This is a genomic window from Streptomyces sp. H27-C3, from assembly GCF_030063415.1.
In the GTDB taxonomy this organism is placed as follows: Bacteria; Actinomycetota; Actinomycetes; order Streptomycetales; family Streptomycetaceae; genus Streptomyces.
In genome coordinates, this window is the sequence record NZ_JASITA010000002.1 from 1 (window position 1) to 230,686 (window position 230,686).

Genomic DNA, 230,686 nt, shown 5'->3' on the forward strand with positions numbered 1-230,686 from the left:
ACTCACCCGTTCGCCACTAATCCACCCCGAAAGGCTTCATCGTTCGACTTGCATGTGTTAAGCACGCCGCCAGCGTTCGTCCTGAGCCAGGATCAAACTCTCCGTGAATGTTTTCCCGTAATCGGGAGACACACACGACGAGCGGGACAACACAGCCGGAATAAGGCGTGTCGTCCACAGCGTCCTCGCTAGTGTTGCCCGGCCGCACCCCCAAAAAGGAGGCCGTCCGGGTCTTTTTCAAAGGAACCACCAACCCACCGGTAAAGGTGGGCCGGGGTATCAACATTTGGCGTTGACTTTTGGCACGCTGTTGAGTTCTCAAGGAACGGACGCTTCCTTTGGTCCCTTTTCACGGGGCCCTCCGGGCGCTTCCCTTCGGTATTTCGTGTTTCCGACTCTACCAGACGCTTTCGTGTCCGATTCCCCGTCGGCGGGGTGCGTTCCAGGTTCCCGCTTTCGCGTTTCCCTTTCCGGCGATTCCGACTTTATCAGAAGCATTTCGGCCGAGCTAATCGGCTGCGTGTTTCGAATGAATCGGGAAGCTCTCTGGAAATCAATTCCACGAGAACGAGATAGACACTAGCTGTTGCGGTTGAGTATGTCCAACAGCAGGCAACCGTTTAAATCTACCTCCCCACACGAACCGTGTCAACGGCTTTTGTGGGGTGACAGGACAGTAGCAGGTCAGAGGGGGCCTACGCACATCACGCCGCAATGGGGAGCTCCGCGCTTCGGTCGGCCAGTTCGACGTCTCCCTGCTCGCCCCCCCGGGCTGCTCGGCCACCGATGACGTAGACGTAAAGAAGAAATGCCAGCTCGGCGACGATGCCGATGGTGACGCGCCCCCAGGTGGGCAGGCCCGACGGCGTAACAAAGCCCTCGATGACGCCGGACACGAAGAGGACCAGGGCAAGGCCGATGGCCATGCCGAGGGCTGCTCGGCCTTCCTGGGCGAGGGCCGCGCGGCGGGGGCGGGGGCCCGGGTCGATCAGGGTCCAGCCGAGGCGAAGGCCGGTGCCGGCGGCGACGAAGACCGCGGTGAGTTCCAGCAGGCCGTGTGGGAGGACCAGGCCGAGGAAGGTGTCGAGGCGGCCTGCCGAGGACATCAGGCCCATACCGACACCGAGGTTCAGCATGTTGAGGAAGAGGATCCAGATCACCGGGAAGCAGAGGAAGGCGCCCAGGACCAGGCACATGGCGGCGGCCTGGGCGTTGTTCGTCCATACCTGTGCGGCGAAGGAGGCCGCGGGGTGGCTGGAGTAGTAGGCCTCGTACTGGCCTCCGGGGCGGGTCATCTCCCGGAGTTCCGACGGGGCTGCGATGGCGGACTGGACCTCCGGGTGGGTGGCGATCCACCAGCCGATCAGAGCGGCCACGGCAGTGGAGAGCAGCGCCGTCGGTACCCACCAGTGGCGGGTGCGGTACATCGCTGCGGGGAATCCGGCGGTGAGGAAGCGGGCCGCGTCGCGCCAGGATGCGCGGCGGGCGCCCGTCACGGTGGAGCGGGCGCGGGCGACCAGCTGGGTCAGGCGCGCGGTGAGCATGGGGTCGGGGGCGCTGGATTGGATCAGGGAGAGGTGCGTGGCCGTGCGCTGGTAGAGGGCGACGAGTTCGTCGGCCTCGGCACCGGTCAGGCGGCGGCCGCGGCGCAGAAGGTGGTCCAGGCGGTCCCACTCGGTGTGGTGGGTGGTCACAAAGACGTCGAGGTCCATGGTCGGCTGCTGCTCCAGGCACTGGGTCCGTACGGTCCGTACTACGCGGCGCGCGCTGCGGGTCAGCTTGGCAGACTGAGGGATCCAGGGGCAGGGAAGGACGTCGAAGGGTGGGCAATCGGTGAATGAGCTTGTGACGGGCGATGCGGTCGTACTGGGGCTGCGTCCGGCGAAGCTGCCCAGCCGGGCACTGGCTCTGGCGATCGACATGGCCGTGGTGTGGACGGTGTATCTGATCGTGTCGATCGGGCTGGCGCTCGCCACAGGCTCGTTGGACGAGGCGGCGGGCATGGCACTCGCTGTGGCCTCGTTCCTGCTGGTGCTTGTGGGAGCGCCGATCGCGGTGGAGACGCTGACCCAAGGGCGGTCGCTCGGGAAGCTGGCCTGTGGACTGCGGGTGGTGCGCGATGACGGGGGGCCGATCCGGTTCCGGCACGCGCTCGTGCGTGGGGCGGTGGGGGTGGTGGAAATCCTGATGACGTTCGGGGTCGTCGCCTGCATCGCTTCGCTGGTGTCCGAGCGCGGGCGGCGGATCGGCGATGTGTTTGCCGGGACCCTTGTGGTCCGGGAACGCGTTGCGACCGGGCGGATGGCCGCTGTGCCGCCTCCGCCGCCGTGGCTCCTGGGGCGGTTCGCGGGACTGGATCTTTCAGGTGTGCCTGATTCGCTTTGGCTCGCGGTGCGGCAGTACCTGACGCGGATGAGGCAGCTCGATCCGCAGGTGAGCTGGTCGATGGCGGAGCGGCTGGCCGGTGATCTGGCGGCGCGTACAGGTGCGCCCGTGCCGGAGGGTGTGCCGCCTGCCGCCTATCTGGCTGCCGTGGTGAATGAGCGGCAGTACCGGGACGCGCGGAAGGCGTTCGTGGCGGCGGGGGCGGCGCGGGCGGCCGATGTGGGCCCGGGTGGCGGCCCGGGTACGCGGGGTGGAGCCGGGGTGATCGGGGCGGCTGCCACCCCCGATCGTTCGGCGATACCCGTGGCCCCGGGCCGGCCAGTACGTTCGGGTGCTTTTGCGCCTCCGGACGCCGCGGCGGTTTCGGGGCCTGCGGAGGAGTACGGGGTGGGCTCCTCCCCCGACGCGGGGATGAAATCGGACGCGGGAGCGGGGGCGGAGTTGGGACCGGGAGCGGGGGCGGAGTTGGGACCGGTGGGAGTCGGGCCTGGGCGGGCGGGCGAGGTGCCGGGGGGCGGGGCGCCGCACGCCGGGGCGCGGCACGCCGAGTCGCAGGCACCTCCTGCCACGGGGTTCGCGCCGCCTGCGTAGACCGGCTCGCGAGTTCGTGGCGGTCGCGGGACGTGCGTAGACCGGCTCGTCGGTACCTGGCGGTCACGGTGCGTGAGGGTCACGGTGCGTGGGCAGACCGGCTCATCGGTACGTGACGGTCACCGTGCGTGTGGGGGGGCAGTGCGTGCGTCCGGCCCGCCGATACGTGGGGTTCGCGGTTCGTGGGGTTTTCGGTACGTGAGGGTCCGCGGTACCTGGTGTCCGCGACGTGCGGGGACAGTGTTAGCGGCTTACGGCGCGGGTGTTTGCGGCGTAAGTGTCTGAGCCGTAGGTGTCGGCAGCGTGCGGCGCGGTGTCCGGGTCGGTGACCGTTGGTGGCCGACTCACCGGGCAGGGCCGACGGTGCGTGGGGCCGACGGTGCATGGGGCGTGGCCCGGCGGTCAGTCGCACGCGCCTTGCATACCGAGGCTCACATGCTCGGCTCGGGGAAGGCCGACGGCGGTGTCTCCAGGTGTTCCAGTTCAATGCCCGGTGCCGAGAGAACCACGTCCCCGGCGATGTGAATGGTGTGCTGCTCGCCCGTGTCCAGGGCGCTGACCTGGTATTCGTCCACGGTCAGGGGGCCATTGTCAGTGGCATGCGCTTCACTCTTCATCAGGGCCCAGGACTGGTCGAGGGTGCGGGGGGCGAGGACCGGGTCAGTGAAGGCGACCAGGCGGACGCGAGTGGCGGGGGAACCGGGGGTGAGGCGCAGCAGGCGGGTGGTGGCGATGAGGAAAGCGGGGGATGCGCCGGTGAAGGCATGCGCGGGGACGTTGCCTTCGGTGGCGTGAGTGCCGGTCGGGTCGGTTCGGACCCAGGTGACGCCTTCGAGGGCGGCACCGCGGACCTGCCAGTTCGCGGCGTTCAGTTCGACCCGGATGGGGCGGCCGAGTTCGTCGAGGGTGAGGTCGACGGAGCCGGCGTGGTCGCCGGCGGGGGTGGTGATCTGCGAGACGTAACGCCAGCCGGAGGGGCCGGGGGCGCAGTGGAAGTGTTCTTCACCGAGGGGGGTGTGGTCGTGGGAATCGTGGAGCGAATAACGGCCGCGAGGCATGGGGTCCTTCAGAGTCCTACAGAGGTCTGACACGGGGCAGGCCCCCGGCACGGGGGTGCGGGGGCCTGCCTGAAAACCTACTGCTGAGCGTCTGCCGCTGGGGTGGGGATCAGTAGCGGTAGTGGTCGGACTTGAACGGGCCCTCGACCGGGACGCCGATGTAGGAGGCCTGCTCCGGGCGCAGGGTGGTGAGCCTGACGCCGAGGGCGTCGAGGTGGAGGCGGGCGACCTTCTCGTCGAGGTGCTTGGGCAGCACGTAGACGTCAGTCGGGTACTCCTCGGGCTTGGTGAACAGCTCGATCTGGGCCAGGGTCTGGTCCGCGAAGGAGTTGGACATCACGAACGACGGGTGGCCGGTCGCGTTGCCCAGGTTCAGCAGACGGCCCTCGGAGAGAACGATGAGGACCTTGCCGTCGGGGAACTTCCAGGTGTGGACCTGCGGCTTGACCTCGTCCTTGACGACGCCGGGGATCGCGGCGAGACCGGCCATGTCGATCTCGTTGTCGAAGTGACCGATGTTCCCGACGATCGCCTGGTGCTTCATCTTGGCCATGTCGGCGGCCATGATGATGTCCTTGTTGCCGGTCGTGGTGACGAAGATGTCGGCGATGGCGACGACGTCGTCCAGCGTCGCGACCTGGTAGCCGTCCATCGCCGCCTGGAGCGCGCAGATCGGGTCGATCTCGGTGATGATCACGCGGGCGCCCTGGCCGCGCAACGACTCCGCGCACCCCTTGCCCACATCGCCATAGCCGCACACGACCGCGACCTTGCCGCCGATCAGGACATCGGTGGCCCGGTTGATGCCGTCGATCAGCGAGTGGCGGCAGCCGTACTTGTTGTCGAACTTCGACTTCGTCACGGCGTCGTTCACGTTGATCGCCGGGAACAGCAGCGTGCCGTCGCGGTGCATCTCGTACAGGCGGTGGACGCCGGTGGTGGTCTCCTCGGTGACGCCGCGGATCTCGGAGGCGAGCTGGGTCCACTTCTGCGGGTTCTCGCCGAGGGTGCGGTTCAGCAGACGGAGGATGTAGCTGTACTCCTCGCTGTCCGCGGTGGCCGGGTCCGGGGCCGCACCGAGCTTCTCGAACTCGACGCCCTTGTGGACGAGGAGGGTGGCGTCGCCACCGTCGTCGAGGATCATGTTCGGTCCGCCGGTGGGGGTGTTCGGCCAGGTCAGGGCCTGCTCCGTGCACCACCAGTACTCTTCGAGGCTTTCGCCCTTCCAGGCGAAGACCGGGATGCCGGCGGGGCTGTCCGGAGTGCCTTCGGGGCCGACCGCGATGGCGGCGGCGGCGTGGTCCTGGGTGGAGAAGATATTGCAGGAGGCCCAGCGGACCTGGGCGCCCAGGGCGACCAGGGTCTCGATGAGAACGGCGGTCTGCACGGTCATGTGCAGCGAGCCGGTGACGCGGGCGCCGGCGAGCGGCTGGGTCGCGGCGTACTCCTCGCGGATCGACATCAGGCCGGGCATCTCGTGCTCGGCGAGAGTGATCTCCTTGCGCCCGAAGGCGGCGAGGGAGAGGTCGGCGACCTTGAAGTCCTGGCCGGTGGCGACAGTCGTCATGCGAGCTGCTCCTCGTGAGGTTGGGTCGAGGTGTGAATACGGCTGACTCTGCGGCGGGCGGGCACACGAATGCCCGAGCGCTAGCAGCGCAGTCCGTCGGAGGCCCTCTCTCCCTCGGCCGGTCCGTGGACCGCCCGACCGCCATCAGCAGCGACGTCTGGCTAGGTCACGAATCTACACCGATCGGAGCAGTGGTCCACAGCCCACCTGTTCAGGGCGGTGGCGGGAACCAGTGGGGCCATAGATGTACATTCAAACCTTTTTGGACTTTCGCTCTCGTGCCGATGTGTTGCACGATGCGCCTACATCAGGAACATACGCGCGACCTTGCGGAACGAAGTCGTCAGTCGTTAGGAGATCCGCGTGACGAGTCCGGCCGGCCCCAACCGGGACGGAGACCTGAGCGGGCAGAAGAAGCTGAAGCTTCTCGCGGTCACCGCCTGCCCCACCGGTATCGCCCACACATACATGGCCGCGGAGAAGCTGGCGCAGGTCGCCGAGCAGCTCGGCATCGATATGAAGGTGGAGACCCAAGGTTCGATCGGGGCTGAAAACATTTTGACTGACAACGATGTCAGAGACGCTGACGGGATCATCATCGCGGCCGACAAGGACGTCGACCGCAGCAGGTTCGTCGGGAAGCGGGTGCTGGCCGTCGGTGTGGCGGAGGGCATCCGTCATCCCGAGCAGTTGATCGAGCAGGTGAAGACCGCCCCCGTGCACGGTGCGGGTGGCGGAGGCGGATCGGCCGAGCCGCTGAGCAACAGCGGTGGCGGCGGCAAGGAGCGCAGCGTCCCGTACAAGGCGCTGATGAACGGTGTCTCATACATGATCCCGTTCGTCGTGGTCGGCGGGCTGCTGATCGCGATCTCGCTGGCGATCGGCGGACATGCGACGCCGGAGGGCCTCGTCATCCCGAAGGATTCCTTCTGGATGGACGTCTTCAACATCGGGGACATCGGCTTCAAGCTGATGGTGCCGATCCTGTCCGGTTACATCGCCTACGCGATCGGGGACCGGCCGGCGCTCGTACCGGGCATGATCGGCGGCTGGATCGCGAATACCGGGGCGCTGTACGACTCGGAGGCGGGCGCGGGCTTCATAGGTGCGATCGTCACCGGCTTCCTGGCCGGTTACGTGGTGCTGTGGATCAAGAAGGTGCGGGTCCCCAAGTTCGTCCGGCCGATCATGCCGATCATCGTGATCCCGATTGTCGCGACGACGGCGCTGGGGCTCTTCTTCATCTACGTCATCGGGAAGCCGATCTCGTGGGTCTTCACGCATCTCACCGACTGGCTCAGCGGGATGACCGGGACCAGTGCGATTCTGCTGGGCGCGATTCTCGGGCTGATGATCGCGTTCGACATGGGCGGGCCGGTCAACAAGACGGCGTTCCTGTTCGGCGCGGGGCTCATCGCCACCGGCAACCAGACCGTCATGGGCATGTGCGCCGCCGCGATTCCGGTGATGCCGCTCGGCCAGGGGCTGGCCACGGTGATCCGGCGTCGGCTCTACTCGGAGCAGGAGCGCGAGACCGGTATGGCCGCGCTCTTCATGGGCATGTTCGGCATCTCCGAGGGTGCGATCCCGTTCGCGGCGGCCCGGCCGGCGCAGGTCATTCCGGCGAACAGGCTCGGTGGCGCGGTCGCCGGTGCGCTCGCCGGTCTGGCCGGTGTGGAGGACGCGGTGCCGCACGGCGGGCCGATCGTCGCCGTGCTGGGCGCGGTCGGTGGCGTGCCGATGTTCTTCGTGGCCGTGGCCGCGGGAACTGTCGTCACCGCTATCACTACCAACGCGCTGATCAGCATCAAGGAGCGGGGCAAGCGCGGCGCGGGCATCGGTGCCGGTGTCGGAGGCGGAGGCGGAGTCGGAGTCGGCGCGATGAGGCCTGAGGCCGCGCTCGTCGGGGCTGCAGTAGGTGCGGGAGCAGGGGTAGGCGCAGGGGCGGGAGCAGGGCTAGGCGCAGGGGCGGGAGCAGGAGTAGGCGCAGGGGCCGGTGCGTCGGTGGCCGGTGGTGGGGCGTCGGTGGGTTCCGGTGCTGTGGCTGGTGGTGGTGCAGGTTCGAGTGGCGGTGCGGGCGTACGTACCGAGAAGGACGTGTCGGGTCCTGCCGGGGCTCCTGTCTCCCCGGCTGCTCCCGACGCCCCCACTCCCCCGGCCGTCCCCGCGTCCTCCGCCGACAGCGAGGGCGAGGTGCTTTCCGGGTATCTCACCGAGCAGACCGTGAAGGTGCAGCTGGCCTCGCAGGACAAGGAGGCGGCGATCCGGGAGATGGCCGAGATGCTGGCCGCCACCGGGAACGTCACGGACGTGGACGAGTTGGTGCGGGTCGCGCTCGCGCGCGAGGCGCAGGGCACGACCGGGCTCGGCGAGGAGATCGCCATTCCGCACGCCAAGACCGATGCGGTGTCCGCCCCGACGGTGGGCTTCGCGCGGTCCGCGGAGGGCATCGAGTGGGGGGCGATGGACGGGACGAAGGCCAAGCTGATCTTCATGATCTCCGTGCCGGAGGCGGCTGCGGGTGACGAGCACCTGCGGATCCTCGCGCTGCTCTCGCGCACGTTGATGGACACCGGCTTCCGCGCCCGGCTGTCGGCGGCGCCGGACACGGCGGCGATCCTCGGCGTACTGGGCGAGATCCAGTAGCAAAGGGAAGCGTGTGGCAGAGGACCCCCGCCGTTCGACGGCGGGGGTCCTCTGTGTGGTCGTTGGACGACGTGTCAGTGCGCGATGGGTGGGGTGGCCTCGCCGCCCGGGGACTTGCCCGGGTTCTCGCCCGCCGCTGCCGCCGACTCGCTGTAGATGTCCGGCTCCAGGTAGATCACGCGCGCGATCGGGACCGCCACGCGGATGCGCTCCTCCGCCGCGTTGATCGCGTGGGCCACGTCCGCCGCCGTGTCACCGGCCTCGACCGCGATCTTGGCGGCGACCAGCAATTCCTCGGGGCCAAGGTGGAGCGTACGCATGTGGATGACGCGGGTGACGGTGTCGCCGTCGACGATCGACGCCTTGATCTTGTCGACCTCGTCCGTGCCCGCGGCCTCACCGAGGAGGAGGGACTTCGTCTCGGCGGCCAGGATGATCGCGATGACGATCAGCAGGATGCCGATGCACAGGGTGCCGATGCCGTCCCAGACGCCGTTGCCGGTCGCCAGTGCGGTGCTCACGCCGGCGAGCGCAAGGACCAGACCGACCAGCGCGCCGAGGTCCTCCAGCAGGACGACGGGCAGCTCGGGGGCCTTCGCGCGGCGGACGAACTCCCTCCAGGAGAGGTTGCCGCGCGTCTGGTTGGACTCCTTGATGGCCGTCCGGAAGGAGAAGGACTCCGCGATGATCGCGAAGACGAGGACGCCGACCGGCCAGTACCACATCTCGATCTCGTGCGGGTGCTTGATCTTCTCGTAGCCCTCGTAGATGGCGAACATGCCACCCACCGAGAAGAGCACGATGGAGACGAGGAAGGCGTAGATGTAACGCTCGCGCCCGTAGCCGAAGGGGTGCTGGGGGGTCGCCTCGCGCTTGGCCTTCTTGCCGCCGAGCAGCAGCAGGCCCTGGTTGCCCGAGTCGGCGAGCGAGTGCACGCTCTCCGCGAGCATCGAGGACGCGCCGCTGAAGAGGAACGCCACGAACTTGGCTACTGCGATCGCGAGGTTGGCGACGAGTGCCGCCACGATCGCCTTGGTTCCGCCTGACGCACTCATGGATGCAGAGTGTCCCTTCCTTGATGGCGCGACCCTGGCGCCGCCGTACGACTACGGCGGCACATTGTTGCAGCTTGCCGGGGGAAGCCGTGCGGATGAGGTGTCAGGCCACCACTGTGGCGCGGAAGAGGGCGCCTGTACCGGACAATTCCACTGACTCGCGCGCGGGTACGAAGGCCGACTCCCCCGGTGCGAGAACGAGTGCGCCGGCGCGGATCCTGCCGGCCGTGCAGAGCAGGATCTGCGGGGTGGCGGACGGCAGTGTGCGGGGCGCGGCGCCCTCGGCCAGGACGTGGCGCGAGAGCCGGAATTCGTCGATCGGGGTGTCGTAGAGCTCTTCGCCGTCGGGGGACGCCTCTGGGCGCAGGACGCCGGTGTCGGTGGCCTCGAAACGGACGACGCGCAACAGCTCGGGTACGTCGACGTGCTTGGGGGTCAGGCCGCAGCGCAGGACGTTGTCGGAGTTCGCCATGATCTCGACGCCCAGGCCGTTGAGGTACGCGTGCGGGACGCCGGCCCCGAGGAAGAGGGCCTCGCCGGGCTGCAGTTGTACGTAGTTGAGCAGCATGGCGGCGATGACGCCCGGGTCGCCGGGGTAGTGGTGGGCGATCGAGGCGTACGGGGAGTACGCGCCGCCCAGGCGCTCGGCGGCTGCTGCTGCCTCGGTGATGGTCTCGGCCATCTCGGCGCGGTCCGCGGTCAGCACGGCGGTGAGTACCTCGCGCAGCGCTGCCTCTTCCGGGTGCGCGCGCAGCAGGTCGACGTACGGCTTGAGCGAGTCGACATCGAGGGCGGCCAAGACGTCGGCGGCCTCGGCGGGCGGGCGGAAACCGCACAGGCCGTCGAAGGGGGTGAGCGCGCAGATCAGCTCGGGCTTGTGGTTGGCGTCCTTGTAGTTGCGGTTCGGGGCGTCGATGGGGACACCCCGGCGCTCCTCGTCCTCGTACCCCTCTTTGGCCTGGGCCCGGTTCGGGTGAACCTGGAGGGAGAGGGGGGCGCCGGCCGCAAGCAGCTTGAGCAGGAAGGGGAGGCGCGGGCCGAACTTCGCGGCGGCCTCGGCGCCCAGTTCCTGCTCCGGGTTCGCAGCGATGACGTCGGAGAGCGCTTCCTTGCCCCCGGCACCGCGGTCGATGCGCGAGGGGGCTCCGGGGTGGGCGCCCATCCACATCTCGGCCTGGGGCTCACCGGTCGGGGCGACGGCGAGCAGTTCCGGGATGGCGGTCGTGGAACCCCAGGCGTAGGGGCGCACAGTGTTCGACAGGCGGTCCATGGTGCTTTCCCTCTGGGTGGGATGAATAAGTGGCTAGGTGGTCCGAGTGGTTCTGGTGATCCACGAGATCCGCGTGATCCACGAGATCCGCGTGGGCCGCGTGGTCCGCGTGGTCCTGGTAAGCCGCGTCGTTCCGGTAAGCCGCGTCGTTCCGGTAAGCCGCGTGGTTCTGGTGATCTTGGCGGGCGTCCAGGGCCGGGCTCGGGTTCGGGTCCCGGCTCGGGTCCAGGAAAGCCGGTTCGGCCGGATGTCGGCGTGAGTGCTGGTGCTGGTGCTGGTGCTGGTGCTGGTGCTGGTGCTGGTGCTGGTGCTGGTGCTGGTGGTCATGATCGCCCGGCGGAGGCGAGCGCCAGGTAAACGGCGGCGAAATCCGTGATGGCGAGGAGCTCGGCAAGATTCTCCAGCTCGCCGCCTTCCTCGGGTTCGAGTTCGCTGATGGCCGTGTCGTGGCTGAGGGCGAGCTCGCGGGCGGTGGGGGCCGCAGAGAGACCGCCGGTGGGGCGGTCACGCAGGAGCACCACGCGCGCGTGCATGGGCTGCGGCTCGTCGACCCGGTCGCGGAAGAAGTCGTCGGGGTCGGCGCCCGCCGCGAAGGCCCCCGCGAGCAGCACACCGTGGGCGGGCAGCGCCTCGGGCAGCTCGGCGCAGAGAGCGGGTCGGCCGGCCAGCTCGGCGAGCACGGCGGCGAAGCGGCGTCCCGCCGGGCCCGCGTACTGCCCCTCCGTCCAGACGAGGGGGAGCGAATCGGCCAGCTCGGAGGCGAGTGTCTTCGCCGGATTGCTGTACGTCGCGATGGCCGGGCCACAGCGCTCGGCGGTCCGGTCCAGGCGGTCGGCGACGAGCCGCAGGGCGTCGGGGGACGCGGTGAGCAGGCCGACGCGGTCGAGGAGGACGAGGAGCGGAGTGAGGAGGGCCCAGAGCGCGCCCGGTCCTGCGGCGGAGCTCTCGTCGTACTCCTCATACGGGGCGGTCGCCATCGGTACGGCCAGGCCGTGCACGCCGCCGATGGACTCGCTCAGCGGGGAGTTCTGCGGGGCGACGGCGACGACGGTGCAGCCGCGGCGGTACGCCTGCTCGGCGAGGAGCGCGAGGCCGGGCTCGGAGCCGTCCGTCGTGACCAGGAGCAGCAGATCCACGGAGCCCGCCCAGCCGGGGAGGGTCCAGCGCAGGGCGCCCGGTGCGGGGGCGACGCCGGAGGAGCGCAGCCGGGTCACCGGGCAGGCGGCGCCCGCGAGTGCGGTGAGCAGGTCGGCCACGCCTGCGGCGGCGGTGCCGGGGCCCGCGATCAGTACGGCGCGGGGGCGGCCGTCCGCCTTGATCTCGGCGAGGCCGGCCTCGGTGGCGTGCCGGGCGGCGGTACGTACCCGCGCACCCGCTTCGGCCGCGCCGCGCAGCAGGCCACGGCGGTCCACCCGGGCCAGGGCCTCCGGGTCGTCCAGCAACGACTCGTCGAGCATGGGGCGGGCCTCCGATCACCGGGCGCGGTGGGCTGCGCGCAGAGGGACGTCATTCGGGCCGGCGGTCGGGCTGAGCGACCGGGTGGTGCGCTCAGCCTTGTCGCGCCGGGGTCCGGCCCTGGGCCTTGCTGGGCTCAGGGCCTGGCCGGCTCGGTCGCTTCAGGGCTGCTCGGAGCCTGTGGCTCAGAACCTGCAGCTCAGGGCGTCCGGACCGGAGCTTCCTGATCAGGCGGGGCGGCGGGCCTCGTCGACGAGGAGGACGGGGATGCCGTCCCGTACCGGGTAGGCGAGACCGCAGTCCTTGCCGGTGCAGATCAGCTCGGGTGCGTCCGCGCTGGACGCGTCGCTGAGGGGCGCGTGACAGGCGGGGCAGGCGAGGATCTCCAGAAGGCCGGCTTCGAGCGGCATGGGGTGGGTCCCTTCGAGCATGCGGATTGGGCCACGTCAGCCTACCGCCGGGTGAGGCGTGGCGCGGTCTGACGAGCGGCGGGAATCGGCGGGGTGCGGTGCGGGGGTGGGCAAAGCGCTGTTTTGGGCGGCGTGGGGGTGCCTTGCGGCGGTGGAATGGCGAGACGTCGCGCGGGTGCGGTGGGGTGCGACCCGGTGGGGTGCGGGGGCCCGGCGGGGTACGGGGCCTGGTGGGATGCGGGGCTCGCCTGACCGCCGTCCACACCCGCCGTCCGCACCCGGCGGCGGGCGGGACCCGGTCGGGTTTCGGGCGCCGCCTGACCGCCGTCCACACCCGGCAGCCGGGCCCCGGCGGGGTGCGGGAGGGGGGTGCTGGGCCACGGCGGGGTGTAGGGGGCCGGGCTCCGGCGGGGTGCGGGGAGCGCCGGGATGCGGCCGGGGTGCAGGGGTGCGCCGGGGTGTGGGGGTGCGGCCGAGCTCCGCCGGACCGCCGTCCACGCCGCGGCCAGGCCCGGCGACCGGGCCCCCCGGGGGGGGCACGGGTCGATCGAAAAGGGCCGCCGATGCGAAGTCCGGCGATACCAGGTCAGGCGCGCGCCCCGCGAACCAGGCCACCGGTACCGGGATGCCACAGGGACCGCCGGGCCGCGCCCGGCGCACGAGCCGCCCGAGCCGGGTCCGTCCGATCAAGCCCGGCGCACACGGGCCCGTCCGCGCGGCACGACCCTGACCCAGGGCGCGGCCCGGGGGCGCCCGAGCCAGGGCCGCCGGTACCGCGCCTCTCCGCCGGGCCGATCCCGTCGCACGAACCGTCCGCGCCGGGTCCGCCTGATCCGCTCCCCGCGCAGCGGGCCGCACAGGATGCCTGGGACCGGCCGTCGGCTCGGCGGATGCGGCACAGGTCGTCCGCGCCACGCGTGCCGGACCGGATCCAGCACCGCAGCCCGGCTCGGAGGGTGGGGCACAGGCCGCCCGAGCCGGTCGTCCACCGGACGGGGGCCCGCTCGGGGGGCCCGCTCGGGGGGCCCGCCCCCTGCCGGGCGCTTGCGGCGCCCGGCGGTGTGGGTGCGCGTCGAGAAGGAGTGTCAGGCGCGGACCAGGGCGAGGGCCTCGTCGCGGACCCGGGTCATGGTGGGCTCGTCGCGGGCCTCCACGTTCAGGCGCAGCAGCGGCTCCGTGTTGGACGGGCGGAGGTTGAACCACCAGTCCGCGGAGGCGACCGTCAGGCCGTCGAGCTCGTCGATGGTGACGCCCTCGCGGCCCTCGTACGCCGTCTTCACCGCGGCCAGCCGGCCCGCCTGGTCGTTCACCGTGGAGTTGATCTCGCCGGAGCCCGCGTAGCGGTCGTACTGTGCGACGAGCTCCGAGAGGGTGCCCTCCTGGCCGCCCAGCGCGGCCAGCACGTGCAGGGCGGCGAGCATGCCCGTGTCGGCGTTCCAGAAGTCGCGGAAGTAGTAGTGCGCGGAGTGCTCACCACCGAAGATCGCGCCCGTTTCGGCCATCTCGGCCTTGATGAAGGAGTGGCCGACGCGAGTGCGGACCGGGGTGCCGCCGTTCTCCTTGACGACCTCCGGGACGGACCAGGACGTGATCAGGTTGTGGATGACCGTGCCCTTGCCGCCGTTGCGAGCGAGCTCGCGGGCGGCGACGAGCGCGGCGATCGCGGACGGCGAGATGCCCTTGCCCCGCTCGTCGACGACGAAGCAGCGGTCCGCGTCACCGTCGAAGGCCAGGCCGAGGTCGGCGCCGGTCTCGCGGACCTTCGCCTGAAGGTCGACGATGTTCTTCGGGTCGAGCGGATTGGCCTCGTGGTTCGGGAAGGTGCCGTCCAGCTCGAAGTACATCGGGATCAGGTCGACGCGCAGGCCGGCGAAGACCGTGGGCACGGTGTGGCCGCCCATGCCGTTCCCCGCGTCCACCACGACCTTGAGGGGGCGCATCGAGGCCAGGTCGACGAGGGAGAGAAGATACGCCGCGTAATCAGTCAACGTGTCACGCTGCGTGATGGTTCCGGTGGTGGCGGCCGGAGTCGGCGCACCCGCGTCGGACCACTGCTCGACCAGTGCGCGGATCTCCCCGAGGCCGGTGTCCTGGCCCACCGGGGCCGCGCCCGACCGGCACATCTTGATGCCGTTGTACTGCGCGGGGTTGTGCGAGGCCGTGAACATCGCGCCCGGCAGCCCGAATTGGCCGGATGCGAAGTACAGCTGGTCGGTCGAACAGAGGCCGATCTCCGTCACATCGGCCCCACTCGCCGCAGCCCCGCGCGCGAACGCCCGCGAGAGTCCCGGCGACGAAGGCCGCATGTCGTGTCCCGTGACGATCGCGGCGGCATTCGTCACCTGTACGAAGGCAGCTCCGAACAGTTCGGCCAGCGGCTCGTCCCACTGGTCGGGGACCACTCCGCGCACGTCGTACGCCTTGACGATCTGCGACAGATCTGCAGCCACGGCCAATCCTCCTGAGGTCCTGCGCGGGTGTCCTGTTCGGTCACCCCAAAACTACCCGCACGATGTTGCGGAGCGGTCCTACGGCAGCATCCAGCCGAGTACTGGCGTGCTTTGGCCCATGACAATCAGACACAACACCAGCAACAGACCCAGACTCCACGGCAGCACCTTGCGCAGCAGGTCCCCCTCGGTGACGAGCGGAAGGGCCGCGACGAGCGCGGACAGGGCGAGCGAGTCGGCGACGGGTTCCAGCTGCTGCACGAACACACGGGCCTCCCGGATTCCGCGATACGGAAATGGATGTCTCGCGGGTGGAGGCATGGTCATGTCCGCGACGAAGGCGGGGCAATGGTGCGTCGGGGGGAGATCCGGTGAAGGGGCCGGCGCGAGTGCCGCCTGCTCGGCGCGCTCAGGACTCCGGGACGCCGTCGGGCTCGCCCGGGGTCCACCCGGGCTCCCTCCGCGTGCGGACGCGAGGGTCGGGGCTGTCAGGGCTCCGGGGAGCGCAGCACTCGGAGATGGCTGCGGCGCGCGACCTCCATCGGGTCCGCCGTGCGCGCTCCGATGCCGGTCTCGGCGGCGCGGTCGCGGGGCCTGACAGCCTCACGGACGGCGTTGGCGAGCGCTTCGAGGTCGTCGCCACTGGGGCGGGACGGCGCGGAGCTGCCGGCGAGGCGCAGGACCTCCCAGCCGCGCGGGGCGGTCAGTCGATCCGCGTGCTCGGCGCACAGGTCGTAGCAATGGGGCTCGGCATAGGTGGCGAGGGGGCCGAGGACTGCGGTCGAGTCCGCGTAGACGTACGTCAGTGTCGCGACAGCAGGGCGGCCGCACGCGGTGCGCGAACAGCGACGTACAGGGCTCACGACGCTGGACGCTACCGCACTCTTGAGCGGGCTGCGACGACTCTCCGGGACGTCACTCCACCGTGTCGCGGCGCGAACTCCGTCCCAGCCGTCTCCCGAGTAACTGCCCTGACCTGCATGGGGAGCGCGTGACACAGACAGTGACCGCACGGCGGCAGCCGCGACTTGGGGCAAATAGCGTCAATCGGCGCGAGATACATGGTCGCGTCCGGGCGTGAAATCGAGTCCGAACTTGGCCGGAATGCTCAATAAGCGACATGGCGCACGGCGTCCCCTTGCCGCAATCGAAGCGCCCCGATGAGGGCTACTCTGCGTCAGTGATGGACAGTGCCGTACCTCCCCTCCCCACCGGGCCGGGACCGCGCCGACGCGACCGCCACGGCCGTGGCATGCGTGGGCCGGTCGCCCCGCCCCAGGTGCCCCTCTCGGCCAGCCGCGCGGCGGCCTTCGGCGACCTCGTACAGGACTCCGTGGAGCGCCTGGAGCGACGCTGGCCCCAGCTGTCCGAGGTCGATTTCGTGGTGCTCGACGTACCGCGCACGGGCGCCGGGGACGATCCCGAGGCGTGGGCCACCGAGGCGGTGCCGCTCGGCGGAATGATGGCCGCGACGAGCGGCAACCCCGCGCGGATCGTCGTCTACCGGCGCCCCGTCGAGATCCGCTCGAAGAGCCGCGACGAGCGTGCCCTGCTCGTCCACGAGATCGTCGTGGAGCAGGTCGCGGAATTGCTCGGCCTGTCACCGGAGTCGGTCGACCCGCGCTACGGACAGCAGGAATAGTCCCCCGAGACCTCGAGTCCCGTACGACGCACAACGACGCACAACGACGCACAACGGCGCACAACGGCGCGATGGCCTGACGGACGACGGCACAACGCGACGGCTGGGCGGCTGGGCGGCTGGGCGGACAATCGCGCGACGGGACGGCGTACGGGCCCTGGAGTCTGGAGCCGCGCAGGTCTTCCTGGCCGCCACGCGTGCGTAGCGGCCAGGAAACGCGCCCCTCTGGGTGACGGCGTCTCAGTCGTCCAGGACCGACAGGTCCTGCTCCGCCTCCGGTACCGAGACCGTGCCCCGGTCGTCAGGCAGCGTCTGCACGGTGAACATCGGGATGCCGTCCTCAGGCAGTTCGAGCGCGCGCGAGGCATGGACGGGCCCGCCCGACTGGGGCTCGACCGTCAGCGCGTACGAGCCCTTGAGCCGGGCCGGAATAGGCGGCTTCTTCACCGCGAGCGTGGTGCCCGCCTTGACGGTGTACGTCTCGACGACGGGCTCGCCGCCCTCGCTCCCCGCCGACGCGGTGACCTTGACCTTGGCGGCGGCGCCCGGCGCGGTCAGCGACAGGATCGACCCCTCGGCCCTGTTGTCGGCCGCCGTCGCCCGCTCGCCCACCGGGGCGGTCGCCGGGATGTACGCCACTTCCTGACTGGCGTCCTTGCCGCGTACGACGCGCAGCGCCGCGACCACCGGCGCCGTTCCCTGTGTCGGGGTCAGCAGCAGGGATCCGGGCTCGCCCTTGGTGACGTCCTGAAGGTCGACCGAGGAGGTCATCCCCGACTTCACGTGCAGGGTCTCGCTGCCCGCGGGGGCGAGCGAGCCGCTCGGGCCCGCCAGCCGCACCTTGAGGTCCGCGTCGTCGTCGCCGGGCGCGAAGACCACCAAGCGCACCGATGTGGCGTCCGCCGGGATGCCGGGGAGTACCGCGGTGCTCGACGGGTCGGCGGAGGAGGCGAGCCAGTCGCTGCCGAGCTTGCCGTCCATGGCCTGGACGACGGCGCCGACGCGGCCGGAACGGGTGGTGACGTGGACCGTCACGTTCTCGGCGCGGTCCGCGGTCAGCGTGGAGAGCAGCACGGGGACGGTGGACCTGGCCGGGACCGTGATCCCCTCCCCCGCCTCGGACTTGAGTGCGCCGTCCTTGCCGTACAGCTCAATGTCGGCGACCGCGGCGGTGTCGTCGGGGTTGGTGAGGTGAACGTAGTCCTGCCGCGATGCGCCGGTGCTCGCGCCAGGGAACCAGAAGTCGGTGTCGGGCGCGGTGCAGCTGACGCCGAGCAGGCCGCGCGCGCTGCCGGCGGTGACCTTGGTGGTCTGCTGGGCGGTCCAGCCGGGAGCCAGCGGCCCGTCGGCGGCGCCCACCAGGGCCGGGGATTCGGCGCCGGACGCCTCGGCGGTGGCAGGTTTGCCGGGCTCCTTCAGCGAGACGACGGGCTTGCTCTCGCGCGCCTTCCCGGCGTCCTCCCCGTCCTTCTTCTGCTCGCCCTTCTTGTCGTCCTTCTTGCCCTTGCCGTCGTCCGGGTCCAGCAGGGTGGCATCGGTGGGGACGAGCTCGGCGGAGCCCGTCTTCGCCGCGCCGCTCCTGCCGGGCGGGGTGAACGAGGTGTACGTCGTCTCGGCGAGGTCGGACGTGCTCGGCGCGGGGCAGAGCAGGCTGGAGCGCTCGACGGGAAGCCGCGCCGGCTTCGCCGTCGCGGCCTTTTCCGTGCCACCGTCCGGCGCGGAAACCACGGCGAAGCCGGTGACAGCGGCGAGGGCTGTGGTGACGGCGAGCAGGGAGAGAGTGCTGCGGTTCATCGGTTGGTGCTCCCGTCGGGGCGCTGCTCGTTCTCGTTCTCGGTGTCGTGGCCTTCGGCATGGGGCTCGTAGGGCTGCTGCTGTCGCCCGTAGCCGTACGGGTCGTACTGACCCTCCTGGTACGGCTCCGTCCGATACGGCTCCGCCTGGTACTGCTCACCGCCGTAGTTCTGGCCGTCGCCGTACTGGTCCTGCGGGTACTGCCCTTGCGGGTACGGGACGCCCTGCTGCTGTGCGCCCGGGTACTGCTCGTCGCCGTACTGCCGCACCGGCTCCTGGGCGTACTGCTGTTGCTGTTGCTGTTGCTGTTGTGCGTACTCGGCGTCCGTGTAGGTCTGCGCGTCCCACTCCCCGTACTGCTGCTGCGGCACCGCCCCGTAGGGGACCTCGCCGGGCTGCGGAGGGAAGGCGTCCTGGTCCTGCGGGACCTGTCCAGGTACGTGGCCGTACGGGTCCTCGGCGGGCGGCGCAGGGGCCTGCTCCGCGTCGTCGTCCAGGGGGGCGTGCGCGGTCTCCGCCTGCGCTGCCGCGCGCAGCCTGCGCGCCCTGCGCCCCTCGCCCGCCATCGGCTCCGCGGCGACCGCCTCGGGCTCCTCATCGGGCAGGTCGTCGTCGACCTCACGGCGGCGGCCCGGCAGCGCGAGGACCAGCAGGAGCAGGGCGAGCCCCGCCTGGGTCCAGGTCCACGCCGTGTGGGCGACGGACGACTCGTAGGTCAGGTCGAGCCGGCCGCCCTCGGTGGGCAGTTCGAAGCCCTGCGCCCAGCCGTCGACGGTCTTCTTCGTCAGGACGCGCCCGTCGAGCGTGGCCTGCCAGCCCTCGTCAGCGGCGTCCGCGATCCGCAGGACGCGGCCCGCTTCGCCCGCCGGGATCTTCGTATGTGCCTCGACCCGGCTCGATGCGACGGACAGCGGCTCGCCGCCCTTATTGCCCGAGACGATGGTGGCCCGCGCGACCTGCCGGTCGACGCGCCACAGCGCGCTGCCGTCGAGCTGGCTCAGCCGGCTCAGGCCCGGCGTGGAGTCGAGCACCCGGCTCATCGCGCGCGGCGCCCCGTCCCGCACGAGGACGTAACGCACCGCGTACCCGCCGAGCTGGCCCGCCTGGTCGGCGCCGGAACCCGCCACCAGGTTGGAAACGATCTTGTTGAGTTCCGAGTTGGTGCCCGCCGCCTCGGCGAGCTCCCCGTCGCCGAGGCGGGCACCGGAACCGCGGACGAGCGTGTACGAGACCCTCGCGGCCGAAGTGCCGCCGAGGACCAGGGTGCGCGCCTGGTCGCGGGTGCCGCTCTCTTCGGCGACGAACGCCGGTACCTGTACCGGGTCGCGCCGTTCCAGCGGCCCGGCGGCGCCGCTGAGCATCCAGCCGGCGGCCGCGAGCAGCGGCCCCGCAGCCGCGGCGAAGGCGATCAGTACCGCGACGGGCTGGCGCCAGCCGAAGCTCTGGGTGGCGACGCGCTCGCGCGCACCGTCGGCGCCCAGCACGGTCGCACCGATCAGCGCGATGCCGTAGACGAGGGTCGCGGGTCCGGCCCAGCCCTCGTTGTTCGACAGGATCGCGAACACGAGGGCGACGAGCGCCACGGCCCAGGCCGCGCGGACGGCGAACTGCCGCTCACCGCGCAGCAGGGCGGCCAGCGCCGCGAGGACGACGCCGATGAGCAGCAGGCCGCCCACGGCCTTCGGCCCGCCGGGGCTCGCGCCCAGCAGGTCGAGGGCGGTGGCTGTGCCCGTACCGAATTCCAGGCCCGCCTCGCGGAAGAAGCCGGCCGGGCCGGTCAGCAGGGAGAGCGACCAGGGGGCCAGCATCAGCACCGGGGTGCCGAGCGCGGCCAGGAAGCGCAGGCCGTAAGCCGTGAGGTCGTCGCGGCGCAGCACCAGCACGCCGATGCCGAGCACCAGCGCGATCGGCCACACGATGGGGGTGAAGGCCATCGCGAAGGTCAGCAGGAGCGCGTACGCCCAGACGGCGCGCCAGCTGGAGCGCGCGCCCCCGGTGCGCAGACCGCTCGCGGCGACACCGCACCGTGCGATCAGCGGCAGCAGGATCGCCAGCATGGCCGTCCCGAGCCGGCCGCTCGCGAGGGCGCCGGTGGCGGCGGGCAGGAAGGCGTACGCGACGCTCGCCCAGGCCCGCAGCAGCCGTGACTCGACGAGCGGGCGCGAGGCGAAGTAGGCGGAGAGTCCGGCCAGCGGCACCGAGCAGACCAGGAGCACGGTGAGTGCGAAGCCGGTGGAGCCGAGGAAGAGGGCCGACAGCGCCGCGAGCACTCCGAGGTACGGGGGCGCCGTCTGGGTGCCGCCCGTCCCGATGGGGTGCCAGACGTCGGCGTAGCGGGACCACAGGTCGCCGACGTCGGCCGGCGCGGGCAGCAGGGCGCCGCCCGCCAGTGCGCCGCCGCCGAGGAGTCCACGGCAGGCGATGAGCGAAACGAGCAGCAGCAGGGCGAAGAGCACAGGGCCCGGCTTGCGCACGACGCGCTTCACCCGGACGAACTGCTCGACCTCCATGAAGTCCGCGTCGTCCCCGCCGGGTCCCGATTCGACGACGCCGTGCCGTGAACCCGCGTCAGCCTCCGTGGTGCCGCCGAAGCTGCCCGCGACCTGTTCGAAGGTGGCCCTGATGGTGGCGCCGGTCGGCGGGAACAGCGGGCGCAGTTCGCTCGCCTCGACCATGCCCTTTCCGCGCCGCTTTCTGGCCGCGAGGATCTTCCCCGGGCGCAGCAGGGTGCCGAAGAGTCCGGTGACCTCGTCGACCGCCTGGCCGGGCACCTTGCCCACCAGGTAGGCGAGTGTGCGCAGCAGCGTCCCGAGGACGAGGCGCAGCATGACGTACGGCAGGAGGGCGCCGCGTGCGTTGACGAGCATCGTGTAGACGGCGCCCGCCTTGTCGACGCGGTGCGGTCCCGCGACCGACCTTCCGGCGCAGTCGATGGGCCGGCGCTCGCGTGCGGACGCCTCCGCGTGCCGCAGCACCGCGTCGGGCGCGACGAGCACCCGGTGGCCGGCGGCGTGCGCGCGCCAGCACAGGTCGACGTCGTCGCGCATGAGCGGCAGCCTGCGGTCGAAGCCGCCGAGCTCCTCCCACACATCGCGCCGGACCAGCATGCCCGCCGTGGACACCGAAAGGACGGAGCGGACCTGGTCGTGCTGCCCCTGGTCCTGTTCGCGCCGGTCCAGGCCAGTCCAGCGGCGACCGCTGTTGGCGATGGAGACGCCGACTTCGAGGAGCTGCTTGCGGTCGTACCAGCCACGCAGTTTGGGGCCGATGATCGCGGCCTGTTGGTCGGAGTCGGCGACGCGCAGCAGTTCCGCGAGGGCGCCGGGGTCGGGCGCGCAGTCGTCGTGCAGCAGCCACAGCCACTGGACCGGCTCGCCGTGCGGGAGGTCGGGCAGGTCGTACGCGTCGTCGTGCCACGTCCTGCTCACCGGGTCCCAGCCGCTCGGCCGTTTCAGGTAGGGCAGTTCCTCGGGGGTGAGGACGCCTGCCGTACGGACCGCCTCGTCGACGGCCGTTCCGAAACCGGAGCGGCGTGCGAGGTGCAGCACACGCTCGGCGCCGAAGGCGTCCGCGAGCAGTTGGGCGGAGTCGTCGGCGCTGCCTGTGTCGGCGGCGACGGCGTTCTGTACGGGGCGCTCCTGCCCCAGCAGTCCGGCGAGGGCGTCGGGCAACCAGCGGGCACCGTCGTGGGAGACGAGCACGGCGGTGACGACGTGCCGGGGGAACTCGGGCGCGGCCGCCGCGTACGGCGCCGACGTTTGGCTGTGCACGGACATCGGGGTACGGGCCCTCCGGCCGGGGTCCGGGGGTCGCCCCCCGGAAGGCTGCTGTCTGCTGTGTGGACGCCCGCGCCCCCTGGGGGCTTTGGTGCGTCTCGGACAGCGGCCCACACTAACGGCTGAGCAACACAGCGGTCCGCCGCCCGCAGACAGGACGCGGACGACGGACCGTTCATTACGTACAGGCTTGTGCGGATCGGCACCGGTCGGTACCGGGACGCAGCGCTCGGAGAGCGGCCTTCTGTTCAGACAGCGGCCTTTTTCAGCCGCCGGCGTTCACGCTCGGACAGGCCGCCCCAGATTCCGAACCGCTCGTCGTTGGACAGCGCGTACTCAAGGCATTCGGAGCGGACCTCACAGGCGAGGCAGACCTTCTTGGCCTCACGGGTGGAACCGCCCTTTTCGGGAAAGAAGGACTCGGGGTCGGTCTGGGCGCACAACGCGCGCTCCTGCCAGCCGAGTTCCTCTTCCGCGTCCTCGACCAGCAGTTGCTGGAACAGCTCGGTCATGTGCGCCCCTCGTCTGTCTTTTGCTTCCCCGTGATCTGGCCGTTACCGATTTCGGCCGAAACGACACGAGTGAAATTACAAGTGCGCCGATCCGGGCCAGTCAAGCCGAGATCTGCTATTGGGCCCGTTATTCACTCTGCGGAACCAAGGCTATGCGGAAAGTGTTCAAATCGCCAAAAACCGTGACACATGCCAAAGGCCCATTCACGACTTCCCCCTCACCGGGGAAGGATGCGGTGGCGTTGGATCTTGTTGCGATTCGCCCGCAGAAGCGACCCGGATCACAGTCCGATCGTGAGACCGCAACGGCGTTTGCTGGTGCGGTTTGATGCGCCACATCTCCGCGCCGCAGCCTGGACAAACCTTTCTCCGCATCCTGTAACCGGATGAGGTGAAACATTACCGCCAAAACGGTCACGGGGTTGACAGGGAGTGAGCAAACATGTCTTCTTGATTTCATGCCCGAGACCGCAGCGCGCCCCCGGACCCACACACGTGGGTTCCGTTGCGCTGCCCAGGCCCGCTGTTGCTGTTCCAGCTGTTGAAGCCTTCGCGCTCCAGCTCACTCTCCGTAACATCGTATTCGTGACACAGTGTCACCTCTGACACCTCTTCTTGCGACACCCCAGCACTCATGCCGAGGAACCCCCGCATCATGAACAGCACCAGCAGCCCCACCGGCGCCCGCGTCGAGAGCGACCTCCAGATCGCCGGCGATATCCTCGCCGTCCAGCACCTCCTCCAGCCCGCCCGCGAGCACCCGGCCACCGTGGCCGAATTCGTCGGCCTGGCACGCTCCGTCGCCGCCGACCGCGCGCAGTGGCGGGACCTCGTCGAGTACGACGCGACGACCCGCTGGTACCACCGGCTGCGCACCGGCCCCGGTTACGAGGTCTGGCTGCTCAGTTGGGTGCCGGGACAGAGCAGCGGCCCGCACGACCACGGCCTGTCCTCCGGCGTACTGACCGTCCTGGACGGACAGCTGACCGAGCGCACGGAGCGGGCGCAGCGCACGCTCGGGGCGGGCGCGCAGCGCGTGTTCGCCCCCGGGTACGCCCACGAGGTCGTCAACGACTCGCTGGAGCCCGCGGTCAGCCTGCACGTGTACTTCCCGGGCCTCACCGAAATGCCGATGCACGCGGCCCAGTGCTCCCCGGCCGCCGAGGATGTCGTAGCGGTCTGACGGGCCCTTCCGCCGCCCGGCCACCACCCCGCAACGCATCGGTGCGCGGCTGACAGACTGTCCGCATGCGCATTGTGGTTCTGGCAGGCGGTATCGGTGGCGCTCGCTTCCTCCGCGGCCTCAAATCGGCCGCGCCCGACGCGGACATCACTGTCATCGGCAATACCGGTGACGACATCCATCTGTTCGGCCTGAAGGTCTGCCCCGACCTCGACACGGTGATGTACACCCTCGGCGGTGGCATCAACGAGGAGCAGGGCTGGGGGCGTACGGACGAGAGCTTCCAGGTGAAGTCGGAGCTCGCGGCGTACGGCGTCGGGCCCGAGTGGTTCGGACTCGGCGACCGCGACTTCGCGACGCACATCGTGCGTACGCAGATGCTCGGCGCGGGCTATCCGCTGAGCGCCGTCACCGAGGCGCTGTGCGCCCGCTGGAAGCCGGGTGTGCGGCTGCTGCCGATGTCCGACGACCGGATCGAGACGCATGTCGCCGTCGATGTGGACGGCGAGCGCAAGGCCATCCACTTCCAGGAGTACTGGGTGAAGCTGCGGGCGTCCGTGGACGCCCAGGCGGTGGTGCCGGTCGGCGCGGAACAGTCGAAGCCGGCCCCGGGTGTGCTGGACGCCATCGCCGAGGCCGACGTCATCGTCTTCCCGCCGTCCAACCCGGTGGTCAGCATCGGCACGATCCTGGCCGTGCCGGGTATCCGTGAGGCCATCGCCGATGCGGGGGTGCCGGTCGTCGGCCTCTCCCCGATCGTCGGTGACGCCCCGGTGCGCGGCATGGCGGACAAGGTACTGGCCGCGGTGGGCGTGGAGTCGACGGCCGCGGCGGTCGCCCAGCACTACGGGTCGGGGCTGCTCGACGGCTGGCTCGTCGACACGGTGGACGCGGGTGTGGTGGACGAGGTGGAGAGCGCGGGCATCAAGTGCCGGGCCGTGCCGCTGATGATGACCGACATCGAAGCCACCGCGCAGATGGCCCGCGAGGCGCTGGCGCTGGCCGAGGAGGTACGGGCGTGAGTGACCCGTCCGCGCCGCCGGGGCCGTCGTCCTCACCGCCGTCCTTCCGGGTGTGGGCGGTGCCCGGACTGCCCGAGGTGCAGGCGGGCGACGACCTCGCCAAGCTGATCGTGGGCGCCGGGCCCGGACTCGTCGACGGTGACGTCGTGCTGGTCACCTCGAAGATCGTGAGCAAGGCCGAGGGCCGCGTCATGGAGGCTGCCGACCGCGAAGCGGCGATCGACGCGGAGACGGTACGCGTGGTCGCGCGGCGCGGGACGCTTCGTATCGTCGAGAACCGGCAGGGCCTCGTCATGGCGGCGGCCGGCGTCGACGCCTCCAATACGCCCGCCGGGACCGTGCTGCTGCTGCCCGTCGATCCGGACGCATCGGCACGGCTGATCCGGGACGGACTGCGGGACGCGCTGGGTGTCAATGTCGGGGTCCTGGTGACGGACACCTTCGGGCGGCCCTGGCGCAACGGTCTGACGGATGTCGCGATCGGGGCGGCGGGGGTGCGTGTCCTCGACGATCTGCGGGGCGGGACCGACGCACACGGCAATCCGCTCGGCGCGACGGTCGTCGCCACGGCGGACGAGCTGGCCGCGGCGGGCGACCTGGTGAAGGGCAAGGCGGAGGGGCTGCCGGTCGCGGTGGTCCGGGGCATGTCCCATGTGGTGGCCGAATCCGGGTCCGGTGGCGCGGATGCCGGCGTCGGTGCTTCCGGCTCTGCTGCCGGTTCCGGCGGGGAGGGTGCGCGGGCGATGGTGCGCAGCGCCGCCGACGACATGTTCCGGCTCGGGACATCGGAGGCGGTACGCGAGGCCGTGACGCTGCGGCGCACGGTGCGGGACTTCACGGACGAGCCGGTGGATCCGGCGGCGGTACGGCGTGCGGTCGCCGCGGCTGTCACTGCGCCCGCGCCGCACCACACGACGCCGTGGCGCTTCGTACTCCTGGAGTCGCAGGCCTCGCGGCTCGGGCTGCTCGACGCGATGCGGGACGCGTGGATCGCGGATCTGCGGGACGACGAGAAGTCGGCGGAGTCCATCGCGAAGCGGGTGCGGCGCGGTGACTTCCTGCGCCGGGCGCCGTACTTGGTGGTTCCGTGCCTGGTGATGGACGGCTCTCATGTGTACGGCGATGTGCGCCGGGACACCGCGGAGCGCGAGATGTTCGTGGTCGCGGCGGGTGCCGGGGTGCAGAACTTGCTGGTCGCGCTGGCGGGTGAGCGGCTGGGCTCCGCGTGGGTCTCCTCGACGATGTTCTGCCGCGATGTGGTGCGGGACGTTCTGGGGCTGCCGGCCGGCTGGGATCCGATGGGGGCGGTCGCGGTGGGCCACGCGGCGGCTCCGCCGGTCGCTCGGGCCGCGCGGGACGCGGGGGCGTTCATCGAGGTGCGGTGAGGGTGGGGCGCGGGGGTTGATTCCCCTGACCCGCCCCTTTCCGGAACCGGGGCAGGCCTCGACCCCTCGCACGACCGTGCGGCAGGGGTGGGCGCGCCTGCGGCCGCGATGTCCTCAATCGCCGGACGGGCTGGATGCGAACGTCCGAGGCTCGCATCTGCGCCCGTGTCACACCGTCCGCGCCCGTGTCACACCGTCCGAGGCTCGCATCTGCGCCCGTGTCACAACCGGGCGATGTCGTTCCGGTACATCCGGGGTGCGCGGCGGGGTGGGGTGTGGCCCGACAGGAGGATCAGGCGGGTGGCCCGGTGGCGCTGACCCTCGTACGGGGCCAGGAGTTTCAGCATCGCCTCGTCGTTCGTGGTCCGGTCGCCCGCCAGCGCGTGGCCGACCGTGCCGGACAGGTGGAGGTCGCCGACCGTGACCGCGTCGGGGGCGCCATTGCTGCGTTGCAGCGTCTCCGCCGCTGTCCAGGGGCCGATGCCCGGGATCAGCTGAAGACGGGCCGACGCCGACGCGAGAGGCATCGTTGCGGCCTCCTCCAGCAGCGCGGCCACCCGTACCGCCCGCAGGATCGTCGACGAGCGCTTGTTGTCGACGCCCGCGCGGTGCCAGTCCCAGGAGGGAATCAGCGCCCAGGTGCGCGGGTCGGGCATGACGTGCAGCGGGACGGGGGCCGGGCCGGGTGCCGGTTCGCCGTGGGTCTGCACCAGCCGGCGCCAGGCGCGGTACGCCTCGTCGGTGGTGACCTTCTGTTCCAGGATCGACGGGATCAGGGATTCGAGGACCAGGCCGGTGCGCCCCAGCCGCAGACCGGGTCGGCGCCGCAGGCTCTCCGCGACCACCCTGTGGTGCGCGGTGAAGAGGGACGGGTCGTCCAAGGAACCCAGGAGCGGCGGCAGTTGGGCAAGGAGCCAGTCCGCTCCCGGACCCCAGGCCGCCGCGTCCAGCACTCCGCCGGGGGACGCCACCCGCAGGGTGCCTGGGCCCGCCGGGGTGCGGCTGGCCCGCCAGTGGGCACCGTCCGGGGTCCGGCGGAACGTCGGGTCCCAGGGGCCCCGGCGCAGCGGGCCGAGGACCAGGGCGAGGTCGACGTCGGGCAGGGGCGCGCCGGAGCCGCCGACCCGTGTCGCGGTTTCCGCACGGGGCGGCGGCACAGAAGTGCGTCGAGGTGGGAAACGGCCGGCCACGGTCCCGAGCGTAACCGGCGTCCCCGTGGCCCCGCAGGACTCCTCCGGGGGCCCCTGCGGGGGTCTCCTACTGGTCCGAGGAGAAGCGGATCGCCGCGTCCGGGATCGACGCGCCGCACCACACCCGTACGCCGTCCTGGAGTTCGTTGTCGGCGCCCACCGTCGCACCGTCGCCGACGACCGCGCCGGACACCACCGTACGGTCCCCGATACGCGCACCCGCGCCGATCAGTGAGTCGGAAATCACCGCGCCCGCGCCGATGACCGCGCCGGTCAGCACCGCGCTGCCGTCGATGCGCGCCCCTTCGCCGACGACCGCCCCGTCGCCGACCACCGTGCCGCCGGTCAGCTTGGCGTCGGTGGCGACGGAGGCGGTGGGCAGGACCAGCCGGTCGCCGCAGCGGCCGGGGACCGCCGGGGACGGCGCCCTGCCCATGACGAGGTCGGCGGAGCCGCGGACGAAGGCCTGCGGTGTGCCGAGGTCCAGCCAGTACGTGGAGTCGACCATGCCCTGGAGATGGGCTCCGGAGGACAGCAGGCCGGGGAAGGTCTCCCGTTCGACCGAGACGGGCCGGCCGGCCGGGATGGTGTCGATGACCGAGCGGCGGAAGACGTAGGCGCCCGCGTTGATCTGGTCGGTGACGATTTCCTCGGGAGTCTGCGGCTTTTCGAGGAAGGCCGTCACCCGGCCCGTGGAGTCCGTCGGCACGAGGCCGAACGCCCGGGGGTCCTCGACCCGGGTGAGGTGCAGCGAGACGTCCGCGCCCGACGACCGGTGGGTCGAGACGAGGGCCTCGATGTCGAGGCCGGTGAGGATGTCCCCGTTGAAGATGAGGACCGGCTCGTCGGGCCCCGACCGGAGCCTGGAGGCGACATTGCGGATGGCCCCGCCGGTGCCGAGCGGCTCGTCCTCCGTGACGTACTCCAGGTGCAGCCCCAGCTCGGAGCCGTCTCCGAAGTACGGCTCGAAGACCTCCGCGAGGTACGACGTCGCCAGCACGATGTGTTCGACTCCGGCCGCCCGCGCGCGGGCCAGCTGGTGGGTGAGGAACGGGACGCCTGCCGCCGGAACCATCGGCTTGGGGGTGTGCACCGTGAGCGGACGCAGCCGGGTGCCCTTGCCCCCGACCAGGAGGATCGCTTCAGTCACCTTGTCGTCTCTGCTTCCTGCTGGGGCCGGCCGGGTACGGGCAGGCCAGTGTATGCAGACTGTTCGAACGCCCCCGGTCAGCGGCCCTGAAGGCGGGCCGAGGAGCTCCGGGCCGTGCCGAGCCTGTTGTAGAGGCGGATCCCCGGGCACTCGGTGGCGAATCCGTCCCGGTGTCCTGAGATGACGTTGAGCCTGACGTTCCTGCCCTTCTTGTACAGATTGCCGCCGCCGGACTTCAGGGTCGTCTTGGCGCGGGGGTTGGCTCCGTGCAGGCCGAGCTTCCAGGCGGTGATGCGGGCGACCGCGTCGACCGCGGCGGCGGGCGGGTTCGACGAGGTGTAGGACCCGAGGACGGCGATGCCCGTGCTGTTGGTGTTGAAACCGAGAGTGTGCGCCCCAAGAACCGGCTTGGCCACACCGCCTGCCCGGCCTTCGTAGATGTTTCCGCACTTGTCGACGGCGAAGTTGTAGCCGAGGTCGCGCCAGCCACTGCTCTTGACGTGGTAGCGGTAAATACTGCGAAGGACTGAGCTCGCCTGCTTGCAGGTGTAGTTGTTGCCGGTCGCGCTGTGGTGCACGAAGGCGGCCTTCACCGTCTTGGTGTAGCCGAGCTTGCGCTCACGCATCGTCTCGTCGGCGCCCCATCCCTTGCGTGTGATGATGCGCGGGCGCGGGCCGATGTACGGCCTGGCGGCCACGAGTCCGGCGTCGGCCTCCGTCTCGGCCCTGGTCAGGGCCGGGAGTTCGGTGGCCATCGAGGAGCGCTCCGCGTCGGTGGGAGAGCCGGCGGGCGGCGGGACGCCGGGGTCGACCAGTTCCAGCCGCAGGCCGGCCGGCAGGGGGGCGCGGGCGGCGCGCTCGGAGTGCGCGGCGCTCTCGTGCCGCGCCGGGCTCTCGGACGGTTCCGCGCTCGCGGACTGGACACGTACTTCGACGCCGTCGGAGGCGCCGACCCACAGGGGCGCGGTCGAACCGCGGACCTTCCCCGAGTCGCGCTCCGCCGTGCCGGGGTCGGCGGCGTGCTCGCTGTTGTGTGTCTCTACGTGCTGCCAGGTGGACCAGGTGCCCTTTCCGGCGGCCCGGGTACGGACCTGGACCGTGCCGTCCAGTTCGGTGGCGGCGTCGTCCCAGACGACACCGACCAGTGAGAAGGGCTGTACGTCGCGTTCCGCCACGCCCTGTGGGGTGGCGGCGGGGCTCGCGGACCGCTCACCGCGGGGGGCGAGCGGCGCGAGGGGCAGGGACTGGGTGGAGCCCGGCAGCGCCTCGTTGGCAGGCGCGGGGGCGGAGACTGTCGCGGCCGGTGTTGCGGGAGAGGCCACGGCGAGGGACGGGAGGACCAGAGCGGCGGTGCACGCGACGCCGATCGCGGAAGCAAGGTAGGCACGCATACAACAGATCTTGGACATAGTCACACAAGTCTGTCCATTGGGGATCTGATGGTGCGTCGGCCGAATCGGCTAACCCCAAGTGCATGGACTCCCGGGGACAACGGCACTCCCGCAAGGGCGCCACGTACTCTTGCGCGGGTGAACGCCATCGATCGCACCCCCGCCGACCTGCTGCGATCCGCGCTCGCCGCGGACCCGGCCCGCCCCCTCGTCACCTTCTACGACGACGCCACCGGCGAGCGCGTGGAATTGTCCGTCGCCACCTTCGCCAATTGGGTGGCCAAGACCGCCAATCTGCTCCAGGGCGACCTCGCCGCGGCGCCCGGCGACCGGCTCGCGCTGCTGTTGCCCGCGCACTGGCAGACCGCGGTCTGGCTGCTCGCCTGCTCCTCGGTGGGCGTGGTCGTGGAGGTCGGCGGCGACCCGGCCGACGCCGACCTGGTCGTCACGGGACCCGACACGGTCGAGGAGGCGCGCGCCTGCGGCGGGGAGCGCGTCGCGCTCGCCCTGCGCCCCCTGGGCGGCCGCTTCCCGCAGCCCCCCGCCGGGTTCGCGGACTATGCCGTCGAGGTGCCGGGACAGGGCGACCGCTTCGCCCCGTTCGAACCGGTCGACCCGGACGGCCCCGCGCTCGTCGTCGTGGACGCGGGTGGGCGTACGGAACTGACGGGTGCCCAGCTGGTCGCACGGGCCCGCGAGGACGCCGGGACCCTGGGGCTCGGCGGCGGGGCCGGGTCACGACTGTTGTCGGGGCTGGCGTACGACTCCTGGCAGGGACTGTCCAGCGGTCTGTACGCGCCACTCGCCGCCGGGGGCTCCGTGGTGCTGTGCCGAAACCTCGACCGGGTCTCCGACGGGGACATGGCCAAGCGCGTCGACAGCGAGCGGGTCACCAACACGGCAGTACAACAAGCCCCCTGAGTGCCACCCGTCCGGCTCACCCGCTGCCGAGTCCCAGGGCCTCGGCGTCAACTCCGGTAGATGATCAACGGTACGCATCGCACAACCAAGCGCGAGGTTCGGCCGTCTACCCCTGCGACCGGCGGCCGAGCGCGCCGCCGACTCCGTGAAGGATGGACGCAGACGTGACCGACAGCGCTGGCACGCCCTCCGGACCGGACACCCCGGCCGAGGACGAGGCGAAGAACGAAGCCTCCGAGGGCAGGAACGAAGAGACCGGCACGGGCACAAGCACGGACTCGGGTGCGGACACCAGCATGGCTCCTGACACCACCGAAGCCCCTGACGCCGGGGCGACAGCGGACAACACCGCGGCCACCGGCGCCGCCGACAACACGACCGACGACAAGACCGGCGGCGCCGGGGACGACTCCGACAGGGCAGCGGCGAGCACCGACGCCGCCCCGGCCGCCAACCGCAAGCGCCACTGGCTGCGTTGGACCGGCGTCGGCGCCTCCTTCGTCCTGCTCGTCGCGGCCGGTGTGGGCTGGTGGCTCTACAAGAAGCTCGACGGCAACATCACCACCGACACGACCGCCGCCGCGGAACTGGAGACGTACGAGAAGGAGCGCCCCACGCCCGTCGCGCTGGACGCCCAGAACATCCTTCTCATCGGCTCCGACACCCGCTCGGGCAAGGGCAACAGCAAGTACGGCCAGGACGAGGGTAGCGAGCGCTCCGACACCACGATCCTGCTGCATCTCGCGGCGGACCGGCAGAGCGCCACGGCCGTCTCGCTCCCCCGCGACCTGATGGTGGAGATCCCCAGCTGCCGGCGGACCGACGGCACCCGCTCGGAGGAGCAATTCGCCCAGTTCAACTGGGCCTTCGAGTTCGGCGGGACGGCCTGCACGATCCGTACGGTCGAGCGGCTCACCGGCGTCCGGCTCGACCACCACATGGTGGTCGACTTCGACGGCTTCAAGGGGATGGTCGACGCGGTGGACGGCGTCGAGATCTGCCTCAGCAAGCCGATCGACGACAAGGACGCCCATCTCAAGCTCGGCAAGGGCCTCCAGACGCTCAACGGCGAGGAGGCGCTGGGTTACGTACGGGCGCGCAAGTCCATCGGCGACGGCAGTGACACCGAACGCATGGACCGCCAGCAGCAGTTCCTGGGCGCGCTGGTCAACAAGGTGCAGAGCAACGGCGTACTGCTCAATCCGACCATGCTCTACCCGGTACTGGACGCGGCGACGAAGTCCCTGACCACGGACCCGGGACTCGACTCGCTCAAGGACCTGTACAACCTGGTGCGCGGAATGCGGAACATCCCGACCGAAAAGGTGCAGTTCATGACAGTGCCCCGGCAGCCGTACAGCTACGACCAGAACCGCGACGAGCTCGTGGAGCCGGATGCCGGGCGCCTGTTCAAGCAGTTGCGCGAGGACGCGCCCGTCTCGGTCGTGCCCGCGGGCACCGAAAAGGAGGAACCGGCAGCGGATACGTCCTCCGAAACCGAAGAGGAGTCCGATTCCTCGACCGACGAGGAGTCCGATTCCTCGACCGACGAGAAGCCCGACGACGCGGGTGCACAGAGCCCCACCCCCACGCCGACTTTCACCGGAACCAATGCGGCCACCGAGAAGTGCGAGTAAAGCCATGCCCAAGGCAGACCCGGCAGGCGATACCTATCGGACGTATTGCCCAGTTGTAAGGGGAGTGGAATATGTCACGGACGTCGCCCGGCGCTGAACTGGGCAGATAGTGTGACGCGATCCGGTGCTTCATGCCCTCAGGTCGTGGTCGCACTGCTGGATCGAAAGACCGAGCGCCTGAGGGGAGGCGCCTCGCGTGGCTCCGACGGAGGACTCAAGCAACCGTGGATGCGCAAAGCCGTGGGCGGGCCGAAGAAATCGACCCCGCAGACCAGTGGGTACTCAACGCGACCACAGGTCATTACGAATTGCGACTGGACCAATCCGCTGGGCAATCGCCCAGGTCCCCCGACAGTGGTAAGGGCAGTCGTTCTGCCCGTGATGCCTCCAGTGGGACCGCACCCGGGAAGACGCCCCGGGGCGGAACTCCCGCCCCGCGACGCGAGGTTCCCGGCCAGCGCAGCCGCCGGGCCGACGGTAAGGCGGGCGGCTCGCGCGACGACAAGTCCGGCCCGCAGGCCGGGCGCCGCAAGCGCAAGCCGCAGAAGACACGCAAGAAGAAGGCGCTGCTGTGGACCGGCGGCGTCACAGCGTTCGTTCTCATCGGCGGCTCGTTCGGCGCGTACCTCGTCTACCAGCACTTCAACGGGAACCTCAACACGATAGACGTCCCCGGTGCGGGCAGCGGCGGCTTCAAGAAGGACGAGGCCGTCAACGTCCTGGTAATCGGCACGGACAAGCGCACGGGCGCGGGCAACGAGGGTTACGGCGACAAGGAGAGCCTCGGCCACGCCGACACCACGATCCTCTTCCATGTCTCCAAGGACCGAACGAACGCGACCGCGCTGTCCATCCCGCGCGACCTGAAGACCGACATCCCGGACTGCCCCACGAAGGTCGACGGCGCCGAGAAAGTCGTCCCCGGCGAGCGCGACGTCCGCTTCAACACCAGCCTCGGGCAGGCGGACCGCGACCCGGGCTGCACCATGCGCACCGTCAAGGGGCTCACGGGCCTGACCGTCGACCACTTCATGATGGTCGACTTCAACGCGGTCAAGACGCTCACCAGCGCCGTCGGCGGCGTCGAGGTGTGTGTCGCCAAGGATGTCGACGACCCGGACTCGCACCTCAAGCTGTCGGCCGGCAAGCACACGATCGAGGGCGAGCAGGCCCTCGCGTTCGTCCGCACGCGGCACAGTTTCGGCAACGAGAGCGACCTCGACCGGATCCAGACGCAGCAGCAGTTCCTGGGCTCGATGATCCGCAAGATGAAGTCCAGCGAGACGCTCACCAGCCCCACCAAGGTGTTCGACCTGGCGAATGCGGCCACCAAGGCGCTGACCGTCGACAGCGGAATTGGTGACATCGACAAGCTCCGCGCCCTCGGCATGGAGCTCGGCAAGGTCAACCCGAAGAACATCACCTTCGCCACTCTTCCGGTGAAGGACAACCCGGCGGAGACGGTCAAGGCGACGGTTGTCGTCGACGAGCCGAAGGCCGACCCGCTGTTCGCGATGATGGCGTCGGACACTTCGCTGACCGAGGTGAAGGCCAAGGAGAAGGCGGCCAAGAGCAAGCAGGAGGCGCTGCTCAAGGGCCCCCGGTCGGCAGCCGATGACGTACGCGTCAGTGTCTACAACGGCGGCGGCCCCCCTGGCTCCGCCTCATCGACGCTGCTCTGGCTCCAGAACGAGATGCTCGTGACGAAGTCCAGCAACGAGAGCAATGCCCCCAACCAGCCGAAGTCGACCCTGGCGTACGCCCCGAACCAGGCCGATCAGGCCCGCAAGCTCGCGGACATGATGGGGCTGCCCGCCGCGGCGATGAAGCCCGGCACGAAGGACGCCAAGGGACTGGAGCCGATGACCCTGGTCCTCGGTGCCGACTTCAAGGAAGCGGGCACCCGGATCGCTCCGCCGGCAAAGGCGCCGGAGGGAATCCAGAAGGTCGGGGCCGACAAGTCGGTGTGCGCCAAGTGACCTCGGGTCACCTGGCCGTACGAAACATCTGAACGAGCGGGGGATCTGGTGGGGCAGAGCAGCGTGCGGGGTGATAGACCGCGACAACGCGATCGACGGGCCCGCGCACTGGGCTGGGACGACAGCCTGTACGAGGGCGGGAGCGGCCCGGGGGCCGCACCGGGCGGCAGTGGCGACGACTCCGGCGACGACCGGGGCGGTGAGGGCCGGAGAAACGGCCCGCCGCCTCGCAAGGGCGGCGGGACCAGCGGTGGGAGAACGCGCGGGAAGGGCCGAATACTGCGCCTGACCACGATGGTCCTCTCGGTGCTCATACTCGCCGTAGCCGGCGCCGGCTACCTCTACTACAACCACCTCAACAGCATTCTGAAGAAGAACGAACTCACCCTCGGCGACAAGGCCATGGCCGACCACAAGGCCAACGCCGCCGGGCAGACCCCGATGAACATCCTGCTCATCGGCTCGGACGCCCGTAACTCCGACGTGAACAAGCGGCTCGGTGGCGCCCGGGACACCTTCGACAGCCCGCCGCTCGCGGACGTACAGATGCTGGTGCACGTCTCCGCCGACCGCAGCAACATCTCGGCCGTCAGCATGCCGCGCGACACCCTGCTCAAGATGCCCAAGTGCACCGACCCGGACACCGACAAGGTCTACCCGGCGAGCACCGGGCTGATGCTGACCAACGAGAGCCTCGGCCGCGGCGGCCCCGGCTGCACGGTCGCCGCCTGGTACAACCTGACCGGCATCACCATCGACCACTTCATGATGATCGACTTCGGTGGTGTGGTGTCCATGGCGGACGCCATCGGCGGCGTCCCGGTCTGTGTCACCGACAACGTCCGCTCCCGCGACAGCCAGGGCCACGGCTCGGGCCTGAAGCTGAAGAAGGGCACCACCAAGGTGCAGGGCGAGCAGGCCCTCCAGTGGCTGCGTACCCGCTACGGCTTCGAGGACGGCACCGACCTCGCCCGTACCCACGCCCAGCACATGTACATGAACTCGATGGTCCGCGAGCTGAAGCAGAACACCAAGCTCAGCGATCCGATCAAGCTGCGCAAGCTCGCCGAGTCCGCCACCCGCGCGCTCACCGTCGACGAGGACCTGGGCACGGTCAAGAAGCTGTACGACCTGGGCGAGGACCTCAAGCAGGTCCCGACGTCCCGCATCACCATGACCACCATGCCGTGGCAGTACTCCACGGTGCGGGCCGGCAAGGTCGAGCCGAAGAAGGACGAGGCCGAGCAGCTGTTCCGGATGGTCCGTGAGGACACCCCGCTGGACGGCAAGGCCTCAAAGAAGGAGAAGCCGAAGGCCAAGGCGGTGTCGTCCAAGGACGAGGCCGCGCCCGCAGCGGAGATCGCCGTGATGGTGCGGAACGGCACCGGCAGTGCGAACGAGGCCCCGGTCCGTGGGCGCGCCGCCGCCGTCACCCAGGCCCTCGCGGCCAAGGGCTTCACACTGGCCAGGGCGGACACCCGGCTCAGCCCCCAGGAGCGGACCACCGTCCTCTTCCCCAGTGTCGATCTGGAGGGCGACGCCCAGGCCGCCGCCAAGGCCATCGGGGTGCCGCTGACGTCGGTGCGGAAGTCCACCGACGTCTCCGGTGTCACCCTGGTGGTGGGCGCGGACTGGCGCACCGGCAGCGTGTTCCCGAAGGCGGCGGTGAAAGCCGACGACAAGACGCCGGAGTCGGCGCGGGCACTCAACGGCGAGGACAAGAACGCCTGCATGAAGGTCGACAAGAACTTCACCTGGTAGCAGGCGCTACGCGAAGAAGGGCCCTGGTCACGTCGCTCACGACGCGGCCAGGGCCCTTCTCGTACGCTCCGGGCTACGGCTGGGGCTCGGCCTCGCGCACCGCCGGGCGGCGGCTCGCGATGACCTTCTTCGCCAGCGCGCGCGGGCTGGTCAGGAAGCCGTACCCCCACGACATGTGCATGGTCGCCAGGGCCACCGGGATCAGCGCCCGCGCCTTCAGCGACAGGCCCTTGCCCGCCGGGAGCGAGCCCCCCACGATCGCGGCCAGGTAGCCGGCCGGGACGACGAAGCCCCACGGGGTGAGGGCGACGCCCACCACGATGCCCGCGGCGATCGCGCAGACGGCGGTCGGCGGCGCGAGGTAACGCAGGTTGATCGAGCCCGAGTGGAAACGGGCGACGACATGGCGCCAGCGGCCGTAGTCCTTGTACTGCTTGGCGAGAGCCTTCACCGAGGGCCTCGGCCGGTACTGGACCTTCAGCTCGGGCGAGAACCAGATCAGCCCACCGGCCTCGCGGATCCGGAAGTTCAGCTCCCAGTCCTGGGCGCGGACGAACTCCACGTTGTAGCCGCCCTGCTGTTCGAGGGCCTCGCGCCGGAAGACACCCAGATACACGGTCTCGGCCGGGGCGGCCTCGCCGCCCGTGTGGAAGGCCGCGTTGCCCACACCGATCCTGGAGGTCATGGCCGCGGCGACGGCTTCCTCCCAGGCGTTCTCGCCCTCGGCGTGCATGATGCCGCCGACGTTCTGGGCGCCCGTCTCCGCCAGGAGGCGGACGGCCGTCGCGATGTAGTTCGGCGAGAGCATGCCGTGGCCGTCGACCCGCACCACGATGGGGTGCCGGGAGGCCTTGATGGCGGCGTTCAGCGCGGCGGGCGTGCGGCCCGTCGGGTTCGGGACGGTGTGGACGCGGGGGTCCTCGCGCACCAGCTCGGCGGCGATCTCGTCGGTGCGGTCCGATGACGGGCCGATCGCGATCACCACCTCCATCTCGCCGTCGTAATCCTGTTCCAGGATGTGACGGACCGAGTTGCGCAGATGCCGCTCCTCATTGAGGACCGGCATGATCACGGAGACTGCGGGGGTGGCGTTCATCGGGGGTCACGTTACCGCGAATGGGGGACACGGACGCGCCGCGGCCGGGTCGCTGCGCCAGGTCGCGGATCGTACGGGCTTACGGTGCTCAAGATCCCCCCTTGCCTTCGCGGAGGTGTCTCAGTTGCCCACGTCGCCCCGCCCTCAGCAGAGCCGCACAAGCCGCAGCGGAAGGCAGGACGAACGCCCACGGTGGGCCATGCGCATGGCCACGACTCTCTCGGTCGTCGTGCTCGGCGCGGGTGGCATCGGTCACGCGGTGCTGACCGGCATGGAGAGCGGCATCGACCGGGTCGACCCGTTCCGGGACATGAAGAACCGCCCCGAGGGCAGTCACGGCACGAACATCCTGCTCGTCGGCACCGACGGCCGCGACAAGATCACGAAGGCCGAGAAGGAGAAGTACCGACTGGGCGGCGCCCCCTGCCACTGCACCGACACGATCATGATCGTGCACATTTCCGAGGACAACGGGCGCGCGAGCATCGTGAGCCTGCCGCGGGACAGTTACGCGGAGGCGCCCGAGCACAAGGACCAGTCCAGCGGTGAGCATCACAGGATGCACCCGGTGAAGATCAACGCGGCGTACGCGGAGGGTGGCCCCCAGCTCACGGTGCGGACCGTGGAGCACATGACCAAGGTGAAGATCGACCACTATCTGGAGGTCGACTTCACCAGCTTCATGAAGACCGTGGACGTGGTCGGCGGGGTGGAGATCTGCACGGTCCGCCCGCTGAAGGACTCGTACACCGGTCTCGACCTACCGGTCGGCACCCACCGGCTGAACGGTGGCGCGGCCCTGCAGTACGTACGCTCCCGGCACATCGACGGGGCATCGGACCTGGGCCGCATGCAGCGCCAGCAGCGATTCCTCGCGGCCTTCATCGCCAGGGCGAGCAGCAGTGGCATCCTGCTGAACCCGGTGAAGTTCCAGCAGGTCACCGGCACGCTGCTCGGCTCCGTGCGCGCGGACAAGGCGTTCGGCAGCCATGAGATGCTCGCTCTGGGCCGGGCGATGAAGGGCTTCTCGCCGGCGTCCTCGGAGTTCACGTCCGTACCGATCGGGAAGATGGGCTACTCCGACGAGGCCATCGGGTCGACCATCAAGTGGGACCCGGTGAAGTCCGAGAAGCTCTTCAGGGCGCTGCGCGAGGACAAGCCGCTCGCCCCGCACCGGGTGAGGAAGCCGAAGGCGACGATCGTCGATGTGGCGCCTCAGCAGATCCGCGTCCAGGTCTACAACGGGACACCGACTGTGGGTCTCGGCAAGAGCCTCGACAAGTCGCTGCGGCGCACCGGTTTCCGGACCACCAATATGCCGGTCAACGCACCCCGGCTGAACCTGGCGCGCACCCTCGTCACGTACGACCCGCGCTGGGACCGCTCGGCGGAGTCGCTGCAGGCGGCGCTGCCCGGGTGCGAGATGCGCGCGGTGCGGGGCCAGGGCGGGCTGCTGACGGTGACCGCGGGCGCCGACTTCAAGGCGAATCCCGGGCTGGTCAAGAAGGTGATGGCGGAGGATCCCTATCAGGGCGAGTTCGGGGCGGTCACCGGCGACCAGGTGGTGTGCCCGTGAGGGTGCCTCTCCGGAGGGGGCTGCGCGGGGGCCTGCGCGACTGCCGGTCCCCGACTTCCGGGGATCGTGCCTTTCCCCGCGCCTGTGACGGCCGGGGGGCGCCCGTCCGATGATCAGTCGTCGATGCCGTCGGCGATGCGCTTCTCCCGCAGTTCCTTGATCGCGCGGCGCCGGGCGAGCCGGTGCGTACGCCGGATCTGGGCCTCCTGGTAGCGCCGCTTGTCGCGCTCCGTCTCGGGCTGTACGGGCGGCACGGTGCGGGGCTTGCCGTCTGCGTCGACGGCCGCGAAGACCAGGTAGGCGCTGCCGACCTGCTGGGCGGGGGTCGACTCGTTCCAGCGCTCGGCAAGGACCCGTACACCGACCTCCATCGAGGACCGGCCGGTCCAGTTGACCTGCGCCTTCACATGGACGAGGTCTCCCACCCGCACCGGCTCCAGGAAGACCATCTCGTCCATGGAGGCGGTGACGGCGGGCCCGCCGGAGTGCCGTCCGGCGACGGCTCCGGCCGCGTCGTCCACCAGCTTCATGATCACACCGCCGTGCACGGTGCCGAGCAGGTTGGTGTCGCTGCCGGTCATGATGTGGCTGAGCGTGGTGCGGGACGCCGAGGTGGACTTGCCCGGAATGTCCGCTTCTGAGCGCGGGGCCTGATCTGTCATGCCCTCCACCTTATGCGGGGTCACCAGTGCATCAGCTCTGCAACAGCACTGCCCCGATTTCACGCCTGCTCTGTGAGCCACCGGTATTTTGCCTGCACACTGGTCCGCATGAACGACTGGCCCAACGGGTGGACCAACGACCGCGGCGACCGTAACGGACGCGGCGGCGGCGACGCGCGGCCTGAAGGCGCGCGGGTGATGCGGCATGTGCAGCGCGGGCAGATTCCGCAGCCGGCCGCCCCGCCGCGCGGTCCTGTCCCGCCGCAGCAGTCGCAGGGGTACGACGACGAATACGGCCGCGGCGGCGGCAACGGCTACAACACAGGCCAGGTCTACGGCGGCGGCGACTCCCCGCCCCGCGGCGGGCGCGCGCCGCGCAGCGGACCGGCGCCGGACTGGAGGCGCCGTATCAAGCTCGGATCCATCACCCTGATCGTCGTACTGCTCGCCGTCTCCATCGGCACGTACTTCTGGGCGGACGGCAAGCTCAAGCGTGAGGTCGACCTCTCGAAGGTCATCGAGCGCCCGGGGGCCGGCGACGGCACCAATTACCTGATCGTGGGCTCCGACAGCCGCGAGGGCATGACCGCGGACGACAAGAAGAAGCTGCACACCGGTTCCGCCGAGGGCAAGCGGACCGACTCGATGATGATCCTGCACGACGGTTCCAACGGGCCGACCCTGATCTCCCTGCCGCGCGACTCCGACGTGGAGATCCCGTCCTTCGTCGGCTCGCAGTCCGGCAAGACGTTCCCGGCCCAGGGCCGGCGGGTGAAGCTGAACGCGGCGTACGCGGAGGACGGCCCCGAGCTGCTGGTGCGGACCGTCGAGCACAACACCCACCTGCGCATCGACCACTACGTGGAGATCGGCTTCGCGGGCTTCGCCGGCATCGTGGACGCGATCGGCGGCGTGGAGATCGACATCCCGAAGGCGTTCAAGGACAAGAAGTCGGGCGCCGACTTCCAGGCGGGCAAGCAGACGCTGAACGGCGAGGAGTCCCTGGCGTTCGTCCGGACCCGGTACGCCTTCGCGGGCAGTGACCTGGACCGTACGAAGAACCAGCAGAAGTTCCTGGCGGCGCTGGCGAGCCAGACGGCGACGCCGAGCACGATCCTCAACCCGTTCAAGCTGTACCCGACGATGGGTGCGGGCCTGGACACTCTGATCGTCGACAAGGACATGTCCCTGTGGGACCTGGGCCAGATGTTCTTCGCGATGAAGGGGGTCACCGGCGGCGAGGGCAAGTCGATGAACATCCCGATCTCGGGCAGCAACGGCGGCAACCTGGTCTGGGACAAGGCGAAGGTCGCGCAGCTGGTGGATCAGCTGAAGAAGGACGAGAGGGTCACGGTCACCGGGAACTAGTGCCGCGGCAGGTGACGTTTGCCCGTCAAGGAGCGGCGTCCGGTGCGTGCTCTCGGCGTGCCGGCCGGAAGTCCTCGTACTGGACGTACTTGGGCTTTCGGCCGGTGCGGCGAGAGTATGTGCCGGCCGCCGCGACGGGGTAAACGTTGCCTGGCGCGGCACTAGGGCGTGTCCGGAGCCGTGTTGTGCGGGAGGGGCACGGACGGTCTGCCGTCCGGGCCCCTCCCGTTCGTGGTTACGGCTCGACGGTGACCGTCGCGGGTGGCTCAGTGCGCGTTCTCCGTGGGCCGCAGGTCCTTCGGAATCCACGCCCAGGTCATCGCCGCCGCGCCCAGCGCCAGCACCGAGCCGACCAGGAAGGCCGGTGTGATGGCCGTGGTGTACGCCGCCGAGACCGCGTCCAGCAGGGTCCGGCCCGCGTCGCCACCGATGCCCTGGGCCACGTGCGCGGCCTCGCCCACCGAGTCGCGCACCGCGCCGAGCGCCGGCCCGTCCACGCTCAGCGCGGGCAGGTTCGCCCGGTACAGGGCGGTCGCCAGGCTGCCCAGGATGGCGACGCCCAGGGCGGCGCCCAGCTCGTAGCAGGTCTCCTCGATCGCCGCGGCGCCGCCGACGTCCTGGGCCGGGGTCGCGGCCATCAGGGTCACGGAGGCCACGGTGGTGGCCAGGCCGACGCCGAGCCCGAGGACCGCGAGCGCGGCGGCGACCGCCGGGTACCCGATCTCCGCGGACCGCTGGACCACCCACGGCAGGGCGAGCCCGGCGGCCATCACGACCAGTCCGGTGCCGAGGATGTGCCGGATGGGGAAGCGCTGCATCAGGGACGGGGTGACCATCGAGGTGACGATCAGTCCGAGCGGCGCAGGCAGCAGCCGGATGCCCGCTTCGAACGGGGTGTAGCCCTGCCCGTACTGGAACCACTGCGTGACCAGGAACAGCACCGCGCCCATGCCGACCATGCCGAGGAAGATGGCGGCGGCGGCGATGCTGAAGGCACGGCCGGCGAAGAGCCGGACCTGGAGCAGCGGGTTGTCCAGCCGGAGCTGGCGGCGTACGAACACCGTCAGCGAGACGGCGGCCAGGGCCAGCAGGAGCCACGGCAGCGGGGCGGTGAAGCCGCTCTTGCCGAGCTGCTTGATGCCGCCCGCGAGGGCGAGCATGCCGACGATCGACTGCCCGACGCCCCACCAGTCCCACCGGCCGGCGCGCGGCGAGCGGGACTCGGGCAGACACCGGGCGCCCAGCGCGATCACCAGGGCGGCGACGGGCAGGTTCAGCAGGAACGCGGAGTGCCAGCCGAAGTCCTGCACGAGCAGCCCGCCGACGACCGGCCCGAGCGCCATGCCGCCACCGAGGACGGCCGCCCACACGGCGTACGCGAAGGCCCGCTCGCGGGCGTCGGTGAAGACGTTGCGCAGGATCGACAGGGTCGACGGCATGATCGCCGCGCCGCCGACGCCGAGCAGTGCGCGGGCCACGATGACGTGCCAGGCCTCGGTGGAGAACACCGCGAGGAGCGAGGCGAACGCGAAGATCCCGAAGCCGAGCAGCAGCATCCGCTTGCGGCCCGTCCGGTCGCCCAGCGCGCCGGCCGTGACCAGCAGGCCGGACAGGACCAGGGCGTAGATGTCGATGATCCACAGCTGCTCGACCGAACCAGGTCCCAGGTCGGAGACCAGCGAAGGGAACGCGACGTTGAGGATCGTGGTGTCCATCGCGATCAGCAGGAGGCTGCCCGACAGGATCGCCAGGACGATCCAGCGCCGGGGGTCCAGGCGCTGGGCCTGCCCGGTGCTGTGTCGGGTGGCGGCGAGGGGGGACATGAGACTTCCGTTCCGAGACTGGTGGGATCCGAGACCGACAGGACCCATCTGAGACACCAGTGTCTCATTGAACCGGAGAATGTCCCACTCCTTTTCCGCCCGGCCCATGCGAACGGCCCCCGGCGTGACGCCGGGGGCCGTTCCAAGTGCTCAGCCCGGAGGCTGTGCGCTCACCGCACTACGGCAGGTTGCGCGCCATGACGATCCGCTGGACCTGGTTCGTGCCTTCATAAATCTGGGTGATCTTCGCGTCGCGCATCATGCGCTCCACCGGGTAGTCACGGGTGTAGCCGTACCCGCCCAGCAGCTGGATCGCGTCGATCGTGATCTCCATCGCTGCGTCGGACGCGAAGCACTTCGCCGCCGCGCCGAAGAACGTCAGGTCCTCCTTGGCGCCGCCGGCCGAGACGCGCTCGGACTTGGCAGCCGCAGCGTAGGTGAGCTGGCGGGCCGCCTCCAGCTTCATCGCCATGTCCGCGAGCATGAACTGCACGCCCTGGAAGTCGCCGATCGGCTTGCCGAACTGCTTGCGCTCCTGGACGTAGCCCTTGGCGTAGTCCAGCGCGCCCTGCGCGATGCCGAGCGCCTGGGCCGCGATCGTGATGCGGGTGTGGTCCAGGGTCTTCATCGCGGTGGCGAAGCCGGTGCCCACGTCGCCGATCATGCGGTCCGCGGGGATACGGACGTTGTCGAGGTAGACCTCGCAGGTCGGGGAGCCCTTGATGCCGAGCTTCTTCTCCGGGGCGCCGAAGGAGACACCCTCGTCGGACTTCTCCACGACGAAGGCGCTGATGCCCTTGGAACGCTTCTCCGGGTCCGTGACGGCCATCACCGTGTAGTAGTCGCTGACGCCCGCATTGGTGATCCAGCGCTTCACGCCATTGAGGACCCAGAAGTCCCCGTCGCGCACGGCCCTGGTCTTCATGCCGGCCGCGTCGGAGCCGGCGTCCGGCTCGGAGAGGGCGTACGAGAACATCGCCTCGCCCTTGGCGAGCGGGCCCAGGTACTTCTTCTTCAGGTCCTCGGAGCCGGAGAGGATGACCGGGAGCGAGCCCAGCTTGTTCACGGCGGGGATCAGGGAGGACGAGGCGCAGACACGCGCCACCTCTTCGATGACGATGACCGTCGCGAGGGCGTCCGCGCCCGCGCCGCCGTAAGCCTCGGGCACGTGCACCGCGTGGAGGTCGGACGTGACCAGGGCGTCCAGCGCCTCCTGCGGGAAGCGGGCCTCCTCGTCCACCGCCGCGGCGAACGGGGCGATCTTCGCCTCGGCGAGGGAGCGCACGGAGTCGCGGAGCATGTCGTGCTCTTCGGACACGCGGTACAGGTCGAAATCAGGCGTACCTGCCAAGGTCTCTTCACTCCCCAAAGATGCTAACTACCGTTAAGTAACCATGATTTTAGTGGGCCCCGCCGTCTCAGGCATACGTGAGCTTGCCGACAGCGGGGAACCGGCGGAAATCGAGGCGGAAACGACCGACCGTACGAGCCCGACTATGCTCGGGCAGCGCCCGCCCGCCCGCACCTCCCTGGAGCACCACATGGCCCTCAGAATCACCGTGATCGGCACCGGATATCTCGGCGCCACGCACGCCGCGGCCATGGCTGAGCTGGGATTCGAGGTGCTCGGCCTCGATGTGGTGCCCGAGAAGATCGAGATGCTCTCGGCCGGCAAGGTCCCCATGTACGAACCCGGGCTCGAAGACCTGCTGCGCAAGCATGTCGCGGGCTTCGAGGGCTCCAGCGGGCGGCTGCGCTTCACCACGTCGTGGGAAGAGGTCGGCGCGTTCGGCGACGTCCACTTCGTCTGTGTGAACACCCCGCAGAAGCACGGCGAGTACGCCTGCGACATGAGTTACGTCGACTCCGCCTTCGCCTCGCTCGCCCCGCAGCTGACCAGGCCCGCCCTGGTCGTCGGCAAGTCGACCGTCCCGGTCGGCAGCGCCGCCCGGCTCGCGGCGCTGCTCACGGAGCTGGCCCCGGTGGGCGCGGACGCGGAGCTCGCCTGGAACCCGGAGTTCCTGCGGGAGGGCTTCGCCGTGCGGGACACGCTGCATCCCGACCGCATCGTGGTGGGTGTGGAGAGCGAGCGCGCCGAGAAGACGCTGCGTGACGTCTACGCGACGCCGGTCGGGGAAGGGTCGCCGTTCGTGGTGACGGACTTCCCCACGGCCGAGCTGGTGAAGACCTCGGCGAATTCCTTCCTGGCGACCAAGATCTCGTTCATCAACGCCATGGCCGAGGTGTGCGAAGCGGCCGACGGCGACGTGGTGAAGCTGGCCGAGGCCATCGGGTACGACGAGCGGATCGGCAAGAAGTTCCTGCGGGCCGGCATCGGCTTCGGCGGCGGGTGTCTGCCCAAGGACATCCGGGCCTTCATGGCGCGCGCCGGTGAGCTGGGCGCCGACCAGGCGCTGACGTTCCTGCGCGAGGTCGACTCGATCAATATGCGACGCCGCGGCCACATGGTCGAGCTGGCCCGCGAGGCGCTGGGCGGCGGCGGTTTCCTGGGCAAGCGGGTGGCGGTGCTCGGCGCGACGTTCAAGCCCGACTCGGACGACGTACGCGACTCACCTGCGCTCAATGTCGCCGGGCAGATCCACCTCCAGGGCGGCCAGGTCACCGTCTACGACCCGAAGGGCATGGAGAACGCCCGGCGCGTCTTCCCGACCCTGGCCTACGCCCCGACCGCGATCGACGCGGTGCGTGGCGCGGATGTGGTGCTGCACCTGACGGAGTGGCGCGAGTTCCGTGAGCTGGACCCGGCGGAGCTGGGCGAGGCCGCTTCGGTGCGGCTGATCCTGGACGGGCGCAACGCGCTCGACCCCGTGGTGTGGCGCGAGGCCGGCTGGACGTACCGCGCGATGGGCCGCCCGCGCGCGTAACGAGGAGCACTTCACGGGGGCGTTCAACGGGGCAGCGGGTCCCGTCCGGGTCAGGCCGGGCCCGCGCGCCTCGCCCGGTACTTGCGCATCTTCGCCCGGCTGCCGCAGACCGCGACCCATGCAGTAACCGTTACCGTCAAAGGGGAGCAACCGGTAACCATCTGAGGAGGAACCATGCCTGTGGCCAAGCTGGGGACCGTCGTCCTGGACTGTCCGGACCCGGAGGCGCTCGCGCGTTTCTACGCGGAGCTGCTGGGCGGGGAGCCCACGACCGAGGAGGGGTGGGTGGACCTCGCCGGGCACGAGGGGACGCCACTGGCGTTCCAGGCTGCGCCCGAGTTCGTACCGCCGAAGTGGCCCTCGCCCGACGGCTCACAGCAGTTCCATCTGGACCTGACGGTCGAGGATCTGGACGTGGCGGAGGAGCGGGTCATCGCGCTCGGCGCAAAGCCGCTGGAGGCGACGGACCGGGAGCGTTCCTTCCGGGTCTACGCCGACCCTGCTGGGCACCCGTTCTGCCTCTGCGCCGGCTGACCGGCGCGTCCTGAGGCGGACGGGGGCCCGGAGCCCGGCGGCTACAGCCCGTCGAGCTCCTGCGCCGTGGCCGTCGACGGGCCGCGGCGCCGGCGGGCGGCGCGGGCCGTGAATTCCGCGTTTTGCATCGTGCGCGCCACATTGCCCCACGTCAGCAGGGCGATGTCGGCGTCGTCCCAGCCCCGGTCCAGCAGCTCGGTCACGACCTTCGGGTAGCAAGATGTGTCCGGCAGCCCCTCGATGTGCGGCGCCTCCGTCCCGTACATGGCACCGAGCCCCACGCACTCGCGGCCCGCCACCTCGCGTACGTGATCGAGGTGGTTGACCAGCTCACCCACGGTCGAGCCGACCTGTTCCGGGGCGAAGCTGACCATGCAGACACCCTTGTCGGGCGCGAGCAGGCTCAGTACGTCGTCGGGCACGTTCGCCGGGTGATCGACGAGCGCGAGGGCGCCGGAGCGGGAGAAGAGCACCGGCGCCCTCGCGACGGTGAGGACCCGTTGCGTCGTCAGGTCGGACGCGCCCACCAGGTCGATGAGCATGCCGAGGCGGTTCATCTCCCGTACGACCTCCTGGCCGAAGCGGGTCAGCCCCTTCCCCTCCTGGGTCCAGCGCGTGCCCGCGAACGCCACGCTGCGCACGCCCAGCGTGTGGTACGCCCGGAGTGTGCCCAGCGATTCGCCGAGCGCGTGGCCCGAGACGGGGCCGAGCAGCGAGGCGATGCGTCCGCAGTTGCGGGCGTCGGCCATGCTGCCCGCGTCCTGCGCGAGCCGCAGGCTTTCGGGGTACGCGGCCACGAGCGACCTGACCAGGTCTATCTGTTCGAGGGTGACGCTGACGGCCCGGTCGCCGGTGTAGTCCACCGGCACCTGCAAGGACCAGAACTGCGCGCCGACACCACCCGCCCGCAGCCGGGGAATGTCCGTGTCCAGGGTGCTCTCGCCCAGTTCGAGGTCGTGCCACGTCAGGGCCCTGAGCTTCCAGGCCAGGCCGTTGCACCCGTCGGCGACGGGGTGCTCGGCGAGCAGCGCGCGGGCATGCTGCTCGGCGGGCCGGACTTCGGGCGCTGGGACGGCAGCCGGCTCCGTGTACACGGGTGCGCTCTCGGCCAATGGCTCGGCGTACGCGGCTGTGCACTCGTCCGACGGTTCCGCGTACACGGGTGTGCACTCGGTCGATGGCTCGGCGTGCGCGGGTGCGCCGCTCCTGGCCTCCGGGTCGAGTTGTCCGACCGAGGAGGAGGAAGTGGCTGAGTCGGTGTGCGGATCGTCCTGTAGATCTGCCATGACTGGGCTCCGGGTTCGGCGACGGCAGTCCGGCAACCGTGACACGGGAGCGGCAGGGGTTCGCGGCGGACGGAGCGTTCGGGGGTACGGGGCGGGACCCGGTGTACCTCCACCTCGTGTATCCGCCCCATACGCCTCCCGCAGCGCCTCACCCGTTCGTGTCAGCCGTTCGTGTCAGCCGTCGAGCAGCCCGATCGTGGCGTTCGACGGAGCGCTGCGCGTTTGGAGGTCGCGGGCCACGTCCTCCGCGTCCCGCAGCGTACGGACCGCGTTCTGCCAGGTCAGCTTGGCCAGGTCGGCCGACGACCAGGAACGCCGCAGCAGCTCGGCGATCAGGTTGGGATAGCCGGACACGTCCTCCAGGCCCACCGGGGTGAAGGCCGTCCCGTCGTAGTCGCCGCCGATGCCGATGTGATCGACCCCGGCGACCTCACGCATCCGGTCGAGGTGGTCCGCGATCGTGGCGGGCGTGGCCATCGGGCGCGGACGGGTGTCCTCGAAGGCGCGGTGGATCTTCATGGCCTCCGGTGTCGTCTCCAGGTGGTGGAGGCCGTGGGCGCGCATGTTCTCGTCGGCGAGCCGGGTCCACTCCCCCGCCGCGGGCAGCACGAACTTCGGCACGAACGTCGCCATCGCGATGCCGCCGTTCGCCGGCAGCAGCGCGAGTACGTCGTCCGGGATGTTGCGCGGGTGGTCGCAGACCGCGAGCGACGAGGAGTGCGAGAAGATCACCGGCGCCACCGAGGTGGCCAGAGCGTCGCGCATCGTCGTGGCGGCCACGTGGGACAGGTCCACCAGCATGCCGGTGCGGTTCATCTCGCGTACAACCTCACGGCCGAAGGCCGACAGGCCGCCGACCCCCGGCTCGTCCGTCGCCGAGTCCGCCCACGCGATGTTGTCGTTGTGGGTCAGCGTCATGTACCGCACGCCCAGGGCGTACAGCGCCCGCAGGGTGGCGAGGGAGTTGTTGATGGAGTGGCCGCCCTCGGCGCCCATCAGGGAGGCGATCCTGCCCTCGGCGCGGGCCGCTTCCATGTCCTCGGCCGTGAGGGCGCGCGCCAGGTCGTCCGGGTAGCGGGCAAGGAGCTGGGTGACGACGTCGATCTGCTCCAGGGTCGCGCTGACGGCGTCGTCCCCGGCCAGGTCGGACCGTACGTACACGGACCAGAACTGCGCGCCGACACCACCGGCGCGCAGCCGGGGGATGTCGGTGTGCAGGTGCGCCTGCTGGTCGGTGGCGATGTCACGCCGGCCGAGGTCGTAGCGGACCTGCTCGCGCAGGGCCCACGGCAGGTCGTTGTGACCGTCGACGACGGGGTACGCGGCGAGCAGCTCGCGGGCCGCCGCAAGGTGCTCGGACCCGGCCGTCGGACCCCGGTCCGGGGCGGTCACTTGCCGAAGCCGAACTTGTCCCCGGCCATGGCCTTGGCGCGCAGCCGCTTGCCCTTCTCCGTCGCCTGATCGTTCAGCTCCTGCTGGAACTCCCGCATCCGGACGAGCAGTTCGCTGTCGTGGGTGGCGAGGATACGGGCGGCCAGCAGCCCGGCGTTGCGCGCGCCGCCCACCGACACGGTGGCGACGGGCACACCCGCGGGCATCTGCACGATGGACAGCAGCGAGTCCATGCCGTCGAGGTACTTCAGCGGCACCGGTACGCCGATGACCGGCAGCGGGGTGACGGAGGCCAGCATGCCCGGCAGATGGGCGGCGCCACCGGCGCCCGCGATGATCGCCTTCAGGCCGCGGCCGTCGGCCTGCTCGCCGTACGCGATCATCTCGCGCGGCATCCGGTGCGCCGACACGACGTCGACCTCGTAGGGGATCGAGAACTCGTCGAGTGCCTTGGCGGCCTCTTCCATGACGGGCCAGTCGGAGTCCGAGCCCATCACAATGCCCACTACAGGAGTCATTCGGTGATCGTTCCTCGCAGGTAGCCGGCGGCATGACGGGCGCGCTCCAGCGCGTCGTCGAGATCGTCGCCGTAGGTATTGACGTGCCCGACCTTGCGGCCCGGCTTCACGTCCTTGCCATACATGTGGATCTTGAGCTGGGGGTCCCTGGCCATGCAGTGCAGATACGCCGAGTACATGTCCGGGTAGTCGCCGCCCAGGACGTTGCACATGACCGTCCAGGGCGCACGGGGCCGCGGGTCGCCGAGCGGCAGGTCCAGGACGGCCCGGACGTGGTTGGCGAACTGCGAGGTGATCGCGCCGTCCTGGGTCCAGTGGCCGGAGTTGTGCGGGCGCATCGCGAGCTCGTTGACGAGGATGCGACCGTCGGTCGTCTCGAAGAGCTCGACCGCCAGATGACCGACGACGCCCAGCTCCTTGGCGATGCGCAGCGCCAGCTCCTGCGCCTGGCCGCCGAGTCCTTCCGGGAGGCCGGGCGCCGGGGCGATCACGGTGTCGCAGACCCCGTCGACCTGCCGGGACTCGACGACGGGGTAGGACACGGCCTGGCCGTGCGGGGAGCGCACGATGTTCGCCGCGAGCTCCCGTACGAAGTCGACCTTCTCCTCGGCGAGGACCGGGACGCCGGCCCGGAAGGGCTCCTCGGCGTCCTTCTCGCTGCGGACGAACCAGACGCCCTTGCCGTCGTAGCCGCCCCGCACGGTCTTGAGGATCACGGGGAAGCCGTCGCCCTCCGCCGCGAAGGCCGCCGCGTCCGCCGGATCGCTCACGATCCGGTGCCGCGGGCAGGGTGCTCCGATCTCCATCAGCTTCTTGCGCATCACCCCCTTGTCCTGGGCGTGCATCAGCGCGTCGGGCCCGGGGCGGACGGGAACGCCGTCCGCCTCCAGGGCCCACAGGTGCTCGATCGGGACATGCTCATGATCAAAAGTGATCACGTCGCAGCCGCGCGCGAAGGCGCGCAGCGTGTCCAGATCGCGATGGTCGCCGATGACGACATCGCTGACGACCTGGGCCGCCGAGTCCTGGGGGGTGTCACTGAGGAGCTTGAATCTGATGCCGAGGGGGATGCCCGCCTCGTGGGTCATTCGGGCGAGCTGACCGCCACCGACCATGCCGACTACCGGGAACGTCACGCCTCCAGGGTATCCGCAGGCCCGCGACCTCCGATCCGGCTGCTCCGCGTCACGGCCCGGACGCCCGGTGTGACAAATCGCGACGGATCGATGGTGCGCGCAGGCATCGGCGGTGGGCGCTGGGTACGACCTCGGGGGCAATGGAGCGTGGATCAGCGAGCGGCGTCCTGCGGCTTCGCGTCCAAGGCGGAGGAGGGAGGCGACGCGGAGCGTCGTCGACCGACGACAACGCCGGAGGCGGAGCCGCAGGGCGCCGGGAGCCCGCGCGCCATCGCCCGCGAGGTCGTTAGCATGGACGGACGGCCCCGGACCGCCGGAGGCCCGAGCGACACCGACCGAGCGGGGATGGGCAATCACCATGAGCGAGCGAGGAGCACTGCGGAAGCGACTCGACCGGCTCGTCCGTGAACTCGCCAAATTCGGTGCGGTCGGAGCCGTCGGCTTCCTGGTCAACGCGATCGTCTTCAACGTCTGCGTGCACTACTTCGACCTCGCGGTCGTACGCTCCGGGGTCATCGCCACCGCGGTCGCGATCGGCACGAACTATCTCGGCAACCGCTACTGGACGTACCGCAGCAGCGACAAGCGCGGCCGCAGCCGGGAGCTCACGCTTTTCCTGCTCTTCAGCGGCGTCGGCCTGGTCATCGAGAACGGCGTCCTCGCGCTGTCGCACTACGGCTTCGGTTTCACCTCGACGCTCGCCGACAACGTCGCGAAGAACGTGATCGGCCTCGGCATCGCGACGGTCTTCCGCTTCTGGTCGTACCGCACCTGGGTCTTCCGCGGGACGCCCGCGTACGGCGCCGTCGAGACGGCCGAGTCGTTCCTCGACGACCGTCGGGCCGTCCAGGTGGACCGCGTCACCTGATCGTCGGCTCCGGCTCTTCCTTCTCCTGCGTCCTGTGGTCCTTCGAGCCGGGGGCCACCCGGCTCAGGAAGAGCGCGAACACCGGCGGCAGCTGCTGGAGCATCTCCAGGCGGCCACCGTCCGCCTCCGCCAGATCACGCGCGACGGCCAGGCCGATGCCGGTGGAGTTGCGGCCGCTGATGGACCGCTCGAAGATCCGCGCCCCCAGATCGGCCGGTACGCCGGGGCCCTCGTCCGTCACCTCGATGACCGACTGGTTGCCGGTGATGCGGGTGCGCAGGGCGACCGTACCGCCGCCGTGCATCAGGGAGTTCTCGATCAGCGCGGCCAGCACCTGGGCGACCGCGCCGGGGGTGCCGACGGCCCGCATGCCCGGCCGGCCCGAGTGCACGATGGCGCGGCCCGCGCTGCGGTAGGCCGGGCGCCACTCCTCGATCTGCTGCTTGACGATCTCGTCGAGGTCGAAGGCGACGGCGGAGCCCGTCCGCGGGTCGCGGGCGTTGGTGAGCAGCCGCTGCACGACGTCGGTGAGCCGCTCGACCTGCGTCAGGGCGATCGTCGCTTCCTCCTTCACCGTCTCCAGGTCGTCAGTGAGGGTGATCTCCTCAAGACGCATGGACAGCGCGGTCAGCGGCGTACGGAGCTGGTGGGAGGCGTCGGCGGCGAGCCTGCGCTCGGCGGTGAGCATCCGCCCGATCCGCTCGGCGCTGGAGTCGAGCACATCGGCGACCCGGTCCAGCTCGGGCACGCCGTAGCGCTTGTGGCGGGGGCGCGGGTCGCCGGAGCCGAGGCGCTCGGCGGTCTCGGCGAGGTCGGTGAGCGGGGAGGCCAGCCGGTTCGCCTGGCGTACGGCGAGGAGCACCGCGGCAACGACCGCGAGCAGCGCCACCGCGCCGATGATCAGCAGGGTGCGGCCGACCTCACGGCTGACGGTGGAGCGGGACTCCTGGACGGTGACGGTCTCACCGTGGTCCCCCTTGGCCCTGCCCTGGATGACCCCGCCGTCGGGACGGTCGCCGATCTCGATGGAGTCGCGGCCCGGCAGGTCGATCCGGGCGTAGCGATCGGCGTCGATCTGCTCGGCGAGCACCGCGGGGTTGACCCGCTCCTCACCGAGGAGCTTGCTCTCGACGACGCTGATCAGCCGCAGCGCCTCGGAGTCGACGCTCTCCTGGGCGCTGTTGCTGATGGTCCGGGTCTCGACGATGACCAGGGAGACGCCGAAGACCGCGATGACGACGAGCACCACGGCGAGTGTGGAGTTGATCAGACGACGGCGCATGGCTGTGTGTGTACGTCAGCTCTTCTCGAAGCGGAAGCCGACGCCCCGCACGGTGGCGATGTAGCGCGGGTTGGCGGCGTCGTCGCCCAGCTTCTTGCGGAGCCAGGAGATGTGCATGTCGAGGGTCTTGGTCGACGACCACCAGGTGGTGTCCCAGACCTCGCGCATCAGCTGATCGCGGGTGACGACCCGGCCGGCGTCCCGCACGAGGACCCGCAGCAGGTCGAATTCCTTGGCCGTGAGCTGGAGTTCCTCGTCGCCCATCCAGGCCCGGTGCGACTCGACGTCGATCCGTACGCCGTGGGTGGAGGGCGCGGGGACGGGCTCGCTGGCGCCGCGCCGCAGGAGGGCCCGTACCCGGGCGAGCAGTTCGGCGAGGCGGAAGGGCTTGGTGACGTAGTCGTCGGCGCCGGCGTCCAGGCCGACCACGGTGTCCACCTCGTCGGCGCGCGCGGTCAGCACCAGGATGGGGATGGCGTGGCCCTCGGCGCGCAGCCTGCGGGCGACCTCCAGGCCGTCCATGCCGGGCAGCCCCAGGTCGAGCACGACGAGGTCGACTCCCCCTTGGAGACCGGCGTCGAGCGCGGTCGGTCCGTCCTCACGCACTTCGACCTCGTAGCCCTCCCGACGCAGGGCGCGGGCCAGCGGCTCCGAGATGGATGCGTCGTCCTCGGCGAGCAGTACACGGGTCATGGGGTGATGGTAGTCGTCGCAAGGTACAAGCCGTGGGGCGATCGCCGGTGGAACGTCCGTCCCTGCGGCTTCGGGATGCAATCCTGGTATTGCCCTTCGAATCAGCGCCAATGGTTCCAGTGCTGCCTGTGATCCATCTCTCAAGTCCTTCCATATCCGCCAGTGTCGTGTCGTATGGTGTCGAGACGCCTTTAGCAGCACTAGGTGACTTTTGGTGGCAGGCACGCCAACGGTCACCTTTCTGCGTGGGGTTGGCATCGCCACCCCACGGCGGTGAATGACCTCAATGACCTGTGGGCCGGGCCCCCTTGCGCTGTGGCGCGGCGGGTGTGGATCCCGCGTACGGGCTCAGCTCCGTACCGGTGCCGGCCGCCCCCCACCGGGCGCGTACCAGCTCACGAGGCGGACGCGTCCCGAGCGAGCAAGGATCGACCATGGCGTCCAGCCTGACGAAGGACTCCCCCAGCGTTGCCGGGACTGAACGGACCTTCTTCGGCCACCCCCGCGGCCTGGCCACCCTCTTCATGACGGAGATGTGGGAGCGCTACAGCTTCTACGGCATGCGAGCCCTGCTCGTGCTCTACCTGTCGGCCTCGGTCGCCGACGGCGGTCTCGGCTTCGACACCGCCACTGCCGTCGCCGTCTACAGCGTGTACAACGCGATGGTCTACCTGCTCGCCCTGCCCGGCGGCTGGTTCGGCGACCGCGTCTGGGGCGCCCGCAAGACCGTGGCCATCTCCGGCACGATCATCATGATCGGCCACTTCCTGCTGGCTCTGCCGGCGGAGATCTCCTTCTTCATCGGCCTGGCGTTCATCGCCGCCGGTTCGGGACTGCTCAAGGCCAACATCTCCACGATGGTCGGCCACCTGTACCCGGACAAGAACGACCCGCGCCGTGACGGTGGCTTCACCATCTTCTACATGGGCATCAACCTCGGTGCCTTCGTCGCGCCGCTGACCATCGGCTACGTCGGCCAGAAGGTCAACTGGCACTACGGCTTCGCGATGGCGGGCGTCGGCATGGCGCTCGGTCTCGCCTTCTACTTCCTGGGCTTCCGCAACCTGGCCGAGAAGAGCAATCACGTACCGTCGCCGCTCTCCGACGCCGAGCGCGCCGCCACGATCAAGAAGATGCTGACCTGGCTGGCCATAGCGGTCGTCGCATACGCCGTCATCGGCGGCACCGGCTCTTTCACCATCAACTGGGTGCTGTGGCCGCTCACAATCCTGGGCCTGCTGCTGCCCACCTGGTACATCTTCCGCATCAAGCGCGACCCCGAGCTCGACAAGGTCGAGAAGTCCCGCATGTCGGCGTACGTCTGGTTCTTCGTCGCCGCCGCGATCTTCTGGGGCATCTACGACCAGACCGGCTCGACGCTGAGCCTGTTCGCTGAGAAGAGCACCGCGACCACGCTGCTCGGCTTCGACTTCCCGACCAGCTGGTTCCAGTCGCTGAACCCGCTGTACGTGATGGCGCTGGCCCCGGTCTTCGCCTGGGTCTGGGTGGCGCTCAACCGCCACAAGAGGGAGCCCAGCACGCTGGTGAAGTTCACCTTCGGTCTGGTGCTCATCGGCATCTCCTTCGGCGTGATGATGCTGGCGCAGTCCGCCGCGGCGGGCGGCGCGATGGTCACCCCGCTGTGGCTGGCCTCCGTCTACCTCATCCAGACCGTCGGTGAGCTGACGCTGTCCCCGGTCGGCCTGTCCCTCACCACCAAGCTGGCCCCGGCGAAGTACGCCAGCCAGATGATGGGCGTCTGGTTCCTGGCCGTGACGGCCGGCGACTCGGTCATCGCGCTGCTTCAGCTCATGGGCGCCCCGACCGACACCACCTTCTGGTTCGCCAGCCAGGGCGCGCTCGCTGTCCTCGCGGGCCTGGCGATCTTCATGTACCGCCGGAAGGTCCAACCGCTCATGGGCGGCGTGCACTGACGCACCCCGACGCACGAATGGGCCGCCGCACCGGTTCGGTGCGGCGGCCCATTCGTGCGTCAGCTCACCTCGCGCCCCGCAGCCGCCGCCACGGGGTGAAGGTGAACACCGCGCCGCCCAGCAGGATCACCGTGCCGGCGATCAGACCCAGCGCGCGCAGGCCGCCGTTGTCCGAAGCGCCGGTGTCGGCGAGGCCGCCGCCGGAGTCGGTGCCGCCACCGGACGGCGCGCCGCCCGCGCCACCCGCGCCCGCGGTGTCACCGCCGGACGCGGTGCCTCCTGAGGCGCCGCCCGGCTGGGCGGAGGTGTCGAGTTCGAGGGAGACGTTCGCCTCGCCCTTGACCGTGCACGGGATGTTGATCTTCTGACCGCCCAGGGTGACGTCGATCGTCAGGGTGCCGGGGCTGAGCGTCGACTTGCCGTCGGCGCCCGGCTTGTACGTCCCTGTCATGTCGGGCAGGTCGACCGGCTTGCCCTGCTCCAGCGGTTCCGGGTTCCCGGGGCCGGTCACGGAGACGCTGCCCTTGTCCGCGCCGCCGATCGTGATCGCCATGGAGGGCTTGAGCGCGCCCGCGGGAAGTGCGGCCGGGCTGTCCATGACGCCCTTGGCCGTCTTGACCGTGAGGCCGTAACTGCCGCCTTCCTTCTTGGCGTTGATGGTCACCTTGCTATCGATGCCCGCAGGGCCCGGCGACTTGCACGCGAAGGCGACGCTGACTTCCTTGCCCGGGAAGTCGCTCCCGCCGTCGCCACCGCCCGTCGTGCCGCCGGAGGTTGAGCCGCCTGTGGTGCCGCCGGTGTCACCGCCGCCGGACGTGGTGCCGCCGGTGTCGCCGCCACCCGTGGTCGTACCGCCGGAGGTTGTGCCGCCAGACGTCGTACCGCCGCCACCCTCCGTGACCTTGATGGTCGCTCCGGCCTTGACCGTTTCCTTCGGCGTGCACTTGGTGTCGGTCGAGATGGGCTTGCTGACGTTGGTGTTGTACGCGTCGGGCGTCAGCGTGACCTCGCCCACCTTCTCCAGCTTCAGCTTGCCCTTCATCTCGGGCAGGATCATCGGGCTGTTCTTGGGGATCGGCGGATTCTGCCGCGGCCCGTCCATCGTGAGGTCGCCGCTCGCCGCGCCGCCCACCTTGATCGTGCCGGTCGGCTTGACCGTGTCCTTCCCCAGATCGAGGATGTCCGGGTTTTTGGAGGCGGCCTCGACCGTCTTCCACACCACTTCCACCTCGTCGCCGACCTTGGCCTCGGCGGGGGCGGTGATCTCCACCTTGGTCGTGCCCTGGATGGGCGGCAGGCCGGATATGGCCGGGGGTACGCACTCGGTCTTGTACGAGACTTCGGCTGCTTGCGCGGGACTCGCCACCAGCAGGATTCCCGCACCGCCGAGCATCAGCGCGACCCCTGCCGCACTCATCCTCCGTTGCGTGCTCACAAATTTCCCTTCGTCGTCGGACTGTTCTGGGACGGTGCGGAGATCTGGGCGTGCGGCCCCGGCGAGTTGTCCGGGGTGAACCACGGCAGGACCGTGCCGGTGCCGGCCGTGGAATCGGGGGGCGGGGACGCGGGGTCACCGCGCGGAGGCCTGCGGGAAGCACTCGGCGGGCGTACCCCGGGCGGTTTCAAGCCGGGGAGGCGCACCGTGCGGTGGCGGCCCGCGCGGCCCGCCGCCGCACGCGGCCGTGCCTTGTCGACGACCGCCATGCCGATCCGGAAGACGGCGGCCGGCACGACCACGCACAGCAGGAGCCAGAACAGCGTGATGCCCCACGGCCGTCCGACGCCCCACGGCTGCTCGGCGAGCACCTTCGGCCCGTACTTCAGCGAGACGAGGTAGTCGCCGTGCGCGCCCGCCGACAGTTGTACGTCCAGCTTCACCTGGGCCTTGCGGCCCGGCTGGATGGTGCCCCGCCACTGGCGCTGCTCCCACTGCGGGGCGAAGACGCCGTGCGAGGAGCCGATCTGGAAGACGGGGTCCTTGACCGGGTCGGAGCCGAGGTTGCCGACGGTGACCACGAGGGTGCGGGTGGCCGGAGCGCCGAACCAGGTGAGGAGGGAGCCCGAGCCGTCGAGCCTGGCGGCCGCGAGCACGGCGAGCCTGCCGCCCCCGCCCGGCTCCGGCAGCGGCTCGACGGGGTGCCCCGCGACCTTGAACGCGGCGTGGGCGACGGCCCGTTCGCCAGTGACCGTGGCGACATGCACCACGCACGGGCACGATTCGGGCGGCTCGGACACCGGCATCTGCTTACGGAACGCGCCCTTGGAATCGGTGGTCACCGCGCGGCCGTCGGAGTTGGCACAGGCGTTGGTGCCGCCGATCACACCGCGCTCGGGTGTCGCCCGGCCGCAGATCAGCATCATCAGCAGGGTGTCGGGCCGCCAGCCCGAACCACTGACGGTGATGTCCCCGCCCTTGCCCGCCTCGTCCTTGGAAAGCTTGACGGTGGGCTTCCCGTCCGCCGCGACCGAACCCGCGGCGCGCGGGAGCGCGGCGGCCGAGGTTGTCGCGGGCGTGAAGGTCGGGGGTGTCGCGGCCGAGGGCGCGGCGGGCAGCATCACCAGGACGGGCAGCAAGGCCGGCGCGAGCACCGCCGCCCAGCGGCGAACGGCCCGGTCGGCGCTGTCGGCGCGGCCGGGCGGGGTGTCCCGTTGCTGGCCACGCGGGATGTACCGTACCGGCGACGCAGGTGTGTCCCGTCGCGTAGACGCGGTTGGCTCGCGTCCCGGGCCGCGCGGGGTGTGCTGTGTGCGCCGTGTGGGCGTCACCCAGCCCGCGCTGCTCCTCACGATCGCACTCCCGCCCTCGCCAATTGCCGTTCTGTACCGGTCTCTTCGCGGCCCGCCGCCTCGGGATCCCCGCAGCTGCGGGGATCCCCGTCGGCATCCCCATCGCCGCCGGCATCCCCGCCGGCATCCGCATCGCCGCCGGCATCCCCGTCCGCATCGGACCCGGCGGTGGCCCGCCCCGGCCGCCGCCGACGTCGTACCAGCCGGGCTGCCGCGCCGCCCGCCGCCAGCAGCACTGCACCGGCTGCGGCCACCGCCGTCCACGGCACGAAGGTCGTCGCGGCCGAGGCCTCGGCGTGTGCGCCGCCCGGCGCGGTCACCGTCAGCCGCACCTCGGCCCGGTCGAGTGTGGGGACGTTCGGCCAGGGCTCGGTCAGCTCGACCCGCTGGCCCGGCAGCAACTCCACGGGCAGGGCGCGGGCGTCGCGCCGCAGCAACTCCCCGAAGACGCCCTCCGCACCCAGCGCGAGGCGCGGGGTGAGGGCGGTGTTGCCCCGGTTGACCAACGCGTACCGGACGATCGCGCCGTCGCCCCGCTCGCCCACCGTCACGTCCTCGACGGTGAGGGCGGCCAGCGTGGGGCCGCTGACCCGCAGATGGATCCGTACGCCCACTTCGCGCCCCCCGCCCGTGACGACGACGGCGCCGGGGTGGTCGCCGGGGGTCGCGCCCGGCGGCACCGTGACGGAGAAGGGGACCTCCGCGCGGGTGCGCGGTGGGATCCTCACCTCGCCCGCGGCGAGCGCGATCCACGCACCGGTCCCGGTGGAGCTCTGTTTCTCCCGTACGGCGAAGGCGCCGCCCCGCGCGTTGTACGCGTCGGCGCCGCGCAGTCGCACCGTGCGGGGCTCACTGCCGGGGTTGGCCAGCGACACCTTGTCCTGGAGGACGGTGCCGGCCGCGCCCTCCAGATAGAAGTACGGCCTGCCCTCGCCGCGCCCGTCACCGCGCCCTCCGCTCGGCGCCGCCGTCCAGGCCGGTCCGCCGTCCGCCGCGGGGGCGCCGGGGGCGGTCGGTGCGGACAGCAGGACGGCGCACAGCAGCATCCCGGCAACGGTGCCGATGCGACCTGCGGGACGGGCACAGCGGCGGGCAAGGTACAACGGCATGGGCGGCTCCCAGCTCCCAGGAACGACGTACGGGCGGACACGGACACGAACGCACGGACCGAACGCACGGACGCGGACGGACGGACGGGCTGTGTACGGCTGAGCTCAGCCCGTACGCCGCTGGCCCCGCCTGGTCAGCCACAGCACCCCGGCCGCGCCGCCGAGCAGCACCGTGCCACCGAGCGTGCCGAGGGCCGCCGCCGAGTCGAGCGGCCCGGTCCTGGGCAGCTCACCGGAGGCGGGTGGGGTGTCCTGCGACGCACCACCCGTCGAATCACTGCTGTCCCCGCCGCTGCCGCCGCCCGCGCCCTTGACGTCGAGTTCCAGCGCCGGCTTGGGGTTGTTGGTGGGCGTGCAGGTGGTGGTCGTACCGAGCGCCTTGATGGTCAGCACGGAAGCCGTGAAGGTGACCTTGCCGCTCTTCTTCGGCGTGTACGTACCGCTCAAGTCACTGATCTTGATGGGCGTGTTGGCGGGAATGGCCGCCGCGTTCGGCGCACCCGACACCGGCACGGTGCCGCTCTCCGCGCCGCCCATCTCGATGACCGCGCTCGGGCTCATCGCTCCTTTGCCCAGCTCGACGGGGCTGGACGAGACGCCCTTCTGGAAGGACATGGTGAGTTTGTAGCCGCTGCCGCTCTTGACGCCCTTGATGTCGATCGGGGAGACGGCTCCCTTGTTCCCGATCGGTGTTTTGCACTGGTAGTTGACGTCCACGACGTCGGCATGGGCTGCGGGGGCGGCCAGTAGCACCACCGAGCCCGCAACCGCCGCCGCCAGCGCGAGAGTTGTCCGCTTCTGGTACGACACCTCGAAGTTCCCCTTATGCCGGAATTCACCTGACGACACATCAGATCGGGCGCTCAAGGTACGCCTGGGGCCTTGCCGAGGGAAGACAAAGTGCACGCCGGATCGGCGTGCACTGAATTGATCGCTAACCGCCGGTAACCCCGTGCGATTGCTGGGCCGATGGCCCTGAATGACGGCCGCGCGGGCCGGGCGCTTCCTAGGCGGGAGCCGCCAGTTCCGCCCAGACCGTCTTGCCGGGGCTCTCGGAGTGGCGTACGACGCCCCAGTCCACGCAGAGCCGCTGAACGATGAACATCCCGTGCCCGCCGGGCCGGCCGGCCCGGTGCGGGGTGCGGGGAGCAGGCTGGCCACCGCTGCGGTCTATCACTTCGAGCCGCAGCACCTTGCCGTCGCACGCGACGCGCAGCGCCTCGGGACCCTCGGCATGCAGACAGGCATTGGTGACCAGCTCGGAGACGACCAGCAGGACATCCTCGGCGGCGGCCCGGCGGTCGGCGTTCGCGGCGGGGAGCCAGCCCCAGTCGTACAACGCCTGGCGGGTGAAATCACGGGCGAGCGGAACTATCCCGCTGGCACTGCTCAGCGCCAGCGAGCGCGGCTGCCCCGCGGCGGACACGGCAGAGGTGGAGCCGGGGCTTTCCGGCTCTGGGCCGAAGTCGCCCGGCGATGGATGCCGGGTGGTGCTCATCAGCGCTTCACCTCACCGATTCGCCAATTCATCGAGTACTCATCAGGGGTACGGCGGAGGCTTCCGCAGCCTCCGGGATTCGACAGTCAGAGATCTCCTGCCCTGCAAGGGCGTGAGAACACCCACCTTTCCCCACGAGACACGTGACACTCGTAACTCGCTGGGTATTGCGGGCAGCGGAGAAGGCCACAGGGCCCGGAATTTAGTCTTCCAGCGCGGCTTCGAGGGACTCGTGCACCGCGAAGACGGCCTCAGCCCCGGTGATCTCGAAGACTCTCGCCACCATCGGCTGCATCGCGGCCAAATGGACTCCCCCTCCGGCCGCTTCGGCCTTGAGGCGAGCACCGAGCAGCACGTTGAGGCCGGTGGAGTCACAGAAGTCGAGCGATGAACAATCGACGATCAGGCGCGTACGCCCACCCTCAAGAGCACTCTCCAGAGGCTCACGCAGCAGCTCGGCGGTGTGGTGATCCAGCTCACCCGCCGGTGTAACGATCTCGCTCTGTCCTTCGGTCCGAACGGCGACCCGGAGTCGACCCCGGTTCGCGCTGCCGACCGTCCCGCGATCCATGCCCGCTCGTCTCTCTTCGCAGTCGTAGCTGATGTTGAACGTCACAGAACCCTACGCCTTCTCTACGTCGACCGGCACCCGAACACCCATACAACATGGGCGAATTAGGACATAACAGACTTGCAACTCCAGGTCAAGACCGGATAGGCCTAGTAGGGACACAACCAACACGGCCGGCTTGGAGGCGCCGCACATCCCACAAGCAGATGTATTGGCATCGGCAGCCACATGCCGAGAACGATGGAGGAGACCATGTCACCCCGGCTCGACGAACCGCGAACGCCCAGCGCGCCCCCCGCGCCGTCGACTACCCCGTCCGAGCAGATCCACACCGGAACCGAGGGCCTCGAAGGGCTCCCGAACATCCCGCCGTACGCCGAGGTGGGGCCGCTGGATGCCAGAGCCCTGTCGAAGACGCTGTTCAAGCGCCTCGAAACCCTCGAAGAGGGAACGCACGACTACTCATACGTCCGCAACACCCTGGTCGAGCTGAACCTGGCCCTGGTCAAGTTCGCGGCTTCCCGGTTCCGCTCCCGCAGTGAACCGATGGAAGACATCATCCAGGTCGGCACCATCGGCCTGATCAAGGCGATCGACCGCTTCGAACTCAGCCGCGGCGTCGAGTTCCCGACCTTCGCCATGCCGACCATCGTGGGCGAGATCAAGCGGTTCTTCCGCGACACGTCCTGGTCGGTGCGCGTCCCGAGGCGCCTCCAGGAACTGCGCCTGGACCTCGCCAAGGCCGGTGACGAACTCGCTCAGCAGCTCGACCGCTCGCCGACCGTGGCCGAGCTCGCAGAGCGTCTCGGCATCACGAACGAAGAAGTCGTCGAGGGCATGGCCGCGAGCAACGCGTACACCGCGAGCTCGCTGGACGCCCAGCCCGAGGAGGACGACTCCGAGGGCGCGCTGGCCGACCGGATCGGCTACGAGGACAACGGCCTGGAGGGCATCGAGTACGTCGAGTCCCTGAAGCCGCTGATCGCGGGGCTGCCGTCGCGCGACCGCAAGATCCTCTCGCTGCGCTTCGTCGCGAACATGACGCAGTCGGAGATCGGCGAGGAACTCGGCATCTCACAGATGCACGTGTCGCGGCTGCTGTCGCGGACGCTGAGCAAGCTGCGGAAGGGCCTGACCGTCGAGGAATGAGCACGGCTGTGGTCCGCCGGCGTGGCTGCGTCGGCTGGACGAGGGGCTGTCCCGGGGGATATCCGGGGCAGGCCCTCGTTCATGTTCTGACCCCTACCCCGAGAGTCGGGCTTCATGAGGGGCGAAGGTCTGCCCGTAACTGGGGCTCCGCCCCAGACCCCGGTCCTCAAACGCCGGACGGGCTGAGAACGCCAGGCAACTCCGGCCCGTCGGCCCGTCCGGCGTTTGAGGACACGCCCGAAGGGCGTCCAGGGGGTCCGGGGGGGGCCGGGGGCATCCCCCGCGCCACACGGCGGCAGTCGCGAAATGTCACAGCGGCAAGGGGCGGGTGAGGGACTGGCGCCGCAGGCAACCCGCACCGCACCCCCACCCCCGCTCAGACCCGCCGCTCCCCGCCCCGCCACACCGCGGACACCAGCGGAACCCCCGGCCGATAGGCGAGGTGCACGTGGCTCGGCGCGTCAAGGAGCACCAGGTCCGCCCGCGCCCCGGGACTGACGCGCCCCACGTCGGTCCGCCGCAGCGCAGCCGCACCCCCCGCGGTGGCCGCCCAGACCGCCTCGTCCGGAGTCATCCCCATGTCCCGCACCGCCAGCGCGATGCAGAAGGACATCGAGCTGGTGAACGACGAGCCGGGGTTGCAGTCGGTGGAGAGCGCGACGGTGGCGCCCGCGTCAAGGACGCGCCGCGCGTCGGGCCACGCGGCCCGCGTCGAGAACTCCGCGCCCGGCAGCAGCGTCGCGACGGTGGAGCTGTTCGCGAGCGCGTCGACGTCCGCGTCGGTGAGGTGGGTGCAGTGGTCGGCGGACGCGGCGTCCAGCTCGACGGCGAGCCGCACCCCGGGGCCGTACGAGAGCTGGTTGGCGTGGATGCGCGGGTGCAGCCCCTTCGCCCGGCCCGCGGTCAGGATCGCCCGCGCCTGGTCGCCGTCGAAGGCTCCCTTCTCGCAGAAGACGTCGATCCACCGCGCGTGCGGCGCGCAGGCGTCGAGCATCTCGCCGGTGACCAGGGCGACGTACGCCGCCGGGTCGTCGGCGTGCTCGGGCGCCACGATGTGCGCGCCGAGGTAGGTCACCTCGTCGGTGTGGCTGGCGGCGATGCGCAGGGCGCGGGCCTCGTCGGCCGTGGTCAGGCCGTAGCCGGACTTGGTTTCGAGGGTGGTCGTGCCCTGGCCGAGCGCCTCGGCGAGGTACTTCGCGACGTTGGCGCTCAGCTCCTCGTCGCTCGCGGCGCGTGTCGCGGCGACCGTGGTGCGGATGCCGCCCGCGGTGTAGGGGCGGCCCGACATACGGGCGTTGAACTCCTGGGTGCGGTCGCCCGCGAAGACCAGGTGCGAGTGGGAGTCGACGAAGCCGGGGATCGCGGCCCGGCCGGCCGCGTCGACCATGTTGTCAGTGGCGGGTGCTTTGCTTGTTTCACCGACCCAGCCGATGCGGTCGCCGTCGATGACGACGGCCGCGTCCTGGATCAGGCCCAGGGGGGATCCGTCACCGAGGGAGGGGTCGTTGGTGACCAGACTGGCGATGTGGGTGATGGCGGTGGTCGTCGTCATCGTGGATGTGCTCACTTTCAGCCGTGTGCGGCGTATCAGCCGTGTGCGGCGCGTACGGCGGCGATGGATTCGGCCAGAGCTGCCGGGACGTCCGGGACCAGGGCGTGTGCTCCGTCGCGTACGACATGGCGGCCACCCACGATCGTGTGACGGATGTCCGCGGCCGACGCAGCGAATACGGCCGTCTCCGCGCCCAGGCGGGGCAGCGGGCCCGCTGTCCTGACCGAGTCCAGCGCGATCGTCGTGAGGTCGGCGAGCGAGCCCGCCTCGATGGTGCCCGCGGCGTGCCAGCCGAGCGCCGCATGGCCGTCGGCCGAGGCCGCGCGCAGCAGGGCCGCCGCCGTCCAGTGGCCGCGGGTGCGCGAGCGCAGACGCTCGTTCAGCTCCATCGCGCGGGCCTCTTCGAGCAGGTCGATCACGGCGTGGCTGTCGCTTCCCAGGGACAGCGGGGAGCCCGCGCGCTGGAGGCGGGACGCGGGGCCGATGCCGTCGGCCAGGTCGCGTTCCGTCGTGGGGCACATGCAGGTGCCGGTGGACGTGGCGCCGATGAGGGCGATGTCCTCGTCGGTGAGGTGGGTGTTGTGGACGCCCGTGGTGCGCGGGCCGAGGACTCCGTGGTCGGCGAGCAGCCGGGCCGGGGTGCAGCCGTGGGCCGCCTGGCAAGCGTCGTTCTCGGCGTTCTGCTCGGACAGGTGCACGTGCAGCGGGGCCTCGCGCTCCCGCGCCCACTGCGCGACGGTCGCGAGCTGGTCGGCGGGCACGGCCCGTACGGAATGGATGGCCGCGCCGATGCGGACGTGGTCACGGTCCTTGAGGAGGGAGGCGCGCTCGGCCCAGGCGGCGGCAGTGCCGTCGGAGAAGCGCTGCTGGTGCTGGTTGGGGCGCTCGCCGAAGCCGGCGGACAGATAGGCGGTGTCGAGGAGGGTGATGCGGATGCCCGCATCGGCGGCGGCCGCGATCAGGGCCTCGCCCATCGCGTTCGGGTCGTCGTAGGGCGTACCGCCGGGCGTGTGGTGGAGGTAGTGGAATTCACCGACGGAGGTGATGCCGGCCAGCGCCATCTCGGCGTACACGGCGCGGGCGAGTGCGAAGTAGGTGTCGGGGTTGAGCCGGGACGCGACGCCGTACATGACCTCGCGCCAGGTCCAGAAGGTGCCGGAGCCGACCTGGACCGTGGAGCGCAGGGCGCGGTGGAAGGCGTGCGAGTGGGCGTTGGACAGGCCCGGCAGGGTCAGGCCCCGCAGGGCCGTGGCGCCGGGCGGTGGGGCGTGCACGTCCTTGCGGACGGCGGTGATCCGTCCGTCGGTCACGTCCAGGGCGACGCCCGGCTCGACGAAGGTGTCGAGCCAGGCGTTCTCCAGCCAGTAGGTCACCTGCACGCGAGACCCTCCAGTACATCGGCGAGCGCGACGACCCCCGCGACGCAGTCGTCCTCGGCGGCGTTTTCGGCCGGGGAGTGCGAGATGCCCGTGGGGTTCCGTACGAACAGCATGGCGGTCGGGGCCGAAGCGGACAAAATGCCCGCGTCGTGTCCGGCGCCCGTGCCGAGGACGGGGATGGCGCCGCCGAGCAGTGCGCCGAGCTCGTCGCGCAGGGCGTGCTCGAACTCGACCACGGGGGTGAAGGACTCCCGGGTGATGCTCAGATCGATGCCGTCGCGCTTGGCGTGCTCGTGGGCCGCGGCCTCGATGCCGGCGATGACGGTGTCGAGAGTCCCCTGGTCGGCGGCGCGGGAGTCGAGCCAGCCACGGACGAGGGAGGGGATGGCGTTGACCCCGTTCGGCTCCACGGCGATCTTGCCGAAGGTCGCCAGCGCGCCGGCGAGGCGGGCCTGCTGCCGGGCCGCGAGGACGGTCGCGGCGTACGTGAGCATCGGGTCGCGGCGGTCGTCCAGGCGGGTGGTGCCCGCGTGGTTTGCCTCGCCGTGGAAGTCGAACCGCCAGCGGCCGTGCGGCCAGATGGCGGAGGCGATGCCGACCGGGTCGCCGGACAGGTCCAGCGCCCTGCCCTGCTCGACGTGCAGTTCGACGAACGCGCCGATCCGGGCGAGGCGCTCCGGGTCGGGGCCGATGGTGCCCGGGTCCTGCCCGGCGCGTTCCATGGCCTCCGGGAGGCTCACGCCGTCCGCGTCGCGCAGCTCGTGCGCCTTGTCGACGGTGAGCTGCCCGGCGGCGAGCCGGGACCCGACGCAGGCGAGTCCGAACCGGGCGCCTTCCTCGTCACCGAAGTTGGTGATGGCCAGGGGCCTGGTGAACTCCGCTCCCCTGCGGCGGAGTTCGTCGAGTGCGGCGAAGGAGGACACGACGCCGAGCGGCCCGTCGAAGGCGCCGCCGTCCGGGACGGAGTCCAGGTGGGAGCCGGTGACCACGGCATCTCCCGCGAGGGGGTCGCCGAGCCAGGCCCACTGGTTGCCGTTGCGGTCGAGCTCGAAGGTGAGCCCGCGCGCCTCGGCCTGCGCCTTGAACCAGGCCCGGCAGTCGGTGTCGGCGGCGGTCCAGGCGTAGCGGCGGTAGCCGCCGCTGCCCCGGTGGCGGCCGATGGGCAGGAGGTCCCGCCACATCTCGTGGAAGGACGCCCCGGCGGCGGCCTGCGCCGGGCCGACGGGGGCTGCGGCAGCGGCGGCCGCGGCCGCGACACGGGGTCCGCCTGCCGCAGCCTTGGCCGGAGGGCGGCCGAAAGCCGCGCCGGCCCCGGCCGGCGTACCGGCGGCCGCCGCCGCAGCCGGGGTACCCGCGGCAGTGGCAGCGTCCGGGGCGCCCATCGAGGTGCGGCCGGCGTCCGGGGCGCCCGTCGGGTCGGTGACGGGTTGGTTCATGGTCACGCCTGGTCGCCCTCGCGCATCGGGATGCGGACGCCCCGCTCGGCGGCGACCGTCTCCGCGGTCTCGTAGCCCGCGTCGACGTGCCGGATGACGCCCATGCCCGGGTCGTTGGTCAGGACGCGGCGGAGCTTCTCGCCCGCGAGCTCGGTGCCGTCGGCGACCGAGACCTGGCCGGCGTGGATCGAGCGGCCCATGCCGACGCCGCCGCCGTGGTGGATGGAGACCCAGGACGCGCCGGAGGCCACATTGACCATGGCGTTCAGGAGTGGCCAGTCGGCGATCGCGTCGGAGCCGTCCTTCATCGCCTCGGTCTCGCGGTACGGGGAGGCCACCGAGCCGCAGTCGAGGTGGTCGCGGCCGATGGCGAGCGGAGCGGCGAGGGTGCCGTCGGCGACCATGTCGTTGAAGAGCGCGCCCGCCTTGTCGCGCTCGCCCTGGCCGAGCCAGCAGATCCGGGCGGGCAGGCCCTGGAACTGGACGCGCTCGCCGGCCATCTTGATCCAGCGGTGCAGCGACGCGTTCTGCGCGGAGTCGTCCTTGGGGAAGAGCTTGAGGAGTGCCTGGTCCGTCTTGTGGATGTCCGACGCCTCGCCGGACAGGGCCGCCCAGCGGAACGGGCCCCTGCCCTCACAGAAGAGCGGGCGGATGTACGCGGGGACGAAGCCCGGGAAGTCGAACGCCCGGTCGTAGCCGGCCAGTCGGGCCTCGCCGCGGATCGAGTTGCCGTAGTCGAAGACCTCGGCGCCGGCGTCCATGAAGCCGACCATGGCCTCGACGTGCCTGGCCATGGACTCACGGGCGCGCAGCGTGAAGTCCGCGGGCTTCTCGGTGGCGTACGACTCCATGTCGTCGAAGTCCATGCCCAGCGGCAGGTAGGCGAGCGGGTCGTGCGCGGAGGTCTGGTCGGTCACGATGTCGACCGGGGCGCCCTCGGCGAGCATCCGCGGCAGCAGCTCGGCGGCGTTGCCGAGGAGGCCGATGGAGAGCGGCCTGCGGGCGTCGCGGGCCTCGACGGCGAGCTGGAGGGCGTGCTCCAGGTTGTCGGCCTTGACGTCCAGGTAGCGGTGCTCGATGCGCCGGTCGATGGCGCGCGGGTCGACGTCGATACAGATGGCGACGCCGTCGTTCATCGTCACGGCGAGCGGCTGGGCGCCGCCCATGCCGCCCAGGCCAGCGGTCAGCGTGATGGTGCCCGCCAGCGTCCCGTTGAACTTCTTGGCGGCGACGGCGGCGAAGGTCTCGTACGTGCCCTGGAGGATGCCCTGGGTGCCGATGTAGATCCACGATCCGGCGGTCATCTGGCCGTACATGGTGAGCCCGAGCTGCTCCAGGCGCCGGAACTCCTCCCAGTTGGCCCAGTCGCCGACCAGGTTGGAGTTGGCGATGAGCACGCGCGGCGCCCACTCGTGGGTCTGCATCACGCCGACCGGACGCCCGGACTGGACGAGCATCGTCTCGTCCTGCTTCAGGGTGGTCAGCGTGCGCACCATCGCGTCGAAGGAACGCCAGTCCCGTGCCGCCTTGCCCGTGCCGCCGTAGACGACGAGCTTGTCGGGGTGCTCGGCGACCTCGGGGTCGAGGTTGTTCTGGAGCATGCGAAGGGCGGCTTCCTGCTGCCATCCCAGGGCGCTCAGCTCCGTACCGCGCGGCGCCCGTACGGGTCGGGGTCCTGACATGGTGTGCCTCCTCGCGTGACGACTATTGTCTATTCACATCCTGACCAGCTGAATAGAACTAGTCAATACGACCGTGCCTCTGCGTCGCGACACATCGGATGGTTGGCTGGAACACATGCCTGCGGAGAACAGCCCGGACACGAGCCCCACCATCGTCGTCACACCCCGGACCGACACCGGCCCCGGCGCGGACATCAGCCCCGCAGACCGGCGCGACCGGGCCGTACGGGCCGCGGTCGAGCAGGGCATCACCGGCCCCGGCCACCCCATCGTGGGCCTGCTCGACATCACCGGCATCCGCACCGCCGCCGCCGCGCTGCGCGCCGCCTTCGCCGAGGTCACCCCGCCCGGCACCCCGGTCCTGCACGCCTTCGCCGTGAAGGCGACACCGCTGATCCCCGTCCTGCGGCTGCTGTACGAGCACGGGGGCATCGGCGCCGAGGTCGCGAGCCCCGGCGAACTGGCCCTGGCCCGCGCCGCCGGCGTCCGCCCGGAGCACACCGTCCTGGACTCCCCAGCCAAGACACCCGCCGAGCTGCGCGAGGCGCTCGCCCTGGGCATCGCGGTCAACGCGGACAACGCCCAGGAGCTCGCACGCATCGACGCCATGACCCGCTCCGCCCCCACCTCCTCCCCCATCGGCCTGCGGGTCAACGCGCAGATCGGCGCCGGTTCCATCGGCGCGCTCTCCACCGCCACCGCCACCTCGAAGTTCGGGGTGGCGCTGCGCGATCCCGGCGCCCGCGAATGGGTCGTACGCGCCTATCTGGACCGCCCCTGGATGACCCGGCTGCACACCCACTCCGGCTCACAGGGCCTGCCGCTGGAGCTGATGGCCCGGGGCGTGGCGGAGGCGTACACGCTCGCCGAGGAGATCAACACGGCGGCCGGCCGGCAGCAGATCGACACCCTGGACATCGGCGGCGGACTGCCGGTGAATCCACTGTCCGACACCTGGACCCCGACGTTCGCCGACTACGCCCGGCTGCTGAAGCAGCAGGTCCCCGGCCTGCTCGACGGGCGCTACGGCCTGGTGACCGAGTTCGGCCGTTCGCTGCTCGCCAAGCAGGGCACCGTACTGACCCGCGTCGAGTACGCGAAGACCTCCGGGGGCCGCCCCATCGCCCTGACCCACGCCGGCGTCCAGATCGCGACGCGCACCGTCTACGACCCCGCCTCCTGGCCGCTGCGCATCGCCGCGTACGACGCGAAGGGCCGCCCCAAGCCGGGCCCGGCCGTCGCCCAGGACGTGGCGGGACCGGCCTGCTTCGCGGGCGACCTGCTCGCCGAGAACCACCCGCTCCCGCTCCTCGAACAGGGCGACCATGTGGCGGCGTTGGACACCGGCGCGTACTACCTGGCCGCGCACTACACGTACAACAGCCTTGCTCGGCCGGGGATTTACGGCTTCACGGCCACCCCCGGCGGAGTGCGCTTCAGCGCCGTAAGGGCTCCGCAGACCCTCGACGAGATCGTCGCCGAGTCCGGAGGGGCGCGTCCGGACGCACTGATCTAGGAACCGGCGGGCCCACCGATGCCGGGTCCGGAGGCGCCGATCCGGGGCGCCGGGCCAGGGGCGCGACATCCCGCGCGCCGACCGTACGGCGTCTCGCGGTCACATATCGTCGGACTATAGCCACAGCGGGGCATGTGCCGCCGGAAAATCCCCGAACTCCCCTTCGCTGCACGCACGTTCAGTAATATCCCCGTCACTGTTGGGCGTCGCGCCCCGGGGAGGGAAATTCGGCGTGCCCGGAATTGATGAGTGTTTGCTCGAAGCCATGCTGTTGCCCGGTGCCCAGGGCGCCGCCGTGATCGACTGGACCAGTGGGCTGGCACTGGGGACGGTCGGGGACTCCCCCAACGACGACCACGAGACCACCGCGGTCGAGACGGCTGAGCTGGCCCGGATGGCGACCGAGCACCCCGCCTTCGCACCCGGCGCCGGCGACGGGCTCCCGGTCGAGGACGTGATCATCAGCAACCGCAACGGCTACCACCTCCTGCGGTTCATCGAGACATCCTTCGACAGCAGCGTCTTCCTGTACATCTGGCTCGACCGTGAGAGGGGCAACCTCGCACTCGCCCGGATCCGCATGCGCGACCTCGCCCAACGGCTGGTCCTCGCGTGAGAACCCCCGTCTCCCCGATGCTGCTGCGGCTCGCCGATGAGCGCGCCACCGGTGCGCTGCTGCGGGACCGCGGCACCCTGTACCTCCTCGACGGGAAGGTGGTGCACGCGGAGAGCCCCGCCTCTCCCGGCATCGAGGTCCTGCTCACCATGGCGGGGCGGCTGCGGCCCGAGGAGTGGCGGCAGGCCGTCTCCGAGGCGGGCGCCCTCGGCAGGGTCGGCCGCTTCCTCGTCGACAGCGGCCGGGTGAGCGGCGGCGAGCTGGAGTTGTGCCATCTCGGCGCGCTGTACGACGCCGCCTACTTCGTCCTCGCCCCCGACAGCGGCCCCACCAGGTTCCGGCACGGCGTGGCCCACTGGATCGGCCCGGTGCGCCCCGTGCCCGTGGCCGTCGTGGACCGGGAGTCGCAGCGGCGGCGGAAGCTCCTGGACCGGATCTGGCCGCACCAGGAGACCGACACCGCGCCCGTCCTGCGGACCGCGGCCGGGCATCGGGGCGGCACACCCGTCACGCCCCGGCAGCGTGCCGTGCTGGACCTCGCCGACGGCGAGCACACCGCGCCCGACATCGCCCGCGCCCTGGGACGGGCCGCGTTCCACACCCTGCTGGACGTCCGCAGGCTGGCCGCGGCCGGGGCCCTGGAGGCGCCGCGCACGCCCGCCCCGACGGCCCTCCCGGACCAGCTGTCGATGCCCGTCCGGGTGGCGGCGGAATGCGCCGCCACCGAAACCGATATCGCCCTGCTGCGCCGATTGCGCGACGCATTGGAGGCTCTGTGATCCGCGCCCTTCGACAGCGCGCCGAGAGGAGACAGCTGATGTCGGCCGAAGCCGAAGTACTGGAAGAACTGGGCAGGTTGAGGGCGAGGATGCCCCAGCTGACCGGCGTGCTCGCGGCCAGCACCGACGGGCTCGTGATCGCCCAGGACTGCCGGGCCCTGGAGGCGGAGGGCATCGCCGCGCTCACCGCGGCCGCCCTCGGCGTCTCGCTGCGGCTCACCGAGGCCGCAGGCCAGGGGGACTTCCGGGAGCTCCTGATCCGCGGCGAAGCAGGCTACGTCGCCACCTACGCGGCGGGCTCGTCCGCCGTCCTCACCGTCTTCGCGGAACCGCGCATCAACGTGGGCCGCATGCACCTCGAGGCGCGCCGCTCCGGTGCGCGCCTCGGCGAACTGGTCGACGGCGCTCTGGAGCGTACCGACCAGGCATGACCGACCAGAGATCCATCGGACAGTCAGAGATACAGCCAGAGATACCGAAGGAACGTGAAACGCCATGGCCAAGACCGAAGTTGCACTCAAGGAAGCGATGACCTCCATCGAGGGGGCGCTCGGTGTCGCACTCGTCGACTACACCAGCGGGATGGCACTCGGAACGGTGGGCGGGGGCAAGGACCTCGACCTGAACGTCGCCGCCGCGGGCAATACCGATGTGGTCCGCGCCAAGGTACGCACCATGGAACACCTCGGCCTCAAGGACGAGATCGAGGACATCCTGATCACCCTCGGCACTCAGTACCACCTGATCCGGCTGCTGAAGTCGCGCAACACCGGCACCGGTCTCTTCCTCTACCTGGCGCTGGACTCCTCGCAGGCGAACCTGGCGATGGCCCGCCACCAGCTCAAGAAGATCGAGGGCGATCTGGACGTCTGAGGCATGGGCTCCCGGGGCCTGGGCTTCCGAGGCCCGCCCGGCCCGTCAGTGACGGCGCCGCGCCCCACCCGGCGCGGTGTCACCCCGGCCCGCCCGGCCACCGGCCCGCACACTCCGCCCACAGGCCCCGCGCTCCCTCCACGGATGGATCCGTTCGGGAGCGTCACGGTCACTGACATGGCCTCGGCCCTCTTCCCGACCACAGGTCAGAGACTGCTGAGGCGACTACTGGGCGCCGGCGCGGTGGGGGCAGTCGCCGACGTGGAAAGGGGTCGTTCTCCCACGGCGCCTGGTTCCAGTCGCTGGCAACGACGCTGCCCAGCATCTGACCGGCCTTGAGACCGCCATCCACTCGTGCACGAAGTCCCAAGTCAGCAACCTGGGACTTCGCCGTCGTCCAGCCGGACCAGGGTCGGCGGCCACAATGCCGGAGCCGACGCCTCGGCATCGGGGACAAGGTGTACCGCGTAGAGGCGCCTGCCGGTTTCGGCGGGCGCCTTTCCGTGGGTGACTTGCCTGTCGGCTGCGCCACACCGGCGCGGACTCGCGGGGCACTCCCGGCCGTTCACCGCACGCTGATGTCCGCCCACACCACCTTGCCGACGTTACGTTCCGTCACACCCCAGGCCTCCGCCAGCGCCTCCACCAGCAGCAGCCCGCGCCCGTCCACTTCGACGCCATCCTGCGGTACGCGCGGTCGCGGCCGGCGCTCGCCCCGCGTGTCCGCGACTTCGATGCGGACCCGGCCTCCCCGAAGCAGTACGAGCCGCAGCTCGAAGTCCCGTCCCGGCACATGCCCGTGCGTCACGGCGTTCGCGGCCAGCTCGGCGACGATCTGGGCGGCGGCGTCGGACGGGGTGGTGCCGAACGGCACACCCCACGCGTCGAGCTGGTGGAGGGCGAGCATCCGCGCCAGCCGCGCACCCCGACGGGTGGAGCTGAAGCGCTGGACGAACTCGGCTGCGACAGAAGCGATTTCGGCGTTCATGTGACAGAGCGTGGCCGCCCGGCCGTACCCTGACCAGGAGTAGCCGTTGGACGCTGGGTAACTGTACGGATACGGACGGCAGGCCGTACGGCACGTCGGCCGTGACCGAGAGGGCGGTACGGATGACGGAAACCGGGAACCAGGAAGCTCGCCCGGAGCTGCCCTCCGAGGTGGACGGGACCGCGCACCTGTTCCGCGCGATCGGCAAACAGATCAAGGTGCTCCGCGACAACCTCGCCATGAGCCAGAAGGAGTTGGCGGCGGCCACGCACTGCGGCCTCGACCTCATCTCCGCGATGGAACGGGGCGTACGGACGCCACAGCCCGAGTTCCTGGAAGTCGCGGACGGCGCGCTGAAAGCGGGCGGGGTACTGCGGGCGGCGATCCCGGACGTACGGGAGGCGCAGGCGAGGGCGCGTACGCGGCACCCGGATTGGTACCGGGACTACGCGAAGCTGGAGGCGGAATCGGTTGAGCTGCACCACTACGGAAACCAGGCCGTGCACGGGCTGCTCCAGACTGAGGAGTACGCGAGGGCGATCTTCGCTCAGTGGTGGCCACTACTGAGCGAAGAGTCCATCGACAAGCGAGTGGCCGACCGGCTTTCCCGCCAGCAGATATTCGAGCAGTGGCCCTCGCCCACCTTCAGCTTCGTCCTGGAAGAGGTGGTGCTCCAACGGCCGATCGGCGGATGCGAGGTGCTGAATCGCCAGTTGCGTCAGTTGCTCCGACTGGGGCGACTGCGCACAGTGGAACTCCAGGTCATGCCGACGGAGCGCGAGGAACATCCGAATATGGACGGCTCGTTCACATTGTCGACCACCAAGCGCGAGCAGCAGGTGGGCTATACAGAAATCCAGGGCCACCCGCGCCTGGTCACCGATGCACGTGAGGTCCGCGAGCTCGCCGCTCGCTATGGGATGATCCGGGCTCAGGCTCTCAGGCCTCGGGAGTCGCTGGCCTTGATCGAGAAGATGCTGGGAGATCGATGAACACCGAAGAGCTCACCTGGTTCAAGTCCAGCTACAGCGGCGGTGCGGGCGGCGAGTGCATCGAAGTCGCCTACCACTGGCGTAAGTCCACCTACAGCAGCGGCGAGGGTGGCGAGTGCGTCGAGGTGGCCGCACACCCCACCACCATCCACGTCCGCGACTCCAAGGTCACCGAAGGCCCGCAGCTCGCGGTCGCCCCCGGCCCCTGGGCCGCGTTCGTCTCGTACGCCCGCGCCTGACCCGCACCGCGCGCAGTGCCCTCACCCGCTGGCCGTTGGCCGCTGGTGGGGGCATTTCGCTGTCCATGTGCGGAAGTTGAGATCGGTGATGTACGGTGACCGCGACATCACGCTTCGTGTTCGCCTGAACGCGGGGCGGTCCCCGGCGGTGCTACCAACACCATCCGAGGACCTTCACCATCGAGGACACATGGAGTCCACGAGGATGCTTCGGCATGCTATCGCGCCCCTTCGGCGCTACACGAAGGCTTCGCACGACGTGGTGCAACATCCCCGTCTCAACAGCGACGCCAAGATTCTTCTGGTGTACGTGCAAGGGCTCCCGGAGGGCTCGACCGCCAGGCCCCTCAGCGCGCACGCCGAACGCCTCGGCATCAAGGGCCGGGCGTACCAGAAGGCCAAGCAACTCCTCACCGCCTGCGGCTTCTTCCACCAGTGGCGCCACCAGGACGAGCGCGGCCACTGGGTCACCGACCAGCTCCTCGCCAACGTCCACCTCACCCCCGAGGCCGCGACGGGCATCCGCGACGGCGACGTACCGAGTGCGCACATGCGGACGGTCGGTGAACCGACGCGTCGGGTGGTCGGTGGTTACCTTCCCGCAGACAAGAACGGGGAGAAGAACACCCCCCACCCACCCCACCAAGCGCACAAGCCCGAAGAGGCACCGGAACCGGAACCGGCACAAGACCCCGAACGCACCGTCGCAGAACGCGTGTTGCTGTCCCTGCGCCACACCCGCCGCGAACTCCACCTCGGCGAACGCGAAGCCCGTACCCTCTCCGAGAAAGCCGCCGACTGGCTGCGCAGAGGCATCAGCCCGGCAGACCTGCACCACGCCCTGACCAGCGCACTCCCACCCAGCGGCGTCCGCACCGCAGTCGGATTCCTACGACACCGGCTCACCGAAAAGATGCCGGAGCAGATGCCGCAGGAGCACGCAGCCCCCGCACCCGGGCCGCCGGACACACCCCAGCCACCGCCCCGGCCCCACCCCCTCACCACCTGCGAGGGCCCCGGCCCCGAACACGTCTTCCGGCCGCTGGGCGACGAGACGCACTGCGGGCCGTGCCGCCAGGAGCAGGCCTGGGAGGCCCACCACACGAAGCACCCACCACTCGCACCAGAAGCGGGAGCGGGCGCCGTTCCGGCGTACGGACAGTGCTCGGGCTGGTAGGGGGTGTGATCGGTAACAGGTGATCGTCTGCCGTGCGGGCGGTTTGCCGGAAACGCGGGCCATCTACGCCTCCTCGTGATCATCTGCGTTCCGGGATGTCAGGGAGCGTTCCTCGAAGTGATCAAACGATCACCGGAATGGCCGGACAATCGCCCTGCGCGACGAATGCGCGGGGCCGGGCGGTGGAACGGGTCCAGGGGCCGCTATGGCTGCTCGGACCGCCCTGTGCCGAGTCGCGGCCCGTCGACCGGTCTGTTTCGATGCGTGAGAAGGGCATGTCGGCCGTGAACAGCGCGCCGCGTGTGACGCTGCACTCGTCCCCGGCGCGTTCCCCGCGTCTCCCGGACAGGTCCCCGCCCGTCTTTGACGCCGTACGCTTCGCCTCCTCCGACGGAGTGACGCCCCCTCACGCTTCCGGGAGAACCGACGTGGCCGAGCTCGTTGACATCAACACCGCCCCCGCGCAGGAACTGGCGAAACTCCCCGGCGTCGGCGAGACCATCGCTGGCAGCGTCATCGCCCATCGCGACAAGCACGGCCCCTTCGACTCCGTCGAGGGCCTGCTGCGCGTCCCGGGGGTCACCGAGCACCTCCTCGCCCGACTGCGGCGTCTGGTCACCGTCGGCACACCGCCCGGACGCCCGCCGGCGTCCGAGACCGTCGACGTACAGCTCACCGACCCCAGCGGGACCGGGGACTTCACCGGCCACTCTGTCTCCGTCACCGGGGTGCGCGCGACGGGTCAGGAGGCCACTGGGGACGTTCCCTTCGCGACCTCGGGACCCACCGGCGCCGACGGTCTGGTCACCCTCAGCCTGCCCGCCCGGGCGACACTCGCCGGCGATGTCGCCTTTCAGGCGCACGCACCCGACGGCGAGCTGCTCGCGGGCACCAGCCATGCGGGCGCTTCGCTGCCGCGGACGGTCAAGCTCACCGTGGCGGCACGCGAACCCGGCACCACCGTCGCCAACGACGACCCCGCCGCCGGCCGACCCTCCCGCGTGCGCGGGAGGGTCATCGACTCGGCCGGACACCGCCAGGCGGCAGGTCTCCAGGTCGTCCTCTGGGGCGCCGAGAACCCGAACCCACAGCCGCCGGACTTCCGCGCCCTGACCGTCTCCACGACCGACGCGCAGGGGCACTTCACCGGCCCCTACCCGCTGGGGCCCTTCACCGCCGCGCATGCCACGGTCGGCCTGGAGGACCAGGTCGTCACCGTTCCCGTACACCTGGAGGGCCAGGGGGCCTTCCCGGAGCGGGTGCTGCTCGTCGTCGACCTGCCCGAGCCCCTCGCCGAGGACGACTGCTCCTGCCACGACCCCGGGACCGCGCCGAGGTCTCCCGACGCCACCGATCTCGCCCGGGCGGACGGCACCTTCTCGACCGACGCCGGCATGGGCCGCTGCGTGGACTTCACCAAGCCCGACCGGACCCTGGAGGAGTACAGCTTCACCTACCTCGTACGGACGACCGAGCCCGAGATCAAGGGGCTCGAACTGGACGAGCCGTCCAAGGTCCCCGGCTACCGGCTCGACGCGTTCGTCAAGGGCGAGGTGTACCAGCCGGTCACCGGCTTCCAGCCCGGCGACCCGGGAGGACCCGCGCGCGTCACCGCGCCGATGAGCGCGCGCGTGGACGTGGTCGGCACCCCCAGCGAGGCGGACGTGCGGGACGAGGCCGTCCCCTCGATCACCGGGTTCATCGACGCGGCGGCGCTGAAGAACCTGACCCGCAACCCCGGTGCCTCACGGCTCAAAGCCGTGTACGCCGCCGACCGGCTGACCCGTCACGGCGACCTCCAGCGCTACCTCGGTGGGGTGGTCGCCAAGCCGCCCGGGCGGCGGCGGCTGACCGCCGGCACCCCCGTGGACTGGGACGACGACCCCACGGTCCACCAGGCCAGCACCATCGCGCACGGGCACATCCTGAGGTTCAAGCAGGAGTGGGTCGCCGACGGCTACTCCATGGGCAACCTGCTCTACAGCCTGCCGCTCGCGCCCGGTCAGAAGAAGCAGATCGCCGTCGTCGACTGGGAGCGCCGCGAGACCACCGCCCGCGAGGAGCTCCGGGAGTCCCACGACAGCCTGGAGGCGAGCCTCACCCGCGACCGGGACATCAGCGAGATCGTCAGCGGAACCCTCAGCGAGTCGATGCGCGGCGGCTCCCACTCGTCGGCGGGCGCCATCGCGGCGGGAATCGGTATCGGCGCGATCATCGAGCCCGTGGCCGGTCTTCTCGGCGTCGGCGGAGGCCACTCCAGCGCCGACAGCTCCGCCTGGCAGGACTCTTCGCGCTCCACGGCCGCCAACGCGCTCAACCAGCTCCGCGACCGGACCGTCCAGGCCGCCTCCTCCGTCCGCACCCAGCGCACCTCCGTCGTGCACACCGTCGCGCAGGGCGAGCGAGTGGTGGCGACCACCGAATCGGTCGCCAACTACAACCACTGCCACGCGCTGACCATCCAGTACTTCGAGGTGCTGCGCCATCTGCTGGTCAGGGAACGGCTGGTGGACGTCCAGGAGTGTCTGCTCGTTCCGCTGCTGATGTCCTGGTTCACCGACGACAAGGCGCTGCGCTGGCGCAACACCCTGGCGAGCGCGGTGCCGCGCTCGCTGCGCGGCGGCTTCGACGCCCTGGACCGGATCGACGCCGGCTACGCGGGCAGCGATCTGCCGCTCGGGCGGTACGCGGACGAGAACCTGGAGTCCGTCGAGGGCGAGCTGAATCTGCGCTTCCAGCTCGCCCGGCCCCGGGACAAGGACGAGGCGTTCGACCCGGCGGCCTGGGCCCCGCTGCTCGGCCTGTTCGGATTCACCCCTCAGGACTTCTATGACCAGAACCTGAAGGGCCAGCAGTTCAAGGACCGGGTCTTCCTGGAACAACTCGGGCCGAAGATCGCCTCGAGCGTCGTCCAGCATCTGCGGGTGAAGGCGATCAAGAACGACGAGTCGATCGTCGATCTGTCGGTCGATCCCACGCTCGTCTCGGGCTTCGTCAACGATGCGAGCCTCTTCGTCTCCCTGCGGATGGCAGCCTCCCTGCCCCCGGTGAAGCGCTCCGACATCAAGGCCGTGGTGGTCTCTTCCCGGCTCGAACTGTTCGGCCTCCCGTTCGTGATCGATCTGCTTCCGGCCGGCTCCCGGGTCGTCGTCGACTCAGGATCGCTGCGCTACCGCACCGCCCACTTGTCGTCGGCGCTGTTCACCAGCTCCTTCATCCGCAACGACCTCACCGGGTACGACGATGTCCGCATCGAGACCCCGCTGAGCCGCCGGGAGCTGCGCAACCCGCGCGAGGAGGACAAGGAGCTCGCCCGCAACCTCCTCGATCACCTCAACGAGAACATCGAGCGCTACCACCACATCCTGTGGTCTCGGATGAGCGACGCCCGCCGGTTCATGCTGCTCGACGGCTTCGAAGCGCCCAACAGCGGCGGCCGTTCGGTCGCCAGCGTCGTCGAGAACGAGCTGATCGGCATCGTCGGCAACAGCCTGGTCCTGCCCGTGGCCCGGGGCTTCCACCTCGACCCCACGTACACCCAGGACGCCCAGGACCCGATCGACCTCCTGGAGCACTACCAGCCGAACACCCCCATCGAGCCCTCGCGGATCGCCGTCCCCACCAGCGGGGTGTACGCGGAGGCGGTCATGGGCGCCTGCAACTCCTGTGAGGAGATGGACGAGAACCGCTTCTGGCGCTGGGAGGAGTCCCCGATCCCCGACTCGCCGCCGCAGATCCTGCCCGCCTCCACCGACACCCGCCGGGCCACCCCCTCCGAGGTCACGCCGACAGACTTCCCGCAGCCGATCATCGCGATGCAGAACGCCCCGGCCGCGCCCGACCCGACGGGGGTCGGGGCCGCGCTGACCCTCCTCGGCCAGTCCGGTGCCTTCCGCGACCTGGCCGGCCTGGAGGGTACGCAGAAGAACGCGGCGGCGGCTCTGGAGCAGGCCTTCACCACCGCGACCGCGTTCGGCACCAAGGCCGCCGACCTGGCCCTGCAGGCGAAGATGAGCAAGGACATCGACAAGGCGCTCAAGGCCATCAAGTCGGCGAAGGCCGAGGGGCTCATTGACGACAAGGAGGCGTCCGAGCTGACGTCCACGGCGCTCCGCGGCATGGTCGGCGCCGGGACCACCAACCCGGAGTCCTCGACCTCGACGAAGGAGGTCAAGGAGATCACCGACACCGCCGGCGAGAACCAGGCGTCGGTCAAGGTCACCCGGCCCACCGGCGAGCAGGTCGACGTCGACGCCCGTCCCGTGATGCCCGGAGCGAGCCCTCCGCACGACGCGGGCGTCCCGCCTGCCGCGGGTGTGCCGCAGGCGCCGGTGGAGATCGCCATCACCGGAGGGACGCACACCCTGGATCCCCTGGGCGGCGGGCCTCCGGCGGAGTTCGTCTTCACCATCAAGGACCTGAGCGCGATCACTGCGGACAAGGTGACGCTCACGATCAACGACACCCTCAACACGGTGTACGAGGAGGTCCTGCCTCAGTCGTTCCTGTCCAGCGGACGCCATGTGTGGCGCTGGAACGGTCGCAATACGAGCGGAGGCTTCGACGGGGACAGTCTCAGGCATCAACTGTCCCTGATGCTCACCTTCGAGTACCAGGGACAGACCACCATCGACAAGCTGGTCACACTGGACAGCAGGCCCGCACGCGGCTGGACGAGTTCGAGGGTGGACACCGCGGGCAAGAAGGTCGCCGTCGATGTGTACGTCGACTGCCAGAACGAGGACGATTTGCCGCAAGCCACCTACGAGAAGCTGCGCGGGCTCGTCCTGAGCGGCATCGGAAAGTACTGGTCGCGATCGGTGACGCTCGGCAGCGACACCTATGTGGTGACGACCACCGCGCATCAGCGGAACTACGCCTCGGAGGACCTCGACCTGTACATCGAGAACGGTTCGGGTTTCCGGCGCAGCCACAACTCCGGGCTCGTCGACGCCTCGATCTTCTACAACAAGGGATTCCACGGCGGTATGACCGCCAAGGCTGACCAGGAGTTCGAGAAGACGGCGGCGCACGAGTTCGGGCACAGCGTGCTGGAGGCGTGGGGCGGCAAGGCGCTCTCCTGGGGCCACAAGGGCACGGTGAACGCCAACCCCCTGAAGTTCTGGAACTTCCAGGACTTCTCGTCGAGCGCCACGCCCCACCCGACGACCGGCGAGATCGACCTGATGAAGTACTACACCGACGCCGGACCGGCCGATTTCCACAGCAGGGTCGTCGCGGCGAACGAGGATGTGCTCAGGCTCATCGGCGTCACGGGTGTGACACTGCGGATGCCGTAGGAGCCTGTCCGCCAGGGCTGCTCGGCCTTGGCGGACGGCCGCTCAGCCCTCCCGTACGGCCAGCGCCAGGTAGCGGGCGTCGTCGTCCACGTAGCTCTCAGAAAAGGCCGCTGGACCTGTAGGTGTGATCACGCGAGTCGGCGGCGGGCAGGGTTGGCCGGTTGCCGCCGAGGCAGAGCATGACGAGGGCGATGACGGCGTCGGCGTCGGCGTCGGCGGAGCGGAAGCCGAAGCCGAAGCCGAAGCCGAAGCCTCGGCGGATGGTCAAGCCCCTCCAGACTTGCCCGGCGCAAGAACTCACCAGGTCCGGCAGGCCGTACGCCATGCCGAGAATCTCACCGTCCGGAGAACCCGAACAGGCTTGACCCGCGTACGCCCTACTCCACGAACAGGCCGCCCGCCGCCGCCTTCGCGTCGAACTCCTCAAGGCGCGCCTGCGCGTCCGGCAGGTCGTCGCACATCGCCTCCAGCAGGACGCGCCCCAGCAGCATCGGCGCGCACGCGGTGTCGAAGGCGAGGCCGGTGCCGACCGCCGCCGGGATCAGCAGGTCGCTGTACCCGGCGACCGGGGCGAACGCGGAGTCGGCGACGGTGACCACGGCGAGGCCCTGATCCCTGGCGTACGCCAGCGCGTCGAGCACTTCCTTCGGGTGGCGGGGCAGCGCGAAGCACAGCAGGGCGCTGGCGCCCGCGCGGCGGGCCGCGTCGATGCGGTCGGCGAGCATCGTGCCGCCCTCGTCGAGCAGGCGCACGTCCGGGTGGACCTTGGCCGCGAAGTAGGCGAAGCCGCGGGCCTGCGAGGAGGCGGCGCGCAGGCCGAGCACGGGCAGCGGGCGGGACGCGGCGAGCAGCCGGCCCGCCTGCTCGACGGGGCGCGGGTCGGCGAGCAGTTCGGCGAGGTGGCGAAGGTTCTCGATCTCGGCCTGGACCGCCTGCTGGTACTCGTTGTACGTGACCTCGCCGCCGGAGGGTCCGGTCGGCGCGACCTCCCGCAGGTGCTTGCGCAGCGCCGGATAGCCGTCGAAGCCGAGCGCGACGGCGAACCGGGTGACGGACGGCTGGCTGACGCCGGCCAGCTCGGCGAGCTCGACACTCGACAGGAACGGCACATCGGCGGCCTTGCGCACCATGCAGTGCGCGATGCGCCGCTGGGTCGGGGTGAGCCGGTGCTCCTCGAAGAGCTGCTGCAGTCGTGCGGCAGGGCTGTCGCTCATGCCATCCCCCTCGAAGGTCCATTCATCCGTTGCATCCGTCAAAGGTCCGCTCATCCGCTAAAGGTCGACGAACTGGTCGAGCAGCGCGGTCGCCACCCTCACATCATCGGTGAGCGGGCGGTCCACGACGTCCGCCTCCAGCGCCGCGTCCGCCAGGTCGAAGGCCAGGCCGACCGGCGGACCGGGGTCGATCCGCAGGTCGCGCCGGTGCAACGCCCGTACGGAGGCGACGAGTTCGCAGCCGACGACGTGACGGTACGCGTCGCAGGCCCGCAGTGTCTGACGGGCCCCGCGGGAGGCGAAACTGGCCTGTTCCTCGACGCCCCCGGAGAGCACCGCGTGGCCGAGCGACGCGGGGGCGGAGAAGTCCCGCGGGTCGCCGAGGGCGGCCCCGGCGGCGTACTCCCAGGGGTGTTCGCCGATGAGGGCGAGGGCGAGGCCGAGCTGGGAGAGGGCGGCGATGTCGCCGGTACCGACCGAGCCGTATTCGTTGACGACGGGGTACGCGCCGGATTCCAGGGCCTCGCACAGGGCGGTGACGACGGTGGGGCGCAGGCCCGCGCCGCCGGCGAGCGGCTGGTCGGCGCGGACGGCGAGTCCGCGCTCATCGAGTCATTTCTGGAGAAGGTCGACCAGCGCCTCGACGGCGTGGTGGACCGCCGCGTCCGGCGTCAGATGGCCGAGCAGCAGATGCTGGTCGCCCGGAGCGGCACCGAGTCGTCCCACGAGGGGCCCGGCTTCGGCGAGCGGTTCGGCTTCGGAGCGATCTCGCTGGTCCTCGCCATCCGCTGTCGGCGATCGGCGCGGTGAACGCGAACACCGAGGGCCTGGTGATCAGCTGGATAGGGATCATCGGGGTCAACGCGGTGCACGCGGCACGGGGATGGCCGTGGATGTGGCGAAGGTCCCGGGAGAAGTCCGACCGGGAGGCCTGACGGGCCTGTGCGGGACCCGGGCCGAACAGGCCCGGCCCCCGCACACGCGCCGGAAGCTGCCGTGGGGACCGCCGCACCCCCGGTTGCCCGGGAGTCGGGACGACGGCGGTCCCCACGAGGAACACGGTCCGGGTCAGGGCCGGGATGCGTGTCCATGGCGTCCAAGGGGTCCGGGAGCCGCTCCGTAGTCCTTGACGCCGACAACAACCAATGTGCCGGACGCGTGTTAAGCCGGTGCGGCACGGACGTGTCGTGCTCGTACCACTTTCGCGAAGCGGGGACGCGGCCCGCCCAATGTCTGCCGTCCCGCGCCCCACTTTCGCGCCGCACACCGTCCCGCGCCGCTTTCGCGCTCCCCGGCTTTCCCGCTACTGACTTTCGCGCGCGAGGAAGGCCAGCAGGTCCTGCCTGCTCACCACGCCCGTGGGCTTCCCCTCGACCAGCACGATCGCCGCGTCGTGACCGCCCTTGGAGCCCAGCACCGCCATCAGGTCCTCCACGGGCTCGCCCGAGCCGACCTGTGCCAGCGGCGCGCTCATGTGCTTCTCCAACGGGTCGCCCAGCGACGCGCGCTGCGCGAACAGGGCGTCGAGCAGCTCGCGTTCGACGACCGAGCCGATGACCTCGGCGGCCATCACGTCGGGGTGCCCGGCGCCCGGCTTCACGATCGGCATCTGCGAGACGCCGTACTCGCGCAGCACCTCGATCGCCTCGCCGACGGTCTCCTCCGGGTGCATGTGCACCAGCTTGGGGATGGCGCCCTCCTTGTACTTGAGGACGTCGCCCACGCTCGCCGACGGACCGGACTCCTCCAGGAAGCCGTAGTCCGCCATCCACTCGTCGTTGAAGATCTTGCTGAGGTAACCGCGGCCACTGTCCGGCAGCAGTACGACGACCACGTCGTCGGGGCCGAGCCGCTCGGCGACGCGCAGTGCGCCCACGACGGCCATCCCGCAGGAGCCACCGACCAGCAGGCCCTCCTCCTTGGCGAGGCGCCGCGTCATCTGGAACGAGTCCTTGTCCGACACGGCGACGATCTCGTCCGTGACGGTCGCGTCGTACGCCGTCGGCCAGAAGTCCTCACCGACGCCCTCGACGAGGTACGGCCGGCCGGAGCCGCCGGAGTACACGGAGCCCTCGGGGTCAGCGCCGATGACCTGGACCCGGCCCTCGCTGACCTCCTTGAGGTAGCGCCCGGTCCCGGAGATCGTGCCGCCGGTGCCGACGCCCGTGACGAAGTGGGTGATCTTCCCCTCCGTCTGCGTCCACAGCTCGGGGCCCGTGGTCTCGTAGTGCGACCGCGGGTTGTTGGGGTTGCTGTACTGGTCGGGCTTCCAGGCCCCCGGGGTCTCCCGCACCAGGCGGTCGGAGACGTTGTAGTACGAGTCCGGGTGGTCGGGGTCGACCGCGGTCGGGCAGACCACGACCTCTGCGCCGTACGCGCGCAGCACATTGATCTTGTCTGTCGAAACTTTGTCCGGGCAGACGAAAATGCATTTGTAGCCCTTTTGCTGCGCCACGATGGCGAGTCCGACACCGGTGTTTCCACTGGTCGGCTCCACGATCGTGCCGCCGGGCTGGAGCGCGCCGCTCTCCTCAGCCGCCTCGATCATGCGCAGGGCGATCCGGTCCTTCACGGACCCGCCCGGGTTGAAGTATTCGACCTTGGCCAGGACTGTTGCCTGGATTCCGGCCGTCACAGTGTTGAGCCGCACAAGCGGGGTGTTGCCGACGAGGGTGATCATCGAGTCGTGAAATTGCACGGTCTTCTCCGGGGTCTCCGTGATGGTGCGGCCCAGCGTAAGTGTCGCGGGGACCGCGCGTTCACCTTCAGGCGCGATTGAACAGCACCCGCTACCGGGCAGTAAGCATGTGAGCGAGAGGTATCGAGGAGGTGGCTGCGACTGTGTCGAGGGCGAGGGTGGCACGACGGATCGCTGCGGGCGCCGCGTACGGAGGCGGCGGCATCGGTCTGGTGGGTGCGGCGGGGGTGGGGCTCTTCCTCGCCGAGGTCCAGCTGGCGAAGCGGTCCGTGGGCAGTGGTTCGGCCCCGGTTCCGCCGCCGGGGGACGGCCTGTACGGGATGCCCCTGAGCGGGCACACCGGGCTGCCGCCGCTGCGTCTGGGCATGCTGGGCGACTCCACGGCGGCCGGCCAGGGCGTCCGCCGGGCGGGCCAGACGCCGGGGGCGCTGCTGGCATCGGGGCTCGCGGCGGTGGCGGAGCGGCCGGTGGAGCTGCGCAATGTGGCGCAGCCGGGGGCCATGTCGGACGACCTGGAGCGCCAGGTCACGGCGCTGCTGCGGGATCCCGCGCGGCGGCCCGACGTCTGCGTCGTCATGATCGGCGCGAATGACGTCACGCACCGGATGCCGGCCACCCAGTCGGTACGCCATCTTGCGTCAGCGGTACGACGACTACGGACCGTGGGGGCGGAAGTCGTGGTCGGCACTTGCCCCGACCTGGGCACGATCGAGCCGGTCTACCAGCCGCTGCGGTGGCTGGCCCGCCGGGTCTCGCGGCAGCTCGCGGCGGCGCAGACGATCGGCACGGTGGAGCAGGGCGGGCGCACGGTGTCGCTGGGCGATCTGCTCGGCCCGGAGTTCCTGGCGAACCCCCGGGAGCTGTTCGGCCCGGACAACTACCATCCGTCGGCCGAGGGGTACGCGACGGCGGCGATGGCGATGCTCCCGACCCTCTGCGCGGCGCTGGGCCTTTGGCCGGAATCGGACCGGCTGGACGCCTCGCGCGACGAGGACATGCTCCCGGTGGCGAAGGCGGCGGCGGAAGCGGCGGCGGAAGCGGGCACGGAGGTCACCGGTGCCCGAGGCCCCTGGGCCCTGCTCAAGCACCGCCGCCGCAGGCGTCTCCCCACCCACCCGAACACGGAACCGGCCCCGTCGGAGGCGCACCGGGCGTAGGGGCCCCCGGTACGGGCCCCGTTGCCCCCGCCCTGAGGGCGCGGGCGGTACAGGCCGTGCCCCTCCTCCGTGCGCGGAGGGGGGGTGGGGTGGGCCCGGCGGGTGCCTGGCCCACCCGGCGCGAGCCGGGGGCCGTACGCCCCACCCGGGCGCCCTCAGTAGCGTTTCCGCGCCCCAGGCGGAGGAGCCCGGGGCCCCTCCGCGCCTGGACCGGGCGCAGCGCGCCCGGCGGATGCTGTGCGCCGCCGGGCGCGAGCCCGGGGCCACACGCCCCCACCGGGCGCCCCGAGCAGCCTGTCCGCGCCGCAGGGGGAGGGGCCCGCAGCGACAGCACCCGGTTCGGGAAGGAACGGGGCGGGGGAGAAGGAGCCCCTCGCGCGCAGCCCCGCCGCGCCCGACCGCCCCACCCGCGCCCACCCGCCCTGCGGCTGCGGGCGAGGTACGCGCCGCGCGGTGCACCTCCGGCGCGTCGGAGGCGGCCACCCCACCCAAACCCACCCCACCCCGGTGGACGGAATCCGCCGCAGCGATCCGAAGCCGGTGAGGCCCCCCAGGGGCCGATCCGTGCGAGGGTGGCACGAAAGAACTGAGCGGGCGCTTAGAAAAGAGGCCCGCATCACATGACCTGACACGTGCCCCGAGCCATACGTGCGGGTAACTTCCCACACAGCCCTGCCTTCTCGCCCTCATGGAGCCGTGATGCCCGAAGCCGTGATCGTTTCTGCCACCCGCTCGCCCATCGGCCGCGCCTTCAAGGGCTCGCTGAAGGATCTGCGGCCCGACGACCTGACCGCGACCATCATCGAGGCCGCCCTCGCCAAGGTGCCCGAGCTCGACCCGCGCGACATCGACGACCTGATGCTCGGCTGCGGTCTGCCCGGCGGCGAGCAGGGGCACAACCTGGGCCGCATCGTCGCCGTACAGATGGGGATGGACCACCTCCCCGGCTGCACCGTCACCCGGTACTGCTCCTCCTCCCTCCAGACCTCCCGCATGGCACTGCACGCCATCAAGGCCGGCGAGGGCGACGTCTTCATCTCCGCCGGTGTCGAGATGGTGTCGCGCAGCGTCAAGGGCTCGTCGGACGGCCTGCCCGACACCCACAACCCCCTCTTCGCCGACGCGGAGGCCCGCACCGCCGAGCGCGCCCAGCAGGAAGGCGGCGTCTGGCGGGACCCGCGCGAGGACGGGCTGATCCCCGACGCGTACATCTCGATGGGGCAGACCGCCGAGAACCTGGCCCGCACCAAGGGGGTGACCCGCCAGGACATGGACGAGTTCGGCGTGCGGTCGCAGAACCTCGCCGAGGAAGCCGTCAAGAACGGCTTCTGGGAGCGGGAGATCACCCCGGTCACCACCCCCGACGGCACGATCGTCAGCAAGGACGACGGCCCCCGCGCCGGCGTCACCCTCGAAGGCGTCCAGGGCCTCAAGCCGGTCTTCCGCCCCGACGGCCTGGTCACCGCCGGCAACTGCTGTCCGCTCAACGACGGCGCCGCCGCCCTGGTGATCATGTCCGACACCAAGGCACGCGAGCTGGGTCTGACCCCGCTGGCCCGGATCGTCTCCACCGGCGTCTCCGGCCTCTCCCCCGAGATCATGGGGTACGGACCGGTGGAGGCCAGCAAGCAGGCGCTGCGCCGCGCGGGCCTGGCCATCGGCGACATCGACCTCGTCGAGATCAACGAGGCCTTCGCCGCCCAGGTCATCCCGTCCTACCGGGACCTCGGCATCGACCTGGACAAGCTGAACATCAACGGTGGCGCCATCGCCGTCGGCCACCCCTTCGGCATGACCGGCGCCCGCATCACCGGCACGCTCATCAACAGCCTCCAGTTCCACGACAAGCAGTTCGGCCTGGAGACGATGTGCGTGGGCGGCGGCCAGGGCATGGCCATGGTCATCGAGCGCCTGAGCTGACCCACGCAGGGGCCGGAAAGAGGCGGGCGGAGGGGGCGGGAAGCGGCTTTTGCGGCGCTTTCCGACCCCTTCACCGTCACCGTCGCGCCCTGTCCGTGACCTAATCTCCCCCAGGATGTGACCTACCTCCCCCAGGAGGGACATCCTTGCAGGTCAGAGCCACTTCTGGACTAAACGCAGGGCCCAAAGACCTGTCCAATTCGTGACGTAATGCACTGACACCGGGTACGGCCGCACGGCAAGCTGCTGTAGGAAGTCGGGGGATCGATTGAAACCGGGAGTAAGTCAGTGAGCGCTATGCCTCTTGCCCTGCTGCTTACCGCGGCCGCCGCCACGGCTGTGGGAGCCGCTGCGCTGCACGCCGTCCACGGACTGCGCGAGCAGGTCAGCTCCCTGCGCACCGAGCTTGCGGCCTCCGCACGGCACGGCGACGCAGGGACCACCGTCCCGCGGCAGACCCGTGCTGCGGACACCGACGGGATACGGGTCGCCGTGGCCGAGGCACTCGCCGAGGAACGCGAGCGCGAGCTGGCCGAGGCGCGCGCCTTCTGGGCCGCGCAGGAGTCCCGCGACGCGGCCGACGCACCGTCGCTGCTCGGCGGCCTGTCCGGGCTCGGCGACGACGCCCCGTTCTTCGTGCCGCGCCAGGCCGACTTCGCGGGCCTCGAACCGTTCGACGTCTACGAGGCGCTCGAAGCCCTCGACAGCACGGACGTCGCGGACGGCCTCGACGGCGCCGACGTGGAGGCCGACCCGTACCCCGAGGACTCCCCGGAGCTGGCCGCAGCCCGCCGCCGCCACCCCTCGCACCCGTCCCACCGGGCCGAGCAGAGCATCCCGGTCCAGCCGACGGCCGCCACCGGCGACCACGACCGCACCGTGTCGCGGCTGGAGGAGCTCGCCCTGTCCCGCACGGCCCTCACCGACGTGCGTCCGGGACCGCTCGGCACGCTCGATGTGTACGTCTTCACGGACGGCACGACGCTGTGCATGACCCCGGGCCACCGCGAGACCGCCGAGCGCCTCGCCGAGTCGCTGCGCGGCGGCAACGCCCCGGTCCTGCTGGGCGGCTCCGGCATCTCCGGCGCGTACGCGCTGACCTTCTCCTGCGGCGAGGAGAACGTCTACATCCTCGCCGACCGGGTCATAGCGTCGATGTAACCGGCAGCCCCCGGTGCCTCGCGCTACCCCAGGACTTTCGCCGTCACGGCTTCCACCAGACCCACAGCATCGTCCAGTTCCACGGACGAGGCTGTTTGCAGCGCTGCCGCCAGATCATGTCCGGCGACGGCGAGTTGGTCCGCCACCGCGAAGACCCCCGCGTCCGGCATGATCAGCGGCTCGCGTCCGGGCGACTCCAGCAGCTGGGCGCGTACGGACAATTCCCTGGCCAGCGCCAGTCCTTCGGCTGCGGAACCGCGCTGCAGGCGGCTCTGCGAGGCGGCGCGCAGCCGGTCGGCCAGTCGGTCCACGGTGGCCACCAAGGGCGTTGTATCGAGCACGCCGCGACCCTACGCGCCTCCCCTGGACTGTTGCCAACAGGCGAACGCTCAGGCACGGTGGCGTGAAGGAGCACTCGTGCGAAGCGTCCGGAGGCGCCGAATGTCCCAAGTTTTCTCCGAAGAGACCCACCGAAACCTGCTCTCCCGAATCCCCCACTGCACCGGTCGTGAGATCTCCGACTGGCTCCGTGCCGTAGACGACGGCCCCTCCCTCTTCCGCTTCGAGGAGAAGGTCAGCTGGCTCCGGAGCGAACACCATCTCGCCTACGGTCACGCGAAAGCGATCATCCACGAGTACGACCTGAGGCGGGCCGCCCGCAAACTCCTCTGACCCACGGCATGCAGAAGGGCCCGCAGGCAGTGCCTGCGGGCCCTTCTGCATGGCTGGATCAGCGCTCGATCAGCCGGGCTGGATCAGCCGGGGAGCGACCGCTAGTCGTTCCCGCTGAAGATCATGATCAGTCGCAGCATCTCCAGGTAGATCCACGCCAGGGTCATGGTGAGGCCGAAGGCCGCCAGCCAGGACTCCTCGCGCGGTGCGCCGTAGGCGATGCCGTCCTCGACCTGCTTGAAGTCCAGGGCGAGGAAGAACGCGCCGAGCAGCACACCGACGACACCGAAGATGATGCCCATGGTGCCACTGCGGAAGCCGAGGCCGTCTCCGCCGCCGAAGACCATGAAGAGCAGGTTCACGGCGGTGAGGACCAGGAAGCTGATCGCGGCGATCATCAGGTAGCGCGTGAAGCGCTGGGTGACGCGGATGACGCGGGTCTTGTACAGCACGAGCATGGTGACGAAGACCGCCATCGTGCCCAGAACTGCCTGCATCGCCGCGCCGGGGAACCACTGGTTCACGAAGTTGCTGATGGCACCCAGGAAGATGCCCTCGAAGCCCGCGTACGCGAGGATCAGCGCCGGGACGGGCTTGCGCTTGAAGGCCTGGACGAGGCCGAGCACCATTGCCACGAGGGCGGCGCCGATGGCCAGACCGAGGCCGAGGTCCATGACCCAGGCGACGGTCGCGCCGGCGACCAGGACGCCGAGCGTGATGCCCGTCCGCGCGACGACATCGTCCATCGTCATCACGGAGCCGCGCGGCGGTGCCTGCGGAGCGCCGTACTGGGTGTCCTGCTGGGCGTAGGGGTTCGTCGCGTACGGGTTCGAGGCGCCCTGGGCGTACGGGTTGCCCTGCGCCGTACCTACGGCGGGGCCCCCGGCCTGCGGCGTCGCGTTGAAGCCCGCGGTGCCGTTGTCGCGGCTGAAGCCCCGTCGCGAGAAGACCGGGTTGCTGCTCCTCATCTCACTCCTCCATAGCCACCGTGCGCGGCCTTGGGGTCAAGCGTAATGGGAAAGCAAAGCGAACACCCTAGTGCCAGGGGAGGATCTTTCCGCGACCGTGCCGCGGGGCCCGGGCCACAGGTGGCCTGGGGACGCCCCCGGACCGCGGACACGGAGGTGTGCGCCCGCACCCGAACGAGGTGAAGGTGCCCGGGGCCGGACTCGAACCGCATTCGAACCCTCCTCTGCCTGCGACGTTTCTCTCACCTGGGGGAACCGTCCCGCATGATCCCGTCCGGGGCCGGATCATCCCGCACCACCACCTGCCCGTGCTCCCGTGGGAGCACACGCTGGGAACGCCCCACATGACGGAAGGCCCGGCAGGCGGCTGCCGGGCCCTCCTGCGGTCCGCCTGAGCTTTGCGGAGCATGGAGCGAAACCGCCTCACTACCTGTCCGTAGCGAGCCCGCGCCCCCGGCCATTGCCTGGCTCGCGGACAGACGCTAAAACCCGGATCGCCCGCTGTGCCTAGATCTCGCCGTGTTCCGTCAAAACTTGCTGGATCACGTGCACTCCAGTCCTGCATCGTCAACTACCGGTAGGGATAGATCGTTTCGGATTCGATTCTTCGTGTCGGGCCGCACGGAAGATTTCAGTAGCGCACGATTCACTTCAGTACGCCTTTCAGTGCCGCAGCGAGGATTTCAGTGCGGCAGTCCGGGGGCGAGGGCGGCAACCATCCAGGCGGGCTCGATCATCCTTCGGGGCATTGTCAAGTGGGTTGAGGTCGGTCCGGATGACATGATCATCGGATAGGTCTTCACCGCCGGAAGGACCGCTCGTGGACACCCCTCGCACAAGGGCCACCGGTATCCGCCAGAGATCATCGCGCACGCGGACCGGATCACATCGCCGGGGGCCCCAACATGTTGACAACGCCCAGCCATGGCCCAGATCGCCGCCACTGCTGCGGGGAGTGTGGCCGCCGCCTGCCGCCGCCGACGTCGGCCCTACTGACATACAGCCCCTCGGCCCCACCCCATCAGCTTTCGCGCCCAAGGGCCTCAGCCTTGCGCAGCCCCTCCGAGCGCGCAGCGGGCACCACTTCCTGGTGCACCAGTCGAGAAATCGCCACATTTCGGCAGGGGAACGCAGGGCGCATTATTTTCGTTCGATTCCCGATAGCAGAGCACGAATTAGCGAAGGAGCGTTTCTGCTGCGTGAAGAAACGTTTCCCACCGTCTACGATAGGCGCAAGGGGCAAGGATCTGGTGGGAATAATTTCCTATATTCCTGAATTAATACTCGAAAAGAGACCTCAACACGCCTTGTTTATCCGGGTTTGAAACCGCTTTTTGTGCATAACGTGCTGGCGACAACATGAGGGCTTCCGGTAAACCGTGAACGGCTCGGAAGCCGCCGCCTCGCACAGAAAATCGGTTGCTGATGAAGCTCAGATCTCCTGGTCTTGCAGTACGGCGCACTGCTTCCTCCTGGCTCACGGCCGCTCTCACCACGACGGTCGCCGCCGCGATGGTGGCCGTGGCCCCGTCCCCGGCATTCGCCATCGCCACGCCCGTGCCGCTCGGGACGGCGGACAGTTTCGCGGTGCTGGCAGGTGAGTCGGTCACCAACACCGGCCCTTCCGTGATCACTGGGGACGTCGGGGTCAGCCCCGGAACAGCCATCAGCGGATTCCCTCCGGGGCTCATCAACGGGGTCCAGCACTCGGCGGACGCCGTCGCGCTCCAGGCCAAGTCCGACCTGGTGGCGGCGTTCAACAACGCCGCGGGCCAGGCCACGGACGCCGCGCTTCCGCCGGACGCCGGGGGCCTGACGCTGGTACCCGGCGTCTACACAGCCTCCTCGACGCTGGGTCTCACCGGCACGCTCACCCTCGACGCGCAGGGCGACCCCAATGCCGTGTGGGTCTTCCAGGTCGGCTCGGGTCTGACGACGGCGTCCGCCAGCCGGGTCGCCCTCATCAACGGTGCGCAGGCGTGCAACGTGTTCTGGGGGATCGGCAGTTCGGCGACGCTCGGTACGGATTCGACCTTCATCGGCAACATCCTGGCCCTGACCTCGATCAGCGCGACCACCGGCGCGACCATCGACGGCCGGGCGCTGGCCCGTAACGGCTCGGTCACCCTGGACAACAACCGCATCACCCGGGCCACTTGCTCCGGCGGCACCACGTCCGGCACGACCACGGGGACGACCACCGGAACCACCACGGGTACGACGACCGGGACCACGACGGGCACCACAACCGGCACCACGGGCGGTGTGCTGGGCGGTGTGCTCGGCGGCGTCCTGACCGGCGGTACGACGGGCGGCACCGGCGGTGTGCTGGGCGGTGTGCTCGGCGGCATCCTGACCGGCGGCACCACCGGCGGCACTCCGGGCGGCGCGACCACCACCGGAAACACCTCGGGGACCACCACCGGAAACACCTCGGGGAACATCGCCGGCAACACCACGGGCGGCGGCACCGGCGGTCACACGGGCGGCGGCAAGGGCGGCGGTACCGGCGGAGGCCACACGGGCGGCGGCCACGACGGGGGCCACGGTGACGGCCGGCCGGGCGGCTACGGCGACAAGGCCGAGGAGCACGGCGGCTACGGCGACAAGCCGCAGGGACCGGGCCACCACGAAGGCTAGTGCCGCGCCGGGCAACATTTGCCCCGTCGCGGTGTCCGGCACGCGCCCCCGAGTTCTCGGCTTCGCTCGAACAGGGGGGACCCCCTTGGCCGCACCGGCCGAAAGCCCAAGTACGTCCAGTACGAGGACTTCCGGCCGACACGCCGAGAGCACGCACCGGACGCCGCTCCTTGACGGGCAAACGTCACCTGCCGCGGTACCAGTCGGCGGCGCGGCACGCGCGCTGCCGGATGAACAGCGTGCGGCGGGGCATGTCCTCCTGCCCCGCCGCACGCTTCCACGAGACGGACGACGAGAAGAACAGGGCGGGGCACGTGCTGGGCGGAGTCGCATCGGAACACGAACAGAACAGCGGTCGGGCCACGGGCCCCGGACCGGCCACGGACAACCCGGACGACCCGGACGACACGACGGACGGGGACGACCCCGAGCGCAGCGGAACACGCGGAAAGAACCGCGCGGGGAGAAGGGTCCTCAACACCGCCGTGGCGCTCTGCCTGACCGCGGCCCTGACGCACGTCGGCCTGGTGTTCCTGCACGTGGCACCGCCGAACGTCGCCTCTCAGCGCCTCAACTCCCAGGTGGACGCCTGGATCTACCCCCTCTTCGAACAGAACTGGCGACTGTTCGCCCCGGACCCGGACTCCGTCAACCGGCAGATCTCCGCGCGGACGGCGCACACGGCCCCGGACGGTTCCCTCCAGGTCGGTGACTGGGTCGATCTGACGGCCGTGGACACCTCCGCCATCGAGCACAGCGCCTTTCCGAGCCACACCTCGCAGAATCTGCTGCGCCGCTCCTGGACCTCCTATGTCGAACTGCACGGCGGCGGCGACCTCTCGCGCTCGGCCCGGGCCGTGATGATGCAGCAGTACCTGCGCAACATCGCCGCCGACCGGATGACCGAACGGGACGGCAAGCCGTTCGAGAACATCCAGCTCCGGGTGGTCACCCTGCCCGTAGCCGCTCCGGGCACCGCGGACCGTGACCGCCGTGCCGCCCCCGCGAACCCCGAAACTCGGCTTCTGCCCTGGTGGAAGGTGGCCTCCGATGCCCGACACGGCACATGACCCGATGCGGCCCCCGACAGCAGCTCCGGGTGCCGAAGCGACCGGGGGGCGGCTGCCGGCCCACCTGCTCGTCCGCCTGCTCGGACGGCTGACCGGCCCGGCCCGCCGCGCGTGGGCGCTGCTGACCGAACGTCCCCTCTCCCTCTACGCGGTGTCGGTCCTGCGTATCGGATACGGCCTGCTCTACCTCGTCTTCCTGCTCCGTGAGTTCCCGCACCGCGATGAGATCTGGGGCCCCGGCTCACCGTGGACACCCGACCTGGCACGGCAGCTCTTCGACCAGACCGGCTGGGCCAGCGTGCTCACCCTGTCGGACAGCCGCGTCCACTTCGAACTCTGCTACGCGGCGGCGCTCGTCGTCAGCGCCCTGTTCCTGCTGGGCTGGCGGACCCGCGCCGTGTCCGTGCTCTTCGCCGTCGTGGTCACCTCGTTCCACGCTCGATCGATCTTCATGACGGACGGAGGCGACAACCTCGTCCTCCTGATGGCGCTCTACCTCGTCCTCACCGCGTCCGGACGCCGCTGGTCCCTGGACGCCAGAAGGTCCCGCCGAAGCTCCGGCCCGCGCACCCCCGACCGATGGCGGCTGCCTGCGCTCCCCCCGCAACTCCGCGACGCGCGGGGCACCCTGGTCACGGCCGTGCACAACTGCGGGCTCCTCGTGATCGCCCTCCAGGTCTGCTTCCTCTACGGCGCGGCCGGCCTGTACAAGGTGCAGGGCGCAACCTGGGGCGCCGGGACCGCGCTGCACTACGTCCTGAACCTTGAGCTCTTCCAGCCGTGGCCCGCCCTCTCCCACTGGGCGGACGAACAGGCGGTCGCCATCGCGGTTGTCGGCTACCTGGCCGTGCTCCTCCAGGTCGCCTTCCCGTTCGTACTGTTCGGCAGGCTCAAGTACCCGGTCCTGACCATGCTGCTCGGCATGCACATCGGTATCGCGGTACTCATGGGGCTCCCGCTGTTCTCCGGCGCGATGATCATCGCCGACGCCGTGTTCCTGCCCGACCGCTTCTACGTGGCGGTGGGAAAGCTGGTCCGGCGAGTGCGCCGGCGGCCGGGAGAGCCGCAGACAGGGGCAGGGGCACCCGGGGCATCAGGGGCGCGGCGAGGCGAGGTGCCGAAGCAGGGAGGCCACCCTGCGTCGCTCGTACGCGGTCGTCCCTCGAAGGACTCCGTCAGGTCGCTGCGAGCTGCGACAACGCTGATCGTGCGGCACGCGCCCCGGCGATCCGCCAGGTGAAGGTGCCCGGGGCCGGACTCGAACCGCATCCGGACCCGCCCCTCTGACCTGCGACGTTTCTCTCACCTGGGAGAACCGTCCCGCATGATCCCGTCCGGGGCCGGATCATCCCGCACCACCACCTGCCCGTGCTCCCGGGGGAGCACACGCTGGGAACGCCCCACATGACGGAAGGCCCGGCAGTCGCCTGCCGGGCCCTCCTGCGGTCCGCCTGAGCTTTGCGGAGCATGGAGCGAAACCGCCTCACTACCTGTCCGTAGCGAGCCCGCGCCCCCGGCCATTGCCTGGCTCGCGGACAGACGCTAAAGCCCGGATCGCCCGCTGTGCCTAGATCTCGCCGTGTTCCGTCAAAACTTGCTGGATCACGTGCACTCCAGTCCTGCATCGTCAACTACCGGTAGGGATAGATCGTTTGGATTCGATTCTTTGCCGTCACGCGGACCGGGCGCAGACAAAAGCGAGGGGCACCAGCAGCCCCTCGCCCCTGACAGAGCCGGTCGGCCGCTCCCCCGGCCTCGGTTGCCGGGCCGTGATGACGGCCGGGTCAGCGGTGAGGATGACGGACAGGTCGGGCAGCCGTACGCCGGCGTTGAGCGCCAGCAGGAAGTCCTCGTCGACGCCGTCGAGCTTGGACGCCAGGTAGCGGTCACACACCACGGTGACGCCCCGGTCGAGCTGCGGTTCGATCTCCCGGGCGAGGTGGTCGTAGCGGTCGGCCGCGACGAGGCAGGCCAGCGACCGGCCGGTGATCTGATCAGCGTGGGAGCGGGTGAACGCCCCCAGATCGCTGCGGGACGGCCGACCCGCGAGACGGTGGCGGCGGCGCCGAGGTCGACCTGGAGCCACTGCGGGTCCTTGCCCTCGACGCTGGCCCAGCGGGTAGCCGGGTCGCCGTCGAAGGCCTGGGCGGGGCCGAGTGCGGCTTCCTCCGTGGAGGACGCGGTGGCGGGTTCGCCGCCGGAGATCAGGGGATCGGCCGCGGCGTCGGCCCGGTCCGGATTCATCAGCAACAGACCGCCGATGAGGAGCAGAACGGCGGCGAACGCGGTCGCCAGGACGGTGGTCCTGGTGCGGAGTGGGGGTGGGGCGGTGGTCAGGCGCATGCCTGGACTCCCTGGCTGAGACAGCGAGAGCTGGACAGCTTGCTTGCAGCCACGCCCCTGCTCAGGGTGGGCGCGGCGTGCGGCGGCCGGGTCAGAGCTCTCGCTGAGCGCGTCACGCCCACGAAGAGTCGGGCGCCGCGCCGCGCCGAGCCGCTGCGGCGCACGGTTGCGGGAACTGCACCGGTCCGTGCTCGCGTGCGATCCGGCGCTGGACTCGCCGGTGCCCAGCTTGACCGCCTTTTAGTGGCCCGAGCCTTCGGGGCGTCGTGTCACTTTGTCAGCAGCCACCAGATCCGGTCGTACGAGAGGATGTGGAAGACCACGAGCACGATCAGCGCCCACTTCGCCGTCTTGCGGATCCCGAGGGCAGGGGCACGACCTGTTGCCAGGCGCGAGGGCTCGATGCCCAATTCCTGGACGCAGGACTCGCGCAGCCGACGAGACTTCGAGCGCGTGCGGGGACCGTCCACAACGGTGGAGGGCCAGCATCAGTTGCGCGTGCAGGTTCTCCTGTAGCGGCAAGAGACCTGCCAGCGCGGCGAGTTCACTGACCAGCGCCGCGTGCCGACCCAGATTGAGGTCAGCCGTGATCCGGGCCTCGAGGGCCGCGAGCCGTACTTCTTCCAGCCGCAACGCCTCGGCCCGCAACGCGGGTCCCACGTGCACATCACCGAACGCGGGTCCGCGCCAACCCGACAGCGCCGCCGACAGCAGCCGGGACGCCTCGACGGAGTCACCCGCAGCGAGCGCCTTCCTGCCCCGCCGGGAAAGCGCCTCGAATTCATCGGCGTCCACAACGGGACCGGGCATGTTCAGCCGATACCCGGTGTAACCGCGGCTCAGGATCTCCTTCGCGGCGCTTCCCTCGGCGGGGTCCAGAGCGGCGGCGCTATTGCGGCGCAGCTGTTTGACGTACGTCTGGACGACCGCGGCGGGACCACCGGGCGGGCCGTCCTCCCACAGCTCGTCCGCGATCGCCGCCATCCCCCGCTCCCGCCCCGAGTTGGCCGCCAACAGAGCGAGCAACTGCCGCGGCTTGGCGGCACTGGGCACCACGGACATGCCCCGGACCATGACCACGAGTGGCCCCAGCAAGCCGATCTCCATCAAACCCATTTCGGCCCCTCCCATCGTTTCCGCGACAGTGCCACGGAGGAGAGACACGCCAGCAGGGATCGGGGCACGACCCGGGCATGAACAACAGAGCCTCACGCATGAGATTTTCATGCCGGAGGTCAGTCCTGGCCACGCGTCCTGAGCCGCGAGATCGGACACCCCCTCAGTGGTTGCGGGCCATGCAGACAGCTGAAGCCGTACTGAACCGGCTCCGCCCCAAGCTCCGCGGCATGACGACAACGACCGACGAACTCGCCGTCTCAGCGACCGGGTTGCGCAAGTCCTACGGCGAGAAGACCGTCCTCGACGGCACCGACCTCCACGTTCCCGTAGGCACGGTCTTCTCTCTCCTCGGGCCGAACGGCGCAGGCAGGACAACCGCGGTTCAGATCCTCTCCACCCTGGTCACCGCCGACGCCGGCGAGCTACGGGTGGGCGGGCACGACCTTGCCGCCGAACCCCATGCGGTGCCCGCCGCGATCGGCGTCACCGGACAGTTCTCCGCGGTGGACAACATGATCACCGGCGAGGAGAACATGCTCCTCATGGCGGACCTGCACCATCTCTCCCGCAGTGAAGGCCGCCGGTTCGCAGCCGAGTTGTTGGAGCGCTTCGATCTAACCGAGGCCGCGAAGAAGCCCGCCGTCACCTACTCCGGCGGTATGCGCCGGCGTCTCGACCTCGCCATGACGCTGGTCGGCAGCCCGCAGATCATCTTCCTCGACGAGCCGACCACCGGGCTCGACCCGCGCAGCCGGCACAGCATGTGGAACATCATCCGGGAACTTGTCGCCGGGGGTGTCACCGCTGGCGATCCGCCGAGCCGCAGGCCGGCACACCGTCGCTGCCCCCAGCAAGGTGGGCATCACAAGCACAGAAAGTGGCGGGCGGGTGACCGGAACTCATCCATATCCCCCTGCGGTGCTCGGCTGGGACCGGCGGGTGGTACTGGGAAAGGTGTCGTTCGTGACCCACAGCGTGGGCAGCGGAAGCCACTGGGCAAGGGTCTGGGAGGCTCCGGTGCCGGAGTCCAGGGAGATCCGGTACCGGGCGTAGCGGTCCTCGGAAGCCGATGCGGATGCCGCGGCTGCGGCCGGTGTCCGAGGGGGCGGAGTCGTCACTGCCGTGCGGCCTTTCGTCGGGGTGCCCTGCACCCCTGCCGGACTGGGCAGAGGTGCGGGGCGCGGGAGGGTCAGCGGTGGACCGGGCGTAGGTCCGGCCACAGCAGGGCCGCCGAACCCCAGGTCAGGCCGCCGCCGAAGGCGGTGAGGACCACCCGGTCACCGGGCGTGAGTAGGCCCCGGTCCGCGGCCGAGGCGAGGGCCAGCGGGATGGACGCGGCAGCCGTGTTGCCGACTTCCTCGATGTTGGTGATCATGCGCTCGGGCGGCAGACCGAGTCGTTTGGCCACCGACTCCAGGATCCGGAGGTTGGCCTGGTGGCCGACGAACGCGTCGATGTCCTCGGGCTGCCAGCCGACCGCTGCCGCGACCCGGCGGGCCGACTCGACCATCGTCGGAACGGCCCGGGTGTAGACCTCGCGGCCTTTCATCCGCAAATACCGCTCGCCGGGCGGCACGGTGATCAGTTCGTTGCCGGTGCCGTCGCTGCCCAGCTCGGTGTGCAGGACGGCGCCCTGGCCGACCGACTCCTGGCCGCGTTCGAGCAGCACCGCGCCGGCGCCGTCCCCGAAGATGACGGCGGTGCCGCGGTCCTGCGGGTCGACGATCGCCGAGTAGCGTTCCGCACCGATGACCAGGACGCTGCCGAAGGTACCGGCCCCAATCATGGCTGCGGCGACGGACAGCCCGTACACGAAGCCGGAGCAGACGGCCGACAGGTCGAAGGCGGCGGCGCCGGGCAGGCCCATGGCCGAGGCCACTTGCGGGGCGGTCGCGGGGCAGGCCCGGTCCGGGGTGGTCGTCGCCACGATGACCAGGTCGCAGGAGGACCGGCCAGCCGATTCCAGGGCCGCCGACCCGGCAGCCGCCGCCAGTTCGGCGGTGCCCGTGCCGGCGTCCACGACGCGGCGGCCGGCGATTCCGGTACGGCTGTGGATCCACTCGTGCGAGGTCTCCAGCCGCTGGGCCAGGTCGTCATTGGTGACCGTCCGCGGAGGTAGGCAGGTGCCCAGGCCGGTCAGTACGGCGGGAATCCGGCTGTTGCTCATGTGCCCATCACCAGTACGCAGTTGGAACCGCCGAAACCGAAGGAGTGGCTGACCGCAACCGCCGGGTTCTGGTGCCGTTCCTTGTCCATTACCAGGTCCAGGTCCGCGAGCTCCGGGTCCACGGCCTGCGTGTGCGCGGTCGGCGGCACGATGCCGGTGGCCAAGGTCCGCAGGGTCAGCACGGCCTCGATGGCACCCGCCGCGCCCAGGCTGTGCCCGAGCAGGCCCTTGTTGGCCGTGACGCTGGGCCGGTGCGCGAAGAGCCGGTTGATCAGCTTCCCCTCGCTACGGTCGTTGTACGGGGTCGAGGTGCCGTGGGCGTTGACGTGGTCCACGTCCGACGGGGTGAGCCCGGCGTCCGCCAGCGCGGCCCGCACCGCCGCCTCGGCGCCGATGGCGCCGGGGTGCGGGGCGACCGGGTGGTGCGCGTCGGTGGTGAAGGCGTACCCGAGGATGCGGCCCTGCGAGGTCGCGCCGCGCTCTCGTGCGACGTTCTCACGCTCCAGTACGAGGGCGGCCGCGCCCTCGGAGAGCACGAAGCCGGAGCGGTCCGCGGCGAACGGCCGCGAGGCGTCGTCCGCCGCGCTGTCGGTGAGTGCGCCCATCGCGGCGAAGCCCGCCGCGATCACGGGCACCACCCCGGCGTCCGTACCGACGGCGATCACGATGTCGCAGGCACCGCTGCGGATCAGGTCGCGGCCCACGCCGACAGCCACCGCGCCGGAGGCGCAGGCCGCGACGACGGTGTGGCCGGGTCCGGTGACGTGGTGGCGGATGGCGAGCATCCCGGCGGCCATGTTGATGAGCGAACGAGGATGTACGTACGGCGAGACAGCGTCGGGTCCACGTTCGGCCAGCCGGCTGTGTGCCGTGCTCAGGGTGGCCGCGCCGCCGAGGCCACAGCCGACGACGATGCCGACCCGGCTGCCGTCCCAGGTGGCGGGGTCAAGACCGGCCTCGATGATGGCCTGGTCGGCCGCGACGAGCGCGAACCGGATGAAGGGGTCCAGGTTCGCGGTGCCGCGGCCGGGCAGCAGTTCGACGCCGAACGGTGGCACGGTGCGGCACTGGAGGTCCCGTGAGATCCCCGGAGTGGGGGCGAGCCCGGCGCGGGACTCGCCGCGCCGGATCGCGTCCCAGGTCGAGTCCGTGCCAGTACCGACCGGCGTGATCATTCCGGTACCGGTCACGGCAATGGCCGGTCCGCTCATGCGGACTTCTCGCCGTCCAGCGCTGTGGTCACCAGCTGTGCGAGAGCGGGGATGGTGAGCTCACCGAGGCTGGTCTCCTCACTGCTGAGGTCGGCGCCGGTCTCATCCTTGATAAGGATGACCAGCTCCGCGATGGCGAGGGAGTCCAGGTCGAGGGTGGCGAGGGTGGACTCGTCGGTCAGGCCCTTGGGGTCGGCCTCCAGGTCCTCGACGACGATCCGGGTCAGGGTGGCGTGCAGGGCTGCGGTCATGGTGTTCCTCCGTAAGGTGGAGCGGTGGGCCGAAGGGGGGTGGTGCGGGTCGGGGTCCCGTCCGAGCCGGACCTCTGGGCGTCCGTCAGGCCGCCGTCGTGAGTTTGGGAGCGTGCTGCCGCGTGATGATCGCGTTATGGATGCGGCCCTCGCCGAGGTCGTTGAGGACCGGCCGCAGGTCGGCCAACGCGAAGGAGCGGCGAAGCCAGCGGTCTGCGCCGTCGTAGCGCGGATCGAAGCCCGTCCGCCCGTGCACCGTGCGACGGTTGTCGAGGATGATCAGTTCGCCGGGTTCCAGCACGAGGCCGCGCAGGGAGCCGAGTACGGCGTCCTCCAGCGCGGCGAGCGCCGCCCGCGCCGCGGGAGTGGTGCCGACCGTGCCGTGGAAGTCCACCCGCAGGTCCGGGTTGGCCTCCGCACCTGACAGCACCGGTACCGAGGGGGTCAGCACCTCCTCGTCGGTGTCGTGCACGAAGGACGTGCTGAACTTGGTCCTGAACTCCGGCCGACGCAGCGCGGTGACGGTCTCCTCGTCGAGTTCCGGCAGCACGTCGCCGATCCCTCCGGTTACGGTGGCGGCGAGTCCGTCGCGGTCGCCGCGCAGGCAGATAAGGCTCAAGAAGTGCGGGGCGGCGGGGTGGAAGCCGTCTTCCGTGTGGAGTTCCAGCAGGATGGAGCCGCCGTTCTCCTGGCGGGTCTCGGCGCCGCGCTTGGGGCTGACGTCCTGGACCAAGTTGCCGTTCTTCTCGTCGCTGTACGAGATCGAGCGGCCCAGGACCGACATCACCATCAGCTGGCTGAGCGTCGCCACGGAGACCTTGGTCCAGTCCGGCTCGTCCTCCGCACGGTCGGGGGTGGCCGGCAGGGTGCCCAGCGGAAGTCCGCGCAGCAGGAGGGTGCCGCTCGGGTTGCCTTCGTCGCGGAAGGAGATGAGCGCGCGCCGGACCTCGCTCGGCAACGCGGCCGCCGCGAGTTCCACGGTATGGAGGAGGTCGGTGCTGTGCAGTGAGTATTCCGCGTATTGCGCGGCAATCTTCAGTGCGGCGGCTTCGATGATTTCGGACTCGGTCTCACTCAGCAGGATTCCGGTCGTGCGCGCGTCGGCGTACGCGAATTCTTTTCTCATGCGGGGCTTTCCTTTCTGCGGGTCGTGCCGCGCGCTCTGAAGCTGCCGTCGACCGGCGGTGGGCGGGTAGGGCGATCGAGCGGCGTCGGACGGAGCACGGCTATGCGGCCGGTGCGGAACGGCGGCCGAGCCGGTAAACGGCGGCGGGGCTGAATCCGCGCCAGGCCTGCTCGCGCGGTAGGTGGTTCAGGAAGCGGGCCTTCTCCCAGTGGCGGGTGACCCGGTCCACGACCCGGCGCCCGGGTGTCAAAGCGATGTGGTGGACGTCGACCGCGACCGTGCGCGGCACGTCCGCGCCCGCCACCAGCTGGTTGACCATGTGGACCGCGAGCGAGCCGAACTGGGTCGCCGCCTCGGTGAGTTGCGGCACGCTGTAGTCGGGGCGGCCGAGACCCTGGCGGAGCTCGCGGTACATCTCGCCCGGGATGTGCGACCGGGGGGCGATACGGAAGATCACTTCCCAGGTGCTCAGCACGTCGGCGTCCTCGGCCAGCAGCTGGCCGTCGAAGATCCGCCGGACCAGCCGGTAGTCGAAGCACTGGGCCGCCAGCATGCCCGCCATGTCCCAGCCGGTGACCAGCGGCTTGCGCTGGCGGCACGCTTCCTGGTGCAGGGCGATCTTCGCGCGCAGCCCGGACGGAGTGGTCACGTCGACCCCGTCCACGATGACCTCGGCCCGCCGGACCAGTTCCCGGACGTTGTCCCGGGTGATGCCCACGGGCACCACCTCGGCCCGGACGTGCGGGTTGATGGCGCGCAGGGCGTCGGCGCCCACCTCGGCCTTGTTGCGGCCCAGGTCGTCGACGGTGGCGTGCTGGCGGTTGAGGTTGTTCAGCTCGTAGGTGCCGACGTCCGCCAGGACGAAGTCCCGGTATCCCGTGCGGCCCAAGGGCTGCACGGTGGCACCACCGATGGAGCCGCAGCCCGCGATAAGCAGTGAGGTGTGCCGGATCTGCTCCTGGAGCGCTGCGGGGATCAGGCCGCGGTTGCGCTGGGTGAGGGAGGCGTAGTAGAGCTCCTCGTCCAGCTCGCGGGCTTCCGCAGGGGTGCCCACGTCGGGCGGGCTGCTCTGATCCGTGCGTCGGCTCATGCCCTGGCCTCCTGGAATGCGGTCAGCCGGGCCGCGACCGACCCGGTCTCCCCGGACGCGAGGATCGCGTCGAGGTGGGTCAGGGTGGGGCGCAGCACGTTTTCGTCGGTGAGGACGAACGGGTACGAGCGCTGTTGCTGGTCCCACATCGGTGCGAACAGGTCGGTGGGGTCCGCCGGGCGTGCGGGCACGTCGAGGGTCCGGGTGTGGAAGCCGAGCAGGGACAGCTGGAGGACGGCTCCGTTCGGCTTGCCGTCGCCGACGATCGCCGCTCCGTCCTCGGACAGGGCTCGTAGGCAGCCTTCGGCCCAGCCTCGGTAGACCCACCAGGGAACGGACACGGCGGCCTGCGAGCGGTCCATGGCGTAGTCGCGCACGAGCCGCTTGCCCTCCCACACCCGGTTCGCCGGGGTGGTCGCGCCGAGTTCGTCGGCGAGCCGCAGGCCGTAGTCGCGTTCGACGACGAACGGCAGGTGGGCGTCGTCCCCGAGCAGGGTGCTTTCGGGGCTGTGGGTGTGGGCCAGCGTGCCGTAACCGCGCAGCCGCCCGGTCTCCTCCTCCACGACCAGGGTGTGCTGGTCCTGGAGAGCGTGGGCGTCGTACGGCTCGGCGGTGAGGTCCGCCGCGGCGGCGAGCTCCTCGTTGAGCCAGCCGCGCCTCAGGTACTGGGCCAGCCGGAACCGGTAGATGTCGTCGAGGTACGCGGTGGGCAGTTGCGCTCCCCGCACGGTCAAGGCCAGCAGGCCCTCAGGGCTGACGGAGCGGAACAGCGGCTCGCCGTCCACATGGCTGTCCAGGTCGGGCAGCCTGATCCCGGCGGTGTCCCGCAGCACCCGCTCCCGGTAGGAGTCGGTGGTGGCGGTGGGACTCGTGGGGGTGGCGGTGGTCACCGGACCTCCGGGACGCCGAACAGCTCACCGGTGATGACCAGCGCGAGCGCCTCGGGGCTGCCTTCGTATATCCGGGGGCCGTAGGCGTCGCGAAGGACCCGGTCCATGCCGTCCTCCCGCTGGAAGGCGGCGGCGCCGATGAGGCTCATGGCGGCGTCGGCGTTGTCGATGGCGGCGCGGTCGGCGACCAGCTTGGCGACGGCGGGCTCGTAGGCCGGGGTCGGGATGATGGTGTCGGCCTTCAGTACAGCGTCCAGGTACAGGGCGCGCGCGGCGGACACCCGGGCGGACATGTCAGCGAGCTTGCGGGCGGACATCTGGTGTTCGAAGAGCAGCCGGCCGCCCTGTCGGCGGGTACCGGCCCACGCGACCGCGCGGTCCAGGGCGTGCCGTGCGATACCGGTGGCGACGGCCGCGCAGGTGACGCGGGTGAGGTTGCCGATAGCGACGTTGAGGTCCCAGCCGCCGCGCTCGTCACCGATGACGTTCTCTTCGGGCACCCGGGCGTTGTCGAGAATCAGCTCGCCCGCGGGGGCGGTGCGGTAGCCCACCTTGTCGTGGATCTCTCCGCGGGTGACGCCGTCCTGCTCCAGCTCGGTGACGAAGCAGGTCAGGCCGGTCGAGCCGGGCGTCTCGTCCAGGTTGGCCATGACTGTGGCGTACGTGGCGACCGGGGCGTTGGTGATGTAGCGCTTGGTGCCGGTAAGCAGGTATTCGCTGCCGGAGCGGCGGGCGATCGTCATGTCCTGCGCGTAGGGCGCCTGCTGCTGCAGCACCAGGTCGGTTCCGTTGAGCTCCTCGGCGACCGCGTTGCAGGCGAGGACCGGCTCCGGGCCGAGGAAGGCGGGGAGGTACTTCTCCTGGAGGCGCGGGTTCTCACAGATCAGCAGCGGGGTCTGGAACAGGCCGGTGGCACCGAAGACCAGCGCCATGCCCGGGTCGGCGGAGGCCAGTTCCTCCAGGGTCAGCGCGAGGGCGAGCTGGCTCAGGCCGAGGCCGCCGAAGTCGCGCGGGATGGCCATCCGCAGCAGGCCGAGCGCATGGCCCTTGCGGACGGTGTCCCAGTCGATCTGGCCCTTCTCGATCCGGTCGCGCTCGGCGGCACCGGGGGCGACCTCCTCACGGGCGAAGGCGACGACATCGTTGAGGAAGTCGGCCTCGAAGGAGTCGAGCAGCGGGTGGGCGGCCGGGTTGTGCGTGTACGTCATGGTGATTCCTTGTCTGGGGCGTTCAGCGCTGGAGGGCGAAGGTCGTCAGGGCCTGCCCGACGGCGAACGTCTGCAGGACAGGGCCGCGGGAGGACACGCGGCGGCTGGTGACGGTTCGCAGGAAAGTGCGGCGACCGGCGGCGAGGTCGTCGAGGTTCGCGTAGCTGATGCGGAACACGTGGGTGGGCTCGGCGTCGGTCAGGGCGCCCTGAGGGTCCAGCGTGAGTTCGGCATCGGGCTCGGAGATCACGAAGCGGACGGTGGCACCTGCGGCCTGCCAGGCGGGGGCGGCCTTCGCGGCTGCGGACAGCTTGTTCGAGAGCTCTTCGGGCGAAATGGCCATGCGAAATTCCTTCGTGTCTAAGGGTGGAATCACGTATGAGTACCGGCTGCCGTGCAGGCGAGGAATTGCACTGCGGACCTGTGGCGCATCACCAGCGGAAATGGGTCCGTGTGGAATGCGAGCCGATCTGGATACGGTCCGGACAAATCCTGCCGGGGCTTCTTCTTTCGCAGCACCGGACAAGCGGTTGATCATTAAGCTACAGATCCTTGAGCGACCCTGTCCACGTATTCAACTGCCCCTCCACGGGAATGGAACGCACGCTCCTGCAGGCGGTAATCGGCTGTCCATTGGTGGGCGGAACGGGCCGGTCGGACCGGGGGACGGGCAGGTCGGACGGCTGGTCGAGCTGGACGGAGGGCCTGGGCGGACCCTGAGGGCGGGTCGGCCCGCGGAGGCTGCGGGCCGTCGCGCGCACGGCCGGACAACGCAAAGTGGGCTTGCAGTCGGGGGAGGCTGCAAGCCCACGTTCAGGGGGTGGAACCATGTGGTTCTGCGGGGCAGACCGGACGCCTGGCCCGGTCCCCGGTGGCGCCGTTGCCGGGTGCCATGCCCCCGGCAACGGTTCATGAGGAACGGTCAGGCGTCGGCGCCCTGGGGGGCACGGGTCAGCGACCGCAGCGCGAGGGCGATCACGATGGCGATGGCGGAGCACACGGCCAGGGCCAGGAACCCGTTGCCGATGCCCGTGGTGGTCGCGTCGGCGACCGAACCGCCGCCGTCGAGACCGCTGTCGACCGAGGTCGCGAGGATGGTTCCGATGACGGCGATGCCGAGTGCGGCGCCGGTCTCGTTGAAGGTGTTCAGCAGACCGGAGCCGACGCCGGACTCCTCCAGCTTGACGTGCGAGGTGCCGATGCCGAAGAGCGGGACGAAGCAGGCAGGCAGGCCGGCGCCGATGACGGCCAGCGCGACGATGGTCAGCGGAACACTGTCGGTACCGGTCGCCAGGACGCCCGTGCCGACCAACTGCAGCGTGGCCCCGGCCGCGTACATGCCGCCCAGGCCCAGGGCATTGGCCAGCGGCGGCGCGACCAGCGCGACGACGAGGGCGGCCAGGCCCATGGGGAGCAGCGAGAGGCCGGTGACGAAGGCGCTCATCTCGTGAACCCGCTGGAAGTACATGCTGGCCAGGAAGGAGCTGCTGATCATCACGCTGGCCACCAGAAGCAGGCCCACGCTGGACAGCCAGTAGGTGGGCTTGCGCAGCAGGTGCAGCGGAAGCAGCGGGTCGGCCTGTCCGGTCTCCATGAAGGTCACCGTGGCGAGCAGGACGACGGCGGCGCCAATGCTGATCCAGGCGTTCCGGTCGCCGAATCCCTCGTGCAGCTGGATCAGGCCGAAGGACAGGGCGGCGAGTCCGGCGGTGGACACGATCGCTGAAGGCAGCCGCAGCTTGCGGCCGTTGCTCGTGTTGAGGGCGGGCATGCTGCGCAGGGCGCCGATGAAGGCGGCGATGCTGACCGGGATGTTGATCAGGAAGGCCCAGCGCCAGCTGATCGCCGTGACGATAAGACCGCCGAGCACCACGCCGATGGTCGCGCCGATCACGCCGAGGCCGCTCCAGGCGGTCAGTGCGATCTTGCGCTGCTCATCGTCCTGGTAGACCGCCAGGATGATGGACAGGGCGGCCGCGGAGAGCAGTGCGGCCCCGGCGCCCTGGATGGCGCGGCCCGCCACGAGCAGTTCCTGATTGCCCGCGATGCCACAGAGCACAGAGGCGACGGCGAAGATGGAGAGGCCCGTGAGGAAGGTGCGGCGGCGGCCGAAGACGTCGGAGACGCGGCCACCGAAGAGCAGCAGGCTGCCGAGCATCAGGACGTACGCGCTGATGGTCCACTGCAGGGCCGTCTGATCGGCGGGCAGTTGGGCCCCGATCGAGGGAAGCGCCACGTTCACGACCGTCGAGTCGAGCATGACCATCAACTGGGCGACGCCGACCACCACCAGGGTGCTCCAGGGGGCCTTGCCGGGGGCCTGTGCGGGCGCTTGTTCCGCGCCCTGCTCGGCTGTCTGGGGTGCCAGCGTCTGCTCGGTCACCGTGTCTCCTTTGCCTATAAAAAACGATCCATGCGAATGCATCGATCGATCCCGCACAGTACATGCATGCGTATGCATCGACAAGAGGCGACGGCGAACCTACGATGAGGGGCGTGACAGAAACAGCTCTGACCGATCGATGGGTGGCCGTGACCCGCGCCTGTGCGCAGATCAATCAGGCCGCTGAGCGCGTACTGGCCGAGAACCACGGCCTGTGCGCCAGCGCCTTCGAGATCATGGACGTGATGGCGCGCGCGGACGGCTGGATCAGGGCGGGTGAACTCAGTTCTCGCGCCAGCCGCAGCCAGCCGCAGGTCTCCCGTTTGCTGGCCCAGATGGTCAACGGCGGCTACGCCGAGCGCAAGCCGTGTCCCAACGATCGGAGAGGCTTCGACGTTCAGCTCACGCCAGCCGGCCGACAGCTCTTCTCACAGTCCGTCACCACCATGGAAGCGGTACTGCGCGAAGTAGCCGAAAGCAGCGCAGAGGTGCGGGATGTCATGGGGCTGGCCGCTACCCACCAGTAGAACTATTTGCTGGTGCCATCGACCTGTCTGATAGCGTCCCAGGTCGATCGCAAGTTCTGTGACTGCCCTTCACATTCGTTACGGGCAACCAAAGATGGCCGACCCGGGGGGGACGGCCACGCGATCGCGACAGCCGGACGGGCTTTGCACGCCTGCGCGCCTGGCCCATTTCGAACACCCCCTCAGGAAGCGAAGACACCACGGCTGCACCACGGCCGACCGTGCCTCCGCCGACGCCAGTTAAATACGGGGGAAACATGCTCAACCAGACGATGCCGCGAACAAGTACCCGCAGCCCCGCGACCCACCGACCACGTGCGGCGGCGCAGCCCGGCTCACGGAGCGCGGGACTGACACGTGCCAGATCCGGTCCGCTCGGCGAGGCCCGGCCGGCGAACCCCGCGGACCCCGGAGTGTCCTTCCGACTCCTCGGCCCACTGGAGATCGTCACCGCGACCGGACCGCTCCCGCTGCGGGGCATGAACCAGCGCGCCATCCTCACCTTCCTGCTGCTCCACACCAACCAGGTGGTCGCCACCAGCGACCTGATGCAGGTCCTCTGGCCCAACGGGGACGCGCCGACAACAGCCCGCAAGGTGCTGCAGAACACCATCTCGGCGCTGCGCGGGGTGCTGACACGCGGTGCGATACCCACCCATCTCGCGTCCCTGGTCAGCCAGGCCCCGGGCTACATGCTGCGGATGGCGCCGGAGATTCTGGACCTGGCCAGGTTCCGGATCCTCGCCGACCAGGGCCGCACCGCACTGGCCGCCGGCCAGCCCGAGAGCGCCGCCCGCTTCCTGCGCGCCGCGCTGGGCCTGTGGCGGGGCCGAGCCGGACAGGAACTTGCCGAATCCGGCATCGACTGGACCCAGTTGGCGGTGGCGGACAACGCCCGGACCGCAGCCCTCGAAGACTATTGCGACGCCGAACTCCGCAACGGACGGTACCAGGAGGTGATCGGCCGACTGGAGGCCGCGACGGCCGCCGAGCCCTCCCGGGAACGTTCCTCCCACCTCCTCATGCTCGCCCTCTACCGGGCTGGCCACCAGGCCGGGGCACTGCGGGCGTACGAGCGGCTCCGGCAGCAGCTGAGCCAGGACTTCGGCGTCCAGCCCAGCCGCGAACTGCGGAACCTGCACCAGTCGATCATCGACCAGGATCCCGCCCTGCTCCCCTCCGAGGAGCCCGACAGCCCCGAGATCGACTTCAGTTCGCAGTCCGACCCCGAACTGGACCTGCTGTTCGCGCTGCTGTCCCTGGTACAACGCCAGCAGCGCCCGCACGTCGTGACGCTCGCCGGAGGCACGGGCGGAGGCACGGGCTGGCTCCTCTCCGAGCTCACGAGCAGGCTCCGCCAGGACGGCCAGGTCACCGTCTGGCACGTCCGCACCGGCCCGGACGGCGCCGCACTCGGCGACGACCTGCGCGCCGCACTGCGCCGAGCCACCCCGCACCGCCCGCTGGTGGTGGTCGCCGAGAACCTGCACCATGTCGGGGGCGCGGTCCCGGCCTGCGTCGGTGAGGTGATCCGCACGGCGGGCCGTACCCCGCTGCTCGTGGTGCTGACGTCCCGCGCCGAACCCGAAAGCCTCTGGCCCGGCTGGAACGCCGCCGTGCCCTGGTCGACCACTGTCATGGTCTGACGCTCCGCGCGTACGACGATGGGCGCCACCCTCGGGGTGGCGCCCATGTCTTGTGTACGGCCGGACAGCAGCCGGTCAGGCAGGGGATGGGGGCTCGTCCCACACCCCCGCGACCCGCGGCAGCGGCGCCGAGGCCGACCGGGCGCACGGAGGTATCAGCCGGTTGTCAGGGGCGGACCGCATCATGACCGAAACAGAAGCGGATTCGAGGGTGCGGGACTTGGGGGCACGATGGTGTGGACACAGTGCGTCGAGTCACGGCCCCTCGCCGCGGAGCGGGTGGCCTGCTTCCCTCATGCCGGCGGCTCGCCCTATTTCTTCCGCGGCTGGGGCAAGGCGCTGGACAGGTTCGAAGTCCATGCGGTGTGCTATCCGGGGCGTGCGGAACGCATCGCTGAGCCCCCCTGCACCGCACTCGTGCCCATGGCCCGGCACATCGCCGACGAGCTGCGGCCGATGATGGAGGAGCGGCCCACCACGCTCTTCGGACACAGCATGGGGGCCGTCGTCGCCTACGAGGTGGCCCGGGCCCTGGAGGCCGGAGGAACCCGGGTCGGGCACCTCTTCGCCTCGGGCGCCCGGGCCCCGCAGCTGATGCGGGCGACGCTGGTCGAACTGGGCCAGACGGATGCGGAACTGCTGCGCAACCCCGCGTTCATGGAACTGGTGATGCCCTACATCGCCGCCGACTTCCGGATGCTCGCGGCCTACGAGGGCGAGGGGCGGACGCCGTTGGACTGCCCCGTCACCGCGCTCCTCGGCGCGTCCGACCCCCGGGTGAGCGCCGGTCTTCCGTAGCGGCAGCCGGGTCGATGTACCCCTTGCCCTTGACCCACCCCGGCGGCCACTGCTGTCCGTTGTCGTCTACTGCCGGCTTGAAGACCTCGGCAGATTCCTCGTCGTCGAACCGCTCGGTCGGCTGAGCCCCCGAACGGCTCCCGCCCAACCGCCACTTGACTTGGCAGCTCGCGATCTCTCCGACCGCGTTCTTGCGCGGTGTGACGTACGCCATCCATGCACGATAGCGCCGCGTGCTCCCACCGTGCTCCCACAACGGACACACACTCGGCGCTCCATGTTCGACATTCGTTCTGGTCAGGCAGTTGCGCCCCGTGGTGCCCGGAGCCGGACTCGAACCGCATCCGGAACCCCCTCTGACCTGCGGCTTCTCTCTCACCTGGGAAAACCGCCCCGCATGATCCCGCATGAGTCCGGATTGCCCCGCGCTATCACCCGGCCGTGCTCCCATGGGAGCACGGTGGAGCGCCCCAGATGACGGAAGGCCCGGCAGCCGACTGCCGGGCCTTCCTGCGGTCCGCACCCCAGCTTTGCGGAGCATGGAGCGGAACCGCCTCGCTACGTGTCCGTAGCGAGCCTGTGCCCCGGCCATTGCCTGGCTCGCGGACCGTCATTAAAACCCGAACCACCTGCTGTGCCTAGATCTCGCCGTGTTCGGTCGAAAATGGCTGGATCAGATGCATCCGGTCCTACATCGTCGCTCACCAGTAGGGCTGGATCGTTCAGATTCGATTCTTTGCTCGGCATACGGACCGCGCGCAGACAAAAGCGAGGGGCCAGCAGCCCCTCGCTTCTGATCGAGCCGGTCCGCCGCTCCCCCGGCCCTGGTCCTGATAGGCGGCCCTGAGCGGAACCGCGCCACTACGTGTCCGGGCCTACTTGGCCAGGGATCGTTCGGCGATGTGCTCGATTCGCTCGGCGAAGATCTTTGGGGCGTCGGGGGTGATCGTGTACAGGGCCACCATGCCGGTGAGGATGACGTCCACCAGCTCGGACTGCACGTCATCCCACGAGTGGCTAGCGCCCTTGCGTGGGTTGGAGCCCATCGCGCCGTGGACTGCCTCAGCGACCTCGCCGGCCTCCTCGGTGATTTTCAGGATGCGCAGCAGTCGCGATTCCGCCGGGGAAAGAGAGGTCGAGGACTCCTTATCGAGCCACTCGACGAGGCGCGCGATGGTGGTCCAGTCCGTGTCTTGCATGCGGTTACTCCGTGAGGGGTGCGGGGTGGGGGCGAGGCGCGACGCTACCGGAGGACGTCGCCAGAGACTCGGCAATGCGTGCGGCTACCCCGGAAGAGGGGACGGTGCTGGTATTGACGACCAGCACCGAAACGCCCAGACCGATGAGCGTCACGGCCGCACGCTTGTACAGCGCCACTTCACGCTGCGGGATGCCCGGGTCACGCTCGAACCGGTGATGCGCCCCACGGTCGAAGAGCCTGGCCGTGATGACGGCCGGGTCGGCGGTGAGGATGACGGACAGATCCGGCAGCCGTACGCCGGCGTTGAGCGCCAGGAGGAAATCCTCGTCGACGCCGTCGAGCTGCTGGACGACGAGCGTGGACGCCAGGTAGCGGTCACACACCACGGTGACGCCCTGGTCGAGCTGCGGTTCGATCTCGCGGGCGAGGTGGTCGTAGCGGTCGGCTGCGACGAGGCAGGCCAGCGACCGGCCGGTGATCTGATCGGCGTGGGAGCGGGTGAACGCTCCCAGTTCGCTGCGGGACGGCTCCGTTGTAGCGTGCACCGCATCGCCGCGTTGCCGCAGCAGATCGCTGAGGAGCCGGGCCGCGGTGGACTTCCCGACGCCGCCTGGCCCGTCGAGAGTGACGAATCGCCCCGTCACGCGGACACCCCCTCCGTGGTCCGGGCGTGCTGTTCACGCGTCAGGGTGGACAACGTCGCGCGCAGTTCCGCCAGGCCCGTTCCTGCGAACGGGATGCCGACGCTGAAGTTGAACTCGTCGCGGGCTCGCATGGATTCGTTGGCGCCGTGTTCGGTGAGGTCGACATCGTTGTAGTCGAGCATCGCTTCCGGGGCGTGGCCGGCCTTCACGAGGTCGTTCCATACCGGGGTGCCCGGGTACGGCCGGAACTCGAACACTGAGGCGCGGAAGCTTCCGGGCAGGCGGTCGGCCAGCTCCCACAGATGCCTGATGTGCCGGACTGTCGCGGCCATGTCCTCCGGTTCCTCACCGGGGAACCCGAGGATGAAATAGCCCTTCACGGAGATGCCGCGCTCCAGGAGCCGCCGTGCGACGGCCAGAGTCATCTCAGCCGTGATCCGCTTGTCCATGGAAGCCAGGACCCGGTCACTGCCGGACTCGACGCCCAGCGCGACCTCGTTGAGGCCATTGGCGACGAGGGTGTCGAGCATCGCGTCGCTCTCGCGGGCGATCACGTTGATCCGGCCGGTGGCGTCCCACACGAACCGCTCCCCGACGTGGTGGGCGCTGAACGCCTCCATCATGGACGCGATGATGCGGTGTGCCCCGAGGAACAGGTCATCCACGAACCGGAACGCTGTGACGTCGTAACGCCCGTGCAGCTCGTTCATCTCGCTGATGATGTTGCCCGGGGTTCGGGTGCGGATCTTCACGTCCGGATTGACCGAGGCAGCAGCGCCGCAGAACGCGCACTCGTACGGGCAGCCGCGGGCGCCCACCATGTTGGCTTTCCACCGGCCGCCGCTGGTGAGGTATGGGTCTTGGGGAAGGAACGCACGGTCCACGAACGGCAGGGCGTCGATGTCCGGACTGAGCCACGAACCTCCCTGTCCCGGCAGGGCGATCCCGGTGGCAGTCGTCCCCAGGAGCCGGTCACGCCACATCACCCCTGGAAGCTCCGCCCGTCGCGCGCCGTCACCCAGGAGCGCGGCGACGCGGCTCTCGGCCTCGCCGATGACCAGGGCCTGCAGACGCACCATGCGCGGGTCCGCGAGGATCCTGGTCGGCATGGCCTTGGCATGGTGACCCCCGACCATCAGGGCAATGCTCTCGTCCAGGCCGGCGGCGATGCGCGCCGACAGCTCGTAGGTCGGGGCGAGGAGGTTCATGCCGGCCCACCGTGGCCGGGCGGCGTTGACTGTCTCGATGGTCGCCTGCACCCCCAGGCCGTGCGCCTCGGCGTCCAGGATGCCGACATTGAAGCCCTGTGCCTGGGCGTACGTGGCGATGTACGCCATGCCGATGACCGGCAAGGTGTAGTCGTTGGTGCGCGGCCTCAGGCCGTAGTCCCGTAGAGGGGCGTTGATGAACAGGGCGTCGAGCGGCCGGGCCAGGTCCGCCCCGGCGATGAGGTCAGGTGCGGTCAGGGCCGTGGTGCTCCGATGGTCGGGCATGAATCCCCCAGGCGAGTGTGAGCGTGGTCAGTGCGTGGAGCCCTGGCCGGTCCGGCGCCCATCGGTGCCAGAGCGCGGCGAACTCCCGTGCGTTATCGGGCCACTGCACCTCAGGTGCGGCGTTGGCGGCCCAGGTGCGGACAGCTAGGTCGTCGTGCGGGTAAACGGCGTAGTCCCCGGTGAAATCAGCCGCTGCGGCGGCCGCAGTCCACGGGCCGATGCCAGAGACCTCCTGAAGCGCCTTGACCAGGTCATCGGGGTCGAGGACGGACCACTCGGAAGCGTGATCCAGGTACGCCGCCGCAGCGGCGGGTAGCGCCTTCTTGTGGAACAGCGCGCCGACCTCCCGGTACGGCGCGTCGCCCTCAAGGGCGAGCACGGTCTCGGGCGTCGGCGTCGCGAACAACGGCCCATCCGCAATGTCGTGACGCCGGCCGTACGTGGCGCACCAGCGGCGGTACAGCAACCGGGCCTGCTCGGCGCGGATGATGCGGCGCAGCAGCGCCGTGGTGATGGCGTCCCACAGGGACGGATTCGGGAGCCGTTCGACCGTGCCCAGAGCCGCCAGAGCCGTGCGCAGGTCGGCGGACGCCCGGTCGGGCAGGTCGGCGGCGGGCGTACGGCGCGAGCGCGGAGTCGCCTTATTGGAGGTAAGCGCCTCCCATTCCAGGCGCGAGCCAGTCCAACGGGCGCACCAGGCACCAGTGCCGTCATCCACGACGCGGACGACCGACCCGTCGGGCTGGGCGGTCCAGGCCGGGTGATCGGTGAGCAACGTAGTCGTCATGAGGGGGGCTCCGCATCGGTGGTTGGGCAGTACGGAGTGATGCTCCCGCACTCAGCCCGGCACCGTGGAACGTTCACCCAGCGAGCAGGACCGCTGCACCACGTCATGGGGCATCAACCGCTCTGGTGCGCCAGACGAGGAGACCGGCGTCGTCGTCCAGATCCGGCGAGTGGGTGCGCTCGGCCTCACGGACGCAGTACCCGCCCGCCTCTAAGTCCTGCCGCACGCGGGCGATACCGGTACGCCAGTGATCTTCCGCCCCGGCGGGGAGCGTCCCATCAGGCAACCGCCTGAATGGCGGGTCGGGCTGCCAAAGGACCCGTGCGCACGTCTCCGCGAACGGCGGCCAGATCACCGGATCGGCATCCAGCGCGACTACCGTCCACATCCCCTGGCCGCTGTCGCCCCGGCGGGCGGTCGTCAGCACGGCATCCACGAGCTCGTACGGATCGGGCTCCAAAGAGGCGTAGCCCCGCCCCAAATTCGCACGGCAAGTTGCCTCCACGCCATCCCAGGCTCCAGCCGGCGGCCACGTGCGGTCTTCGCCCTGCGCCAGGCGCCACACAAGAATTTCCTCAGCCGTGTGGAGGTGTGGAGCACGCGCTGGGCCGGTCACCGCCGCCCGGTACCCGATGGACTCCAGCGCGGTCACCACCGCCTCAACTCGGTCCGCCCAGTGCTCCTGAGCGCCGGGCGGGATACGGCGAGTGCGGCTGTCGCGCCGGAACGCTGCATCAGGGTGCCAGCGCACGATGACGCACAGGTCCGCGCCGGGGGCCACGCCTCCTCGGGGACATACATCGTCTGGCACCACCCTTTGCCCTCAGGCACTGTGCGGGACACGACGCCGTCACGCCTTGTCCACTCGGGCGCCAGCCGCAGGCTGCCGAGCTGGAGGTCCACCAGGGCAACCGCGGCACGACGGGCGTCGGGACGCCTCATCTGTTCAGTCATCAGGTTCCGATCTGAGCAAGGCCAGCGCGGGAGGTGTTGTCAGGTCGGCCGATCGGCCTGTGCGTGGTGTGCGCGCACCAACTCTTCAAGGCGCTGGATGCACGGTTCGCAGGCGGAGAACGGGCCCACTCCGTGGATCTCTGTGTGGACGGGACCCATCCACATCACCGAGAGGTCGGGGCCGTCGCAACGCCAGCACGTCCCGATGACCCATGGAGAGCCGGACATCCGGCCGCCTACCGGTCGAGGGCGATCCCGGCGGCAACCACGGCCATCAGCACCACCAGCACCGTCAGGAACACGACGACTTTCGTCAGCTCGGGCGGCTCGTCATGCACGCAGCGACCCTCCAGCGGTGAGCTGAGCCCACACCCGTTTGCCCCAGTTCTTGGGCTCGGAGTCCCACTTGCCGTCCGTCAGCGCGGCCACGATCGACAGGCCGCGCCCCGACTCCGAGTCGGACAACACCGCCGGGCGCATCTGCGGGGCAGCCCGGGACAGGTCCGTCACGGCCACCTCGACCCGGAACACGTCCAGTCGAGTCACCGTCACGCGGATCGTTTCCCGGCGCGCGTGCGCGACAGCATTGGACACCAGCTCCGTGACGACCAGATGCGCGTCACCCTTCAGGGAGGGGAGGCCCCAGGCGTCGAGTGCCGCCGACACCAGTAGCCGCGCGTCACCCGCCGACTCCGGGATCCTGGGCAAACTCTTCGAGTAGGCCGGATTGCCGACTGTCCCGGATTCGATGACCATGCGCGCGCCGCTCCTCACCGGCCGGAGCACGACGCAGGCCGCATCCGACGTCTCAGGGGACTTCGCTTTGCTGAGCGTCAGCTGGCCGGGGTGGCTACTCACCGACCTCCACCTCCTGGGAGCCCAGGCGCTCGCGCCCGAGCGTGACCAGGGGGACCAGCCGGTCGAACGGCACCAGGAGGCCCGGGCTGTTCATCGGCACCACCCAGAACAGGCCCTCGTTGGGCTCAGTGACGTCGGGTGCCGGGACCTGAAGGAGCGCGCGGGGCGGGTGCAGCACCATGCCGGCAGGCGTCGCGATCTGCGCCACCCACGACAGGACGAGCGCCGTGTACGAGTCCTCGGAGCCGAAGCCCTGCGCCTCGTAGAACAACGGTCCCTCACCCAGGACTTCGGCCAGCGGCTCGGCGCACTCCTGCACGGTGGCCACTCCCACCGCAGCGTGGATGATGCCGGCCGGGATCGTCACCGCGGCGTACAACAGGCCCGGCCGCAGCCAGGCAACCCCTTTGGTCTCCCAGTCCGTTTTCGCCTGCTCCCTGACCGGGGCCGACGCCAGCAGCCAGCGACAGGAGGCCATCCGACGCTCAGGCCGGGTAGATACCGCGGCAGCAATCGGAGGTGGAACGGGGGCAAGATCGGCGCCCCTGTCATCTCGTGCGTGTGTGCTCGGCATTGCTCTGCACTCCCAGACGGGTCGATGGCCAATGGGTCAGTTGGCGCCCTCGCGTACAAGCCAACTCCCGTGCAACCGACTTGGCCGGACCTTCTGGCGGACTTTCAGCCGGACTTTTCGCGGCAACCGGTCTTTCCGGCATCCCGAAAGTCGCTACCTTCGAGTGACACAGATCACGGAGGTGGCGAGGTGTCAGACCTGACGCCCTTCGAGCACGCCTGTCGCATGCACGGATGGGAGAAGCCGACGGACTTTCTGCGGGCCTTCCAGACGGCCGCCGACCTACTGGGCGAGGCGGTCACCCTGACCGATCGCCAGCACCGGCGATGGCGCCGGCCCCGGCCTCCCGCTCCCCGGGCGCGCGCTTGGAGAGTCCTTCACGCCATGTTCGGCTTCTGCCCGTCCGAGATTGGGCTTCCCGGACCACCTCCAGGTGCCACCGTGGGGAGAGCACCACTCCCCGCACAAGGAGGTACCTCCGTGGACCGACGTGCTTTCCTGACCGATTCCATCGGTGTAGCTGCCGCTGCTCTACCTGCCCACGTACGGCCTCTGAGTCCCACCGGAGCCACAGGCGCCGTCGGCACCACACACCTCCTGGAGTTACGCGCCGGACTCCGCAGCCTCTTCCACCTCGACGACGCGTACGGCGGCGGCGACGTCCGTTCGCTGGCTGCCCGCCACCTTCGCAGGGTTCGCCGGGTCATCAACACCGGCCGATACCCGGAGACGATCGGCCGGCAGCTTCAGCTCCTGTCCGGGGAGATCGCCGAGCACTGTGCGTGGCTGTGCTACGACGCCGACGACCAGGACAACGCGCGCCGCTTCTGGGGCGAGGCCCTCACCACGGCCACAATGCTCCGCGACCCCAATCTGGAGATCTTGGTCTTCTCCTCCATGAGCCTCCAGGCGTGCCATGAAGGCCGGCCACGGGACGGTCTCGACTTGGCGCGCGCAGCCCAGGAGCGGGCAACACGACTGGGCTCCCCGGTCCTCCAGTCCCTCATCGCAGCCCGGGAGGCGCGCGCGCTGTCGCTCATGGCCGACAGCGTGAGCGCCAAGGGTCGAATGGTCGACGCCATGAAGCTCGTCGACGGCCACGGGCGCGGTCGCCCCGCCCCCGAATGGAGCGCCTTCCACGGGCCGGCCGAACTCGGCTACTCCCAAGGGGCCCTCTACACCGAACTCGGCCACCACGAGGCCGCGACGGGGTTCCTCCGCGCCGCCCTCGCGCACCAGGAGGCGAACTACGGCCGCAACCGCGCCCTCTACCGGATCACTCTCGCCAAGAGCCTGGTCGACGCCGGCGAGGTGGACGAGGGCGCGGCCCATGCCGTAGGAAGCCTGGAGCACCTGGAAGAGGTCGAGTCCGGCCGAGTCTTGCGGCGGCTGAACGATGTGGCCACCGCGCTCGGCGCGATCGACGCGGCCTCAGCCCGGGGAGCTGCCGAGGAACTGACCGAGTACGCGGAAGCAAGGGGGGCGGCGTGACGACTACCGAGCTGATGTACGAGCGGTACGAGGGCGAGGAGGCCGCGGTGCAGCTCGACGCGTTCCTCCCGGCCTACGAGGAGGTCTATGCCGAGCCTCCGTACAGCGAAGGCCCGTCCGATGTCGCCCAGTTCATCGAGCACTATCAGGTGCACGCGCAGCGCCCGGGCATGCGTCTGATCATCGCCCGCGATGGCGAGGACGTCGTCGGCTTCACGTACGGCTACTTCCTCCCGCCCGGCACCGGGTGGTGGACCAACGTGGACCAGGACCTCGCCGACGACTTCACCTGTGAGGACGGCCGCCGCACGTGGGTAATCCTTGAGCTGGCCGTCCGTAAGCCGTGGCGTCGGCGAGGAGTCGCCGCTGCACTCCACGCAGCACTGCTCGACGGCCTGCCCGTGCAGCGGGTGACGCTCACCTTGCGCCCGGAGCCCGAGGCCGCACCGGCGCAGTCCGCCTACAAGGCGTGGGGCTACCGCGCGGTCGGCACGTCGCACCCGTGGGAGGACGCCCCGTACTACACGGCCATGGTTCTCGACCTGGCTGGCGACCGGAGCGCGACCGCCCCGGCATCCTGACCGACCCCCGCCCACGAAGAAGCCCCGCTCGTCATGAGCGGGGCTTCCCCGTCGGGTCCGAGAAGGCAGCACAGCTTCTATGGATGTCCCCACGATACGACCCGGGTCCGACATCCCTCCGAACGCGGGCGAGCCCGGCCGGGCTCGGGGGAGGAGAGCGGCCGGGCTCGTCTTTGGTGCCGCACGGGGGGCTGCGGCCCGCGCCACGACCAGAGGGGAGGAGTAGCGCGGACCCCCAGTTTTGACCCCCGTTAGATTCAATGGGTCAGAGCAACAGTGCTGGTCGAGGAGGGTTTGCGTGGCGAGGATGGGTCGGCCGGGGATGTCGGACGAGATGAAGGTCGACTTGTGGCGGCGGTGGAAGGGCGGGGAGTCGATCAGTGTCATCTCGCGGCAGATCGGCAAGCCGCCCGGCTCGGTGTTCACCGTCCTCAAGCACCATGGAGGGATCGCTCCCTCACTCCGTAAGGCGCGCGTCGGCAGCTTGACCTTGGGCGAGCGGGAGGAGATTTCGCGTGGGCTGTGTGCCGGCGAGTCCTTCCGGACCCTTGCCGGCCTCCTGGGGCGTGCGGTGTCGACGATCAGCCGCGAGGTCAACAAGAACGGCGGACGCGACGTCTACCGGGCAATTGCCGGGCAGGAACGGGCACTCGATCATGCCAAGCGCCCGAAGCAGTGCCTGCTCGCCCGTGAACCCGCGTTGCGGCAGACGGTGCTGACCTTGCTACAAGAGGAGTGGTCGCCCGAACAGATCGTCGGCCACCTCCGTCTGCATCACGGGGACGATCCGCACCTGCAGGTCAGTCACGAGACGATCTACCGGTCGATCTATACCACCCGCTGGAAGGTGGTTCCCCGCGAGTTGTGCAAGCGCCTTCGAACGGGCCGCCCGATCCGGAAGAACAAGCGTCACACGGTGAAAGGCCAGTGGCGCTCACAGATTATCGATGCCCGACCTATCGGTGAGCGGCCCCAAGAGGCGGAGGATCGCAGCGTTTTCGGGCATCTGGAAGGCGATCTGGTGATCGGCTCGAACAACAGCCAAGTTGCCACGTTGGTCGACAGGAAGTCGCGTTTCCTCACTGTCGTGAAACTCGCCAGCCGTCACACCGCCGTGGTCGTTCCCGCCCTCGCCGAAACCTACGCCCGCATGGACTCCCGACTACGCACCACACTGACCTGGGATCGCGGCATGGAACTGGCAGCGCACAAGCGGCTTACTGCCACTACGGGCGTTGACGTGTTCTTCGCGGCCCCGCGGAGCCCCTGGCAACGCGGCACCAACGAGAACACGAACAAACTGCTCCGGCAGTACCTGCCCAAGGGGACGAACCTGTCGACGTTCAGCCAGGACGATCTTGACGTCATCGCGGCGAAGCTCAACAACCGTCCGCGCAAGTGCCTGGGATTCCGCACACCTGCCGAAAGTGTTGCCTTGACCCGTTGAATCTAAGGTTTCACCCGGCATGGATGGGGGGTCACCACCTTCGCCTCCAGACCCATCGCCCGCGTCATCCATCTGCCCACCGCCCGGCGCGAACACAGCCCGGCCGCAGACGGAACTCGTAACACCCGGTCGGGCACCGACGTCGCCCGAGACCGCCGCGTGTAGCGCCGGAGGAAGGGGCATAGAGTCCCCGGACCCCATGCCCCCATCTCCGGCGCCGGGCCGTCAGTTCACGACCTCGCCCTCATCGACAGTCCTGGCGCTTGGGTGATACGCGCAGGTCCTCAGCGCGTCCGTCCGGGCTTGCGCATACGCCGCCTGCACCGCCGCCCGGCCCACCCCCCACGCGGCTGCCTCGGTCATCCCGTCCGGTCCCTCTCGGTGCTCCACGCGTGAGCACGCGGGCTCGTCCGTGTAGGACTGCTCCCACTCCCACGCCCAGCGGACGCGAGGCTCATGGTCCTCCGGCCGGATCACATGCTCTGTACCGTCCGGCGCGTACAGGGCAGGGCCGACGCTCCACACCTGGACACGGTCCGGCACATGGTGGCGCACCCAGTTCAGGCCGCCGACGACCGACCTCATCCACCAGTCGGCCGACCATGCTTCGACACGCGCTTCCTCGCCCTGGTCCATCTCCCACTGCTCGGCCACGACCTTGGCGTGATCCAGCTTCCAGAAGCCTTCGATGTGGCCCAGGAGATGCACGACATACAGGCGCCGCGTGTCCTGGCCGGCGGACAGCACCTCTACCGCCCCATCCGGGAAGGGCCTTCGGCCCCGGCCGCCGGCCAGGGCCTCCTCAATCGTCTCCATCGCGTCGTCGTCCGCCTCCGGCAACAAATGCCCGTACCGATCGGACGTCGTGGTGATCGATTCATGACCGAGACGCCGCTGAACGTACGTCAGGCCACGGCCGGCGGAGAGCAGGGCCGCGGCGTGGGAGTGCCGCAGATCGTGGATCGTCGGGCTCTTTTCCCCAGGGAGCGTGCCAGCCTTCTTCGCCCGTTCCACAGCCGTAACCCATCGGTCGTAGAACGTCGAGTACGGCAGACGCTCCCCATGCCCGTTGTGGAAGATCAGGTCACCGCGCTTGAGCTTGTCCAGGCCGTGCTCCAGGAGGTCATTCCACGTGCTCGCGCTCACCCGGATATTGCGCCGGGACCGCTTCGACTTCGGCTTGCCGAGGTAGAAGCCCTCTCCGGGCTTGCGCTTCCAGGAGCGGGAGACTTTCACCCTGTACTTGCCGTCGCTGGTATCCAGCACGGCGTGCTGCTTCGCGAGGGCCGTGATCTCGCCCCACCGAAACCCTGTCGCGTAGGCCACCCGCACAAACCGCTTATCCTCTGGCCGCAGGAGCTCGTCGACGATCGCCTCCACCTCCTGCGGCGTCAAGAACGTCATGTCCTCGTCGTCGTCACCGATACCGTCGTCATCCGTGCGCGGGAGGGCTGTGAGATCGCACGGGTTGCGCGCACGCAGTGGCGGCTCCTCGTCGACCGCCTCTTTCAGGATGGAAGAGAGGAGGCCGTGCAGGTTCTTCAGGGTCTTCGGGCTCATCTCCTTACGCACCGAGCCACGCCACACCTTCGTCTTGGCCATCTGGTTGACCCAGGCTCCGACGGTCGCCCTGCTGAAGTGCTCGACTGACCGGACGTCACAGTTCCCGAACGTCGGCAGGAGGTAGGTCGCCAGTTCCTTGCCCACCGCATCGCGGTAGTGGTCCTCAACGGCTGTCCGGTTTTTGATGGACTCTCGCGCATAGTTTTGGAAGACGTACCGCTCTTCCGTATCGGCAGTCGAGTCGATGTAACCCTTGCCCTTGACCCACCCTGGCGGCCACTGCTGTCCGTTGTCGTCTACTGCCTGCCTGAAAACCTCGGCCGATTCCTCGTCATCGAACCGCTCGGTCGGCTGAGCCCCCGAACGGCTCCCGCCCAACCGCCACTTGACTTGGCAGCTCGCGATCTCTCCGACCGCGTTCTTGCGCGGTGTGACGTACGCCATCCATGCACGATAGCGCCGCGTGCTCCCACCGTGCTCCCACAACGGACACACACTCGGCGCTCCATGTTCGACATTCGTTCTGGTCAGGCAGTTGCGCCCCGTGGTGCCCGGAGCCGGACTCGAACCGGCACGCCCCGAGGGGCAGCGAGGTTTAAGCTCGCCGTGTCTGCATTCCACCATCCGGGCAGGGTGTCGCGGCTCCCCATTTCGCGGGTCAGAGCCTATCTGGAGGCATCCCCCGAACAGCGGAACAGCGATCCGATGTTGTCTTATTTTATTGGCGCCTGAGGATGTGTCAGACCACGTAAAGAGCCATCGGCACATGCCGGGCGCGGTGGACGGCCGCGGGAGCCGTCGCCGGGGAATGACGGAAACTCGACTGCCCGCGCGGACCCCCCGGGCGTGGCCCGGCTCTCAGGGTTGACGTCATACCAAAGGAGGACTGGCGGGCGGCGGGTCCGACTCAGGGGGGCCACGGGAACGGGCATGCGGGCTGATCCGCGGCGGCCGGTCGGCCGGGACGATGAGTAAGTCCCCCAAGCGTCCCCGACAGGAGCCCCCTCGTGACCACCACCACTGCTCACCGCGCCACCGCGGTCGCCGCACGCGCCACCGAGCTGTCCAAGGTTTACGGACAGGGCGAGACTCAGGTGGTCGCGCTGGACCAGGTCACCGTCGATTTCCGGCAGGGTGAATTCACCGCGATCATGGGCCCGTCCGGATCGGGCAAGTCCACGCTGATGCACTGCGTCGCGGGCCTCGACAGCTTCTCATCGGGCTCCGTACGGATCGGCGACACCGAGCTGAGCACCCTGAAGGACAAGCAGCTCACGCGGCTGCGCCGGGACAAGATCGGCTTCATCTTCCAGGCGTTCAACCTGCTGCCGACGCTGAACGCGCTGGAGAACATCACGCTGCCGATGGACATCGCGGGCCGCAAGCCCGACCAGGAGTGGCTGAACACGGTCATCGAGATGGTCGGCCTGTCCGGGCGCCTCAAGCACCGCCCCACGGAGCTCTCCGGCGGCCAGCAGCAGCGCGTCGCGGTGGCCCGCGCGCTGGCCAGCCGCCCCGAGATCATGTTTGGCGACGAGCCGACCGGAAACCTGGACTCGCGCTCCGGCGCCGAGGTCCTGGGCTTCCTGCGCAATTCCGTGCGCGAGCTGGGCCAGACCGTCGTCATGGTCACCCACGACCCGGTGGCCGCCGCCTACGCGGACCGCGTGATCTTCCTGGCCGACGGCCGGATCGTCGACGAGATGCCGCACCCGAGCGCGGACGGCGTCCTCGACCGGATGAAGGAGTTCGACAGCAAGGGCCGCACCAGCTGACCGGCACGGCTCGTAGCGCGTACGCCCCCTCTCTCCGGCCGCTCCCACCCCAGGACTGACTGACACATGTTCCGAACCGCCCTGCGCAATGTGCTCGCGCACAAGGCCAGGCTGCTGATGACCGTGCTCGCCGTAATGCTCGGCGTGTCCTTCGTCTCCGGCACCCTGGTCTTCTCCGACACCATCGGCAACGCCTTCAAGAACAAATCGGCGAAGAGCTTCGACCATGTGTCGGTCGCCATCCGCCCCGACACCGCCTCCGGCCCCTCCGACGATGCCCAGGAGGCCAAGAAGCAGCCGGTGCTGAGCGACGCCCTGCTGAAGAAGGCGCAAGGCCTTCCCGGCGCCGCGTCCGTGATCGGTGACATGTCCGGCTTCACCGCGCTCGCCGACAAGAACGGCAAGCTCGTCGGCCAGGACTGGGGCACCACCGGCGCCAACTTCTACCCCGGCGCGGACGGCAAGGACGCCCGTTACGCCTTCACCGCAGGGCAGGCGCCGAAGCGGGCCGGCGAGATCGCGGTGGACAGCCGCACCGCCGAGCGCACCGGCTACAAGGTCGGCGACTCCGCCCGGCTGTCCACCGACGGCCCGGTGACCAAGCAGACGATCAGCGGCATCTTCGACACATCCAACGGCAATGTGGTGGCCGGCGGCAGCCTGGTGCTGTTCGACAACGCGACCGCGCCGAAGGTGCTCGGCAAGACCGAGTACGACGAGATCGACATCAAGGCCGCCGCTGGCACCTCCCAGGCGGCGCTGAAGAGCGCGGCCGAGAAGATCCTGCCGAAGGACACCGAAGCGGTCACCGGCGCCACTCTGGCCGCCGACCAGGAAGCCCTGATCAACGAGCAGACCAACTCGCTGAGCCAGGCCCTGCTCTACTTCGCCGGCATCTCGCTCTTCGTCGGCATTTTCATCATCGCCAACACCTTCACCATGCTGGTGGCCCAGCGCACCAAGGAACTGGCGCTGATGCGTGCCATCGGCGCCTCGCGCCGCCAGGTGACCCGTTCCGTACTGATCGAGGCGTTCATCGTCGGGCTGATCGCCGCGGCCACGGGCTTCGCCGTCGGCATCGGTATCGCGATCGGCCTGCGCTCGGTGGTCAACGGCATCGGCGGCACGCTGCCCGACGGCCCGCTGGTCGTCGCCCCGATGACGGCCGTCGTCGCCCTGATCATCGGTGTGGTCGTGACCATGCTCGCCGCGTGGCTGCCCGGCCGCCGGGCCGCGAGGATTCCGCCGGTCGCCGCGATGAACAGCGTGCACGCGTCGCCGACCGTGCGCGGTCTGGTCGTACGCAACACCATCGGCTCGGTCATCGCCGCACTCGGCGCCGGCGCGCTCTTCACGGGCGTGGCCGTCAGCGGCCAGGAGGGCATGCCGTACATGGCCCTGGGCGCGGGTCTGATCCTCGTCGGCGTCATCGTGCTCACGCCGCTGCTGTCGCGGCCCTTCATCGCCGCCATGACGCCCCTCCTGAAGCCGTTCGGCGTCACGGGCAACCTGGCCAGGCAGAACTCGCTGCGCAACCCGCGGCGTACCGCGTCCACGGCCGCCGCGCTGATGATCGGCCTCACCCTCATCACGGGGATGACGGTGATCGCGATCTCCATGCAGAGCGCCATCAACAAGATGGCGACGGACTCCCTGAAGTCCGACTACACCGTCTCCATGGCGAACTACCAGCCGCTCTCCCCCACCGTGGAGAAGAAGCTGGCCGCGCTCCCCGAGGTGGCCGCGAGCAGCCCGATGCGTGCCGCGTACGGCGAGGTCGACGGGGGCTTCAGCAGCATCAACGGTGTCGACGAGAAGCACATCGGCCAGCTGCTCAGCCTCGACTTCGTCAGTGGCTCGCTGGACGGTCTGACCGGCGACACCACGGTCGTGGACAAGGAGACAGCCGACGACAAGGGCCTGAAGCCCGGCGACACCACCTCGGTGAAGTTCGACGACGGCAAGTCCGTGAAGCTGAAGGTCATCGGCGTCTACGAGCCGAACGACATGATCAACGGCATCTTCACGCCGACCGCGGTGGTCGACCCTCACCTGGAGAAGGTCGCCGACCAGCGGGTGCTGGTGAAGATGAAGGACGGCACCTCCGCCAAGGCGGAGAACAGCATCGTCAAGGCCCTCGGTGAGAACCCCGCCATCAAGATCCAGGACAAGCAGGCGATCAGCGACGAGATCGGTGGCGCCATCAACCTGATGCTCTACATGCTGTACGGGCTGCTGGGGATGGCCGTCCTGATCGCGGTGCTCGGTGTCATCAACACCCTCGCGATGTCGGTCTTCGAGCGCAAGCACGAGATCGGGATGCTGCGGGCCATCGGCCTGGACCGGTCGAAGGTCAAGCAGATGGTGCGGCTGGAGTCGGTCGTCATCTCCCTGTTCGGCGCGGCGCTCGGTGTCGGCCTCGGGATCTTCCTGGGCTGGGCCGCGGGCAGCGGCATCAGCGACTCGATGAAGACGTACACCATGCAGATCCCGGTCGGCCGGATCGCGATCTTCCTGGTGGCCGCCGCGCTGGTGGGCGTGCTGGCCGCGATGTGGCCGGCGCGCAGCGCGGCCAGGCTGAACCCGCTGGCGGCGATCAAGGCCGAGTAGCCGCGGTCGGTACGCACAGAAATGGGCCGGCTCCCGTGACGGGGGCCGGCCCGCTCGGCTGTGCGGGCTGAGCTCGGGCCCGCGCCCCGGACCCGGGCTTGTGCTACGGACCCGGGCTTGTGCGGGCTGAGCTCGGGCCCGCGCCCCGGACCCGGCCTCCTTTGTACGGGCTCAGCTCGGACCCGCGCCCCAGACCCGGGCGCGCAGCGGCATTCCGGAGGCTCCCCCCGGCACCGGCCGTACCGCGAGTACCTGGTTGACCCCGATCTTGTTGTGCTCGAAGGACAGGGCGGACGCGGCCATGTAGAGCATCCAGACGCGGGCCCGGCCCAGCGAGGTGGCCCGGACCGCCTGGGCCCAGTTCGCCTCCAGGTTGGCCACCCAGTGGCGCAGCGTCAGGGCGTAGTGCTCACGGATCGACTCGATGTCCCGGACCTCGAAGCCCGCTTCCTCCAGCGTCCCCGCGGTCCGGCCCACCGGCGCCAGCTCACCGTCGGGGAAGACGTACGCGTCGATGAACTCGTCCACGTGGTACGCCGATTCGTCCGGCTCGGGGCGGCGCGCGATCTGGTGGTTGAGCAGCCGGCCGCCGGGCTTCAGCAGGGCGAAGAGGTCGTCGGCGTACTCCCGGTACTGCACCGAGCCGACGTGCTCGGCCATCCCGATGGAGGAGATCGCGTCGTACGGACCGTCCCTGACGTCCCGGTAGTCCTGCACCCGGATCTCGATGCGGTCGGTCAGGCCCTCTTCGGCGATGCGCTTGCGGGCGTACGCGGCCTGTTCGGCGGAGAGGGTGATGCCGGTGACCCGCGCGCCGTACTCGCGCGCCGCGTGGATCGCCATCGAACCCCAGCCGCAGCCCACGTCGAGCAGCCGGTCGCCCTCCTTGAGTGCCAGCTTGCGGCTGATCAGGTCGAGCTTGTCGTGCTGGGCCTCTTCGAGGGTGAGCCCCTCGTCGAAATAGGCGCACGAGTAGACCATCGAGGGGCCGAGCACCAGCGCGTAGAAGTCGTTGCCCACGTCGTAGTGGTGACTGATCGCCTCCTTGTCGCGGCGCCTGGTGTGCAGCGGGCCACCGCGGCGGCGGACCTCCTCGCGGGGCGGGGCGGGCGGCGGCAGCAGGCCCACCAGGCCCACCAGGCCGCGGGCGGCGGCGCGCAGCTTGGGGTCACGGACCGGGTGGACGGTGGACTTGGCCTCCTGGCCGCGCTCCCACAGCAGGTGGGCAAGGCTGTCGAGCCCCTCGTACAGATCGCCCCTGATCTCGATCTCACCGGCCACCCAGGCGCGGGCCAGGCCCAGTTCGCCCGGTTTCCAGAGCAGCCTGCGCAGGGCGCGGCGGCTGCGGATGACCAGTGTGGGGGCGTCGGGCGGGCCGGCTTCGGAGCCGTCCCAAGCCTTGATGCGGACGGGTAGTGGTGACCCGAGGAGTTCCTCGGCAAGCGCGGTCAGCCGCAGGGCGGCGTCGGCCATGGTGCACACCTCCGTGACGGTGGAGCCAGGGAATGCGGGCGAGGTACATCCCAGATAACACCGCGGGGTACCTCGCAGCATCCCGGTACCGGGTAAGGGGTGGGCAAAGTGAATGGTAACGACAACTATCGTGCCCGGAAAAAGCCTCAGGGGCCGCCCGCACCACGGATGGCGGGCGGCCCCTGAGGCCTGGAGTTGCTACGTGTACTACTGGCCCGGCGTCAGGACGCCTTGGCCTTCTCACCCTCGGCGGGCACCGCGGCCTTGGCCCTGGCGGGGGCCGGAGCGGGCTTGGCGGCCTCGTAGAACTCCTCGCGGGGAGTCTCCATGGCGCCGAGCGAGACGACCTCGCGCTTGAGGAACATCGCGAGGGTCCAGTCCGCGAGGACGCGGATCTTGCGGTTCCAGGTCGGTACGGCCATGCCGTGGTAGCCGCGGTGCATGTACCAGGCGAGACGGCCCTTGAGCTTGATCTTCACCTTGCCCATGACGATCATCGCGACGCCCTTGTGCAGGCCGAGACCGGCGACCGCGCCCTTGTTGGCGTGGCTGTAGTCCTTCTGCGGGAAGCCGCGCATCCCGGAGATGACGTTGTCGCCGAGGACCTTGGCCTGGCGCAGCGCGTGCTGGGCGTTCGGCGGGCACCAGGCGTTCTCGGCGCCGGCCTTGCGGGCGGCCATGTCGGGCACCTGGGCGTTGTCGCCCGCGGCCCAGATGTAGTCCGTGCCCTGCACCTGGAGCGTCGTCTGCGTGTCGACGTGACCACGGGGGCCGAGCGGCAGGCCGTAGCGGGTCAGCGCCGGGTTGGGCTTAACGCCGGCGGTCCACACGAGGGTGTTGGAGTCGACTTCGAGGCCGTTGTTGAGCATCACGTGACCGTCGACGCAGGAGTCCATGCCGGTCTTGAGGTAGACCTCGATGCCGCGGGACTCCAGGTGCTCCTTGCCGTACGCGCCGAGCTTGGGCCCGACCTCGGGAAGGATCTTGTCGGCCACGTCGACGAGGACGAAGCGCATGTCGTCGCGCTTGACGTTGGTGTAGTACTTGGCCGCGTCGCGGGCCATGTCCTCCACCTCGCCGATGGTCTCGGCGCCCGCGAAGCCGCCGCCCACGAAGACGAAGGTGAGCGCCTTGCGGCGGACGTCCTCATCGGTGGTCGAGTCGGCCTTGTCGAGCTGCTCAAGGACGTGGTTGCGCAGGCCGATGGCCTCCTCGACACCCTTCATGCCGATGCCCTGCTCGGCGAGGCCGGGGATCGGGAAGGTGCGCGAGACCGCGCCGAGGGCGACGACCAGGTAGTCGAAGGGCAGCTCGTAGGCCTCGCCGACGAGCGGCGCGACCGTGGCGACCTTGCGGTCCTGATCGATGGTGGTGACCCGACCGGTGAGCACCTCGGCCTTGGGCAGGACGCGTCGCAGCGGTACGACGACGTGCCTCGGCGAGATGCTGCCGGCGGCGGCTTCGGGGAGGAAGGGCTGGTACGTCATGTACGAGCGCGGGTCGACGACCGTGACGGTCGCTTCCGCGTAACGCATCTTCTTGAGAATGCGTCGAGCTGCGTACAGGCCTACGTACCCACCGCCTACTACGAGGATCCTGGGACGCTCCGTGGTGCTCATGCCATCGAGTATCCACCCCTTACCGGAGGGTGGCTCGTGAGCCCCTTCACAAGCACTCCGACCGCTTCTGCTACACTGCGCCGCTCGCGTGACACAGGTCATGGCCCGGCAGGGGAACCACTGCGCCGTGCGGGACGTTGGAAACCCCCTTTGAGCTGGCAGCTCGCGGACTTCCGTAGGGTGGACCACCGGCCCGCTTCACGTGGACGCAACACGCCCCGGGCGTCCGACAACCGAGCGGCGCGCACCCGTTGGGCTCACCGCCGGGCCCCCGTCACCCGAATGAGGACCAAGAGGCCCCCATTCCTTGTGAAGAACTTCACGAAGTTCGTCGACGGGTGTCCCGCGGGTTGCTCCCGGGACCGCCTCGGGGGCTCCCACGGAGGGCCCACGGAGGGCCCACGGAGGGCCCTGAGGGCTCCCCGGGGCGCCCTCCCGACGCCCTCCCTCAGGCGATGGACCAGCCGATGCCGCCGAGCACGACCGCCAAAGTGACACTCGCGGCCTTCTGCCATTTTCCCAGCAGCTGTGTACACACCTGCGCGTACACTTCCGGTATGGATGAGAGCACTGTGACCGTGCGGGAAGCCCGTGCGCACCTGGCCGACCACATCAATCGTGCCGAGCAGGGCACACCCACGGTGATCACCCGCAACGGTGTGCCGGTGGCAGCCGTCGTGCCCATCGCGGACTTCGACGCGTTGGAAGAAGCAGCCGACGTACTGCTGGCCCGAGAGGCCGAAGCGGTCCTGGCCGAAGGCGGCCCCACCGTAACGATGGCCGAGCTACTGGCAGACCTGTTCACCGAGCCCACCCAGGGCGCGGCGTGAAGTACGCGTTCCGATTTACCGCAGCGGCCCAACGACAGCTCCGGGCCCTCGACCGGCCTGTCGCCATGCGCATCCTGGCAGCGCTCACCGCGCTCGGCGACGATCCGTACCCCGAGGACGCCGGCATCAAGAAGCTCGCGGGCCCGTCGGGCCTCTATCGCCTCAGGGTCGGCAACTACCGGGTCGCCTACCAGGTCGAGGACGGCGAGCTCATCATCCTCGTTGTCAAAGTGGGCGACCGGAGCGACGTCTACCGCGGCGTCTGAGGCGCAGGCTGCCCGGATCCCCGAGCTCCGGGCAGCCTGCGCACCCGGCAAGTCACTCGGCGTCCTCTGCCGCTTTCCAAGCAATTCCGTCGAGGATGTCGTGCTCGCTGACGACCACTTCCGCGGCCCCGGCCCGCTCCATGATCGCGAGCAGCACGAGCGCGCCCGACGCGATCACGTCCACCCGCCCCGGGTGCATGACGGGGATCGCGGCCCGCTCATCGTGGGTCGAGGTCAGCAGCGTGCCGGTGACCTCCTTGACCCGTTCGTAGGAAATCCGGGAGTGATGGATCGCCGACGGGTCGTACGCGTCGAGGCCCAGCGCGATGGCGGCGACCGTCGTCACCGACCCCGCGAGCCCGACCAGGGTGCGGGCCTCGCCGAACGGCACCTGTTCCTCGGCGCGGTCCAGTGCGGCCCCGATGTCGGCGCGGATCGCGGCGACCTGGCCGAGGGTGGGCGGGTCGGTCGTGACCCCGTCGTGGACGAGATGGCGCTCGGTCATCCGCACGCAGCCGATGTCGACCGAGTGGGCGGCCCGCACCTGGTCGTCGCCGACGACGAACTCCGTCGAGCCACCGCCGATGTCCACCACGAGGTACGGCTTGGGCAGGTCATCGCTGCCCGTCAGCTCCTTGGTGGCTCCGGTGAAGGAGAGCTCGGCCTCCTGGTCGCCGGTGATCACCTCGGGCTCGACGCCCAGGATGTCGAGGACGCCGCGCACGAAGTCGTCACGGTTCTCCGCGTCGCGCGAGGCGGAGGTCGCCACGAAGCGGACCTTCTCGGCGCCGTGCGCCTTGATGGCCTGCGCGTACTCCCGGCAGGCGGCGAAGGTGCGCTCCAGCGCCTCGGGGGCGAGGCGTCCGGTGCGGTCGACGTCCTCGCCGAGGCGCACGATCTGCATCCGGCGGTCGATGTCGACCAGCTCGCCGGTGGCCGGGTCGGCGTCCGCGACGAGCAGCCGGATGGAGTTCGTACCGCAGTCGATCGCGGCGACGCGGGTCACGCCTGGGCCTTGTCGGTGACCTGCGCCTTGTCGGTGCAGGGCGTCACGCACGGGCCCTTGGCCCACCAGTCGGCGGGCAGCTTCGCGATGGCCTCGTCGCCGAGCGGGTTCACGCCGGGTCCCGCGGCCAGCGAGTGGCCGACCAGGACGTGCAGGCACTTCACCCGGTCCGGCATGCCGCCCGCGCTCGGGAAGCCCTCAAGGACCTCGATGAGGTCGCGGCGCCGGATGTAGTCCTCATGGGCCGCGCGGTAGGCGGCGGCCAGCTCGGGGTCCTCGGCGAGCCGGGCCGTCATCTCCTTCATGAGACCGTCGGCCTCCAGCGTGCCGATCGCGGACGCGGCGCGCGGACAGGTCAGGTAGTACAGCGTCGGGAACGGCGTGCCGTCCTCAAGACGCGGGGCCGTCTCGACCACGTCGGGCAGGCCGCACGGGCAACGGTGCGCGATGGCACGCAGGCCGCGCGGCGGGCGGCCGAGCTGGAGCTTGAACGCGGCGATGTCCGCCTCGGTGGGCTCGGTGCGCGGGGTGGTCGGGGGTGCGGCTTCCATGCGAGCTTTCGTGCCTTCGTGTTCGTGGTTCGTGGTGGCGGAGGTGCTACCGGCTACGGCTGCTGGTCCGGGCGGTCGGCTTCGTCCACGCCGTCCCAGAAGTTCTCGTACCAGGGGCGGTCGGCCGCGCCGTCGTCGGTGCGGCGCTTGTCGCGCGCGTCCGGGTCGAAGACGGTGTAGCCCGTCTCCCCCGGCTTCACCAGGTGCAGGTGCTCCCGGGCGAGACGCTCGACGTACGCGTCGTCCTGGAGGCGGGCCTTCTCGTCGCGCAGCTCCTCGACCCGGCCGCCGGCCTCGCGCATTCGCTGCTGCTCCTGGGTGATCTCGCCGCGCTGCGACACGTACTGCCGCATCGGATAGGCGAGGGCCACGATCAGCGAACAGAGCACCAGCACAAGCAGCGCGGCCCGGCCGGTGAGCCGGGAGCGGCGGGCCTGGCGGCGGTTCTGGGAGCGGTAGACGCGGGCGGCGGTCTGCTCACCGAGCAGCTTGAGCCTGGTCGCGGTGGAGAACCGGTCCCGGTTCTTCCCAGCCATGGCCTCGTCTCCCCTTTACGCAGGCGTACGCACGCCCACGCACGGACGTCCCCGGACACGGTACGGGACCGAGTGCGGGGACGTACGTACGACAGGGCGGTCGGCCCCGGTTACTACCTGCTGGTGTTCCTACTGACCGGCGCGGAAGCGCGGGAACGCGCTACGTCCGGCGTACACCGCGGCGTCGTCGAGGATCTCCTCGATGCGCAGCAGCTGGTTGTACTTGGCGACACGCTCGGAGCGGGCCGGGGCGCCGGTCTTGATCTGGCCGCAGTTGGTGGCGACGGCCAGGTCGGCGATGGTGACGTCCTCGGTCTCACCGGAGCGGTGCGACATCATGCACTTGAACCCGCTGCGCTGGGCGAGCTCGACGGCGTCCAGGGTCTCGGTCAGCGAACCGATCTGGTTGACCTTCACGAGCAGCGAGTTGGCGGCGCCTTCCTCGATGCCGCGGGCCAGCCGCTCCGGGTTGGTGACGAAGAGGTCGTCGCCGACGATCTGGACCTTGGTGCCCAGCTTGTCGGTGAGGACCTTCCAGCCCGCCCAGTCGTCCTCGTACAGCGGGTCCTCGATGGAGACGAGCGGGTACGAGGCGACGAGCTCCTCGTAGTACTCGGTCATCTCGGCGGCCGAGCGGGACTTGCCCTCGAACTCGTACACGCCGTCCTTGTAGAACTCGGACGCGGCGACGTCGAGCGCGAGCGCGATCTGCTCGCCCGGGATGTAACCGGCCTGCGTGATGGCCTCAAGGATGAGGTCGAGCGCGGCGCGGTTGGAGTCCAGGTTCGGGGCGAAGCCGCCCTCGTCGCCGAGGCCGGTGGACAGGCCCTTGGTCTTCAGGACGGACTTGAGGGTGTGGTAGACCTCCGTGCCCCAGCGCAGCGCCTCGGAGAAGGACTCCGCGCCGATCGGCGCGATCATGAACTCCTGAATGTCGACGTTGGAGTCGGCGTGCGACCCACCGTTGAGGATGTTCATCATCGGGACGGGAAGCAGGTGCGCGTTCGGACCGCCGAGGTAGCGGAAGAGCGGCAGGTCGGACGCCTCGGAAGCGGCGTGCGCGACGGCGAGCGAGACGCCGAGGATGGCGTTCGCGCCGAGCGAGCCCTTGTTCTCGGTGGCGTCCAGGTCGAACATGGCCTGGTCGATCAGGCGCTGCTCGGTGGCGTCGTAGCCGACGAGCTCCGGGCCGATCTGCTCGATGACGGCGAGGACTGCCTTCTCGACACCCTTGCCGTGGTAGCGGTTCGGGTCACCGTCGCGAAGTTCGATGGCCTCGAACGCACCGGTGGAAGCACCGGAAGGAACAGCAGCACGACCGGTGCTGCCGTCGTCGAGGCCGACCTCGACCTCGACCGTGGGGTTGCCTCGGGAGTCCAGGATTTCCCGGGCTACGACGACGTCGATGGACGGCACGAGAGCATCTCCTTATGGGGTGTGACGCTAGGGGTGCAGGGTCTCTTCGGCCTTGCGACATGAGCCTAACCGGCCCGGGGGCATCGACCTGCCGATCGCCCGTTCCCTGGGACAAGAACAAGCCCTTACCAGGGCAAATAATGACGAAACCCCGGCCCGGCGCGTACGGGGGAGAACGCGCCGGGCCGGGGTGGTTCTGTGGGGCGAGCCCCTCAGCCGCTCAGCTGCTCAGAATCGAGCTCACTTGAGGTGCAGCTGCTGGCCCGGGTAGATGACATCGGCGTCGGTGACGATGTCCTTGTTCAGCTCGAAGACCTTGTCCCAGCCGCCCTTGACCTTCTCGGCGGTGGCGATCTTGCCGAGGGTGTCGCCGGCCTTGACCTTGTACTCGCCGTCGCCCTTCTTGATCGGGGCGGCGGGCTTGGACTCGGCCTTCGGCGCGGAGCGGACCTCGCTGCGCGAGGCGGGCTGCTCGGCGGCGCGCGGGGCGGCCTGCTGCTGCTCCTGCTGCTGCTCCTGCTCCTGCTGCGGCTCGGCCTGCTTCTGCGAGCCGGAGGTGTCGACGTTCGGGTCCACACCGTCGTTGGTGAGGCCACCGGCGCCGGCGCAGGCCCAGGCGCCCGGGCCCTGGAGGTCGAGGAGACGCTCGGCAGCGGCGATCTGCTGGCTCTTGGAGGCCTGGGCGGCGCTCGGGGCGTACTGCGTACCGCCTGCGGCGGCCCAGCTGGACGGCGAGAACTGCAGGCCGCCCGAGTAACCGTTGCCGGTGTCGATGGACCAGTTGCCGCCGGACTCGCACTGGGCGACGGCGTCCCACGTCTCGACGGAGGCCGCCGAGGCAGAGGACGCGCCCATCAGCGGGGCGGCGATGACAGCGCCGCTGATGCCGGCGAGCGCGGCGACACGGGTGGCCTTGGACGGGCGACGGTGCTTGGCCTTGCTGGAAAACAGCATGTGACATCTCCTCACCGACGCCTACGAGGTGAGCTGTCGGGTTCGGGCCAAGTGAGTTGCCCGGCTGCACGTACTGGTGCGCAGCTTTACCCCTAGCCGGTTCCGGTTCGTCTCTCGACGGCCGGGCCCGGCGCTTACCTGGGTCCCCCGCTCCTGCCTACGGCGCTTTACGCGTCGGTTCCCCCCGACCGACGGCAGGATTCGGCGTGACGGTCGACGGGGCCCGCGGTGGCGAGCGGTCCGACCGTAAACACACGACTCCCTGATGTCCAAAGACGAACATCAGGGAGATACCACCCTTACTTGCTTCTGCGGCAAGGGCATCCGTGCAGGTCAGAGGTGACGCGAGGAGGGCTTCTCGGCGGAACACACCAGCTGGGGCGAAGAGACCCTTGTCTCACTGCCTCCAAACCGGACATTCAGCCGCGAACTACCCCTACTTCGCGGTCAGATCGAGGCTCTGGCCGGGGCGAATGAGGTCCGCGTCGGAGCCGACGACGGTCTCGTTCGCCTCATAGATCGCCGACCAGCCGCCAGAGACGTCGTGGGAGTCGGCGATGGTCCAGAGGCTGTCACCGGCGCGCACGACGTATTCGCCGTCCGGGGTGGCGGCGCCCTCCGCGTCGCGTGCCGATCCGTCACCACGCGAGGCGTGACGGCCCGATTCACCCGATTCGCGCGATTCATCCGCATTTCCGGCGTCGGCTTCGGCGGTCGCACCCGGCTCCTCGGCCTTCCCGCCGCGGTGCTTGCCCTGCGGCGTGCCCTCCTCGGTGGTGGGCGTGGCGGACTTCTCCGCGGGCGTCCGGGGGGCCTGGGAGGGCTTCTCGGACGCGAGCGGCTCGGTCGGGTCCGCGGACTCCGACGTGTCGGCGGACTTGGCGGAGTCGTCCGCCTCCGGCTTCGCCGGGACCTCGGCCGATCCCTCCGTCCCCTCGGGCCCGTCGGCCTGGGTCGAGTCCGGGGCCTCGGACGGCGTAGGCGCCGTGGTCGCGCCGTCACCAGGTGCGGCGTTGTCGCCCTTCGCCAGGCCCGAGATCGCCGAGCAGCTGGGCCAGGCCTGCGGACCCTGGTCGGCGAACACCTTCTCCGCGATCTGGATCTGCTGCGAGCGGCTGGCGAGGTCGGCGCGCGGCGCGTATTCCGTACCGCCGAAGTCCTTCCAGGTGTCCTGGGAGAACTGCAGCCCGCCGTAGTAGCCGTTGCCGAGGTCGGCGCTCCACATGCCGGCGCTCTCGCATTCGGCGACCCTGTCCCAGGTCGCGGCCTCGGCCGCGCCCGCGGTGGAGGCGCCGAGCAGCGGGATGGCGATGGCCGAGCCGGCGACTCCCGCCGCTACGACGAGGGCCGGAGCCTGGCGCGGGCGGCGGTGCCGGCCGTTCGCGGAGAGCATGCGGTTGCCTTTCGAGTGACGGCTGAGATGACGGTGAAGGTAGCCGTACTCGAACGTTTGTTACAAGTCGATGCAGCAGAGATCACGTGAAGGTCTCATAATTGACGTCCTGTCACTCCTGTTTCATCCCGAACTCGACCGGCAGCGTGCGCAGTCCGCGCATGATGAGGCCCCCACGCCAGCGCAAATCGTCATGATCCACCGCAAGCCGCAAGTCGGGAAGACGCCGCAGTAGGGTCGCGAGCGCGGTCTGCCCCTCCAGCCGCGCGAGCGGCGCGCCGAGGCAGTAGTGGATGCCGTGCCCGTACCCGAGGTGCTGGTTGTCGGCCCGTGAGAGGTCCAGCGTGTCCGGGTCGTTGAACCGCTCGGGGTCACGGTCGGCGGCGGCGAGCACCACCAGGACGGGGTCGCCCGCCGCGATGTCCTGGCCGCCGAGCGTCACAGGCTCGGTGGCGTACCGCCAGGTCGCGAGCTCCACCGGACCGTCGTAGCGCAGGAGTTCCTCGACACCGGTCGCCAGCAGCTCCGTGTCCCCCTCGGCGAGGGCACGCTGAAGACGCTCGCGCTGAACCGGATTGCGCAGCAGCGCGTACACACCGTTGCCGATGAGGTTGACCGTCGTCTCGAAGCCCGCGAAGAGGAGGATGAAGGCCATCGCGGCGGCCTCGTTCTCCGTCAGATGCTCACCGTGGTCACTCGCCTGGATCAGACCCGAGATCAGGTCGTCGCCCGGTTCTTCCCTTTTACGGTGGATCAGTTCGGCGAGGTAGTTGCGCATCTTCTTCACCGACCGCGCGACGCCGCCACGCGGCCCGCCGCCGTGCCGGATCATCATCCCGGCCCAGTCACGGAAGTCGTCCTGGTCCTCGCGCGGCACACCGAGCAGGTCGCAGATCGCGTAGATGGGGAGCGGGAAGGCGAAGTCGTGGATGAGGTCGGCCTCCCCCTTCTCCACGAAGGCGTCGATCAGCTGGTCCGTCAGCTCCTGCACCCGGGGCGCGAACGCGGCCACCGTGCGCGGCGTGAACGCCTTCGCCACCAGCCGCCGCAGCCGGGTGTGGTCCGGCGGGTCGATGTTCAGCAGATGCGTCATCAGGTCGGCCTTGCGCTCTCCGGGGATGCCGGTCTTCCCCTTGGAGTGCGCGGTCCCGGTGTGGTTGGCCGGGTTCTTGGAGAGCCGCTGGTCGGCGAGCGCCTGGCGCGCGTCGGCGTACCGCGTCACCAGCCAGGCCTCGACCCCGCTGGGCAGCGTCGTGCGGTGCACGGGGGCGTGCTCGCGCAGCCAGGCGTAGGCGGGGTACGGGTCGGTGGCGAACTCCCAGGTGAAGAGTTCGGGCGCGGACGCGGGGAGGTTCTGCTGGTGCGGCACGCCGTCGACCGTATCCGGCGCGCGGCGCCGGCCCGACCCGGGCGCCATGCGGACCTGGCGCGTGCCCGGTCGGCGCCATGCGGACCTGGCGCGTGCCCGGTCGGCGCCATGCGGCCCCGCGCGTGCCCGAGCCGGGCGCAACCCGGCCGGTGCCTCTGCCCCCGTGCCGCCCCGGGGCAGGCCGAGTTCCTACTCCGCCGCGCGGATCGCGTCCCAGTAGGTGCGGGCCGCCGCGCGCAGGGCGGCCTCCGGGTCGGTGCCGGACGCCTCCGCCCGTACCGCCAGGGCCAGCAGCTCGTACCCGATGCCCTCGCCCGTCGGGAGCGCGATGTCGATCCCCGCCTGGCGGACCCGCGAGGACAGCTTCGCGGCGAGTGCCAGACCCGGCTGGCCGAGGGGGACGCCGTCGGTGATCGAGTCGCGCTGCTTCTCCTCCGCCTTGGTGCGCAGCCAGTGCTCCTTCACGTCCTCGGGAGTCTCGGCGGTCTCGTCGCCGAAGACATGCGGGTGGCGGTGGATCAGCTTGTCGATGATGGTCGCCGCGACGTCGTCGATCGAGAAGGGCTCGTCCCCTTCCTCCGGGCCACCCTCCTGCGCGATGCGGGCGTGGAAGACGACCTGCAGCAGTACGTCGCCGAGCTCCTCGCGCAGCTCGTCGCGGTCACCGTCCTCGATCGCCTCGACGAGCTCGTACGCCTCCTCGATGCCGTACTTCGCGAGGCCCTGGTGCGTCTGCTGGGACGACCACGGGCAGGCGACACGGATCCGGTCCATGACCTGGACCAGATCGAGGAGGCGGGCGCCGGGGAGGTCGTACGAGCCGGGGAGCAGCTCCAGGTCGGGCATCTGGACGCGGCCGGATCCGGCCAGCCGGGAGATGCCGTCGGTCAGGGCCTGGTCACCCTCGCCGGAGGGCAGCACCACGACGGTCCGGCCGCCCGCGCACGCGTCGACCAGCTCCTGCGCGGTCGGGGCCACCTGCTCGACGGTGACACCCGCCTCGCGCAGATACGGCAGCTGCGGGTGGCCCGCGTCGGAGCACAGCACCCGGTCCGCGGCGTGCAGCGTCTGCCAGGCGGGCCAGGACAGCAGTCCGGGCGCGACGCGGTGGCTGGCGGTGAGAAGGACGATGCGGCCGGGGGCGGCGGGTGTCTCGGTGGTCACCACTCGAAACTACCCCGGCCGTACGACAGTCCTGCCACGCGCCCTCCGCCCGCGATCGCGGCTACGCGCCCGGCTGCGGGGGCGGCGCGGCCTCTTCCTTGGTGACCTGGGTGATCCATGGGGTCTTGTAGTCGCCGAGCTGCATCTTCTTGTCGTCCCAGCTGCCGTAGCGCGGGTTGACGTCGATGTGCAGCGCCTTGGACGCGGCGACGAAGGCGGCGTTCACCTTCTGCTGGCCCTCGGGGGTGTTGCTCGCGCCGAGCGCCGCTGCGAGCTTGCCCACCAGGACGTCCCTGCGGATCGCGTCGTTGATCTGGTCCGGGGCGATGCCGCGCTGCTGGAGGTAGGTCGCGGCGAGCTGCTCCTCGCCCTGCGACTCCTGCGCCGCGCCCGCGCGGGCGGCCTGGATCTCCTTACGGGTCACGCCCGCGCCGGCATCGTCCGCCGCGCGCTGCACGACCCGGTCGACGATCAGGTCGTAGAGCTTGGCGCGGCCGAGCTGGCCGGTCGCGCCGATGAGCTGGGCGGACTGCGGGGACGCCTGCTGGGCCTCGCGAACGTCCTTGACCTTCGACTGGAGCGCGGAGACTTCGATGCGGTCGCCGCCGACGACGGCTGCCGCTCCTGGGTGCGCGTCATTGCCGCAGGCGGCGAGGAACGGCGCCGCGACCAGCAGTGCGGTGGAGACGGAGAGCGCGGTGCGACGGCGGCGGTGCAAAGGGGGCCTCCCGGCGGTGATCGTGCGGCAGTGCAACGAACGACCTTGCGATGATCGATGTTAGGCAGTCGGAGTGGTCCGGGCCACTGATTCGCCCAACGATTCGCTCGTGTTCGTGGATGCGCTGTTCTGGGACGTGCCGCTGAGCATGATCGTCCGGGAGAGAACGAAGGTGATCGGGATCGCGGCGGACGCGGCGATCAGTGGGGCGTACGTGCTGCCGTAGTGGAAGACGTCCACCAAGAGGTAGACGCCGCTGGTGGTGATCACGAAGTTCGCCGCATTGGTGAGCGGGAACAGCAGGAACTTCCGCCAGGTGGGGCGGGTGTTGTAGGTGAAGCGGCAGTTGAGGAAGAACGAGCCGGTCATGCTGATCCCGAAGGCGATGACGTGCGCGGCGACGTACGGCAGCCACGGCAGGAGCAGCAGATAGCACCCGTAGTACGTGCCGGTGTTGACCACTCCCACCAGGGCGAACCTGATCAGCTGGCGAAGCGTCGCCGCACGGGACGACGCACGGGACGCCTCCGGCGGAGTCGTCGGCGGGCGGGTCATCGGTGGACGAGCTCCCGGTTCTGCGGCAGCGAGGCGCCGGGCGCGCCGTCGACATTGGTTTCCTGCACCAGGAAGTGCGGGCGGCGTTTCACCTCGTAATAGATACGCCCGACATATTCTCCGACGACTCCGATCATCATCATCTGCACTCCGGCGAGCGCGGTGAGAGCGACCAGGAGCGTCACATAGCCGGGGGTTTCCACGCCGTTCACGAGAGTGACACCGACAATCCATGTCGAGTACGCCATGGCGATGCCGAGGAGAACGATGCCGAGATAGAGCGCGGCCCGCAGCGGTTTGTCATTGAAGGAAAGCAGACCGTCGAGTCCGTAGTTGAGCAGTTTCGAGAAGGTCCACTTGGAGCGGCCCTCCTCGCGCACGGCATTCTCGTACTCGAAGGTGACGGTGGTGAATCCGACCCAGGCGAACAGGCCCTTGGAGAAGCGGTTGTACTCGGTGAGTTCGAGCACGGCGTCGACGCTGCGGCGCGAGAGCATACGGAAGTCCCCGACGCCGTCGACCAGCTCGACGTCGACCAGGCGGTTGATGAGCCGGTAGTACGCACGAGCGGTCAGCGTACGCGTGACCCTGTCCCCCTTTCTGGTCCGGCGGGCTACCACCTGGTCGAAGCCCTGCTCGCGCAGGGCCACCATGCGGCGGACCAGCTCGGGCGGGTGCTGGAGATCGGCGTCCATGACGACGACCGCGTCGCCGGACGCGCCGCGCAGGCCCGCCAGCATGGCCGCCTCCTTGCCGAAGTTGCGGCTGAAGGAGACATAGCGGGTGCGCGGGTCGGACCGGGCGATCTCCTGAAGGATCGCGAGCGTGCGGTCCTTGCTCCCGTCGTCCACATAGACCAGCTCGATGGGGTGGCCGAGATCGCCGAGTTCCTTGGTCACACGCTCGTGGAAGCGGCCAATGATCTCCTCTTCGTTGAAGCACGGCACGACAATTGAGATGAGCACGGCTCTCCCCGGATCGAAGCAGTCAGGGAAGAACAGCTCCCGGATGTGACGGGTTTCGCGCATTCGAATGAAGTGCGGGCGACCACGGGGTGAACTTGACGCTTTTGTGGGGATTTCTGCCACGCCGGTGTCACCCCAGCGTCATGGAGGTCTCTTTTTCCGTCACATGCAGGCTTATTCGGTATCGCGCACAGTAAAAGGTTGGGCATGCCGATCGTGAAAGCGTTCAGAATCCGGGCCGCGGCGCTCGCCGCGCTGATCACCGTGGTGGCCGTGTGCACCGGTGACGCCGTCGCCCGCAGCTTTCCCTTCGGGCCGCGCACCCGCAGCGTCAATGACCTCGGGAACCAGTTCGTGCCGTACCACGCGCATCTGTGGGACCTGCTGCGCGGACGCGCGGACGGCGGGGTGCTGCTCAACTGGCAGTCCGGGTACGGGACCAGCTTCCTGGCCGACATCGGTACATACGTCAGCAGCCCCTTCGCCCTGCTCGTCGGCGTCTTCCCCAGGGACGAGATCGACCTGGCGGTGTACGTGATCACCGTCCTGAAGATGGCGGTGGCCGCCGCCGCCATGACCGTGCTGCTGCTCGCCCTGCGCGAGGGCGGCAGCCGGTGGTGGGTCGCCGGAGTCCTGGGGGCGTCGTACGCGCTGTGCGGCTGGGCCGTCGCCGAGGCGATCTACAACCCGATGTGGATGGACGGTCTGATCGCCTTCCCGCTGCTGTGCCTGGTCGGTGAGTGGGCGCGTACGGGCCGCCATCGCGTTCTGGGCCCGGTGCTCGTGTCCCTGGCGTGGGTCGCGAACTTCTACACTGCGTACATGGCGACGCTGGGGGCCACGCTGGTCCTTGTGCTGCGGCTGCTCCTCGACGAGGAGCAGGCGGCCGGCGCGCGCCTACGGGTCCTACTGAGGGCCGCCTGCACCACCCTGCTCGGCATCGGTCTGGCCGCGCCCGTCCTGGCCGTCGTCTTTCTCGGGTCGACCCATGCCTATCCGGGCTGGACGCGGCAGTTCGCACCGTCCGGCTGGTCCGACGTGTTGGCCCGGCTGCTCCCTGCGACATACAGCTTCTTCACGCCCGCCGTGTTCGTCGGCACCGGCGCGCTGCTGCTTGCCTGCACCCTGGTGTTCAACCGGGCGGCGCCCCGGCGCGAGCGGCGGGCCTGGACGCTGCTCGCGGTGGCCGTGGCTGTGTCCATGCAGTGGGGGCCGACCCATCTGGTGTGGCACGTCTTCGCGACGCCCAACGGCAGCCCGTACCGGCAGACCTTCGTGCTCGCCGGGATCCTGGTGATCGCCGGGTGGGTGTCGGTCTCGTACGGCTGGCCGGGGCGCCGTGCGCTGCTCGGTGGTGGCGGGGTGCTGGTCCTGGCCGCGTTGGGTGCGGTGACCAGCGAGCATCTGACCGCCTGGACGTACCCGCTGTTCGTCGGCGGGCTCCTGGCGGCCGGCGGCGCGGTGCTGCTCGCGGCGCGGGCGGACCTGCGGGGGCGCCGGATCCTCGGGGTCGCCGCCGCGGTGCTGCTCGTGGGGGCGACGGTGGGGCAGGCCGCCGCGACCACCGCGTACGCGGACCGGCGGCGGCTGGGGCAGCTCGACGACTACGCGCCCTGGGGCGAGCGGCAGCGGCTTCAGGCGCAAGCAGTGGAGGGGGCGGACGAGTGGCCCGCGTTCCGGACCGAGACCGGGCGTGAACAGAGCACCAGCAACGACCCGTTGGTCGTCGGCGGCCAGGGCGCGTCGTACTACAGCAGCCATACTCCCGACGTCCTCACCCGCACGCTCGCCGCGCTCGGCGGGGGCTGGACGTCGGGCGGGCGCTCGGTGCAGAGCCTCGACAATCCGGTCACCGACGCCGTGTTCTCGGTCGGCGCACGGGTACACATGCCGCGCGACCCGCACCAGGGGCACTCACGGCCCGACGACCGCGGGGTGACGGTGACCCGCGCGCCCGCGCCGCCCCTGGTCACCATGCGCCCGCCGGGCGCCCCGCCGCGCTTCGGCGCCTCGCCGTTCCGCAACCAGGAAGCGCTGCTCGGAGCATCCGTCTATACGCTGCCGCCCACGAAGCAGACCTCCGGGACCTTGCGGGCCGCGTGCCCGGCGGGCAGCGAGGTCTTCCTGTGGGCGCCCGACTTCTTCGGCACGGCCGCGCTCGGCCCGGGCCCGGCGAGCGATCTGCACGGCGGGCAGCCCGCCCGGCGCGCGGCGACGCAGCCACTGGGGAAGGTGTCCGCCGACGGCCGCGTCGCGATCACGTTGAAGGGCCCGTCGAAGAACCCGACGGCCGGGGTCGCGGACCTCCCGGCGGGGAGCGTCGGCTGTCTGGACCGGGAGCGGCTGGACTCCGCCGTGGCCGCGCTCAGTGCGAGCGGTGCGAGTTCCGTCCGGGTCTCGGACAGTGGCGTACGGGCCGAACTGCCGCCCGGCGCCCGGGGAACCGCCGTCTTCGCCATGCCGCGCATCGCCGGCTGGAGCTGCGCGGTGCACGGCTCGGCGGCCCGCCCCGCCGACTCCTACCTGGGGCTCGTCGCCGTCCCCCTCGACGGCCGAACCACCTCACTGGCCTGCGACTTCAGCCCGCCGGGCCTGCGGCTCGGCGGGTACGCGGGCGGGCTCTCCCTGCTCGTGCTCATCGCGGTCGCCGCGCTCCCCCGGGTACCGGCACGGATCCGTTCCCGTACCCGCAACGACGACGACACCCACTCTTCATCCGTGGACCATCGGCCCTTGGCCCGCACGGCATGAGCTCCGGCGTACGGTCGGCCGCCTGCCCCCCGCACCCAGGACCGAAGCCAGAGGCGAGTCCCCCATGCCATCTCTTCTGAGCAACCGGCTGACGAAGTGGGCCCTGCGCCCCGTCGCCGCGCTCGTCGACCAGCGCATCACCCGCTCCACTTCAAAGCTGCGCGGCGATCTCGAAGCCACCCGCAAGGACCTGGCCGAGCTCCGGCGCAAGCAGTACGGAATCGGCATGCTGCTCGACCGCACCGGGCGCGGCCAACACCGGATGCCGACGCCCGACCAGATCGAGACGCTCGTGGGCGAAGTGGGCGCGGTGACGGACGCGGGCGAGCGAGCGCGCCGCAATGTCACCGTCGCCTACCGCAATGTGGTGGCCCTGGAGGCGCTGGGGGTGGGCCGGATGGCGGGCGGCACGTCCAATGTGTGCGGCAAGCTGGCCACCATTCCGCTGCTCGCGCCGAGGGACGACGAAGCTCTCGACGTGCTGGAAATCGGCACGCTGCACGGGCTGTTCGCGGCGGCGCTGATGCGCATGCTGCACCGGACGGGCATCGAGGCGAGGCTGACGATCGTCGATCCGCTCGCGGGCACCCAGCTCCAGCCGGGCACCACCGACTACGAGGAGCCGACGGGCACTCCGGTGCGCGAGGACGTCGTACGGGCCAACCTGGCGCTCGGCGGCGGCCGCTCGGGCACGGAGGCCCGGATCCGGCAGGGCTTCTCCGGGGACCCCGAGGTGCGCTCCGAGATCTCCGACCGCCGGTACGGCGTGATCGTGGTGGACGGCGACCACTCCTTCGAAGGGGTGCTGGCCGACCTGGAGTGGGCCGAGCTGATCGCCGCGCCCGGCGGGATCGTAGTCCTCGACGACTACGGCGACGGGCGCTGGCCCGGCGTCAAGGACGCGTTCGACAAACATGCGGCGGGCGGCAGCAGGCTCACGATGCTGGGCAGGGTCGCCACGTCCGCGTTCCTGCGCGCGGGCTGAGCGCCGCACACCCCCTGGGGGCCGCACACCCCCTGGGGGCCGCACACCCCCTGAGCGCCGCGCGCCGGCGCTACGCGCCGCGCATCTGCTGGTGCCGGTCGAGGGAGCGGCGCACCTCGGCCGGCAGGGGGTGGTACACGCCGTACACCCGCTCGGCGTCGTAGAGCAGGGACTGCAACTGGCCGTGCGCCGACGCGTGATCGCCCACCGCGAGCAGCAGATGGGCGATGCGGTTGCGCAGCTCGAAGGCGCGGGCGGTCGGGTCGACCGTGCCGGGCGCGCCGGTCGCGTACTGGTTCTCGTAGTACGGCAGCAGGCCGCGGTACTCGGTGAGGGCCGCGGCCGGCTCGCCGAGCTGCTCCAGGCACTGCGCGGCGTCGTAACGGAACTGGAGCGCCTGCGGGTCGCCGGGTCCCGCGTCGGCGGCCCGGTCGTCGGCGAGGCGCCGCAGCTCGGGCAGGGCGCGGCGGTACTGCCCGTCGTCGAGCAGCGTCGCCGCGTACTGCTTGCGCAGGATGCGCACGACCGGGGAGCGCTCGCCGTGCTGGGCGGCGGCGGCCGGCAGGATCCCGCCGAGGATGTCCACGGCCTGGGTGATCCGCCCCTCGCCGAGTAGCTGCTTGACCTCGTCGACGGCGCCCGCGATGTCGGGCTGCGCGGGCGTGGGTGTGGGCTGGGCGGCGGGCGGCGCGGAGACGCGGTCGGGCCAGGGGGCGTGCGGGCGCAGGAAGGGGCGGGTCGGGTCGAGCGGGCGCGCGGGCACGGCGGGGGCGGGGGCGGGCAGGAGCGGGACGAGCGACTCGTAGACCACCTGGGCGGAGGCCGGCCGGTGCTGCGGGTCCTTGGCGAGCAGCCGCAGGACGAGCGCTTCGAGCGGCTGCGGGATCTCGGGGCGCAGTTGGCGGACGGGGACCGGCGCCTCGTACAGATGGCGGTGCAGCACACCGAGGACGGTCGATCCCGCGAACGGCACGTTCCCGCTGAGGAGTTCGTGCAGCACCACGCCCAGTGCGTAGAGGTCGGTGTACGGGCCGACGGCGCCGCCCATCGCCTGCTCGGGTGCCATGTAGGCGGGGCTGCCGATGGGTGATCCGGTGTGGGTGAGGCGGGTGGTGTCGGTGTCGATGACGGAGGCGACGCCGAGGTCGAGGACGGTGAGTGTGCCGTCGGGCTTCACCATGATGTTGCGCGGCTTGAGGTCGCGGTGGACGATCGGCACCGCGTGCACGGCGGAGAGCACGGCGCACAGCTGGGCGGCGGCCGCGACGGCCCACTGCCAGGGGTACGGATCGTGCTTCGCGATGTGGTCGGCGAGGTCGATCCCGTCGACGTACTGCATGACGAGGTACAGGTCGTCGCTGTCGCTGCCCGCGTCGTGGACGGTGACCAGGCCGGGGTGGTCGACCTGGGCGGTGACGCGGCACTCGCGCACGAAGCGGCGGCGCATGTCCTCGGCGGCGGTGGCGGCGGCCATCCGGTCGGGGCGCAGCAGCTTCACGGCGACGCGGCGGTCGAGGCGCTGGTCGTACGCCGTCCAGACCTGGCCCATGCCGCCCTGGCCGATGACGGTGGCCAGCTCGTAGCGCCCGGCGATGATCCGCCCGTTCACCGGCCTTCACCGTCGCGGCTGCCGCCACCGCTGCCACCACCGCTGTTGCCGCTGCCGCTGTCCCTGCGGAGGTAGTCGCTGAGCTCGTCGAGCTCGGCGCGGACCTGGTCGAGGCGCTGGGGCTGCTGCGGACGTTGCTGTTGGGGCTGCTGCTGCGGGGGCGGTGTCGCCGGGTAGCCGTACGAGGGCCCTGGGGCCGGGGTGTTCGCGTACGGATTCGGGGGCGGGCCCGGGTTCGGGGTCTGGTTCGGGAGCTGGTTCGGCGCTGAATTCCGGACCTGGTTCGGCATCTGGTTCGGGTACGAGCCGTATTGCGGGACCGTGTTGCTGTACGGCCCGTAGGGGTCCGGTGCGCCGAGCGCCCGCGCCCGCTTGTGGTGCCGGATGTCGAAGACCAGGAAGTACGCGGCGCTCGCCATGCCGAGCAGCAGCACGAAAACCACGGCGACATCGGTCCTGGGGTCCTTCTCGGGCAGCGAACCGACCACACCGAGGGCGGCGAAGGATAGGGGCAGACTCCCCCAGGCGAGGACCCAGTCGAGCCCCCTGCCCCGCAGGATCGCGATCCTGAACAGCGGCACGCAGGACAGCAGGCCGCAGCTCAGCGCCCCGCAGAGGGTGAACAGCACCCGCAGGCCGATGACGGCACCGTCATTACGGGCGGGCGGCGCGGCGCCGGAGCCGTGCATGGCTGCTCCTGGAAGACCTGGTGGGGCGAGAACGGGGACGTGAGCGGGGACGTGCACCGGGACGCGGGCCCGGACCTGGACGGCGAAGCGCGAGCGAACGCACTACGAGCGTATACACCGACACCGACAACGGCCCCTGGGTTGTACGGAACCGATGTGGCTCGGCTCACTGTCCGTCCGCCGGTCGCTTCACCGGGCTCTGATCAGCACGGCACGGATCGGCGGAGCTCGGCACAGCGCGCACAGAAAAAGAGCCCTCAGAGGCCGGCCGGTGCCTCGGTGGGTCCGCCGCCCGCGGGCAGCCGCTCGTCGGGGCAGCCCGACAGCACGCGCTTCATGGCGTCCCGCTCGGCGCCGGTCACCCACAGCTCGTACTTCTTCTTCACAGCGACCTGTCGCGCCACGTACGTACAGCGGTACTCCTTGTTGCCGGGCAGCCAGGTCGCCGTATCGCCGTCACTCTTGCGGCGGTTGGCCGAGGAGTCGACGGCCAGCAGGTTCAGCGGGTCGTTGGCGAGCGCGACGCGCTTGCTGCGGCCCCACTGCTGGGCGCCCTTCTGCCAGGCGTCGGAGAGCGCGACCAGGTGGTCGATATCGACCTTGCTGCGTCCGCGCACGTACTCCACGCGTCGCCCGGTGTACGGGTCGTCCGTGAGCGTCCCGGACACGACCTCGCAGTCCCCGCCCCTGACCCCGGCCTTGAAGCGCTCACCGGTCAGGTCCCGCTTGAGGATGTCGTCGCGCGTCCCGCAACCGTTGTCGTCGGCGTCGGCCCAGGCCCGGCCGAACTCCTCGCGCTCGTATCCGGTCTTGGGGGCGCGCCCCTTGACGGTGAGCTTCTGCACGGCGGCCAGCGCGGACCCGGGTTCCCCCGCCGGGCCGCCGCCCTGCCCGCTCGACCCGCTGCTCCCGTCGCCCAGGTCGCCCACACCGCCCTCGGTGCAGCCGGTGAGGGCAAGAGCGGCGGTGAGCAACGCGACGGGAGCGGCTTTCCTGAGCATGCGCGGCAAGGCGGGCCGTCCTGACCGAGGGAGTGAGCTGACTCCCTGGATCCTACGGGCCGCCACCCTCCCGCAGAGGGGTCACCCTCCCGAAAGGGGGCGGCCGTCACGACCCCAGAATCGTGGTGAGGAACTCCCCCGTCCAGCGCAGCAGTTCGCGGCCCACCACCGGCTTGCCGCCCATCGTGGCCGGCGCCGGGCGCGGGACCATGATCTGGCGGGTGGCCGGCTTCATGATCGTTCGCGGGTGCAGTCGCTTGAGGCGCAGCTCCTGGGACTCACGCAGCTCCACCGGGCCGAAGCGGATGTTGTTGCCCGCCAGGGTGATGTCCGAGACGCCGCAGGCACGGGCCAGCATGCGCAGGCCGGCCACCAGGAGCAGGTTCTCGACGGGCTCGGGGAGCTTGCCGTAGCGGTCGGTCAGCTCCTCGCGCACAGCCTTGATGTCGTCCTCCGAGTTGGCGGAGGCGATCGAGCGGTAGGCCTGGAGGCGCAGGCGCTCGCCCGGGGCGTAGTCGTGCGGGACGTGCGCGTCAACCGGGAGCTCGATCTTGACCTCCAGCGGCGGCTCCTCCTGCTCGCCGCCCTCCACCGCGGCCCGGTAGTCCGCGACGGCCTCGCCGACCATGCGGATGTACAGGTCGAAGCCGACGCCCGCGATGTGGCCGGACTGCTCACCGCCCAGCAGGTTGCCCGCGCCGCGGATCTCCAGGTCCTTCATCGCGACGTACATGCCCGCGCCCATCTCGGTGTGCTGGGCGATCGTCGCGAGGCGCTCGTGGGCGGTCTCGGTGAGGGGCTTCTCCGGCGGGTAGAGGAAGTACGCGTAACCGCGCTCACGGCCGCGGCCGACGCGGCCGCGCAGCTGGTGGAGCTGGGACAGACCGAAGTTGTCGCCGCGCTCGACGATCAGGGTGTTGGCGTTGGAGATGTCGATGCCCGACTCGACGATCGTCGTCGAGACCAGGACGTCGAACTTCTTCTCCCAGAAGTCGACCACGACCTGCTCCAGCGCGCTCTCGCCCATCTGGCCGTGCGCCGTGGCGATGCGCGCCTCCGGGATGATCTCGCGCAGCTTGGCAGCGGCCCGGTCGATCGACTCGACGCGGTTGTGAATGTAGAAGACCTGGCCCTCGCGCAGCAGTTCACGCCGTACGGCCGCGCCGATCTGCTTCTGCTCGTACGGTCCCACGAAGGTGAGGACGGGGTGCCGCTCCTCCGGCGGGGTGGTGATCGTCGACATCTCGCGGATGCCGGTGACCGCCATTTCGAGCGTACGGGGGATGGGCGTCGCGGACATCGTCAGGACGTCGACGTTGGCGCGGAGCTTCTTCAGCTGTTCCTTGTGCTCCACGCCGAAGCGCTGCTCCTCGTCGACGATGACCAGGCCCAGGTCCTTGAACTTGGTCTCCGAGGAGAACAGCCGGTGCGTGCCGATCACCAGGTCGACCGAACCCTCCCTGAGGCCCTCCAGGGTCGCCTTCGCCTCCGCGTCCGACTGGAAGCGGCTCAGCGCCTTCACCACGACGGGGAACTGGGCGTACCGCTCCGAGAACGTCCCGAAGTGCTGCTGCACCAGGAGCGTCGTCGGGACCAGCACCGCCACCTGCTTGCCGTCCTGGACGGCCTTGAACGCCGCGCGGACCGCGATCTCCGTCTTGCCGTAGCCGACGTCGCCGCAGACCAGCCGGTCCATGGGGACGGACTTCTCCATGTCCTCCTTCACCTCGGCGATGGTGGACAGCTGGTCGGGCGTCTCGACGTACGGGAAGGCGTCCTCCAGCTCGCGCTGCCACGGGGTGTCGGGGCCGAAGGTGTGGCCGGGGGCCGCCATGCGCGCCGAGTACAGCTTGATCAGGTCGGCGGCGATCTCCTTGACCGCCTTCTTCGCGCGCGCCTTCGTCTTCGTCCAGTCCGCGCCGCCGAGGCGGTGCAGGGTCGGGGCCTCGCCGCCGACGTACTTGGTGACCTGCTCCAGCTGGTCGGTGGGGATGTAGAGCCGGTCGCCGGGCTGGCCGCGCTTCGCGGGGGCGTACTCGACGAGCAGGTACTCGCGCGTGGCGCCCTGGACCGTGCGCTGGACCATCTCGACGTAGCGGCCCACGCCGTGCTGCTCGTGGACGATGTAGTCGTCGGCCTGGAGCGTCAGCGGGTCGACGCTCTTGCGGCGGCGGGCCGGCATCCGGCCCAGCTCCTTGCTGGCGGTGCGCTGGCCGGTGAGGTCGGTCTCGGTGAGCACGGCCAGCTTGAGGCCCGGGTCCACGAAGCCGTAGTCGATCATGCCGCAGGAGACGTGCACGACGGACGGGGTGACCTCGGTCAGCTCCACGTCGAGGCGGGCGGCGATGCCTTCGCCGCCGAGGACCTCCACGGTGCGGGCGGCTGGGCCGTGCCCCTCCGTCACATAGACCGTGCGCCAGCCGTCGGCCAGCCAGCCCTTGGTGTCCGCGAGCGCGCGTGCGGTGTCGCCGCGGTAGGTCTCGGGGGCGTGCATGCCCAGCTTGATCGTGTCGTCCGACAGCTCCTCGTCGGCGGCGAACGGCGCGAGGGACCACCACATCATGTCCAGCTCGCGCGCCCGCTCCCGTACGTCGGCGATGCCCCGCAGCGAGGCCGCGTCGACGTCGATCGGGGCGTCGCCGCCGCCCGCGGTGGCCGCCCACGACGCCTGGAGGAACTCCTGCGAGGTCGCCACCAGGTCCGCCGCTCTGGTCCTGACCCGCTCGGGGTCGCAGACCACGGCCATCGAGCCCTTGGGCAGCACGTCGATCAGCAGCTCCATGTCGTCGACGAGGACCGGCGCGAGGGACTCCATGCCCTCGACGGCGATACCCTCGGCGATCTTGCCGAGCAGTTCGCCGAGCTCCGGGTGGGCCTCGGCGAGGGCCGCCGCCCGCTCCCGTACGTCGTCGGTCAGCAGCAGCTCGCGGCAGGGCGGCGCCCACAGCCCGTGCTCGGCGACCTCCAGGGAGCGCTGGTCGGCCACCTTGAAGTAGCGGATCTCCTCGATGTCGTCGCCCCAGAACTCCACCCGCAGGGGGTGCTCCTCGGTCGGTGGGAAGACGTCGAGGATGCCGCCTCGGACCGCGAACTCGCCGCGCTTCTCGACCAGTTCGACCCTGCTGTAAGCCGCCGCTGCGAGCGCCTCGGTGATCTCGCCCAGATCCGCGCTCGCCCCGGAGCGCAGGGACACGGGAACCAGGTCGCCAAGACCCTTGACCTGCGGCTGGAGCACCGACCGCACGGGCGCCACGACCACGCTGATCGGGCCCGCCGAAGGGTCGTCCGCGATGGGGTGCGCGAGGCGGCGCAGCACCGCGATCCGGCGGCCCACCGTGTCGCTGCGCGGCGACAGGCGCTCGTGCGGCAGCGTCTCCCACGACGGGTACTCCACGACGCCGTCCTCCGGCAGCAGCGTGCGCAGCGCCGCCGCCAGGTCCTCGGCCTCCCGGCCGGTCGCGGTCACCGCGAGCAGGGGCCGGCCCGCGTCGCGGGCGAGCGCGGCCACCGCGAAGGGGCGGGCGCCGGGCGGGCCGACCAGGTCGACGTGCATGCGGTTGCCGTCGGTGGCGGCCTTCAGCGCTTCGGCGAGCGCCGGGTCTCTTACAACGGCGTCCAGCAGACCGTGCAGGCTCATGAAGGGGTTCCGTCCGGGGTGACAGGCAGTGACGAGGTGGACAACGCGAAGGGCCCGACACGTCTCACGGGCCGGGGGCGGATTCCAGCGTACGACTCCCCTACGACACTCGCGCCCGCAATGCCCCCGAGCCGCGTCCGGGTCCCGCGCGGCGCACCCGCACACACGGCGATGGGGCGCCCGGCGGAGATCCGCCGGGCGCCCCGTCGGACCCGGCGCCGGGATCTCCCCTGTGCACCCCGGACCCGGGTCCTCAACCGCACCGCACCGCCGCGTGCGGGGCCCCGCACCGATCTCTCGTGCGGCACCCGCTCGCGCTCCCGCTACTCGGTGGCGATGGCGTTCAGTACGTTCATCCGGCCTGCCCGGAACGCCGGGACCAGGGCCGCGAACAGCCCCACGAAGGCCGAGGCGACAAAGACCCCGATGATCGTCGGCCACGGGATCTCCAGGACCCCGAGGCCCTCCAGGGCCAGCAGCTTCTGTGCCGACGTACCCCAGCCCATCCCGAGCGCGAGGCCGAGCAGCGCACCGAAGAGCGCGATGACCACGGACTCCAGGCGGATCATGCGGCGCAGCTGCCGGCGCGAGAGGCCGATGGCCCGCATCAGGCCGATCTCCCTGGTCCGCTCGACGACCGACAGGGCGAGGGTGTTCACCACACCGAGGATCGCGACGACGATCGCGAGGCCGAGCAGTCCGTAGACGATGTTGAGCAACTGGCCGACCTGATCCTTGAGGTCCTGCTTGAAGTCGGTCTGGTTCTGCACCCGGTACTGCGGGTACGCCGACAGCGCGTCCTTGAGGCCCGCGTAGGCGGCCTTCTCATTGCCCTCCTCGGCCTTCGCGAACATGATCTGGTTCTTCGGCATCTTCTCGGCCGGCAGGTACTTGGCGACGGTCGTGATGTTGGTGTACATCGCGCCCTTGTCGACGTTGACCTCGTCCGATGTGATCGCCGCGATCCGCAGCTTCGCGCTCTTGCCGCCGGTGAAGGCGACCGTCATCTCGTCGCCGACCTTGATGCCGTGCCGCCCGGCGTAGTCGTCGCCGACCGACATGGCGTCCTTGCCGTACGCCGCGGTCAGTTCACCGGCGACGGTCTCGCGCCGCAGGTCCTCGGCGTACGTCGGGTCGGCCGCGGCCAGTGATTCGTCCTCCGTCCTGCCGTCGGGGGAGGTCAGCTTGGCCTTGACCGCCTTGTAGTTGGTGACGTGCTCGATCCCGGGGACCGCCCGCAGCGCCTTCTCCGCGTCGGGGACGATCGGCTGGGGGGTGGTGGCCTGGACGATGAAGTCCGCGCCGACCGACTTGTCGAGCTCGTCGGTGGCCGAGGCGACCATGGAGGACCCGACGACCGACAGGCACGCCACCAGGGCGAGGCCGATCATCAGGGCCGCGCCGGTCGCTCCCGTACGCCGCGGATTGCGCAGGGCGTTGCGCTCGGCCATCCGCCCCACCGGGCCGAACATCCGCAGGACGATCGCGCTGAGCGCCCGGACCACGACCCCCGCGAGGAGCGGGCCGATGACAATGAAGCCGATGAGGGTGAGGACCACGCCGCCGGCGAGGAACAGCGAGCCTCCGGCCGCCTCGTCCGCCTGCGTCGTCAGGTACAGCAGCGCGCCGCCGGCGCCGGTCAGGACCAGGCCGAGCGCGGCCCGTATCCGGCCCGCCCTGCCGTCCGCCGGGGTCCCGACATCGCGCAGCGCGGCCATCGGGGAGACCGTGCCGGCCCGCCGGGCCGGGACGTAGGCGGCGACGACGGTGACGATGACGCCGAGGGCGAGCCCGATGGCCGGGGTCGTCCAGGCCACCGTCAGGTCGTCGGTGGACAGTTCCATGCCGAGGGAACCCATGAGCTTCATCAGCCCGATGGCGAGGCCGACACCCGCGCCGATGCCCAGAATCGAACCGACGATGCCGAGCAGCAGCGCCTCCACCAGCACGGACCGGTTGATCTGCTTGCGACTGGAGCCCAGCGCCCGCATCAGGCCGATCTCGCGGGTGCGCTGGGTGACCAGCATCGAGAAGGTGTTGACGATCAGGAAGATACCGACGAGGAAGGCGATCCCGGCGAAACCGAGCATCGCGTACTTCATCACGCCGAGGAAGGAGCCGATCTCCTCGCGCCCGGAGTCCGCGGACTCCTTCGCGGTCCGGAGCTTGTAGGGGCCGTCCAGCGCGCCCGCGACCTGCTGCTTCAACTGGGTGTTGCTGAAGCCCTGTTGGGCGGTCACGGCGATGTGGCTGAAGGTGTCCGGCTTGCCCAGCAGCTTCTGCTGCGCGGTCGCGGTGTCGAAGTAGAAGACGGCCGCGCCCGGGTTGGTCACCTTGAAGGAGGCGATGCCGGTGATGTTCGCCTTGATGTCACCGGTGACGGCGATGGTGCGCAGCTCGTCACCGAGCTTGAGGTGGTGCTTGTCGGCGGTGTCGGAGTCGACCATGACCTCGGTGGGCCCGCGCGGGGCGTGCCCGGAGGTGATCTCCATGGACTTGAGGTCGCTCTTCGTCCAGTTGCCGGCGATCGTGGGGGCGCCGCTGTCGGAGCCCATGTTCTTGTTGTCGCTGTTGACAACAGTCACCGACATGCTGGAGACGCCGCCTTCGGCGGACTTCACGCCGTCGGCCTTCGCCACCTGCCCGACGACGGACGCGGGCAGCGACTCGGGCTTGCCGGTCTGCGGAGTGTCGTCGTCACCGGCCGTCTTGGGAGTGACCGTGACATCGGCCGCGGTGGCGGCGAAGAGCTTGTCGAAGGTGGTGTTCATGGTGTCGGTGAAGACGAGCGTGCCGCACACGAACGCCACCGAGAGCAGGACCGCGACGGCGGAGAGCGCCATCCGCCCCTTGTGCGCGACGAAGTTGCGCAGAGAGCTCCTGAGTACGGTCATGACGTCCGCCCGCGTGCGTCGAAGTCCTTCATGCGGTCGAGGACCTGATCGGCCGTCGGGTGGAACATCTCGTCGACGATGCGACCGTCGGCGAGATACAGCACGCGGTCCGCGTACGAGGCGGCGACCGGGTCGTGGGTGACCATGACGATGGTCTGCGACAGCTCGTCGACGGACCGGCGCAGGAAGCTCAACACCTCTGCTCCGGCGCGGGAGTCGAGGTTTCCGGTCGGCTCGTCACCGAAGATGATCTCGGGGCGTGCGGCGAGCGCCCGCGCCACCGCGACCCGCTGCTGCTGGCCGCCGGAGAGCTCGGTCGGTCGGTGACCGAGACGGTCCGCGAGACCGACGGTCTCCACCACCTGGTTGAGCCACGCGGCGTCCGGCTTGCGGCCCGCGATGTCCATCGGCAGCGTGATGTTCTCCAGGGCGTTGAGCGTCGGTAGCAGGTTGAACGCCTGGAAGATGAAGCCGACGCGGTCCCTGCGCAGCCGCGTGAGCTTCTTGTCCTTGAGCCCGGTGATCTCGGTCTCGTCGAGGAAGATCTCGCCCGACGTGACGGTGTCGAGGCCGGCCAGGCAGTGCATCAGCGTGGACTTGCCGGACCCGGACGGGCCCATGATCGCGGTGAACTGCCCGCGGGCGATGTCCACATCGACGTGGTCGAGCGCCACGACGCGGGTCTCCCCGGACCCGTACGCCTTCACGACCTGTCGCGCCTTCGCGGCGACGGCCGTACGCCCTCCAGTGCCCCCGTGCCTGGGAATGGTCATGGCCGTTGTCACGGTAAGTCTCCTATGCCGATCGGGAATTGGACGTCGAAGATTGCTGCGCTCGACGATTCTGCAGACCGGAGACCCCGCGCACACTGGTGCGCGTCTCCGTATCCACCCGGGGGACAGCCCCACCCCCCAAGGTGTGGCAGCCCGCATCGAGGCCGTAAGACCAAGTTAAAGAACGGCGTCGTTCGGCTCGTCCTCCGCCGGGACGAAGACCCGCTGGTCAGAAGTAAGGAGAACTCCCTAGGGGATCTCCACCCTCAGGTGGAGTGGTACTCCGGGTCGTCCGCGCACTCCCCCCGCGTGAGCTGCGGATGAGAAGGTGACGGAACCACATACGTGCACAGTGAAGGGACCTCGGTGGGCGGCGCGGGCGGCGATACGGCGAGTACGGGCTCGGGGAGCACGGGTAGCGCCGGGAGCACGGCGGGCACGAGCCGAGCGGGTGTGGGCAGCGGCGGCGGGTCGGACGGCACCGGCGCGATACCCGGGGGCCCGCCGCCCACACCCGCCACCCCCAGCCCCAGCGGTACGCCCCCCACCGTCCGCCGCGGCCCGGTCGTCGCCGCGCTCATGCTCGGCATGGCCCTGGCCGCCCTGGACGGCACGATCGTGTCCACCGCCGTACCGCAGATCGTCGGCGACCTCGGCGGTTTCGCGATCTTCTCCTGGCTGTTCGCGGGCTATCTGCTCGCGGTGACGGTCACTCTCCCGGTGTACGGAAAGCTTTCCGACACCTTCGGCCGCAAGCCGGTGCTGATCGCCGGGATCGCCCTCTTCCTCGTCGGCTCACTGCTGTGCGCCTTCGCCTGGAACATGGAGAGCCTGATCGCCTTCCGCATCGTCCAGGGCCTCGGCGGCGGAGCCATCCAGGGCACGGTCCAGACAGTCGCCGCCGACCTCTACCCCCTGAAGGAACGCCCCAAGATCCAGGCCAAGTTGTCCACCGTGTGGGCGGTGTCGGCCGTCGCGGGCCCGGCCGTCGGCGGGCTGCTCGCCTCGTACGCCGACTGGCGCTGGATCTTCCTCGTCAACCTGCCGGTGGGCGCCGTGGCGCTGTTGCTGATCGCCCGGCACTTCCACGAACCGGCGCGTACGAAGTCCCCCACGGCCACCGGCCGCCCCCGCATCGACTGGGCGGGCGCGCTCGGCGTGTTCGCCTGCGGCGGCCTGCTGCTCTTCGCGCTCGTCCAGGGCGGCGTCGCCTGGCCCTGGCTCTCCGCGCCCTCCCTCGCCCTGTTCGGCGGCAGTGCGCTGCTCGCCGCGGCCACCGTCGTCATCGAGCGCCGCGCCGCCGAGCCGATCATCCCGGGCTGGGTGTGGCGCAGGCGCACCATCGCCGCCGTCAATCTCGCGCTGGGCGCGCTGGGCCTCCTGATGGTCGCCCCGACCGTCTTCCTGCCCACCTATGCCCAGGCGGTCCTTGAACTCGACCCGATAGCAGCCGGCTTCGTCCTGTCGATCATGACGCTGAGCTGGCCGGTGTCGGCCGCGCTGAGCCAGCACGCGTACAACCGCATCGGGTTCCGGCTGACCGCGATCATCGGCATCGGCTGCGCGGCGCTGATCCTGCTGGCCTTCCCGCTGCTGCCGTTCCCCGGTTCGGCGTGGCAGCCCGCCCTGATCATGCTGCTGCTCGGCGGGGCGCTCGGCCTCTTCCAGCTCCCCCTCATCGTCGGCGTCCAGTCGACGGTCGGCTGGACGGAGCGCGGCACGACCACCGCGTCCGTCCTCTTCTGCCGCCAGGTCGGCCAGTCGGTGGGCGCCGCGCTCTTCGGCGCCGTCGCCAACGCCACCCTCGCGTCCAGACTCGCGGACGCCCCCGAGGCGATACGTGACGGACTGCCCGGCGACCTCGACTCCGTGTCCCACGCGTTGGGCGACCCGGGCCGGCTCACCGCGGAGGCGGCCGACTACCTGCGCCGGGCGGTCGACGCGGCCGTCGACTACGTATATCTGGGCGCGGCCTGCGCGGCCGTCCTGGCGCTGCTCGCGCTGATATTCGTCGCCCCGCGCCGCTTCCCCGTCATCAACGAACCGGAAGATCCCGCACCGCTCAAGTGACATGCCTCACAGGGAAATCGCAGAACTCGTGAGCAACCGTCACCGAATGCCCTTTTTGACCATCCCTCACGTCAGCACCACACACCTGATACACAAAAATCCGGCTTCCCTAGCTCTTATTCCGCCCTTACTCTTCGGCAAAGTCGCGCACCGCAGAGGTTCTCCCACGGCGACTTCCCTCTTCTTTTTCTTTCGCTTGTTTCTTTCGGACCCAGAAAAAGGTCACCTGTGAGATTCCGCCGCATCCTCGCCACTGCTGCCGTGGCCGCAGTGACGACGCCCCTCGCCCTGCTCTCCGTCACCCCGGCGTTCGCCGACGCCAAGCCGGCCACGCAGGAGCAGTCGAGCAAGCCCACCATCAAGCAGCTCGAAAAAGCCGCCGAAATAGCGCAGAAGGCGTACGCCGACGCGGTCCAGGTCAAGCAGGACGCCGTAGACGCGCTGGAGGCCCTCGACACCGACGCCTCGCCGCTCTACGTCGCGCGCCAGACCGCGATCAAGGAGGCCACCGAGGCCGCCGCCGCGAAGACCGCCGCCGACACCGCGGTCACCGAGGCGAAGACCGCACTCGACGCGCTCCCCGCGGACGCCACCGAGGAGCAGAAGGCCGCCGCGACGAAGGCCGTCACCGACGCCGAGGCAGTCGCCAAGACCGCAGCCGAGACGAAGACCGCCGCCGACACCAAGTCCGAGACGGCCCGTAAGGCACTGGAAGACGCCAGGGTCGCCGCCTTCAAGACGCTCCACGCGGCGTCGGAGAACGTGAAGAGCACCCTCGGCGTCAAGAAGGCCGCCGACAAGGCGCTCGCCGACGCGCTGGAAGAGGAGGGCGACGAGGGCGAGGGCGAGTGCGTCCTGGAGCCCGACTTCACCACCGTGGTGACGGGCCTGCCCGGCACGGTCGTCGCCGGGAAGTGGGTCGACTTCAAGCTCCGCCTGACCAACGGCACCGACAAGACGATGGACGAGGTCTACCCCTTCGTCAGCGTCCACGCGACGGACGAGAAGGGCGTCAAGGACCTCAGCCACCTGCTGAAGCTCCAGTGGTCCTCCGCGACCTCCAAGGCCTGGCAGAACGTTGACGTCGAGAACTACCTCGACCGCATCGCCCCGCTGAAGGCCGGCGCGCACAGCGACGTCAAGCTGCGCCTCAAGGTCGACGCGAAGGCCCCCGCGGGCCAGGGTGTCGCCTTCGTCGCCGGTGACTACTGGAACGAAGACGAGACGTGCGGCGGGACTCCGGACCTGACCACGTACGAGTTCCAGATCGCCGCCGCGGGCGCCAAGCCCGGCACGGTCCCGCCCGCCAAGCCCGGCAAGGCCACGAAGCCCCCGGTCGCGGCCCCGTCGCCGCAGGGCACCTCGTCCCCGCAGCCGGTGAGCGGCGCGCTCGCCAAGACCGGTACCAACTCGGCCGTCCCGCAGATCGCCCTCGCGGGCGCCGCGGCCGTAGCGGTCGGCGCCGGCGCGGTGTTCGTCGTACGCCGCCGCAAGGCCGACTCCGCGGCCTAGGCACGACCGGCCTCACCCGCACCACGGAAGGGCCCGCATCCACCCCGGATGTGGGCCCTTTCGGTGGAGACGGAGCGGAGTCAGATCCCCGCGGCTTTGACCCGGTCCACGAAAGCGGCCCAGGCGTCGGCCGGGAAGACCAGAACCGGGCCGGTCGGATTCTTGCTGTCACGGACCGGAGCGAGCCCCGGGACATTGTCGGCGAATTCGACGCAGTCGCCGCCCTGCCCATTGCTGTATGCGGTCTTGCGCCACGTGGCGTTACTCAGGTCGGCTCGTGCGGCGTGCATCCGCTGTACTCCTCCATTACTGACCCGATCACGGTCAGAGACTCGTCGGGCGGCAGTGCCTTCGCCTGCAACAGATCGTAGGCCAGTGCGTATTCAGCGACGCCTTCCGATGCTTCCATGAGCTGCCCGGTGTGCGAGCTCTCCATGTAAGCCACGTCGCGCCCCCGGTCGAATCCGAGCATGGTCAACGAGCCGCCCATAACGGGGTGTTCGCCCTTGTCGAAGGGCAACACCTGCAACACCACATGCGGGGTCCGCGCCATGCCCAGCAAGTGGTCCAGCTGGTCACGCATGACCGCCGGGCCTCCCACGGGGCGTCGAATCACCGCTTCGTCCAGGATGCACCACAGCAGCGGAGGAGCGCCGCCCCCGAGGAGGTGTTGCCGCTCGATCCGCGCGGCAACCAGCGCTTCGATTTGCGCATCGGTGTCGCGCGGACGACTGACCCGCAGGAGTGCGCGTGCGTACGCCTCCGTCTGGAGCAGCCCCGGCACCGCGTGCGCCATGTACTTGAACATCCGAGTGGCCGTCGCCTCATACGCCATGAACGTACGCGCCCAGTCCGGGAACGGGGTCCGTTTGACGTGCCCCCAAAGGTCGGTCAAATCACCTTCCGCGCCCAGGAGTTCATCCAGCTTGTGGTCGATGTCCGCCGGCGGCGTCTCGTTCCCCAGCTCGAACTGGGCGATCCGGCTGTGGGCGATGGGGATCCGGTCCCCCAGCTCCCGCTGCGTCCATCCCGCCCGCGTACGGAGCTTGCGCAGCTTCGTGCCGTACAGCGCCGCCAGGGACGTGGACGGGTCAAGTTCCTTCGGTGCGGGCATCGTAGCCCCCCGTTTTCGCTCCGTCGCGCCGAAAACCATTACGCCTAGTGATCGTAGACCTACGCACCGATGCTCGTCAGTGGAAGGTACGAGCATCGAGGAAGGCACCTGACATGGGAACGGCACAGCACGCGGAGGCATTCGCCCGGGAGATGCGCGACCTGGTGGAGGCCACCGCCCCGCGACTCTTCGCAGTCGTGGAGCAGTTCGCGACGCGCGACGGCGAACCGGACGGCAGGGTCGCCGCCTGGGGGCTCGCGCACCAGGACGGGTCCGCGTACGTCACCTCCGCCGACGGCAGCATGCGCATGTCGTTGCGCACGGCCGAGCGGGCAGCCGAGTGGATCTCACTCAGGCCCGGCAGCTCCGGCAGCCTGATCTGGGTCGGAGCCGGAGGGGTCTGCACGGGCGACTGACACAGCTGACTGACATGTTCCGGTTCGGTTACCGCCAGTAGAGATCTGACGACACCCCTGTACCTGCGGTAACTGCCCGATCGCCGGACCGAGTTCGCACGAAAGGCTCCCCGGCGCGCGTACCCCTGGGTAACGTACGCGACCCAACCAGCGCACCCGCCGCCGCTTCCCCGGCTCCGGCCGCGCTCCTCCCTGCATCCGCTCGGGATACAGCCGCGCAAGGAGAAGCCGCATGTCGCACTACCCGGAGTACCTCTATCCCTGGCAGAGCTCCCCGCCCGTCCCGCCCGCTCCCCGTCGGCCCGCCTCCCCAGCCGGGCCGTGGTGGGGGCGGACGCGAACGCCCTGGAGCCCCTGGTCTTCACCTCGGTCACGACCACGATCTTCCTCACCCTGCTCGCCTCGGTCGCCGGGATGATCCTCGTGTGCGCGACGGAGATGGGGATGGCGCGGGTCGCGGCCCTCGCCGACGCAGTGCGCGAGCGGCCCGGCATCCCCGTCGGGGGTGCCGGGCCGCTCGCGGGGTGCCGGACGGCCCGGCTTCCGCGGCGCCAATCCGCCGGTCCGGCACGATGGAGGTATGCGGACCCGACCTGTACTCGTATATGACGGCGACTGCGCCTTCTGCACCACCTGTGTGCGGTTCATCGAGCGGCGGATCAAGCCCCGCTGCGAAACCACTCCCTGGCAGTTCGCCGACCTCGACTCCCTGGGCGTCACCCAGGAGCGCGCCGCGTACGAATTGCTGTGGGTCACCCCGACCGGGGTGACGTACGGCGGTGCGCAGGCCGTCGCCAAACTGCTGCTCTACGCGGGCGGCGCCTGGGCCGTCCCGGGGGCGCTGATCACGCTGGCGCCCGTGCGCTGGGTCGCTCAGGGCGCGTACCGGCTCATCGCCGCCAACCGCGAGCGGATGCCCGGCGGGACACCTGCCTGCGGACTGCCGGCGGCGTCGCGACGGGCCGACGTGGGCTGAGAGGCCGGGCCGGGGGTGAGCGGCGGGACCGGCCACGGTTGAGACGCAGACCGGCCGGGGCTGAGACGCCTGACCGGCCAGGGGTGAGACGCCTGACCGGCCGGGGCTGAGCGGCCGGGCAGCCAGGGGCCTGCCGAGGCTGCGCAGCCAGGGGCCGGCCGAGGCCGGAGGTCACGGCCCCGACCGTCTCACGGCCGGTCGAGCCGGGGGCCCGGAAGGCTCCCGGTCCGGCGACCGACCAACCTCAGCCCCCCGACGGCCCCCGACCCGTCAGCGAGGCCAGACTGCTGCGGACGTGGTCCATGTGCGCCTGCATCTCCTCGCGGGACTCGTCGTGCTCCCGCAGGATCCGCTCGGTCTCCCGCACGACCCGCTCCTCAAGCACCCGCGCCTGCGCGATCAGCTCGGCGCCCCGCGCCTCCGCGTCCTCCTGGCCGTGCCTGGCCGCCTCCTCCGTCTCGGCCAGCACCCGCTTCGCATCGGCCAAGGACGCCTCCGCGTGCGCCGTCAGCTCCGCGTGACGGGCCTCAAGACGCGTTTCCCTGGCGGCGATCTCATGCCCGGACGCCTCCCAGCGCTCCGCGTGGTCCTTCTCCTGCGCGGCGACCACCGCGGCCGCGCGCTCCCGGGTGTCCGCCAGCACCGCGACGGCCTCGTCGCGCCACTGAGTCGCGTCCCGGCGCGCACCGGCCCGCGCCTCGTCGGCCGCCTGCTGCGCCGCGAGCAGCACCTCCTGGGCGCGGGCCTCCGCGTCCGCCCGTACGGCCTCCGCGTACTCACGCGCCGCCGCACGGGCCGCCTGCGCCGCGCCCTCGGCCGCCTCGTGCATCGCCTGCGCCTCGTCGCGCACCGAGGCCCGCAGCTCCGTGTCCTCCTCCTGGACCACCGCAAGCAGATACCGGGCACGCTCGCTCAGCGTCTCGTATGTCTGCGGGGCCATCGACCGCACGCGCTCGCTCAGCGCCGCTGCCCCGGCCTCCACCTCCTTGGCGAGGACGGTGAGGCGCGCGGCGCGCTCCCACGCGTCGTCCCGATCCTTGGACAGCTCGGCGGCACGGCGTTCCACCTGCTCCGGCAGATAGCCGCGGCCTCGCACAACCACGAAGCCGTGAGGTGACGGCGAAACCGGTGAACTCATCCTTGTAGCCCCTCTCCGACACACAGCGCGGTACGGCGCACACTCATCCTGGTGGATCAGAGGGATCAGAGGGAAATGCGCAAAACCCGACAGTCCAACCGGCGGCCGGGTCCCAGGATGCGTCAGCCCGTGTCGGAGGCCGGAATCGAAGTGTCCGCGCCCAGCGCACCGAACAGCCTTTCGGCGCTTGTCTCGTCCCACAGCACCACATCACCCACCCCGGGCAGCTCCGGCTCACCCGCCACCGGCACCGCCACCGGCACCGTCGTCGTCGCCCCGTCGCCGTCCGCGAGCCCCTTCGCCTCCCAGCCCATCCGGGTCAGCGCACCGATGGTGTCCCGGTCCACGGTCAGCGCCGAGAGAACAGCGCTCACAAACGGAATCAGTGTCCACGGATTGAGGACGACCGACGCGCCGAGCGCCTGCCGCGCCACCGCGCTCACCAACTGCTGCCGGCGCTTGACCCGTCCCAGGTCACCCAGCGGATCGGAGTAGCGGGCCCGTACGTACGCCAACGCCTCTACGCCGTCCGTCTCCTGGCACCCCGCGTCGAAGTCCGCCCCGTGTCGCGCCCGGTCAGAGCAGGCCGTCCCACATCTGTTCGAGGAGCACCGACCACCAGCTCTCCGGCGACGCGAGCGCCGCCGGGTCCAGCGCCACCAGCTGCGCCTGGAAGTCCACCGTCCAGCGGCCCGCCTGCTCCGGGTTGAGACCGAAGCGCAGCCGCCACATCCGGCCAAGCAGCGCCAGCGAACGGGCGAACTCCGGCAGCCCCGTGTTCACGAACTGCGGCGGCACCGGCTGACCACCGGGGCCCGCCTCCACCGGCACGGCCACCATGTGCGCCGTGCCGTACTGAACGCAGATCGCCCGGCCGAAGTCGCTGCCCATGACGAGGTACGAACCCGCGTCGGACGCCGGCCGCACACCGCGCTGCGTCGCGAGCTCCGCCAGCGTCGGCACCGGCTGACCCGGCACCGCCTGCGCCCAGAAGAATGGCCCGAAATCGATGGGCAGCCCCGCCCAGACGAGCGTGCGCGCCACGATCTCCGGCACACCCTGACGCGACACCGCGCCCTGGTCGAAGCGGAACACACCCTGCGGACCGAAGGCACCGGCCAGCTCGTGCGCGATCCCCTCGGGCGGGATCGGCGGCGCCTGCGTCACCTGACCCGGGTGCGGCAGCGGCGCCCGCATCGGCACCGGACGCGCCGGGCCGTCCGCGACCTGGTGCAACTCGCCCTGGTGGGTGAGCAGATGCTGCATGCCCTGTTGACGGCTCGAATGATCCGTGCCGTACGGCGCCACACTCGTGATCCGCACCTGCGGCCAGGTCTCCCGGATCATCCGGGCGCAGTAGCCGCCGGGCAGCTCGCACGACTCCAGCTCGGTGTGCAGTTCGAGCACCTGCTGCGGCGGCACGTTCATCGCCCGCAGCTCGTGCAGGATCTGCCACTCCGGGTGCGGAGTTCCGGGCGCGGAGCGGCGGATCAGCTGCTGCTCCGAACCGTCCGGACCCCGGTAGCGCAGCACGGCCTGGTAGCCGGGGCCGACCGTCGGCATACCGGTGGGCTGCTGCGGATAGCCGTACGGCGGCCGCTGGGCGCCCTGGTGCTGCGGCATGTGGCCCTGCGGCAGCGGCGGCTGGGGCATCTGCCCCTGCGGCATGTGCGGCTGGGGCATGTGCGGCTGGGGCGGACGACCGCCGGGCATGCCGGGCGGTCCTGGCGGCTGCGGGGCGCCCGGAGGCGGTCCCACCTGGCCGGGCCCGGCCAGCATGGTGGCCGCCTGGTGCGCACCCACGCCGGGAGCGCCGGGCGGACCGGGAGGCTGCGGCCCACCGGCGCCGGGAGCGCCAGGGGGGCCGGGCGGATGCGGACCACCGGCACCCGGAGCGCCCGGAGGACCAGGAGGCTGCGGGAATCCGGGCATGCCGCCGCCCTGACTCGGGTCGGCGAACATCGTCGCCGCGTGATGCACACCGCCACCGGCCGACGGGGGCGACGGCGGACCGGGCGGACCTGGCGGCTGTGGGGCACTCGGCATCCCGCCACCGTGACTGGAGTCGGCGAACATCGTCGCCGCGTGATGCACACCGCCACCGGGCGGGGGCGACGGCGGACCGGGCGGACCCGAGGCCTGTGGCCCGTCCGGGCCCAGCTGCGAAACGAGCTGAGTCGGTACGTACCCACCGGCAGGCGCACCGGGCGCACCCGGACCCGAAGGAGCCGGAGCCCCACCGGGCCGCGCACCCGGCGTACCGGGGGCGCCCGGCGGCGGCGGTGTCGTCGAACCGCCGCCGCGTGCACCGCGCGGCGGCATGGCGGCCTTGCTGGTCGCGGCGTCGGAGATGTCCCCCGAGCCCTGACCGGGCCGGACGGGCCCGGCGGGGTGCGCGGGAGGCATCGGCGACACGGGCGGCTGCGGACCCGGACCCGGCGCGGCGGCGTCGTCGCGCAGGGCGGGGGCGACCGTCGTCGAGGGAAGCCGGCTGCCGCCCGACATCAGCGAAGTCTTGGCCTCGGGCGGCACACCCGGCGGCCTGGCATCGTCCGCGTCGGACCCCGAGAGCATGGGCGCGTACACCGTGGACGGCAACGGCACCGACGCGTCGTCGGAGTCCGCGTTGGTGTCGATCCCGGCCCACGGGGTCGCCCCGGCGGGCACGCCCGGCGTGGACGCGGGCACTCCCTCGGGGCTGGTGGGCTCGTAGTCGCCCCCGGGACCGGCGCTCGGCCAGGCCGTACCGCCGGAACTCCGCTCGGACTGCGAGGCGTTACCGCCCTGCCCGCCCCAACTCCCGGCGGACTGGGGGCCATTGGGCCCACCAGAACCGGGCACACTCGGCCAGCCGTCCCCCGCGGAGGGCGATCCGGCACCGCCCTGGGCGCCACTGCCGCCCACGCCACCGGCGGGGGGCCAGTCGCCGGCCGGACGGGAACCGGCGCCGCCCTGCGGCTCGTCGGCGCCAGCACCACCGGCTCCGGCAACACCCGGCCAGTCGTCGTCGGCGGAACGCGAACCCGCCCTACCCTGAGGCTCATTGGCATCCGCACCACCGGAACCCGCAGACCCCGCGGCACCGGCACCACCGGAACTCACCGGCCCAGCCGCACCGGCACCGGCCGACGCACCCGCGGCGCCCGGCCAGTCGTCGTCCGCCGCACGCGCACTCACCCTGCCCTGGCGCCCGCCGACACCTCCAGCACCAGCGGGCCCGGCCCGGTCACCACCGGCGACCGGAGCCCCAGCGCCCGCACCCGAACCCACCGGCCCAACCGCACCGGCACCCGAACCCACCGGCCCAACCGCAACCACACCCGGGCCCGCAGCCCCGCCCGCACCGGCCGACGCACCCGCGCCGCCCGGCCAGTCGTCAGCCGCGGAGGGCGACCCCGCGGCCCTGGCCCCGGCCGCGCCGAGACCCACACCCGCACCGGCCGACGCACCCGCGCCCGCCGAGTCCGACCAGTCCCCGCCGGCGCGCGGCGAACCCGCGTCCACCGGAGTCCCGTTGCCCCCGGCAGCCGCACCTGCACCCGCACCGCCCGCCGCAGGCGACCCGGCAAGGGATCCCCCGCCCGACGGCTTCCGGTGATCCGGAATCCCGATCTTGTCCGCCGCTTCCTGAAGCCACTCCGGCGGAGTCAGCAGGAACGACGTCTGCTCCAGATCGATCCGCTGCGGCGCCACAGCCTCGTCCGCGTCCATGATCTCCGGCGGCGCTCCGTACTCTTCCTCGTACCGGCGGATCACCTCACCCACCGGCAACCCCGGCCACAGCGTGGCCTCACCACTGTCCCGCGCGATGACCAGACGCTGCCTGCCACCGTCCGACGTCGGACCGTCCGTACGGTCCTCCGCCCACAGCACAAAACCGAGCTCGAACTCCCGCACCCGCACCTCACGGTGCTGATACGCGGGAACGTCCCCGTTGACCCACTCTTCCGCGCGCTCCTGCGCCTGCGCGAAGGTCACCATCGCGCTCACCCCTCCACCGGGACAGCATGCGCGAAGCCGCCGTCCACCATCAGGTTCGCCACGGTCTCCAGCTCCGGCGGATTGCCCGCCAGCCGCTGCAGAAAGGCGTCGAAGTCATCACCACAGGGCAGCAGAAGCCGCTCCACACGCTCGTGCACCGTCCAGCCGTCGCGGTCTCTCGCATCGTCGTACGCGACGAACCACACCGACCCGACCGCGTCGCCCCTGACCTTCACCGCCAGCAGACCGCCCTGAACGAAACCGACGCCGAGATAGTCCTTGGTCATGTGGTCACGCAAACACTTGTTGATGTACACCAGGTCATTGACCGCGGCCTCGTCGCGCACCGTGAAGAACGGCTGGTCCACCAGCAGCCCGAGCTCCGCGTCGAGCGCCGCACCCACCGGCGCGCAGCCGCCCGCCGCCTTCAGGAACGACCGGTACGCACCCGGCAACCGGTAGCCGAGGTCCTCCTCCACACCCAGGATCTGCTGCTCGCTCACCGAAACGGAACCCTTCGGCAGCCCGAAATGGGCCGGCCGGGTCTCCTGCAACGGGCGCGTACCGCGCTTCTCCTGGTCAACGGCGGTGGTCGCCAGGCCGCCGTGATGACGCAGCAGCGCCTTCACCTCGACCGGCACCAGCTCCATCAGCCGCTCACCCGGCACGTGGTGCCAGGTCCAGCCGTGCGGGGTCGCCACCGCCGGAATCGTGTCCCACAGCTCGTGCCCCTCGGCCGCCAGCGCCGCATTGGCCGACACATAATCGGTGAGCCGCAGTTCGTCGACGCCGAAGCCCTCCGGGGGCTCGGCGATCTCCGCGGCGGCACGCGCGTAATGCGAGAAATCCGGGTGGCCGTTCTCATCCATACGCACACCCCTGGGGTGGCGGGACGCCCGGACCGGGTCCGGGAAATGCACGACCTGCCCGGCGTACGCCGCATTCGGTGGCGCGGCTTGCTGCCCGAGCCGACCTGTCGTCATGGCGAATGCCCCCTGCTGCTTCTGGCTGGTTCGGCACAGCCTATGCGGTGCCGCAACAGGCGGCCCTGCCCCTCGCCTTCCGTACACACACCGTCACGCCCGAGTGATCGGACAGCGCCGAATCAGCACATTCCGACTGCACCAATTCCATCCGATGGCGACACAGCACCGCCCCCGCTTCCACACCACCGGGCACATTTGGCAGGCTGTCCCCGCAACTCGGGGGCGTGACACAGCGGCTACCGCCGCGGGCACGGGGAGGGAAAGCACCACCATGCACACAGCTCAGACAAGTACACCGGTCACACCGAACGCGTCCACACCACTCGCATCGGGAGACCCACGGCTCAGCTGGAGCAGCACCGAAACAGCCCGCCCGCCCCGGCTCCAGCAGCGCCGCGACGGCATTCTGCCCACCGTCGCCGCCGCCCTTTCCGTACGCGGCGCCGACACCCTCACCTGTACCGCGGGCAAGGGCGACCAGCCACCCGCACTGCACCCGCTCGTCCAGGATTTCCTCGACACCCTCACCAGTGGCCAGCGCGAACGCTTCACCGGGCGCTGCCCCGAAGCGATCCTGGTCTCCCGGCACATCACCGCCGCCGAGACCTCACGCTCCAAACGCGCCTCACGCAAACCCCTCACTCACGGTGAGGCCCGCCGCTCCCTCAAGCACGCCAAACTCACCGCCCGCCGCATCAGCGAGGACGGCGACCCCCAGCACGGCAGCTACGCGGCGCCGTGCCGCTCCTGCACACCGATGCTCGCCCACTTCGGCGTACGCCCGGTGGACCCCACCGCGGCCGCCACACCCACCCCGTCCTCCACCGAGAAGGGCTGACCAACCACCGATGCCGGGCCCCAACACCAACACCACCCGCTTCCCCGTCGCCGTCGACGCCGCCCTGCGCACCGCGGGCTGGCAGCCCGGACGCTGGGACATACGGCAGGCGGAACACTGGGCCGACACCCTGCGCGCCCACACCTCCCCGGCCGGCCACCGGCACAGCGTCTTCCCCGCCGCGGTCGAGGCCTGGGCGGAATTCGGCGGACTGCACCTCACCGCACCGGGACCGGGCCGCCAGATCGCCCCGACGCCCGTCCACTTCGACCCGCTCGAAGGGCTGCACCACGCCCGCACCCTCGCCGACCTCGGCCGCGCCCTCGACACCGAGGTCTGCCCGCTCGGCACGGAACTCGGCAGCGAGGGGGGCAGCCAGGCCGTCATCGCGATCGATGTGGAAGGCCGCGTCTACAGCCTCGACCACACCGGCGACTGGTACCTCGGCCCCGGCGTCGACCAGGCCCTGGCCACCCTGGTCACCGGGACCCAGCCCCCACGCCTCAGCCCGACCGGCCCCTGAGCGGGTACGCGCTCCCCGGGCCCGTACCCGCTCCGATCCCGCACGCGCCGCTTGAGGCCAACCCGTACGCCGCCTCGGCCCCTACACCACGCCTGAACGCCCCAGCCCGCCCGGCCCGAACCCCGCCGACGGCCCACCGCCCCGGACCCGCCGTGTGCCGCACCCGGCCACCGCACACCGACGGCTCACGCGCTCCGCGCATCCACCACCCGCACCGCGCCGGAGCGCGCCCGCGCCTACCCACCCCTTCCCGGAAGTCCCCGATCGCCGGACGGCGGCAGCCGCAAAATGTCACAACGGGAAGGGGCGGGTAGGGGAACACCCCGCCGCGCGCGGGCCTCACGCCCCTCACGCACCGTCAAGCCGCGCCCCAAGGCGATCCCCCGCCGCCGGGCGCGCTCAGCCCTCCCGCACGACACCCGCCGGCAACACCGCCGACACCCGGAAACCCCCCGCGTCCGTCGGCCCCGACACGAACACGCCCCCCAGCGCGGTCACCCGCTCCCGCATCCCCACCAGACCGTTGCCGCCGCTGGGCAGCCCCGCGTCCGCCGTGCCGCCGTCCGACACCCCGTTCTCCACCTGCATGGCCACCTCCGCCCCCCGGTGCGCCAACCGCACCCAAGTCTTCGCCCCCGCAGCGTGCTTGTGCACATTCGTCAGCGCCTCCTGGACCACGCGGTACGCCGTCTGCTCCACCAGCGGCCCGTACGCGTCGACCGGCTCGCCCTCCACCGAGAGCTCCACCACCATCCCGGCCTGCCGCGACTGCCCCACCAGCGCATCGAGCTCCGCCAGGGTCGGCCCCTCCTCCGCCGCCCCAGCCGCCGCGGCAGCCGCAGCGGCGCCGACCGCCGCCAACGGCACCGGCATCGAGACCGGCCGCACCGGATCACCGGACCGCAGCACCCCGAGCATCTCCCGCAGCTCCGTCAACGCCTGCCGTCCCATGTCACCCACCAGCGCCGCGTTCTTCACCGCCTTCGCCGGATCCTTCAGCGCCACCGCCTGCAACGCGGCCGAGTGCACCACCATCAGGCTCACCCGGTGCGCCACCACGTCGTGCATCTCCCGCGCGATCCGGGTCCGCTCCTCCGTACGGGCCCACTCGGCCCGCTCCTCCGCCCGGTCGGCCAGCAGCGACAGTTCCCGCTCCAGACTGTCCGCCCGCTCCCGCAGGCTCTCCATCAGCCGGCGCCGTGCCCCTATGTAGAGCCCGAACAGAACCGGCGGCCCGGTCAGCCCCAACGACAGGACCAACGACATCAGCGGCACATACCAGGAGGCCGGACTGAAGTCCCCGTCCGCCGCGTTCCCCACGTCCTGCTGGGTCCGTACGAACGTCACGATCAGCGTCCCGGTCAAGGACATCCCGGCCAGCACCACGGTGATCCGGCGGGGCACCTCCGACGCGGCCAGCGTGTACAGCGACACGATGCCCATCAGGAAGCCCATCTCGGCCGGCGTCACCGCGATCGCCACCAGCACCACGGCGATGGGCCACCGCCGCCGCACCAGCAGCACGGACCCCACCAGCAGCCCGAAGATCACCCCCAGCGGCACCGGCACCCCCGCGGTACCGGCGAACCTCACCCCCTCAAGCACACACTCGAACGCCGAAGCCAAAGCCAGCGCCACATCCAGCACGACACCGCGTCGCCGCTCCCACCACCAGTAGCGCCGGGCGGTCATGCCCGTGGCGTCCTGATCTGCCCCCGTTACGGTCATGCCGTCCAGCCTACGGGCGCGCGCGACCCCTTTTCCGGAGACTGCGCCATGCGCGGATCACGGGAGAACGCCACCGAAACAGATGTCGTCCGCACGAAATATTGAATCGGCAGGGTTTTCGACTCGACCGTCCGCATATCGAACAAGGCTGCCCGCCTGACGGAAACCCTCGGCAAGTACGCCGCCTTCGAAGACCTCCGCGAGCAAGCCGTCACGCTGCGCCGGGAGGGCCTCAGCCGCCGCCAGATCCGCGACCGCATCCACGTGGACAACAACGATCTCCTCAACCGCCTCCTGGACGGCGAGCCCGCCCCCGAGTGGACGAAGCGCCCGAACGCGAAGGACGCGGGCCAAGGCGCGCGAGCTGCGGCTCCAGGGCCTCACGTACGACCAGATCCAGGTCGAGCCGGGCTGCTCGAAGAGTTCGATCTCCCTGTGGGTACGGGACCTCCCGAAGCCGCCCGGGCGCACCCGTGAGGAGGCGTCGGCGATCGCCGGACGCGGCTGGGAGGCGACGAACAAGCGGCGCCAGGCCGAGCGCGAGGAGACAAAGCGAATAGCCGGGGAGGGGATCGGCATCCCTGACGGACCGCGAGCTCTTCCTCGCGGGCGTCACCCTGTACTGGGCGGAGGGCGCCAAGGACAAGCCGTACGCCCGGCGCGAGTCCCTCAAGTTCATCAACAGCGACCCGAATGTGATCAAGCTCTATCTGCGGTGGCTCGACCTGATGGAGATCCCCCGCGAGCGTCTGCGCTTCTACGTGAGCATCCATGAATCGGCCGATGTGCGCGCGGCCGAGCACTACTGGGCGGACCTCACCGGGGCGGACGTCAGCGCTTTCGGCAAGACCACGCTCAAGAAGCACAACCCGAGGACCGTCCGCAAGAACACGGGCGAGGCGTACCGAGGTTGCTTGGTCGTCTACGTGACGCAGAGCGCTGATCTCTACCGTCGCATGGAGGGCGCCTGGTACGGCATAGTAGGGGCGTCACTCGCGCCCGACTCGCAAAGTCGGACATAAGAGACGAACCATCCCGGGTCGTCTAATGGCAGGACAAATGGTTTTGGTCCATTGAATGAGGGTTCGATTCCTTCCCCGGGAGCCATAGCTTCGGGTCCTGACCGCGCTGGTCAGGACCCGCGCGCGTTTCGGCCGTGAGACCCCCCGGTATCCTGCGGGTGTCCACCACCCGAAGCCGAAGGGCATCACCGTGAGCGCCAATCGCCCGGCAGCCGTCGTCGTCCTCGCAGCGGGTGAGGGCACCCGTATGAAGTCGGCCACCCCGAAGGTCCTGCACGAGATCAGCGGGCGCTCGCTCGTCGGCCATGTCGTCGCCGCCTCCCGCGAGCTGGACCCCGAGCACCTCGTCGTGGTCGTCGGCCACGCCCGTGAGCAGGTTTCCGCGCACCTCGCCGAGATCGACACCGAGGTACGTACCGCAGTACAGGAGCAGCAGAAAGGCACCGGTCATGCGGTGCGGATGGGTCTTGAGCAGCTCGGCGGGGGCATCGACGGGACCGTGGTCGTGGTCTGCGGCGACACCCCGCTGCTCACCGGCGACACCCTGACCGGGCTTTCGCGTACGCACGCCGCCGACGGCAACGCCGTGACGGTGCTGACCGCCGAGGTGCCGGACTCCACGGGGTATGGGCGCATCGTCCGGGACGGCGTGAGCGGCGCGGTGACCGGGATCGTCGAGCACAAGGACGCGACCGACGCCCAGCGCGCCATTCAGGAGATCAACTCGGGTGTGTTCGCGTTCGACGGGCAGCTGCTCGCGGACGCGCTGGGCAAGGTGCGTACGGACAACAGCCAGGGCGAGGAGTACCTGACCGACGTCCTGGGGATCCTGCGCGAGGCGGGGCACCGCGTGGGCGCCGCCGTGGCCGGTGACCACCGGGAGATCCTGGGGATCAACAACCGGGTCCAGCTGGCCGAGGCGCGCCGGCTGCTGAACGGCCGGCTGCTTGAGCGCGCGATGCTCGGTGGCGTGACCGTGGTGGACCCGGCGTCCACGTTCATCGACGTGACGGTGACCTTCGACCAGGACGCGACCGTGCATCCGGGTACGCAGCTGCTGGGTGCCACGCACCTCGGCGAGGGCTGCGAGGTGGGCCCCAACTCCCGCCTGACGGACACGCTGGTCGGCAAGGACGCCCGGATGGACAACACCGTGGCGGACCGTACCGAGGTCGGCGAGGGGGCACTGGTCGGTCCGTATACGTATCTGCGGCCGGGGACGCGGCTGGGCGCGCGGTCCAAGGCCGGGGCGTACGTGGAGATGAAGAACGCCACGATCGGCGAGGGCACGAAGGTGCCACACCTTTCGTACGTGGGGGACGCGACGATCGGCGAGTTCACGAACATCGGCGCCGCGAGCGTCTTCGTGAATTACGACGGCGAGGCGAAGCACCACACGACGATCGGGGCTCACTGCCGGACCGGCTCGGACAACATGTTTGTGGCGCCTGTCACGGTCGGGGACGGCGCTTACACCGCCGCGGGTTCGGTCATCACGAAAGATGTGCCGGCCGGTTCGCTGGCGGTCGCCCGTGGGCAGCAGCGGAATATCGAGGGTTGGGTGGCTCGTAAGCGTCCGGGCAGCGCTGCCGCGCAGGCGGCCCAGTCTGCGGCCGCGAAGGCGGACGGCGAAAGCTGACCGGAAACAGCTGCGTCGGCTACGGCGTACCGTGATAGGTGCACACATTTTCGGCTGGCTCGCACCGCGACTTCTGGGTGTGCGGGCTCAGCAGCAATGATTCACGTCCGAGGAGACAGTGCTGTGACCGGGATCAAGACGACCGGCGAGAAGAAGCTGATGCTCTTCTCCGGCCGCGCCCACCCCGAGCTGGCCGAGGAGGTCGCGCACCAGTTGGGTGTCGGCCTCGTGCCGACGAAGGCTTTCGACTTCGCCAATGGTGAGATCTACGTCCGCTACCAGGAGTCGGCGCGTGGCGCCGACTGCTTTTTGATCCAGAGCCACACGGCTCCGATCAATAAGTGGATCATGGAGCAGTTGATCATGCTCGATGCTCTGAAGCGGGCCTCGGCCCGGAGCATCACCGTGGTCGTCCCGTCCTACGGCTACGCCCGTCAGGACAAGAAGCACCGCGGTCGCGAGCCCATTTCGGCCCGACTGATCGCCGACCTGATGAAGACGGCGGGCGCGGACCGCATTGTCACGGTGGACCTGCACACCGACCAGATCCAGGGCTTCTTCGACGGCCCGGTGGACCACCTCTTCGCGCTGCCGGTCCTCGCGGACTACGTGGGCGCGAAGGTGGACCGCAAGAAGCTGACGATCGTCTCCCCGGACGCGGGCCGCGTGCGGGTCGCCGACCGCTGGTGCGACCGGCTGGACGCGCCGCTGGCGATCGTGCACAAGCGCCGTGACAAGGACGTCGCCAACAAGGTGACGGTCCATGAGGTCGTGGGTGATGTCGCGGGCCGCGTCTGCGTCCTGGTCGACGACATGATCGACACCGGTGGCACGATCTGCGCCGCCGCGGACGCGCTGTTCGAGAACGGCGCGGAGGACGTCATCGTGACGGCCACGCACGGCATCCTGTCGGGCCCGGCCGCGGACCGTCTGAAGAACTCGAAGGTGAGCGAGTTCGTCTTCACGGACACGCTGCCGACCCCGGGCGAGCTGGAGCTCGACAAGATCACGGTGCTGTCGATCGCGCCGACGATCGCGCGTGCGCTGCGTGAGGTCTTCGAGGACGGCTCGGTGACGAGCCTCTTCGAGGAGCAGGGCGACTAGTACGCCCGCACTCGTCCAGTCGTGAAAGGTGCCCCGGCCGAGTCGGCCGGGGCACCTTTTCGCTCTGCCAATGATCCACTTGGGACCTGCTGGTCACTGCGGGTAGACTCACCGGGTTGCTCGGCGAGGGAAGCTGTGTCCCGTACACAGTTCATCCGTTATCGACGCGCTCTTCGTAGCAGGCCGCCGTTCGTGGGCCGGGTGACTGTCCCCCTTTGCGTCACCTTTTTCTTCTACGAGGAGTGCAGCCATGGCTGAGATCAAGATCGCCGCCGAAGTCCGTAACTCGTTCGGCAAGGGCGCCTCGCGTCAGACCCGTCGCGACAACCGCGTTCCCGGCGTCGTCTACGGCCACGGTGCCGACCCGCTGCACATCACGCTGCCGGCCCACGAGCTGATGATGGCGCTCAAGACCAGCAACGCGCTGCTGCGCCTGGAAGTCGACGGCAAGACCGAGCTCGTCATCCCCAAGGCGATCCAGCGCAACGCGATCCGTCGCAACATCACCCACGTCGACCTGCTGTCGGTCAAGCTGGGCGAGAAGGTCACGGTCGACGTCTCCGTGCACACCGAGGGCGAGCTGGCCCCGGGTGGCAACCTCCTGGAGAACGTGCTGAACACGCTGTCGGTCGAGACCGAGGCCACGCACATCCCGAGCTCCGTCACGGTCTCCATCGCGGGCCTTGAGGCCGGTGCGACGATCCACGCCAAGGACATCCCGCTGCCCGAGGGCACCACGCTGGTCACCGACCCGGAGGCCGTTGTCATCCAGGTTCTGGCCCCGAAGGAAGAGGCTGTCGCCGAGACCGCCGACGAGACCCCCGAGGCCTGATCCTCGCTGCTCTTCGTTCAGCCGCCGTCCCGCGCAGCAGTGCGCGGGGCGGCGGTTGGCGTATCAAGCGTTGTACGAGCCGGTGAACGGACCGGTGTGCGGGTGGACCGGCACCTCGCGGACCGGCACCTCTAGGAGAGACGGATCAGATGACGGACGCAGCGGAGCCCTGGCTGATCGTGGGGCTGGGCAATCCGGGGCCGGAGTACGCGGCCAACCGCCACAACGTGGGATTCATGGTCGCGGACCTGCTCGCGGAGCGGATGCGGTCGAAGTTCAAGGCGCACAAGGCGCGTGCCCAGGTCGTCGAGGGCCGGGTGGGTGCGCCGGGTCCGGCGGGCCGCAGGGTGGTGCTGGCGAAGCCGTTGTCGTACATGAATCTCTCCGGCGGTCCGGTCGCCGCGCTGCGCGACTTCTACAAGGTGGAGACCGCGAACATCGTGGCGATCCACGACGAGCTGGACATCGACCACGGCGTGCTGCGGCTGAAGCTGGGCGGCGGGGACAACGGGCACAACGGTCTGAAGTCGATGACCAAGTCGATGGGCCCGGACTATCACCGGGTGCGCTTCGGTATCGGCCGCCCGCCGGGCCGGATGCAGGTCGCGGACTTCGTGCTGAAGGACTTCTCGTCGACGGAGCGCAAGGAGCTTGACTTCTTCGTGGACCGGGCGGCGGACGCGGTGGAGTGTCTGGTCACCGAGGGTCTGGAGCGCGCCCAGACTACGTACAACTCCTGAGCGATTCCTGGCCAGAGGTTGACCCAGTGCGGTCACATGGCCAAGGATCGCGCTCCATGGTCATGAAGCGGACTCAAGTGCTCCTGTACGCCCGCCGGGGGGCGATGGCCGTCATCGCTCTGCTGCTGCTCGTCGCCGGCGTGCGCTCCTCCTGGGGCACGGCCCAGCACGTGATGCTCACCAAGGGCCGCGACCACGGCACGATGCGGGTCACCTCCTGCGCGGCGGAGACCTGCACCGGCCCCTACACGCCGGGCGGCGGCACGACCGACCACGCGCGCGTGAGCATCGAGAAGTCGGTCGCCACCAAGAAGGGCGAGTACCTCGCGGTGGTGGTCAAGCCCGGCACCACCGAGGCGGTACGGGCCGGCACCTCCGGTGTCCTGCTCGCCTGGATGCCGCTGGGCGGCGCGCTGCTGCTGGCGGCCCTGGTGATCGCGGGCGGCCTGCGGCGGACCCGGATCGCGTGGTGGACGGCGCTGGCGGGCGCTCTGCTGCTGGGGGCGGCGTTCCTGTCCCTGTGAGCTGCCCCCGCACGCCGCTCCCGATCGAAGGGCCCGTACGACCCGAACGACACTGCCCCGCACCCGGGACGAACCCGGTTGCGGGGCAGTGTCGTTCGGAAGGCCGGTCCGGGGATCAGCCCGTGTTGCGCAGCCCCGCCGCCACACCGTTGACGGTGAGCAGCAGTGCCCGTGCGAGCGCCGGGTCGGGCTCCTCGCCGCGTTCGGCTGCCGCGCGCTGGCGGCCGAGCAGCGAGACCTGGAGGTAGGAGATCGGGTCCAGGTAGGCGTCACGTACGGAGAAGGTCTGCTTGAGCACCGGGTTGGTGTCGAGCAGTTCCTGCCCGCCGGTGATCCGCAGGACCTCGGCCACCGTCAGCTCGTGCTCGGCGCGGATCATCTCGAAGACGTGCTTGAGGTCTTCGGGGACGAGCGTGTCGACGTAGTGCTGGGCGATGCGCAGATCCGTCTTGGCCAGCGTCATCTCGACGTTGGACAGGAAGTTGCGGAAGAAGTGCCACTGCTCGTGCATTTCGTCCAGGACGGTGTCGAGCCCGGCTTCGCGCAGTGCCTTGAGGCCGGAGCCGACGCCGTACCAGCCGGGCACGATCTGCCGTGACTGGGTCCAGCCGAAGACCCACGGGATGGCCCGCAGTCCGTCGAGTCCGGCGCCGCTGTCCGGGCGGCGCGAGGGGCGCGAGCCCAGGTGCAGGTCGGCGAGCTGGTCGACGGGGGTGGCCGCGAAGAAGTACGCGGGCAGGTCCGGGTTCTCGACGAGCCGGCGGTACTCCGTGTGCGCGGCCTCGGAGACCGTGTCCATGGCGGCGTCCCAGCGGGCCAGCGCTTCGTCGGACTGGCGCGGCGAGGTGTGCAGCGCGGAGGCCTGGAGGGTGGCGGCGACCGTCAGCTCCAGGTTCTCCCTGGCCAGCGAAGGCACCAGGTACTTGTCGGAGATGACCTCGCCCTGCTCGGTGACCTTGATCTCGCCTTCGAGCGTTCCCCAGGGCTGGGCGAGGATCGCGTCGTGCGAGGGGCCGCCGCCGCGGCCGACGGTGCCGCCACGGCCGTGGAAGAGGCGCAGGCGTACGCCGTAGCGGTGGGCGACGTCGCGCAGTCGGCGCTGGGCGCGGTGGATCTCCCACTGGCTGGTGGTGATCCCGCCGAACTTCGATGAGTCGGAGTAGCCGAGCATGACTTCCTGCACGTCACCGCGCAGGGACACCAGGCGCCGGTACGACGGGTCGGCGAGCATCTCGTCGAGGATCACGTCGGCCGCGCGCAGCTCGTCGGTGGTCTCCAGGAGCGGCACGATGCCGATCTTGGCCCAGCCGGCGTGCAGGTCGATGAGGCCGGCTTCCCTGGCCAGTACGGCTGCCGCGAAGACGTCGTCGGCGCCCTGGCACATCGAGATGATGTAGGACTCGATGACCTCGGGGCCGAACTTGGCGAGGGCTTCCTTGATGGTGGAGAAGACCCCGAGGGTCTTCGCGCCGTCGGCGTCGAGCGGGGCCGGGGTGGGGCCGAGCGGCCTGCGGGACCTGAGCTCCTTGGCGAGGAGCTTCTGCCGGTAGTCGCGGGGCATGTCGGCGTACCGCCAGGACTCCTCGCCGAGGCGGTCGAAGAGCTGCCCGAGTGCGTGGTGGTGGGCGTCCGCGTGCTCGCGTACGTCCATGGTGGCGAGCTGCAGCCCGAACGCGGCGAGCGTGCGGATCGTACGGTCCATGCGCCCGTCGGCGAAGAGGCCGCCGCGGTGGGCGCGCAGCGAGGTCTGGATGAGGACCAGGTCGGCGAGGAGTTCACCGGTGCCGAGGTAGTCGCAGCCGGGGCGGTGCGCGGTCCCGTTCGCGAGGCGCTCGCGGGTGTTGACGAGCTTCTGCCGGATACAGGTGGCCTTGAGCCGGTAGGGCTCTTCGACGTTGAGGCGCTTGTAGCGGGGGCTGATCTCGGGCAGCCGCTCCAGGTCGGCCTGGAGCGAGGTGAGGAGCTCCTCGGTGGCGCCGGTGTAGCGGATCGAGTTCGAGAGGAGACCGCGCAGGAAGTCGATGAGCTCCAGTGCGTCGGTGATGCCGTGCTCGTGCTGGAGGATCAGCACTTCCCAGGTGACGGCGGGTGTCACATTGGGGTTGCCGTCGCGGTCGCCGCCGATCCAGGTGCCGAAGGTCAGCGGCCGGGTCCCGGCGGGCAGCTCGACGCCGACCCGGTCCAGCTCGGACGCGAGGTCCTCCAGTACGTCTCCGACGGCGCCGGCGTGCAGCTCGTCGAGGTAGTAGATGGCGTTGCGGGCCTCGTCGGCGGGCTCGGGGCGCACGACGCGCAGCTCGTCGGTCTGCCAGATGAGGTCGATGTTCTCGGCGAGCCGCAGGTCGTGGCGGCGCCGGTCGGCCTCGATGACGGGGGTTTCGAGCAGGGCCGCGATGCGGCGCAGCTTGGTGAGCACGGACCGGCGGGCGGCCTCGGTCGGATGCGCCGTGAAGACGGGCCTGACGTTGAGGTTCTTGACGGCGGTGGCCAGGTGCTCGGGGTCGGCGTCCTTGAGCCGGTCCGCGGTGCGGGCGAGGAGCCCGCCCTCGGCGGCGCGCTTGACGCGCATCTCGCGGCCGCGGTGCACCTGCTCGGTGACGTTGGCGAGGTGGAAGTAGGTGGAGAAGGCACGCACCAGGCGGCCCGCGGTCTCCAGGTCCGTGTCGCCGAGCAGCTCGGCGGCGGCCTCGCCGTCGGTGCGGGTCAGGGCGCGGACCCGCTCCACCAGCTCAAGAAGCTCGGGGCCCTCCTGGCGGACGAGCGTCTCGCCCAGGAGATCGCCCAGACGGCGGATGTCGGCACGCAGCTCCGGGCTGGTGTGTGAGTTCTGGTCGGCACTGCTCACAGGTGCGGCTCCTTGCAGTGTTTGAGCACGACTGGAGGTTTGTGGACCACGCTGTCCGACGAAACCAAGGATAGGTGTCGAGGGCAAACCGGTTGTCCGCGGCTCTTGCCGCCCGGCGAAGCGCTGCCATACTTACGATGCCGTAGGTTACGCAACCGTAGCCTTTCAACGGTTCCGCTCTCCCCATCCTCGTCCCTCACCCCCAGGGGATCCCATGCCGACAAGCCCCGACGTGCTCGATGACGCCTCGAAGTCGAGAGCCGACGCATCCATCCCCTCCGCCACTCGCGGTGGCGAGTCCAAGCGCAGCATCGAACAGCTGGCGCTGGTCCTGTTCATCACCGTCCCCTTCCTCGCCCTTCTCGCGGCCGTGCCGCTGGTGTGGGGATGGGGAGTGAGCTGGCTCGACCTCGGGCTGCTGGTCTTCATGTACTACCTCGGGTGCCACGGCATCACGATCGGCTTCCACCGCTACTTCACGCACGGCTCCTTCAAGGCGAAGCGCCCGCTGCGCATCGCGCTGGCGGTCATGGGCTCGATGGCCGTGGAGGGTCCGCTGGTCCGCTGGGTCGCCGACCACCGCAAGCACCACAAGTTCTCGGACGCGGAGGGCGACCCGCATTCGCCGTGGCGGTTCGGTGAGACGCTGCCTGCCCTGATGAGGGGCCTGTGGTGGGCGCACATCGGCTGGATGTTCGACGAGGAGCAGACGCCACAGCAGAAGTACGCGCCGGACCTGATCCGCGACCCGGCGATCCGCCGCATCTCGCGCGACTTCCTGTACTGGACGGTGCTGTCGCTCGCCATCCCGCCGCTGGTCGGCGGTCTGGTCACGATGTCGTGGTGGGGCGCGTTCACGGCGTTCTTCTGGGGTTCGCTGGTACGGGTGGCGCTGCTGCACCATGTGACGTGGTCGATCAACTCGATCTGTCACGCGGTGGGCAAGCAGCCGTTCAAGTCCCGGGACCGTTCGGGCAATGTGTGGTGGCTCGCGGTGCTGTCCTGCGGCGAGTCCTGGCACAACCTGCACCACGCCGAACCGACGTCGGCGCGGCACGGTGTATTGAGGGGTCAGGTCGACTCGAGCGCACGCCTGATCCGGTGGTTCGAAAAGGCCGGCTGGGCGTACGACGTCCGGTGGCCGACCAGCGACCGGATCGAGTCCCGGCGCAAGTCCAGTTCCCCGGAACGTAAACGCAGTTCCTCAGAAGCGGCATGATTGGCGACGTGGCGATCGACGGCAGCAATACGGACAGCGAGAAGATCAAGCCCCCGAGCCGGCGGGCCCGCCGCGTACGCATGACCGGCAAGGAACGCCGGGAGCAGTTGCTCGACATCGGCCGCACCCTCTTCGCCGAGAAGGGCTTCGAAGGCACGTCGGTGGAGGAGATCGCCGCGAAGGCGGGGGTCTCCAAGCCGGTGGTGTACGAGCACTTCGGCGGCAAGGAGGGCCTGTACGCCGTGGTGGTCGACCGCGAGATGCGGCGGCTGCTCGACATCGTGACGGGCGCACTGACGGCCGGTCACCCGCGTGAGCTGCTCGAGCAGGCGGCGTTCGCGCTCCTCGACTACATCGAGGAGTACACGGACGGTTTCCGCATCCTGGTGCGCGACTCGCCGGTGGCCCAGTCGACGGGCACCTTCGCCTCCCTGATCAGCGACATCGCCACCCAGGTGGAGGACATCCTGGGCCTGGAGTTCAAGGCCCGCGGCTTCGACCCGAAGCTCGCTCCGCTGTACGCGCAGGCGCTGGTCGGCAGTGTGGCGCTGACCGGCCAGTGGTGGGTGAACACCCGCAAGCCGAAGAAGGCGGAGGTGGCGGCCCATCTGGTGAATCTGGCGTGGCACGGCCTGGGCAACCTGGAGTCGAAGCCGCGTCTGATAGGCCACCGCAAGAGCTGACGGGCCGGTCGCCCGTCAGCCGCGCCGCGGCCTCCTCGCCACGGCGAAGATCCGGCGGAACGGGAACACCGTGCCGTGCGGTCCCTGGGTGCTGTCATGCCGGTCAGCCTTCCCCAAAAAGTAACTTGATGTCGAGATACTTGAAAGCAAGAGACTTGAGGTCGACAGACCCTTTACACTGATCGTCATGGAGGACGAGGTCGATCGACTGGTCGCAGCATGGCGCCGCGAGCGCCCCGACCTCGACGTGGAACCACTCGAGGTGCTCAGCCGTGTCAGCAGGCTGGCCAGGCACTTGGACCGGGCCCGTCGGCTCGCGTTCTCCGAGCACAGCCTGGAGCCCTGGGAGTTCGACGTGCTCACCTCGCTGCGTCGCGCGGGCGACCCGTACCAGCTCTCACCCGGTCAGCTCCTGACCCAGACTCTGGTCACCTCGGGCACCATGACCAACCGCATCGACCGGCTCGCCACCAAGGGCCTCGTGGAGCGACTGCCCGACCCGAGCGACCGGCGCGGTGTGCTGGTGCGGCTCACCCCCGAAGGCCGTGACCGCGCCGACCAGGCGCTGGCCGGGCTGCTCGCGCAGGAGCGAGCGATCCTGGGCGAGCTCTCCCGTGCGCAGCGCGGCGAACTGGCCGGGCTGCTACGCCAGCTGACCGCCCCGTTCGACAACGTCCCCGGCTAGGTCGACGGGCCCGACCCCGGCACGGCGCGCGAGCGCGACCGCGGCGAGGGTGGAGTGCACGTCCAGCTTCCCCAGCACGTTCTGCATGTGCGTGCGGACGGTGTGCGGGGAGAGGAACAGCCGCTCGGCGACCGCCTTGCGGCCGAGCCCGGCCACCATGCAGCGCAGCACCTCGCGCTCGCGCGGGGTGAGGGACTCCACCAGCCGCTCGCTCTCGGTGCGGTGCTTGCGGGCCGCGGTCAGCTCGCGCAGTACGCCGGTGAGCAGCGCGGGCGGCAGATGCGTCTCGTCGCGCAGGACACCGCGGATGACGGCCAGCAGGCGTTGCAGTGAGCAGTCCTTGGCGACCCAGCCCGACGCTCCGGCCTGGAGCGCGAGGGCGGCGCGGCGCTGGTCGTCCCTCTCCGCGAGTACGACCGTACGGACGGCGGGCTGACCCGAACGGACCCCCGCCACCAGGGAGATGCCGTCCACCAGGCCGTCCTCGCCGGGCGGTGGCAGATGCACGGGCCGGTTGACCGGCGCGGCCGACGCGCCCAGGTCGGCGTCGACGAGCATCACATCGAATCTGCGGCCTTCCGTGGCCGCCCGCTCCAGGCAGCGCAACGCTGCCGGGCCGCTGCCTGCCGCCGTGACATCCACGTCGGGCTCGGCCGTGAGGGCCGCGGCGAGCGACTCGGCGAAGATGCGGTGATCGTCCACCACCAGTACCCGAATCCGAACCACGGACACCCCCATGCTGCGTCGTCCGGAGCGACACCCCGGCCCCCCCGGTGGGGAACGGCCGTCGTGGGTACGGCGCCCGGGAATTGGGCGTCGCAGTCGTGCGGCCGCCGCCGCACACCGACTACAGATGCCCCACCCCGGGCGTCGTACCCGTCCGTCTCGCCCCCTGATCAGCACCGGCCCCCACCGGTGCTGTGCATCAGCCTACGACTGGACGCCGGGAGCGGAAGGTAATTGACAGAACTGATTGGCCAAGGTGTTTAGGGTGTGCCTCATGTTTCTTATTGAGACAGAAGTAGACAAAGATCGACGCTCTGTATCGGGCGTTCGACTGGAGGTCGCGAACACCGCGCGGTCCCCCGCGACGCGCGCCCTGCGCGGTACCCCCGCCGAGGACGAAACCCAGCTCCAGGTCTGGGCGTTGGACGAGTCCGGTGGACTGGCGGCCGGCCTGGACGGTTTCAGCTGGGGGCACTGGCTGCGCGTCGGTCTGCTCCGGGTCGCCGACGAGCACCGGGGCGCGGGGCTCGTTTCGCGGCTGCTCGCGCAGGCGGAGCGGACCGCGCACAGGGAGCGGGGGTGCCCATACGCGCGGCTGGAGACCTGGGATTTCCAGGCCCCCGCCTTTTATCCGAAGTCGGGATACGAAGTCGTCGGCCAGGTCGCCGGCTACCCGCCGGACGTCACCGAGTTGATCTGGGCCAAGCCGCTCAGCTGACCCGGTGCGCCCCCCGCGAGGGAATCGCCGGGAAGACCCGGGGCTCCGTGTACCCGGCCGCGGCGAAGGCCGCGAGCACCGACTTGGTGACCGTGTCCGCCAGGTCCGACTCGGTCAGCACGACGGCCGAGCCGCCGAAGCCGCCGCCCGTCATCCGCGCGCCCAGCGCGCCCGCCGCGTTGGCGGACTCGACGACCAGGTCGAGTTCGGCGCAGGAGACCCGCAGGTCGTCGCGGAGCGAGGTGTGGCCCTCGGTGAGCAGCGGGCCCACCGCGCGCGGGTCGGACGCGTCCAGGAGCGCGATGACCTGCTCCACCCGCTGGTTGTCGGTGACCACATGGCGGACGTAGCGCACGACCTTCTCGTCAGCCGCGGTGGCCAGCGTCTCCAGCGCGTCCGGCAGTGCGTCGTACGCGACATCGCGCAGCGCGCTGACGCCCAGGGCGCGGGCGCCCTCCTCGCAGCCCGCGCGGCGCTCCGCGTACGCGCCGTCGCCCAGGGCGTGCTTGACGCGGGTGTCGACGACGAGGAGTCGCAGGCCGTGCGCGGCCAGGTCAAAGGGGACCTGGCGCCGGCCGAGGTCGCGGGTGTCCAGGTGCAGGGCGTGGCCTTCGGTGCAGCAGGCGGCGGCCGTCTGGTCCATGATCCCGCAGGGCACGCCGACGAAGGCATTCTCGGCGCGCTGGGCGAGGACGGCCAACTGGGGTGCGGTCAACCTGAGTTCGTACAGATCGTTGAGGGCGAGGGCGGTGACGACCTCCAGCGCCGCAGACGAGGACAGGCCCGCGCCGGTGGGGACGGTGGACGTGAGGTGAATGTCGGCGCCGGAGACCGGGTGGCCCGCCTCGCGCAGTGCCCAGACGACGCCCGCCGGGTACGCGGCCCAGCTGGTGTTGGTCAGCGGAGCCAGCTCGTCGACGTCCAACTGGACAACGCCGCCGTCGATGTCGGCCGAGTGCAGGCGCAGTACGCCGTCGTCGCGCCGCGAGACCGCGGCGAGCGCGGTGTGCGGCAGGGCCAGCGGCAGCACGAAGCCGTCGTTGAAGTCGGTGTACTCGCCGATGAGGTTGACCCGCCCCGGCGCGGCCCACACGCCGTCGGGCCGGGCGCCGTACAGCGCGGCGAAGGCCTCGGCGACGTGCGCGGCGCCGGCCCCGGCCGTGTCCGTATTGGCCGTCTCGGTACTGGAGGTGCGGTCACTCATGTCCACCGGTCTCTTCCCGCTGGTCCCGCTGGGCGAACGCCCAGGCGTCCGCGACGATGCCCGCGAGATCGGCGCGCGACGGGCTCCAGCCGAGCCTTTCGTGCGCGGCGTCGGCGGAGGCGACCAGGATCGCCGGGTCGCCGGCCCGGCGCGGGGACGGCGTCTCGGGGATCGGGTGGCCGGTGACCTTGCGTACGGTCTCCACGACCTCCCGGACCGAGAAGCCATTGCCGTTGCCGAGGTTGCAGATCAGGTGCTCCCCCGCCTCGGTGGCGCCCAGCGCCAACAGGTGCGCCTCGGCCAGGTCCGCGACATGGATGTAGTCGCGGACGCAGGTGCCGTCGGGCGTCGGGTAGTCGTCGCCGTACACCGCGATCGACTCCCGGCGGCCCTGGGCTACCTGGAGGACCAGCGGGATGAGGTGCGACTCGGGGGCGTGCCGCTCGCCGTAGGTCCCGTAGGCGCCCGCGACGTTGAAGTAGCGCAGCGAGACCGCGGCCAGGCCGTGGGCGTGGCACTCGCCGCTGATCATATGGTCGACGGCGAGCTTGGTCGCTCCGTACGGGTTGGTCGGCGCGGTCGGCGCGCTCTCCGTGATGGGCGTGGACACCGGTTCGCCGTAGGTCGCGGCGGTGGAGGAGAAGACCAGCCTGCGCACGCCGGCCGCGCGCATCGCGGCGAGCAGCGCCATGGTGCCGCCGACGTTGTTCGTCCAGTACTTCTCGGGGTCCACGACGGACTCGCCGACCTGGGAGAACGCGGCGAAGTGCAGGACTCCGTCGTAACTGGCGTCGAGCCGGCGCGCGGCGTCCTGGATGCGCCCCTCGATGAAGGTGGCGCCCGCCGGGACTCCTTCGCGGAAGCCGGTGGAGAGGTCGTCGAGGACGGTCACCTCGTGGCCCGCCTCCAGGAGATGCGCCGTGACCACACTGCCGACGTACCCCGCACCGCCGGTGACCAAGAACTTCTGACTCACTTGCTCGCTACCTCTCGCAGTCGCTCAGCCGCGGTCTCCGGCGGCACATCGTTGATGAACACATTCATGCCGGATTCGGAACCCGCGAGAAACTTCAGCTTGCCCGCAGTACGTCGAATGGTGAAAAGCTCGAGGTGGAGCGCGAATCCGCCGAGCCCCGCCCCCTCCAGGTCGCCCGGTTCGCCGAAGGGCGCCTGGTGCCACGCGGAGATGTACGGCGTCGGGGGCTCGTCGGGGCCGAAGATCCGGTCGAACCTGCGCAACAGTTCCAGATAGATCTGTGGGAACTCTGTGCGCGCCGCGTCGCCGAGCGCCCGCAGGTCGGGCACGCGCTGCTTGGGATAGAGGTGCACCTCGTAGGGCCAGTGCGCGGCGTACGGCACGAACGCCACCCAGTGCTCGCCCTCAAGGACCACCCGGGTGCCTTCGGACCGTTCGTGGGCGAGGACGTCGTCGAAGAGGTTGCGGCCGGTCTTCGCCAGGTGGGCGCGGGCCGAGCGCAGCATCAGCTCGGTGCGCGGGGTGACGAAGGGGTAGCCGTAGATCTGGCCGTGCGGGTGGCCGAGGGTGACGCCGATCTCGACGCCCCGGTTCTCAAACAGGAACACCTGCTTGACCTGTGGGAGCTCGGCCAGCTCAGCGGTCCGGTCCGCCCAGGCCTCCAGGACGAGCGCCGCCTGGTCCTCGGTGAGGTCGGCGAAGGACGCGTCGTGGTCGGACGTGAAGCAGACGACCTCGCAGCGGCCCGCGTCGCCCGCCAGGGAGGGGAAGCGGTTCTCGAAGACGGCCACGTCGTAGTCGGCGGCCGGGATCTCGCTGCGCCGACCGCTCCGGGACGGGCAGAGCGGGCATTCGTCGGCCGGCGGGTGGTAGATGCGGGCCTGCCGGTGCGAGGCGATGGCGACCGCGTCGCCGAGCAGCGGATCGTGGCGGATCTGCGCGGTGGTGGCGACGGTATCGAGGGGCCTCAGGTCCGGCGCGTCGCGCACGGTGTCGTCGCGGGAGTCGTAATAGAGCAGCTCACGACCGTCGGCGAGCCGGGTCGACGTCTTCTTCACGCGCTGGGCTCCTCATGGCACTTATTCAACAGAACCGAACACAACAAACCATGAGCCAACAGTTCAGTCAAGGGAGGGCATCGGAAGGCGGTCCGGGGCTGCAGCGAGACACCCCCCGGTCGCTGGGGACCGATGAGTGGGCCTTCCGATCATAATCCAACAAAGAACACCACCAGAAGTATTCAGTTCCGGTACCGGGAGGCGTAGGTTCCGTCTGGATCATTTCGCTCGACGAATCAAGTGCCCCCCATGCGCTACCTGGCCGAAGGGCTTCGGCTCCCCACCAAACAGCCCGCCAATGATGCGCCGGATGTCGAAGAGGCGTGCCGCGGTGGCGGACTTGCTCATGCGGCTTCGCGTCCAAGGCGGAGGAGGGAGGCGACGCGGAGCGTCGTCGACCGACGACAACGCCGGAGGCGGAGTCGCAGGGCGTCGGGAGCCCGCGCGCCATCGCCCCCGAGGTCGTGAGGGGCTGTGTCCGCGTCCCGGCCGGGACGCGGACACAGCCTCACCGGAGCGCCCTCCGGGGCCGGACCGTCACTCCTGATCCGGCCCCGCCGTCATGTCCCGATTCATGTCCCGCGTCAGATCCTGCGCCACGGCCTGCGTCACCTCGCGCGGCGGATCCCCCACCGGGCCGGACCCGGCGCCCACCACGGCCCGGTCGAGCAGCCCGGTCCGCGCGGCGAGCGCCGCCGCCTCCAGCCGCGACCCCACTCCCAGCTTCATCAGCACCCGCTGCACGTGCGTACGGGCGGTGCTCGGCGCTATGCCCATGCCGGCCGCGATCAGCCGGGTGTCCTCGCCGTCCGCGACCCGCAGCAGGACCTCGACCTCACGCGGGGTGAGCAGCTGCAGCAGCCGCTGGCCCTCGTCGTCCGGCTGCGCGGCCGGGTTGAGCAGCTCGGCGAACGCCCCCCGCAACAGCTGAGGCGCCACCGCCGCCTCGCCCGCCCTGGCCTTCACGATGGCGCGCTCCACACCCTCGATGCGCTCGTCGTGGCGTACGTAACCGGCTGCTCCGGCGGCGAAGGCCGCGGCGATCCCCCGCGGGTTCGGCACCGGGCCGAGCACCACGACCGCCACCTGTGGGCGCTCACGTCTGATCCTTGCAATCGGGTCGAAGACCCCTGGTCCGGCAGGTGACGCCGTGCCGAACAGGCATACTTCGGGCGCTCTGCTGACGACCAGTTCCGCCGCACCCGCGGTCGGGGCGGCCGCCGCGAGCACCCGGTGCCCACGCAGCTTCAGCGCCGAGGCGAGCGCCTCGGCGAGCAATCGGTGGTCATCGACCACCATGAGCCGCACGCCCATCGAGCAACCCCCCATCCCCCTGGAGTTGGCCCCCCGGCCCCCCGGCCCTCCTGACCCGGCAAGCTACACGCTTGTTCGTCGATGCGCGCCCCTTACCCGGGAGAAGCCCCTCGGATTGTCGAATTCCACGCCATTCAGGACTACTTGCCGGTCAAACGTGGCATGAAGCGGCCCCGGCGGTGAATGCGTACCACTGCCGGGGCCGTTGGGGGAGCGCACTCCCGCTACCTCACTTGGTGCCGAAGCCGATCGCCAGGAACCTCTCGTCGCCGGGGCGCGGCTCGCTCATCAGGACCGTCGCCAGGAAGAGCCTGCCGCCCGCGTAGCGGTACTCGGCGGAGTCCGGCGAGAACGCGGACTCGACCTTGATGACCGAGTCATTGGCCGGGTTCTCCATCAGCACGGTCTGCTTCATGGAGCCGCCGTTGATGCTCACGACCTGACCGCCCTTGCTGAACGGCGCCGACTTGTACGCGATCAGATTGCCACCGTCCATGCGGATCGGGTCGATCGTGTAGCGCTCGCCCGCGTCGATCCGGTCAGCGGTGATCTTGCCCGTGGCGAGGTCGAACGAGACGATCTCGTTCGTACGGGAGCCGTCGTCGCCGGCGCCCGGGTGCTGCTCGCTCGGCACATAGATCCTTCCGTTGCCGACGGCCACCTTGGAGCAGCCCTCGGTGTCGCGGCACCGCGGCGCGTACTTCTCCGCGTCGACGGCGATCTTGGCGCGCAGCTTGCCGGTCTTCTCGTCGATCGAGAAGAAGTCGGTGACGCCACTGCCGTCGCCCGCGGTGTCACCGACGTCGGCTGCCGCGACCAGCGGCTTCGTGGAGACGATGCTGGCGTCCTCGACGCCGCTCGGCAGCTTGTACTTGGCGAGCGGGGTGCCGTCCTTCGGGTTGAGGTACTCGATGGAAAGCACCGCCGCGTCGTACGGACCGCACTGGCGCACCGTCGCGAGCGCCTCGCCGCCGGCGTAACCCACGTCGCGGCACTCCTCGACGTTCTCCACCGGCTTCCAGAGGAGCTTGCCGCCGGCCACGTCCCAGGCCGCGCCGCCACCGGTACCGCCGGCCGCGACCGTGCCGCCGCCGATCGTGACCTCGCTGAAGGTGACCTTCCGGTCGCCGTCCTTGACCGACTTCTGCCACAGCAGCTTGCCCTCGGTCAGGTCGATCAGCCCGATCTCGGTGCAGGGCGTGTACTTCTGGCCCTCCTGCGGCGGACCCGCGAAGGCGATGGCCGTCTTGTTGGTGGTGACGTGCTTGGACGCCGCGCAGACCTCGCCCGAGAGCGGGATCTTCCACAGCTCCGCGCCGGTGTCCAGGTCGTACGCCACGACCTGCTTGAGGCCGCTCTTGACGTACGCCTTGTCGGTGATCCAGGAACCGGCCATGCTCGCGACCGATTCCGTCACCTTGGGCGCGGGCAGCTTGAAGAGCACCTTGGACTTGGTGCTCGCCCCGGGCTTCTCCTTGCCCTCGCCGTCGGGGGCCGGCTTGTCGTCGGCGCCCTCGGCCTCGTCGCCGCCGCCGGTCGTGCCCGCGGAGGAGCTGGCTTCCTTCTTCGTGTCGCCATCGTCGCTCTTGGAGTTGTAGATGACGATTCCGCCGACGACCAGCGCAAGGGCGACGACCGACGCGGCGATGATCATCGCGATGGTGTTGACGTTCTTGCCGCCGCCACCGGGGCCACCCTGCGGGGGCGGGCCCTGCGGATAGCCGTGCGGCTGCTGCTGGCCGTACGGGCCCGGCTGGCCCGGGTACTGCTGACCGGGCTGGCCCGGATACTGCCCCGGCTGACCCTGCTGGCCCGGGTAGCCGTAGCCCGGCTGCTGCGCGGGCTGGCCGGGCGGCTGGCCCTGCGGCATCCGCGGCGACTGGCCGGGCTGGCCCGGGTAGCCGTAGCCGGGCTGGGCGGGCGGCGTCTGCGGGTAGCCATAACCGGGCTGCTCGGCGGGCGGCGGCGTGGGTGCGCCGAAGCCGCCGGGCGGGGGCGGGGCGCCGAAACCGCCGCCGGGTGGCGGCTCGTTGGGCGGCGGAGGTGGCTGGGGCGGCTGCGTCATGGCGGATCTACCTTCGGGGACGAAAGGGGTGCGGGGGAGATTCAGAACCGGCTCGGCGCGCTCACTTGCCGAAGACCATCATCGTCTTCTCGCCCTCCTCGTCGTCCCTGCCGGTCAGGGTCGGCGGGGTGATGAAGAGACGGCCGTCCGTGTAGGAGACGCCGCGGTTGCTGAAGCCGTTCTCGATCTCCGCGGTCGACTCCGGGGACTTCAGCACGGACTTGGGCGCACCGCCACCCGGGCCGATGCTGACGATGCCGCCGCCATGGTCGTAGGACGGCTGGACGTACGCCAGCACGTCGGAGCCCTCCATGCGGACCGGCAGCATCGTGCGGTCCTTGCCCGCCGGCGAACTCCACTTCTCCTTACCGGTGTTCAGGTTGAAGGCGATGACCTTGTTCGTCCGGTCGAAGCCGTCCGCGCCGCCCTTCTCCTCCTCCGTGGGGAGATACAGGGTGTTGGCGTCCGCGACCGTGCCGAGGCAGCCCTGCAGGTTGTCGTCGATGATCGCCCAGCCGCACTGCGGCTGGATGCTCTCCTTGGTGTCCAGCTGCGAGCGGACGCTGCCGTCAGCCTTGAGCGTGGTGACGTTCCACGCCTTCTTCTCCTCGTTGGTCAGGTAGAGCACCACCGGGTCGACCGAGTAGACGCGCTTGACCTGCCAGCCCTTGGGCACCGGAAAGGTCCACTTGCCCGCACCCGTGGCCGAGTTGACCTCGCGCACCTGCTGGGCCTTGCCGTCGGTGCCGCAGCTGTCGACCGCGATGAGCTTGCCGCCGCCCGCGAACGAGTCCGCGCCGCAGCCGTTGACCTTCAGGTCGCCGAAGGCCTTGGCGCCGTCGGCGATCCGGTAGGCGCTGGAGACACCCCAGCGGCTGGCCGTGACGGTGTCGCCGGAGATCGCCAGCTCCATGCTGGAGGAGCCGTCGAAGAGGTTCTCCTTCTTGACCTCCGTCTTCCAGCCCGCCTTGCCTGCGACCAGGTCGACGAGCCGGAGCTGATTGCACTTGGCCTTGTCGGTCTTGCCGTCCTTGACGCCGACGACGAGCTTTCCGCTCGTCGTGGCGTTCCTGGGCGCGGCGCACAGTTCGTTCTCGAACGGCACTTCCCACTTCTTCTTACCGGTGTTCACGTCGAAGGCGGTGACCGTCTTGTAGAGGGCCTGCACCACCACGTCCCCGGTGAACCACGGGCCGTACGCCGCGTGGCTGCCGCGCGGCATGTCGACCTCGTTGGTCTTCAGCCACAGCACCTTGGCCTCACCCGGCTGGCGCCCGGCGTTGAGGTCGTCGTTCGTCTCGCGGCCGGTGCCCTCGCCGTCACCCTCGTCCGCGGAGGGCTCACCGGTCGGCTTGTCGTCCTTCTTCTGGCTCTCCTGCGCGATGGGCTTCTTGTCACCGTCGCCGTCGTCACCGACTGCGAAGTAGACGCCGACGCCGATGAGGAGCACCGCCGCGAGGGCCCCGCCGATGATGGCCGCGGGCTTGCCCTTGAAGAAGCTGCCACCGCCACCGCCCGGTGCCGGGGCGCCGGGGTGCTGCTGCTGAGTCGGGTAGCCGCCGTAGGGGCCGGGCTGCTGCGGCTGGCCGTAAGGACCGGTCTGCGGCTGGCCGTACGGGCCCGGCTGCTGGGGCTGGCCGTACGGGCCGGCCTGGGGCCGGCCGCCGGGCTGGGCGGGGTAGCCGTAGCCGGGCTGCGGCGCCTGGGGCGGCGGTGCCTGCGGGTACCCGTAGCCCGGCTGCTGCTGGGGCGGCTGCCCCTGCGGCGGCGTCGGCGGGGCCTGCGGCATCTGCGGCGGCTGGGCCGGCGGCTGCGGGGCTCCCTTCTGCGGGTCCTGCGGCGCTCCGAAGCCGCCCTGCGGCGGCTGGTTGGGCGGCTGAGACATCAGCACTTACCTCTTCACACGGGTGATCCGGAGCCCGGTCGGTCTCCCCCGCGTTTCCGGTGGTGAAATCCCCCCGGAAAGGAGCGAATCGGGCTTGGATCCCGCAAATTTACGACAGTCGAGCGGGGTTTCTTTCTATCACTTGAGACCCTCCATACAGCGGGCCGGTCCTCCCCTGTTCCCAAGGGAGGACCGGCCCGTGATGTGCTCGTTATTTCTTTTGCACGCTTCCGTTACGCGTCTTCCGCAAGCTCCATCCAACGCGTCTCCAGCTCGTCGCGAGTCGTAGCAAGATCACGAAGTTCCGCGTCGAGCAGAGCGACCTTCTCGAAGTCGGTTGCGTTGTCGGCGATTTGGCCGTGGAGCTTGGTCTCCTTGTCGGAGAGCTTCTCCATCTGGCGCTCCAGCTTCTGCATTTCCTTGTTCGCGGCGCGGGCGTCCGAGGCCGCCTTCTTCCGGGCGGGGGCCGTCACCGACGAGGAGGACGCCGAGGACGAATGCGCGGAAGCCGCAGAAGGCGCATAAACCGCAGATTCGATCATCTGCCGCCTGCGCTCCAGGTATTCGTCGAGCCCGCGCGGCAGATTGCGCAGCGTGGCGTCACCCATCAACGCGTACACCTTGTCGGTCGTCCGCTCGATGAAGAACCGGTCGTGGGAGATCACGACGAGCGAGCCCGGCCAGGTGTCGAGCACGTCCTCCAGCTGCGTCAGCGTCTCGATGTCGAGGTCGTTCGTCGGCTCGTCGAGGAACAGTACGTTCGGCTCGTCCATCAGCAGCCGCAGGATCTGCAGCCTGCGGCGCTCACCGCCCGACAGGTCGCGGACGGGCGTCCACTGCTTCTCCTTGGTGAAGCCGAACTGCTCGCACAACTGGCCCGCCGTCATCTCGCGACCCTTGCCCAGGTCCACCCGGTCGCGCACCTGCTGGACGGCTTCCAGCACCCGCAGCGTGGGGTTGAGCTCGCTGACCTCCTGGGAGAGGTAAGCGAGCTTCACGGTCTTGCCCACGACGACCTTGCCGGCGGCGGGCTGGATGTCGCCCAGCGTGCGGGCCGCCTCGGTGAGCGCCCGCAGCAGGGAGGTCTTGCCCGAGCCGTTGACACCGACCAGGCCGACGCGGTCGCCCGGGCCGAGCTGCCAGGTGAGGTGCTTGAGCAGGGTCTTCGGACCCGCCTGGACCGTGACGTCCTCCAGGTCGAAGACGGTCTTGCCGAGCCGCGAGTTGGCGAACTTCATCAGCGCCGAGGTGTCGCGGGGCGGCGGCACGTCGGCGATCAGCTCATTGGCCGCCTCGACGCGGAAGCGCGGCTTCGACGTACGGGCGGGGGCGCCGCGGCGCAGCCAGGCCAGCTCCTTGCGGACCAGGTTCTGGCGCTTGGTCTCCTCGGTCGCGGCGATACGCTCACGCTCGGCGCGCGCGAAGACGTAGTCGGAGTAGCCGCCCTCGTACTCGTGGACGGAGCCGCCCTGCACGTCCCACATGCGGGTGCAGACCTGGTCCAGGAACCAGCGGTCGTGAGTGACGCAGACGAGCGCGGAGCGGCGCGCCCGCAGGTGCTGCGCCAGCCAGGCGATGCCTTCGACGTCGAGATGGTTCGTCGGCTCGTCGAGTACCAGCAGGTCGGGCTCGCCGACGAGCAGCTTGGCCAGCGCGATGCGGCGGCGCTCGCCACCGGAGAGCGGGCCGATCACGGTGTCCAGGCCCTGCCCGAAGCCGGGTAGGTCGAGGCCGCCGAAGAGTCCGGTCAGTACGTCGCGGATCTTGGCGTTGCCCGCCCACTCGTGGTCGGCGAGATCGCCGATGATCTCGTGGCGGACGGTCGCCGCGGGGTCGAGCGAGTCGTGCTGGGTCAGCACACCGAGGACGAGTCCGCCGATGTGGGTGATGCGGCCGGAGTCGGCCTCTTCCAGCTTGGCGAGCATGCGGATGAGAGTGGTCTTGCCGTCGCCGTTGCGGCCCACGACGCCGATCCGGTCCCCTTCGGACACGCCGAGGGACACGCCGTCGAGCAAGGCACGGGTGCCGTACACCTTGCTGACTGCCTCGACATTGACCAGGTTGACGGCCATTGATGCGCGCTCCAGGAACGGGAATGGGATCGACGCTCCAGCGTAGTCGCCGAAGGACGGTCCCTGAGCCGCGGCCTCCGCGGGGCCGCGCAGCCGGGCCAGGGCCCCTCCTCGCCATGGCGGCCGGCTGACCTTCCCGCGCCTCATGTGGCAGAGCTCAGCTCCCGAGGACCGTCGCGCCCGCCGCCGGCGCCCCCGCCACCCTCGCCGTGCGGCACGTGCCCGACTCGCGCAGGGCCGTCGCCACCGTCTCCGCCGCTTCCGCGTCCTTCGTCAGGAACGCCGTCGTCGGGCCTGACCCCGACACCAGCCCGGCCAGCGCCCCCGCCGCCGTGCCCGCGGCCAGGGTTTCGGCCAGCGAGGGGCGCAGGGAGAGCGCCGCCGGCTGGAGGTCGTTCGTCACGGCGCCGGCCAGCGCCGTCGCGTCGCCCGTGCGCAGGGCGTTGAGGAGGGCGGGCGAAGCGACCGGGTCGGGGACGGCCGTGCCCTCCGTCAGGCGGTCGAACTCGGCGTACACCGCCGGGGTCGAAAGGCCGCCGTCCGCGACCGCGAACACCCAGTGGAAGTCGCCGCCGACATCGAGCGCGGTGAGGTACTCGCCCCGGCCGGTGCCCAGCGCCGCCCCGCCCACCAGGCTGAACGGCACGTCACTGCCCAACTCCGCGCAGAGCGCGAGGAGTTCGGTGCGGGACGCGCCCGTGCCCCAGAGCGCGTCGCAGGCCAGCAGCGCCGCGGCCCCGTCCGCGCTGCCGCCCGCCATGCCGCCCGCGACGGGGATGTCCTTGGCGATGTGGATGTGGACATCGGGCGCGACGCCGTAACGCGCGCCCAGCGCGAGCGCGGCCCGCGCCGCCAGGTTCGTGGCGTCCAGGGGGACCTGCGCCGCGTCGGGGCCCGAGCAGGTGATCCGCAGCGAGTCGGACGGCGTGACGGTGACCTCGTCGTAGAGACCGACCGCCAGGAAGACGTTGGCCAGGTCGTGGAAGCCGTCGGGCCGCGCGCCGCCCACCGCCAGCTGGACGTTGACCTTCGCGGGCACCCGGACAGTGACCGGCCCGCTCACGCCTCCACCGCCCATACCTGCACCGCTCATACCTGGGTCACTTGCGCCTCCACCGCTCACGCCTCCACCCATCACGCCCCCGCCACTCACGCCTTCGCCTCCGCGATACGGGCGAACTCCTCCACCGTCAGCGCCTCGCCGCGTGCCTGCGGCGAGATCCCGGCCGCGACCAGGGCCGCCTCGGCGGCGGGCGCGGACCCGGCCCATCCCGAGAGCGCCGCCCGCAGCGTCTTGCGGCGCTGCGCGAACGCCGCGTCGACGACCGCGAAGACCTCCGCCTTGGTGGCGGTGGTCCTGATCGGCTCCGCACGACGAACCAGGGAGACGAGGCCCGAGTCGACGTTCGGCGCTGGCCAGAAGACGTTACGGCCGATCGACCCGGCCCGCTTGACCTCGGCGTACCAGTTGGCCTTCACCGAGGGCACGCCGTAGACCTTGTTGCCCGGCTTGGCCGCGAGCCGGTCCGCGACCTCCGACTGGACCATGACCAGAGTTCGCTCGATGGTCGGGAATCGCTCCAGCATGGTGAGCAGGACGGGGACCGCGACGTTGTACGGAAGGTTCGCGACGAGCGCGGTGGGCGGCGGACCCGGCAGCTCGTGGACCTGCATCGCGTCGGAGTGGACGAGCGTGAAGCGGTCGGCCCGCCCCGGCATCCGCGCCTCGATGGTGGCGGGCAGCGCGCCCGCGAGCGCGTCGTCGATCTCGACGGCGACGACCCGGTCGGCCGCTTCGAGAAGGGCCAGCGTCAGCGAGCCGAGGCCCGGGCCGACCTCGACGACCACGTCGTCGGGGCGTACCCCGGCCGTCCGTACGATCCGGCGGACCGTATTGGCGTCGATGACGAAGTTCTGGCCGCGCTGCTTGGTGGGGCGCACGCCGAGCACCGCCGCCAGTTCCCGGATGTCGGCGGGACCCAGCAGCTTGTCGGAGACCGGGACGGGTCCGGGGGCGGGCGCGGAGTCAGGCAGGGGCGCAGAAGGCTCAGTGGTGCTCACCGCTCAAGCGTAAAGGGCCCCGGCCCCCGGCTCGGCCTGCGGACGCCCCCGTCCCACCCCGCACCCGGCAGCCGGCTCACCCCGCACACGGCAGCCACCGTCGCCGCAAGCTGCGGCAGCGACGATCGCCGTCCCTACAGGCGGCTGCCGCAGTGCGGCCAGGGGCTGGACCCGCGCTGCACGTACAGCTTCTTCGCCCGGAACGTCTGCTCGCTCGCGCTCGCCTCCTGCGCGCGCCCGCTGCCGCCGAGGGACTGCCAGGTCTGGGTGTCGAACTGGTAGAGGCCGCCATAGTTGCCGGTCGGGTCGACCGCGCCGGGCCTGCCGCCCGATTCGCAGTGGGCGAGCCCGCTCCAGTTGAGCCCGTCCGCCCCGGCGACGGCGGTCGGCATCGCCTTGGTGCCGACCTTCACGCGCTGGGTGACCGGCTCGCGGGCGATCTCCTCGGCGATCTTCCTGGGTTTCTGCTTGACGCCGTTGACGGTGCGCAGGGCGTACGTGACCCGGCGCGCGCCCTGCCTGCCCGCCTGTGCGACGACTTCGGTGCCCTTGAGGAGCGTGGGGTCCCGGGTCCGCTCGACAGTGAAGGGGATGGGCTCCTCGCGCACTTCCTTGGTGCCACTGATCCGCATCACGGTGATCGTCTGGCCGTCGCGCGGGAAGGTGCCGGACGGCACCGAGGTGGTGTCCTGGCCGCGCAGGCTGATGCCCGCCTCACCCAGGGCCTCGCCCACGGTCGCGGCGTTCGTGCGGATGGTGCGCTCCCGTCCGTCCGCCATGAACGTCACGGACCGCTCGGTGCGGACGTCCAGCGCGAGGCCGCTGCGCCCGATCGCTGAGGCCCGCGAGGTGGAGAGGAACGCGCCCTCCGCGCGCACCCCGAGCTGGCGCAGTGCGCCGTCGACGGTGCGGGCCGTGGTCCACAGCTGTCGGCGTTGGCCGTCCAGGGTGAGGGTCACGGGCCGGCCGTAGTGGACGACGATCTCGTCGCCGCTGGCCAGGGCCTCGCCGGGGGCCGGCGCGACGAGGTCGTGCTCCCCGACGGTGACGCCCTGGTCGGCCAGCAGTTCGTCCACGTCGTCGGCGAAGGTGTGCATGGTCCGGGGCACGCCGTCGACGCTCAGCCTGATCGCCTTGTCGTTGGCGATGAACGCGGAGGTGCCGCCGGCCAGGAAGGCGACGACCAGGGCCTGGGGGACGAGCCGCCGGAACGTGCCGGACCGCTCGCCCTCGCGCCGCCGCGCGGCCCGCCTGGCCCCTCCGCGACGGTCGGCCCCCGAAGCGGCCTCCACACCGGCCCCGCGCCCCGGCCCCGCGCCCGGATCGGCCACGGGGGCGGCGACCGAGGACTGGCGCGGCAGCTGCGGCTCGGGCGCCAAGGGAGCACCGTACAGCGGCGCGCCGTAGGACAGCGTCTCCAAGGGCCCGTACGCGTCGGGACCGTACAGGTCGGGCCCGTACGCGTCGGGACCGTGTGTATCCAGTCCCGACGCCCTGCCCGCCGCTCGTCGGCCGCTGCCGCCGCGCGCCGCGCGGTGACTGCCCTGCGAATTGCTCACGACGCTCCAGAGGTCCGGCCCGCCCAGATGACGCTGCGGGCCGGGACACTAGCGGAGCGACGGTCACTCTCCAAAGTGACGCAGCTACGCTGCGTCGCCGGATTGACCGCTGTTCGGTTCAATAATCGAATGCGCGTGCCGTATTGGCGGCGAGTGCCGTGGCCAGGACGTCCTCGTCGAGCCCCTTGACCGCCGCCATCGCCCGCACCGTGACCGGAATGAGATACGGCGCGTTAGGCCGTCCGCGGTACGGGGCGGGGGTGAGGAACGGTGCGTCGGTTTCGACGAGAACCAGTTCGAGCGGTGCGATGGCGAGCGCGTCGCGCAGCGGCTGGGCGTTCTTGAACGTCACGTTTCCGGCGAAGGACATGAAGTAGCCCTTGCGTGCGCAGATCTCGGCCATGGCCGCGTCACCGGAGTAGCAGTGGAAGACCGTGCGCTCGGGGGCGCCCTCCTCGTCGAGGACCCGCAGCACATCGGCGTGCGCGTCGCGATCGTGGATGACGAGTGCCTTGCCGTGCCGTTTGGCCATCTCGATATGGGCCCGGAAGGACAGCAGCTGGGCGGCGATTCCGTCGGGGCCGGTGCGGAAGTGGTCGAGCCCGGTCTCGCCGACGGCCTTGACGAACGGCAGGCCCGCCAGCCGGTCGATGTCGACGAGCGCCTCGTCGAGCGCCCCTACACCGCCCGCGGTGCGCGCGCCCTGCCGCGACCAGCCGTCGGGGTCGCCGTGGACGATGCGGGGGGCTTCATTGGGGTGCAGGGCCACCGCGGCGTGCACGTTCTCGTACGCCTCGGCGGTCACCGCCGCCCAGCGCGAACCCTTTACGTCGCAGCCCACCTGGACGACGGTCGTGACGCCGACCGACACGGCCTTCGCCAGTGCCTCCTCGACCGTGCCGTCCTGCATGTCCAGGTGAGTGTGCGAATCGGCGACCGCCACCCGAAGCGGCTCGGGCAACGGCGGTGGGGCGTCTTGAGGGGTCATGGTCACGATCGTACGAAAACCACGCCCCGCGCCTCACTCCACCACATCAGCGGGAGCCCTCACCTGCGGTGCTGGAAGGGGTGCAGCAGATCCGACAGGTGCCAATGATGGCGCTCGGGCTGCTCCCCGGCCGGTACCACCAGGGGCCCCGCCGGCGCCGTCGCGGGCTCGGCCCACTGGGCCGCCTGCACCGAGGACACCTGCCCCGACCGCATGATCCGCACGACATGGCCGCCGCAGTTCAGGCACAGGGGACGGGACAGGGGTGACGGCACCCGCATCCCGTCGGCCGTGTAGACCACGGACTCGTGCCCCGTACCGTCGGTGTGGTGCTTGATCTCGTACGCCTGCTCCCAGCCGTGCCCACACCTCATGCAGGCGAAGGCGTAGGCCTCGTGAACGGTGGTTCCTGCGCCGGCGGTGTCTGCGATCTCGCTCATGCCAGCTCCTTTCCACTGACCCAGTGGATGCCCATTCGGGCGGGAGCGCATCAGGTCCTGTCGATATATGGAGCGGTCTTGGCCTTTCCATGGGAAAGGGCTCGATACGCGGCCTGTACTTTGCTTTTTACGATAGTCCTTTACCGTCCGCAGAGCCCGCCCGTGCCGCATTCTTTGCCGCGACAACGGCATCGAATACCTCGCGCTTGGGCAGCCCCACTTCCGCGGCGACCGACACAATGGCCTCCTTGCGCCGCTCCCCCGCCTCCTCACGCACCTGCACCCTGCGCACCAGCTCGGCCGGGTCCAGGTCCAGCACCGCGTCGGGGGCCCCCTCGACAACGACGGTGATCTCGCCTCGCACGCCGTCGGCGGCCCACTCGGCGAGCGCCTTCAGCGGCCCGCGCTTCACTTCCTCGTAGGTCTTGGTCAGCTCGCGGCAGACCGCGGCCCGTCGCTCTTCGCCGAACACCTCGGCCATCGCCGCGAGCGTGTCGTCGAGGCGGTGCGGGGCCTCGAAGTACACCAGCGTCCTGCGCTCACCGGCGGCCTCGCGCAGCTTGCTCAGGCGCTCGCCCGCCTTGCGCGGCAGGAAGCCCTCGAAGCAGAAGCGGTCGACGGGCAGTCCGGACAGCGCGAGCGCGGTCAGTACGGCGGACGGGCCCGGCACCGCCGTGACCTTGATGTCCTTCTCGACGGCCGCGGCGACCAGCCGGTAGCCGGGGTCGGAGACCGACGGCATGCCCGCGTCGGTCACCAGGAGCACCCGCGAGCCGCCCTCCAGCGCCTCGACGAGTTCGGGCGTACGCGCGGTCTCGTTGCCCTCGAAGTACGACACGACACGCCCCGTGGTGCGCACGCCGAGCGCCTGGGTGAGGCGGCGCAGCCGACGGGTGTCCTCGGCGGCGATGACGTCGGCCCGCTCCAGTTCGGCGGCGAGCCGAGGCGGGGCGTCCGCGACGTCACCGATGGGGGTCCCTGCGAGGACAAGGGTTCCGCTGCTGGTCATTACTGCCTTCTCACCGAGGTCGACCGACGTTCTGCGTGTCCAGTCTGACGGACTCCGCCGGGCACCCGCGCCCCATCACGGCAGCGGTCTCCCGGCCACGCAGCGACCCCGGGCACAGATGTGTTCCCTACGATGGCGCGGTGACCAGTACAGCGTCAGAAGCCCAGCAGGGCCACGCCGCCGAAGAGCAGCCGCCCTCGTGGCAGCGTCGGCTGCGCCGATTCGGCTATGTACCCAGGCAGACCGTCGGCCTGGGTGACCGACTTGTGCCGCCGTACAGCAAGCCGGGCACCGAGCTGTGGAGAGGTCTCGGGGTGCCGCCGGCCGCCATGGGAGTCGTGGCGCGGCTGGTGCGGTGGTCGGTGTGGGGCGGGCCGCTGCTGGTCGCGCTCGTCGCCGGGCTGCTGCGGATCTGGCACCTCGGCAGCCCCAAGGCGGTGATATTCGACGAGACGTACTACGCGAAGGACGCCTGGGCGGTCATCAACCAGGGGTACGAGGGCCAGTGGCCCAAGGACATCGACAAGTCGATCCTCGCCGATCCTTCGCGGGTCCCCATCCCGGACGACCCCGGCTATGTGGTGCATCCGCCGGTCGGCAAGTGGGTCATCGGGATCGGCGAACAGCTCTTCGGTCTCACCCCGTTCGGCTGGCGCTTCATGGTCTGTGTGCTCGGCACGATCTCGGTGCTGATGCTCTGCCGGATCGGGCGGCGGTTGTTCCGCTCGACGTTCCTGGGGTGCCTGGCGGGCGCCCTGCTCGCCGTCGACGGCCTGCACTTCGTGATGAGCCGCACGGCGCTGCTCGACCTGGTGCTGATGTTCTTCGTGCTCGGCGCGTTCGGCTGTCTGCTGGTCGACCGGGACTGGGCGCGAAGGCGGCTGGCCGCCGCGCTGCCGCGCGACGACGAGGGAGTGCTGCGGCCGGACGCCCTGGTCGCGGCGAACCTGCGCCTGGGCTGGCGGCCGTGGCGGATCGCCGCCGGGGTGTGCCTGGGCCTCGCGTTCGGCACCAAGTGGAACGGCCTGTACATCCTGGCCGCGTTCGGGCTGCTGACGGTGATGTGGGACGTGGGCGCCCGGCGGACGGCGGGTGCGGTGCGGCCGTATCTCGCGGTGCTCAAGCGCGACATCCTGCCGGCGTTCGGCTCGACGGTCGTCGTCACCTTCGCGGTGTACATCGCCTCCTGGACGGGCTGGATCGTCTCCAAGGGCGGCTACTACCGCGACTGGGCGGCGGGCGCGGGGCGCGGCGGGAACTGGACGTGGCTGCCCGACTGGCTGCGCAGCCTGTGGCACTACGAGACCGAGGTCTACAGCTTCCACGTCAATCTGACGTCCGGTCACACCTACCAGTCGAACCCGTGGAGCTGGCTGATCCTGGGCCGCCCGGTCTCGTACTTCTACGAGTCGCCCAAGCCCGGCAAGGACGGCTGCTCGGCGGCCGAGAAGCACGAGTGCGCGCGCGAGGTGCTGGCGCTCGGGACGCCCCTGCTGTGGTGGGCGGCGTGCTTCGCGGTGCTGTATGTGCTGTGGCGCTGGGCGTTCCGCCGCGACTGGCGGGCCGGGGCGATCGCCTGCGGCATCGCGGCCGGCTGGGTGCCCTGGTTCTTCTACCAGGAGCGGACGATCTTCCTCTTCTACGCCGTCGTGTTCGTCCCGTTCCTGTGCCTGGCGGTGGCGATGATGATCGGCGCGATGCTCGGGCCACCGGGCTCGGACGAGCGCCGGCGCGCGATCGGAGCGATCGGCGCGGGTGTGCTCGTCCTGCTCATCATCTGGAACTTCATCTACTTCTGGCCCATTTACACGGGCCAGACCCTCCCGATGAGCGACTGGCGCAGCCGCATGTGGCTCGATACCTGGGTGTGAAGGACGCACGTCCCGGTCCGATAACAGTCACCCCATGTGTCGCGGCCGTCCCGTAGGGTATGCTCCAGCACTTCTTTGAACATGTTCAGTTCAAGAAGACTCCTGGGGAGGGGACTGCATCGCATGCGCAGTGGAGCGAAAGCCGCCATAGTCGGCGGGGTGTTCCTCGTCGCGACCGGGGGCGTGGCCTACGGCGGCTACACCCTGCTGAGCGGCGAGAGCAACGATCCCGGCCCGGGCATCAACACCCGCTCGGCGCCCAGGAAGACCGGCCCGCCGAGCGTGTCGGAGGTCGACAGGACCACGAAGGCGTTCCTCGCGGCCTGGTCGAAGGGCGACGCGCGCGCCGCCGCCGACCTCACCAACAACGCCGCTGCCGCGCGGCCCGCCCTGGACGCCTACCGTGCCGTGGCGCACGTGTCCGAGGTGACGTTGACGCCGGGAACCGCGGTCGGTGCGAAGGTGCCGTTCACCGTGAAGGCGACGGTGACGTACGCGGAGGCCAAGCGCAAGCCCTGGTCGTACGCGTCCGAACTGACCGTCGTCCGCGGGCTGACCACCGGCGCCCCCCTGGTCGACTGGGCGCCCGCCGTGGTCCACCCGGAGCTGAAGGCCGACGACAGGCTGACCACGGGCGAGGCGACGGCCCCGCCCATCAAGGCGGTGGACCGCGACGGCGTCGAGCTGACGAAGGAGAAGTACCCGTCCCTCGGCCCGGTCCTGGACACCCTGCGGGAGAAGTACGGCAAGAAGACGGGCGGGAAGCCCGGCGTCGAGTTGGTGATAGAGGGCGGGGACAGCGATGCGCCCGTACGCTCGCTGCTCACCCTCACCAAGGGCAAACCGGGCAAGCTGGCCACCACGCTGGACGCGGGCACGCAAGCGGCCGCCGAGAAGGCCGTACAGCGCTACCGGAACTCCTCGGTGGTGGCGGTCAAGCCGAGCACCGGTGAGATCAGGGCCGTCGCCAACAACCGCGACGACGCGTTCAACGCGGCGATGCTCGGCAAGCAGGCGCCCGGCTCCACGATGAAGATCGTGACGGCGGCGATGCTCCTGGAGAAGGGCCTGGTCGGCGCCGACCGGCCGGTCGAGTGCCCGGCGGACGTCATGTACCAGGGCCGGACCTTCCACAACCTCGACCACTTCGACATCAAGAACGGCACCTTCACGCAGAGCTTCGCCAGGTCCTGCAACACCGCCTTCATCAAGCAGATCGACGACACGAAGGACGACGCGGCGCTGTCCAAGGAGGCCCAGGATGTCTTCGGCATCGGGCTCGACTGGCAGACCGGCGTCGCCTCGGCGGACGGCTCCGTGCCGATGGCGTCCGGCGGCGAGGCCGCGGCGCAGTACATCGGGCAGGGCACGGTCCAGATGAACGTCCTCAACATGGCGTCCGTCACCGCCACCGCCAAGACCGGCACCTTCCGGCAGCCGGTCATCGTCCCGCGCTCGCTCGACGGCCGGGAGATCGCCCAGGCCCCCCGCTCGCTGCCCGGCGGCGTCTCCGAGCAGTTGCGCACCATGATGCGGGTCACCGCGAGCAGCGGCACGGGCGCGCAGGCGATGGCCTCGGTCGGCGGGGACAAGGGCGCGAAGACCGGCTCCGCGGAAGTCGACGGGCAGGGTACGTCGAACAGTTGGTTCACCGGGTTCAGCGACGACGTGGCGGCTGCCGCGGTCGTGGAGTCCGGCGGGCACGGCGGGGACGCGGCGGGCCCACTGGTCGCAACGGTGCTGCGCGCGGGCTGACCGCGCGTCGGCCGGCGTCGCACCCCCGGCAACCGGTTCGCATGGCCCGTACGGCCAACGCTGGCGTGCGGGCCATGAGCACTCCCGAAAGCACCGCCCACCCCCGCTTCACCGAGGCCCTGCGCGAACTGGGCATCGCGGACATCGAGGTACGCCGCTTCCCCGACGCGACCCGCACGGCCGTCGAGGCGGCTGCCGCCGTCGGCTGCGAGCTGAGCCAGATCGTCAAGTCCCTGATCTTCGAGGCGGACGGCGTGCCCGTCCTGGTCCTGATGGACGGAGCCTCGCGCGTCGATGTGGAGCTGGTGCGCCGGGAGCTGTGCGCGGCGAAGGTCGGGCGGCCAATGCCGATCTAGTACGGGAGACGACCGGCTACGCGATCGGCGGCGTACCGCCCTTCGGGCACCGCACGAAGACACGCGTCCTCGCCGACCGGGGGCTGCTCGCCCACCAGGAGGTCTGGGCCGCGGCCGGGACCCCGCACACGGTCTTCGCGATGAGTCCCAAGACGCTGGTCGCCCACTCCGGTGCGACCGTCGCGGACGTGCGCGAGCAGACGGCGTGACACCGCTCGTCGTCGCGGCGGTGCTCATCGCCGCTTTCACGCACGCCAGTTGGAACGCGATAGCCCACCACATCAAGGACCAGCTCGTCTCCTTCACGCTGATCTCCGGCGGCGACGCCCTGCCGAATCCCGGCCCGTCCGGCGCTTGAGGACTGCTCGGCCGGAGGTCGCGCACCGGCCCCGCCCTCATCCCGGTCAGCCCTGGAACGCCCCCCGCAGCCCCAAGTTGCTGACCAGCAGCCCGCCGTCCACCGGTAGCGTCACGCCGGTGATCCACGCCGCGTCGCGCGACGCGAGGAAAGCGACGGCCGCGGCCACGTCGTCGGGGCGTCCCACCCGGCCCAGCGGATAGTGCGCCGCGGCCCGCTCCAGGCTCGACTCCCTCCCCGCCCACGCCTCCGTCGCAACCGTCCCCGGCGCCACCAGGTTGACCCGTACGCCCCGCGCCGCCGCGTGGCCGGCCAGCGTGCGGGTCAGGCTCGCGAGGCCCGCCTTGGCGGCGCTGTACGCGTGATTGCCGAAGTCCTGCTCGCCGTTTACCGAGCCGACACTGACGATCGCCCCGCGCCCCGAAGCCGCCAGGTGTGGCAGCGCGGCCCGCGCACAGCGGAAGGCACCGGTCAGCGTGATGTCGAGATCCCGTTCCCACTCGGCGTCGTCCTCGTCCTCGAAGAGCGCCGCGTCGGGCGCGCACGAGCACGCGTTGTTGATCAGCACGTCGAGGGCCCCGAACTCCCCTACCGCGCACTCCACCGCCGCCCGGACCGAGTCCCGGTCCCCCACGTCGCAGCGCAGCGCCACCGCTCCCGGGATCGACTCCGCCGCCTTCGTCGCCCGTTCCTCGTCCAGGTCAGTGACCAGCACCCGCGCGCCCTCGGCCGCGAGCCTGCGGGCCACTGCCTCGCCGATGCCGCGCCCGGCGCCGGTGACCAGCACTCCGTACCCCTCGAACCGCAGAGGCACGGGCAGCTGCGAAGATCCACTCATAGGTCTCATACACCGATCATGCAGCGGACCGCACGGCCCTGACCAGGGCCTGTGCGCGGGGGTCGGCGGTGACGCCCCTCTGAAGCCCGTTGGTCACATACCCGAAGGCGATGCCCGCCTCCGGATCGGCGAAGCCCAGCGAGCCGCCCCGCCCCGGATGCCCGAACGACCCGGGCCCGAGCAGCGGCGCCCCCGAGCCGTGCAGCATGAAGCCGAGCCCGAAGCGGGTGTTGACGACCAACACCCGGTCGGGCCCCGCCGATTCCTCGGTCCGCGCCAGCGTCAGCGTGGCCGGCGCGAACAGCCGGTGCCCGTCCACCGCCCCGATCATCGCCGCGTAACACCGCGCCAGCGCCCGCGCGGTGGAGATCCCGCCGGACCCGGCGAGACCTGCGGCTCGGTACGCCGGGTCGTTGTCGTCCACGGCCGGATCGATCGCCCCGAACGCACACCGGGTGAGCGAATCGGGGTCCCCGTACGCTTCGGTCACACTGCGCCGTGGCCGCACCCGCAGCGCCCCCGGCGCCTCGGCCGGTGCCTCCACCCGACCTGTCCTGCCCACCCGGTGGGCCTCGTCGGGGGGCAGGCCGATCCAGAAGTCGAGCCCGAGGGGACGGCCGATCTCCTCGGCGATCCACCGCCCGATGGTCCGCCCGGTGACCCGCTTCACCAGCTCACCGATCAGCCAGCTGTACGTGTGCGCGTGATAGCCGTGGTCGGTGCCCGGCTCCCACAGCGGCTGCTGGGCGGCGACCGCGCGCGGCCCGGAGGCCCCGTCGATCGCCTCGGCCAGGGTCAGCGGACGGTCGAGCAGGGGCACGCCCGCGCGGTGCGAGAGCAGATGACGTACGAGTACCCGCTCCTTGCCGCCCGCCTTGAACTCCGGCCAGTACGTGGCGACGGAGGCATCCAGGTCGATCTGCCCGCGCTGGTGCAGCAGCAGCGGCACCGCCGCGGCGACGCCCTTGGTCACGGAGTGCACGACCTGCGCGGTGTCGACGGCCCACGGCTCGGGCCCGTCCACGTCCCGCGTCCCCGCCCACAGGTCGACGACCTTGAGGCCGCGCCGGTAGACGGCGACCGCCGCGCCGCGCTCGCCGCGCTTCTCGAAGTTGCGTACGAAAGCGTCCTTGACCGGTTCGAAGCCGACCGCAACCGTGCCTTGGACGTCCACGCCCGCACTCCCGCTCTTCACTCTTCGTCCCGCGTCCGCGCGCCCGATGGCGCCGCGCACCCCCATGGTGCAACGTGGTCCGGCCCAGTGGACCGGTGGGGTCCGTCCGGTGACCCGCCCTCAGAGGTCCCGGCCACCCTGAAGTTTCCGGAGGTCTCAGGGCCCGGTCGTCGCCACCGAGCGCGGGTCGAAGCCGAACGGCAGCTCCAGCCGGTGCGAGCGCATCAGTTGCTCATCGGTGAGCAGGTCCCGGGTCCGCCCGTCCGCCGCGATGACCCCGTCACTGAGCACCACCGCACGCGGGCACAGCTCCAGCGCGTACGGCAGATCGTGCGTGACCATCAGCACGGTGATGTCCAACGACCGCAGGATGTCGGCCAGTTCGCGGCGGGACGCCGGGTCGAGGTTGGACGAGGGCTCGTCGAGGACCAGGATCTCCGGCTCCATCGCCAGTACGGTCGCGACCGCCACCCGGCGCCGCTGCCCGAAGGACAGATGGTGCGGCGGGCGGTCCGCGAATTCGGCCATGCCGACCTGGCCCAGCGCCTTCGCGACGCACGCCTCCAGCTCGGGGCCGCGCATTCCGGCGGCCGCCGGCCCGAAAGCGACGTCCTCGCGGACCGTGGGCATGAAGAGCTGGTCGTCGGGGTCCTGGAAGACGATGCCGACGCGGCGGCGGATCTCGGCGAGGTGCCGCTTGCCGACGGGCAGCCCGGCCACCGTCACGGTGCCCGCCCCTGCCGTGAGGATGCCGTTGAGGTGCAGCACGAGGGTGGTCTTGCCGGCGCCGTTGGGGCCGAGGATCGCGACCCGCTCACCGCGCCCGACGGTCAGGTCGACGCCGAACAGGGCCTGATGCCCGTCCGGATAGGCGTAGGCGAGACCGGAGACTTCGAGCGAGGGGGGAACGGCGGCGGAGGACGGAGAGGGAGTGGTCACAGGGTCCATCCCAGCAGACATACCGCGAGCGCGGACAGCGGGAGCGCCGCCGCCGTGGACCACTGCGCCCGCGAGGCGGTCACCTCGTCGATCACCGGCATGGTCCCGGTGTACCCCCGGCTGATCATCGCCAGATGCACCCGCTCACCTCGCTCGTACGAGCGGATGAACAGTGCGCCCGCCGACTTGGCCAGCACACCCCAGTGCCGCACCCCCCGCGCCTCGAAGCCGCGCGAGCGGCGCGCGATCGACATCCGCCGCATCTCGTCGGTGATCACATCGCCGTAGCGGATCATGAACGACGCGATCTGGACCAGGAGCGGCGGGAGCCGCAGCCGCTGCAGGCCGAGCAGCAGCGAGCGCAGCTCGGTGGTGGAGGCGAGCAGGACGGAGGCGGCGACGCCGAGCGTCCCCTTGGCGAGGACGTTCCAGGCCCCCCACAGCCCGGAGACGCTCAGCGACATGCCGAGCACCTCCACCCGCTCGCCCTGCGCCACGAACGGCATCAGCACGGCGAAGGCGACGAAGGGCACCTCGATGAGCAGCCGCTTGAGCAGATAACCGGCCGGTACGCGGGACGCGTACGCGACCGCGCCGAGCAGCACGGCGTACAGGCCGAAGGCCCAGACCGCCTCGCGCGGGGTGGACACCACGACGAGCACGAAGCAGAAGACCGCGGCGAGCTTGCAGTGCGGAGGCAGGGCGTGAACGGCCGTGTGGCCGTGCCGGTAGAGCCGGTGGGCATGGCCCGCACCCATGTCAGGCCGATTCCTCGGCGCGGGCCGGGGTGGTTTCGCTCTGCGGCCCGTCCTCGCGACGGCGGCGGACGGCCCAGAAGATGCCGGTGCCCGCCACGATGGTCGCGCCGACGCCGATCACGCCCGCGAGACCGCCGGAGATCCGCGGGTCGGCGATGTCCTCGACGCCGTAGTCGGCGAGCGGGGAGTCCGCGGCTGCGTGCTCCTCGATCTTCTTGTCGATGCCCTGGTCGGCGGCCACCTTCTCCAGGCCGTCGGGGCTCGCGGACGCGTAGAAGCTGACGACCCCGGCGACGACGAGGGCGGAGACCAGGCCGACGCCCCAGACCTTGCGGGTGGAGCGGGCCGCGACGGGGGCCGGCGCGGGCTCCGGGGTGGCGTCGACGAGCTTGCCGCCGACGAGCAGCTTGAGCGGTGTTTCCAGACCGCGCGCACCGTGCACCAGGTCGGGCCGTACGGCGATGACGGCGCCCACGGTCGCGGCGGTGATCACGGCCTCGCCGATGCCGATGAGGACATGCACGCCCACCATCGCGGTCAGCACCCTGCCGACCGGGATGTCGGTGGTCCCGCCGATCGCGTAGATCAGCGTGAAGGCGCCGGCCGCGGCCGGCACGGACACCAGGGCGGCGATAAAGGAGGCGGCGGTCACCGAGCGGCGACCGCGCGGCAGCACCTTGACCAGGCCGCGGAAGATCCCGTACGCCACGACGACCGTGACCACGCCCATGACCGTGATGTTCACACCGAGCGCGGTGAGACCGCCGTCGGCGAAGAGGATGCCCTGCATCAGCAGGACGACCGACACACAGAGCACTCCGGTGAAGGGGCCTACGAGTATCGCGGCGAGCGCACCGCCCAGGAGATGCCCGCTGGTGCCGGCGGCGACCGGGAAGTTCAGCATCTGTACGGCGAAGATGAACGCCGCCACCAGGCCCGCGAGGGGCACTGTCTGCTCCTCCAGCTCGCGGCGTGCGCCGCGCAGGCTGACGGCGACGGCACCGGCGGCCGCGACTCCGGCGACCGCGGAAAGCGGCAGGTTGATGAATCCGTCGGGGACATGCATGGAGTGCTCCGCTCAGGCGGGTTGGTTAGCCGTTGATGATACTGCCCAGTTGCAAAGAGGTTGCAACAACGCACAGGTCACGAATAGGCCTGGAGCACGGACCGTGAAATATGGGACATTAGGTTAATAGCGTCGTGAATGTGAGGAGCCGACCCATGCACCCCGTCATCGAAGACCACGCACGGGCCCGCCTCATTACGGATGCCCCGTACCACCGGTCCGTTCCCGTCGCACTGATTTACGACATGGACGACGACCCCCTCGCCGTATGCCTGGTTTTCCCGGCGGGCGTCTCCCCCGGCGGCTCCGAGAACGAGTGGACCCTCGCCCGCACCCTCCTTGAGACGGGGCTGAGCCGGCCCGTCGAGACCGAGAGCGGCGATGTCCGGGTCTGGCCGTGCGGCCGGGTGCAGGCCGTGCTGGAGCTGCACTCGCCCCAGGGCGTCGCGGTGATCCAGTTCGACCGCGCGCCCCTGCTGCGCTTCCTGCGCCGCACCTACACAGCCACCCCCGCAGCCGGCTCCGCGGCCGTTCCCGCGACCCCGGCCCCGCCCGCTGCGACGCCCGTGCGACAGGCCGGATGACACGGAGGCCCCCCGGCCGCACCTTGGCCGGGGGGCCTCCTCGTCGCACCGGGTCCCGTCCCCACGAGCCGGTGCGTACCCGGGGGCCGCGCTCCGCTGACGCGGGCCCCCGGAGTACTCGAACGCCGCGATCACTCAAGCGCGATGCGCGCGCCGCGATCACTCGGTGCTCAGGCGCTCAGGCGCTCACCAGCTCCCGGTCCCCGTCCGGGCCCTTGCCCTGGCCGGCCGACACGTCGTCGCCCAGCTCCTTGCGGAGCTGCTCGCCCTCGACGTCGACATTGGGCAGCGCCTTGTCCAGCCAGCGCGGCAGCCACCAGGCGGCCTTGCCGAGCAGGGCGAGCACCGCGGGCACGATGGCCATCCGTACGACGAAGGCGTCGAAGAAGACCGCGATGGCGAGCCCGAAGCCGATCATCTTGATCATCGACTCACTGGATCCGATGAAGCCCGCGAAGACGGCGATCATGATCACGGCGGCGGCCGACACGACCCGCGCGCCATGCCGGAACCCGGTGACGATGGCCTGACCCGGCCGCTCCCCGTGTACGTACGCCTCCCGCATGCGGGTGACCAGGAAGACCTCGTAGTCCATGGCGAGACCGAAGACCACACCCACCATGAAGATCGGCATCATGCTCATGATCGGGCCGGTCTGCTCCACACCGAGGACCGAGCCGAGCCAGCCCCACTGGAAAACCGCGACGACCGCGCCGAGTGCGGCGACGACCGAGAGCAGGAAGCCGAGGGCCGCCTTGAGCGGTACCAGGACCGAGCGGAAGACCAGCATCAGCAGCAGGAACGCGAGGCCGACGACGAGCGCCAGGTAGGGCAGCAGCGCGTCGTTCATCTTCTGCGAGAAGTCGATGTTCATGGCCGTGGAGCCGGTGACCAGGACGTCGACGCCCTCGTCGGACTTGATGTCCGCGCCCGCGTCACGGATGGAGTGGACCAGCTCTTCGGTCTCGGCCGACGAGGGGCGGTCCTTGGGGATGACGGTGATCACCGAGGTGTCACCGGCCTTGTTGGGGGCGCCCGGCACGGTGGCGACGACGCCGTCCATGCCCTTCACACGGTCGTTGACCGCGCGGAACGCCGCCTTGGCGTCCTCGCTTCCCTGGGCGTCGGCGACCAGCATCAGCGGACCGTTGAAGCCGGGGCCGAAGCCGTCGGACAGCAGGTCGTACGCCTTGCGCTGGGTGGTGGAGACGGGCTGCGCGCCGTCGTCGGGCAGACCCATCTCCAGCGAGGTGGCCGGGATGGCGATGACGCCGAGCCCGATCACGCCGGTGAGCAGTACGGCGACCGGGCGGCGCAGTACGAAACGCGCCCAGCGGGTGCCCATGTTCGGCTTGGCCTCGGCCTTGCCGTTGCCATCGGCCTCGGCCTCGGTGGCCGCGTTGCGCGCCTTGCGGCCCACGATCCGCTTGCCCGCGAAGCCGAGCAGCGCGGGGACGAGGGTGAGCGCGATGAGAACGGCGATGACGACGGTGCCCGCCGCGGCGAAGCCCATCTTCGTCAGCATCGGAATGTTGACGACGGCCAGACCCACCAGGGCGATCACCACGGTGAGCCCGGCGAAGACGACCGCGGAGCCCGCCGTGCCGACGGCCCGTCCCGCCGCGTCCTCATGCTCGCGGCCCTCGGCCAGCTCGGCGCGGTAGCGGGAGACGATGAACAGCGCGTAGTCGATACCGACCGCGAGGCCGATCATCATCGCGAGGGTGGAGGTGCTGGAGCCGAGGTCGAGCACGCTGGCCAGCGCGGTGATCGTGGAGACACCGATGCCGACGCCGATGAGCGCGGTGAGCAGCGGCAGCCCGGCGGCCACCAGCGAACCGAAGGTGATGACCAGCACGATCGCGGCGACCGCGACACCGATGATCTCGGTGGACCCGGTCTCGGGCACGGCCTGCAGCGCGTCACCGCCGATCTCCACGGTGAGTCCGGCGTCGCGCGCCTCGTCACCGGCGCCGGTGAGCGCCTCCTTGCTAGCGTCGGTCAGCTCCATACCGCTGACCTTGTACGAGACCTGGGTGTACGCCGTCGAGCCGTCCTTGCTGACGGCCTTGCCCACGTACGGGTCGACGACCCGGGTGACCTGCTTGGAGGAGGACTTCAGGTCGGCGACGACCTTCTGGACCTCGGCCTTGTGTTCGGGGTCGGTCATCTTCTCGCCGGCGGGCGCCTTGAAGACCACGCGGGCGGTCGCACCGTCGGCGCTGGCCCCCGGGAAGCGCTGTTCAAGCAGGTCGAAGGCCTTCTGGGCCTCCGTGCCGGGTATCGAGAAGGAGCTGGATGACGAGGTGGCGGCGGAGGTGGCGCCGACACCGGCGAGCACCAGCAGCGCCACCCACGCGAGGGCGACGAAGGGGCGGCGGCGGAAGGCGAGCCGGCCCATCTTGTAAAGGAACGTGGCCACGAGGGCGTCTCCCGGTCGGGTCGTTGGAGCTGGAACAGGGCGTGAAGAACCACCCCGACGACGAGAGCGGTGTGCGTCAGGTAGGCGTGGAGCTGCGGGGAGAGTCAGACGCCGAGGGCGGGGAGAACCACGGCGTCGATGTAGTCGGCGAGGAAGGCCCGGTCCGGTGACCGGTCCTCGATCAGCTGCTGGGCGACGAACGCGCCGACCACCATGTGCGGGAGATACCGCATGGCGGGGGTGTCGGCTGCGAGTTCTCCCCGGTCCACCGCGCGTTGCAGCAGACCGTCGAGCCCGGTCATCTCGGGCTCGATCAGCAGTTCCCGAAGCGCCTTGTACAGGTCAGGATTTTCGTGAATGGCCTGGGCCAGGCCCCGCATCAGTGCGGAGTCCTTCTCCATCTGGCAGTCGTCGGTGCGCTCCACCAGGGCATGGAAATCGCCGCGCAACGAGCCGGTGTCGATGTCCGCGAAGTGGACGGGCTTGTTGTGCCGCAGCGCCCTGGCGACCAGCTCGGGCTTGTTCCCCCACTGGCGGTAGAGGGTGGCCTTGCTGGACTTGGCGCGGGTGGCCACGGCGTCCATGGTCAGGGCGTCGTAGCCGACCTCGCGCAGCAGGTCGAGCACGGCTTCGTACAGTTCGGTCTCGCGTTCGGGTGTGAGCCTGCTGCGGGCCATCCTCGACCTCCTCGGGCACTTGGTGACGCACGGAACGAAACTGTTTCGTACACCATGACAGTACGCCTCACTCGAACGAAACGAACCCGTTTCGATGGTGTTCTGCGCCACAAGTTGCCGCACCCCCCGCCCGCGGGAAGCATTGGGGGGTGAGCGACGACGGCGCGTACCTCCGCTTCCCGCACCTCCACGGCGATCTGCTGTGCTTCGCCGCGGAGGACGACCTCTGGGTCGCACCGCTGGTCCCCGAGGAGCACCGGCCGTCCCGGGCCTGGCGGATCACCGTCGACCGCACCAAGGTCACCCACCCGCGCTTCTCCCCGGACGGCAAGCACCTCGCGTACACGACCTGGCGCAGCCTGGACCCGGAGGTGCACCTCGCGCCCGTCGGCGGCGGGCCGGCCCGCAGGCTGACCTACTGGGGCTCCATCGACGCCCGGGTCTGCGGCTGGACGCCCGAGGCCCCCGACAGCCCGGCGAGCATCCTCGCGGTGTCCTCGCACGGCCAGCCCTTCTCCTACTACTCCTGGGCCTACAGCCTGCCCACCGACGGCAGTCCCGGCGGCAAGCTGCCTTGGGGCCCTGTCGCCGACATCGCGACCGCGGACATCGACGGTGAGCGCCGTACGCTCCTGCTCACCGGAAAGCCGCCGCACGAGCCCGCCGCGTGGAAGCGCTACCGGGGCGGGGCGACAGGTCGGCTGTGGCTGCACGGGGAGCAACTGCTGCCGGACATCGGTGGGCATCTGGACTGCCCGATGTTCGTCGGCGGGCGCATCGCCTTCCTCTCCGACCACGAGGGCGTCGGCAATCTCTACTCCTGTCAGTACGACGGCACCGACCTGCGGCGCCACACCGACCACGACACGTACTACGCCCGCCACGCGTCCAGTGACGGCGAGCGGGTGGTCTACCAGTGCGCGGGCGACCTCTGGCTGGTCGACAACCTCACCGAGGGGGGCGTACCACGCAAACTGGAGGTGCGCCTGGGCGGGCCGCGCGCCGGGCGGCGCAGCTACCAGGTCCCGGCCGCCAGCCATGTCGACGCGCTCTCCGTGGACGAGACGGGCCGGGCGAGCGCCGTCGTGGTGCGCGGCAGCCTGTACTGGCTCACCCACCGCGACGGCCCGGCCCGCACCATCACCGACAACCCGGGGGTACGCACCCGGCTGCCGGAGATGCTCGGCAGCGGCGGGCAGGTCGCGTACGTCACCGACGCGGAGGGCGAGGACGCGATCGAGATCGCCTACCTGCCACGGGCCAGCGGCGAACGCGCGCCGCGGCGCCTGGCGTCCGGGGAGCTCGGGCGCGTACAGGAAATGCTGTCGGACCCGGAGGGCGAGCGCATCGCGATCGCCGCACACGACGGGCGGCTGCTCCTCATCGACGCGACCGAGGAGTCCAACGGCGAGGTCACCGAGCTGATCCGCTCCATCAACGGGCCGGTGCGCGACCTGGCCTTCTCCCCCGACGGGTCCTGGCTGACCTGGTCCCATCCCGGGATCGGCCGCTCGCTGCGCCAGATCAAGATGGCGCGGATCGCCGGGCCGGGGATGCGCGCCACGGTCGATGTCACCAACGGCCGCTTCGAGGACGAGAATCCGGTCTTCACCAGTGACGGCCGCTACCTCGCCTTTCTGTCCTGGCGCGGTTTCGACCCCGTGTACGACGTGCACACCGGCGATCTGTCCTTCCCGCTGGGCTGCCGCCCGTATCTCGTCCCTCTCTCTTCCGCGACACCGTCCCCTTTCGCCCTGTCACCGGACGGCCGCCCCGCGGCGGGCGGCCTGGATCCGACGGAGGACGAGAGCGCCGACGGTACGGTCCTGGTGGAGATCGAGGGCCTGGAGAGCCGGGTGACGCCGTTCCCGGTGGCCGCCTCCAAGTACTCGGCGCTGAACGCGGTGAGCGGCGGCGGCCTGGTGTGGCTGCGCTGGCCGATCTCGGGGGCGCTCGGCGAGACCTTCGCCAACCCGGCCGACATGTCGGGCCGCCCGACCCTGGAACACTTCAACATCACCAAGGCGCGCAAGAGTGAACTCGTCGACCACCTCGACTGGTTCGCGGTGAGCGGCGACGGCTCTCGCCTGGTCGTCATGGACGAGGGCGAGCTGCGGGCCGTCCCCTCGACGGAGTCCGGCGACAACGACTCGACGGTCTACCTCGACCTGCGCCGCATCCTGCACGACGTGGACCCGGAGGCGGAGTGGCGCCAGGCCTACGACGAGGCGGGTCGCGTCATCCGCGCGTACTTCTGGGAGCCGGGGATGTGCGGCATCGACTGGGACGCGATCCTCGCCCAGTACCGCCCGCTCCTCGAACGGGTCGCCACACCGGACGAGTTCGCGGATCTGCTGCGTGAGGTCCTGGGTGAGCTGGGCACCTCGCATGCGTACGTCGCCGCCGCGCGCCGCAGCGAGGGCCCGCGCCACTACCAACGAGCGATGGGCCTGCTGGGCGCCAACCTGGTCTGCCGGGAAGGCAGTTGGCTGATCGCTCGGATCCTGCCCGGTGACTCATCGGACTCCAAGGCGCGCTCCCCGCTGGCCGGTACGGGCATCAGGGAGGGCGCGGTCCTCACTCATGTGGACGGCCGCCCGGTGGACCCGGTCTCCGGCCCCTTCCCCCTGCTGGCCGCTGCGGGCGGCACCACGGTCGAGCTGACCTTCCAGCCCGCCGAGGGCGAGGGGCGGGCGCGCAGGGTGGCGATCGTCCCGCTGGTCGATGAGCGCCCGCTGCGCTACCAGGACTGGGTGGCCAAACGCCGTGAAGTGGTACGGGAGTTGAGCGGCGGCAAGTGCGGCTATCTGCACATCCCCGACATGGGAGGCTCGGGCTGGGCCCAGTTCAACCGCGACCTGCGCCTGGAGGTGCAGCGCCCCGCGCTGATCGTCGACGTACGGGGCAACGCGGGCGGGAACATCAGCGAACTGGTGGTGGAGAAACTGACCAGGACCATCATCGGCTGGGACCTCACGCGGAACGCCCAACCCGTCTCGTACGCCTCGAACGCACCCCGTGGCCCGGTGGTGGCCCTGGCGGACGAGGCGACATCGTCGGACGGCGACATGATCACGGCGGCCTTCAAGCTCCTGGAACTCGGCCCGGTGGTGGGCCGCCGCACCTGGGGCGGCGTGGTCGGCATGACGGGCCGGCACACGCTGGGCGACGGGACGGTGATCACTGTCCCGATGAACGCGGCCTGGTTCGACGAGTACGGCTGGTCGGTGGAGAACCACGGAGTGGAACCGGACATCGAGGCCCTGCGCACCCCCCTGGACTGGGCGGAGGGCCGCCACGCCCAACTGGACGACGCGGTCCGGGTGGCCTTGGACCTCCTGAACACACACCCGGCATCCACACCCCCCGGCTACAGGAACGTCCCGAACAAGCGCCGCCCGAAGCTGCCGCCTAGGGCGTGACCGCTCGGCCGGTTGGGGGCGGGGGGTCCCGGGGCGGCGTCCCCGGGACGAGGTCCGGGGGCGAGGTCCGGGGGCGAGGTCCGGGGTCGGTGCCGCGTCGGGGCGTCTCCTCGGGCGCCGAACGTTCGGGCACTGCTGCGTCAGGTTCGCGGTGGTTGCGTTCGACACCCTGCGGGGATCGCCCCGACACGTCCCCTCCCGGCATCGCGGGAAGGGGCCCGGGGCCCCATCTCAGCCTGGCCGGCACCAGATGCCCCCGGGTCGGCCTGGGCATGGAACCGTCCCCTTCCCCCACCCGCCCAAGTCCAGCCCGTCCGGCGTTCGAGGACCGGGACCGGGAACCCGCCACACCCCGCCATCCCAGCCCGCCCGCCGATTTCAGCCGTCCGGCGTTTGAGGACCGGGGTCCGGGGCGGAGCCCCGGTTTCGGGAAGGGGCGGGTAGGGGACAGCGCCGCAGGCAACCCGCACCCAACCGCCGGCCCGCGCACCGCACCCCGCCGCCCCGCACCGCGCACCCGCACCCGCACCCGCACCCGCACGCCAAAGGGGACGCACCCAAACCCAGGCACGCCCCCTCCGCACTACACCACTCAAGCCACAGAGCTACGCCTTGAAGCGGTCCTGACCCTCGTCCCGCGCCTGCTCCGCTTCCTCGCGCATCTTCTCCTGATTGTCCTGCGCCTCACTGCCACGCTCGGACGCCTCGTCCTTCGCACCGCCCGCGGCCTTCTTGGCCTGCTCCGCAAGCTCCTGCGCCTTGTCCTTGAACTGGTCTGCCATGCCCATGAGGTTCACTCCTAGACGGGTGTGAAGGGGTACAAGGGGTGGCCGGAGGAGGGGGCGCACGCAACGTCCCGCCCTCGGGCCTCGACCAGACTGACGCGCCCCGACATTCCACGCATTTCGATCAATAACGCTGTGCACGCGCCTTCTCGTCCGCCTCGCCGCCCGCCCCCACGAGCCCCCTGCTGACACTGGCCAACCGCGGCTCGAACCGCTTCATCTCACGCTGGCCCACCGCCCCGATGACGGCGGGCAGGTAGCCGCGTACGGACTGCATCCCCCGCAGCCACCACTGCGCGTACACGTGCGAGGAGCGGCGTTCGATGCCCGCGACGATCCGGTCCACCGCGGGACCCAGCGGGTACGTCCGGTTCGAGGGCCACGGCAGCCGCTGCCGCAACTCCCGCATCACATCGTCCTGATCCGCGCCCCGCACCATGTCCGTATCGGTCCAGGACAGATAGCCGACCCCGACCCGCACACCCCGGTAGCCGACCTCCGCCCGCAGACAGTGCGCGAACGCCTCGACCCCCGACTTCGACGCGCAGTACGCCGTCATCATCGGCGCCGGCGTGATCGCGGCCAGCGACGCGATCTGGAGGAAGTACCCCCGGCTCTCCATGAGCACCGGCAGGAAGGCCCGCCCCGTGACCGCCCCGCCGATCAGATTGACCTCGATGACCCGCCGCCACGCGTCCGGGTCGGAGTCGATGAACGGCCCGCCCGAGGCGACTCCCGCGTTGGCGACCACGATGTCCACCTTTCCGAAGCGTTCCTTCACCTCCTGCGCGACCCGCGCCATCGCCACATGGTCGGTGACGTCCGCGTGCCAGTAGTCGCTCTCGCTGTGCAGCCGCTCCGAGACCCGCTTGAGCTCTTCCGGCTCCAGCCCGACCAGCGCCACATTCGCCCCGCGCGCCGACAGCTTGCGGGCCAACTGCTCGCCCACACCCCGCGCCGCCCCCGTGACGACCGCGACCTGTCCCTCAAGACTCTGCCTGCTCATACGACGTCCTCCTTCTCACTTCGGGCATGGCCACCGCCGACACGGTCGGCGCCACTGACACCACTCACGTCGACGTACGCCATGACGAGCTCGCGCAGCTTCGCGGTGACGGCCTCCGGCGCCTCCACCGGCGTCATGTGCCCGACGCCGGTCAGCTCGGTGACCCCCAGCGAATGCGGCAGCGCCGCGGCGATGGCCCGCGCATGCACCGGTGGGGTGAGCCGGTCCGCGGTGCCCGCGACGATCGCGGTGGGCACCCGCAAGTCACGTACCCCGGCTTCGAGATCGAGCTCTCCCAGCACGTGCGACCAGGCCACTCGCGCGGCCCGAGGACAGGCGTGCACGATACGGGCGCATCGCGCGACCCGCTCCGGCGCCGTACCGGGGCCCATGGTCCCGTACTTGAGGATCTTCCTGGAGAGCGGCGTGACCGGCCCGAGGGGAGCGCGCGCCCCCAGAATCGCCCGGGTGATCCGGGTGCGCATACCCCCGGCGCGCATCGGCAGGATGAGCGACTCCCCCACCAGCCGCGAACTGCCCGTACTGCACAGCAGAACGGCCGCGGCGTGCTCCTCGAACTCGGGCCTGCGCGAGGCGGCCATCATCGTCATCCCGCCCATGGAGTGCCCGGCCAGCAGTGCCTTCTCACCGGGGGCGAGCACGACGGCGAGGACCGCTTCGAGGTCGTCGGCCAGGGCGTCCGTGGTGTAGCCGCCGTGCGCCACGGCAGGCGTACGCCCATGCCCGCGCTGGTCGTAGACGATCACCCGGTACTCACCGGCCAGCGCCCTGATCTGCGCGTCCCAGAAGAGCGTCGAGCACGTCCACCCGTGCGCGAGCACGATGGCGGGCGCACCCTCGGCCCCATGCACCTCCACATGCAGCCGGGACCCGTCGGCGGACACCGCGGTCAGCTCACGCGAGGGAACCAGCACCCCGCCGCCACCGGTCAACAGCCGACTCATACCACCGCCCCCTTGCCCGACCGCCCCGAGGCCTTGCCTGACCCCTTCGCGCGTACCATTTCGGAGGCGGCCGAGACGCCCACGGACTCCGCCGCACGCACCCGCACGACCTCGTACTCCGCGAGATTCACTTCCCGAGTGACCCGCCGGAACTCGCTCGGCGTACCCGGCCAGATCGTGGTGTTGCGCCCATTGGCATCCAGGTACCAGCTGTCGCACCCGCCGGTGTTCCACACCGTGCGCTTCATCCGGTCCTGCACCCGCCGGTTCCACGCGTGCACGGCGGAGGCACGCGCGCCGAGCGCGACCTTGCCGCCCAGGACGGACAACTGGCGCATGTAGTCGGCGAGATAGTTCAGCTGGGACTCGATCATCAGGATCATCGAGCTGTTCCCGAGGCCCGTATTGGGACCGACGATCGTCATCCAGTTGGGGAAGCCGACCGCGGTCGCGCCGCGCAGCGACTCCATCCCGTCCTTCCACGCCTCGGCGAGCGTGATGCCGTCGGCGCCGATCACCCGTTCAGCGATCGGCATGTCGGTGACATGGAAGCCCGTACCGAAGATGATCGCGTCGACCTCGGTCTCGGTCCCGTCGGCCGCGACGACCGTGGAGCCGCGCACCTCCTTGAGCCCGGAGGCCACCACGTCCACGTTCTGCTGGGCGAGCGCCGGGTAGTACGAGCTGGACAACAGGATGCGCTTGCAGCCGATCCGGTACGACGGTGTCAGCTTGGCCCGCAGCGCCGGGTCCTTGATGGCCTTGGCCATATTGGCCTTGGCGATGGACTCGACGGCGCCCAGCTGCCGCGGGTGCTTGGTGAACGCGGTGACCTGAAGCTCCCGCAGCCCGAACAGGACACCGCGCCGGGCCTTCCCGGTGAACGGCACATTGCGGTGCAGCCAGCGCTCGGGCCCCGTGATCACCCGGTCCACGCGCGGCATCACCCAGGGCGGCGTCCGCTGGAACAGCGTCAGCTTCGCGACATCGGGCTGGATCGCCGGCACGATCTGGATCGCCGACGCCCCCGTCCCGATCATCGCGACGCGCTTGCCGCGCACGTCGTAGTCGTGGTCCCAGCGCGCCGAGTGGAAGACCTTGCCGGGGAATCCGGCGAGCCCCGGGACATCGGGGATCTTCGGGTCCGACAGCGCCCCGGTCGCGGAGACGACCACATCGGCGGTCAGCACCCCGCTCGCGGTCTCGATCTCCCAGCGCAGCTCGTCGTTGTCCCAGCGCATCATCGTCACTTCGTGGTTGAGCCTGATGTGCGGGCGCAGCCCGAAGGTGTCCGCGACATGGTCCAGATAGGCCCGGATGTGCTGCTGCCCGGAGAAGGTGCGCGGCCAGTCCGGGTTGGGTGCGAAGGAGAACGAGTAAAGGTGTGACGGTACGTCGCAGGCGCAGCCGGGGTAGCTGTTGTCCCGCCAGGTGCCGCCGACCGAATCGGCCCGCTCCAGGACGACGAAGTCGGTGATCCCCTCGCGGCGCAGCCGGACGGCCGCCCCGAGGCCACCGAATCCGGATCCGATCACCGCCACTCGTACGTGCTCGTGCTCGGCCATGCCGACGCCTCCCGCGCTCCGCGACTCTGCCAGCAATCACTGGCATGGTTGGGAGAGTAGAACAGCTGCGTACTGATGGGTAGGGGTCCAGCGACAGAAGTTACCGCCGGTAGTGCATAGGCTTCCCAGGTGGCATCAGAAGCAGCAGCACGTCAGTACCGCATGGAGGAGCTGGCCGGGGCGGCCGGCATCACGGTGCGCACCCTGCGCTTCTACCGGGAGCGCAAACTGCTCCCGCCACCGCGCCGCGAAGGCCGTATCGCCTGGTACGACGACCACCACCTGGCCCGGCTGCGCACCATCGCCGCCCTCCTGGAGCGCGGCCACACCCTCACCGGCATCGCCGACCTCGCCAGCACCATCGAGAGCGGCCGTGACGTCGGCGAACTGCTCGGCCTCGGCGACGACGCCGCCCCCGCCACCTGGAGCGAGGAGACCCCGGTCCGCCTCACGCCGGAAGCGCTCGCCGACTACTTCGCGGGCGAGGTCACCGCGGAGAACCTCGCCGCGGCGCTCGACCTCGGCTACCTGGGGACCGACGGCGACGAGCTCGTCCACATCAGCCGCCGGCTCCTCGACGTCTCCGCGGCCCTGGTGCGCGAGGGCGTACCGCTCGCCGCCGTCCTCGGGGCGGGCCGCGAGGTGCGCAAGCACACGGAGGCGATGGCCGAGCTCTTCACCGGTCTGGTCCGCGACCACATGGGACCTGAAGCGGCCGGTGACCCGGCCGCCTCGCTGGAGCGGCTGCGCCCGCTCGCGAAGAGCGTCGTCGACGCCGAGCTGTCGATGGCCCTGGACCGCCTCATCCGGACCGCGCGGGCCAAGGCGGAAGAATGCGCGACCGACTCACCGGAGAAGCGTCCACGTACGGGGTATTGAGCCCAAGCGCTTAGCCCGGCCGGGTGAATCGGGCGCCTGCCCCGGTACGTGGGGCAATTAAGGTCCGGGGCTATGACCTCAACAGAGACCGCTGAAACCCGCCTGAACCCCGCCGACTTGGGCACCATCACCGTGATCGGCTGGGCAGGCGAGAACATCGATGACGGCCGCGACCTGCCCTTCCTGCTCGCCTACACGCTGGGCGACGGCGAAGGCGGCCCCGAGGCCGGCGAGCGAGCCGTCCGCCTTCTCCTCGAACAGACCGGACTGCCGGTCGGCGGCGGAGTGTTCGAGGTCTCCCGGACCAACTCGCCGGTGTCCGTACTCCTCGAGAGCGGCAGCGCGTCGGTGACCATGCCGAGCCTCAAGGCCCAGTGTCTCGTTCCCGAGCAGTGGACCCAGGCGGCCCTCAAGCGGGGGCATGTGCACTTCCTGTTCACCACCCGCCCGTGGCCGAAAGGCGCCCCCGGCACCGACGTCATGGCAGAGGACCTGAAGGCGTTCATCGGCGACGAGGAGGTGCTCGCGGCCTCCGCGCACTGCGTCGTCCCGGTGACAACTCTGCGCAAGTGACCACACCCGGCCCCACAAAAACCCCACCGCAGCGGTCAGGCCCCCCAGATGACTTCCATCTGGGGGGCCTGACCTCTGCGGTGGGGCAAGGGGAGCGGCTGGTCTCCCCTTACGCGCCACTCACCAGGCCCGGGCAACCGCACAGAAGCCTGCGGAATGCCCGAGCTGTCACTGGGGAGATCAGTTGTTCGTCGCGCCGTTGCCCGCGAGCAGGTTGTCCAGGACATGCGAGAGCGTCTCGTCACCCTTGGCCTGGCTCGAGTTCTCAACGCACTGCTGGGTCTGCGGGTTGGACAGGATGTCCTGGACGCCGACGTTCACGAGGCCGACCACCGACTGGATGTTGCGCACCGGGATGGCGACACACGGCTTGTTGAACGAACCCTGGATGAGCGACATCTGGGGGCTCATGTCGCCGTGCGTGGCGGCATTGCCGTAGGACTGCACCGCGCCGTTGCCGCTCGCGGTCGCGGTGGACCGGTCGTCAGCGGCGGCCATCGCCTGCGGGGCAGCCGCGGCACCAAGGCCCATGACAGAAGCGGCGACGGCAGCGGTAGCCATGACCTTCTTGATCACTGTTTTCCTCTTTCTCACGTGTCGTACCCCGAGTTGAGGCGTCCTGACCAACTGCGTATCAGCCGGTTAGTTCTCCTGCATCACCCATTTGGCCGCGCACTATTGGTCCTTCAATACCATTCGGGTGAACCGGCGCAACCAATCCACAGGGAGAAAGTTGAGCCTGACGCAGAATCCCGCGTACCCGCACTAGCAAGGAAATTTAAATGCTCAAGAAGATGATGGCCACGGCCGCAGTTGCCGCCTCTGTCGCCGGGCTCGGCGTTGCCGGCGCCGGTCAGGCGATCGCCGCCGCTGACGACCGGACCACCCAGACCGCAAGCGGCAACGGCGCGGTGCAGTCCTACGGCAATGCCGCCACGTTCGGCGACCAGAGCCCGCAGCTGTCGATCGTCCAGGGTTCGTTCAACAAGCCGTGTGTCGCCATCCCCGTGCGGAACATCCAGTCGCTTGTCGCGGCGGTCAACGTCGGTGTCCAGGACATCCTGTCCAACCCGCAGGAGCAGCAGTGCGTTGAGAACTCGAGCCAGGTCAAGGGTGACGAGACGCTCTCGCACCTCCTGGACAACGCGATCTCCGGCAACGGCGCGACGAACCACTGACGCCTCCAGAGCGTCCAGTACGCTGACCCGGCCCTGGGGTCTCCCCCCGGCGCCCTTGACCACGCGCCCCTGACCGATTCGGTCAGGGGCGCGTGGTCATTTCAGGGAATTCGCCCCCGCCCGGACGGCCGCGACTTCAGAGAACGATAATCACACTCTCGGACCGCAGAATTCACCCGTCTTGAACGCTGCATATAGCTTCGCTATTGCGCGATCAGCGTGAATCTCCCGGGCTGCGGGCATTCTCGCCAAAATACACCCCGCAGCATGCAAGAATTTCCGAAAAGTCAACCTCCACCAGGAGGTGTACTGATATGTGCGCTGCCAAGAAGGCTGCTCTCGTCATCGCCACCGCCGGTCTCGGCGCCGGTGCCGCCGCAGGCTCCGCCGCCGACAGCGAGGCCGCGGGCGTCGCGACCCACTCCCCGGGCGTCCTCTCCGGCAACCTGGTTCAGGTCCCGGTTCACGTGCCCGTCAACGTCGACGGCAACACCGTGAACGTCATCGGCCTCCTGAACCCGGCGTCCGGCAAGGAGTCGACCAACGCCTGTGCCGCCTGAACAAAGCGGGGGCCCCGTGGACATGAGTCCACGGGGCCCCTCACTCATGCCCAGTGCAGGTCAGAGCAGATCCAGGTCGAGGACCAGCAGGCCGTCGTGGTGACTGTGGTCGTGGCAGTACCAGTCACCGTGGTCGTTCCAGCAACGGTCGGCAGCAGCCGTCCGCGAGCCCGCCCGGTCCGAGGCCGCCGAGGCGGTACCGGCGATCGGGATGACCGCGGGGGCGGCGGCAGTGGCCGTGCGACCAAGAATCTTGCGCATTCTCACCTCCTGACGAGGTGGAATAGGACGCTAGTACGCATACTTCTCCACGCCGTCCGCCTCGACCTGCTGGGACTCTTGCAGCCGTCCGGGGGCCAGAGTTCGACCGAATGACGGAGCAGCGGATGCGGCCCGAACCGGCTCGCGCATCCGCGGTACGAGCGGCCCCTGCGCGAGGTGTCCCGGAATGCCAGAAGGCCGGCGTACGCGCGCCTGGCGCACATGCCGGCCTTCTGGCCACACTTCCGGCGCCACGAGGCGCCGCCCCGGTGGTCAGCCGCCGAGAGGCAGACCGCCGACCAGCGGAGCCGACTTGGCGGCGCCACTCAGCAGGTCCGTCGGCTTGCCGTCCTTGGCAGCGTTGACGGCGTGCGCGGTCTTCGTCACGGCATTCAGCAGCGGCTTCGCGACCGGACCGTCCAGCGGCTGGTTGGCGTTCACGGCGTCCGCCAGAGTCTGAACACCGGTGTTCAGACTCATGGACCCCTCGGGGGCAGCCATCGCCGGGGACACGGATCCCGCGGCAGCTCCCGCAGCGATCACCGAAACAGCAAGGGCCGATGCGGCCTTCATGTACTTCATTCTCATTAATCCCTTTTTGTGGTGGCGTAATCCGCGACCTTGGCATCCCGCGACACTTTGATGCTGCTCTTCGGTGTCACTGACACCATGGCTAACGAAGCCCCGTGCGCCGGGAAACTAAAAGTGCATGCCTTCTTGCCGATTCACTCGAATGCCCGGAACAAAAGCGCGCTGGGGCAGGTTCCGTAAAATCCGCCCCAGCACTGCCTTGCGAGCACTTCAGCTCTGGGTGACCCGGCCGCGACGGGCAAGCAGCAGACCGCCGCCGAGCAGGGCGGCACTGATGGCGGCCGCGGCACCGACCTGGCCGACGCCCGTGTGGGCCAGGGCCGGCTCCTTGATATCCGCGCGGGGCTTGTCCGCGGGGGCCCCGGGGGCCGGAGGATTGTCGGCCGTCGGCGGCTTGTCAACCGGGGGCTCGTCGACCGGCGGCTTGTCAACCGGCGGCTCGTCGACCGGCGGCTTGTCAACCGGCGGCTTGTCAACCGGCGGCTCGTCGACCGGCGGCTCGTCGACCGGCGGCTTGTCAACCGGCGGCTTGTCAACCGGCGGCTTGTCCTTGGGCGGCACCGAGGTGCCGTTGGCGCACTCGTTACCGATCGTCGGGTTGAGGAGCGCGATGACATCCACGGTGTTGCCGCACGCGTTCACCGGCACCTCGATCGGCACCTGCGCGTTGTTGCCGGAACCGACGCCAGGCGAGTGGCTCGTCTCCGACTGTGCAGTCGCACCCGAGGGGCTGCCGTGGTGACCCGAGTCGCCGTAGCCGCCCGGGCTGCCGTGCTGGCCGTGGTGACCGGAGTCGCCGGGACTGCCGTGCTGGCCCTGCTGGCCCGAGTCGCCGTAGCCGCCCGGGCTGCCGTGCTGGCCGTGCTGGCCCGAGTCGCTGTGGCCGCCGGGACTGCCATGCTGGCCCGAGTCGCCGCGGTGGCCGCCGGAGACATTGGCGCACGAGTTGCCGATGGTCGGGTTCAGGAGCCCGATCACATTGACCGTGTTGCCACAGGCGTTCACCGGCACGTGAACCGGGGCCTGGACGTTGTTGCCGGAGAGCACTCCCGGCGAGTTCGTGGTCGCGCCGCCGGCCTCAGCGTCCGCGTGTGCGGCGCCACCGGACATCGCGAGGACTCCGGAGGCGGCCGCCGCAGCGAAGACACTCCTACTCAAAACCTGTCGCACTTTGCCGTTCCCTGTCTTCCATGCTTGCGGCGAGCCGAATGCCCACGCACGAGGATTTCCAGTTGGCCCCCGAGCGCATGGCGTGCGCTTGGGGGCCAACTGGGTCCAAACACTTAACGGTGAAGCTGGGTCTTACTTGTTGATGCAGACGTTGCCGAACGCGGGGTTCAGCAGGCCAACCACGTTCACAGTGTTGCCGCAGAGGTTCACCGGAACGTGCACGGGGATCTGCACGCTGTTGCCCGAGAGGACACCCGGGGAGTGGCTGGTGATGCCCTTGGCTTCGCTGTCCGCGAGGGCCGGGGAGGCGACACCGACGGCCATGAGCGAACCGGCGATGAAGGCGGCGGTCTTCAGGTACTTCATTGTTATTGAACCTTTCCGGCGACGACGCCCTATACAGCCACGTCCTTCGCGCTGCACGAGTCTGTTCTTCACGCCCGTAGCGTCGCCGTCGACATCGGTAACGATCCGATTCCACTGAGGAAACTCAATAAATTAAGCTATCTTTGCGCTATCACCCGAACGCCGCACAATCAGGTCGCCACAGCTCAGGCAGCTGGGTATCGCCCGAACTGCGGGCAGGGAACCAGCCGTTGTGCCTAACCGATGACACGGGGCGCACGTAACGAAAGTCGAAAATTACTCTATTGAACGGGAGGGTCGGCGGCGGGCGCTGGAGTCAGTGGGCTGCGGCCTGGGCCGCGTACCAACGGCCGTCGCGCTGCTGGGCGAGGTGGTGGGCGGCGAGGCCGTCCACGTGCCGGGTGATGGTGGCCCGCTGGTAGCCGACGACGCCGCTCAGCTCGTCGACGCTCGCTCCGGTGTCTCCACAGGTCCTCAAGTGCTGCCAGGTGCGTTCGGCGGGGCGGCCGATTCCGCCGGCCTGGACCGGCCTGAAGACGATCTTCTCGTCGACGGCGCCGGTGCCCGCGCTCTCACTCGGCCTGGTCCTCGTGACCGGACGCGGGGTGCGGTTGACCCGGCGGTGGCGACGGCCCTTCTGCTTGCGACGCTTCCGCATCGGCATGGGCTGCTCCGTCCTTGAGTGGGGGTGCTGTGTGGCCTCTGGACGCCGTGAGGTGCTCCTGCGCTGCACAGGAGCACCTCACGGGCTGTGTCCGTCGGCGGGTGCGGTGTGAAGGGCTCCGGCGCCCTACTCGGATCCGGTGAACTCGTCCACGTCCGCGAAGCTTCCGTCCGCGACGATCTCGGGAACGGAGATGGGGAGCCCCAGCGGCTGGTCGGCCGAGTCGGCGTGGGCGGAGGGCGCGGGGGTGATGAGAGCCGCCACCACTCCGGCTGCGAGGGATGCGACAGCGGCCATGCTTCGTTTCTTCATGTCCTGCCAACGGCGGACGCGGCCACAAGTCACGGACATATCAAAAGACAACGCCGGTACGGCGCGTACGTCGCCCTGTCCGCGGCCCGGGTCGCGGGGCCTTCGCGCCCTCTCAGGAGACGACATCGAGCACCGGCTCGGAGACCGATCGGGCCTGGCGGGGCACGGACCTCAGGTAGTTGGCCGTCTCCAGTGGCTGGTCCGTGAAGAACCGTGCCGCCAAGTCCGCGACCTCGTCGGCCCGTTCTAGGACGACCCAGTGGTCGGCGTCCCGGATGGTGGTGAAACGACTGCTCTGGATGGTCGCCGCGAAGGTGCGCTGCCGTTCGGCGGAGGTCACGGTGTCGTGCTCCCCGGTGAAGACCAGCGTCGGCACGCCGGACAGACCGCCGGAGAAGTCGGGCCGGTCCCCCAGCGAGCGCTCCAGCGAATCCGCGGCGTGCGGCGAGTGCGCGACGGCATGCAGCATGGACCGCCTGACGTACCGGAAGGCGAGCTCCCTGCGGGTCACATGACGGTCCGGGTCGACACACATCAGCGCCTCGGCGACCAGCGTGGCGAAGCCCTCGGTGTCGCCTGCGGCCAGCCGGCCGGTGGCCCGCCGCCAGTGGGCCCGCTGCTCGTCGCTGATGTACGTCGGTACGCCGCCGAGGATCAGCCGGGCGATGCGCCGGGGGTTGCGCTGCGCGCAGCCGAAGGCCAGTGCGGCGCCGTAGGAGAAGCCGAACAGGTTGACCCGCGGTACGTCGAGATCCTCGATGATCTGCGTGACGGCGGTGCACAGGAGCTCCGCGCTGGGGCCGGGTGGCAGCGGGGCCGCGGTGCCCATGCCCGGCAGGTCCGCGGTCACGATGGTCGCCATCGGGCCCAGCCGGTCCTCCAGCTGGGGCCAGCCGAGCATGCCCTGCAGCGCACCCCCGAGGACCAGGACCGGTTCGGTGCGCGCATCGGTCTGCCGCAGCACGCGGTAGGCGTAAGGCAGCCCGTTCACCGACAGGGATCGGACGACTTCCTCGGGCATGCGCCTCTTCCTTCTGGTGGTCTAGCTGGTCTGGGGGGTGTCGTTGGGATCAGCCCCGCTCCCTGATCCGGCCTTGATCCGAACGACACTCCCTAGGCCCGGGTGAGGACAAGTGCGGCGTTGTGGCCGCCGAAGCCGAGCGATGTCTTGACCGCGCAGTCGAATGCCGCGGGCCTGGCGGCGCCGCTGACGACATCGATCAGGATCTGCGGGTCGGGCGTGTCCAGATTGACGGTCGGGGGGACGAGTTGGTGCTCCAGGGCGAGGACGGTCAGCGCGGTCTCGATGCCGCCGGCCGCGCCCAGCGTGTGGCCCGTCATTGCCTTCGTCGACGTAACGAGCGGATGCGTGCCCAGGGTTCGGTGCAGCATGGTCGCTTCGATCAGGTCGTTGAATACGGTCGAGGTGCCGTGCGCGTTGACGTGGCCGATGTCGGACGCGACGGCGCCCGCGTCGGCCATCGCGGTGCGCAGCGCGCTCTCGATGCCCCGCCCCTCGGGATCCGGTGCCACGGTCGAGTACGCGTCACTGGAGGCCCCGTATCCGGCGACGTGGGCCCGGATGCGGGCGCCGCGTGCGCTGGCGTGCTCGGGGCGTTCCATCACGAGGAGACCGGCGCCCTCACCGACCACGAAACCGTCCCGGTCCGCGTCGAACGGCCGGCAGGCCGCCGCCGGGTTGTCCCGGCGGGTGGAGACCGCCTTCATCTGGCAGGCACTGGCGATCAGCAGCCGCGAGCGGACCGACTCCGCGCCACCGGCGACGACGATGTCGCAGGCGCCGGTGCGCAGCAGCTGGTGCGCGGTGCCGATCGCGACGGTGCCCGATGAGCAGGCGGTGGACACCGCGAGGCTCGGCCCACGGGCACCGATGTCCATGCAGACGCTGCTGGCCGCGCTGTTGACGACGGTGAGCGGGGCGAGCTTGGGCGAGACGCGGCGCGGGCCCTTCGCGGCGAGTACGGCGGACTGCTCGTCGTAGAAGGCCAGTCCGCCGTGGGCGGACCCGATGACGACGGCGACGCGGCCGCCGTCCCACACGGAGGCGTCGAGCCCCGCGTCGGCGACGGCCTCGCGCGCGGCGACCACGGCGAGCTGGGAGAACCGGTCCATCAGCCGCTGCGCCGCCACACCGAGGATCAGCGCGGTGTCGAGGTCATCGACGCCGTACATGAAGTCGCACGGCAGGTCGCGGAGCTCCTCGCGCCGGGACACGGAGGTGGGTGCGATGCCCTCGGTGACGCCCTGCCACGCGGCTTTGACCCCGACACCCGCGGCGGTGACCAGGCCCAGGCCCGTCACCGCCGCGCTGAAGGGCTTCTGCGCGGGCGCCGTCACACGAGAATCTTGCTGTGTACGAGCTCGACGAGCTGACCGACGGTGTCCCGCGAGGTCAGTGCGGCGTCCCCGAGGTCGATCTCGAGACGGTCCTCGATGAGGAGCCGGAATTCCTCCAGGGCCAGGGAGTCCATGCGCAGTTGGTGGAGCGACACCTCGGGCTGGACGGCTGCGGGATCGACTCCGAATTTCTGCACCATGAGCGTGCTGACTTCTTCTGCCGCACTCACCATTCGGCACTCCTTCGCATTCGTACACGATGTTGC

The 230,686-nt window shown here is 70.3% G+C and carries 192 protein-coding genes, 2 tRNA genes, 1 rRNA gene, 8 pseudogenes and 1 riboswitch; of the genes and pseudogenes, 76 read left to right on the forward strand and 127 right to left on the reverse strand.

The window, feature by feature from the left end; translation table 11 throughout:
- Together QMK30_RS01365 and QMK30_RS01370 are read right to left on the reverse strand one after the other, a co-directional pair.
- Nucleotides 1-108, reverse strand: a 16S ribosomal RNA gene (locus tag QMK30_RS01365); the annotation flags it as partial.
- A gap of 596 nt (nt 109-704) precedes the next feature.
- Complete coding sequence (locus QMK30_RS01370) at nt 705-1,712, reverse strand: stage II sporulation protein M (protein WP_283515235.1); 1,008 nt, start codon at nt 1,710-1,712, stop codon at nt 705-707.
- Between the two features lie 121 nt (nt 1,713-1,833).
- Here QMK30_RS01370 and QMK30_RS01375 point away from each other — a divergent pair, with 121 nt between their 5' ends.
- Entirely contained in the window at nt 1,834-2,976 is a 1,143-nt protein-coding gene (locus QMK30_RS01375) for an RDD family protein (RefSeq protein WP_283515236.1), read from the forward strand.
- Between the two features lie 431 nt (nt 2,977-3,407).
- Here QMK30_RS01375 and QMK30_RS01380 read toward each other — a convergent pair whose 3' ends face one another.
- Together QMK30_RS01380 and ahcY are read right to left on the reverse strand one after the other, a co-directional pair.
- Nucleotides 3,408-4,034 (reverse strand): hypothetical protein, encoded by a 627-nt coding sequence (locus tag QMK30_RS01380; RefSeq protein WP_283515237.1) that lies wholly within the window; start codon nt 4,032-4,034, stop codon nt 3,408-3,410.
- Between the two features lie 109 nt (nt 4,035-4,143).
- Entirely contained in the window at nt 4,144-5,601 is a 1,458-nt protein-coding gene (ahcY, locus tag QMK30_RS01385) for an adenosylhomocysteinase (protein WP_283515238.1), read from the reverse strand.
- Between the two features lie 363 nt (nt 5,602-5,964).
- On the opposite strand from ahcY, the gene QMK30_RS01390 reads away from it, so the two are divergent.
- A complete protein-coding gene (locus QMK30_RS01390; RefSeq protein WP_283515239.1) occupies nt 5,965-8,247 on the forward strand; it encodes a fructose-specific PTS transporter subunit EIIC in 2,283 nt (760 codons plus the stop codon).
- 74 nt (nt 8,248-8,321) lie between these two features.
- Here the strand turns inward: QMK30_RS01390 and QMK30_RS01395 are convergent, their stop codons facing one another.
- Both QMK30_RS01395 and manA read right to left on the reverse strand, forming a co-directional pair.
- Nucleotides 8,322-9,302 (reverse strand): cation diffusion facilitator family transporter, encoded by a 981-nt coding sequence (locus QMK30_RS01395; RefSeq protein ID WP_283515240.1) that lies wholly within the window; start codon nt 9,300-9,302, stop codon nt 8,322-8,324.
- Between the two features lie 103 nt (nt 9,303-9,405).
- Nucleotides 9,406-10,572 carry a mannose-6-phosphate isomerase, class I gene (manA, locus tag QMK30_RS01400; protein WP_283515241.1) on the reverse strand — a complete coding sequence of 389 codons (1,167 nt, stop codon included), beginning with the start codon at nt 10,570-10,572 and terminating at the stop codon, nt 9,406-9,408.
- Between the two features lie 46 nt (nt 10,573-10,618).
- Here manA and QMK30_RS01405 point away from each other — a divergent pair, with 46 nt between their 5' ends.
- A complete protein-coding gene (locus tag QMK30_RS01405; protein ID WP_283515242.1) occupies nt 10,619-10,831 on the forward strand; it encodes a hypothetical protein in 213 nt (70 codons plus the stop codon).
- Nucleotides 10,832-10,895: 64 nt separating this feature from the next.
- Here QMK30_RS01405 and QMK30_RS01410 read toward each other — a convergent pair whose 3' ends face one another.
- The 5 genes from QMK30_RS01410 to QMK30_RS01430 form a co-directional block, all read right to left on the reverse strand.
- On the reverse strand, nt 10,896-12,029 hold the full coding sequence (locus QMK30_RS01410) for an SIS domain-containing protein (RefSeq protein ID WP_283515243.1): 1,134 nt from the start codon (nt 12,027-12,029) through the stop codon (nt 10,896-10,898).
- 225 nt (nt 12,030-12,254) lie between these two features.
- Nucleotides 12,255-12,437, reverse strand: coding sequence for a Trm112 family protein (locus QMK30_RS01415; RefSeq protein WP_283515244.1), 183 nt, complete (start codon nt 12,435-12,437; stop codon nt 12,255-12,257).
- Between the two features lie 1,085 nt (nt 12,438-13,522).
- Nucleotides 13,523-14,887, reverse strand: a complete 1,365-nt coding sequence (locus tag QMK30_RS01420; RefSeq protein WP_283515245.1) for a phosphomannomutase/phosphoglucomutase — start codon at nt 14,885-14,887, stop codon at nt 13,523-13,525.
- Between the two features lie 78 nt (nt 14,888-14,965).
- Entirely contained in the window at nt 14,966-15,154 is a 189-nt protein-coding gene (locus tag QMK30_RS01425; RefSeq protein WP_283515609.1) for a hypothetical protein, read from the reverse strand.
- Nucleotides 15,155-15,375: 221 nt separating this feature from the next.
- Nucleotides 15,376-15,750, reverse strand: coding sequence for a DUF3499 domain-containing protein (locus QMK30_RS01430; RefSeq protein ID WP_283515246.1), 375 nt, complete (start codon nt 15,748-15,750; stop codon nt 15,376-15,378).
- A 320-nt stretch (nt 15,751-16,070) separates the two neighbouring features.
- Here QMK30_RS01430 and QMK30_RS01435 point away from each other — a divergent pair, with 320 nt between their 5' ends.
- On the forward strand, nt 16,071-16,529 hold the full coding sequence (locus QMK30_RS01435) for a metallopeptidase family protein (RefSeq protein ID WP_283515247.1): 459 nt from the start codon (nt 16,071-16,073) through the stop codon (nt 16,527-16,529).
- A 240-nt stretch (nt 16,530-16,769) separates the two neighbouring features.
- Here QMK30_RS01435 and QMK30_RS01440 read toward each other — a convergent pair whose 3' ends face one another.
- The 3 genes from QMK30_RS01440 to QMK30_RS01450 all read right to left on the reverse strand — a co-directional run bounded on the left by QMK30_RS01440 (nt 16,770) and on the right by QMK30_RS01450 (nt 22,611).
- On the reverse strand, nt 16,770-18,323 hold the full coding sequence (locus QMK30_RS01440; protein WP_283515248.1) for a DUF5719 family protein: 1,554 nt from the start codon (nt 18,321-18,323) through the stop codon (nt 16,770-16,772).
- The gene (locus QMK30_RS01445; protein ID WP_283515249.1) at nt 18,320-22,099 is read right to left on the reverse strand and encodes a glycosyltransferase; all 3,780 of its coding nucleotides are present in this window, start codon (nt 22,097-22,099) and stop codon (nt 18,320-18,322) included. Before QMK30_RS01445 ends, QMK30_RS01440 begins: the two co-directional genes overlap by 4 nt.
- Nucleotides 22,100-22,347: 248 nt before the next feature.
- Nucleotides 22,348-22,611, reverse strand: coding sequence for a WhiB family transcriptional regulator (locus tag QMK30_RS01450; protein ID WP_283515250.1), 264 nt, complete (start codon nt 22,609-22,611; stop codon nt 22,348-22,350).
- 655 nt (nt 22,612-23,266) lie between these two features.
- Between QMK30_RS01450 and QMK30_RS01455 the strand changes: the two genes are divergently transcribed.
- The 3 genes from QMK30_RS01455 (at nt 23,267) to QMK30_RS01465 (ending at nt 26,201) form a co-directional block, all read left to right on the forward strand.
- A complete protein-coding gene (locus tag QMK30_RS01455) occupies nt 23,267-23,794 on the forward strand; it encodes a cysteine dioxygenase (protein WP_283515251.1) in 528 nt (175 codons plus the stop codon).
- Between the two features lie 65 nt (nt 23,795-23,859).
- Nucleotides 23,860-24,816: a 2-phospho-L-lactate transferase gene (cofD, locus tag QMK30_RS01460; protein ID WP_283515252.1), complete on the forward strand. Its 957-nt coding sequence runs from the start codon at nt 23,860-23,862 to the stop codon at nt 24,814-24,816.
- Nucleotides 24,813-26,201: a coenzyme F420-0:L-glutamate ligase gene (locus tag QMK30_RS01465; RefSeq protein WP_283515253.1), complete on the forward strand. Its 1,389-nt coding sequence runs from the start codon at nt 24,813-24,815 to the stop codon at nt 26,199-26,201. The genes cofD and QMK30_RS01465 overlap by 4 nt, the downstream gene beginning before the upstream one ends.
- A gap of 221 nt (nt 26,202-26,422) precedes the next feature.
- On the opposite strand, the gene QMK30_RS01470 is transcribed toward QMK30_RS01465, so the two are convergent.
- From QMK30_RS01470 to QMK30_RS01480, 3 genes are all read right to left on the reverse strand, one after another.
- Nucleotides 26,423-27,391 (reverse strand): DNA-3-methyladenine glycosylase family protein, encoded by a 969-nt coding sequence (locus tag QMK30_RS01470; protein WP_283515254.1) that lies wholly within the window; start codon nt 27,389-27,391, stop codon nt 26,423-26,425.
- A gap of 67 nt (nt 27,392-27,458) precedes the next feature.
- A complete protein-coding gene (gene manB, locus QMK30_RS01475; RefSeq protein WP_283515255.1) occupies nt 27,459-28,541 on the reverse strand; it encodes a mannose-1-phosphate guanylyltransferase in 1,083 nt (360 codons plus the stop codon).
- Between the two features lie 77 nt (nt 28,542-28,618).
- The gene (locus QMK30_RS01480) at nt 28,619-29,932 is read right to left on the reverse strand and encodes an N-acetylmuramoyl-L-alanine amidase (RefSeq protein ID WP_283515256.1); all 1,314 of its coding nucleotides are present in this window, start codon (nt 29,930-29,932) and stop codon (nt 28,619-28,621) included.
- A 138-nt stretch (nt 29,933-30,070) separates the two neighbouring features.
- On the opposite strand from QMK30_RS01480, the gene QMK30_RS01485 reads away from it, so the two are divergent.
- The 4 genes from QMK30_RS01485 (at nt 30,071) to QMK30_RS01500 (ending at nt 36,230) form a co-directional block, all read left to right on the forward strand.
- Nucleotides 30,071-30,853: a TIGR03089 family protein gene (locus QMK30_RS01485; RefSeq protein WP_283515257.1), complete on the forward strand. Its 783-nt coding sequence runs from the start codon at nt 30,071-30,073 to the stop codon at nt 30,851-30,853.
- A gap of 152 nt (nt 30,854-31,005) precedes the next feature.
- Nucleotides 31,006-32,490 (forward strand): LCP family protein, encoded by a 1,485-nt coding sequence (locus QMK30_RS01490; RefSeq protein WP_283515258.1) that lies wholly within the window; start codon nt 31,006-31,008, stop codon nt 32,488-32,490.
- A 224-nt stretch (nt 32,491-32,714) separates the two neighbouring features.
- Nucleotides 32,715-34,469 (forward strand): LCP family protein, encoded by a 1,755-nt coding sequence (locus tag QMK30_RS01495; protein WP_283515259.1) that lies wholly within the window; start codon nt 32,715-32,717, stop codon nt 34,467-34,469.
- Nucleotides 34,470-34,517: 48 nt separating this feature from the next.
- Entirely contained in the window at nt 34,518-36,230 is a 1,713-nt protein-coding gene (locus QMK30_RS01500; RefSeq protein WP_283515260.1) for an LCP family protein, read from the forward strand.
- Nucleotides 36,231-36,303: 73 nt separating this feature from the next.
- Here the strand turns inward: QMK30_RS01500 and QMK30_RS01505 are convergent, their stop codons facing one another.
- Nucleotides 36,304-37,326 carry a glycosyltransferase family 2 protein gene (locus QMK30_RS01505; RefSeq protein ID WP_283515261.1) on the reverse strand — a complete coding sequence of 341 codons (1,023 nt, stop codon included), beginning with the start codon at nt 37,324-37,326 and terminating at the stop codon, nt 36,304-36,306.
- Between the two features lie 124 nt (nt 37,327-37,450).
- Between QMK30_RS01505 and QMK30_RS01510 the strand changes: the two genes are divergently transcribed.
- Nucleotides 37,451-38,902 carry an LCP family protein gene (locus tag QMK30_RS01510; RefSeq protein ID WP_502963043.1) on the forward strand — a complete coding sequence of 484 codons (1,452 nt, stop codon included), beginning with the start codon at nt 37,451-37,453 and terminating at the stop codon, nt 38,900-38,902.
- A gap of 113 nt (nt 38,903-39,015) precedes the next feature.
- Here the strand turns inward: QMK30_RS01510 and QMK30_RS01515 are convergent, their stop codons facing one another.
- Nucleotides 39,016-39,564, reverse strand: coding sequence for an acyl-CoA thioesterase (locus QMK30_RS01515; RefSeq protein WP_283515263.1), 549 nt, complete (start codon nt 39,562-39,564; stop codon nt 39,016-39,018).
- 108 nt (nt 39,565-39,672) lie between these two features.
- Between QMK30_RS01515 and QMK30_RS01520 the strand changes: the two genes are divergently transcribed.
- Nucleotides 39,673-40,932 carry an LCP family protein gene (locus tag QMK30_RS01520; RefSeq protein WP_283515264.1) on the forward strand — a complete coding sequence of 420 codons (1,260 nt, stop codon included), beginning with the start codon at nt 39,673-39,675 and terminating at the stop codon, nt 40,930-40,932.
- Between the two features lie 266 nt (nt 40,933-41,198).
- On the opposite strand, the gene QMK30_RS01525 is transcribed toward QMK30_RS01520, so the two are convergent.
- Nucleotides 41,199-42,755, reverse strand: a complete 1,557-nt coding sequence (locus QMK30_RS01525; RefSeq protein WP_283515265.1) for an MFS transporter — start codon at nt 42,753-42,755, stop codon at nt 41,199-41,201.
- A gap of 178 nt (nt 42,756-42,933) precedes the next feature.
- Complete coding sequence (locus QMK30_RS01530) at nt 42,934-44,106, reverse strand: acyl-CoA dehydrogenase (protein ID WP_283515266.1); 1,173 nt, start codon at nt 44,104-44,106, stop codon at nt 42,934-42,936.
- Between the two features lie 190 nt (nt 44,107-44,296).
- On the opposite strand from QMK30_RS01530, the gene QMK30_RS01535 reads away from it, so the two are divergent.
- Nucleotides 44,297-45,640, forward strand: a complete 1,344-nt coding sequence (locus tag QMK30_RS01535; RefSeq protein WP_283515588.1) for a UDP-glucose dehydrogenase family protein — start codon at nt 44,297-44,299, stop codon at nt 45,638-45,640.
- Between the two features lie 174 nt (nt 45,641-45,814).
- Complete coding sequence (locus tag QMK30_RS01540; protein WP_283515267.1) at nt 45,815-46,174, forward strand: VOC family protein; 360 nt, start codon at nt 45,815-45,817, stop codon at nt 46,172-46,174.
- Nucleotides 46,175-46,215: 41 nt separating this feature from the next.
- On the opposite strand, the gene QMK30_RS01545 is transcribed toward QMK30_RS01540, so the two are convergent.
- The 4 genes from QMK30_RS01545 to QMK30_RS01560 all read right to left on the reverse strand — a co-directional run bounded on the left by QMK30_RS01545 (nt 46,216) and on the right by QMK30_RS01560 (nt 50,506).
- A complete protein-coding gene (locus QMK30_RS01545; RefSeq protein WP_283515268.1) occupies nt 46,216-47,460 on the reverse strand; it encodes a dipeptidase in 1,245 nt (414 codons plus the stop codon).
- Between the two features lie 174 nt (nt 47,461-47,634).
- Nucleotides 47,635-48,852 (reverse strand): dipeptidase, encoded by a 1,218-nt coding sequence (locus tag QMK30_RS01550; protein WP_502963044.1) that lies wholly within the window; start codon nt 48,850-48,852, stop codon nt 47,635-47,637.
- On the reverse strand, nt 48,849-49,370 hold the full coding sequence (gene purE, locus QMK30_RS01555) for a 5-(carboxyamino)imidazole ribonucleotide mutase (protein ID WP_283515269.1): 522 nt from the start codon (nt 49,368-49,370) through the stop codon (nt 48,849-48,851). The genes QMK30_RS01550 and purE overlap by 4 nt, the downstream gene beginning before the upstream one ends.
- A complete protein-coding gene (locus tag QMK30_RS01560; protein WP_283515270.1) occupies nt 49,367-50,506 on the reverse strand; it encodes a 5-(carboxyamino)imidazole ribonucleotide synthase in 1,140 nt (379 codons plus the stop codon). The genes purE and QMK30_RS01560 overlap by 4 nt, the downstream gene beginning before the upstream one ends.
- A gap of 358 nt (nt 50,507-50,864) precedes the next feature.
- Here QMK30_RS01560 and QMK30_RS01565 point away from each other — a divergent pair, with 358 nt between their 5' ends.
- Nucleotides 50,865-51,374: a GtrA family protein gene (locus tag QMK30_RS01565; RefSeq protein WP_283515271.1), complete on the forward strand. Its 510-nt coding sequence runs from the start codon at nt 50,865-50,867 to the stop codon at nt 51,372-51,374.
- On the opposite strand, the gene QMK30_RS01570 is transcribed toward QMK30_RS01565, so the two are convergent.
- The gene (locus QMK30_RS01570; RefSeq protein ID WP_283515272.1) at nt 51,367-52,656 is read right to left on the reverse strand and encodes a sensor histidine kinase; all 1,290 of its coding nucleotides are present in this window, start codon (nt 52,654-52,656) and stop codon (nt 51,367-51,369) included. The two genes, QMK30_RS01565 and QMK30_RS01570, sit on opposite strands and share 8 nt — an antisense overlap.
- A gap of 15 nt (nt 52,657-52,671) precedes the next feature.
- A complete protein-coding gene (locus QMK30_RS01575; protein ID WP_283515273.1) occupies nt 52,672-53,349 on the reverse strand; it encodes a response regulator transcription factor in 678 nt (225 codons plus the stop codon).
- Nucleotides 53,350-53,783: 434 nt separating this feature from the next.
- Here QMK30_RS01575 and QMK30_RS01580 point away from each other — a divergent pair, with 434 nt between their 5' ends.
- Nucleotides 53,784-55,283 (forward strand): peptide MFS transporter, encoded by a 1,500-nt coding sequence (locus tag QMK30_RS01580; RefSeq protein ID WP_283515274.1) that lies wholly within the window; start codon nt 53,784-53,786, stop codon nt 55,281-55,283.
- A 64-nt stretch (nt 55,284-55,347) separates the two neighbouring features.
- On the opposite strand, the gene QMK30_RS01585 is transcribed toward QMK30_RS01580, so the two are convergent.
- The 6 genes from QMK30_RS01585 to QMK30_RS01610 form a co-directional block, all read right to left on the reverse strand.
- Entirely contained in the window at nt 55,348-56,700 is a 1,353-nt protein-coding gene (locus tag QMK30_RS01585; protein WP_283515275.1) for a hypothetical protein, read from the reverse strand.
- 14 nt (nt 56,701-56,714) lie between these two features.
- Nucleotides 56,715-57,839, reverse strand: a complete 1,125-nt coding sequence (locus tag QMK30_RS01590) for a hypothetical protein (protein WP_502963048.1) — start codon at nt 57,837-57,839, stop codon at nt 56,715-56,717.
- A 227-nt stretch (nt 57,840-58,066) separates the two neighbouring features.
- On the reverse strand, nt 58,067-59,179 hold the full coding sequence (locus QMK30_RS01595) for a COG1470 family protein (protein WP_283515277.1): 1,113 nt from the start codon (nt 59,177-59,179) through the stop codon (nt 58,067-58,069).
- Between the two features lie 105 nt (nt 59,180-59,284).
- Nucleotides 59,285-59,989, reverse strand: coding sequence for a peptidase (locus tag QMK30_RS01600; protein WP_283515278.1), 705 nt, complete (start codon nt 59,987-59,989; stop codon nt 59,285-59,287).
- A 196-nt stretch (nt 59,990-60,185) separates the two neighbouring features.
- Complete coding sequence (locus tag QMK30_RS01605) at nt 60,186-60,677, reverse strand: ATP-binding protein (protein ID WP_283515279.1); 492 nt, start codon at nt 60,675-60,677, stop codon at nt 60,186-60,188.
- 202 nt (nt 60,678-60,879) lie between these two features.
- Nucleotides 60,880-61,248 (reverse strand): STAS domain-containing protein, encoded by a 369-nt coding sequence (locus QMK30_RS01610; protein WP_283515590.1) that lies wholly within the window; start codon nt 61,246-61,248, stop codon nt 60,880-60,882.
- Between the two features lie 252 nt (nt 61,249-61,500).
- Between QMK30_RS01610 and QMK30_RS01615 the strand changes: the two genes are divergently transcribed.
- A complete protein-coding gene (locus tag QMK30_RS01615) occupies nt 61,501-62,397 on the forward strand; it encodes an RNA polymerase sigma factor SigF (protein ID WP_283515280.1) in 897 nt (298 codons plus the stop codon).
- Between the two features lie 376 nt (nt 62,398-62,773).
- On the opposite strand, the gene hutI is transcribed toward QMK30_RS01615, so the two are convergent.
- The 4 genes from hutI to hutU all read right to left on the reverse strand — a co-directional run bounded on the left by hutI (nt 62,774) and on the right by hutU (nt 68,446).
- On the reverse strand, nt 62,774-63,949 hold the full coding sequence (gene hutI / locus QMK30_RS01620; protein WP_283515281.1) for an imidazolonepropionase: 1,176 nt from the start codon (nt 63,947-63,949) through the stop codon (nt 62,774-62,776).
- Nucleotides 63,950-63,984: 35 nt separating this feature from the next.
- On the reverse strand, nt 63,985-65,328 hold the full coding sequence (locus tag QMK30_RS01625) for a formimidoylglutamate deiminase (protein ID WP_283515282.1): 1,344 nt from the start codon (nt 65,326-65,328) through the stop codon (nt 63,985-63,987).
- A complete protein-coding gene (locus QMK30_RS01630; RefSeq protein ID WP_283515591.1) occupies nt 65,319-66,509 on the reverse strand; it encodes an allantoate amidohydrolase in 1,191 nt (396 codons plus the stop codon). Before QMK30_RS01630 ends, QMK30_RS01625 begins: the two co-directional genes overlap by 10 nt.
- 257 nt (nt 66,510-66,766) lie before the next feature.
- Nucleotides 66,767-68,446: a urocanate hydratase gene (gene hutU / locus QMK30_RS01635; protein ID WP_283515283.1), complete on the reverse strand. Its 1,680-nt coding sequence runs from the start codon at nt 68,444-68,446 to the stop codon at nt 66,767-66,769.
- 115 nt (nt 68,447-68,561) lie between these two features.
- On the opposite strand from hutU, the gene QMK30_RS01640 reads away from it, so the two are divergent.
- The 5 genes from QMK30_RS01640 (at nt 68,562) to QMK30_RS01660 (ending at nt 72,230) form a co-directional block, all read left to right on the forward strand.
- Nucleotides 68,562-69,962: a type III PLP-dependent enzyme domain-containing protein gene (locus tag QMK30_RS01640; RefSeq protein WP_283515284.1), complete on the forward strand. Its 1,401-nt coding sequence runs from the start codon at nt 68,562-68,564 to the stop codon at nt 69,960-69,962.
- Between the two features lie 232 nt (nt 69,963-70,194).
- The gene (locus QMK30_RS01645; protein ID WP_283515285.1) at nt 70,195-70,578 is read left to right on the forward strand and encodes a roadblock/LC7 domain-containing protein; all 384 of its coding nucleotides are present in this window, start codon (nt 70,195-70,197) and stop codon (nt 70,576-70,578) included.
- Between the two features lie 17 nt (nt 70,579-70,595).
- On the forward strand, nt 70,596-71,357 hold the full coding sequence (locus QMK30_RS01650) for a transcriptional regulator (protein ID WP_283515592.1): 762 nt from the start codon (nt 70,596-70,598) through the stop codon (nt 71,355-71,357).
- A 38-nt stretch (nt 71,358-71,395) separates the two neighbouring features.
- Nucleotides 71,396-71,788, forward strand: coding sequence for a roadblock/LC7 domain-containing protein (locus QMK30_RS01655; RefSeq protein ID WP_283515286.1), 393 nt, complete (start codon nt 71,396-71,398; stop codon nt 71,786-71,788).
- A 64-nt stretch (nt 71,789-71,852) separates the two neighbouring features.
- Nucleotides 71,853-72,230: a hypothetical protein gene (locus QMK30_RS01660; protein WP_283515287.1), complete on the forward strand. Its 378-nt coding sequence runs from the start codon at nt 71,853-71,855 to the stop codon at nt 72,228-72,230.
- A gap of 565 nt (nt 72,231-72,795) precedes the next feature.
- Here the strand turns inward: QMK30_RS01660 and QMK30_RS01665 are convergent.
- Nucleotides 72,796-73,218, reverse strand: coding sequence for an ATP-binding protein (locus QMK30_RS01665; protein WP_283515288.1), 423 nt, complete (start codon nt 73,216-73,218; stop codon nt 72,796-72,798).
- A 122-nt stretch (nt 73,219-73,340) separates the two neighbouring features.
- Between QMK30_RS01665 and QMK30_RS01670 the strand changes: the two genes are divergently transcribed.
- The 4 genes from QMK30_RS01670 (at nt 73,341) to QMK30_RS01685 (ending at nt 80,926) form a co-directional block, all read left to right on the forward strand.
- Nucleotides 73,341-74,210 carry a helix-turn-helix domain-containing protein gene (locus tag QMK30_RS01670; RefSeq protein ID WP_283515289.1) on the forward strand — a complete coding sequence of 290 codons (870 nt, stop codon included), beginning with the start codon at nt 73,341-73,343 and terminating at the stop codon, nt 74,208-74,210.
- A complete protein-coding gene (locus tag QMK30_RS01675; RefSeq protein ID WP_283515290.1) occupies nt 74,207-74,449 on the forward strand; it encodes a DUF397 domain-containing protein in 243 nt (80 codons plus the stop codon). Before QMK30_RS01670 ends, QMK30_RS01675 begins: the two co-directional genes overlap by 4 nt.
- 205 nt (nt 74,450-74,654) lie before the next feature.
- A complete protein-coding gene (locus QMK30_RS01680) occupies nt 74,655-75,626 on the forward strand; it encodes a hypothetical protein (protein WP_283515291.1) in 972 nt (323 codons plus the stop codon).
- 428 nt (nt 75,627-76,054) lie between these two features.
- Complete coding sequence (locus tag QMK30_RS01685) at nt 76,055-80,926, forward strand: helix-hairpin-helix domain-containing protein (RefSeq protein ID WP_283515292.1); 4,872 nt, start codon at nt 76,055-76,057, stop codon at nt 80,924-80,926.
- Nucleotides 80,927-81,023: 97 nt separating this feature from the next.
- Here the strand turns inward: QMK30_RS01685 and QMK30_RS01690 are convergent, their stop codons facing one another.
- The 3 genes and pseudogenes from QMK30_RS01690 to QMK30_RS01700 all read right to left on the reverse strand — a co-directional run.
- Nucleotides 81,024-81,194: a hypothetical protein gene (locus tag QMK30_RS01690; RefSeq protein ID WP_283515293.1), complete on the reverse strand. Its 171-nt coding sequence runs from the start codon at nt 81,192-81,194 to the stop codon at nt 81,024-81,026.
- 109 nt (nt 81,195-81,303) lie between these two features.
- Nucleotides 81,304-82,140: a MurR/RpiR family transcriptional regulator gene (locus QMK30_RS01695; protein ID WP_283515294.1), complete on the reverse strand. Its 837-nt coding sequence runs from the start codon at nt 82,138-82,140 to the stop codon at nt 81,304-81,306.
- A gap of 57 nt (nt 82,141-82,197) precedes the next feature.
- Nucleotides 82,198-82,737 (reverse strand): annotated as a pseudogene (locus QMK30_RS01700) (aromatic amino acid lyase); the annotation flags it as partial.
- On the opposite strand from QMK30_RS01700, the pseudogene QMK30_RS01705 reads away from it, so the two are divergent.
- A pseudogene (locus QMK30_RS01705) lies at nt 82,717-83,075 on the forward strand (hypothetical protein). The pseudogenes QMK30_RS01700 and QMK30_RS01705 sit on opposite strands and share 21 nt — an antisense overlap.
- Before the next feature lie 368 nt (nt 83,076-83,443).
- Here QMK30_RS01705 and QMK30_RS01710 read toward each other — a convergent pair.
- The gene (locus QMK30_RS01710; protein WP_283515295.1) at nt 83,444-84,838 is read right to left on the reverse strand and encodes a cystathionine beta-synthase; all 1,395 of its coding nucleotides are present in this window, start codon (nt 84,836-84,838) and stop codon (nt 83,444-83,446) included.
- A 158-nt stretch (nt 84,839-84,996) separates the two neighbouring features.
- On the opposite strand from QMK30_RS01710, the gene QMK30_RS01715 reads away from it, so the two are divergent.
- The 3 genes from QMK30_RS01715 (at nt 84,997) to QMK30_RS01725 (ending at nt 89,076) form a co-directional block, all read left to right on the forward strand.
- Nucleotides 84,997-85,995 carry an SGNH/GDSL hydrolase family protein gene (locus tag QMK30_RS01715; RefSeq protein WP_283515296.1) on the forward strand — a complete coding sequence of 333 codons (999 nt, stop codon included), beginning with the start codon at nt 84,997-84,999 and terminating at the stop codon, nt 85,993-85,995.
- 699 nt (nt 85,996-86,694) lie between these two features.
- The gene (locus QMK30_RS01720) at nt 86,695-87,915 is read left to right on the forward strand and encodes an acetyl-CoA C-acetyltransferase (RefSeq protein WP_283515297.1); all 1,221 of its coding nucleotides are present in this window, start codon (nt 86,695-86,697) and stop codon (nt 87,913-87,915) included.
- A gap of 312 nt (nt 87,916-88,227) precedes the next feature.
- Entirely contained in the window at nt 88,228-89,076 is an 849-nt protein-coding gene (locus QMK30_RS01725; RefSeq protein ID WP_283515593.1) for a hypothetical protein, read from the forward strand.
- 23 nt (nt 89,077-89,099) lie between these two features.
- Here QMK30_RS01725 and QMK30_RS01730 read toward each other — a convergent pair whose 3' ends face one another.
- The gene (locus QMK30_RS01730) at nt 89,100-89,417 is read right to left on the reverse strand and encodes a hypothetical protein (protein WP_283515298.1); all 318 of its coding nucleotides are present in this window, start codon (nt 89,415-89,417) and stop codon (nt 89,100-89,102) included.
- A gap of 100 nt (nt 89,418-89,517) precedes the next feature.
- Here QMK30_RS01730 and QMK30_RS01735 point away from each other — a divergent pair, with 100 nt between their 5' ends.
- Nucleotides 89,518-89,748, forward strand: a complete 231-nt coding sequence (locus QMK30_RS01735; RefSeq protein ID WP_283515299.1) for a DUF4287 domain-containing protein — start codon at nt 89,518-89,520, stop codon at nt 89,746-89,748.
- Between the two features lie 101 nt (nt 89,749-89,849).
- Here the strand turns inward: QMK30_RS01735 and QMK30_RS01740 are convergent, their stop codons facing one another.
- Complete coding sequence (locus QMK30_RS01740; protein ID WP_283515300.1) at nt 89,850-90,716, reverse strand: Bax inhibitor-1/YccA family protein; 867 nt, start codon at nt 90,714-90,716, stop codon at nt 89,850-89,852.
- 1,425 nt (nt 90,717-92,141) lie between these two features.
- Here QMK30_RS01740 and QMK30_RS01745 point away from each other — a divergent pair.
- From QMK30_RS01745 to QMK30_RS01755, 3 genes are all read left to right on the forward strand, one after another.
- Nucleotides 92,142-93,356: an ice-binding family protein gene (locus tag QMK30_RS01745; RefSeq protein ID WP_283515301.1), complete on the forward strand. Its 1,215-nt coding sequence runs from the start codon at nt 92,142-92,144 to the stop codon at nt 93,354-93,356.
- Between the two features lie 251 nt (nt 93,357-93,607).
- A complete protein-coding gene (locus QMK30_RS01750) occupies nt 93,608-94,426 on the forward strand; it encodes a DUF5819 family protein (protein WP_349362031.1) in 819 nt (272 codons plus the stop codon).
- Nucleotides 94,407-95,666, forward strand: a complete 1,260-nt coding sequence (locus tag QMK30_RS01755; RefSeq protein WP_283515302.1) for an HTTM domain-containing protein — start codon at nt 94,407-94,409, stop codon at nt 95,664-95,666. The genes QMK30_RS01750 and QMK30_RS01755 overlap by 20 nt, the downstream gene beginning before the upstream one ends.
- 432 nt (nt 95,667-96,098) lie before the next feature.
- On the opposite strand, the gene QMK30_RS01760 is transcribed toward QMK30_RS01755, so the two are convergent.
- The 3 genes and pseudogenes from QMK30_RS01760 to QMK30_RS01770 form a co-directional block, all read right to left on the reverse strand.
- Nucleotides 96,099-96,512: a dTMP kinase gene (locus QMK30_RS01760; protein ID WP_283515303.1), complete on the reverse strand. Its 414-nt coding sequence runs from the start codon at nt 96,510-96,512 to the stop codon at nt 96,099-96,101.
- Nucleotides 96,512-96,769, reverse strand: a pseudogene (locus QMK30_RS01765) (discoidin domain-containing protein); the annotation flags it as partial. The gene QMK30_RS01760 and the pseudogene QMK30_RS01765, both read right to left, overlap by 1 nt.
- 240 nt (nt 96,770-97,009) lie before the next feature.
- Entirely contained in the window at nt 97,010-97,864 is an 855-nt protein-coding gene (locus tag QMK30_RS01770; RefSeq protein ID WP_283515304.1) for an AfsR/SARP family transcriptional regulator, read from the reverse strand.
- Between the two features lie 251 nt (nt 97,865-98,115).
- Between QMK30_RS01770 and QMK30_RS01775 the strand changes: the two are divergent.
- Nucleotides 98,116-98,691 (forward strand): annotated as a pseudogene (locus tag QMK30_RS01775) (ABC transporter ATP-binding protein); the annotation flags it as partial.
- Between the two features lie 386 nt (nt 98,692-99,077).
- Here the strand turns inward: QMK30_RS01775 and QMK30_RS01780 are convergent.
- The 9 genes from QMK30_RS01780 to QMK30_RS01820 form a co-directional block, all read right to left on the reverse strand.
- Nucleotides 99,078-100,055, reverse strand: a complete 978-nt coding sequence (locus QMK30_RS01780) for a beta-ketoacyl-ACP synthase III (protein WP_283515305.1) — start codon at nt 100,053-100,055, stop codon at nt 99,078-99,080.
- Entirely contained in the window at nt 100,052-101,266 is a 1,215-nt protein-coding gene (locus QMK30_RS01785) for a beta-ketoacyl-[acyl-carrier-protein] synthase family protein (protein WP_283515306.1), read from the reverse strand. Before QMK30_RS01785 ends, QMK30_RS01780 begins: the two co-directional genes overlap by 4 nt.
- Nucleotides 101,263-101,517, reverse strand: coding sequence for a phosphopantetheine-binding protein (locus tag QMK30_RS01790; protein ID WP_283515307.1), 255 nt, complete (start codon nt 101,515-101,517; stop codon nt 101,263-101,265). The genes QMK30_RS01785 and QMK30_RS01790 overlap by 4 nt, the downstream gene beginning before the upstream one ends.
- Nucleotides 101,518-101,602: 85 nt before the next feature.
- Nucleotides 101,603-102,643, reverse strand: a complete 1,041-nt coding sequence (locus tag QMK30_RS01795; RefSeq protein ID WP_283515308.1) for a TauD/TfdA family dioxygenase — start codon at nt 102,641-102,643, stop codon at nt 101,603-101,605.
- Between the two features lie 100 nt (nt 102,644-102,743).
- On the reverse strand, nt 102,744-103,733 hold the full coding sequence (locus QMK30_RS01800) for a HesA/MoeB/ThiF family protein (protein ID WP_283515309.1): 990 nt from the start codon (nt 103,731-103,733) through the stop codon (nt 102,744-102,746).
- Nucleotides 103,730-104,623 carry a hypothetical protein gene (locus tag QMK30_RS01805; RefSeq protein WP_283515310.1) on the reverse strand — a complete coding sequence of 298 codons (894 nt, stop codon included), beginning with the start codon at nt 104,621-104,623 and terminating at the stop codon, nt 103,730-103,732. The genes QMK30_RS01800 and QMK30_RS01805 overlap by 4 nt, the downstream gene beginning before the upstream one ends.
- Complete coding sequence (locus QMK30_RS01810) at nt 104,620-105,831, reverse strand: acyl-CoA dehydrogenase family protein (RefSeq protein WP_283515311.1); 1,212 nt, start codon at nt 105,829-105,831, stop codon at nt 104,620-104,622. The genes QMK30_RS01805 and QMK30_RS01810 overlap by 4 nt, the downstream gene beginning before the upstream one ends.
- 22 nt (nt 105,832-105,853) lie before the next feature.
- Nucleotides 105,854-106,174, reverse strand: coding sequence for a hypothetical protein (locus QMK30_RS01815; RefSeq protein ID WP_283515312.1), 321 nt, complete (start codon nt 106,172-106,174; stop codon nt 105,854-105,856).
- Nucleotides 106,175-106,753: 579 nt separating this feature from the next.
- Complete coding sequence (locus QMK30_RS01820) at nt 106,754-108,214, reverse strand: MFS transporter (protein WP_283515313.1); 1,461 nt, start codon at nt 108,212-108,214, stop codon at nt 106,754-106,756.
- 113 nt (nt 108,215-108,327) lie between these two features.
- On the opposite strand from QMK30_RS01820, the gene QMK30_RS01825 reads away from it, so the two are divergent.
- From QMK30_RS01825 to QMK30_RS01835, 3 genes are all read left to right on the forward strand, one after another.
- Nucleotides 108,328-108,741 carry a MarR family winged helix-turn-helix transcriptional regulator gene (locus QMK30_RS01825; protein WP_283515314.1) on the forward strand — a complete coding sequence of 138 codons (414 nt, stop codon included), beginning with the start codon at nt 108,328-108,330 and terminating at the stop codon, nt 108,739-108,741.
- A gap of 413 nt (nt 108,742-109,154) precedes the next feature.
- Nucleotides 109,155-110,387, forward strand: coding sequence for an AfsR/SARP family transcriptional regulator (locus QMK30_RS01830; RefSeq protein WP_283515315.1), 1,233 nt, complete (start codon nt 109,155-109,157; stop codon nt 110,385-110,387).
- Nucleotides 110,388-110,618: 231 nt separating this feature from the next.
- Nucleotides 110,619-111,185 (forward strand): thioesterase II family protein, encoded by a 567-nt coding sequence (locus QMK30_RS01835; RefSeq protein ID WP_283515316.1) that lies wholly within the window; start codon nt 110,619-110,621, stop codon nt 111,183-111,185.
- 875 nt (nt 111,186-112,060) lie between these two features.
- On the opposite strand, the gene QMK30_RS01840 is transcribed toward QMK30_RS01835, so the two are convergent.
- The 7 genes from QMK30_RS01840 to QMK30_RS01870 form a co-directional block, all read right to left on the reverse strand.
- Entirely contained in the window at nt 112,061-112,384 is a 324-nt protein-coding gene (locus tag QMK30_RS01840; RefSeq protein WP_283515317.1) for a MazG-like family protein, read from the reverse strand.
- A gap of 4 nt (nt 112,385-112,388) precedes the next feature.
- Entirely contained in the window at nt 112,389-113,030 is a 642-nt protein-coding gene (gene tmk, locus QMK30_RS01845) for a dTMP kinase (RefSeq protein ID WP_283515318.1), read from the reverse strand.
- Nucleotides 113,027-114,523 carry a B12-binding domain-containing radical SAM protein gene (locus tag QMK30_RS01850; protein WP_283515319.1) on the reverse strand — a complete coding sequence of 499 codons (1,497 nt, stop codon included), beginning with the start codon at nt 114,521-114,523 and terminating at the stop codon, nt 113,027-113,029. Before QMK30_RS01850 ends, tmk begins: the two co-directional genes overlap by 4 nt.
- Nucleotides 114,483-115,310, reverse strand: coding sequence for a DNA glycosylase family protein (locus QMK30_RS01855; protein ID WP_283515320.1), 828 nt, complete (start codon nt 115,308-115,310; stop codon nt 114,483-114,485). Before QMK30_RS01855 ends, QMK30_RS01850 begins: the two co-directional genes overlap by 41 nt.
- 103 nt (nt 115,311-115,413) lie before the next feature.
- Nucleotides 115,414-116,091 (reverse strand): hypothetical protein, encoded by a 678-nt coding sequence (locus tag QMK30_RS01860; RefSeq protein WP_283515321.1) that lies wholly within the window; start codon nt 116,089-116,091, stop codon nt 115,414-115,416.
- A 503-nt stretch (nt 116,092-116,594) separates the two neighbouring features.
- Nucleotides 116,595-117,020, reverse strand: a complete 426-nt coding sequence (locus QMK30_RS01865; RefSeq protein ID WP_283515322.1) for an ATP-binding protein — start codon at nt 117,018-117,020, stop codon at nt 116,595-116,597.
- Nucleotides 117,021-117,114: 94 nt separating this feature from the next.
- A complete protein-coding gene (locus QMK30_RS01870; protein ID WP_283515323.1) occupies nt 117,115-117,600 on the reverse strand; it encodes a hypothetical protein in 486 nt (161 codons plus the stop codon).
- 321 nt (nt 117,601-117,921) lie between these two features.
- On the opposite strand from QMK30_RS01870, the gene QMK30_RS01875 reads away from it, so the two are divergent.
- From QMK30_RS01875 to QMK30_RS01885, 3 genes are all read left to right on the forward strand, one after another.
- Entirely contained in the window at nt 117,922-119,187 is a 1,266-nt protein-coding gene (locus QMK30_RS01875; protein ID WP_502963049.1) for an NsdA family TPR-like regulatory protein, read from the forward strand.
- A gap of 14 nt (nt 119,188-119,201) precedes the next feature.
- A complete protein-coding gene (locus tag QMK30_RS01880; protein ID WP_283515595.1) occupies nt 119,202-119,768 on the forward strand; it encodes a GNAT family N-acetyltransferase in 567 nt (188 codons plus the stop codon).
- A gap of 322 nt (nt 119,769-120,090) precedes the next feature.
- The gene (locus QMK30_RS01885; RefSeq protein WP_283515325.1) at nt 120,091-121,215 is read left to right on the forward strand and encodes an IS30 family transposase; all 1,125 of its coding nucleotides are present in this window, start codon (nt 120,091-120,093) and stop codon (nt 121,213-121,215) included.
- A 225-nt stretch (nt 121,216-121,440) separates the two neighbouring features.
- Here QMK30_RS01885 and QMK30_RS01890 read toward each other — a convergent pair whose 3' ends face one another.
- Nucleotides 121,441-123,222 carry a tyrosine-type recombinase/integrase gene (locus QMK30_RS01890; protein ID WP_283515326.1) on the reverse strand — a complete coding sequence of 594 codons (1,782 nt, stop codon included), beginning with the start codon at nt 123,220-123,222 and terminating at the stop codon, nt 121,441-121,443.
- 101 nt (nt 123,223-123,323) lie between these two features.
- Nucleotides 123,324-123,408: transfer RNA gene (locus QMK30_RS01895), tRNA-Leu, on the reverse strand.
- Nucleotides 123,409-123,785: 377 nt separating this feature from the next.
- Between QMK30_RS01895 and QMK30_RS01900 the strand changes: the two genes are divergently transcribed.
- Together QMK30_RS01900 and QMK30_RS01905 are read left to right on the forward strand one after the other, a co-directional pair.
- A complete protein-coding gene (locus tag QMK30_RS01900) occupies nt 123,786-124,553 on the forward strand; it encodes an ABC transporter ATP-binding protein (protein ID WP_283515327.1) in 768 nt (255 codons plus the stop codon).
- A gap of 66 nt (nt 124,554-124,619) precedes the next feature.
- Complete coding sequence (locus QMK30_RS01905; protein ID WP_283515328.1) at nt 124,620-127,163, forward strand: ABC transporter permease; 2,544 nt, start codon at nt 124,620-124,622, stop codon at nt 127,161-127,163.
- 171 nt (nt 127,164-127,334) lie between these two features.
- Here the strand turns inward: QMK30_RS01905 and QMK30_RS01910 are convergent, their stop codons facing one another.
- Nucleotides 127,335-128,636: a class I SAM-dependent methyltransferase gene (locus QMK30_RS01910; RefSeq protein WP_283515329.1), complete on the reverse strand. Its 1,302-nt coding sequence runs from the start codon at nt 128,634-128,636 to the stop codon at nt 127,335-127,337.
- A gap of 221 nt (nt 128,637-128,857) precedes the next feature.
- The gene (locus QMK30_RS01915; protein ID WP_283515330.1) at nt 128,858-130,255 is read right to left on the reverse strand and encodes an NAD(P)/FAD-dependent oxidoreductase; all 1,398 of its coding nucleotides are present in this window, start codon (nt 130,253-130,255) and stop codon (nt 128,858-128,860) included.
- A gap of 557 nt (nt 130,256-130,812) precedes the next feature.
- Here QMK30_RS01915 and QMK30_RS01920 point away from each other — a divergent pair.
- Nucleotides 130,813-131,085 carry a type II toxin-antitoxin system Phd/YefM family antitoxin gene (locus QMK30_RS01920; protein ID WP_283515331.1) on the forward strand — a complete coding sequence of 91 codons (273 nt, stop codon included), beginning with the start codon at nt 130,813-130,815 and terminating at the stop codon, nt 131,083-131,085.
- Nucleotides 131,082-131,351, forward strand: a complete 270-nt coding sequence (locus tag QMK30_RS01925; RefSeq protein WP_283515332.1) for a type II toxin-antitoxin system RelE family toxin — start codon at nt 131,082-131,084, stop codon at nt 131,349-131,351. The genes QMK30_RS01920 and QMK30_RS01925 overlap by 4 nt, the downstream gene beginning before the upstream one ends.
- 52 nt (nt 131,352-131,403) lie before the next feature.
- On the opposite strand, the gene QMK30_RS01930 is transcribed toward QMK30_RS01925, so the two are convergent.
- From QMK30_RS01930 to QMK30_RS01980, 11 genes are all read right to left on the reverse strand, one after another.
- On the reverse strand, nt 131,404-132,357 hold the full coding sequence (locus tag QMK30_RS01930) for a Ppx/GppA phosphatase family protein (protein WP_283515333.1): 954 nt from the start codon (nt 132,355-132,357) through the stop codon (nt 131,404-131,406).
- On the reverse strand, nt 132,354-132,908 hold the full coding sequence (locus tag QMK30_RS01935; protein ID WP_283515334.1) for a DUF501 domain-containing protein: 555 nt from the start codon (nt 132,906-132,908) through the stop codon (nt 132,354-132,356). The genes QMK30_RS01930 and QMK30_RS01935 overlap by 4 nt, the downstream gene beginning before the upstream one ends.
- Before the next feature lie 53 nt (nt 132,909-132,961).
- Nucleotides 132,962-133,444, reverse strand: coding sequence for an FtsB family cell division protein (locus tag QMK30_RS01940; RefSeq protein ID WP_283515335.1), 483 nt, complete (start codon nt 133,442-133,444; stop codon nt 132,962-132,964).
- Between the two features lie 129 nt (nt 133,445-133,573).
- Complete coding sequence (gene eno, locus QMK30_RS01945; protein ID WP_283515336.1) at nt 133,574-134,860, reverse strand: phosphopyruvate hydratase; 1,287 nt, start codon at nt 134,858-134,860, stop codon at nt 133,574-133,576.
- A gap of 240 nt (nt 134,861-135,100) precedes the next feature.
- Nucleotides 135,101-135,814 carry a transglycosylase family protein gene (locus QMK30_RS01950; protein ID WP_283515337.1) on the reverse strand — a complete coding sequence of 238 codons (714 nt, stop codon included), beginning with the start codon at nt 135,812-135,814 and terminating at the stop codon, nt 135,101-135,103.
- 3 nt (nt 135,815-135,817) lie between these two features.
- A riboswitch (cyclic di-AMP (ydaO/yuaA leader) is annotated at nt 135,818-135,989 on the reverse strand.
- A gap of 261 nt (nt 135,990-136,250) precedes the next feature.
- On the reverse strand, nt 136,251-137,207 hold the full coding sequence (locus QMK30_RS01955) for a LysM peptidoglycan-binding domain-containing protein (protein WP_283515338.1): 957 nt from the start codon (nt 137,205-137,207) through the stop codon (nt 136,251-136,253).
- 112 nt (nt 137,208-137,319) lie between these two features.
- The gene (locus QMK30_RS01960; protein ID WP_502963045.1) at nt 137,320-138,624 is read right to left on the reverse strand and encodes a cytochrome P450 family protein; all 1,305 of its coding nucleotides are present in this window, start codon (nt 138,622-138,624) and stop codon (nt 137,320-137,322) included.
- A gap of 141 nt (nt 138,625-138,765) precedes the next feature.
- The gene (locus QMK30_RS01965; RefSeq protein WP_283515340.1) at nt 138,766-139,740 is read right to left on the reverse strand and encodes a nucleoside triphosphate pyrophosphohydrolase; all 975 of its coding nucleotides are present in this window, start codon (nt 139,738-139,740) and stop codon (nt 138,766-138,768) included.
- Nucleotides 139,741-139,801: 61 nt separating this feature from the next.
- A complete protein-coding gene (locus QMK30_RS01970; RefSeq protein WP_283515341.1) occupies nt 139,802-140,458 on the reverse strand; it encodes a SurA N-terminal domain-containing protein in 657 nt (218 codons plus the stop codon).
- Between the two features lie 60 nt (nt 140,459-140,518).
- Nucleotides 140,519-140,944: a GtrA family protein gene (locus tag QMK30_RS01975; protein WP_502963050.1), complete on the reverse strand. Its 426-nt coding sequence runs from the start codon at nt 140,942-140,944 to the stop codon at nt 140,519-140,521.
- 65 nt (nt 140,945-141,009) lie between these two features.
- On the reverse strand, nt 141,010-141,978 hold the full coding sequence (locus QMK30_RS01980; RefSeq protein ID WP_283515343.1) for a glycosyltransferase family 2 protein: 969 nt from the start codon (nt 141,976-141,978) through the stop codon (nt 141,010-141,012).
- Nucleotides 141,979-142,185: 207 nt separating this feature from the next.
- Between QMK30_RS01980 and QMK30_RS01985 the strand changes: the two genes are divergently transcribed.
- Both QMK30_RS01985 and QMK30_RS01990 read left to right on the forward strand, forming a co-directional pair.
- A complete protein-coding gene (locus QMK30_RS01985; protein ID WP_283515344.1) occupies nt 142,186-144,729 on the forward strand; it encodes a YfhO family protein in 2,544 nt (847 codons plus the stop codon).
- A gap of 64 nt (nt 144,730-144,793) precedes the next feature.
- Entirely contained in the window at nt 144,794-145,714 is a 921-nt protein-coding gene (locus QMK30_RS01990; protein WP_283515345.1) for a class I SAM-dependent methyltransferase, read from the forward strand.
- A gap of 70 nt (nt 145,715-145,784) precedes the next feature.
- On the opposite strand, the gene QMK30_RS01995 is transcribed toward QMK30_RS01990, so the two are convergent.
- From QMK30_RS01995 to QMK30_RS02020, 6 genes are all read right to left on the reverse strand, one after another.
- Entirely contained in the window at nt 145,785-147,323 is a 1,539-nt protein-coding gene (locus QMK30_RS01995; RefSeq protein ID WP_283515346.1) for a serine/threonine-protein kinase, read from the reverse strand.
- Nucleotides 147,320-148,012 (reverse strand): hypothetical protein, encoded by a 693-nt coding sequence (locus QMK30_RS02000; protein ID WP_283515347.1) that lies wholly within the window; start codon nt 148,010-148,012, stop codon nt 147,320-147,322. The genes QMK30_RS01995 and QMK30_RS02000 overlap by 4 nt, the downstream gene beginning before the upstream one ends.
- Nucleotides 148,013-148,269: 257 nt before the next feature.
- Nucleotides 148,270-149,013, reverse strand: a complete 744-nt coding sequence (locus QMK30_RS02005) for an HNH endonuclease family protein (RefSeq protein ID WP_283515348.1) — start codon at nt 149,011-149,013, stop codon at nt 148,270-148,272.
- Between the two features lie 106 nt (nt 149,014-149,119).
- Nucleotides 149,120-152,650, reverse strand: a complete 3,531-nt coding sequence (gene mfd, locus QMK30_RS02010) for a transcription-repair coupling factor (RefSeq protein ID WP_283515349.1) — start codon at nt 152,648-152,650, stop codon at nt 149,120-149,122.
- A 323-nt stretch (nt 152,651-152,973) separates the two neighbouring features.
- Nucleotides 152,974-155,544: an ABC transporter permease gene (locus tag QMK30_RS02015; RefSeq protein ID WP_283515350.1), complete on the reverse strand. Its 2,571-nt coding sequence runs from the start codon at nt 155,542-155,544 to the stop codon at nt 152,974-152,976.
- Complete coding sequence (locus QMK30_RS02020; RefSeq protein ID WP_283515351.1) at nt 155,541-156,329, reverse strand: ABC transporter ATP-binding protein; 789 nt, start codon at nt 156,327-156,329, stop codon at nt 155,541-155,543. The genes QMK30_RS02015 and QMK30_RS02020 overlap by 4 nt, the downstream gene beginning before the upstream one ends.
- Before the next feature lie 477 nt (nt 156,330-156,806).
- On the opposite strand from QMK30_RS02020, the gene QMK30_RS02025 reads away from it, so the two are divergent.
- Both QMK30_RS02025 and QMK30_RS02030 read left to right on the forward strand, forming a co-directional pair.
- Complete coding sequence (locus QMK30_RS02025) at nt 156,807-158,387, forward strand: MFS transporter (RefSeq protein WP_502963051.1); 1,581 nt, start codon at nt 156,807-156,809, stop codon at nt 158,385-158,387.
- A gap of 228 nt (nt 158,388-158,615) precedes the next feature.
- Nucleotides 158,616-159,899 (forward strand): LPXTG cell wall anchor domain-containing protein, encoded by a 1,284-nt coding sequence (locus tag QMK30_RS02030; protein WP_283515353.1) that lies wholly within the window; start codon nt 158,616-158,618, stop codon nt 159,897-159,899.
- An 80-nt stretch (nt 159,900-159,979) separates the two neighbouring features.
- On the opposite strand, the gene QMK30_RS02035 is transcribed toward QMK30_RS02030, so the two are convergent.
- Together QMK30_RS02035 and QMK30_RS02040 are read right to left on the reverse strand one after the other, a co-directional pair.
- Nucleotides 159,980-160,189 (reverse strand): DUF397 domain-containing protein, encoded by a 210-nt coding sequence (locus QMK30_RS02035; RefSeq protein WP_283515354.1) that lies wholly within the window; start codon nt 160,187-160,189, stop codon nt 159,980-159,982.
- Nucleotides 160,165-161,013: a helix-turn-helix domain-containing protein gene (locus QMK30_RS02040; RefSeq protein ID WP_283515355.1), complete on the reverse strand. Its 849-nt coding sequence runs from the start codon at nt 161,011-161,013 to the stop codon at nt 160,165-160,167. Before QMK30_RS02040 ends, QMK30_RS02035 begins: the two co-directional genes overlap by 25 nt.
- Nucleotides 161,014-161,126: 113 nt before the next feature.
- Between QMK30_RS02040 and QMK30_RS02045 the strand changes: the two genes are divergently transcribed.
- From QMK30_RS02045 to QMK30_RS02055, 3 genes are all read left to right on the forward strand, one after another.
- A complete protein-coding gene (locus tag QMK30_RS02045) occupies nt 161,127-161,429 on the forward strand; it encodes a hypothetical protein (RefSeq protein WP_283515356.1) in 303 nt (100 codons plus the stop codon).
- Nucleotides 161,430-161,753: 324 nt separating this feature from the next.
- Nucleotides 161,754-162,038 (forward strand): hypothetical protein, encoded by a 285-nt coding sequence (locus tag QMK30_RS02050; RefSeq protein ID WP_283515357.1) that lies wholly within the window; start codon nt 161,754-161,756, stop codon nt 162,036-162,038.
- On the forward strand, nt 162,010-162,405 hold the full coding sequence (locus QMK30_RS02055; RefSeq protein ID WP_283515358.1) for a thiol-disulfide oxidoreductase DCC family protein: 396 nt from the start codon (nt 162,010-162,012) through the stop codon (nt 162,403-162,405). Before QMK30_RS02050 ends, QMK30_RS02055 begins: the two co-directional genes overlap by 29 nt.
- A 244-nt stretch (nt 162,406-162,649) precedes the next feature.
- On the opposite strand, the gene QMK30_RS02060 is transcribed toward QMK30_RS02055, so the two are convergent.
- The 4 genes and pseudogenes from QMK30_RS02060 to QMK30_RS02075 all read right to left on the reverse strand — a co-directional run bounded on the left by QMK30_RS02060 (nt 162,650) and on the right by QMK30_RS02075 (nt 168,507).
- On the reverse strand, nt 162,650-163,543 hold the full coding sequence (locus QMK30_RS02060; protein ID WP_283515359.1) for a coiled-coil domain-containing protein: 894 nt from the start codon (nt 163,541-163,543) through the stop codon (nt 162,650-162,652).
- Nucleotides 163,544-163,665: 122 nt separating this feature from the next.
- Nucleotides 163,666-164,103 (reverse strand): annotated as a pseudogene (locus tag QMK30_RS02065) (LCP family protein); the annotation flags it as partial.
- 16 nt (nt 164,104-164,119) lie between these two features.
- Nucleotides 164,120-167,524: an SUKH-4 family immunity protein gene (locus QMK30_RS02070; RefSeq protein WP_283515360.1), complete on the reverse strand. Its 3,405-nt coding sequence runs from the start codon at nt 167,522-167,524 to the stop codon at nt 164,120-164,122.
- A 5-nt stretch (nt 167,525-167,529) separates the two neighbouring features.
- Complete coding sequence (locus QMK30_RS02075; RefSeq protein WP_283515361.1) at nt 167,530-168,507, reverse strand: SMI1/KNR4 family protein; 978 nt, start codon at nt 168,505-168,507, stop codon at nt 167,530-167,532.
- Between the two features lie 274 nt (nt 168,508-168,781).
- Here QMK30_RS02075 and QMK30_RS02080 point away from each other — a divergent pair, with 274 nt between their 5' ends.
- Complete coding sequence (locus QMK30_RS02080; RefSeq protein WP_283515362.1) at nt 168,782-169,348, forward strand: YwqJ-related putative deaminase; 567 nt, start codon at nt 168,782-168,784, stop codon at nt 169,346-169,348.
- A gap of 10 nt (nt 169,349-169,358) precedes the next feature.
- Nucleotides 169,359-169,871 carry an SUKH-3 domain-containing protein gene (locus QMK30_RS02085; protein WP_283515363.1) on the forward strand — a complete coding sequence of 171 codons (513 nt, stop codon included), beginning with the start codon at nt 169,359-169,361 and terminating at the stop codon, nt 169,869-169,871.
- Between the two features lie 399 nt (nt 169,872-170,270).
- On the opposite strand, the gene QMK30_RS02090 is transcribed toward QMK30_RS02085, so the two are convergent.
- On the reverse strand, nt 170,271-171,599 hold the full coding sequence (locus QMK30_RS02090; RefSeq protein WP_283515364.1) for a sensor histidine kinase: 1,329 nt from the start codon (nt 171,597-171,599) through the stop codon (nt 170,271-170,273).
- A 156-nt stretch (nt 171,600-171,755) separates the two neighbouring features.
- On the opposite strand from QMK30_RS02090, the pseudogene QMK30_RS02095 reads away from it, so the two are divergent.
- The 7 genes and pseudogenes from QMK30_RS02095 (at nt 171,756) to QMK30_RS02125 (ending at nt 177,460) form a co-directional block, all read left to right on the forward strand.
- A pseudogene (locus QMK30_RS02095) lies at nt 171,756-172,621 on the forward strand (hypothetical protein).
- A gap of 11 nt (nt 172,622-172,632) precedes the next feature.
- A tRNA-Gln gene (locus tag QMK30_RS02100) sits at nt 172,633-172,706 on the forward strand.
- A gap of 105 nt (nt 172,707-172,811) precedes the next feature.
- Nucleotides 172,812-174,260, forward strand: a complete 1,449-nt coding sequence (glmU, locus tag QMK30_RS02105) for a bifunctional UDP-N-acetylglucosamine diphosphorylase/glucosamine-1-phosphate N-acetyltransferase GlmU (protein WP_283515365.1) — start codon at nt 172,812-172,814, stop codon at nt 174,258-174,260.
- 123 nt (nt 174,261-174,383) lie between these two features.
- Nucleotides 174,384-175,364, forward strand: a complete 981-nt coding sequence (locus QMK30_RS02110; RefSeq protein ID WP_283515366.1) for a ribose-phosphate diphosphokinase — start codon at nt 174,384-174,386, stop codon at nt 175,362-175,364.
- A gap of 250 nt (nt 175,365-175,614) precedes the next feature.
- Nucleotides 175,615-176,196, forward strand: a complete 582-nt coding sequence (locus tag QMK30_RS02115; RefSeq protein WP_283515367.1) for a 50S ribosomal protein L25/general stress protein Ctc — start codon at nt 175,615-175,617, stop codon at nt 176,194-176,196.
- Nucleotides 176,197-176,345: 149 nt separating this feature from the next.
- On the forward strand, nt 176,346-176,936 hold the full coding sequence (gene pth, locus QMK30_RS02120; protein ID WP_283515368.1) for an aminoacyl-tRNA hydrolase: 591 nt from the start codon (nt 176,346-176,348) through the stop codon (nt 176,934-176,936).
- A 62-nt stretch (nt 176,937-176,998) separates the two neighbouring features.
- Nucleotides 176,999-177,460: a hypothetical protein gene (locus QMK30_RS02125; protein WP_283515369.1), complete on the forward strand. Its 462-nt coding sequence runs from the start codon at nt 176,999-177,001 to the stop codon at nt 177,458-177,460.
- Nucleotides 177,461-177,575: 115 nt separating this feature from the next.
- On the opposite strand, the gene ppc is transcribed toward QMK30_RS02125, so the two are convergent.
- Complete coding sequence (ppc, locus tag QMK30_RS02130; RefSeq protein WP_283515370.1) at nt 177,576-180,305, reverse strand: phosphoenolpyruvate carboxylase; 2,730 nt, start codon at nt 180,303-180,305, stop codon at nt 177,576-177,578.
- Between the two features lie 214 nt (nt 180,306-180,519).
- Here ppc and QMK30_RS02135 point away from each other — a divergent pair, with 214 nt between their 5' ends.
- From QMK30_RS02135 to tamR, 3 genes are all read left to right on the forward strand, one after another.
- Entirely contained in the window at nt 180,520-181,524 is a 1,005-nt protein-coding gene (locus QMK30_RS02135) for an acyl-CoA desaturase (protein ID WP_283515371.1), read from the forward strand.
- Nucleotides 181,521-182,207: a TetR/AcrR family transcriptional regulator gene (locus QMK30_RS02140; protein WP_283515372.1), complete on the forward strand. Its 687-nt coding sequence runs from the start codon at nt 181,521-181,523 to the stop codon at nt 182,205-182,207. The genes QMK30_RS02135 and QMK30_RS02140 overlap by 4 nt, the downstream gene beginning before the upstream one ends.
- Before the next feature lie 187 nt (nt 182,208-182,394).
- Nucleotides 182,395-182,892 (forward strand): MarR family transcriptional regulator TamR, encoded by a 498-nt coding sequence (gene tamR, locus QMK30_RS02145; protein WP_283515373.1) that lies wholly within the window; start codon nt 182,395-182,397, stop codon nt 182,890-182,892.
- On the opposite strand, the gene QMK30_RS02150 is transcribed toward tamR, so the two are convergent.
- Entirely contained in the window at nt 182,851-183,618 is a 768-nt protein-coding gene (locus QMK30_RS02150) for a LuxR C-terminal-related transcriptional regulator (protein ID WP_283515374.1), read from the reverse strand. The two genes, tamR and QMK30_RS02150, sit on opposite strands and share 42 nt — an antisense overlap.
- Before the next feature lie 274 nt (nt 183,619-183,892).
- Between QMK30_RS02150 and QMK30_RS02155 the strand changes: the two genes are divergently transcribed.
- The gene (locus QMK30_RS02155; protein ID WP_283515375.1) at nt 183,893-184,336 is read left to right on the forward strand and encodes a GNAT family N-acetyltransferase; all 444 of its coding nucleotides are present in this window, start codon (nt 183,893-183,895) and stop codon (nt 184,334-184,336) included.
- On the opposite strand, the gene galK is transcribed toward QMK30_RS02155, so the two are convergent.
- From galK to rsmI, 13 genes are all read right to left on the reverse strand, one after another.
- On the reverse strand, nt 184,329-185,540 hold the full coding sequence (galK, locus tag QMK30_RS02160) for a galactokinase (RefSeq protein WP_283515376.1): 1,212 nt from the start codon (nt 185,538-185,540) through the stop codon (nt 184,329-184,331). The two genes, QMK30_RS02155 and galK, sit on opposite strands and share 8 nt — an antisense overlap.
- A complete protein-coding gene (gene galE / locus QMK30_RS02165) occupies nt 185,533-186,516 on the reverse strand; it encodes a UDP-glucose 4-epimerase GalE (protein ID WP_283515377.1) in 984 nt (327 codons plus the stop codon). Before galE ends, galK begins: the two co-directional genes overlap by 8 nt.
- Complete coding sequence (gene galT, locus QMK30_RS02170; protein ID WP_283515378.1) at nt 186,513-187,574, reverse strand: galactose-1-phosphate uridylyltransferase; 1,062 nt, start codon at nt 187,572-187,574, stop codon at nt 186,513-186,515. Before galT ends, galE begins: the two co-directional genes overlap by 4 nt.
- Nucleotides 187,575-188,111: 537 nt before the next feature.
- Nucleotides 188,112-188,888: a helix-turn-helix transcriptional regulator gene (locus tag QMK30_RS02175; protein WP_283515379.1), complete on the reverse strand. Its 777-nt coding sequence runs from the start codon at nt 188,886-188,888 to the stop codon at nt 188,112-188,114.
- Between the two features lie 229 nt (nt 188,889-189,117).
- A complete protein-coding gene (locus QMK30_RS02180; RefSeq protein ID WP_283515380.1) occupies nt 189,118-190,953 on the reverse strand; it encodes an outer membrane protein assembly factor BamB family protein in 1,836 nt (611 codons plus the stop codon).
- A gap of 61 nt (nt 190,954-191,014) precedes the next feature.
- A complete protein-coding gene (locus tag QMK30_RS02185) occupies nt 191,015-192,838 on the reverse strand; it encodes an outer membrane protein assembly factor BamB family protein (RefSeq protein WP_283515381.1) in 1,824 nt (607 codons plus the stop codon).
- Between the two features lie 233 nt (nt 192,839-193,071).
- Nucleotides 193,072-194,910 carry an ABC-F family ATP-binding cassette domain-containing protein gene (locus QMK30_RS02190; protein WP_283515382.1) on the reverse strand — a complete coding sequence of 613 codons (1,839 nt, stop codon included), beginning with the start codon at nt 194,908-194,910 and terminating at the stop codon, nt 193,072-193,074.
- A 157-nt stretch (nt 194,911-195,067) separates the two neighbouring features.
- Nucleotides 195,068-196,003 carry a 4-(cytidine 5'-diphospho)-2-C-methyl-D-erythritol kinase gene (locus QMK30_RS02195; RefSeq protein WP_283515383.1) on the reverse strand — a complete coding sequence of 312 codons (936 nt, stop codon included), beginning with the start codon at nt 196,001-196,003 and terminating at the stop codon, nt 195,068-195,070.
- Between the two features lie 56 nt (nt 196,004-196,059).
- On the reverse strand, nt 196,060-196,944 hold the full coding sequence (gene rsmA, locus QMK30_RS02200) for a 16S rRNA (adenine(1518)-N(6)/adenine(1519)-N(6))-dimethyltransferase RsmA (protein ID WP_502963052.1): 885 nt from the start codon (nt 196,942-196,944) through the stop codon (nt 196,060-196,062).
- Between the two features lie 161 nt (nt 196,945-197,105).
- The gene (locus tag QMK30_RS02205) at nt 197,106-198,383 is read right to left on the reverse strand and encodes a resuscitation-promoting factor (protein WP_502963053.1); all 1,278 of its coding nucleotides are present in this window, start codon (nt 198,381-198,383) and stop codon (nt 197,106-197,108) included.
- Nucleotides 198,384-198,648: 265 nt separating this feature from the next.
- A complete protein-coding gene (locus tag QMK30_RS02210) occupies nt 198,649-199,518 on the reverse strand; it encodes a TatD family hydrolase (protein ID WP_283515384.1) in 870 nt (289 codons plus the stop codon).
- A gap of 59 nt (nt 199,519-199,577) precedes the next feature.
- On the reverse strand, nt 199,578-199,958 hold the full coding sequence (locus QMK30_RS02215; protein ID WP_283515385.1) for a hypothetical protein: 381 nt from the start codon (nt 199,956-199,958) through the stop codon (nt 199,578-199,580).
- 127 nt (nt 199,959-200,085) lie between these two features.
- Entirely contained in the window at nt 200,086-200,967 is an 882-nt protein-coding gene (gene rsmI, locus QMK30_RS02220) for a 16S rRNA (cytidine(1402)-2'-O)-methyltransferase (RefSeq protein WP_283515386.1), read from the reverse strand.
- A 140-nt stretch (nt 200,968-201,107) separates the two neighbouring features.
- On the opposite strand from rsmI, the gene QMK30_RS02225 reads away from it, so the two are divergent.
- The 4 genes and pseudogenes from QMK30_RS02225 to QMK30_RS02240 all read left to right on the forward strand — a co-directional run.
- Nucleotides 201,108-202,838, forward strand: a complete 1,731-nt coding sequence (locus tag QMK30_RS02225; RefSeq protein ID WP_283515387.1) for a dolichyl-phosphate-mannose--protein mannosyltransferase — start codon at nt 201,108-201,110, stop codon at nt 202,836-202,838.
- Nucleotides 202,839-202,961: 123 nt separating this feature from the next.
- Nucleotides 202,962-204,593, forward strand: coding sequence for a penicillin-binding transpeptidase domain-containing protein (locus QMK30_RS02230; protein ID WP_283515388.1), 1,632 nt, complete (start codon nt 202,962-202,964; stop codon nt 204,591-204,593).
- A 41-nt stretch (nt 204,594-204,634) separates the two neighbouring features.
- Nucleotides 204,635-205,158, forward strand: a pseudogene (locus QMK30_RS02235) (YbaK/EbsC family protein).
- Nucleotides 205,155-205,280: pseudogene (locus tag QMK30_RS02240) on the forward strand (EamA family transporter); the annotation flags it as partial. The pseudogenes QMK30_RS02235 and QMK30_RS02240, both read left to right, overlap by 4 nt.
- Before the next feature lie 73 nt (nt 205,281-205,353).
- Here QMK30_RS02240 and QMK30_RS02245 read toward each other — a convergent pair.
- The 5 genes from QMK30_RS02245 to QMK30_RS02265 all read right to left on the reverse strand — a co-directional run bounded on the left by QMK30_RS02245 (nt 205,354) and on the right by QMK30_RS02265 (nt 210,082).
- Nucleotides 205,354-206,145, reverse strand: a complete 792-nt coding sequence (locus tag QMK30_RS02245; RefSeq protein ID WP_283515389.1) for an SDR family NAD(P)-dependent oxidoreductase — start codon at nt 206,143-206,145, stop codon at nt 205,354-205,356.
- Nucleotides 206,146-206,161: 16 nt separating this feature from the next.
- Nucleotides 206,162-207,319, reverse strand: coding sequence for a serine hydrolase domain-containing protein (locus QMK30_RS02250; protein ID WP_283515390.1), 1,158 nt, complete (start codon nt 207,317-207,319; stop codon nt 206,162-206,164).
- Between the two features lie 156 nt (nt 207,320-207,475).
- Entirely contained in the window at nt 207,476-208,267 is a 792-nt protein-coding gene (locus QMK30_RS02255) for an energy-coupling factor ABC transporter ATP-binding protein (protein WP_283515391.1), read from the reverse strand.
- Complete coding sequence (gene cbiQ, locus QMK30_RS02260; protein ID WP_283515392.1) at nt 208,255-209,016, reverse strand: cobalt ECF transporter T component CbiQ; 762 nt, start codon at nt 209,014-209,016, stop codon at nt 208,255-208,257. Before cbiQ ends, QMK30_RS02255 begins: the two co-directional genes overlap by 13 nt.
- Nucleotide 209,017: 1 nt before the next feature.
- On the reverse strand, nt 209,018-210,082 hold the full coding sequence (locus QMK30_RS02265) for an energy-coupling factor ABC transporter permease (protein ID WP_283515393.1): 1,065 nt from the start codon (nt 210,080-210,082) through the stop codon (nt 209,018-209,020).
- Between the two features lie 155 nt (nt 210,083-210,237).
- Between QMK30_RS02265 and QMK30_RS02270 the strand changes: the two genes are divergently transcribed.
- Complete coding sequence (locus tag QMK30_RS02270; RefSeq protein ID WP_283515394.1) at nt 210,238-210,666, forward strand: SsgA family sporulation/cell division regulator; 429 nt, start codon at nt 210,238-210,240, stop codon at nt 210,664-210,666.
- A gap of 178 nt (nt 210,667-210,844) precedes the next feature.
- Here the strand turns inward: QMK30_RS02270 and QMK30_RS02275 are convergent, their stop codons facing one another.
- Both QMK30_RS02275 and QMK30_RS02280 read right to left on the reverse strand, forming a co-directional pair.
- Nucleotides 210,845-213,088: an MMPL family transporter gene (locus QMK30_RS02275; protein WP_283515395.1), complete on the reverse strand. Its 2,244-nt coding sequence runs from the start codon at nt 213,086-213,088 to the stop codon at nt 210,845-210,847.
- Between the two features lie 104 nt (nt 213,089-213,192).
- Nucleotides 213,193-213,765, reverse strand: a complete 573-nt coding sequence (locus tag QMK30_RS02280) for a TetR/AcrR family transcriptional regulator (RefSeq protein ID WP_283515396.1) — start codon at nt 213,763-213,765, stop codon at nt 213,193-213,195.
- Nucleotides 213,766-213,914: 149 nt separating this feature from the next.
- Between QMK30_RS02280 and QMK30_RS02285 the strand changes: the two genes are divergently transcribed.
- Entirely contained in the window at nt 213,915-217,187 is a 3,273-nt protein-coding gene (locus QMK30_RS02285) for a S41 family peptidase (RefSeq protein WP_283515397.1), read from the forward strand.
- Nucleotides 217,188-217,792: 605 nt separating this feature from the next.
- On the opposite strand, the gene QMK30_RS02290 is transcribed toward QMK30_RS02285, so the two are convergent.
- The 4 genes from QMK30_RS02290 to QMK30_RS02305 form a co-directional block, all read right to left on the reverse strand.
- On the reverse strand, nt 217,793-217,975 hold the full coding sequence (locus QMK30_RS02290) for a hypothetical protein (RefSeq protein WP_283515398.1): 183 nt from the start codon (nt 217,973-217,975) through the stop codon (nt 217,793-217,795).
- 121 nt (nt 217,976-218,096) lie between these two features.
- Nucleotides 218,097-218,978: an SDR family oxidoreductase gene (locus QMK30_RS02295; RefSeq protein WP_283515399.1), complete on the reverse strand. Its 882-nt coding sequence runs from the start codon at nt 218,976-218,978 to the stop codon at nt 218,097-218,099.
- Nucleotides 218,975-219,943, reverse strand: coding sequence for an alpha/beta fold hydrolase (locus QMK30_RS02300; RefSeq protein WP_283515400.1), 969 nt, complete (start codon nt 219,941-219,943; stop codon nt 218,975-218,977). Before QMK30_RS02300 ends, QMK30_RS02295 begins: the two co-directional genes overlap by 4 nt.
- Nucleotides 219,940-221,508, reverse strand: coding sequence for a flavin-containing monooxygenase (locus QMK30_RS02305; protein ID WP_283515401.1), 1,569 nt, complete (start codon nt 221,506-221,508; stop codon nt 219,940-219,942). The genes QMK30_RS02300 and QMK30_RS02305 overlap by 4 nt, the downstream gene beginning before the upstream one ends.
- A 162-nt stretch (nt 221,509-221,670) precedes the next feature.
- Between QMK30_RS02305 and QMK30_RS02310 the strand changes: the two genes are divergently transcribed.
- Nucleotides 221,671-222,387, forward strand: coding sequence for a MerR family transcriptional regulator (locus tag QMK30_RS02310; protein WP_283515598.1), 717 nt, complete (start codon nt 221,671-221,673; stop codon nt 222,385-222,387).
- Nucleotides 222,388-222,459: 72 nt separating this feature from the next.
- Nucleotides 222,460-222,960 carry a DUF5949 family protein gene (locus QMK30_RS02315; protein WP_283515402.1) on the forward strand — a complete coding sequence of 167 codons (501 nt, stop codon included), beginning with the start codon at nt 222,460-222,462 and terminating at the stop codon, nt 222,958-222,960.
- Nucleotides 222,961-223,140: 180 nt separating this feature from the next.
- Here the strand turns inward: QMK30_RS02315 and QMK30_RS02320 are convergent, their stop codons facing one another.
- Nucleotides 223,141-223,536: a rodlin gene (locus QMK30_RS02320; RefSeq protein WP_283515403.1), complete on the reverse strand. Its 396-nt coding sequence runs from the start codon at nt 223,534-223,536 to the stop codon at nt 223,141-223,143.
- Between the two features lie 206 nt (nt 223,537-223,742).
- Here QMK30_RS02320 and QMK30_RS02325 point away from each other — a divergent pair, with 206 nt between their 5' ends.
- Complete coding sequence (locus QMK30_RS02325; RefSeq protein WP_283515404.1) at nt 223,743-224,138, forward strand: rodlin; 396 nt, start codon at nt 223,743-223,745, stop codon at nt 224,136-224,138.
- Nucleotides 224,139-224,452: 314 nt separating this feature from the next.
- On the forward strand, nt 224,453-224,698 hold the full coding sequence (locus tag QMK30_RS02330; protein WP_283515405.1) for a chaplin: 246 nt from the start codon (nt 224,453-224,455) through the stop codon (nt 224,696-224,698).
- Nucleotides 224,699-224,758: 60 nt separating this feature from the next.
- Here the strand turns inward: QMK30_RS02330 and QMK30_RS02335 are convergent, their stop codons facing one another.
- The 9 genes from QMK30_RS02335 to QMK30_RS02375 all read right to left on the reverse strand — a co-directional run bounded on the left by QMK30_RS02335 (nt 224,759) and on the right by QMK30_RS02375 (nt 230,650).
- On the reverse strand, nt 224,759-224,959 hold the full coding sequence (locus QMK30_RS02335) for a hypothetical protein (protein ID WP_283515406.1): 201 nt from the start codon (nt 224,957-224,959) through the stop codon (nt 224,759-224,761).
- Nucleotides 224,960-225,232: 273 nt separating this feature from the next.
- On the reverse strand, nt 225,233-225,541 hold the full coding sequence (locus tag QMK30_RS02340) for a hypothetical protein (RefSeq protein ID WP_283515407.1): 309 nt from the start codon (nt 225,539-225,541) through the stop codon (nt 225,233-225,235).
- A 219-nt stretch (nt 225,542-225,760) separates the two neighbouring features.
- Nucleotides 225,761-226,720, reverse strand: coding sequence for a chaplin family protein (locus QMK30_RS02345; RefSeq protein ID WP_283515408.1), 960 nt, complete (start codon nt 226,718-226,720; stop codon nt 225,761-225,763).
- Between the two features lie 132 nt (nt 226,721-226,852).
- A complete protein-coding gene (locus QMK30_RS02350) occupies nt 226,853-227,086 on the reverse strand; it encodes a chaplin (RefSeq protein WP_283515409.1) in 234 nt (77 codons plus the stop codon).
- Nucleotides 227,087-227,402: 316 nt separating this feature from the next.
- Nucleotides 227,403-227,750, reverse strand: a complete 348-nt coding sequence (locus QMK30_RS02355; RefSeq protein ID WP_283515410.1) for a hypothetical protein — start codon at nt 227,748-227,750, stop codon at nt 227,403-227,405.
- 126 nt (nt 227,751-227,876) lie between these two features.
- Entirely contained in the window at nt 227,877-228,047 is a 171-nt protein-coding gene (locus tag QMK30_RS02360) for a hypothetical protein (protein ID WP_283515411.1), read from the reverse strand.
- Between the two features lie 127 nt (nt 228,048-228,174).
- On the reverse strand, nt 228,175-229,083 hold the full coding sequence (locus QMK30_RS02365) for an alpha/beta fold hydrolase (RefSeq protein WP_283515412.1): 909 nt from the start codon (nt 229,081-229,083) through the stop codon (nt 228,175-228,177).
- A gap of 92 nt (nt 229,084-229,175) precedes the next feature.
- Complete coding sequence (locus tag QMK30_RS02370; RefSeq protein WP_283515413.1) at nt 229,176-230,420, reverse strand: beta-ketoacyl-[acyl-carrier-protein] synthase family protein; 1,245 nt, start codon at nt 230,418-230,420, stop codon at nt 229,176-229,178.
- Complete coding sequence (locus QMK30_RS02375; RefSeq protein ID WP_283515599.1) at nt 230,417-230,650, reverse strand: acyl carrier protein; 234 nt, start codon at nt 230,648-230,650, stop codon at nt 230,417-230,419. The genes QMK30_RS02370 and QMK30_RS02375 overlap by 4 nt, the downstream gene beginning before the upstream one ends.
- Between the last annotated feature and the right edge of the window lie 36 nt (nt 230,651-230,686).

Bases quoted from the DNA above. Each gene is read 5' to 3' on its own strand.
- QMK30_RS01380 (WP_283515237.1), bottom strand. From the start codon at position 4,034: ATGCCTCGCGGCCGTTATTCGCTCCACGATTCCCACGACCACACCCCC.
- QMK30_RS01940 (WP_283515335.1), bottom strand. From the start codon at position 133,444: ATGGCTGGGAAGAACCGGGACCGGTTCTCCACCGCGACCAGGCTCAAG.
- QMK30_RS02155 (WP_283515375.1), top strand. From the start codon at position 183,893: ATGTTTCTTATTGAGACAGAAGTAGACAAAGATCGACGCTCTGTATCG.
- QMK30_RS01905 (WP_283515328.1), top strand. From the start codon at position 124,620: ATGTTCCGAACCGCCCTGCGCAATGTGCTCGCGCACAAGGCCAGGCTG.
- QMK30_RS01445 (WP_283515249.1), bottom strand. From the start codon at position 22,099: ATGTCCGTGCACAGCCAAACGTCGGCGCCGTACGCGGCGGCCGCGCCC.
- QMK30_RS01675 (WP_283515290.1), top strand. From the start codon at position 74,207: ATGAACACCGAAGAGCTCACCTGGTTCAAGTCCAGCTACAGCGGCGGT.
- QMK30_RS01580 (WP_283515274.1), top strand. From the start codon at position 53,784: ATGGCGTCCAGCCTGACGAAGGACTCCCCCAGCGTTGCCGGGACTGAA.
- QMK30_RS01525 (WP_283515265.1), bottom strand. From the start codon at position 42,755: ATGTCCCCCCTCGCCGCCACCCGACACAGCACCGGGCAGGCCCAGCGC.
- QMK30_RS02360 (WP_283515411.1), bottom strand. From the start codon at position 228,047: ATGGCCGCTGTCGCATCCCTCGCAGCCGGAGTGGTGGCGGCTCTCATC.
- QMK30_RS01920 (WP_283515331.1), top strand. From the start codon at position 130,813: ATGGATGAGAGCACTGTGACCGTGCGGGAAGCCCGTGCGCACCTGGCC.
- QMK30_RS01595 (WP_283515277.1), bottom strand. From the start codon at position 59,179: ATGCCGTTGTACCTTGCCCGCCGCTGTGCCCGTCCCGCAGGTCGCATC.
- QMK30_RS02055 (WP_283515358.1), top strand. From the start codon at position 162,010: ATGCGGACCCGACCTGTACTCGTATATGACGGCGACTGCGCCTTCTGC.
- QMK30_RS01795 (WP_283515308.1), bottom strand. From the start codon at position 102,643: ATGAGAAAAGAATTCGCGTACGCCGACGCGCGCACGACCGGAATCCTG.
- QMK30_RS02310 (WP_283515598.1), top strand. From the start codon at position 221,671: ATGGAGGAGCTGGCCGGGGCGGCCGGCATCACGGTGCGCACCCTGCGC.
- QMK30_RS02115 (WP_283515367.1), top strand. From the start codon at position 175,615: ATGGCTGAGATCAAGATCGCCGCCGAAGTCCGTAACTCGTTCGGCAAG.
- QMK30_RS02045 (WP_283515356.1), top strand. From the start codon at position 161,127: ATGGGAACGGCACAGCACGCGGAGGCATTCGCCCGGGAGATGCGCGAC.
- QMK30_RS02270 (WP_283515394.1), top strand. From the start codon at position 210,238: ATGCACCCCGTCATCGAAGACCACGCACGGGCCCGCCTCATTACGGAT.
- QMK30_RS02210 (WP_283515384.1), bottom strand. From the start codon at position 199,518: ATGACCCCTCAAGACGCCCCACCGCCGTTGCCCGAGCCGCTTCGGGTG.
- QMK30_RS02340 (WP_283515407.1), bottom strand. From the start codon at position 225,541: ATGAAGTACATGAAGGCCGCATCGGCCCTTGCTGTTTCGGTGATCGCT.
- QMK30_RS01520 (WP_283515264.1), top strand. From the start codon at position 39,673: ATGAACGACTGGCCCAACGGGTGGACCAACGACCGCGGCGACCGTAAC.
- QMK30_RS01955 (WP_283515338.1), bottom strand. From the start codon at position 137,207: ATGCTCTCCGCGAACGGCCGGCACCGCCGCCCGCGCCAGGCTCCGGCC.
- QMK30_RS02295 (WP_283515399.1), bottom strand. From the start codon at position 218,978: ATGAGCAGGCAGAGTCTTGAGGGACAGGTCGCGGTCGTCACGGGGGCG.
- QMK30_RS02140 (WP_283515372.1), top strand. From the start codon at position 181,521: ATGATTGGCGACGTGGCGATCGACGGCAGCAATACGGACAGCGAGAAG.
- QMK30_RS01450 (WP_283515250.1), bottom strand. From the start codon at position 22,611: ATGACCGAGCTGTTCCAGCAACTGCTGGTCGAGGACGCGGAAGAGGAA.
- QMK30_RS01630 (WP_283515591.1), bottom strand. From the start codon at position 66,509: ATGTGGCGGGACCTCCTGCCCATCGGCCGCCACCGGGGCAGCGGCGGC.
- QMK30_RS01410 (WP_283515243.1), bottom strand. From the start codon at position 12,029: ATGCTCGACGAGTCGTTGCTGGACGACCCGGAGGCCCTGGCCCGGGTG.
- QMK30_RS02255 (WP_283515391.1), bottom strand. From the start codon at position 208,267: ATGGACCCTGTGACCACTCCCTCTCCGTCCTCCGCCGCCGTTCCCCCC.
- QMK30_RS01950 (WP_283515337.1), bottom strand. From the start codon at position 135,814: ATGCTGTTTTCCAGCAAGGCCAAGCACCGTCGCCCGTCCAAGGCCACC.
- QMK30_RS01660 (WP_283515287.1), top strand. From the start codon at position 71,853: ATGGCCAAGACCGAAGTTGCACTCAAGGAAGCGATGACCTCCATCGAG.
- QMK30_RS01545 (WP_283515268.1), bottom strand. From the start codon at position 47,460: ATGGCAGATCTACAGGACGATCCGCACACCGACTCAGCCACTTCCTCC.
- QMK30_RS02135 (WP_283515371.1), top strand. From the start codon at position 180,520: ATGCCGACAAGCCCCGACGTGCTCGATGACGCCTCGAAGTCGAGAGCC.
- QMK30_RS01755 (WP_283515302.1), top strand. From the start codon at position 94,407: ATGCCCGACACGGCACATGACCCGATGCGGCCCCCGACAGCAGCTCCG.
- QMK30_RS01640 (WP_283515284.1), top strand. From the start codon at position 68,562: ATGCCTGCGGAGAACAGCCCGGACACGAGCCCCACCATCGTCGTCACA.
- QMK30_RS01885 (WP_283515325.1), top strand. From the start codon at position 120,091: ATGTCGGACGAGATGAAGGTCGACTTGTGGCGGCGGTGGAAGGGCGGG.
- QMK30_RS01985 (WP_283515344.1), top strand. From the start codon at position 142,186: ATGCCGATCGTGAAAGCGTTCAGAATCCGGGCCGCGGCGCTCGCCGCG.
- QMK30_RS01910 (WP_283515329.1), bottom strand. From the start codon at position 128,636: ATGGCCGACGCCGCCCTGCGGCTGACCGCGCTTGCCGAGGAACTCCTC.
- QMK30_RS01835 (WP_283515316.1), top strand. From the start codon at position 110,619: ATGGTGTGGACACAGTGCGTCGAGTCACGGCCCCTCGCCGCGGAGCGG.
- QMK30_RS02230 (WP_283515388.1), top strand. From the start codon at position 202,962: ATGCGCAGTGGAGCGAAAGCCGCCATAGTCGGCGGGGTGTTCCTCGTC.
- QMK30_RS01565 (WP_283515271.1), top strand. From the start codon at position 50,865: ATGAGCGAGCGAGGAGCACTGCGGAAGCGACTCGACCGGCTCGTCCGT.
- QMK30_RS02325 (WP_283515404.1), top strand. From the start codon at position 223,743: ATGCTCAAGAAGATGATGGCCACGGCCGCAGTTGCCGCCTCTGTCGCC.
- QMK30_RS01490 (WP_283515258.1), top strand. From the start codon at position 31,006: ATGGACGCAGACGTGACCGACAGCGCTGGCACGCCCTCCGGACCGGAC.
- QMK30_RS01880 (WP_283515595.1), top strand. From the start codon at position 119,202: ATGTACGAGCGGTACGAGGGCGAGGAGGCCGCGGTGCAGCTCGACGCG.
- manA (WP_283515241.1), bottom strand. From the start codon at position 10,572: ATGGACCGCCTGTCGAACACTGTGCGCCCCTACGCCTGGGGTTCCACG.
- QMK30_RS01515 (WP_283515263.1), bottom strand. From the start codon at position 39,564: ATGACAGATCAGGCCCCGCGCTCAGAAGCGGACATTCCGGGCAAGTCC.
- QMK30_RS02015 (WP_283515350.1), bottom strand. From the start codon at position 155,544: ATGACCGTACTCAGGAGCTCTCTGCGCAACTTCGTCGCGCACAAGGGG.
- QMK30_RS01415 (WP_283515244.1), bottom strand. From the start codon at position 12,437: ATGCCGCTCGAAGCCGGCCTTCTGGAGATCCTCGCCTGCCCCGCCTGT.
- QMK30_RS02080 (WP_283515362.1), top strand. From the start codon at position 168,782: ATGCACACAGCTCAGACAAGTACACCGGTCACACCGAACGCGTCCACA.
- QMK30_RS02075 (WP_283515361.1), bottom strand. From the start codon at position 168,507: ATGACGACAGGTCGGCTCGGGCAGCAAGCCGCGCCACCGAATGCGGCG.
- QMK30_RS01590 (WP_502963048.1), bottom strand. From the start codon at position 57,839: ATGCTGCCCGCCGCGCCCTCGGCCGCGACACCCCCGACCTTCACGCCC.
- QMK30_RS01610 (WP_283515590.1), bottom strand. From the start codon at position 61,248: ATGGATCGCGGGACGGTCGGCAGCGCGAACCGGGGTCGACTCCGGGTC.
- QMK30_RS02215 (WP_283515385.1), bottom strand. From the start codon at position 199,958: ATGAGCGAGATCGCAGACACCGCCGGCGCAGGAACCACCGTTCACGAG.
- QMK30_RS01865 (WP_283515322.1), bottom strand. From the start codon at position 117,020: ATGGTCATCGAATCCGGGACAGTCGGCAATCCGGCCTACTCGAAGAGT.
- hutI (WP_283515281.1), bottom strand. From the start codon at position 63,949: ATGACGACGACCACCGCCATCACCCACATCGCCAGTCTGGTCACCAAC.
- QMK30_RS01960 (WP_502963045.1), bottom strand. From the start codon at position 138,624: ATGGCGCCCGGGTCGGGCCGGCGCCGCGCGCCGGATACGGTCGACGGC.
- QMK30_RS02035 (WP_283515354.1), bottom strand. From the start codon at position 160,189: ATGCACGCCGCACGAGCCGACCTGAGTAACGCCACGTGGCGCAAGACC.
- QMK30_RS02060 (WP_283515359.1), bottom strand. From the start codon at position 163,543: ATGAGTTCACCGGTTTCGCCGTCACCTCACGGCTTCGTGGTTGTGCGA.
- mfd (WP_283515349.1), bottom strand. From the start codon at position 152,650: ATGAGCCTGCACGGTCTGCTGGACGCCGTTGTAAGAGACCCGGCGCTC.
- QMK30_RS01670 (WP_283515289.1), top strand. From the start codon at position 73,341: ATGACGGAAACCGGGAACCAGGAAGCTCGCCCGGAGCTGCCCTCCGAG.
- QMK30_RS01540 (WP_283515267.1), top strand. From the start codon at position 45,815: ATGCCTGTGGCCAAGCTGGGGACCGTCGTCCTGGACTGTCCGGACCCG.
- QMK30_RS02290 (WP_283515398.1), bottom strand. From the start codon at position 217,975: ATGGGCATGGCAGACCAGTTCAAGGACAAGGCGCAGGAGCTTGCGGAG.
- QMK30_RS01370 (WP_283515235.1), bottom strand. From the start codon at position 1,712: ATGGACCTCGACGTCTTTGTGACCACCCACCACACCGAGTGGGACCGC.
- QMK30_RS02195 (WP_283515383.1), bottom strand. From the start codon at position 196,003: ATGAGCGGTGCAGGTATGGGCGGTGGAGGCGTGAGCGGGCCGGTCACT.
- QMK30_RS02040 (WP_283515355.1), bottom strand. From the start codon at position 161,013: ATGCCCGCACCGAAGGAACTTGACCCGTCCACGTCCCTGGCGGCGCTG.
- QMK30_RS01440 (WP_283515248.1), bottom strand. From the start codon at position 18,323: ATGAACCGCAGCACTCTCTCCCTGCTCGCCGTCACCACAGCCCTCGCC.
- QMK30_RS02085 (WP_283515363.1), top strand. From the start codon at position 169,359: ATGCCGGGCCCCAACACCAACACCACCCGCTTCCCCGTCGCCGTCGAC.
- QMK30_RS01735 (WP_283515299.1), top strand. From the start codon at position 89,518: ATGTCCCAAGTTTTCTCCGAAGAGACCCACCGAAACCTGCTCTCCCGA.
- QMK30_RS01815 (WP_283515312.1), bottom strand. From the start codon at position 106,174: ATGGCCATTTCGCCCGAAGAGCTCTCGAACAAGCTGTCCGCAGCCGCG.
- QMK30_RS01750 (WP_349362031.1), top strand. From the start codon at position 93,608: ATGTCCTCCTGCCCCGCCGCACGCTTCCACGAGACGGACGACGAGAAG.
- cofD (WP_283515252.1), top strand. From the start codon at position 23,860: ATGCGCATTGTGGTTCTGGCAGGCGGTATCGGTGGCGCTCGCTTCCTC.
- tamR (WP_283515373.1), top strand. From the start codon at position 182,395: ATGGAGGACGAGGTCGATCGACTGGTCGCAGCATGGCGCCGCGAGCGC.
- galK (WP_283515376.1), bottom strand. From the start codon at position 185,540: ATGAGTGACCGCACCTCCAGTACCGAGACGGCCAATACGGACACGGCC.
- QMK30_RS01665 (WP_283515288.1), bottom strand. From the start codon at position 73,218: ATGAACGCCGAAATCGCTTCTGTCGCAGCCGAGTTCGTCCAGCGCTTC.
- QMK30_RS01915 (WP_283515330.1), bottom strand. From the start codon at position 130,255: ATGAGCACCACGGAGCGTCCCAGGATCCTCGTAGTAGGCGGTGGGTAC.
- QMK30_RS02265 (WP_283515393.1), bottom strand. From the start codon at position 210,082: ATGCATGTCCCCGACGGATTCATCAACCTGCCGCTTTCCGCGGTCGCC.
- QMK30_RS02355 (WP_283515410.1), bottom strand. From the start codon at position 227,750: ATGCCGATGCGGAAGCGTCGCAAGCAGAAGGGCCGTCGCCACCGCCGG.
- QMK30_RS01650 (WP_283515592.1), top strand. From the start codon at position 70,596: ATGCTGCTGCGGCTCGCCGATGAGCGCGCCACCGGTGCGCTGCTGCGG.
- QMK30_RS01850 (WP_283515319.1), bottom strand. From the start codon at position 114,523: ATGCCCGACCATCGGAGCACCACGGCCCTGACCGCACCTGACCTCATC.
- ahcY (WP_283515238.1), bottom strand. From the start codon at position 5,601: ATGACGACTGTCGCCACCGGCCAGGACTTCAAGGTCGCCGACCTCTCC.
- QMK30_RS02330 (WP_283515405.1), top strand. From the start codon at position 224,453: ATGTGCGCTGCCAAGAAGGCTGCTCTCGTCATCGCCACCGCCGGTCTC.
- QMK30_RS01395 (WP_283515240.1), bottom strand. From the start codon at position 9,302: ATGAGTGCGTCAGGCGGAACCAAGGCGATCGTGGCGGCACTCGTCGCC.
- QMK30_RS02365 (WP_283515412.1), bottom strand. From the start codon at position 229,083: ATGCCCGAGGAAGTCGTCCGATCCCTGTCGGTGAACGGGCTGCCTTAC.
- QMK30_RS01810 (WP_283515311.1), bottom strand. From the start codon at position 105,831: ATGACGTACACGCACAACCCGGCCGCCCACCCGCTGCTCGACTCCTTC.
- QMK30_RS02350 (WP_283515409.1), bottom strand. From the start codon at position 227,086: ATGAAGTACCTGAAGACCGCCGCCTTCATCGCCGGTTCGCTCATGGCC.
- QMK30_RS02180 (WP_283515380.1), bottom strand. From the start codon at position 190,953: ATGACGCAGCCGCCCCAGCCACCTCCGCCGCCCAACGAGCCGCCACCC.
- QMK30_RS01605 (WP_283515279.1), bottom strand. From the start codon at position 60,677: ATGAGCACCACCCGGCATCCATCGCCGGGCGACTTCGGCCCAGAGCCG.
- QMK30_RS01435 (WP_283515247.1), top strand. From the start codon at position 16,071: ATGGACAGTGCCGTACCTCCCCTCCCCACCGGGCCGGGACCGCGCCGA.
- QMK30_RS02185 (WP_283515381.1), bottom strand. From the start codon at position 192,838: ATGTCTCAGCCGCCCAACCAGCCGCCGCAGGGCGGCTTCGGAGCGCCG.
- QMK30_RS02305 (WP_283515401.1), bottom strand. From the start codon at position 221,508: ATGGCCGAGCACGAGCACGTACGAGTGGCGGTGATCGGATCCGGATTC.
- QMK30_RS01855 (WP_283515320.1), bottom strand. From the start codon at position 115,310: ATGACGACTACGTTGCTCACCGATCACCCGGCCTGGACCGCCCAGCCC.
- QMK30_RS01870 (WP_283515323.1), bottom strand. From the start codon at position 117,600: ATGGCCTCCTGTCGCTGGCTGCTGGCGTCGGCCCCGGTCAGGGAGCAG.
- QMK30_RS02070 (WP_283515360.1), bottom strand. From the start codon at position 167,524: ATGGTGACCTTCGCGCAGGCGCAGGAGCGCGCGGAAGAGTGGGTCAAC.
- QMK30_RS01655 (WP_283515286.1), top strand. From the start codon at position 71,396: ATGTCGGCCGAAGCCGAAGTACTGGAAGAACTGGGCAGGTTGAGGGCG.
- QMK30_RS01570 (WP_283515272.1), bottom strand. From the start codon at position 52,656: ATGCGCCGTCGTCTGATCAACTCCACACTCGCCGTGGTGCTCGTCGTC.
- QMK30_RS02090 (WP_283515364.1), bottom strand. From the start codon at position 171,599: ATGACCGTAACGGGGGCAGATCAGGACGCCACGGGCATGACCGCCCGG.
- QMK30_RS01780 (WP_283515305.1), bottom strand. From the start codon at position 100,055: ATGAGCAACAGCCGGATTCCCGCCGTACTGACCGGCCTGGGCACCTGC.
- QMK30_RS02190 (WP_283515382.1), bottom strand. From the start codon at position 194,910: ATGGCCGTCAACCTGGTCAATGTCGAGGCAGTCAGCAAGGTGTACGGC.
- pth (WP_283515368.1), top strand. From the start codon at position 176,346: ATGACGGACGCAGCGGAGCCCTGGCTGATCGTGGGGCTGGGCAATCCG.
- QMK30_RS02125 (WP_283515369.1), top strand. From the start codon at position 176,999: ATGAAGCGGACTCAAGTGCTCCTGTACGCCCGCCGGGGGGCGATGGCC.
- QMK30_RS01455 (WP_283515251.1), top strand. From the start codon at position 23,267: ATGAACAGCACCAGCAGCCCCACCGGCGCCCGCGTCGAGAGCGACCTC.
- QMK30_RS02000 (WP_283515347.1), bottom strand. From the start codon at position 148,012: ATGCACGGCTCCGGCGCCGCGCCGCCCGCCCGTAATGACGGTGCCGTC.
- QMK30_RS01800 (WP_283515309.1), bottom strand. From the start codon at position 103,733: ATGAGCCGACGCACGGATCAGAGCAGCCCGCCCGACGTGGGCACCCCT.
- QMK30_RS01745 (WP_283515301.1), top strand. From the start codon at position 92,142: ATGAAGCTCAGATCTCCTGGTCTTGCAGTACGGCGCACTGCTTCCTCC.
- QMK30_RS01680 (WP_283515291.1), top strand. From the start codon at position 74,655: ATGCTTCGGCATGCTATCGCGCCCCTTCGGCGCTACACGAAGGCTTCG.
- QMK30_RS02280 (WP_283515396.1), bottom strand. From the start codon at position 213,765: ATGGCCCGCAGCAGGCTCACACCCGAACGCGAGACCGAACTGTACGAA.
- QMK30_RS01615 (WP_283515280.1), top strand. From the start codon at position 61,501: ATGTCACCCCGGCTCGACGAACCGCGAACGCCCAGCGCGCCCCCCGCG.
- QMK30_RS01840 (WP_283515317.1), bottom strand. From the start codon at position 112,384: ATGCAAGACACGGACTGGACCACCATCGCGCGCCTCGTCGAGTGGCTC.
- QMK30_RS01535 (WP_283515588.1), top strand. From the start codon at position 44,297: ATGGCCCTCAGAATCACCGTGATCGGCACCGGATATCTCGGCGCCACG.
- cbiQ (WP_283515392.1), bottom strand. From the start codon at position 209,016: ATGGGTGCGGGCCATGCCCACCGGCTCTACCGGCACGGCCACACGGCC.
- QMK30_RS01480 (WP_283515256.1), bottom strand. From the start codon at position 29,932: ATGCGTGCCTACCTTGCTTCCGCGATCGGCGTCGCGTGCACCGCCGCT.
- QMK30_RS02300 (WP_283515400.1), bottom strand. From the start codon at position 219,943: ATGAGTCGGCTGTTGACCGGTGGCGGCGGGGTGCTGGTTCCCTCGCGT.
- QMK30_RS02175 (WP_283515379.1), bottom strand. From the start codon at position 188,888: ATGGGCGTGCGGCTCATGGTGGTCGATGACCACCGATTGCTCGCCGAG.
- QMK30_RS01935 (WP_283515334.1), bottom strand. From the start codon at position 132,908: ATGGAAGCCGCACCCCCGACCACCCCGCGCACCGAGCCCACCGAGGCG.
- QMK30_RS01990 (WP_283515345.1), top strand. From the start codon at position 144,794: ATGCCATCTCTTCTGAGCAACCGGCTGACGAAGTGGGCCCTGCGCCCC.
- QMK30_RS01505 (WP_283515261.1), bottom strand. From the start codon at position 37,326: ATGAACGCCACCCCCGCAGTCTCCGTGATCATGCCGGTCCTCAATGAG.
- QMK30_RS01890 (WP_283515326.1), bottom strand. From the start codon at position 123,222: ATGGCGTACGTCACACCGCGCAAGAACGCGGTCGGAGAGATCGCGAGC.
- purE (WP_283515269.1), bottom strand. From the start codon at position 49,370: ATGACTCCTGTAGTGGGCATTGTGATGGGCTCGGACTCCGACTGGCCC.
- QMK30_RS01585 (WP_283515275.1), bottom strand. From the start codon at position 56,700: ATGAGTGCGGCAGGGGTCGCGCTGATGCTCGGCGGTGCGGGAATCCTG.
- QMK30_RS01740 (WP_283515300.1), bottom strand. From the start codon at position 90,716: ATGAGGAGCAGCAACCCGGTCTTCTCGCGACGGGGCTTCAGCCGCGAC.
- QMK30_RS01790 (WP_283515307.1), bottom strand. From the start codon at position 101,517: ATGACCGCAGCCCTGCACGCCACCCTGACCCGGATCGTCGTCGAGGAC.
- QMK30_RS01720 (WP_283515297.1), top strand. From the start codon at position 86,695: ATGCCCGAAGCCGTGATCGTTTCTGCCACCCGCTCGCCCATCGGCCGC.
- QMK30_RS01695 (WP_283515294.1), bottom strand. From the start codon at position 82,140: ATGAGCGACAGCCCTGCCGCACGACTGCAGCAGCTCTTCGAGGAGCAC.
- hutU (WP_283515283.1), bottom strand. From the start codon at position 68,446: ATGTCAGGACCCCGACCCGTACGGGCGCCGCGCGGTACGGAGCTGAGC.
- QMK30_RS02315 (WP_283515402.1), top strand. From the start codon at position 222,460: ATGACCTCAACAGAGACCGCTGAAACCCGCCTGAACCCCGCCGACTTG.
- QMK30_RS02005 (WP_283515348.1), bottom strand. From the start codon at position 149,013: ATGCTCAGGAAAGCCGCTCCCGTCGCGTTGCTCACCGCCGCTCTTGCC.
- QMK30_RS02245 (WP_283515389.1), bottom strand. From the start codon at position 206,145: ATGAGTGGATCTTCGCAGCTGCCCGTGCCTCTGCGGTTCGAGGGGTAC.
- QMK30_RS02335 (WP_283515406.1), bottom strand. From the start codon at position 224,959: ATGCGCAAGATTCTTGGTCGCACGGCCACTGCCGCCGCCCCCGCGGTC.
- rsmI (WP_283515386.1), bottom strand. From the start codon at position 200,967: ATGACCAGCAGCGGAACCCTTGTCCTCGCAGGGACCCCCATCGGTGAC.
- QMK30_RS01785 (WP_283515306.1), bottom strand. From the start codon at position 101,266: ATGAGCGGACCGGCCATTGCCGTGACCGGTACCGGAATGATCACGCCG.
- QMK30_RS01575 (WP_283515273.1), bottom strand. From the start codon at position 53,349: ATGACCCGTGTACTGCTCGCCGAGGACGACGCATCCATCTCGGAGCCG.
- QMK30_RS01875 (WP_502963049.1), top strand. From the start codon at position 117,922: ATGCACGGATGGGAGAAGCCGACGGACTTTCTGCGGGCCTTCCAGACG.